Consider the following 227,647-nt stretch of genomic DNA (forward strand, 5'->3'; position numbering starts at 1 on the left):
CAACCCAGTCACGTACACCAGCACTCAGGCCATCAAGCGCGGGCACCATGATTTTACCATCAGGACCTACTGCGACTTCAGTCGGGCTTAACAAACCGAACAGGCTCATAAAATTTGTGAACGAGCCCCGGCTCATCACATAATGGCCCGCCATTAAGGCAGCGTGTGCTTTTGCGGTTTTGGAGTCAACTGGGGCGTATTTCTTGCCAGCGGGAAGATACCGATCAGCAAATTTCTGAAAAAACGCGCTCCGTACGGCCTGCGCAGCACCTTCCTTGCCGCTGCTGTTAAGGGATATGTAAAGGCCAATGTCTTGATCGGGGAACAACCACATATAACTATGGAACAAGCCGGTATCACCGCCATGACCGATTGATCGATGGCCGTTGATCCATTGCTCATAAAAGCCCAATGCCATCGTGTTGAGCGGACCAATATTGGGCGCGTGATAATTATGCATGAGACTGGCAGTCGCCGGCGTCATCAAGCCTTCGCCATCCGCAAGGTGGGCGATCATGAATCTGGCCATATCCGCGCCGCTCGCCGAAAGACTTCCAGCAGGTGCCGGAATAACAATTTCAAATGGCTGGGCTTTTTCTCCGATTGTCGGGTAGCCACTAGACATGAATGGCTTGAATTTTTCTGGTAGCGGCTGACGAAATGTCGAATGCCGCATACCAAGCGGTTCGAAAATTCGCTGCTCGACATAATCATCAAACGGTATGCCGCTGACACGCTCGACAATATGGCCTGCCAATGCTGTAGCATAGTTGGAATATGCCGGCGTAGTGCCGGGAGCGAATACTCGCTGCGGCAGCGCTCGCTCCGAATAATCAGCAAGCGACAAAACGGCTTTCGGATCATTACTGATCAAATAGCGGATGGATTCTTCAAACCCCGCCGTGTGCGTCAGTATGTTACGTAACGTAATGGCCTTCCCCTGATAGGGAGGAATGCTGAAATCCAGATAGGTATTAACATCAACATCCAAGTCGAGCTTACCGGCCTCCACTTGCTGCATAACTGCAGTCCACGTGAACAACTTGGAGGTGGAGCCGGGCCGAAACATCGTTCTATCCGGATCCACTGGGCGCCGGGATGCGACATCCGCGAAGCCGTAACCTTTTTCTAGAATCGGCTTTCCGTTTTTGACAACGACCACCACGGCACCAGCAATTTGCCCACGTTCAATGGCGTAGGGTAGAAATCCATCGATCCAAACCTCGGCATCCGCCGAATTCAACGTTGCTGGTGCGGCGGGCGAACTGGATACGGCCTGATCGGAAACATCCTCTATATTGCTTTTTTCTTGCCCAGAAAGACTCGTCATCGCGATTGTCGCTGCGCCCAACACCGCCACCCCTGTCATAATCCGCCGGATAAAACGCATGCAGCACCCCCTCTATTCTTCGACTTGCAGGCATTCACGTAAATGCCTATGATTGCGTAAGAGCGATAAGCCCAATGGAGACATAATGATCCTAATTAGAAAATTGTCAACCTAGATGTGGTTTGATTGATGGCATCGCAATCCAAGCCCCCGACACTTGGGCAAGTCATGCGCGGCATTCGCTCGCGCAACGGCTGGACATTGAAAGAGATGAGCAGCAAGTCCGGTATTCCGGTTTCAACTTTGTCAAAAGTTGAACATGATCGTCTGACGCTGACTTATGATAAGCTTCAGCAGGTAAGCCAGCGCCTCAATATCCGCATGTCCGATTTATTTGCGGAAGACGGACAGGACAGTTCGCCGAAAATTATCGGTCGCCGCAGCGTTGGTACGATGGAAAATGCGGTCAGAGTGACGACTGATAACTACGATTATCACTACCTCTGCACGGATTTGAGACAGAAACGGATGATCCCCATTGTCACAAAAATCCGCGCCAGAAGTGCAAGTGAGTTCGGGGACCTGGTCCGCCACCAGGGCGAAGAATTCATATATGTAATAGAAGGCCGCATCGTCGTACATACTGAATTCTATGACCCTGTCGTCGTAGACGCTGGCCAGAGTATATATATAGATTCTCTGATGGGCCACGCGTACGTAGCAGCAGAAGGATGTGACGTGGCTGTTGTCCTGGGTGTTTGCTCTAGTGCGGAAGAGGGTTTGATGGATTCATTGCTGAATCTACATGACCATTCAAACCCCATTTAAGCCCAGTTACACGGGCTTCGAAAGGCAGCCCGTCGTCCGGGTAACATCCAGGAGAATTACACCCAATGTCAGATTGGAAGAGCCGTTGTCGATTTAATCTCCGACAAAGCAACTGTTGAGTTGATTTCCTGTACACCGGGAAGTCGGGAAAGCTTTTCAAAAAAGAATTTTTCATAGGCTTCGATATCGGCTGCTACGACCCGCAGCAAGAAGTCTACAGCACCCATGAGCACATGACATTCAAGAACTTCTGGAAATTCGTGAATTGCGGCCGAAAATTCATCGAGATTGGCACGACCATGTGCGTTGAGTTTTACCTGTGCAAAAACCTGCGCATTGAGGCCGACTTTGCGTCGATCAACAATTGCAACGCGTTTTTGAATATAGCCTTCCCGTTCCAGCCTGTCGACTCTGCGCCAGCAAGGTGATTGGGAAAGGCCAATAGATTCCGCAAGCTCGGCCGTCGAAATCCGTGCATCGCCTTGAAGCGCCACCAATATTTTTTGCTCGAACTTATCGAGTAGCATAATTTATCCTTAAATATGATATTAATGGGTAATTTTATTCTAATCTAATACGAATTTTCGCCGAATAGGGCAAGATAATTTCCTTTTTCCGGGATAAACGAGCTTAAATAATTCTCCATTCTTACGCCCCTTAATCCGAAGGAAAATCAGCCATGTTCTCAGCCCAGGCACCACATGAGGCCGTTCACAAGTTTGAACATCAGGAAACGCATGTGCGTGGTATCGTCGCGATACACTCTACTGCCCTTGGGCCTGCCGCGGGAGGCTGCCGGATGTGGCACTATGATAGCGAAGAACGAGCCATCGAGGACGCGCTTCGCTTATCTGCCGGGATGACTTTTAAAAACGCGCTGGCCGGCCTGCCGTTCGGCGGTGGAAAAGCAGTGCTGATGTTGAAGCCAGGGCAAGTGCTCAGTCTGGAAGAACGGCAATCCCTGTTCCGCGCGTTCGGAGATTTCATCGAAGATTTGGGCGGTATATATGTAACGGCAGAAGACGTTGGCTGCACGCCAAATGACATGGCAGAAATTGCAAAGCGCACATCCTATGTTGCCGGCCTACCTCGGCGCGAAGATGCTGCTGGCGGAGATCCCTCGCCTTGGACAGGTCTTGGCGTATTTCTGTCGATGCAAGCAGCTGCAAAGCATGTCTATAAAGCAGAGCTGAGCGACTTGGTGGTTGGTATCCAGGGGTTAGGCCATGTGGGCATGGATTTGTGCACAAGACTGAATGAGGCGGGGGCAAAATTACTCATCAGCGATATCGACAGTGCGAAATGCGCCCGTGCTGCAACTTTGTTTGGCGCGGATGTCGTCGCCTGCAACCAGATTGTTGGCCATGCAATGGATGTTTTTGCACCCTGCGCGCTTGGAGGCATCCTGACTGAACAAAGTGTCGCGTTGCTCAAAGCCCGCCTGATATGCGGCGCTGCAAATAATCAGTTAGCCACATCCGCGCAGGGCCGACAATTGGCCAAACGCAAAATAGTCTATGCGCCCGACTATCTCGTCAATGCTGGCGGCATCATCAATGTATCGGCAGAATATTTGGGTGAGTCAGTCGGGTCGGTCGAACAGCGCATATTGCAGATTCCTGATCGATTGTTGCGCCTGATCGGTGATTCCGAAGCGAGTGGTGAACCAATGAATATATTAGCCGATGCTGCTGCCGGAAAAGTCATTGCACAAGCCTATCGGTCAAAAGTTGCATAAACCGGCCAGCGACGAGCAGAATCCCGGTACGGTTTTCAGCATCTGTTGCGAACCGGAGATAGCGACCGCGCTTCGAGCGATGAATTTCTTTGCGCAGCGGCAGATTGACCCATTGCGCGTCGAGCTTCGGTTACAAAACTCAATATACCGATTGTTCATCGAAACCAGCCGGATGCCTGCGGAACAGGCCGATATCCTAGCTGCGAAAATTGCCAGCATGCCGCTGGTACGGTCCGTAGAATCGGCTCACGAGTGAACGCGCACGTGGTCGCACAGCAGCCAGCTGCGGATAACCTGCCGATCGAACCCGGCTTTCGACAACCTCCCTTTCGCTCGCACGATTTTAGCCGCAACAATCTGTGACCTTTTCGCGCTCAATCGCGTACATTCAGACTAACAGTTACCAGTTCCGCAAGCGGAAGCCCGTTCACATCTCAACACAGACTTTCCCGACATGGCTGCCGGATTGCAAATGTCTGAATGCTTCAGCAAGATCGTCGAGCTGGAACAGTTTATCGACCACCGGTTTGATCCGGTGTGTTTCTATGGCCCTGACCATCTCGATCTGATCGCGCCTGGTGCCGACAGTTACTGCCTGGACGCGCAGGCGCTTTGCCTGCAGGATGACGAAGGGCATGGCATCGACATCGAAGCCGCCAACCGCCCCGATAATGGCAATATGCCCTCCCGTGCGGGCACAATGGAATGATTGTTTGAGCGTGTTCGGCCCACCTACCTCGACAATATGTTCGACACCAAGCCCGCCGGTAAGATCGAGCACTGCATCGCCCCAGTTCTCGTTTTCGGCATAATTGATAACATGGTCCGCACCCAAGGCTTTCAGGCGATCCATCTTTTCGGTGCTGGAAGATGTGGCAATCACCTTTGCCCCGGCGGCCTTGGCAAATTGCAGCGCGAACAGGGAAACGCCGCCAGTGCCTTGCACCAGTACCCACTCCCCGGGGTGGACATTGCCATCTGTCACTACAGCCCGCCAGGCAGTAACGCCCGCACAGGTCAAAGTCGCGGCCTCGGCGTAGGAGAGGTTTTCCGGAGCACGGGTAAAATGGGTTGCAGGCCTGGTGGCTTCTTCACATGCGAAGCCATCTGCTGGGCCGCCTGGCGAATTGTCCAGATCGCGCTTGTCCAAAAAGCCATCAAGCCATTTGGGGTGGAAGATGCTCACCACCCGGTCACCAATAGCAAATTCGCTCACACCGGAGCCAATAGCGATGACATCACCGGCACCATCCGACAGGGGAATAAGGCCATCGGGTGCGGGAAAGAAACCATTTACGACTAGCGAATCCCGGAAGTTCAGCGACCCCGCTCGGATACTGACCTTGATCTCGCCCGGTCCTGGCTCTGGAGCAGGCTCGCGATTCTCAAGAAGCAGATTGTCAAGGCTGGGCGGATGCTTGACGCTGATGCACTTCATTTTTTGCGTTAGCTCCTTCATCGATGGGACAAGTTTTCTGCGCCACTATATTCAAGTGTCGCCCTATAATTGGCTAATTATAATATATAGGGCATAAATGGTAGTGCGCGAAGCAGGCTGTCGCGAACGGGTCTCACCAATCCGTTTCCCGGCATAACAATGAATCTACAGGAAATTTGTCATTCTGGAGGTAATTTGTGCATGGAGCCCGATAAATTCTCCACCGGTTTTCTGCCATTACATGCGTGCATTTCCCTATGCTTCCGATCAGCCAAATGAATCGGCTTTTCAGGGAGAGCTACCCATCCAGCAGGTAATTTCGATGACCAATGTTTCAGCAACCAAAATTCAACTATCGGACCACGGCCAGCACAGTCGCACTATCTGGCAAGCGAATGCTTTGTGCATGGAAATACGGAAATCCGTTGATCACAATGTCTGCCGGATCCGAAAGGGAAAAGAGCTGGCAAAGGCAGAGCTGAGTGAGCGACCTGATCTGCCTCAGCAGTATATCGTTGATTTGGAACGAGGGGCCGTAGTTCCGCAATTTTGACTATCTATAATCTTGCCCAGCCATTGAACTTGAGACATCTGGGTTTGGCAAAACCGCCCGTATCAAACTGACGATGTTGAATCCGGAGCATAATCGATGCGGATCAGGACCCCACAACCATGTCAGTATCTGGCTATACGTGCCTGCAATTCCCCCGACCTTGATCTTCCAGATAGCTCTGCCGCAGTCCAGTGCGTGCAGCCTTTTCCACTGCCTCAAGCATCCGGTGCCGCTTTACCGCATCGTTAAAAGTCGGACTCCTATGCCCGCCGTCAGAAAGATCTTTTGCAATCAGTGCATAGGCCTGCGCCACGTTAAACGGAGCTCCAGCCGGTGAGCCTGAACCGCTGGGTGCCCATAGGCAATTCGGAGGAGTCGGAATGCGTGTCAGCCCGTTTCCTGTCTTTGCACCCGCTACGACGAGCTCGCACATCTGGGATAACCCGTTTTCGCCGGAAACGACGATATCACCTTCTGTGCCATTGATTTCCCAATGGAAGTTCAGGCCAGATGACAGCCCGCCTCTAAAGTGGGCAGAAAGGGTCGCCCCTGATTGCAGTCGGCCCGACACCGCAATCTGGTCGGCCACCGTCATAGCCAGCTGCTGCCCGGTCTCGATCTCGGTTACGGTGTTGCGGCGGGTCGCCATTTCTGCGCTCAGATAGTCTGCCTCGCCCAGGCAATAGCAGACACCCTCCATGGTGTGGCCGAACGGGATAGTAAGGAGCGACGCCCCGTTCGACTCGTCGAGAATATACGCGCTTTGCCTCTCAATCACAGACCCCCACGATCCGCCCGATGCAACGATGGATGTCGACAGCACCTCACCCACATAGCCTTGGCGAAGCAGGCTGGAAACATGACGGAAACCGGGAGCCGACCGCGCCTGAAGGCCGACAAACCCCTTCACCCCGAGAGCTTCCGCTTTTTCGGCAAGCTCTACGGCCTCCTCCAATCCGTTACCGAGAGGCCACTCGCACAGGATGGCCTTCCGTTCCGCGAGAGCAGCTTTGACCAGCATCTTGTGTTTGGGCACCTTGACGGCAATGACAACAAGTTCAACGGCCGGGTGCTTCACCAGAGCTTCGGGCGTATCGAAAGAGGGAACTCCGTAGATCCTGCCCGCCCGTTCCGCGGTTTCGGTATGCGAGGTGGACACCGCTCTCAGTTCGAATTGCGGCGATGCTTGGATAGCCGGAATATGCGCATCATGCGCCCAACCGCGATCGGGATTCGCCCCGATAATTCCTACACCAATGGTTGATCGCACCCCATTTCCTCTCAATTACGCTGCACAGATCCACTTCCGGATAGGGCCAGAAAACTTGACGAAGCATATACATCGAAGTAGTTGCTTTGAAAAGCAAGACTCAAACGGGATGATTAGATGATGACCTATCCGCGCGATATCACTGACGCACCGGAGATCAGCGCCATCGGACCGGAATGGCTGACCACTGTCCTCTCGCAAAATTATGACGGACTGGAGGTGCAAACCGCCGAGATTGAGGAACTGATCCAGGGAGCTGCGGTCAAGATCAAAGTTCGGCTCGCTTACAACAAGGCTGGCATCGAAGCGGGGCTTCCGGTTACGATGGTCATCAAAGGCGGCTTCGGGCGGCAGGACCCATCCTGGTACAATGCCGTTCAGGCGACCGAGATGTATGCTTATCGGGACATCACGCAGGTCAGCGGGGTCGACGCACCCGAAACCTATTTTGCAGGCTTCTATCCGGACCCCGACCATGCCGTGATCCTGATGGAAGACTTGTCGCAGCGCAATGTGATCTTCGGCCACGCGCTCGCGCCTTACACCTATGACCAGGCGGCCGCGCTGATTGACAATCTCGCCAAGCTCCATGCGACTTGGTGGGACAGCCCCAAGCTGAGCGAGGCGCCGCTCGCCGACTGGCTTGAAGATGTCCATGACAGCATTCTCGGCATCCGGCACAGCGCGCTGCTCGAACCCGACAGCTGGACCCATTTCGCAACCCTTCCGCGGGCCTCGGGCCTACCCGCCCCCTTCAAGGACGCTGACCGGATGCAGCGGGCGCTCGAAAAGCTGCGCAGACATCATCGCAAAGAGCCGCAAACGCTCGTCCATGGCGATCATCATATCGGTAACACCTATGTCGATGGTGATGGTCGTGGCGGCGCTTACGACTGGAGCGTCAAGACGGGCAACTGGGCCTATGATGTTCCCTATTTCCTCGCCAACGCGCTGGATGTGGCCGACCGGCGCGAATGGGAGCGCCCCCTCCTCGGGCGCTATCTACGCGAACTCACCCGCCATGGGGCACCCGCGCCAAGTTTCGAGGAAGCCTGGTGGACCTATCGCACCAACATGCTGTTTGGCCTGATCACATGGATGGGAAATGGCGATGAGAATGGCCAGTTCCAGCCTGAAGCCGTGAACGCCGCTGGTGCGACCCGGCTGGCATGGGCTGCCTATGATCTTGATACACTGGGGCTGCTGGCATGAAGGCTGCGGTATTTCACAAAGCCGGAGAGCCGCTCAGGATCGAAGAAGTTGCCGACCCGGCGCCCAAAGGCAATGAAGTTGTCGTTCAGGTCGGCCGGTGCGGCATCTGCACGAGCGATCTGCACCTGACCGAAGAGCATGAAGGTTCGCTGATGAGCGGCCTTTTCCCGCCGGGTAGTATTCTTGGTCACGAATTCGCGGGCGAAATCGTCGCGATCGGACCGGATGTTACCGGCCTCGCAATCGGCGACCACGTGGCTCCGCTTGCAGTTTCAGGTTGCGGCCATTGCGAGAATTGCCGCGCCGGCGATTTGTTTTTTTGTGCGAACATGGCCCAGCGCGGCGGCGGCTATGGCGAATATGCGCTTGCCCAGGCGGATGCGCTGATCCGGCTTCCCGCAGGCCTATCCTTGCAGGATGGCGCGCTGGTCGAGCCTCTCGCCTGCGGTCTTCATGCGGCACGGCTTTCGGGAGTCAGGCCGGGTTCGAAAGTGATGGTCACCGGGGTTGGCCCCATTGGGCTCGCGACAATTTACTGGGCCAAACGCCTTGGCGCATCCGATATAGTTGCGGTTGCACGGACCGCCAGGCGTTCCGGCCTCGCGACCGAGATGGGGGCGACCCGCTTCTTAACAGCGGACGGCGACGTGCCCGCGAAAGTCGCCGAAGCGCTTGGCGGAGCGCCCGATATCGTCTTCGAATGCGCCGGCCAGGTCGGCCTGGTGGGTCAGTCGATCATGTGCGTACGCCCGCGCGGCACCATATTGGTCGTTGGCATGTGTACGCACCCGGATCCGGTCCCGCATTTTTACGGAGCCATGAAGGAAGTCCGCATCCAATATGCCGTCGGCTATTCGCTGAAGGATTTCCAGGACGTGGCGGACGCGCTTCACGCGGGTCGGACAGAGCCCTCGGCAATGGTCACGCAAACCGTCTCTTTTGGGGCGTTTCCGGATATATTCGATGCATTGCGCGGCGCGACACCGCATGTGAAAGTCATGCTCGATCCGATGCTTTCCGACGACTAGCCGGTCGAAAAATCCGTACCACCGTCGATCACGACATTGGCACCGGCCATATAGCTGTTGGCGCGCGATCCTAGGAGAAGTATTTGCGGCCCGATCTCCTCAGGCATCGCGACGCGCCCAATCGCCCCGACCGGCCTCCCGTCGAAGCGATCAGCGACCCACTGCGCGGCATCAAGCAGACTGTCAGGATTGAGACCCGCCTTCACGCCGCCGGTCTCGATCAACTGATGCCGCAGGCTGGCAGTGTAGAAGGCGCCCGGCGTTATAGTGTTGATCAAAATGTTTTCTGTCGCGAATGTTCGTCCGAGCGACTTTGTAAGCGCGTTCAGACCAGCCTTGGTCGCGGTGTAAGGCATATCGAACGGCATACCTAGCCGCGAGGAAATCGACGAAACATTGATAATCCGGCCCCATCCCGCTCTGCGCATCAAAGGAATGGCGGCCCGCGAGCATCGTACGACACTCAACAAGCCAATGGTATAATGATAATCCCAATCCTCGTCGTCCAGGTCGAGAAAGGCGCCAAGGCGCGCGGGGTCGGTCGAGCTTGCCATATTGACCAGCGTGTTGAGTTCACCCCAGCGGTTTTCAATCTGCGTGAAGAGCGATGCAATGTCCGGTGCGTTGCCGACATCGGCCTGCAGACCGAACGCGTCCGGCGCACCAGCGGTGAGCAGTTCGTCAACGACTCGGGTGAGATCCTTGCCGTTGCGTGAAGTGATTACGACTCGGGCACCTTCACCGGCAAAGGCAAGCGCGGTTGCGCGGCCTATCCCCTTGCTTCCTCCGCTAACGCAGACAGCCGCATCCTTCAGCCCCAAATCCATTGCCACTTTCCCCATATTTCCGGCCAACAAGAACCGCGCGTTCAGCCGACGCTCGAATCCAGCCAAGCCAGGCTATCTCATTGCATATAATTATTTGCTTGACCAGTAAGTTATATTGGAGGCACACTTTGCTTGGTCACGATGGGAAATTAATGGACGGGAGAGAGACGGTGGCAGAAGCAGAAATGACACAGCGGATCTGGCAACCACCGAAGCGGCCAGAATGGGTCGAAAAGGTAAACGAGCAAGGCCGGGCGCTCGACATTCGCGCGATCGTTCCCCTGGATCCTGACAACCTCATCTCCACTGCAATCAGCAATACCGGCTTTTCCGATTTCGGCAGCGACGATTGGCGCGAGCCTTTCCGCCTTCTCGTGAACAGCATCGATTCGGAAGGTGACCTCAACCTTATCGGCCGCATCATGACGAGGAGCGAATTGCTCGTCACGCTGGAGGCAAGGCTGCGGATCGAAGACACTTATAAGCGCCATCCCGAAATCGCCGATCAGGAGATAGTCGCGCCGCTCGTGATCGCAGGTGCGCCGCGAACCGGTACATCGGCCCTGCAGAACATCCTGGGAGCCGATCCGAGCAATCAAGTGCCCTATTATTGGGAATATTGGTTCCCCTGCCCGCCCCCCGAAGACGAGAGCTATGACAATGATCCGCGGATAGCCAAAGCCGAAGGCGTGGCGCAGTGGTGGAACGAGGTGACGCCTGAATTCAGGGACCAGCATGAACACCATGCCATGATCCCGGCCGAGGACAATTATTTCCACCAGCTGGCGTTTCGAAGCGGCGTGATGGCCTATCTGGGCAAAGCGCCAAGCTATATGAAATGGTTTTCCGGTGCGGACATGAAGCCTGCCTATGACTATCACAAGCGGGCTTTGAAACTGCTCCAGTGGAAGCACAAACGCGATCGCTGGGTCCTGAAATCCCCGGTCCATTTCATGGAGTTCACACTCCTCTTCGAAACCTTCCCCGATGCCTGTGTGATCTACACTCACCGCGACCCCGCGAAGATCACGCCCTCGGCCGGGAATATGGTCAACACGCTATACTGGCAGCGGAGCGACAATTACCGTGCGCATCAGGACCTGTGCGCCCAGGCGACCGACGATGCACTGATTTCCATGCTCGCCAACAGGGTCATCGACCAGATCGAGGCAAAGGACATCCCTGGTGATCGGATATTCCATTTGAAATTCCGCGATTTCGTGAAAGATCGCGTGGGATCGGTTCAGGCCATCTACGATCACTTCGGGATCGAACTGACCGAGCAATCCCAGGAGGCCATCACAGCCTATGATACCCGCAATGCCGAACAGCGCAAAGGCCATGCCCATCATTACGAACCGCATTCGTCGGAAGAACTGGCGAGGGTGCGTGAGCTCTATGCCCGCTACCAGCAATATTACGACGTACCGAACGAGGCATAACGAGCGACAAGAACACAGGGCACAAGTAGCGAGACAGCTGAAGGGAGAAGGCCATGACGGACCAGAAAAGGGATGAGGGATTCGGCGGATCGGTCGGACAGGAATGGGCGGACATCCTGCAGCCGCTGCTCCCAATCGGAGGGCGCCTGGCTCCGCTGCTTTTGCACCCTGGCGACCGCCAGCTTCGGTGCGAATTTCATGACGCGCTATATTCGACGATTGCGCACGGCTATGTCGGGCTGCTCTATGCCGACCCCGCCCATCCTGACTGGACCCCCTATTACAATCCCGGCTATGGCAATAATGGCGGGGCCTGCCCCGATTTCATCTACTATGTCTGCCCCGTAAACGATGATGGGACCTACCGGATATCCGGATTCCGGGGCACTGTACGATGCGCTGATTTCGGCTTGGGAAGCGGACCGCTTTTTCCGACCGGCAAGGGAAACCTTGGCCCGACGCTGGCGAGCCACGATCTCGACAGCCTTCAAATCGGCGAGGATGGTTCGTTCGAGGTAATCGTCAGCCCCGAGCGGCCAGCCGCAAATGGTAGCGACTGGTGGGAACTCAAGCCCGGTACCAGCTATATCATGGTCCGGCTGATGTATTATGACTGGGCGAATGAAACCGCCCCACGGCTGACGATCGACCGCCTCGACACGCCGGTCAGCAGACCGAGGCCAACCTTTTATCAGCTGGAAGAGCGTCTGAAGCAGATTGCCGAATGGGTGGAGTCGATGAACCGCTTCGCGATGGAATGGGCCAACAGTCTGGCACCGCAAGGCTTGGTCAACGTGCTCGGTTCCGCCGACTATGGTGACTATGGCGGGGTAAAGACGCAAGCCTATACGCAAGGCATGTTCGATCTTGAACCGGGTGAGGCGCTTATCCTCGAAGCCAAATTGCCCGAACCCTGCCGTTATTGGTCCTTCGCGCTTGAAGACGAGTTGGCGCGCTATCTTGATTACCAGACACGGCAGACGAGCCTTAACGGCCATGATGCCGTCATCGATCCTGACGGCTGCTTTCGGGCGGTCATCGCCGCAACCGACCCAGGCATTCCCAACTGGCTCGATACCGCAGGCTATCAACGGGGCATCCTTTTCGGGCGCCGATATATGGGCGCAGACGCGCCGGTTCCGACCCTTAAAAAGGTCAAACTGGCGGACGTCCGGGCGCATCTTCCATCGGCGACGCCCGTCGTATCTCCCGAACAGCGGGATGCTTCACTTCGCGAACGAAAGCGTGCGGCACAATTGCGCCGCAAATGGTGATCCTTGCGGCGACACAGGTTCGCCACGACCAGATTTGAAGGAAGGCCGGGATGAAGAAGGGTATATTGCTAACACGAGTGAGCGCCAAGCCGGGCCAGGAGGATGAATTCCTCAATTGGTACAGAAGCTATTTCACCCCCTATGTGGCATCGCTTCCCGGCTTTGTCAGTGCGCGGGTGATGCGCTTCAAGCGCCCCGCCAGCAACGAAGAGGCAGGCAGCCCCAACGCCTTCGATTTTCTCACCATCTATGAACTGGAAGCAGACGACCTCCAGACACCACTGCGCCATTTGCGCGAGGCCGAGGTTGGCCATGGCGATTGCATCAAGATAACCGAAGCTGTGAGCTTCGATCCCGTGCCGACCGAATGGCTCTATGAGGATCTGTTCGTGACATCCAAGCCGACCAGCCGAGAGGGGTTGGAATGGCGGGGCAAAGAGAGTGAGAGCGCTGCGGTCGAAACCGTCGTCGACAAAGTGTTGGGCTGGGTACCCGACTGAACGCGCGCACCGCATTTACACAATGATTCAAACATTTGGGAGAATGACATGGCAAAGGGAATATTGATGTCGCGCATAAATGCCAATCCAGGCCACGAAGACGCGTTTCTCAACTGGTACAAGACGGAGTTTACCCCGTTCATCACCTCGCTGCCGGGCTTCGTCAGTGCGCGGGTCATGCGCTTCAAGCGCCCGGCAAGGCCGGGGGATGGCAGCTCTCCCAATGAATTCGGCTTCCTCACCATCTACGAACTGGAAGCAGACGATCTGGAGGAACCTATTCGGCACCTCAACGAAGCGGTAGCGGCCGGCGGCGAGAATCAGAAAATTATGAAAGTGGTGAGTTTTGATCCTGTTCCGACCGAATGGCTTTACGAGGATATATTCATCACGGCCTAGTTTACTTGCGGCAAGGCCGGCATTCAGCTTTTGGGTTTACCGCGCCAGCCAAATTCGATGAATTCCGTCAGCTTGTCGACCATATGTTCGGTATCGCCCGGCCCTTCCGGAAACAGCCAGTCCTCAAGGACTGAAACCCCGAACACCAGTGCATAAACTGCTCTCGTTGCAAAGCGCACGTCGAATTCCTCGTCGATGCCAAACTCGGCCCGACGACTATCGATTTGATCCTGGACCTGCTGGAGGATCACGCCAAGCGGCGATTCCATGGTCTCGCCGGAACCGAGTGGCGCGCCCTGCTCGTAAAGATAGGCGGTGAGCATGGCCATCATCGACGCGCCTTGTTCGCGCAACAGCTGGTAGAACTGACTGACATAGCTGCGGGACAGCTGCTCAAGGCCAACCTCTCCCGAACCTGCCACATTCTGCTTCGTCCATTCTTCGACGAAATTCGACACGAACTCGTTGAACGGTTCTAGTATCGCCTGTTCGAACAACGCCGCCTTGGTGCCAAACTGGCGAAACAGCATGGCCTCGGAAAGCCCGGCTCGATCTGCGATGTCACGGGTTGTCGAATTGGCATAACCGCGCTCACGGAAATGATCCCGCGCGGCATCCAGCAAGAGCCCCCGGATTTCGACAGGCGACCGCCTCCGCTTGCGCGGAGGCTTAATTTTTTGAGCCTTGGCAGTCATACTTAATTTTCCCCTGATCCCTTTTCATATCTACACGAGTACGTACGTGCCGCAACCCTCAGGCCGAATAAATCGCCTTGACGGAGCAATCACATCGAAGTATCTGCTATCTAAACTTCGACAGCTAGATCGAACAGCAAATGGAGCATGCCGAATGAATCCTAATGTCCAGGAAATCCTGCAAATGTACCGGACGATGACCATGATTCGTCAATCCTGCGAACGGGTTAGGTCCATGGTCCTTTCCGGAGAGGCTATGCTGCTAGTGCACATGCCTTGGGGTGAGGAAGCAATCTCGGCCGGGATAAGCGCCCACCTGCGATCTGCTGACACCACCATCACCACCTATCGCGGCATGGGCGACGAACTCGCCAAGGGTGTTCCGCTCAAGGCGCTCTGGTCGGAATATCTCGGCAAGGCGACCGGGCCATGCAAGGGTAAGGGCGGCCCGATGCACATCACCTATCCCGAAGCCGGACTAATGGTGACAACGGGCATTGTCGGCAGCGGCATCCCGATCGCCAATGGCTTTGCGATCGCTAGCCAGCTGCGCGGCGACGATCTCGTCACGGTCGTCAATTTTGGCGACGGAGCGACCAATATCGGCGCCTTCCACGAAGCGTTGAATATGGCACAGCTCTGGAAACTGCCGGTGATCTTTCTGTGCCACAATAACCTGTGGGGGGAGCACACAGCTATCCATGAGCATCAGGAAAACGAACATGTCGCCGACCGGGCGGCCGCATACGGCATGGAGGGCATAACCGTCGACGGAACCGACCCCATCGCAGTTTGGGAGGCCTCAAAAACAGCTATCGAGCGCGCGCGCGCTGGCAAAGGGCCGACGCTGATCGAAGCCGTCGCCCCGCGGCTAGCCGGACATTATGTCGGCGACGCCATGAAATATCAACCGGAAGGCTGGCTCGAAAAGGCTCTCGAAACCGATCCGGTTGTGACCTTTCGCGCCCGCATCCTGCAGGAAGGCCATGCGACGGAGGAAGCTCTGTCAGCCATCGAAAGCGAAATTCGAGCCGAGCTTGATGAAGCTGTCGAGTTCGCCAAAAACAGCCCCGACCCTGATGTGTCGGAAATTGAAATCGACATTTATTCGGAGGTTGCCGCATGAGCGGATTGACGCAAAAGAAGCCGGGCATCGCGAAATCCAAGGCTGACGCCCCGCGTAAGATTAGTTTCGTCAACGCGACCAACGCCGCGTTGGACGATGCCCTTACCGACGATCCGACGGTGTTCCTGCTCGGCGAGGATATTGCCGACCCGCAGGATGGCGGAACCTATAAGGCGACCAACGGCCTTTCGACCAAACACGGCATGCACCGTGTCCGGTCGACTCCGATTTCAGAACAAGCGATCGCAGGCGCGGCAGTTGGCGCGGCGATCGCAGGTATGCGGCCGGTCGCCGAGATCATGATGATGAACTTCATCACCTTGGCAATGGACCAGATCACAAACCACGCCGCCAAGCTGCGATTCATGTCCGGGGGGAAAACAAATGTTCCCCTCACCATCCGCACGGCCACCGGCGCTGGCGCAAATTTCGGCGCACAACATTCCGATATGCTTGAAGCTTGGTTCGCCCATACGCCCGGCATGAAGGTCGTTGTTCCGTCGACGCCGGCGGATACTTATGGATTGCTGCTATCATGCATTTTTGACGATGATCCTTGTCTCTTCATCGAGAACGGCCCGCTCTATTTCGGTGGTGCGAAGGGCGATGCACCCGAACGCGGCTATCGTATCCCCCTGAGCAAGGCTCATGTCGAACGTGCCGGATCCGATGTTACCGTTATCGGCTATGGTCGCCCGATGGCTGATATTCGGGTTATAGCTGAAGCACTGGGCAAAGAAGGCATAGGAGTTGAAGTCATCGACCTGCGGACGATTTCGCCATGGGACGAAGCGACAGTTTTTGCTTCGGTGGCGAAAACCAAACGTGCGGTCGTTGTCCATGAGGCCGTCACAAAATTCGGTGTCGGTGCCGAGGTCGCTGCACGGATCAACGAAGAGTTGTTCGGCCAGCTTGCTAGCCCGGTCGTCCGCATCGGCGCACCATTTGCGCCTGTCCCCTATGCCACTGTCCTCGAGCAGGCTTGGCTGGGCGGCACCCAGAAAATTGAAGCAGGAATTCGGAGGTCCCTCAAAATATGACGAAGCAGATCAAGATACCCAAAATCGGAACGGCAATGGTGGAAGGAATTCTCACCGAATGGCTTGTCGCGGATGGCGACACTGTGGCCGAAGGTACGGCCATATATTCGCTGGAGACCGACAAGGCGACCAACGAAATAGAGGCACCAGTGGGTGGGATAATTCGCCTGCTGGGTGAAGAAGGTGAAACCTACGAAGTCGGAACTGTTATCGCAGAATTGAACTGACGCCATCGAAATTCAAACGGGAGGGGGATTCGCGGCCCCCTTTCTCGCATCAGCTGAAAATCTCTTCGCCGTCCAACTGCTCCGCAACACAGTTGACAAAGCGCGCCGCATCGGCGCCGTTGATGACCCGGTGATCATAGCTCAGCGACAATGGCAACATTTTCCGCCAGACGATATCGCCATACGGTCCCGGCGTTGGCAGCCGCCGGGCCTGCGTCACGCCCAATATCGCCACCTCCGGCGCATTGATGATCGGCGTGAACCCCGTACCGCCAATATGGCCAAGAGAAGTGATCGTCATGCACCCGCCCGACATCTCCGCCGTGGAAAGCCCCTTTTCTCGCGCTTTTGTCGCCAGTGCCGCAAGCTCGGCGCCGATTTCGACGGCCGGCTTTGTGTCACAATTTGTGACCACCGGCACAAGCAGCCCGCCGGGCGTCTCGACCGCAAATCCGATATTATAATATTTCTTCAGAATCAGTGCGCCCGTCTTCTGATCGATTGATGCATTGAACTGCGGAAACTGCTTGAGAGCGGCGATAAGCGCCTTAGCAATCAGCGCCGGCGGGGTGAGCTTGGCAGCCGGATTATCAGCATTGTGCACCCGGCGTCGTTCCTCCATCCGGGTGATGTCGGCATCGTCATGATGGGTGACATGGGGGATCGCAACCCAGTTGCGTGCCAGAAATCCGCCTGCCAGTTTCTGCATCCGTGAAAGCGGCTGCGCTTCCACTTCCCCGAATTCGCTGAAATCAACCTCCGGCCAGGGTGGCAGGCTTCCCAGAATTTCAGTTGCGTTCATTTATTGGACTCCGTTCATGTATGAGGCGGCCAGCCCCGTCAGCGCCGCGCCGCAATCACGCTCAATCACGTGGCCGGACACCTCGTTTGAAAACCGTTACGTCTCCCAGCACGCGCGCCCTGCACGCCAACCGGAAGTCGCCGTCCTTCGCAGTCGTTCGAAATCGCATATAGATCGGCTCGAGCGCTTGACGCTCGGCGGCGGACATCTCGTCGAGACATCCGCCGTCCGTTTCCACCTTGATATAGCAGGCAAGGCAGGTCGCATCGCCGTGGCAGATGGTCGGCCACCTCAGACCAGCCTGTTCGGCGGATTCCATCATATATTCGCCGGGTTCCGCCTCGAACGTTTGTCCGCTCGGCTGGAGGCGAACGACCACCATATCTTTGCCGCCAGCCACTATTTGTCCAGTGCGGCTTCCAGATGATTATGGAAGTTCATGATGTTACGCTCCTGATAATTAGCATAAATATTGTGGTCCACCTGGTCCGAATGCAGGTTCTTCTGAATCCGGCGCAGCTGATCGAAATCCTCGTCGAGCAGATAACCATAGGCGCCCTTGGTACCCGGGGCGTCGGTCAACTGGCTTCCAAGCGGCGTATAGGTTGCCTGGACATCTTTCGGCAGCGGTTGATCATCAGGGACATCTACCAGAACCATGACCTCATAGATCATGGACTCAGGATCGTTCCCGTTCGGACGCCAACGATAGACGGCCGGATAGAAATAGCCGCCCCATGGCTGGAGGTTCGGGAAGATCGTGTACTGGATACCATCAAGCGCCTCGACATCGCTGATGCCGGACATGTCCTTGCCTGTCCGCATGGAATAGACTTTTTTGAGCATGTCGGCCATCCGGTGACGTACATCGGTGAGCGTATCATCCGGCGCCATTTGCGGAACAGCATATTCGCTGCCCATGGCCTGTGCGAGTCCGCCGCCGAAAGACGTTTCACCGGTGAGAATTTCGTCCACGCACTGTTGCGGTTCCACCGTACCCCGCATCGACGGGCTGGGCGCAGACAGTGGGAACATCATCCGGGCATGCGGGCCGTAATTGTCATACTGTGTATTGTAATCGCCATTGTACCAAACCGTTTCAGGATGGATAATCGGCACATGATAGACTTCGAGGAACGCCTCCATTCCGAGCTTCCAGTTGCACGGAACCACATGGGCAACGTGGACGGCTTTCCAGCGACGCTTTTGCGGCCAGGTCAGCAGCTGCTTGCGCAGCTCTTCGGGAATGAAATTTTCCAGAGGTTCTGAATCCGGGTCCATGTTGATGAATACGAAACCGTTGAAAGTCTCCGCCTTGACGCTGATCAGGCCATTTTCATCATCCTTGACCCCCGGAAAATCCCAGCGGCAGGGGATATCTTTCAACTTGCCGTCAAGTGACCAGCTCCAGCCATGGAACGGACATTTGATTTCCTTGCCATGTTTGCAGCCGTCTACAAGCGGCGTGTTGCGGTGCCGGCAGATATTGTAAAAGGCATGGAATTCTTCAGGCGCGGATCTCACGACGATGATCGAGATACCGGCGATCTCATATTCGATCTGGTCGCCGACTTCCGGAATATCGTTTTCGCGGCAGGCCATCTGCCAAGTCTTCTTCCAGAGCTTCTCGACCTCACGATCATGCCATTCGCGCGTAATATAGCGATCCTTCGAGATCACCCTGGGCTCAAGTTCCTGCGTAGACCGCTCGGAGAGAAAGGCGGGAGGCGTGAAACGATCAGCAGCGATATAATCGCCCATCCACGGAATCTTGTCAGGGTCCTGATAATCGACGTCTGTCTGGTTCACCTTGCTGGCATCGCTTGAGCTGTAATTCTTGTCCACCATGATAGCCTCTCCATAATTTTGTTTCTTGGGCGGTTATCGCGCCCGTATTACCACGACTCCGATTCGAAGTGTTCGCTTCGGATTAGTTGCTTCATAAGGCGACCCGCTCTCTAGCGCAAGACCAATCAGCGTTTCTCATCCAAGCTCAAGGAACCTCTTGCCGATATTAACGGAGCGTGGGACTGGCGCCGGGAAACTTCCCCGACAAGGGCGGAGATACCATGGCTGGAGGCAAAGAAATTCCCCGCGCCAGCCTGCCCTTCATCTTTCAAAGAAGGACCGGCCGATGCGGGGCAGCTGTGAAGAGAGAGCTCTTCGAATTAAAAGGAGTAACGTAACTCCAACCCATAAACCGTCGGCGGATTATAACGGGTTAAATCGGCGACCGTCGTCGAGATGACCGACTGGATGACATCCGACGAGGTGAGGTTGCGCCCATAGGCGGCCAGCTCAAAACCGCTATCTACATTTGGCCGCCATGCGACCCGCGCATTCACCGTCGCCGCGGCCGGCTGCACGATCCGATTCTGGGAGTCGAAATAGACTTTCGACGAATAGTAAACCGTTCCACTAAAGCCCAGGTCACCATCGCCAATTGGCACCGTGTAGTTCGCTGTTAGATTGCCGGAGAGCTTTGGAGAACGAATGGCGCGATTTCCGCTAACATCACAACTCAGCGTCTGGTTGCCGATCAGCGCCGACGTACCCGAGCGAAAATCGCAGGACGATGTAAAGTCGGTAAAGATCGGCGACTGGACCGAAGCGTTCGGGAAGCTGCTATATTCGGCATGCAGATAGGCAGCACCAAAACTCAGGTTGAATTCAGGCGTAATCCTCCAGGAACCATCCACTTCCAGGCCATAAATTTCCGAGCTTGCCGCATTCGCAAGCAGGGTCGTGACGGAGCCGCCCGCCCCGGTTTCAATCGCGGTGACCTGCAGGTTACTATAGTCATAATAAAATGCAGCAAGGTTCAATGACAAATCGCGCCCACTTGTCTTTACCCCCACCTCGAATGCGTCGAGCGTTTCAGGATCATATGGCGCGGTCTGGAAATTCTGCGAGTTGAAACCACCGCTTTTAAAACCGCGGCTGTATGACGCGTATATATTGGTCGCATCACTTACCCGATAAAGAGCGGAAACGCGCGGCGTGAAGGAGTTGAAGCTGCGCTCGCCGATGACCGGCAAAGATGCGGGCTCCACAATCGTTCCGGCCGTGAAAAAGCCGGTGCCGCGCACATTTTCATGGGTGTAGCGCGCGCCAGCAGTCAACGAGAAACGGTCACTGACATCATAGGTGAACTCGCCGAAACCGGCCCAGGATTCGGCCCTATCCTCATACCAGATCACCGCAGCCAGATCGTTGAACGTCAAAGGATTGTTGCCTGCTTCATTGTTATAGTAGTAGAATCCCGCAACACCCTTAAGCGGCCCCGCATCGTCGAGCGAGTAGATCAGTTCCTGGGTGAAAGTCCGGCTAAAGACGCCGATATCGACTGATATAATCGGCAAAGCCGTGCCGTCATTGTCGCCAATCAGCCTTCCGGTCGTATTGATATAGCTGGTCGTCGACGAAATTTCACCCGGACCAGCCTCAATCGTTCCGCGCAAGCTGACGCTACGGCTTTTGAAATGTACCGATCCTGGAACATTGGCAGCATAGTCATAAGGTCCGGTCGGAATCACAGTGCCCGGCGCAATGAGGTTGGCAACATTGCTCCCCTGATAGCTGGTATAATAGTAATTTTCGTGATCGTTGCGGTCACTATAGAGGCCAGTAAGAATAAATTCGACACCATCTGCCGGAACAAGGCGCATCTTTCCGCGAACGAGATAGGTGTCGGTATCGCTGTTTTCGCGATTGTAGTTGTTGAGCGCATTGCGCCGGAAGCTGCCCTGATGATGAGCATAACCGGACAAACTGAACGCGAGAACATCGTCAATGAGAGGTGCCGTAACGAAGGCGCGTCCATAGACGGTACCGAAACGCTCGACTCCGGCACTCACTTGACCCTGCGCGTCAAACTCGGGATCGAGCGTAGTGACGATAATGGCACCGCCGGTCGCGTTGCGGCCAAATAATGTGCCTTGCGGACCACGCAACACCTGAACTTGGCGGACATCGGGCAAATCATAAATGGCTCCGACCGTATTCTGCTGATAGACGCCGTCCAGATAGGTGGCGACATTCGGATCGGCGGAAGGCAAGGTACTCGTCGACGTGACACCGCGTATCGCGGGCTGCACGAACGGACCGATAGATTCGATGCGCAGGCTGGGAGCGACATTCGCAAGATCGCGCGTATCGGCCACCCCCACTTTCGACAACATGTCGCCGCTAACCGAAGAAATTGAAATCGGAACGTCATTCAACCGCTCCTCGCGACGGGTTGCCGTAACAATAATCACACCATCACGTTCTTGTTCACTCGCCGCTTCAGCCACCTCGGTTTGCGCGACCTCTTGTGCATGAACCAGCGACGGCATCGCCAAAATTGCCAAGCCTGTTGAACAAAGCAGAATGTTTTTCCGTGAAACCATCGATCCTCTCCTTACCCTATTATTTTTATAATTGATGCGGTTTTGCGTAGATTTGCTATTTTGTCAACCAATTAGTTTATAACTATCACATTGCCATTTTCCGGCACTTTGGCAAACAGCCTTCCAGCTACTGTCACCAATCGAGAAACGCGCGCGCATTAGCTCAAATATGGAGGAAACAAACCCTGCTCTGCTCCATCAGTTGTCCATAGAGCAACAAAAGCACAACCGCCGTGCTGCAGCAAATGCGCAGAGACCTCCACAAACTCACACTCATACACCGACCGATCGCGATAACGCCAGAAAGCCGAATCATGCATTTCGATGCAAACTTTGCGATAGCAATATTATTATTTGGTCAACTAGTTATATATTAGCGCGAGCCGCATCTGTGTTTGCGCGGATTCACAATGAAGCGTTCAATGTGGCAATTCTGGAATATCTCAATCGCGCGCCCAAATTGCACAGCCCCGACTTCTCCGGTCAGTCCCGCGCAATGACCGGACGACGTTCAACGATCTTCAAACCATAACCTTCCAGGGCCGCGAGCTTCGCCGCACTCGAGGTCAGGAGGACCATCTCGCTCACACCGAGATCGTGGAGAATCTGCGCACCTACACCATAATCACGCAGCGCCTGACCTCGCACCCCTTCCTTGCCCGTACGATAGCGTTCGGAAAGCGCCGCGGGATTGGGGTCACGGATAAACACAGCTACGCCAGGGCCGTCCAACCGCCCGATCGCACGCAACGCCTCCGCAACATAGTCAGTTCGCGCTTCGACATGACCGAGCAGATCAACGCCGATATCGACCTGATGCATACGCACCATCGTGGGCTTGTCAGGCAATATTGCGCCGCGCACCAAGACCGCATGCTCGGTACCGTCCAAAGTGTTCCGATAGATGCAAAAACGAAAGTCGGATCCGTGAATGCTTTCGAACGGTGTTTCAAGCACCTTCTCCACCTGCTGCTCGGTGCGCTGCCGATAAGCAATAAGATCCGCAATCGTCCCGATTTTGAGGCCATGATATTGCGCGAAAGGGACTAGATCTGGCAATCGGGCCATGGTCCCATCATCATTCATGACCTCGCAGATCACCCCTGCAGGATTGAGCCCGGCGAGCCGAGAAACATCGACCGCCGCTTCCGTATGGCCGGCGCGCACAAGAACGCCGCCATCACGGGCGACCAACGGAAACACATGACCGGGTGAGACGATATCGTCGGGGCCCTTTGTCGGATCGATCGCGGCGGCAATGGTGCGCGCGCGATCATGCGCGGAAATTCCCGTGGTAACCCCTTGGCTCGCCTCGATCGAAACAGTGAATGCCGTTCGCATCCCTTCGCAATTCTCGGCGACCATCGGCGGCAACCGCAATTGCTGCGACCGCTCGTTCGTGATAGCGACACAGACAAGACCCCGCGCATGACGGACCATGAAGTTGATCTGCTCGGGCGTAGCAAACTGGGCCGGGATGATGATATCACCCTCATTCTCGCGATCCTCGGCATCCACGAGTATATAGGGGCGGCCATTGCGGGCCTCCTCGACGATCTCTTCGATCGACGAAAGGCAGCGTGTGTCAGAGGCAGAAACGCCCTGCTCCAGTTGATCAAAATAGGGTTGTTTCATCAAATCTTCCTTAGTCCGAAGCGGCATGCGACATGATCTTGACAAGCAAGATGCTGGCGCCTTGCTCCAATATTACCGGTGAAAACCAGAATGAGATATTTTTACTTACTGGTCAATCAACAATTTTATTGGGTGGAGTTTGCTACTTCAAACATGCGGAAACACGCAATCGCATATTGGAGAGGCTGCTTGTATTGCCAGCGGCGATCAGGCGTTTATGAAATGGATTCACCCGCAGCACGGGCACGATCCAAGAGTGTTCGCTCTGCCTCTGGCAAGTTCCGGGCAACGAACCACAGGCACAACAGGGCGCAGGGCATGCTGATGAGAATACTAAGAATGGCCATGCGCAGATCACCGCTAATGTCACTGATCAACCCGACACAATATGGGCCAAAACCCAAGCCGAGTATACTCGTTCCCAGCGTCTGCACGGCATATGCGATGCCTCTTATCCGCGGTAATGCTAGATCCTGAACCGTGGCGGTGATCGCACCAAAATAGGTCGGCAGCAAAAATGTGGCCAGCGAATAGGTGACGTAGAATAGCGTAACATTGGGCGTCACATATTGAATCGCGGTCGCAACCGTAAACAATGTTTGTGTGACCATGACAACGTAGATGCGCCCGGAAGGATGCCATCGTTTTGCCCAGTCCCCAATCAAACCGCCCGTCGCGGTTCCCATGAGACCCGCTATTGCCGCAATAGCACCCAAGCCGAAACCGTCAGCCGCGGAGAAACCGAGATAGCGAGATGCATAAAGGAAGATGAAAGCATTCACCGAATACATGGAAATGGTGATGAAGCCACAGGCAAAAGTGAGCCCCATAAACGTAGGCGACCCGACTATCAGCCGATGCGCGACAGGGTCGCGCAAACGAATAGACTGAGTCCAGCTATATGCAGCGTAAACTGCGATGCCTATCGCCATCCATTGAACGAGGTTACTCGTTATCGAAAGTCTCCCGACTTCGAAAAGGCTTGAACGGCGATTCTCCGATAACAGCCCGTCAGTGGCCAAGGTAGTCAGGGCGATGGCCGTGATCACGGCGACGATCGCCGTCAGGTTCTTCCGCAGATCGATAGATGTACCAAGCCGGAGAATGTGCAAAACACTCCAAGGTGGAAACATCATCCCCGCTTCAGCCAATGCGCTGCGGAAAGGCCGGGGATTGCCCGGATGAGGCTGACCCTCAAGTTCACCGCGCACGGGCTCCCGTACAGTTGTTAAAATCAGGACCGCAAGCAAAATACCGGGAAGCCCGACACCAATAAACGCGGCCTGCCAACCGGCGAGCCCAAACGGCGCATGAACTGCGTCACCATAAGCCGATTGCCAGCCGGAAACGATCAGTCCGCCGATAATCAGAGACAAGCCCGCACCGACAAATGCGCCTGTTTGATAGAGAGCGATGACCGTCGACCGCTGCTCCTTGCGAAAATAATCGCCAAGCAACGAGATCGCGGCAGGCGATGCACTTGCCTCGCCAACACCGACACCGATACGGGCAGCGCCCAATTGCCCGAAATTAGAGGCGGCGCCCGAAGCCGTGGTCATCAACGACCAGACCGACAGGCCGAGCGCAAGTGTCTTCACCCTACTCCAGCCATCCGCCAGCTTGGCCAGCGCTATCCCAAAAAGACCGTAGAACAGGGCAAAGGCAGTGCCGTATAAGAGCCCGAGCTGCGCATCAGAGATTCCTAAATCAGCCTTCAGATAAGGCGCTAGGATTGTGATGATCTGACGATCAACAAAGTTGAACGTGTAAGTCAGCATCAGGATGAACAGCACGTACGCTCGATAGCAGTTGCTCATCATTCAACTCCTCTGGGTATCCGAAAGCGGTATATTGCTCTGCAGCTGTGCGGAACCGCGACAATCAACCCGACTGAAACCCGGTCCATGCGGGGAAGCTCGTAGTCGCTGTATCATGTTGAAACGAGACCAGTCTCTGTCGCGCAAACTCAACCACTTGTTTCCCGACGATATCTAGCTGATTGCTGACCGAGACATCTGTGCATCTCCCGTCGAGAAAGATGCCGCCCGCACTGTTCACAGATGCGCCGAGCGGCGTCGGCCAACCCCGCAATGCATGCACGATCGAGCGCAATGCTGCCAAGGTGCTGGCCGTCGCCTGCCAGCCATAAGCTGTAGAAATCAGGCCAACCGGCACACCATCCAGATAGGGACGCTCGTCCTTTGCTGTGAACTCCAGATAATCGATTGCATTCTTTACCAACCCGGAGATCGAACCATGATAGCCCGGAGATCCGATGATCAGGCCATCGGCTTCTCGAACAGCGTCGACAAGGCGGTGCCCCTCGTCAGACGACTGGCTTTTATCCGTGCCAAAATGTGGCAAGCAGGTCAGCGATGATCCATCAAAAAGGAGCGTACGTGCACCCGCGTTCTCCGACGACGACAGCGCAAGCTTCAATGCCTGCTCCGTTGACGAGCCCGGGAGTGTCGTCCCGCCGATTCCGACGATGAGCGGTCGTGAGACTGCCGGTCTGATTCTTTTCGACATGCTGCCCAATCTTCCCACTATTAGAATGCCGTGGGGACGGTCAGGCCATTATCATCTTTGTCGGGTGCATCACCCCCAGCTGCCCGATTTTCAAAATGGCCGGGCGCATGACGCACCCCAATATCCCCACCAACGTCATGCGCCTTCAGCGCTGGCAAAACATGTTTGACGAAACGTTCCTGATTGGCAAAAGCCGTCTCGCGCGACATGCCACCGAAGGTAAGGATCGCAAGAACGGCTCCCGCATCTATCCGGTCGACATAGTCCATCAATTTCGCCGTCACCTGCTCGGCCGTTCCGCAGATCTGCAGATCGGCAAGAAAGCGGTTGAACTTGTCTATGCCGTGCTTTTCAATGTTGTTCGCGAGCGCTCCATAATATTCGTAGCCTTCAATATTCGCCAGATTCTTGTTCTGAAATTCATAGTGTTCGGACGTCGATCTCGACATCCCCATCAAATATTTCTCATACATTTCCTCGGCTTCGGCTTCTGTCTCGCCGATTGCGACATTGACCGCGAGGACCGGTTTGGGCGCTTCCTCACCAGTCACTTCGCGGAAACGCTTCGCATAGCCGGCCAATTCTTCCTCAACGATATGCCATGGCTTTTGCGGAATGATCATCAGACCAACGCCAAGCTTAGCCACCAGGTCGATGGACTGCGGAGACACTGCCGAGGCGAATGTCCGTCCCCTGAAGGATTTTAGCGGAGCCGGGCGGATGGCGATGCGTGGCTGCTTGTAGAGTTCACCGTCGGCTTCAATATATCCGGTTTCAAGGGATTCCAAAATCGCTGGCGTATATTCAGTAAAGCGACGACGCGATTCAGCCATCGGGATGCGGAATGCCTCAAACTCGCTCCGACCCAAGCCGCGACCGATACCCAGGATTGAACGCCCTTCCGAAAGATGGTCGAGCAGGGTGAACGATTCAGATACCCGTATCGGGTCATGCCAGGGAAGGACCATTACCATCGACCCGAGCTTGATATGCTTTGTCTGTCCAGCAATCCAGGACAGAAACTGGGGAACTTGCGGCGTCACACCATGATCGCTGAAATGATGCTCGGGCGTCCATACGGAATCGAAGCCATCATCCTCCGCGCGCACGGCGAGCGCCATTTCCGTCTGATAAACCTCGGCATCGCTTTCTTCGCCAAGACGCTGAAACAACAAACTCAATCCTACATGCATGATGCTAATCCCCTTAATTTACTGGATTTTCCAGCCATTTAAAATTCTTCACTATCGCACCCGCTATTGCTGGCGTTCGACTTCCGCAGACCTCTGCTTCTTCGTCACAGACACCAATCCGTCGCGCGTTACGCGCAAGCCAGCCTGCTCGCAGTCCCAAGTATTTTCGGTAATGCCCTCGGCCCTCAGTTCCGGTTTCTTGACCCGGAAGGTCGGCGTCATCGGCAGGGCGTCAACGACGCGAATATATCGCGGCACCATGAAATAGGGCAGCTTCCCGACGAGATAACGAAGCAACTCGGCCGGATCGAGCGTGACGCTTTCCTGCACCACGACCACCGCTAAAATGTCGTCTTCGCTATGCTCGCTCGGCACGGCAACGACCGCCGCCTGCATCACATCTTCATGGGAGAGCAATTGCGCCTCGACCTCGAAAGACGAGACGTTCTCGCCCCTTCGGCGCATCGCGTCCTTTTTCCGGTCGACAAAATAATAATAGCCGTCTGCATCACGGCGCATTGCATCGCCGGTATGGAACCACTGATTCCGCCAAGCCGCTATCGTCGCCTCGGGCATGTCGTGATAGCCATTCATGATCGTCCATGGATGACGCCCCCGAACCGCAAGTTCGCCAGTTTTGCCTTCCGGCACTTCGACATCGTGCTCGTCAACGATACGCGCTTCGAAATCGGGGCGAAGTCGACCGGTGCTGCCGAGCGGAATTTTCTCCCCCGGCTCGGAATAAATTGCGACGCCGAGTTCGGTCATCCCGTAACCGGTTACGAGTTCCACTCCAAAACGCTTGGCAAAAGCGTCGGCTTCCTTGATGAGCGGCGCCAGTTGCATGCGTTGCAACGGATGATCGCGATCGTCCGGCCGACTAGGTTGTTTCCAAAGAAAATCACCCATCGCACCCACCAGCAACGCGGAGGTGCAGCCATATTCCCGAACCTCATCCCAAAAGCCGCTGGCCGAAAACCGTTCGGGGATCACTGCCGTCGCCCCGTGCACGAGTGCGTTATATACGCCATGCCACCGGCCCCCAATGTGAAACAGCGGTTGCGACACCATCATCACATCGTCAGCACTCGTCTTTGAATAGGACAAGGCTGCGCAAAAAGCCTGGGCGTGAGGAATGATCACACCCTTCGACGCGCCCGTCGTACCAGACGTATACATGATCGCCATCTGATCCCATGCAGATGCGGGCTCCAGCGGCGTCTCCACGCCCTCCAGTAGAGTCTCGTATCGAATAACATTGAATCGGGAGGGCAGCCCCTCCCCGCTTCCGCCGCGAACAATGATCGTCCGGAGGTCGGGAAGATCATCGGCAATATCGGCGATGCGGTTGCAGAATTCCTGTTCAACAAATGCTACGCGCGCGCCGGAATGGCCCACGACGTAGTGGAGCATCGCACCCAGATAGGCCGGATTGACCGGCACCTCCACCATTCTGCCTGCACTGAGACCCAGCCAGATCGAAAGGGCATCCGCGTGGTTGTTGAGGAAGGTTATGACAGCATCGCCGGGACTTAGGTCAAGCGCCAGCAGATGATTGGCCATACAGAATGCCGCGCGCTGCGCTTCGGCATAGGTCACAGCCACATTGGCATCACGGAACGCCAGCTTGTCGCCCCGTGCGGCAGCCTGTCTGGCAAGAACATGCGTAATTGAACGCTCTGCGACCGGTATCTTGCTCACTGGGTCAATCAAGTGACACCCCCTCGTTTTTCGAGGTTCGCTAGGGATAGGATCGATTTTATCCTGACGGAATACATTCAGCTTTACTCCTCGATCGTGATGATGCGCGCCGGACAAACCTTAGCCGCCTCACGAACACGCTCGTGAAACTCTTCGGACGGATATTCTTCCAGCAGTATGACGACGCCATAATCCTCGTCCTGGCTAAAGACCTCGGGAGCCTGAAGCGCGCAATGGCCGGCGCCAATGCAACGCTCAGAATCTACAGAGACACGAAATTTTGCCATATTACTCCCTCGTCAGGACGCGGACACTGGCAACCCGAAGAAGCGGGCAGCACTTTCACCAAGCACGTCGCGCCGGACTTGTTCATCGAATTGGTCATAAGACGCGTCGAACAACTCGACCAAACCATAGGTTGTCTGCGGATGCGGATAGTCGCTTCCCAGCGTGACAACCTGCGAGCCAACCCGCTCTACCAGCAAATCCAATCCGCGGTCGTCGGGAAAGGCAACGACATAGCACTGCCTGCGGAAGAGATCGCTGGGCGAGAGAGCGTCCGCATTCCCGCTTTCGATACGCGCCTGAGCCGTCAGTGGACGCTCCCAGACGGAATCGAGCATCTCCAGCCAACCCTGCAACCATGCTGCGTGCGCCTCGACAAACCCGATTTTCAATTTCGGAAAGCGATCACATACGCCGCCCAGCAGCAGATCCATCATGCTGAGCTGAATCTCCACGGTATGCCCGCAGAGGTACATCATCGGATACTGATCCTTATACGATGCCCTCGCCACGAGCGAAGATGCCGTACCCGGAACGCGCGTAAATTCATGGAATGTCATCACGACATCCTTGTCCTGCAACGCTTGCCAGAGCACATCGTAATCGGGGTCCGACCAACGCCGTTCAAGCGAGGGTGTCGGCGTCGAGAAGGCGACCTTCAATCCAAGTTCGTGCGCAATGTGAAACTCCTCGAGCGCGCGTGCGGGATCATACCAGGGCAAGACCATGCAAGGCAGAAGCCGGTCCGGCGCTGCCTTGGCAAATTCGGCGGCCCATCGATTAAGCCCGCGGCAAGCGGCCGCCGCAATGTCGATATCCTCATGATAGCAAAGAAAGGCCATCGTGGTGGGGTAGATGATGCAGACATCAATGCCCTCTTCATCCATCCATTCGATCCGCTCCTCTGGATAGTCACCACCCTTGATTTTCATGGCCTCTTCAACCCTTACACGCGCAGCTGCCGGAACGAGTTCGCTGGTGTCGATCACCTGACGGATCGCGTCGCGATACTCCTCGTCGATATAGGATTCCCATAGCTGCAACGGCTGCCAGAAATGGGTGTCGCAATCGACGACCAGAGCCTGTGATTTCTGATTCAACATTGGTTCTTCTTTAGCCTTCCTACACATGCGGCACTTGAGGCCGCCCCTAAATTCGAATCGCAGGATGCAGAGCTTTATCTTATTGGTCAAGCAAATAGTTTAACTACTCGAGAATTTCTTCGGCGATCAACAAATAAGCTCGGAAGCCGTCGCTCTGCCGCTTAGCGGGACATGCCAAAAAATTCTTATTAGTATTATTGGTTGACCATCAAGTTTATGTTGACGCTTTCGACTTGCCGTGCAATGGAAGCGGCGTCGGCACGGATGGGCACGTCAGGACTTTGAGGTCTACGTATCCCGAGCCGAAGCAAATGTGCGTTTAAATCGATTCGGCCCCGCCCAATGAGCGTAGCGGAATTGTCTAGGGGAGAAGGCTTGGTGAAAATTTCGATTGGCTGCGGCTCGGCAATGGCCGGACACCGGCTGGAACCGGCTATTCAGCTCGCGGACAGCGGAAAAGTAGATTATCTGGCCTTTGACTGCCTCGCCGAACGGACCTTGGCGCTTGCCCAGATCCGGAAGCGAAACGACCCCGAGACCGGTTACGACCTTCAGCTTGGCGATATTTGCCGCCGGTTCACGCCCTTTTTAGGCAGAGGCGGCACGATTGTCGGAAATTTCGGAAGCGCCAATCCAGAGGCAGGTGCCAAGCTGGCCTTGCAGTGCTTCCGTGAATCGGGCTTTCAGGATCTTAAAATCGGCGTCGTCCATGGTGATGACGTGCTGGACCAGATTCTGGAATTGAATGTCGAGCTGCCTGAACTGGGATGCCGTGTCCGGGATCTCGGCGATCAGGTCATTTCGGCACATGCCTATATAGGCGCGGAATCAATCGTTACGTTGCTGGAACAGGGATCACAGTTCATTCTGGGCGGCCGTATTGCAGATCCTTCCCTTTATGTCGGACCGATTTGCCACGAACTCGGCTGGGCTGCCGACGACTGGGACGGCCTCGCCCATGCCATTCTCGCCGGCCACTTGCTGGAGTGCGGCGATCATATCACAGGCGGCAACTTCGCGGACCCGCCATATCGCATTGTGCCCGATCTGCACGACCTCGCTTATCCGATGGCGGAGGTGACCAAGGACTGGATCGAAGTCACCAAGCTTCCCGGGACAGGCGGACGCCTGGATGCGCAGACGGTCAAAGCGCAGCTGGCCTATGAAATTCACGATCCTTCCCGATATTTCACCCCCGATGTCGTGGCCGATTTCTGCGAAGTCGTTGTTGAGGATGTCGCTCCCGATCGTGTCCGCGTTTATGGGGCGACCGCACATCGTCGCCCTGCCGATCTGAAGATAATGGTCGGGCTCGATTATGGCTGGAAAGTTGTCGGCGAAATGTCCTTCGGTGGGCCAGGCTGCATGGACCGGGCCCAACTTGCCGAAGAAGTCATTCGCAAGAGAGCCGAGACTCTTGGCGGAGATATTCTCGACACACGCGCCGACCTGCAAGGCTACAACTCACTGCATGACGGCCTTCTGCAAAAGGACAATCAAGATAATCCTCAGGAGTTGCGGCTTCGTTTCGCTGCCCGTTGCCGAACCGAAGCGGCTGCGCAAGCGCTTGGCCAGCAGCTTGAAATGGTAACCTATTTCGGCCCCGCAGGCGGCGGAGGCCATGCCCGGTCCATCGCTCCCTTTATCGGGGTCACGCCAGCCTTCCTCCCGAGGGAACATGTGAACATTACCACCGAGGTTCTATCGTTATGAAGTTAAGAGAAATTGCGTTCAGCCGCTCTGGGGACAAGGGGGACATCTGTAATGTCTGTGTCTTTCCCTATAACGAGGATGACTATACGCTACTTCGTTCGAAGCTGACCGCCAAGGCCGTGCGCGATGCCTATGGTTCGCTCGTAAGCCGGTCCGTAACCCGCTACGAAATGCCCGGAACCAAGGGACTCAATTTCGTCCTCGACGGGGCGCTCGGGGGCGGCGTTTCGCTATCGCTGCGCGCCGACCCGCATGGCAAGTCCATGCAATCCCTTATTCTCGACATCGATATCTGATCGGGAAACACGCCCAGATGCCCTTACCGACCGACCCATACCTAGCTGGAGCTATGAGATGAATTTCGAACCCGATACAGACCTGACCGCGATCCGCGAGGGCGTTGCCAAACTCTGTGCAAATTTCGACGACGCTTATTGGCGTGAGCATGACGCCAATCACGAGTTCCCGATGGACTTCTATAATGCGCTCGCCGACGACGGCTGGATCGGCATCGCCCTTCCCGAAGAATATGGAGGCAGCGGTGCCGGAATTACCGAGGCCTCTATCCTGCTCGAAGAAGTCGCCGCCTCGGGCGCCGCGATGAACGGAGCTTCAGCTATCCATATCTCGGTGTTCGGTGCCAATCCGGTGGTGAAGCACGGCAGCGCCGAGATGAAGGCGAAATACCTTCCCCGTGTCGCCAAGGGCGAGCTCCATGTCGCATTCGGGGTGACCGAACCGGATGCCGGAACCGACACGACCTCCATCAAGACACGCGCGCGGCGCGATGGCGATCACTATATCGTCAACGGCCAGAAAGTCTGGACGACCAAAGCCCCATTTTGCGAAAAAGTCCTGCTGCTTACCCGCACAAAGCCAATTGAGGAATGCGCACGCCGAACAGACGGGCTCACGCTGTTTTTCGCTGATTTACAGGTCCCCGAAGTCGACATCCGGCCAATCCCCAAAATGGGCCGCAATGCCGTGGTATCGTGCGAAACGCGCTATACCGATCTGCGGGTCGCAGTCGAAGACCGCGTCGGAGAAGAAGGCAAGGGCTTCCAATATCTGCTCGACGGCCTCAACCCCGAACGCATCCTGATCGCATCGGAGGCACTCGGCATCGGTCGCGCTGCGCTGCGCAAGGCTGTCGGCTATGCCAATGAACGCGTCGTTTTCGGCCATCCCATCGGCAAGAATCAGGGCGTCGCCTTTCCTTTGGCCACGGCCTATGCCCATCTCAAGGCGGCAGAACTCGCGATCCGCGAAGCATCTTGGCGTTATGACAACGGCTTGCCCTGTGGTGAACATGCCAATATCGCCAAATTACTGGCCGCCGACGCGGCTTTCGAGGCCGCCGACGCCGCGATGCAGACCCATGGCGGCTTCGGTTACGCGACCGAATATGATGTTGAGCGCTATTTCAAGGAATCCCGGCTCATGCGCATCGCGCCTGTGCCTCAGGAAATGGTGCTCAACTATGTCTCCGAACATGTATTGGGCCTGCCGCGGTCCTACGGGGGCAAGTAATGGCCCGGCCGAGGATTGAACTGAATCTTACCGAAGCTGCCGAACGGGCTGAATCCGCCCTGCGACAGAGTTGGCCTTCCGCATCCATCGTTTCGATCAAGCCACTCAAGGGCGGGGCGTCGAGCCTCACCTATGAAGCAGAAGTCGAAGGTGGAGAGGATAAACGGATTGTCATCAAAATCGCGCCGCCCGGCCTGCCGCCGGTCCGCAATCGAGACGTTCTGCGCCAAGCGCGGCTGATGCATGCGCTTGCCTCTGTCGACGGTGTCAAGGTTCCGAAAATCCTGGGAACCGATACAGGCACTCCGCCCGAAACGCCGCCATTGTTCGTCATGACTTTCGTCGAAGGGGAATCGCACGAACCCTATCATATGACGAAGGCTCCGCCCTCCCCTTCCGATGCGCGCATCCGTGCAATCGGAGCGAGCCGGATGCTGGCGCGCCTTCATTCCGTCGATATCGGCACGCTCGATCTCGGCGACGAACCTGCAATCAGCCCGCGCGACGAAGTCGAGCGCTGGGATCGTGCACTCGCAACTGTCGATAGCGATCTGTCCGAAGGATTAGCGAAAGTGCGCAATGGCCTGTTGGCGAATGTGCCCAACGCCCTCCCCCCGGCCGCGCTGCATGGTGAATGGCGGCTGGGCAACCTCATTTGTCGCGGCGGCGACATCCTCGCCGCTATCGACTGGGAAATCTGGTCTGTCAGCGATCCGCGCATCGACCTCGCCTGGTTTCTGGTCATGGCGGACCCCGATCACCCGACCGCCAAGGCGCCGGGCGAAGGCATGCCTGACATCGCAGAATTGCTTGCTGTCTATGAGGAGAGCGCCGGTCGCAAGATCGTCGACCTCGACTGGTTCATCGCCCTGATCTGGCTGAAGCACGTCGCGACCTCTGCGTTGATCGTGAAAAACAACCGCAAACGCACCGTACCCGATCCCCGCTATGAAAAGATGGTGCCGCGTATCCGGCGCTTCATGGGACTAGCGACCGTAACGCTCGAAACCGGCTCGCCCTATTTCGGAGACCGATCTTGAACGCACTCGACCGCTTTGACCTGACCGGCAAGGTCGCTCTCGTGACCGGCGGAAGCCGCGGTCTCGGTCGGCAAATGGTGATGGGCCTTGCCCAAGCCGGCGCAGACGTGATTATCGCTAGCCGCAAGATCGCCGGCTGCGAAGAGGTCGCCACCATCGTCGAAAAAACAACCGGCCGCAATGCGCTCGCCCATGCCTGCCATGTCGGCAACTGGGACGATGTCGGCAACCTCGTCGAGGCAAGCTATGATCATTTTGGCAAGGTCGACATCCTCATCAACAATGCCGGCATGTCGCCGCGCTATGACAGCGTCGATACAATCAGCGAGGAGCTTTACGACAAGATACTGGGCGTGAACCTGAAAGGCCCTTTCCGGCTCAGCGCGCTGGTTGGCACACGCATGGCGAACGGCGATGGTGGGTCGATCGTCAATATCAGCAGCGTCGGTTCGATTCGACCGCAACCGCATATTGTGCCCTATGCAGCGGCCAAGGCCGGGCTAAACGCTGCCGGTATCGGCTTCAGCCACGCCTTCGGACCCAAAGTGCGCGTCAACACGATCCTCGCGGGTGCTTTCGAGACCGACATAAGCACGGCCTGGAGCGAAGGTTTCCGCAAGGCCTTGCGTCGCCAAGCGCTCGAACGCGGCGGCAAGCCAGACGAGATCGTTGGCGCCGCCATCTACTTCGCGAGCGACGCGTCCAGCTACACCACAGGATCCATCCTCCAGGTTGACGGCGGCCTTCCAAACTGACCGCCCAGCCCCAGATTTGAGAGAAGAGAGAAGCAGATGATAGATTTCACATTCCCACCCGAGGTGGAGGCAGTCCGTGACCGCGTCCGCGAGTTCATCGACAATGTCGTCCGTCCGGCAGACGAGGCCGCGCGCGCGAAGGGAACACCCGATCGCGAAACCTGGAAACGCGTGATTGTCGACCTCCGCCGCCAAGCCAAGGAACGCAGCCTCTGGCTGCCGCATATGCCGCCTGAATGGGGTGGCATGGGCCTGACGAATACCGAACTCGCCGCCTTCTCGACGGAAGCCGGGCGGACGTCGATCGGTCCGTTCGTGATGAACTGCCAGGCCCCCGATGAAGGCAATCAGCACACATTGCTCAAATTCGGAACGCCCGAACAGCAGGAAAAATATCTGAAGCCGCTTTGCGAAGGACGCATCCGGTCCTGCTTCGCCATGACGGAACCCGAAGTCGCCGGCTCTGACCCTTCGCTTACCCAGACGCGCGCCGTTCTCGACGGCGACGAATGGGTGGTGAATGGACATAAATGGTTTATTTCTAACGCCTTGGGAGCAAAATTTGCGATCCTGATGGCCCGGACGGAAGATAATCCCGAAGTACCACAAGCCGCTAACTCAGCTTTCATCGTCGATATTCCCAGCGATGGCTGGGAGGTCGTCCGTAGTGTCGACACCATGGCCGGTAAGCACAATCATTGCGAAATCCGGATCACAGACTTGCGACTGCCCAAGGATGCACTCCTGGGCGAACGCGGCGGTGGCCAGAAGCTCAGCCAAGCACGGCTCGGCGCCGGGCGACTGGGCCATTGCATGCGTTGGATCGGCCAAACCGAACAGGCGCTGGACATGATGGTCGATCGCGCGCTCAACCGTTACAGTCATGGCAGCCTGCTTTCCGACAAACAGGGCATCCAGTGGCTTATTTCGGAGTCGGGGATCGCGCTTTACCAGTGCAAGCTGATGGTGCTCCACGCTTCGTATAAACTCGATAGCGGCCAGCCCTATCAGCACGAGATTTCGATGGCGAAATACTTCGTCGCGACGACGTTGTGGAACGTCATCGACCGCGCAATCCAGGTGCATGGCGCGCTCGGCTACTCAACCGATACCCCGCTCGGCGAAATGCTGAAGCAGGCGCGCTGGGCGCGTTTTGCCGATGGCGCGGACGAGGTTCATAAATGGAAGGTCGCGAAGAACCTGATCAAAGCCTATCAGGAACACGGCACGACCGCTTCGGCGACAGGGGGTCTGCCGCTTTGATCGCCGCGGACGCATCGACCAGCCTGTTCGTCGGCCGGAATTTTCGCTGGCTGCTCGAAACGCGGGCGCAGGAGAGCTGCGACAAGGACGCGCTGATCTGGCGCGATCTTGAAGGCGGTCGCCGAAGATGGACCTATGCCGAGCTCCTCGCCGATGTGGACAAGGTTGCGCGCGGCTTTCAGGATCGCGGTATCGCCAAGGGCGCTGCCGTGTGCCTGTTCCTCGACAATCGGCCCGAATTCCTGCTGTCATGGTTCGCGCTAGCCTCGATCGGAGCCGTCACGGTTGCGATCAATAGCCGCAGCTCGGCCAGCGAACTCGCTTATTTCCTCACCAAATCGAAAGCGGTCGCGGTGATTACCCAGCCACATTCGCTGGATACGGTGTCCGCAGCTATCACACCGGAGACCAATGTCGCGCAGCTGATCGTCGTGGACGAACAGCCATTGCCTGCCGCCGTGATACCTGCCGAACATTTCAGCGCGCTGCTGGCATCAGAAAGCGATCCCCAAATCCCGGAAATCGCGCCCGACGATCCGGCGATGGTACAGTTCACCTCCGGCACGACGTCGCGGCCAAAAGGCGTAGTCTGGACGCACGCCAACCTGCTTTGGGGTGGCAAGATTTCATCGGGGCATGAAAAACTCATATCCGACGACCGGCATCTGACATTGCTTCCGCTGTTTCACACCAACGCGCAAAGCTATTCCGTGCTCGCCTCGCTCTGGGTAGGCGCGACCGTCATCCTCATGCCGCGTTTTTCGACTAGCCGGTTCTGGCCGATCGCGGTCGAGGAAAAAGCGACATGGTGTTCGATTACATGGTTCGGGATAAAGGCATTGCTTGGCGTGCCCGTTCCGCCCGATCACAGCTTTCGCTACTTCGGGAATGGCGCGAACATTGAAGCATGGCGGCGCCATAGCGGCATCCCAATGGTCGGCTGGTGGGGCATGACCGAGACCGTGACGCATGGCATCGTTTCCGATCCCGACCTTCCGTGCCCGTCTGGTGCCATCGGCTTTCCGGCGATCGAATACGGCCTGCGCATCCTCAGCGACGAGGACGGCCAGCCGCTCGACGGTCCCGGAACGGGACTACTCGAGATCAAAGGTGTGCAAGGCGTCTCGACCGCACTCGAATATCTTGACGAACCAGAGGCGACGGCTGCTGCTTGGCACGAGGATGGCTGGTTCGAAACTGGCGACCGCGTCGCACTGAACGAGGACGGCTCGATCACGTTCATGGAACGCGAAAAAGACGTCATCAAGGTCGGCGGCGAGAATGTCGCTTCGCTTGAGGTAGAGCGCGTCATCTCCCGTACTCCCGGTGTACTGGAATCGGCGGTGGTCGCTGGGCCGCACAGGATGCTGCAGGAAATTCCGGTCGCCTTTGTTGTCCCCGAACGCCCCGGCGAGGATGTCTGCGAAGCCGTGCGCGCCGCATGCGAGGAGCATCTGGCCGACTTCAAATGCCCGCGGCATATTTTCCTCGTCGATACCCTGCCACGCGGCACACTCGACAAGGTAGCCAAGGCAGCACTGCGCAAACGTGCAGGCGAATTGGTCGAAGCCAACTGCAAATGACGAGACAATCCACCAGCATCAGAATTTTTGGAGAAACCCTATGAGCCGCCTTGAAGGAAAAATCGCAATAATAACCGGTGGATCGACCGGCCAGGGCGCGAGCCACGCGCGCCGTATCGTTGCCGAGGGCGGCAAGGTCATGATCGGCGATATCCAGGACGAAGCCGGAGAAGCCCTCGCCGAAGAGATCGGCGACAACGCCATCTACCAGCATCTCGATGTGACCAGTGAGGAATCTTGGCAAGACGCGCTCACCGCCACGAAGGAGACTTTCGGGCTGCCCACGGTCCTTGTGAACAATGCCGGTATTACCTGTCATCAGCCGATCGTCGGACAAGACCTAGACAAATTCCAGGCCGTACTCGGCGTCAGCCTCACCGGGACGATGCTGGGCATCAAGGTGATCGCACCAGCCATGAAGGAAGCTGGGGGCGGTTCGATCATCAACCTGTCCTCCGTCTCAGGGCTTCAGGGGTTCACAACAACGGGCGCCTATTGTGCCGCCAAATGGGGTGTGCGCGGTCTCTCCCGCGTGGCAGCGCTCGAGCTGGGGCGCGACAAGATTCGCGTCAACGTAATTTGCCCGGGCCCGATCGACACGCCGATGCTCGCCAAGGTAGATGTTCATGACGAGGAGATGTGGAAGGGCCGGCCGATCCAGCGTGTTGGCCGACCGGACGAGATTTCCAACATGGTCGTCTTCCTCGCGTCCGAGGAATCAAGCTTTTCGACGGGCGCCGATTTCATCGCCGATGGAGGTGTATCGGCTGGCGACATTCTTTTCTTCTAGACGCCGCAGCGTCAGGCCGGTTCGACCTGACGCTCCCAGAGCTGGTCCAGCCATTCCGCGATCCTATCCAGTGCGACAACCGCCCCCGTCAGGCGCGGCGCATATTGGTGCCAGACATGGATCATCTGATCCCAGCATTCAAGCGTGACGTCGACGCCAGCCCCTTCTGCCGCTTCTGCCAGTTTGAGGGAATCATCGAGCAATGCCTCGACCGCCCCTACTTGAATCAACAGCGGCGGAAGCCCCGTCAGATCAGCGAAGACCGGCGATGCCTGCGGATCGCTGGCGGGCATGTCACCAAGATAGCGCTCGGCCATGCTCGCGATGAACCAGTTGGCAAATTGCGGATCATAACGGTCATTTTCGACCAGTGACTGTGCGGTCAGCGTCATGTCCGTCCAAGGCGAAATACAGACCGCACCTGCCGGCATCGGCAAACCCCGTTCCCGCACCTCGACAAGCGCGGAAACGACAAGCCCTCCGCCGGCTGAATCTCCCGCAAACACGACATCTTCCGGCCGATAGTTTTGAGATAGAAGCCAGGCATAAGCCTCGGCGGCGTCGTGAATCTGGGCGGGGCATGGGTGCTCCGGTGCCAGCCGATAGTCGAGCGCGAAGGATGCGACGCTCGAAGCCCGAACGATATTGGCCGATAACGGGCGCACCGAACGGCTCGATCCCATGGCAAAGCCTCCACCATGGAAATGGAGGATGACGCGGTTCGTCTTCTTGTACCGTGGCCGGTACCAGGTTCCCCTGACACCTGCATCGTCCACGTCTTCAATTGCTATGTCTTCGGGCGAAGGCATCCGTTCGACACCGTCTTCGAAAAAGGCGCGGAGTTCGGCCAGCGTCGTTTCGGGCTTGGCAAGCCGAGCTTCGAGCGCAGCCCGAAGCTTCGCATAGCCGGGATTGTCGACGTCAGTGTTCTGATAAGGTCGCGGCTCGCGACTACACCATGGTTCAAGATCCATCACGTTTCAGTCTCCTCGATTATTGAGCGGTCGGCCGGAAATAGGGAAGCACGGCTCCATCGCCAATCGGATGGAATTCCACCGCAACAGCCATTCCGACATGGACGTCATCCGGTTCGCAGCCGATAATGTTCGAAAGAATTTGAACGCCCTCGCGCAGTTCGACGATCGCTGGCACATAGGGCGTCACAAAGGCGGGTGTTTGCGGACGCCAGACAATCGAATAGCTGTATACCACGCCTTCGCCGGCACTGGCCTTCCAAACGAGGGTCGGCGTCAGGCACCAGCGGCAGACAGGGGCCGGTGCCGGCATGCTCCGGTCGCAGGACGCACATCGCTGGATCAGCAGTTCGCCGCGCACGCACCCTTCCCAATAGGGCCGCGACAGCATCGACGGCTGCGGCTTGGGAATTTCTCCCGTCTGCGGCAACAGGATCGTCATGGGCGTTCTCTCCCGAGCAGCATAACCTCGTTGTACAAGGCTCCCGCGCCGCCGCAGCTACACATCGCAACGTCCACATCGGCAATCTGATTGGCGGCGCAGATGCCCTGGATTTGGTGTATGCCCCGAATCACCCGCTGAATCTGCTGGACCCAGCCGCTATGCGCATAGGCCATGGTTCCGCCATCGGTGGTCGTCGGATAGCGGCCGTCCAGCGCAATCGCGCCGCTCGCCACGAAATCGCCGCCCTCACCCGGCTTGCAGAATTCGAAGGCCTCGAACTGGCGGATAATTTCGAACGAGAAAGGATCGTAGAATTCGCAGATATCGACATCTGCCGGCGTCAGCCCGGCAAGCTCGAACGACCGCCTCGCCGCGCGCCGCCCGATATAACCGTTGGGAACATCGCCGGAGACGCGCGAGGACAGATCCCAGCTTGGTGCGATCTGGTAGCTGGGGCCAAAGGCGTCCGATTCCGCGCCGTGAACGTATACCGGCGCGAGTTTGAAATCCTTTGCGCGGTCCTCGGTCGTGATCAACATCGCAGCGCCGCCTTCGGACGTCATCGAGCAGTCGAGCAGGTGGAACGGATCCGCCACCATGCGCGAAGCAAGAACATCATCGGGCGTGAACGGTCCCTTCCCATAGAATACCGCCTCGGGGTTGGTGCTGCCATGATTGCGAATCGTCGCCGCGACAGTCGCCAGCTGTTCGGGGGTCGTCCCGTAGACTGCCATGTGGCGGCGGGCGATCAGCGCGAACTCCGCAGCCGTATAGAGGCCGAACGGCGCAACAAATTCGTGCGCGGGCCGCGTCCAGGGCGCTGTACTCGCCCGGTCGAGATGCAGGCCGGCATCTCCCCCGGCCACGAGTACCATCTTGTAAACGCCCGCAGCAACGCCATTGATTGCATCGATCAGCGTCGCAATGCCGCGATCCGCTCCGGCAGCGCGTACGGGAGCAACGCCTAGCGCATGCGCAAGCTGGAGCGATCCCGGCCCGAGCGTTGCATTGGTGCCATAAACAGCATCAATCTGATCTGCGGACACGCCCGCCATATCGAGCACACCAAGCGCGGCCTCGACGGTGATCGAAAGCGAATTATGTCCGTCGAGCCTTTTCGCCTGCTCGGTATTGTAACCGGCGGCAATAACAACATCGGAATAGGGATGGCTGCTCATTGCCCGCCGCCCTACCCGGTCAACTTGTGCGCCGCTCGGTGATCGGCTTGTAGACGCAGGTCAGCTTATTTTCGGCCATATATTCGCTGAGATGCCAATTCTGGCGCGCCTTGGTCAGCGCGACGAAGGCGTCTTCGAAGTCGCCTTCAATTTCGTAAATGGCGAGAAACTGAAACGGTTTGTCGAGCCCCTCGGCCATGTTGCGGACACCGGAAAGCTCGAAACGCTGCGCGGCAACTATTCCCGGAACCGAAAGAACATCATTCAGATGATCATTGGTGTACCAGTCGCTGAACTCCTGCTCATGGCCTTCAACCGCGTTGGTCTGTACCACGAAATAATAATCGGTCATCAAGGAAGCTCCTGTAGGTTGAAGAAAACGGACCGTCTCTATCGAGCGTTTGTCCATGTGACGGGCAGCGAACGGATGCCATAAGCGAGCATCGACTCATCGAACTCGATTTCAGCAAGCGGCACATTGAGGCGTAGGTCCGGGAAGCGCTTCGGCAAAATGCTGAACGCGGATTGCATCTCGACACGGGCAAGTGTTTGCCCAAGGCACTGATGGATGCCCCAGCTAAAGGCTACATGCTCGCGCGGCTCGCGGGTGATATCGAGCCGGTCGGGATCCGGAAAGCTCGTTTCGTCGCGATTGGCCGAGGCGATGAGCGGCAATATGCCCTCACCAGCCTTTATCGTCTTGCCTCGCAGTTCCACATCCTCAATCGCAACGCGCCGCGGAATCCGGTGAGCGACCGTGAGATAGCGCAATAGTTCCTCGGTAGCACTGCGCGCCAGCTCCGGCTTTTCGGCAAGCATTGCCCATTGCTCGGGATAGCTGTCGATCAGCAGCAGGATCGACAGCGCGATCTGGTTGGCCGTCGTCTCGTGCCCGGCTTCAAGTATGCGCCGGATATTCTGGACCGCCACATCAAGTTCGATATCGCCCTTGGCGACATGCTCCACCGCAACGCGGCTTATGATGTCCTCGCCGGGATTTTTCGACCGTTTGATGAACAGGTCCTTCACATAAGCGAGCATTTCATTCGCCGCCTGCTCGACTTGCTCGGGCGTGGAATCAAACCGGAACTGAATCTCGGTGCGAGTCTTGAAGAAATCCATGTCTTCGAGCGGCGCATCCAGTAGCAGACACATGATCGAGGCCGGAAAAATACCCGAGAAAGAGCTGAGCATATCGACAGGTGGCCCTCTTTCGATAACGCGATCGAGAAGCCTATTAGTGACGCGCTCGATATCCGGACGCATTTTCTCCATCTTGCCCGGGAGAAATTCCCGCACAAACATCCTGCGGATGCGCGTGTGTTCGGGAGGGTCCATGCGAACAAATGTATCCTCAACAGCCTGCTTCAGATGGCCGGGTGAAAGAGCGGGATAACCTTGCCTCGTCGGCACCGCGCTAAAGCGCGTATCGGTCAGCACGGACTTGCAGTCATCATAACCGGTCAGCAACCATGCCCGGTTCCCGCTCCAAAGAGTAATCGGATGGACCGGATCCTCATGACGCAGAGCTGCATATTCCGCAGGCGGATCATAGGGGCATTTCTTTAGATCCCGAGCGATCGGGAAGGAATCGATATTCTTCACATCCATAGTCATAGGAACCTCACTTCGAAATACGCCGGCAACCGCCGCCGCCATTGATATTCAACTGGCTAGGTCAGTTGCACGTACGCCATCTTGGTCTGCTGATATTCCTTGAGTGCATCGACACCGAAATCCTTACCGTAACCACTCTTCTTGAACCCCCCGACAGGGAAGGCCCAATGGGTACGACGGAAACAATTCACCCAGACCTGACCAGCTTGAACCTTCTGTACGAACCGCAGCGCACGCTTGATGTCGTTGCTCCAGACACCTGCCGCCAAGCCAAAATCACTGTCGTTGGCAATCTGAAGCGCCTCCTCCTCAGTATCGAAAGGGATGAATGCGCCGACTGGTCCGAACACCTCTTCCCGGGCGATTTGGAGGCCATTGCTTTCACAGGCAAAAAAGGTCGGCTCGTAGAAATAGCCGCCACGCAAAGGAGATCCATCGGCGAAGCGTTCAGCGGCGACTTTGCCACCCATCAGCAGCTCCGCACCCGGCACGTCGCCCTTGGCAACGAAACTCTGCACCTTGTCGAACTGGGCGGCGAAGGAAAGCGGACCGAGATCAGTTTCCATATCAAAGGGATCGCCTATTTTCAGCGTTCGCGCCTCGCGCAACATCGCTTCAACCGCCTCTTTATAGATTGATCGCTGGATGAGGATGCGCGAGCCGGCGATGCAGGACTGGCCGGCCGAACCCGTCATGACTCCACGCACAGCCTCGGGGACAGCCGCAGCAAGATCGGCATCTTCAAAGATCACATGGGGAGATTTGCCACCAAGCTCGAACTGAAGTTGCTTGAGATGCGGCGCGGCGGAAGCCGACACGACTTGCGCGGTCGCCCCCGAGCCCGTCAGCGCGATCTTCGGAACAGCCGGATGCGAAACAAGCGCAGCCCCGACATCATGGCCGAATCCGGCCACCACGTTGATTACGCCATCCGGGAAACCAGCATCGCGTGCTAGTTCGGCAAATCGCAAACTGGTACAGGCGGCATGTTCAGATGGCTTCACCACCGCCGTATTACCCGCCGCAAGCGCAGCACATAATTTGGTCGCCAGTACAGTCAGCGGCGCATTATACGGTATGATCAGACCAACAACACCGAGCGGCTCGGGGATTGTATAATTCAGGCTATCCGGCGAAATCCGGATTGTCTCGCCATGAATCTTATCGGCCAGACCCGCATAGAAATAGATGGTTTCAGCGACACTCGGCAGGAAGCCTCCTTGAGTTTCCTTCATCGAACGCCCATTGTCACGGACTTCCAGCTCAATGAATTCCTTGATATTTTTTTCCAGAAGTTCAGCAAGACGCCGGAGGAGGCGGGCCCGGTCTGCATCCGAGATTTTAGGCCAGGGCCCGGTTTCAAAAGCCAATCGCGCAGCATCGACGGCAGCATTCAAATCATCGACGGTGCCATGCGGCACAAGGGCAAATGGCGTACCACGCGACGGGTCGATGGCTTCTATCCATTCGCCCGTCGATCCCTCGACTGACCTGCCGCCGATCATGTTAAGATATTTCTTCAATTCCAACTCCCGTGGTGCGCCTCAACCTGCGTCACGCACATGATCCAACGTGCGGTAATCGAGGTTGAACGCCACCTAACGCGACATGTTCTTATTGGTCAAGCATAAAATATATTATGAATGCGAACGCCATTACATTTTTGACACAAGACACTTTCCAACCGTCCGGTGTACGAATCTCAAGAAGGCCCGTTGTGCCCTCCTCACCCTCCAACCCGGCGCGGCCGACTGCTAGGGGACCGATGCCATGCCCACCCTGTTCGACCCAGCGAACCTTGTTTGATGCGCCCGGCGGGTCTCGGCTGTCAGTGTCCGGACCGTAGCAACTTAGACTGCATCTTCCTTGAAATTGCTTCTCCGGAACAATATTCATTCTCAGGATCCAGTCATATCCGCTCGCAGTCCACACCAGATAGGAAATCAGCTCTTCAGCCAGTCCGCGAATACATCTTCATTATGCTGCCCCGCGGTCGGGGCGAGCATCGGTGGATCCAGCCGCTTTCCATCGAACAAGGCCGGATAGTGGACCCTCCGGATCGGCCCAAGCGCAGCGTCCTCGCTGATGAAATAGGTGCCATTATGCTGCACCTGAGCATCAACAAGATGCGCGTCCTGGTCGAGCACGGGTGCTGCCGGCACATCTTTCTCCGCAAAGCGGGAAAGCGCCTCGGCAGTCGTCATCTGGCCCGTCACGGTTTCCAGCCGTTCATAAAGCGTATCGATCAATACGCTTGGATCCCGAATCGCCTTCAGCATCGAAATCCATTCAGGATGGCCGACCGCTTCGCAGGTAAGTCCAATCTGCTTGCCGCTGACAGGGACTACAACGATATGGCCATCAGCCGTGCAGATAACCGGTGAACGGTTCGGCGCTAGCCGGACGGCGGAGTCCATGAATGTACGATCTTGGAACAAATCCGGGAAGTTGAAATGAGCGGCGACGTCGAGCATCGCGACATCGATACGGCAGCCGGGGCCGTCTGTCCCGCGCTCGATCAGCGCCGCGAGTATGGCCTGGGTCGAATAGACTGCCGTCAGCTTGTCGATCAGATACATGGCTACGCCGTCTGGCCGCCCTCCGCGCCCCTGCGCCGCCGCAATACCGCTGCGGGCCTGCAATATCCCATCAAAGGCCGGAGATTTGGCAAGCGGCCCCGTGGGTCCGAAACCGGTTATCGCAACTCTGATCAACCGTGAGTTTACTGCTGCCAGCGCTTCGTCGCCAAGCCCCATCGCCTCCGCCTTACCCGGACGCCAGTTCTGGATAAGAATATCGGCCGCGCTGGCCAGCTCTCGGAAACTTGCCAGTCCCTTCTCCTCGCGCAGATTGAGCATAACGCTGCGCTTGCCGTGATTTATGTTCGTCCAGAATGCGCTGACGCCTTGATGGCCCAGCCCGAAATTGCGGAACGGGTCTCCACGTTCCGGACGTTCGATCTTGACGACATCCGCGCCTAGTTGAGCGAGAGCCAGACCGGCGGCCGGTCCACTAACCCAATCGGTGGCATCCAAAACTCTGATTCCGCTCAATACGGCCCCTGATGGCTTTGATTCAGTCACAATATTCCTTTCCAGATCGGCATTTTTGTAATTCCACAAAAAAGAACTACATGTTTTTTGTTGGTTGACAAGCAACTTTGTTGTGTGGTTTTGTTAGTTCATCAAATTCACACAGAAAGGCGACTGAGGAACGCAGCACCTTTCCATATTGCAAAAAGGCAACTCATGACCGACCAAACCACCTCAATCGATTTTGCGGTCAATGCCAAAGCCATCGTGCGCAATCTCGGTGTCGAAACTCTGCAGCGCCACATTTTCCTGTGCGCAGACCAGACCAATGCCAAATGCTGTGACAAGGACGTCAGCATCGCTTCGTGGGACCATCTGAAACGCGCACTTCTAAAGGCCGGGTTATATGGCCGCGCCGGCGTCCTCAGAACGAAAGCCAATTGCCTGCAAGTCTGCGTCGCCGGCCCGGTCGCCGTCGTTTATCCCGATGGCGTCTGGTATCGTAATTGCACGCCGCCCGTCATTGACCGGATTATTCAGGAACATCTGATCGGTGGCCGCATCGTCGAGGAATATTGCATCGGCAACCATCCACCGTCCGGCTGCCGTACCGACCAAATGCCGCAAGCAGCTTCGGGAGAATAGATATGGCGGGCCTGTACTTCGAGGAATTCCATGTCGGCCAGTGCTTTCTGCATGCCATCCGCCGTACTCTGACGGAAATGGACAATGTGCTGATATCGGCGCTTTCCCACAATCCTGCCGCCCTGCATCTCGATGCCGAATATTGTCGTACCCAATCCGAGTTCGGACAGAGAATTATCAACAGCACCTTCACACTCGCCCTCATGGTCGGCATTTCGGTGGGCGATACAACGCTCGGCACAACAGTCGCCAATCTCGGCTGGGACCGGGTCAGATTTCCCAAACCGCTATTCCATGGCGACACCGTCCATGTCGAAACCGAGGTGCTTGAACTGCGTGACAGTAAATCGCGCCCAGACAACGGGATAGTGATCTTCGAACATCGCTGTTTCAATCAACATGACGAACTGGTCGGGACTTGCGAGCGATCGGCGCTGATGTTGCGTCGCCCTAAGTCAGCATGATGCGATCGCTTCTCTTCGTCCCCGGTGACAGCGAGCGGAAACTCGCCAAAAGTGCCGACACCACAGCCGATATAGTGATTCTGGACCTGGAAGATGCTGTCGCGAAGGGTCAAAAGCCCACTGCCAGAGCGCTTGTCGCCAGTCATCTGACAACCGATACCTTCGACCGAAGCTCCGGCACATGGGTCCGGATCAACGCCCTAGATACAGCCGATGCCTTGCTGGACCTGAGAGCGGCCATGCCAGGCCAGCCCAACGGCATTGTCCTACCCAAGACCGAAGGCCCCGAGGATATCCGGCTGCTCGACCACTATCTGACTGCGCTAGAAGCCGAGCACGGAATCTCGAAGGGGGCGACCGAAATTTTGCCGATAGTAACCGAGACGCCGAAAGCGGTTTTCCGCCTTGGTGACTATGCCGGATGTTCATCGCGGCTAGCCGGTTTGACATGGGGCGGAGAAGATCTGGCGACGGCCATAGGGGCGAATCAAAACAAGAATGGCGCTGGCGATTGGCTCGATCCCTACCGGCTAGTCCGCTCGCTTACTCTATTCGGAGCCAGCGCCGCCGGGACACTCCCGATCGATGCCGTCTTCACCAATTTTCGTGACCCGGCCGGACTCCGTAGATCATGCAACCTTGCACGAAGAGACGGATTTGTCGGAAAATTGGCAATCCATCCGGATCAGGTCGCAATTATCAATGAAGCGTTCACACCAACGGATGACGAACTCAAACTCGCGCAAGATATCGTTGCGCTTTTCGATCGCAATCCAGGAGCCGGAGTGCTGGAGCTCGAAGGCGAGATGATCGACGCCCCACATCTCACCCGCGCACGCGCCCTGCTTGGGCTAAATCGCTCCTAGCTTTCGGCCTCGACGGCAATATCGGTAGCGGTAAACTCGATGCTCCGCTTGAACACGGCTGCAAGTATTGGGAGTTGGAAATAGTCCGGGTCCGACTGCCAAAGCAGCATCACTCCACGCAGACCCGCAACAATACCCATCGCCGTTTCATGCGCATTCAGTTTGGGATTAAGCTCGCCCTGCCGCTGGCTTTCGACAATCGTGGCCTCCACGATATCGGTGAACCAGCGGTTATATTCTGCAAAAATGTCTGAAGCTTCTTTCAGTTGCCCGAGCGATTCGCCCATCAGCACGTTCATTGCCTTGCGACCGATGTTTTCGGCTTCCTGACGGCTAAAATAGCGCTCCACGAATACCCGCCAGACAACCGGATGCACGACACCGTTCTCATCGGCGGTCAGATATTTCTGCTTTACGATCGCCTTGTATCGCTCGACCAACGCCTCCACCAGTCCGAGTTTAGAACCGAAACGATGCGTTGCAAGGCCGCCGCTATATCCAGCCCGGCGCCCGATATCGAGCAACGTGGTCTTCATCAAACCCTGTTCAGCAAAGAGCTCTTCGGCTGCATTCAGCATCCGCTCGCCGGATTCGGCACGCCTTTCTGTCTGTGTTCTGCGTGCAGGTTTCTTGGCCGTTTTACTCATTTTGCCCCTATCCTTATATAGCTGGAGAACTAATTGCGCCGCAAATAATGAAATTGTCCTGCGGAAAGCTCTTTCAGTCGCGCGAAATCAAATCCCCTTGGTTGTCCTTACCATCAATAATGGCATCGCAAGCCATGTGTAGCAATACCATAGCTGCTGCCGAATGATATCATCTCCAGAAATTATCATAGTTTCTTATTGTTCAACTAACAAGGTATTGAAATTGGCGATCAGCGCCGCTACAGCCCTAGCCATGCGATCGCCGACAAAAATTCAAGTGAACTACAAGCGCGCGTGCCTGGCAACGATTGTCGACATCGTCGCTGGCAATGCAGTTTTCCAACGCTGACCAAGGCAAAATATGAACAAACTACCGCCACCCGCCCTGAGCACGCCTGCCGGAATTCCTTTGTGCAGCGTTGACGACATTCCTGACAATGGAGGCAAGAACTTTCGTCTCAAAGTTGACGATACACGATTTTGCGGTTTCGTCCTGCGGCGCGGCGATGTTATCCGTGGTTATGTTGATCGCTGTCCGCATGCCGGTGGACAGCTTGCCCGGAAGATTGACAATTCAGTTTCGCCGGATGGGATGTTCGTTTCGTGCAGCTGGCACGGAGCAATGTTCAGACTGGACGACGGCGTTTGTGTCGATGGACCTTGCGTCGGTGAGAGCTTGCTACCCTGGCCCATCGTTATCACCGATGGACAACTGATAACGGCGGAAACCGGCGAGGAATAAATGCGCGGCTATTTCAACCGCACGCGCCATTCCGGACATCATCTACTAATGGAGAATGCACTATGAGTCGGGTTACAGACAAGGTCGCCATCGTCACTGGTGCCGCATCGGCAGAAGGCATCGGTTATGCGATTGCACGAAAACTCGGCGGCGAAGGAGCAAAACTCATCATCACCGATATTGATGGCAACGAGATCACGGCCCGTGCGGAGGAGCTATCGGCAGGTGGTGCGGACGTCACCGGCATCCAACAGGACGTGACCCAGGAGAAGGATTGGTCGCGCGTGATCGGCGACACGGTCGCGCGTCATGGCAAGCTCGATATCCTGGTCAACAATGCCGGCATCGCCGTCCTGCTGCCGACAGACGAGATGACGGTCGAGCAATGGCATCGACAAATCGACACCAATCTGTTTAGCGTCTTTCTCGGTTGCAGGGCAGCGGTCGCCCAGATGCGCGCGCAAGGCGAAGGAGGCTCGATCGTGAACATTTCTTCGATCGCCGGCATGATAGGCGCACCGGGTGCCGCAGCCTATTGTGCAAGCAAGGGCGGGTCGCGCGCCATGACCAAAACTATCGCGCTCGAAAATGCAGATGCGGATATCCGCGTCAATTCCGTCCATCCCGGCCTGATCTGGACGCCTATGCAGCATGGCGCAGCTACCAGCAGCCAGGCAACGCAGGAAGCGATGGCAGCAGCCATTCCGCTGAAACGAATGGGAAAACCGGACGACATCGCTTCGATGGCGTTGTTCCTGGCATCGGAGGAAGCAAGCTATATCACCGGTAGCGAATTCGTGGTCGACGGCGGGCTGACCGCACAATAACTATCGGGTGACTGGCAGCAAGCACGACAGCTTCTATGACGGATCCATGGATGCCGCAGCACCGCCGACAAACAGGTTCCAGCGCAGATCAAACTCTGCATCGGATATGTTCAGAGACTGATCATCTAGAATGAGACGGTTGAGAGAGGGAGCCGCAAACAGCGTGAATAACGCCTCGCGAACAGCTTTGACGGGGCGCTTCGGCATTCGGCCGGAGGCCGTCGCATCTTCGATCAGCGCATCCAGCCGTTTAAACAAGGCGGTCAGCCAGCGATCCATGTCCTCAGCCAGATGCGGAAAGCGATGCCCTTCGGCAACCAGCAACCGCATCATCTGGATCACCTGCGGCTCGTGCAAGACCTTCGACATTTGTTGCACGGTGAGACGGATCGCCTCGAGAGGATCGCTGACATGCTGGGATAGTTCCTGTCCAAGCTCGTTAAGCCGCGTAATTTCACGATCGACAGCTGCCTTGAACAGCGCTTCCTTGTCCGGGTAACGCCGGTAGATCGTATTCTTGCCAACTCCGCAGCGCAGAGCGATGCTTTCAACCGATACCGCCGCAAATCCGGCTGAACCGAAAAGCGCTAGGGCCTCGTCGAGAACGTGTGCGTCAAGCGCCTTGGCTTCAGACTTTGTCGGCCTTCCCAGCCCCCGTTTGGTCGGTTTTCCGCTCATGACTCTCTTTTTTCGACGAATCGCATGAATTGCCCTTTACGAATTTAAAAAGGAACAGTATCGATCTTTTTAAAGGAACGATTGCGTTCCTTTAATTTGTGCCGGCACTCGGCGCTTAGCGAATGCAGGTCCCGACGTTGCCACGCAACGAGAAACCTGTCGAGCCGTGGTGCCGAGACATTCTTGAAGGGAGAAAGATAATGACCGAGCAAGAAAATCTGGGAAGCCTCACATCTCCGGAAATCCAGCACTGCCCTTTTCCTTTTCTGAAGACCCTGCGCGAGGAAGCGCCGATCTACAAAGACCCGGCGACCGGCATGTATGTCATCACGCGCTATGAAGATATTGGCTATGTAAATGGGCATCCAGAGTTGTTCTCGAGCCGGACGGCCGTGCAGTTCGCGAAAACCGATTCTGCAGCGGCAGAGGAAGCCAAGCGCCGGTTTTCCGAACGTGGCTGGCCGCAAATTCTTACATTGGTGGCAGAAGATCCGCCAACACATACAATGCAGCGCGCGCTGGTCGACAAGGTGTTCACCATCTCCTACGTCCGTAGCCTCGAACCCTATATCGAACGGAACGTCGATGAGCTGATCGACAGTTTCATTGAGCAGGGTGAGATAGATCTGATTCCGGCATTCTGCGTCAAGCTGCCACTCTATGTCATCGCAGATCAATTGGGTGTCGATCGGGCCGATATCGCCGAGTTCAAGATCTGGTCCGATGCTACTCTTGCAATCACCGACCCTACGCTTGCACCGGAACGCGAACTGGAGCTGGTCGATCAACTGATCGACATGCAGAATTATCTCTATAAGCGAGTCGAAACTTATCGCACCCATCCCAAAGATAATCTGCTCAGCAAGCTCGTCCACGCCGAAGTCGATGGCCAGCGGCTAGGGGATGCCGAACTACTTTCAATAGTCCAGCAGCTCTTGGTGGCGGGCAACGAAACGACGGCAACCATGCTCGCTACAACGACCTACCTCATGCTCAAAGACCCGGAGCTTAAGGCACGACTGATGGCAGATAATGGCCTGATCCCGGGCTTCGTTGAGGAGGCACTGCGCTTTCATACGCCGGTGCCGCACATGTTCCGGGTCGCCAAGGAAGATGTTTGCATTGGCGATTTTAACATCCCCAAGGGTGCGGTTCTCCAGATCAGCTATATGTCCGGAAACCGCGATGCAACCCAATGGGAAGATCCTGAAGCGTTCAGGATCGGCCGAAAAGGCGCGCGCAACCACCTTGCCTTCGGGCGCGGCATCCATTTCTGCGTCGGAAACCTCCTCGCGCGCGGTGAACTTCGGATCGCGATACGGCGACTGCTGGAACGGCTGGAAAATCTCCGTTTCGCACCTTCTGCACCAGCACCACAATTCATGGCGCATTTCCAGATACATGCACTTGACCGACTGCAGGTCACATTCGACCCTGGCGAGAGGCTCGGCGCCGCACCGATCAAAGCCGCATGACCCTCGCATTTGTCCTGAAGGAGAATTGAAGCATGTCAAAGCCAATCGAAACCGCCACCCAATTTCTAGAACAGCTCGGCAAGAGCAAGGAAGCCATGCACGCGGCTATCAGGACCTATCTGACGCCCGACACCGTCTGGGAGAATGTCGGCCTGGCCAAAACCGCCGGCATCGAGGAGGCCCTCGGCCTTCTGGCCCAGTTCGAGCAGACCATGGGCGTCGACAGGATACGGATCGACACTCTCGCCATCGCCGCCAGTGGCGACACCGTTCTGACCGAACGCATAGACTATCTCGTCGGAGCCGATGGAACCGAGCATATCGCGCTGCGCGTGATGGGCGTGCTTGAGATAAAGAACGAGAAAATCACGGCCTGGCGGGACTATTTCGACACGGCAGCCCTTAGCGGTTGAGAGTCCTTCGAAGCATGAACCAGTGTGACATAGCGATCGTAGGCGCGGGCCATGGCGGCGCACAGGCGGCAATCATGCTTCGGCAGCAGAAGTTCGAGGGGTCGGTCGCGCTGATCGGCGACGAACCGGAACTCCCCTATGAACGCCCGCCGCTCTCCAAGGACTATTTCGCCGGCGAAAAATCGTTCGAACGGATCATGATCCGCCCGGAGAAATTCTGGGCCGAGCGCGATGTGACGATGATGCTCGGGCGGCGCGTTGTGGCGGTCGATGCCGAGGCGCACCGGCTGACCTTCGAAGATGGCGAGACGCTGGACTATGGCACGCTGATCTGGGCGACCGGCGGAAGCCCGCGCATTCTCCCCTGCCCCGGCCATGATCTGGACGGCGTCCATGCCGTGCGCACCCGCGCCGATGTCGATGCGATGATGGCGGTGCTCGACAGCGTCGAGCGCGTCGCGATTATCGGCGGCGGTTATATCGGGCTGGAGGCGGCCGCTGTCCTCACCAAGCTCGGCAAGAAGGTCGTGCTGCTGGAAGCGCTCGACCGGGTCCTGGCGCGCGTCGCGGGCGAGGAGCTGTCTCGCTTCTACGAAGCCGAACATCGTGCGCACGGCGTCGACCTGCGCACCGGCGTGGCCGTCGACAGCATCGAGGGCGACGACAGCCACGCAACCGGCGTCAGGCTGGCCGATGGCGAAGTGATCCCGGCGGAGATGATCATCATCGGCATCGGCGTCATCCCGGCCGTCGAACCGCTGATCGAAGCGGGCGCGGAGGGCGGCAACGGCGTGCTGGTCGACGAACTTTGCCAGACCAGCCTTCCGGGCATCTATGCGATCGGCGACTGCGCGGCGCATGCGAACGGCTTTGCCGACGGCGCGACGATCCGGCTGGAATCGGTGCAGAACGCCAACGACCAGGCGACGGTAGTGGCCAAGGCGATCCTCGGCCATCCCGTGCCCTATGATGCGGTTCCCTGGTTCTGGTCGAACCAGTATGATCTCAAGCTACAGACGGTCGGCCTGTCGACGGGCCATGACGCGACGGTGATACGCGGCGACCCGGCGGATCGCAGCTTCTCGATCGTCTATCTGAAGCAGGGTCGGGTCATCGCGCTCGACTGCGTCAATGCCACCAAGGATTATGTCCAGGGCCGCAAGCTCGTCATCGGCAGGGCAAGCCCCGACCCCGAAATGCTGGTCAATGAATCCGTTCCGCTCAAGAATCTAACGTGATATGTATAGCGAAGCCCTCGACAAGAAATCCAAGAACCCAAGTCTGTTGACTGGCTTCACCTCTAATCCAGAGGGATGACCCACGTCCCCGATGCAGACTCGCGAGGGAGCGAGGCTCAATCAATATTGTTCCATCCCGTTAGTATCGAAAAAAAATGACTCGGCCTGGGGTGCCATGCGGTAAAATCGAAAAATTGGTCATCGCTGCGATAACAAACCGGCTCAGCTCAGCCGATACAATCGACAGTGACTCCTCTGCGGACCTTTCCCATCAGATCAATGGCCGGGCAGGCTCCTTGCCCAAGCGACGGAAACTCAAAACGAGGCCATCATCAGATAGTGTAGCGATTCGTAACGCATGTATTTGCACGCACGAGATATTTTCGTGGATGGAGCACGATCTCCAATGATTGCAGAATACAGTAACGCTCGTCGTTATCTGGTACCCAATATCATTTCGCCCATCATTAATGGCTCGCATCCGAAAAATCTCAGTGGGCGCAGAATATTGCGCGGGGGCAAAGTGCCACTATGCTGGACAGCTCAGCACACCATACGAGACCTTACCTAAGTCCTCAATTCATCATTATCTGAAAGTGCATCGGGTTCCAGCGTCTAGGGGCATCGAGATCGATCGCCATTTTGCCTCAATTTCGTCTATGCTAGATGGTCTCCTGAGACAGGAGCAACGAATTATCTATCAATAAAGCACTGATATATAGAGACTAATTCAACTCACAAAGTGATAGTCTAGAGACACTGAAATCCGGAAAAAATGGTGGTGCTGCTAGAGAGAATTGAACTCTCGACCTCGTCATTACCAATGACGCGCTCTACCACTGAGCTACAGCAGCCGGACCATTTCGATGCGTTGGCGATAACCGCCGCGCCGGGCGGTTTCGACCGAACCGCGGGCCTAAGACCAAATGGTTGCGATCTTGTCAAGCGGAGTTGCGTTTTTCACGAGATAATGGCAATTGATCCCCATGCCAAAACCACAGCCCAAATCAGAAAAGATGCGCAAGGAAGCCGAAAAAGCCGAACGGCTTGCCGAACAGCTGCGAGCCAATTTAAGGCGGCGCAAGGCGCAGGCAAGACAGATGGTTCCCGGCGAAGAGCAGCCTTAGGCGTTCACGACCGCCCGCTCCGGCTTGATAATTTCAAAATCGCTGACCGCGTCGATAAATTTTGTAGCTACCGGGGCCACCTTGTCTGTCGCCGGGTCGAACCAGACATAGGTCAGCTTGGCCACATTGAGCAGTTCGTCGCCGCGCAGGAGATGCACCAATAGGGTATAACTAGTCCGGCCAAAGCGGGTGATCCGCACCGCGATATCGAGCAAGTCATCGGCCCTTGCCGACGCGCGATAATCGATATCCGCATGGCGCACCCAGTTGTCGCCGCCAAAATGCCGGGTGAAACTGCCGAGCATATCATTTTCATCGCGCGGTCTATCGGATGCTACCAACGCGCGCATATATTCGGTCATACCGACATCGGCAAAGGCGAGATAATGGGCATTGAAGACAATGCCCTGCATATCACATTCGGCATAGCGCACACGCATCGGCGTGATAAGACGAAAGCCATCGCGGGGGTTTTTCTGTTCTGTCATGGTGCCGGCTCTTTCCCCAGCACCGAAAGCCTGTCAACCAGCTTTGGCAGCCGTCATGCAAAAGGCGTTGAGCTTGTTGCCATCGGGATCGCGGAAATAGCCAGCATAAAAACCATCGTCGCCACGCGGACCCGGGGCACCTTCATCACTGCCGCCATTGGCCATCGCGATATCATAAAGCCGTTGTACTTGATCCTCATTCTCCGCCTGCAGCGCAACCATCACCCCGTTGCCAACACTGGCCGCCTGGCCGTCAAAGGGTTTGCTCGCCGCTATGCCCGGTGCTCCGCCCATTTCGCCCCAAGCGATGAACTGGTCCATTTCCATCATCCGCCCGACGCCCATTTCCTTGGCGAGGGCATCATAGAATTTCGCCGCTTTTTCCATATCGTTGGTACCCACTGTTACATAACCAATCATCTACTTCCTCCTCCAGATATAAAGAGAACATTATGAGAACATACGAGTCGCGTCAACAGAGTCAAAGCGGCGCGGTCTGCCTTTTTAACCAGTCCAGCGCCTCGCCCTCCAGCTGCGGCGCTATCACCGCACGAACCTTGGCATGATAATCGTCAATCCATTGACACTGGTTCTGTGACAGCATGGAAACGTCGATCAGCTTGCGCTCGAGCGGCGCAAAGGTCAGCGTCTCAAAACCAAGCATCGTTTGCTCGCCACCTTCGATTTCCCGCTCTTCGACAAGAAAAAGATTTTCGATACGAATGCCGAAATGGCCCGCCTTGTAATAGCCGGGTTCGTTAGACAGGATCATACCTGGCTGCAGCGCTTCGTTCATGCCGCCGAAGCTTGCAATCCGCTGCGGCCCTTCGTGCACCGAGAGGTAGCTACCGACACCATGACCGGTGCCGTGACCATAATCCACGCCATCGGCCCACAGATATTGGCGCGCCAATATGTCGAGCTGTCCACCGGTCGTGCCCTTGGTGAACACGGCCTGATCCAGAGCAATGTGGCCCTGCAGGACCTGAGTATAGCGCTTGCGCATTTCGGCGGTCGGTTCGCCGACAGCCACTACGCGCGTCACATCGGTCGTACCGTCAAGATATTGCCCGCCGCTGTCGACAAGATAGAGCGAATTCATCTCGATGGGCTGATTGGTTTCTTCGTTCACGCTATAGTGCGGCAACGCGCCGTGATCACCAGTGGCGGAAATCGTGCGGAAAGAGAGATCCTTCAGATCCGGGCTTTCCTCGCGAAATTCACGCAACCGCGCCGCAGCGGACAACTCGTCCTGCCCGCCCTTCGGCGCTTCCTGGGCCATCCAGTGCAGGAATTTGGTCAAAGCCGCGCCATCGCGCTTCTGCGCCGCCCGGTGCCCGTTGATTTCGGCGTCATTCTTTATCGCCTTGGCAAGGATGGTCGGGTCGCGATCCTTGACGATCGTCGCTCCGGCATTGTCGAGCGCTTCGAAAATGGCGGCAACCGAACGTTCCGGATCGACCGTAACGGTTTTGCCGGCCATTTCGGACAAGGCATCGGCGAGCTCGTCATAGTCGCGTATCTCGACATGATTGCCGAGATGTTCGCGCACCGCGTCGGTCAGCTTCTCGGGCGCGACAAACAGGGTCGCCGTCTCGTCTGCCCGGACGATTGCATAAGCCAGTGGTACCGGCGTGTTGGCAATATCCCTGCCGCGAACATTGAAGAACCAGGCGACCGAATCCAGCGCCGCGATGACGGTGGCATCATAGCCCTTGTCCTTGAGCCATGCCGCGACATCCGCCCGCTTGTCCCGCGCCGATTTGCCGGCATATTGGTCGCTATGGACCGCCAGCTTCTCCGGCGAACGCTGTGGCTGATCTTCCCAGACCGCATCGATCGGATTGCTGTGCACGGCCAGCAGTTCTGCGCCGGTCTTGGCCAGCGCCTTGCTTGCCGTTTCCGCCCATTCGCGAGTGTGTAACCAGCTGTCATAGCCAATTCTGGCACCCTTTGGCGCGTTAACTGCAAGCCATTCATGCGGCTTCTGGTCCGCTATATTGACATATTCATAGAGATTGCCGTCGACCTGATCGCGGACCTGCACGACATAGCGCCCGTCTATGAACATCGCCGCCTTGTCCTTCAGTATGATGGCTGAACCCGCAGATCCTCCAAAGCCGGTCAGCCAGCCCAGTCGCTGTGCATATTCACCGACATATTCGCTCATATGTTCGTCGCAGATCGGGACCACAAATCCGTCGAGACCATCTTTCTGCAATTGTTCCCGCAAGGCTTTCAGGCGGCTTTCATAAGTGGACATCAACATCGGCGAGCAAACTCCTTGAATATGCTTATGCTGCAACACATAGGAGTTCCGAGCCCCATTCGCCACCTAAATCAGGCCAGAGAAAAGCAGAATATATGACCAAAAAGCTGACCCGTCCGCCGCATGCCGAGCAGCGACCCTATAGTTACGAGCGCCATGGCTATACCGTGAATGATCCCTGGCACTGGCTGAAAGATCCGCGATATCCGGTTGTCGAGGACGAGGCCATACTCGCCTATCTCAAGGCGGAAAACCAGTGGTTCGAGCAGAATATGGCCAGCCAGAAGGCTCTGACAGCCGGGCTCTTCAAGGAAATGAAGGCGCGGATCAAGGAAGAGGACAGTTCTGTCCCGCAAAAGGATGGCGACTGGCTCTACTGGAGCAAATTTGAAGAAGGCATGCAATATCGCCAGCATTGGCGCAAGGCGGTATCGGGCGGCGAAGAGCAGCTGATGCTGGACGAGAATATATTGGCCGAAGGAAAAGAATATTTCCGCCTCGGAACGGCTTCGGTCTCCCCCGATGGCCGGTTACTGGCTTATGCTTTTGACGACAACGGGTCGGAGCGGTTCGAGGCGCGGATCAAGGATCTGTCCAGTGGCGAATTGCTGCCCGATATCATCCCCGGCACCTTGTCGAATCTGGTCTGGTCAGCCGATTCCACAATGCTGCTCTACGGTCTCGCCAATGAACAATGGCGGACCGACAATGCCCGACTGCATGTTCTGGGCAGCGATATCGCGGATGATGTCGAGCTTTACCATGAAGATGATGAAGGATTCCGGGTCGCTATCGGCCTCACCCAGTCAGAAAAATATATCGCGATAGCCACCGGCGATCATGAAACCAGCGAAGTGCGGCTGGTTCCGACCGACAATCCGCTGGCCGACCCGATTCTCGTATCGCGGCGGCAGACCGGGCGCGAATATGAAGTGGAGGAACATGACGGCACGCTTTATATCCTGACCAACGACGACCATGTGAATTTCCGTCTGGCGACTGCTTCGCTGGACAAGCCCGACCAATGGACAACACTGATCGCCGGTTCGGACGAATTTTATCTGACCGACGTCTGCACCTTCAAGAAATTCTATGTCACCGAAGGGCGCGAGAATGGCCTCGACCAGATTGAAATCCGGTCCTACGACGACCCCGCCAAAGTCGAACGGATCGCCTTTCCCGAGGCCAGCTACAGTGTCGGCCTGGACGACAATCCCGAATATGATGTCGACAGGCTCCGGCTCAGCTATGATTCGATGATCACACCCGACACGGTCTATGACTACCATCTTGCCGACAAATCGCTCGAAACGCTCAAGGTCCGGGAAATTCCGTCCGGCTATGATGACAGCCAATATGAGACAGAGCGGCTGATGATCGAGGTCCGCGACGGGACGCTGGTGCCGGTATCGCTGGTCTATCGCAAGGACACCAAAATCGATGGCAGCGCCCCGCTCCATCTCTATTCCTATGGCGCTTATGGTTACGCCGTGCCGCCGAGTTTCTCGACGAGCCGACTGAGCCTCGTCGACCGAGGGTTTGTCTATGCCATCGCCCATATCCGCGGCGGTGACGATCTGGGACGCAACTGGTATCTGCAGGGCAAGCTCACGCAACGCACCAACACATTCCATGATTTTGTCGATGTCGCCAAGGGCCTGATCGCGAAAGGATATACCTGCAGGGGCCGGCTTACCGCCTCGGGCGGCTCTGCCGGCGGCGAGTTGATGGGGGCAATCGTCAACAGCGATCCCGACCTGTGGGGCGCCATCGTCGCCCATGTCCCCTTTGTCGATGTGCTCAACACGATGCAGGATGAAAGCCTGCCGCTGACTCCCGGTGAATGGCCGGAATGGGGGAACCCGATCACCGACAAGACAGCGTTCGAATATATCCGCAGCTATTCGCCCTATGATAATGTGGCGGCGCAAGAATATCCGCCGATGCTGATTACCGGCGGGCTGAATGATCCCCGCGTCACATATTGGGAGCCAGCCAAATGGACGGCCAAGCTGCGCGCGACCAGGACCGACAACAAGATGCTGCTGCTCAAAACCAATATGGGCGCAGGCCATGGCGGCAAGTCAGGTCGCTGGAATGCGCTGGAAGAAACGGCAGAGGAATTTGCCTTCATCCTATGGCAAATGGGGATGGCAGAGTGAGTGAACGGAATTCCGGCTTCAATATTTCCATCACTGCCCGCCCCGAAGACATTGATGAACTCGGCCATGTCAACAATGCGGTCTGGGTGCGCTGGATTCAGGAACTGGCAACGGCGCATTGGAACGCGATTGCCCCGCAATCGGCCATCGAACAATATATCTGGGTCGTCACCCGGCATGAAATTGATTATCGCGGCAATGTCGGGGTTGGCGCAGAAGTAACCGGCCGGACATGGATCGCAGAGCCTCCGAAGGGTGCGCGATTCTGGCGCAACAGCAACTTTACCGACACGGATGGCTCTCTGATCGTCGCTGCCAAAACAAACTGGGCGATCATCGAACGGTCGAAAGGGCGCGCGGTCCGCGTACCGAAGGAACTTGCGGCGTTGTTCCTTGACAATTAGGGTGTCGGTATAGCCGGCGTCGGTGCAAGCGGTGAAGGCTGGTCAACCCGTTCCCCTTCGGCGGTGCGCAATTGCTGAGGCTCCAATATCGCCGCCGTTTCGATGACGTCAAGCGCACGGCGCGCTTCGTTATATCGACGTGCCTTTTCTATCCATTGGGAAGCCTCTTCATCGCTCCCGCCACCCGGAAGCTTTTCAAGCTCCGCGATCGCAGCATCAACATTGCCAGTTTCGACATAGCGCTTCGCACGGACCAGCCGCTGTTGCGGAGCCGGTGAGGGCGTTCCCTGCCGACGGATCACGAACAGTTCGGTCAGCTCCCTTTTGAAGTCCGACCAGAAACCCTCGCGGTCCGAACCAGTTGTCAATGCTGGTCCGATGTCATCCAGACCCGCCGCCAGCTCTTCCAGCGTGACTGGCTGGCGAGAAGCGTTGACTATCGTCGTGACTGCCTTCGGCTGGGCATCGCCAAATCGCAGACGCAACTGAGGATCAATATAGCCAAGCGGCGATCCACGATCGAGCGCACGTCGGGCGGCAAATGCGATCAGCAAACCTTCCGCCCGGGCGGCATTGCCCGAGGCCGCCTGGGCCTGCACATTGATACGCGACAAACGGTCTTCCAGATCAGCCACGCGCACAGCAAGCGCGCGTTCGATTTCGGGCGACAGGGTCGCCGGAGCAGTCGCTTCCGCTTTTTGCGCGGGCGCTGGCAGGACACTGCCATCAGCGTCAATCCGGTCGGCGAGTGCAGTCGCTGGATCCGGAGCCACCTTGGCTGCCTTGTCGCCATCCACGACCGCAGATGATTCCGATCCCGAAATGCTGTCAAACGGATTATAGCGGGACAATATCCATCCGGTCAGGATCGCCCCGCCGATGAAGGCTACCACCATCAAAATCAGTACATTTCGTGTCAAATTGCTCTTGCCAGCCGATGGCGAAAGCCTTTCATAGTCCCGGCTCATTCCGGCTCCTTTTCTTCAGTCCGGTCGCTGGACGGATCAAATCCTCTCGATTTCACCGGCATAGTGCGCTCGCCAATGACAGTAAAGCTTCGTCGTCCGGATGATCCGCGGTTTGAACGCTTTTCCATCCCTGCCCGACCGCTTCTGCCACTTTTGCGGAAAAGGCTACGACATGGTGCCTGTCTTTCGGCAATTGTAAGCGGCTCAGCTCTTCCGCCAACTGGCTGGCAGCGCGGGCCGAATGCAGCAGGATCACAGATTCGTTCGCCAGACAGGCTTTCGCCCGCTCGCCCAGCGCCATCGCCCGGGCACGATAAACAGGCGCGATATAGATTTTCCTGTCTTTCGCGCTGACCTCCATATGCTGCTCACCCGCCAGCCATATAATATTACGATAAGAGCTGTCCGCCAATTGGTCGAGAAGATGTTCCACATCGGATTGGCCAGTTATTTCTACATGAAACCCTGCCTTCTTTGCCGCTTCCGCTGTCTTCTCGCCAACTGCCAGTACAGGCAAATATCGATATGCTGCCAATTGGGTACCGCCATATTTTACCGCGTTCGCACTGGTCAGCAACAATGCATCAAAATCTGTAGCCTCCGGTCCCGACCATTGCATTGATTCAACCACAAACAGTGGATCGACAACGGTCGCTAATCCCAAATCTTTCGCTCGCCGTTCCGTTTGGAGCGCCCCGTCCAGCGGCCGAAGGATCAGCAGCGACAGGCTCATCGACCAAATACGGCTTTCAGCTTTGCGCTCGACTGGCCCAGAAGCTTGTCTGCCAGATTGCCGGGTGCGGAGACATCGCCCGTGTGAAAGCTGGATTGGCCATCGATCGACTCCGAACCGTCGGGCAACAAGATTTCGGCTCGCAGATGCACGGTTGCTCCATCGATCGTGGCCAGTGCGGCAACCGGACTGTGGCAATCGGCGGTCAATCGTTCCAGGAAAAGGCGTTCGGCGGTAACTGCACGAAACGTGCTCGTCGACGAAATCGCCCGCATCAACCGACGAACGTGGGGGTCATCAGTCCGCGCCTCGACCCCGACTGCGCCCTGCGCCGGCGCGGGAAGCATGATTTCATCGGAAATATCCGATCCGACATCCTCCATTTCCAGACGGTTCAGTCCGGCGGCGGCGAGCAGAGTTGCATCATATTCGCCGTCAGCAATTTTCTGCAGCCGGCTTTGTACATTCCCGCGAATCAGTCGAATATCGAGGTCGCTCCTTTGTCGCAAAAGCTGTGCCTTGCGGCGCGGAGATGCGGTGCCGACGATGGCTTTATCTGCCAGCGCCTCAATCGACCCCGCCCCGATCAGCCTGTCATGGATATCGGCCCGTTCCAGCATGGCCGCGACGATGAACACACCCGGGCGGATGGTTTCAACATCCTTCATGCTGTGCACCGCACAATCGATTTCGCCATTGGCAAGCGCACGATCCAGTTCTTTGGTCCAAAGTGCCTTGCCACCTATGTCCGCCAGCGAACGATCAAGTATTTTGTCGCCGCTGGCTATCATCGGCACCAGTTCGACCTGATCGGGTCGCCAACCATGGACGGATTGCAACGCATTGGCGGCCATTGTGGCTTGCGCCATAGCTAGCGGTGATTGGCGCGTTCCAATGCGCAGGGGCCGATCCAGCCCGGCCAGAGATTCTTTTTTGCTGTCTTCGGTCATGATAGCGCTTGTCCTAATGGCTTGAGCGCCTAAGTAAAAGCGTCATGAGCCTGATATTGGGAATTGAATCCAGCTGCGATGAAACAGCAGCCGCGCTAGTCACGTCCGAACGGGAGATTCTGGCGCACCAACTGGCTGGGCAGGAAGCGGAACATGCCCCCTATGGCGGCGTGGTTCCCGAAATCGCAGCCCGTGCCCATGCCGAGATTCTGACACCATTGATCGCTGCCGCGCTGAATGAAGCAGGAAAGTCTCTCGATGACGTCGATGCAATCGCGGCCACTGCGGGACCCGGCCTGATCGGCGGGGTGATGGTGGGTCTGGTTACCGGCAAGGCACTGGCAATGGCGGCAGGCAAGCCCCTGGTTGCCGTCAATCATCTTGAAGGCCACGCGTTGTCGCCAAGACTCGCCAATCCAGACCTCACATTTCCATATCTACTCCTTCTGGTATCGGGCGGCCACTGCCAGATATTGCGCGTCGAAGGTGTCGGCCAATATCGGCGACTGGCTACCACCATTGATGATGCCGCCGGTGAGGCTTTTGATAAAACCGCCAAAATACTCGGTCTCGGCTATCCCGGCGGGCCGAAAGTCGAAGCTTTTGCGCATCAGGGCAATCCAGAATCCGTCCCCTTGCCTCGTCCGCTGATCCGGTCGAAAGAACCACATTTCTCCTTCGCCGGCCTGAAAAGCGCGGTGGTTCGCGCCCATAACAGCGGCGATTTCGAACCGGCAGATATTGCCGCCTCCTTTCAACAGGCTGTGGTCGATTGCCTGCGCGACCGGCTGGAAAAGGCGATAACGGATCATGGTCGCTGCGCGAATCTTGTCGTCGCGGGCGGAGTGGCAGCCAACACACCGATCCGCACGATGCTCGAACAGGTTGCCGAGGAGCATGCGATGGCCTTTACCGCCCCCCCACACTGGCTATGTACCGATAACGCCGCCATGATTGCCTGGGCGGGAGCCGAGCGATTTGCTGCCGGCCTGACCGATCCGCTGGATTTTGTTGCGCGGCCGCGCTGGCCACTGGACCCGGGGGCTGAAAAAGCACGCGGGGCGGGAGTCAAAGCATGACCTTGGCGACTGCGTACATCGGAGTGATCGGTGCGGGAGCATGGGGCACGGCATTGGCGCAGATTTTGTCAGAAGGGCAGGAAGAACTGCTCTTGTGGACTCGCGAACCCGAAGTCGTCGACCAAATAAACAATAGGAGAGAAAATCAATCCTTTCTCCCGGGCCAGCGCCTCCGCGACAATATTCGCGCGACACAGGACTGGGATTTGATTGCCGCCTGCGACATATTGTTGCTGGTGACACCTGCGCAGCATTTGCGCGCCACCCTGGAAAGGCTACCAGATTCCGCAGCAACCCTGATCCTCTGCTGCAAGGGGATAGAGGCAGACAGCCAGATGTTGTTGAGCGATGTCGCCAAGGAAGTGCGACCGGATAATCCGCTGGCTATTTTATCGGGCCCAACCTTTGCTCACGAGGTCGCACAGGGCCTGCCGACCGCCCTGACCCTAGCATGCGAAAGCCGGGCCTTGTGGGATCAGATTAACCCGCTAATCGCAAAAACCAGCTTCCGGCCCTATTTTTCCGACGATGTGATCGGCGCTGAAATTGGCGGTGCGGTCAAGAACGTCCTCGCGATAGGGTGCGGCGTGGTCGACGGAGCCGGTCTCGGGCAAAACGCACGCGCATCCCTGATCAGTCGTGGCTTTGCAGAAATGCTCCGCTACGGCACGGCACGCGGAGCACGGGCAGAGACCCTTGCCGGCCTGTGCGGACTTGGCGACCTCGTCCTCACCTGCTCCTCGACCAGTTCGCGCAATTTTTCGCTCGGCAAGGGATTGGGACAAGGCCAGTCAGCGCACACATTACTGTCGGACCGCACCACTGTTGCCGAAGGCGCATCAACCGCTCCGGTCCTCCAGAAAGATGCGAAGGCGCGCAACATCGACATGCCGATAGTCGATGCCGTCTGTGCTCTGCTGGCCGGTAGGGCGGATGTTCAGTCTGTGGTCAGCCAGTTGATGAAACGACCGTTGGTTTCGGAACAAAGATAGGGCCCTTGCGGCACAATGATGACAATATCTCGAAACTGTTATAGAACGCGTCCCCTGAACTGGGCCGGCCGGAGATTGATTTGAACAGTCCTGAACCATCAGGCCCGGCTGGCGCAGCGCCATTGGATGCTGAATCGCCTGCTGAAAAAAACAAGGATGATATTGCCGCGCTAGCCAAGGGTGGGCGGACCAATATATTCGGTTTTCTTCTGCGCCTTGCCGCGCGCCTGCCGTTTCTGTTCATTGCGGGTCGTATTTATGGCGCGGAAGCGCTCGGCCGCTTTGCCTATGCGATATTGGTAGTAGAATTTGCTGCACAGCTCGCCACCCTTGGCCTCAAGAGAGGGCTGGCGGCGCAGCTGAGCAAGACCGAGAGACCTCATGTCCATGTCGTGTGGGACGGTCTGCTGGTCAGTTTTCTGGCATCAGGCGTCGCGGCGGCGATATTGATCGTTTTTCCGTTCATCATGTTTCCCAACAGCGATATCAACGGGCTCGACCGGTTTTTACCGCTTGTCATTTTTACCGTCGTGGGGGCCGATATTGCACTGGCCGCCCTTGCCTATCGCTACGATATTGGAGCAACGGTGCGTGCTCGCTCGATCGTGGAGCCATGGACGATCAGCATCGCCGCCTTCCTCTTCTCCTACTATTCGCTCAGAGACGGCCTGATACTCTCCTATGTTGCCTCAATGATCGCCGCGCTGCTCGCCTCGCTCTGGCCGTTATTCAAAAGCTATGGCCTGCCACATGGATGGCGACCGAAACCGCTGAAACTTGCGATGATCGCGCGACGCAACATGCCGCTCGCTGCTGCCGACGCCGCCGAATGGGGCTCGCGCCGCGTGGATCTCGCCATCCTCGGACTGTTCGCGTCCCCCGCTATCGTCGGAATCTATTATATTGCGCAGCAGGTCGCGAGCCTGCCACAAAAGCTTAAAACCAGCTTCGACCCCATTCTCGGCCCTGTCATCACGCGCAATCTGGAAGCAGGCAATATGAAAGTGATCGCCAGCCAGGTGAGCCAGGTCGGTTTCTGGATCATCGCGGCACAGGCCGGCATTGCCTTGGCGCTGGCGATACCCGGCGAAGCCGTGATGGGACTAGTGGGTCCGAATTTCGTCGGCGGGACTGGCGCGCTCGCCTTCCTGCTGGCAGCCGAAGCGGTGGCCGCTACCGCTGTGGTCAGCGAATCCGCGCTGGTCTACATCGCCCGCCATCGCAATCTGCTAATCTCGCTGTCGATGCTGCTGCTGCAGGCAGCGCTCAGCATAGCATTTATCCAGATTTGCATTTATTTCGGCTGGGGACCGCTGTTTCAGGCAGCAGCGGTGGCAGCAGCCTTGATGGTCGCGCTGGCCTATGCATCAGTGGTGAAAGCCATCTTCCTGTCGAAACTGCTCAATGCGCCGGTCAACGGATGGCGCTGGAACCTGCTAATTGCCATCGGTGTCGCCGGCGCTGTGGGTTATCTGGCAACCTATCTGCCCGAATGGGCGGAACTGATTATCGGTATCCCGCTGATCCTCGGCAGCTATGCCTGGGTCATCTGGAAATGGGGCTTTGGCCCGGAAGACCGGACATTGTTTAAAATGAAGGGCTGATCATCCGAGCCGGACTTTGACCAGTTCGCGCAAATCCGCTTCCGGACGCGCACCATAATGGGAAATCACCTCCGCTGCCGCGATCGCGCCGATGGTCAAACATTCTTCCATCGGGCGCTGTTCGATATAGCCGCTGAGGAAACCGGAAGCAAAAAGGTCACCGGCACCGGTCGTGTCCACGATATGGTCAATAGGTTCGGCAGCAACCGCGTAAGTCTTGCCGTCCCGAACGGCGATCGCACCTTTTTCGCTGCGCGTCACCACCAGCGTTTCGACCTTGGCGGCGGTTTGCGCAACCGCAGCGTCAAAATCTTCCGTCTCGCTCAGCATCTTGATTTCCGCTTCATTGGCAAACAGGATATCAATTTTGCCATCATCAATAAGGCCGACAAATTCTTCACGATGCCGGTCGACACAGAACGTGTCCGACAAGGTGAAAGCCACCTTGCGGCCATTTTGCTTGGCGATATCGATCCCCAGCGCCATTGCGGCCTTGGGCTCTTCTGCATCCCACAAATAGCCTTCGAGATAGAGAATCGCGCCGCTGGCAATCAACGCTGCATCAACAGCAGCCGGGGGAAGAAATTGGGAGGCGCCGAGAAAGGTGTTCATCGTCCGCTGGGCATCAGGCGTGACGAAAATCAGGCAGCGCGCGGTCGGCGGTTCCTTGCCGAGCGGCAATACGTCAAAATCAATCCCGGTCGCCCGGATATCATGGGCAAAAACCTCGCCCAATTGATCGTCGGCGACTTGTGCGATCAGCGCGCATTGACAACCCAATGTGGAAGCACCGGCAAGCGTGTTCGCCCCGGAACCACCGCTGATTTCCCTCGCCGGGCCCATGTCGCGATAAAGCTCCTCTGCCCGTTTCGCATCGATCAGCGCCATGCTGCCCTTGACCAGCTGCTCCTCTTCGAGAAAATCGTCGCTGGCCTGAGAGATTACATCGACAATCGCATTGCCAATGGCAACAATATCATAACGGGCTTCGGTGGTCATAGAATGTCCTTTTGGGGCAGATTTCTGTCTGGGGCATGCGTTAGGGGTTTGACCCGAACCCATCAAGCAGAATTGACGCTGGCTGGCCAATCATGACATGACGCGCAGATGCTCCATGCCTTTTCCCGTTCTCTTGCCCAGCTGACTGACCGGGCCATATTGGCTATCCTGCTCAAGGTCATATTGCTAACTCTGCTCTTGTTCGTCATTTTTGGACTCGCGGCCTATTTTGGACTGGCCTGGCTTTTTGCCTGGCTGGGCTGGACGGACGGCGGTTTTGCCGCTGCAGCCGCTGCAGCGATCATCGCTATATTGACCGGGCTTTTATTGTTCCGGATTGTTGCCATTTTCGTGCTCAACATCTTTTCCGATGATATTGTCGACGCTGTTGAACGGCGATATTATCCCGATCGTGCGGAAACAGCGAGACCACCTGGCTATGGTATCGGCATCAAAATGGGGCTGGCTTCCACGGGACGCGCTATCGGTTACAATATTCTAGCTACACCGCTATATATCGCGTTGCTCGTCACCGGCATTGGCGTTCCGATCGCCTTTTTCGGAGTCAATGCGGTGTTACTGGGCCGAGATCTTCAGGACATGGTCGCGGCCCGGCACGCCAGCGACTATCGCAATCTTGCTGGCGGATGGAGCCTGCCAAAGGTTGAGCGCTTTCTCCTCGGACTGGTCACGGCCCTGTTGCTCGCCATACCCTTTGTCAATTTCCTTGCGCCAGTATTGGGAGCCGCTATGGCTACCCATCTGGTTCATCGGAAGAAGGAAGAAATATCCGCATGAAGGCCAAATTTCTTATATTGCTCAGCTTGCCAGCACTTGCCGCCTGTGCCTCGACGACGGCCACGAGGGGCCCTAGCCTGCCGGCGGTTGCGGATTCTCCGCTTAATTCGGTAGCTGGTCTCGACATTGTCATGGGCAAGACGTCCGGACAACTCATCCGCCTGTTCGGAAAACCCCAGCTCGACATATCCGAACCCCCGGCACAAAAGCTCCAGTTTTCAAGCGGTGCCTGCATATTGGATGCTTATCTTTATCCTTCCGAAGAAGGCGGCACCAGCCGGGTGACCCATATTGACGCCCGCCGCAGCGATGGCGCGGCGGTCGACCGGGTCAGCTGCGTCAATGCCTTAAGGCTGCGCTGAAGATAGCTGATCCAGGGCCCAAACGGCCGCTTCACGGACCACCTCGTTTTCATCGTTCAAAAGCGCCTGCACAGGCGCGATCAATGACGCGTCCTCACTATTGCCCGCAGCGATAAGCGCGTTGCGCACCATCCGGTCGCGGCCCGTCCGCTTGACCGGCGATCCGGAAAACACATGCCGGAAATCGGCATCGTCAAGCGCCAGCAAATCCGCCAAGGCCGGCGCCGCCAGTTCCGCGCGGGGCAGAAAAGCTTTGTTCGCGGCTCCAGCTTGTGCAAATTTGTTCCATGGACAGACCGCCAGACAGTCATCACAACCATATATATGGTTGCCCATCGCCTTGCGATATTGATGCGGGATGGGCCCTTTATGTTCGATCGTCAGATAGGAAATACAGGCCCTGGCATCAAGTTTATAGGGTGCGGGAAATGCCCCTGTTGGACAGATATCCTGACAAGCCGAACAGCTACCACAGCGATCTTTCCCCGGCGTTGAAGGCTCCAGATCCAAAGTCGTGTAAATCGCCCCCAAAAACAGCCAGCTTCCGTGATCCCGGCTGACGATATTGGTATGTTTGCCTTGCCAGCCCAGACCAGCAGCTGCCGCGAGCGGCTTCTCCATAACCGGCGCTGTATCGACAAATACCTTTACCTCGCATTCGGCCTGCCCGACCAGCCAGCCCGCTGTCCTTTTAAGCGCACCCTTGACGACATCATGATAGTCCTTGCCCTGTGCATAGACCGAAATACGCCCGTGATCGGGGACGCCCTCCAGAGCGAATGGATCGGTGCCGGGCGCATAGCTCATCCCGAGCATGATGATCGATCGAACGTCAGGCCACAGGGTAGCCGGATTGGATCGCTCGTCGGCGCGGCTCTCCATCCAGAGCATGTCTCCCTGGCGACCGTCTGCCAGCCAGTGTTGCAAGCGCTGCCGGGTTTCCGGTGCCAAGGCTGCCGGAGCGATGCCCACTGCGGCAAAGCCCTCTTCCTTCGCCTTTTTTTCAAGCGCTTCGGCCAATCTTAACTTGTCATCCGGCATAGGCTTTCCCTATCAAACACTCCTGTCCGATATGAAAGCCGTAAATGCACGCGCCCCATTCCGAATTTGCCATTGAGGCTCGCAATATTGTCAAAAGATTTGATGGTGAGACCGCTGTCGATGGCATTGATCTGACGATCAAAAAAGGCAGCATCTTTGGCATATTGGGTCCCAACGGAGCGGGAAAGACGACAACATTGCGGATGCTGTTGGGAATCATCGATCCCGACGACGGCGAACGCTTCCTGCTTGGATCGCCGGAGCCGATCTCGAAGGCGCATCAGGTTGGCTATCTTCCGGAGGAACGCGGCCTCTATCCATCAATGAAGGCATATGATGCAATTGCGTTCATGGGCGCGCTACGCGGGCTACCGTTGGCCGAAGGCCGCAAACGCGGGCGCGCGATGATGAATGAGCATGGACTGGGCGATGCCGCTGACAAGCAGATTCGTCAGCTATCCAAAGGCATGGCTCAGACGGTGCAATTGCTCGGCACGCTGGTGCACGATCCCGATCTGATCATTCTCGACGAACCGTTTTCCGGTCTGGACGCGCTCAATCAGGGTAAATTGGAACGGCTGATCCGGGCGCAGGCCGACAAAGGTGTGACGATTATTTTTTCCACCCATGTGATCGCCCATGCCGAACGGCTATGCGAAGAGATCGCGATTATCGCCGACGGAAAAATCCCCTTCAAGGGAAAAGTGTCGACGGCGCGAGACCGTCTACGTCCTCAGGTGCATCTCGAAACTCGCGAACTCGAGGGCCCCTGGCGCTCCGCGATTCCCGCAGACTGCGAACCGCTCGGCCACAACTGGCACTTTACCTTACCGGAGAGCGGAGTCGAGCGCTTGCTGCATACTCTGGTAGAAGGTGGCGCGGGCATTGAATCTCTGTCGATCGAGCGCCCTGGTCTGCACGACGCCTTTGTCCATATTGCCGGCGAGGCAACGGCCAGAAAAATGGAAAAATACGCAGAGACCGATAATCCGGGAGAAGCGCCATGATTGAGACCATTCGCGCGGCCTATGTCATCGCCCGCCGTGACTTCACCGCGATCATCTTCTCCAAATCTTTCTTCTTCTTTTTGCTGGGACCGCTGTTTCCGATCGGCATTGCTGTTTTGGCCGGGGGCTTGGGACAGCAAGTCTCCCGGGACATCGACAATCCCGTCATTGGCGTCGCCATGAACGCCGAGGAAACGAATATCCTGCTCGCCACACGGTTGCGGCTCTCCCAGAGCCTCAGTTCAAAATCCATTCCGGAACTGGTCAGACTGAAAGACTTTTCCGGACGAGAAACGGATATCGCTTCCACACTGGATAGTGACAAATCACTGACCGCCGTTCTCTCCGGCACACTGGCGGCACCCGTGCTGACCGGTTCAAAAGGAGATGTTAAGCGATGGCAGGGCCAAATCGCCCTGCTTGCCGAAGTCGCCCTTGCGCAATCTGCGGCGGTCAACATCGAAACACGCTTTGTCGGGCAGACCCGAAGCGCCAGCAAACGAAATCAGCTCCTCACGGCACAGGCAGGTCAGGCAATACTGATCCTGCTGACAATGATATTGGCGGGAATGGTACTTTCCAATCTGGTCGAAGAGAAAACCAACAAAATCATCGAAATTCTCGCGGCGGCGATCCCGATGGATTCGATTTTCCTCGGCAAACTATTCGCGATGCTGGGAATGGCGCTTGTCGGCATCGCAGTGTGGAGCACGGCGGCATTCGCGGTAGCATATTCGCTTGGCGGAAACTGGAATGCCCTGCCCTCCCCTGCCGTCGGCTGGCCGATATTCGGACTGTTGATGCTCTTATATTTTTCGATGGCCTATTTGCTTCTGGGCTCTCTTTTTCTCGGAATCGGAGCGATGGCAACGACCGTACGAGAAGTACAGACACTGTCGATGCCGGTAACTATGGGACAATTGCTTGTCTTTTTTCTCGCTTATTCCTCCATTACCAAGCTGGGGGAACCGATTGAATGGTTCACTGTCCTCTTTCCTTTTAGTTCTCCTTTTGCGATGATCGCGCGCGCTGCCCAAATGGAAAATATCTGGCAGCACGGTCTGGCGCTGGTCTGGCAGGGGCTTTTCACCCTGATCATCATCCGCTTTTCGGTAATGCTATTCCGTCGCAACGTGATGAAATCCGGACAGGTCGCCCGCAAGAAAGGCCTTTTCGCCAGAGTCACAGGCAAATAATCTTTGGATTTTCGGCATTTGCCGAAAAGTCATTGACATTACTGTCAATAGAGGCAGATTGAACGAGTTTTGAAACGCAACCGATTGCTGGCACGAGCAACGGCAGGAGAGAATTATGGCTTCCGTTCCCCAAATTGACCTTGATAATCTGACCACTTCTCCAACCGCCGACGAGGCACTGGAAGATTGGTACAAACGCAACCCGCCGATCACCGACCAGGACCCCAATCCCTGGGATGTGAGTCGGGCAGAATTGTACAGCAAGGATTTGTGGCGCAAACCGTTTGCGGAAATGCGGGAGCAGGCACCGATCAATAAGATCGAAGGGGGCGTCCACGGCGATTTCTGGAATATCACCACGTACAAACCGATCCAGCATGTCGAAGCCCTGCCCGATATTTACTCATCCGACGTATCTCACGGCGGCATCACTATTGCTGAACCGGACTTCGATGACTCTGATTTTCAGTTGCCGATGTTCATTGCCATGGATCGCCCAAAACATACTGGCCAGCGTCGCACAGTTGCCCCGGCCTTCACGCCGACCGAGATGAAACGGATGGAAGCCGAAATTCGTCAGCGTACAGCCGAAGTACTGGACAGCTTACCGTGGGACGAGAAATTCGATTGGGTCGACAAAGTATCGATTGAGTTGACAACAGGCATGCTGGCCATTCTTTTCGGCTTCCCTTGGGAAGACCGCCGGCTTCTGACTTACTGGTCGGACTGGGCCGGCGATGTCGAGTTGGCAGTTGCCGAAGATCTTACCGAGCAGCGGCGACAAGTCCTCTACGAAATGGGTGCCTATTTCACAAAACTCTGGAATGAACGGGTGAACGCCGAACCGACACCGGATCTGATTTCGATGATGATTCATTCGGAGCATATGCGCGATATGGATCCAATGGAATTCATGGGCAATCTGGTACTCCTCATAGTCGGTGGTAACGACACCACACGCAACACCATGTCGGGCGTGGCGTTTGGGCTGAGCCAGTTTCCCGAAGAGCGGGCCAAGCTGCAGCAGAATCCGGATCTCATTCCCAATGCGGTGCAGGAAATCATCCGCTGGCAAACCCCGCTCGCCCACATGCGGCGCACCGCTCTGGAAGATCATGACCTGTTCGGCAACCAGATCAAGAAGGGTGACAAGGTCGTCCTCTGGTATATCTCTGCCAACCGCGATGAGGATGTTTTTCCCGAAGCCGACAAGATCATTGTCGACCGCGAAAATGCGCGGCGTCACCTTGCCTTCGGCTACGGCATCCACCGCTGCGTCGGAGCCCGTCTGGCCGAATTGCAAATCCGGATTTTGCTCGAAGAAATGCACAAACGCCGGATGCAGGTTAACCCCACCGGTAAACATCGCCGGGTCCACGCCTGTTTCGTTCACGGCTTTCGCGAACTGGAAGTCGAGCTTTCGAAATATTGATCAGTTTCCGTTCAGCCGACGGCCTGTAACCTTTTTGACACCCGCCCTGAATAGATCGGGAGCGTTGAAAAGGATGGCATATGAAACCGCTAAATCGGCGTACCGTCATATCCGGCACACTGGTGGCCACCGCAGCCTATGGAGTTGCCAGCCTTTCCGGTCTGTTCGACAGTGCGGTGGCGCGGTCGGGAGGTCCGTTCACAGTCAACCGAACTGCGGATGAGTGGAAGCGACGGCTGGGTGCTGCCAGATACCATATCCTGCGCCTTGCAGGCACCGAGCGCGCCTATTCCAGCCCGCTCAATGCCGAGAAACGCACGGGCGTCTTCGCATGCGCCGGGTGTAATCTGGGCCTATATAAATCAAATACCAAATATGATAGCGGCACCGGCTGGCCCAGCTTTTGGGCTCCGATAGCGCCGAACCGCATCGGTACGGCAAAAGATTATAAACTCGGCTATGCACGGACCGAAGTTCATTGCGCGCGCTGCGGTGGACATCTCGGGCATATTTTCAACGATGGGCCGCGACCGACCGGCAAGAGACATTGCATCAACGGTCTTGCGCTGAAATTCATTCCCGCCTGAACCGGCTGTTCAAATTTCCGGCGCTTCAATCTGCTGCCAGAATTCGAGTTTTATGCCATCGCAATCTAGAATCCAGGCAAATTTGCCATATCCTTCGTTGACCTGCCCGAGAATTTCGAGCCCCTTGTCTTTCAGTTGTTCGACATAGGCATCCAAATCATCAACCCGCAAATTGATCATGAACTTCGCTTCGCTGGGTTCCAGATATTCACTATCTTCGGGAAAATGGCTGATGAGACTATATGGCTTTTCCGCTTTTTCATCGGACCAGTTTAGCATTGGTCCATATTCGCCATCCAGGTCCAGATAGTCCCGGTACCATTTGCGTGTTGCTGCGGGATCCTTCACCATATGAAAAACCCCACCGAGGCCAGTGACCCTTGCCATTTTGATCTCCGTGTTTTTGGTTATTGTGCGACTTGGGTCAAAACATAACATGTTTTACATGGCGTTAAGCAACTCTTTTGAAGGCATTCGCCAGAGTTTCAGGCCACTGTCCCGAAAATGGACAGGTTGGAGCCAAGCCGGGTTATAGCCGTTGGCAAGCTGCGCCCATAACCCGTCGGGATGTGTTCGGGCATAGCTGTCGAGCTCTGCTTCGGCATCGCAAGCAACAATGAAGCGGATATTGTGCATGTCCAGAAGTCGACGGGCTACATCCGGTGCGGACGTGAAAATACGTATCTGGTCGCTCATCGCCTTGTCATTACGGTGGTGGCTGGTGGCAAGCACATTATGCGGAGTGAGCAACAATATGCGTGGTCCGAAATCAAATGGAGCGACAATATTGGAGCGCGGTAGTGCATTGAGCTGCGCCAGCGAATCATCATCTCCGCAAGAAGCGCCGTCAGCCATTTTTTCCGGTATTTGGTCGTCTGCGGCCACAAGATTGAACAGCCCAATGGCCAGCGGCCCGGGGAGGACAAGACACACAACCGCTGCGGTGGCAAGTATACGCGATACCGGATATTTCAAACTGCGCGCCTTCACAAAGGCCTGGTGCACGGCCCAGGCCATGAATGGCAACGCAAAGGCTGCCGCTACGGCTGTCGCGCGCTGGACGAACAGGGATAGCACCAGCGCCCAGAGGAAAGCATAGCCGAGGACAAATAATTTGCTGCGGTCAATCCCGTCAGGTCGGACACGCCAGATATAAATCAAGCTGCCCAGCCCAACGACAATTGATCCGCCGAGCAATGTAACGACAGTCTTCCACTTCTGATACCAGATGGGCAGGCCTTCCAAAACATTGACCAGCCAATATTCGCGGACCAGCGGATCCATGGTGGTAAACGCACCGCCAACACATTGGGGAGCATGGGTATGAAATAGGGCTAGTGCCGTACCCCCAGCGACAACCACGCTCGCGATACGCAGCGCGATGCTCGGCGGCAGAAATTTGATCGCCGGCAAAATGATCGCCGCACCCGCCGCGCATGCCATTAGATGCGCAGGAGATAGCGCGTCGCAATAGTTTATCAAAATGTCAAAGCCACCGTGCGCGGCAAGATATAAGATGAAACTGGAGAGCAGAAAGGAAAGCAGCGTCCAGAACAGGCGGACGCCCTCTGCAGTCTGGAACAGCCACCGCAGTGTCAATAGTATAACGAAGGCCACCGACAGCGGCAGGCCTTCCAGAGAGATCGACAACCAGAACGCGAGCGTAGCGCCGAGAGCCAAACCACCCTTGCGCTTGTCTGGCCAGAAAATCGTCCACAATGCGGTGAGCGCAAGAACAATCTGCCAGCCATGATGGTCCACCCGCATCGGACGGATTTGGGCAACAACCGCCACCGCAGTGGCCGTCAGTGCGGCCGCCAGAAGCGCGATCTTCCGATCAAAAACCTGTTCGCTGATTTTCGCAACCAGCCACATCGCGATGCCAAGAGTGAGCAACGGCACGATCACCATCGCCGCGGTTTCTGCCGCCGCCACACCGAATATGGGCTTCAGGAACAGCACCACCGCCGCAAGCGGAAGCTCGATCCAGCGCGGCCAGTGCATCGGCTGGCTATCCGGTTCGCCGACCCGATATTGGGTCGTGTCAAACCAGCTTTGCCCACCAAGCCAATCGCGCAGTTGCACCATGCGCAGTTGATCGTCCGGATCCCAGCCGATACCCGTTACGATCTGCCCACGATTAACCAGAATGAGCACTGCGCAGACTCCGACCCAGATCAGCAGTAATGACAGGTTGCCGCGCAAACGTTCCAAAATCTTACCCTTCGGGCTGTGAGCTCTTGGCTTTCAGGTAAAGCCATGGAACCCGCTCCGGGTCAAATTGTGAGCGGTGATGGCGATCAAAAAACGGCGGCATATGGTCACCGACCAGCAATATGTCTGCCTCCGGAAAATCGCGCGCGGTAATTTCCTTGATCAGCGCCTTGTCGATATCGTCAAATATAGCGAACTGACGACAGATCATCGGATAGTCCCGGGCCAGTTCGATCGATATTTTTTCGCAATTTTCGGCATTGAGGTTCTGCTCGGTCGGCACCGGCAAATGGGTGTTCAGGGTCAGCCAATATTGGAAAGTCGGTTGCTTCGCCCGTTTCAGGTTTTCGGCCAGCATTGCGGGCACCTGCCGGTCACAGGCTCCGGCAAATACGCCGCCGCACCATTCTGCGCCGCGCTTTTCCAGATCGGCCGCAAATTCGCGCGTCTGGAAGCCGATTTTGGGATACCAGGTTTCCCGCTTGAAAAAGGGACCCTTGAAACTGTGCATGGCCTGCGTCTTATAACCCTTGCCAGCGAGCTGAGCGGGCAGACAATTCAATATCTGAGGATCATCAGTTGCGAGCAATTCATAATAATCGCCCCAACGGCCGCAGAGTTCTCGCATTTCGCCGGACGTGGTGCTATTATAATATAGGCTGGTCCCCTGGTTGACCTCGTAGCGGGCGTTGACGGCGCTATTGTTATAATAGACAAACAGCTTGTCTGACATTGCCTGGTTATTTTTTGGCACGCCGAGCGATTCAACCATGATCAGCACCAGATGGCGTTTGCCATTCGCCCGCGTGGCAAAACCGGATTTGCCAACCGCCGATTCAAAAAATGCTCCTGCGGGTGCCGGTCTGAAATAATGCCCGCGCATCCCCTCGCCGACGGCGGAATCCGCGCCGACCAGCCCGAAAACCAGCGCGCCGCCGAGCAGGATATGGAGCGGCCTGGAGAAGTTCGCATCGCGCTCGAGCAGGAACCAGCTGCCGACCAGAATCCCGGCGATCACTGCCGCTGCGGCAATATATTCAATCGAATTGCCGGGCTTGATCTCGGCGAAAAATTGGAGCGAATATAGCAAGGAATCCAGCGTCAGGCTGAACAGTCCCGAGACGAAGGACAGCAAGGAATAGATCATCACTGCAACAAAGGCGACCCATTGCACCGCCCGCGGCATGCGCTTGACGATCAGGCCGACGAGACCGGCCAGCGCAATCGGCATGGCGCGGGGCGGTGCACCGACCATCCACATCGCCATGAACGGGATATTCGCCAGAACAATCCAGACCAGCGCCCAGTTCAGAAATTTCCTGAAATCGGGGCTGAAACGCGGCCTGGTCTCCTGCGCTTCGATGGTCATATCCATATAGCTCACCGGAAAACTCCATATTTACGGGTGAGATATACGGCGAAGAAACTGACGGCGACCGCTGCTGCTTTGGCCATGACCGGCAAGACGCCTGCGGCGACAAGCCAGCTTACCATGGTGACCGTAATACCGAGCCCCAACATGGCGGTGGCGATGAAGCCGATGCGCTGCAATTGCAGCGCCGCACCATCGCGCGCCTTGCCGGGGAAAACGAAATTCGAAGAAATCAGCCAGTGGACAAGGATGCCGGCGCTATAGCCAGCCGCCGACGCCCATCCCGCATCAATCATCAGCGCAACCAGGACCATGAACAACGCCACATCAAAGGCGAGGCTGACAACGCTCGCCAGCAAATAGCGGGTAATTGAAAATCGGTTGAGCATCGCTAACGGACCCGGCAGATTGCCTGCAAGGCCATCAATGACCGATCCTCTGCCTGCACCAGTACGAGCCATGATAATCTAAGCCGCTTTCCGCGCTTTGTCTTTACCGGTTTCCTCGATCCTGGTGGGTACATCGCGGATGCTTTCGAGAGCGGCGGCACGGTCCTCGCTGATTTCGTCGGCAATCACCCGTTGCGCACCCTCGTCGCCCGCTTCGTGATATTCGGCGTCTTCGTTGACGTTCCAGACATTCCATTTGCGGGTGCCGACTTCGATATTTTCCACCGTCAGCATCGCGGTCATCATCGCGTGATCCTGATTATTGTATCGATGCATGCCGTTACGACCGACCATGTGCAGCGTCGGGAATCGGTTTTCCAGATCGTCGCGCATAGTAGTGACATTTTCTTCGTAGCTGTCGTCATAGACCGGATAGGCCTTCTCCTGCCGCACAACCGCGCCGCCGACAACATCTTCGGGTTTGCACAGACCGAGGATTGCCATTTCCTTTTTGGCAAGCTCGATCAGGTCTTCGTCTGACGAGGACCACAGACCGTCATTCTCAAAACAGAAATATTCCAGACCGACGCAGGCGATATTCTCGTCCGGCACCATCTCTGGCGACCAGCTGCGGAAATTCTGCACCCGGCCAACCTGAACGCGATCATCATGAATATAAATCCAGTTGTCAGGGAACAGATCGTCCGACTTGACCATGATCGCCACGGTCAGAAAGTCGCGATAGTTCAGTTCCTGTGCCTCCGGCAGGGATTGTGGCAGCGGATGGATTCGGGTCGCAAGTTCGCGCATCGGTGCACTCGAAATCACATGTTTCGCGGTGATGATGGTTTCTCCCTTGGCGCTCGTCGCGCTCATCCGCCAGTTTCCGTCGGCATCCTGGGCAAGCTGTTTTAGACTATGTCCCATCAGCACTTCATTGCCCTTGGCTTCAACATGGGCTTTGGCGGCATCCCACATCATGCCAGGACCAAGGCGGGGATAGCGGAAGGTTTCGAGCAGGGTTTTCACCTCCTGTCCGTCATTGGGTTTCTTGTTGAGGCCCAGCGAGCGCTTCAGGCCGTCGGTCACCGCGTTCCAAAGGCTCAGCCCCTTGATCCGCTGCGCCGCCCAGTCCGCCGACATTTCGTCGCAGGGCATGCCCCAGACCTTCTCGGTATAGGTTTTGAAGAAAATTGAATAGAGCTTGTAGCCGAACTGGTTGACGGTCCAGTCTTCGAAGCTCTTCACGTTCCTGTTCGGGAACAGTTTCGCCTTGGCATAGCTTGCCATGCACAGCGTCGAGCGCCAGATGCCGAGATTCCACAACGCTTCAAAGGCGCGCAGCGGATAGCTGTAGAATTTTCCTTCATAATAGATGCGGCTCATCCGGGGGCGCTGGATGAAGTCGTCGGGCAGGATTTCATTCCACAGATCGACCACTTCCTGCGACTTGGAAAAAAAGCGATGCCCGCCAATATCAAAACGAAAGCCCTCATGCTCCACCGTCCGGCTGATCCCGCCAACATATTTGGGATCTTTCTCGATCACCTTGACCGAATAGCCTTTCTTGGAAAGAAGATAAGCGGCGGTCAGGCCGGCCGGCCCCGCGCCAACAATTGCCACATCGACCGGCGAATTTTCGGGCGTTCCCTGTCTGGTCATAAAGTCCGTTCCCTGTTCATGATATACGCAAATCGGCGTGGTTCATGTTTCAAAAACCGGAGTGAACGAAATTGGTTAGCAGACGGTTAACAGGGCCGTAAAATCGAATGATATTGCGCGCTTCCGGCAATTGATGATAGTTTACCAGTCATGCGGCAACCCAAGATAATCACTACAGTCCGCGACTATTCCCTCTCCCTGTTCCTGTCGGATCTGGTGGCCGGGATCACGGTTGCCATGGTCGCTCTGCCGCTCAGCATAGCGATAGCGATCGCCTCCGGAGCCGATCCCGCGAAAGGCATTGTCACCGCCATTATCGGCGGTTTTTTTGTCTCACTGCTTGGCGGCAGCCGCGTGCAGATCGGCGGCCCCACGGGGGCATTCATCGTTGTTGTGTTCGGGGTGATTGCCGATCATGGCTATGACGGGCTGATACTGGCCACAATGATGGCCGGCATCATCTTGCTGATCGCCGGCTATTTCCGGCTAGGCGGCCTTATTTCCTATGTTCCGGAAGCAGTCATCAGCGGTTTTACCATTGGCATCGCAGTGATCATCGCGGCGAGCCAGATCAATGACTTCCTTGGTCTGTCGCTCAGCAATATTCCGGCAGATTTTGTCGAGAAAATTGCCTTTCTCTGGGAAGGCCGGGCCGGGCTCAACAGCGCGGCGCTATTCATCGCGCTGGTCACCCTGGTGCTGATCACGGCCCTGCGCCGGTTGTTTCCCAGATTTCCCGGCCTGATCATCGCCGTCGCCATCGGTTCGGCGCTGGTATCGGGCCTGGGATTATCAGCGGATACAATCGGTTCGCGTTTCGGGGAACTGCCCAACCATCTGCCCGCCATTGCGCTGCCGCAAATCTCCGTCGACCGGCTGGTCGAACTCTTGCCATCTGCCCTGGTAATTGCCTTTCTGGCGGGTGTGGAATCGCTGCTGTCCGCCATCGTCGCCGACCGCATGATCAAGGGCCAGCATCGCCCCAATGCGGAAGTCAGTGCCCAGGGCGCCGCCAATATCGCGTCGGCTTTATTCGGTGGCCTGCCTGTCACCGGCGCGATTGCCCGGACCGCGACCAATATCAACGCGGGCGGAAAAACGCCGGTGGCCGGGATTATCCATGCTATTGTGATTTTGATCATATTGATCGTGGCCGCGCCACTGGCGGGCTATCTGGCGATGCCGGCGCTCGCGGCCCTGCTGATGATCACTGCCTGGAACATGAGCGAGCCGCATAAGTGGCGAAACCATCTCACACTGCCCCATGCGGAAAAATTCCTGCTGGTCACAACCTTTGTTCTGACCGTGGTGGCCGATTTGACGGTTGCAATCGGTGTAGGCGTGGCGATCGGGCTGGCGCTCAGGCTGCGCGATAGCAATCAGTCGCCCGACGAGTGGGATCAGCCGGAGCGTTAGGCCGCTCGAAACGGTGACCGGAAATATGCGCGGCCGTCATTGGTCGCTGATCGGTGGAACCGGCTGAGGCGGAGCGTCCGTATCGACCTCGTGCACCTCGATATGGCCGCGCCCGACATGGCTCTTTCTGTGACCATAAGCATAGTAGAGCAGCAGCCCGACCCCGCCCCAGATCGGCAGCACCATTTTCGCCTCGAAGGGCAGATTGTAGAACAGCCCGAGACAGCCCACAATCGCCAGCGGTGCTACCACCCAGACCAGAGGCGTGCGGAACGGACGATGGCGGTCCGGATCGGTGCGGCGCAGGATCAGCACTGCCACCGCAACCATCAGAAAGGCGAACAAAGTCCCTGAATTGGAAATATCTGCCAGCTTCCCGACCGGCAGGAAGGCCGCAAATATCGATACCGCCACACCGGTTATGACGGTCACGACATGGGGCGTTTTCCATTTCGGGTGAATGGCGGCAAGCTTTTCGGGCAACAGGCCATCGCGCGCCATCACGAAGAAGATCCGGGTCTGGCCGAACAGCATGATCAGGATCACAGAGGGCAGCGCCAGAAATGCGGCCAGGCCAATTGCATTGCCAAATGCCGGGTAGCCAATGGTTCGCAGCACGAAGGCCAGGGCTTCGTGGCTACACACCAGAGGTTCGTGGCCGGCTGTCAGCAAGGCCTGACATTGCGCGGCAAATGCGGTGCTGCCCGGCGCCAGCACATTGCCGGCGGCGTCAACAATCGGCTGCGCGCCGACCGTACCGATCGCGCCGGCCGCGACCAGCAGATAGAAGACCGTACAGATAGCCAGACTGCCGATCAGCCCGATGGGCACGTTGCGCTGCGGGTTCTTGGTCTCCTCCGCTGCGGTCGACACCGCATCGAAGCCGACATAGGCGAAAAAGATCGAGGCCGCGGCACCGACCGCCCCAAAACCGCGGCTTTCTCCAAACCAGCCATTGGGCAGAAACGGATCGAAATTCTGCCCCTTCATCATCGGCAGGGTCAGGACAATGAAAATGGTCAGCGCGGTGACCTTGATCGCGACCAGCACCGCGTTGACCTTGGCGCTTTCGCTGGTGCCGATCATCAACAGGAATGTGACGAGCAGCGCAATCACCAGCGCCGGCAGGTTGATCAGCCCGCCCGGCGCATAGCTGCCAATGGTCAGCGCGGTCGGCAAATGGATTCCGGCATTGGCCAGCAGGCCGACAAAATAGCCCGACCAGCCGACCGAAACCGCGCTCGCCGCTACCGCATATTCCAGGATCAGCGCCCAGCCGACCATCCACGCCAGCAATTCCCCCATCACCGCATAGGTATAAGTATAAGCAGAACCCGATACCGGCACCATCGAGGCCAGTTCCGAATAGCAGAGCGCGGCAACCGCGCAGACCAGCCCGGCGATCACAAAGCTCCACATCATGCCGGGGCCCGCCTTCTGCGCCGCCTCCGACGTCAGCACGAAAATTCCGGTACCGATGATCGCGCCGACGCCCAATAAGGTAAGCTGAACGGGACCGAGCGTGCGGGTTAGCGCCTTTTTCTCTGCGGTAGCGAGGATGGCGTCGAGGGGTTTGATACGTCCGAAAAGATTGAAGGGCATGCAGCGGTCCTGTCCCGAAAATATGCGGATGGATTACGCCGATTTTTGCAATGCGCAAGAGGGATTCGTTGGGGTGTTCCTTCTCCCATAAGGGAGAGGGGAGAACGGGCCCTTCCAAAATCTAAGTCGTCATCCTGAACTCGTTTCAGGACCACGGGAGCGTGTCACGCCTTTGCCGTTCTGGATGCTGAAAGAAGTTCAGCATGACGAAATCATTCGCCGGGAAAGCGTGCGTCAGCAGAATCATTTTCCAGATCCCCCGGCAACACCGGCTCGCTCAACAAACGCTCCATCGCCTTCCACCGCCACAGCGGCGCGTCGCCTTGCGCTTCGATCCAGTCGCGGACCATTTCCATGCCAAGACCATAGTTGATCACATAGCTGCGATATTGCTCGTTGAAGTCGGTCATCTGCTCGGCCCGTTCGCGGGAGACCAACTGATATTTCTGGTTGAGCGCGATTGCTTCCTCGCGGGTGATTTCGCCATCGAGATATTGCTGCGCTATCGTCATCCGCGCGCCGCTGAGCGCCTGCTTGGCGATCTGCAGCGCCCAGTAGGCGGCCGCCGTGTCGGGATCGAGGCCGGCGAGCGGATAAAGCACGTCGCGCTCGTAATCCAGCCGTTCCTGCCCGCTGAACGCCAGCTCAATGCCGTAATTGGCCGACCCCTCGGCGATCAGGCTCTGCGGGCTGTAGAGCGGATAGACCGAAAACTCCTGCCAGCCGCGGCCATGGGTCAGATTCTGCTCGAGCAGCATGTTATAGACATGATGGCCCGGATAGCCCTCGTGACAACCGAGATCGACGGCACGACCGATGAAAATCGGCAGGTCGGTGTTGACCTGGATCAGGCTCTGATACTGGCCCTGATAATAATTATAACCGCTCCAGCTTTTGCCGGTGACAAATTCCAGCCGGAAATTCTCGCCCGCGGGCAGGTCGAAATATTGCGCGGTCCGCGCCTTGCATTCGGCAATCGCGGTGTCGAACACGGCCTGTAACCGGTCCTTCGGGATGATATAGCCCTTTTCAAACGCCGCCACCCGTTCGCTGAGCGGGCCTTCACCGGGAGCGATATTTTCAATCTCCTCGAGCACCGGATCAAATTCTTCGAGCGGCCTGGGTTCCGGTGTCACCCCGAACAATCCCCTCGCTTCCCTGGCAAAGGGAAAGGTCTCGCCCTGGATCATCGCATGACGGGTCACGGCGGCTTCTAATTGGGCGGACAGAAAGCGCTTGCGCGCCTCAACCAGCGGATCGTTACTCTTCGGCAACGCGTCCAGCCGCTGCATCAGATCGCCAATCGCCTTGCCGAGTTCGTGCATGTCGCGCGGATCCGATTTCGCTGCCTCTGCCCATTCCGGCGGCCCGTAATAAGCATCGACATAGCCGGCTTCCCGTTCGCCCAGGGCAAGCGTCAGCTTTACATAATCAGTCGCAATGGAACCGAGCTCGTTCGATGCTTTCGGCCCGGCCGTATCGGTGATGACCGGCGGCGTTGCGGGTCCGGTTGCCGCTGCAGAGGCGGAAATCGTCAGACAGGCAGCAGCAACGAACCCGAATGGCTTCACAGGGCGTCTTTCAGTTTTGCCACTTGCGCATCGGGCAACGCATCAAGCAGTTCCTCGGCTTCTTCCTTGTCGAGCGATTTCAAATGTTTGTCCTGCGGTGCGAAACGCAATATGCAATAGCCGACAATGGCCGACAGCAAAGATCCGCCGAGCACACCGATTTTCGCCTCCTCGATCAGCAACGTATTGCCGGGAAAAGCCAGCGCGCCAATGAACAGGCTCATGGTGAAGCCGATGCCGCAGAGCATAGCGACGCCATAGACCTGCAGCCAGCTGGCCCCGCCCAGTCGTCCGGCAAAACCAGTCTTGACCGCGACCCAGACGCTGGCGAAAATGCCGATCTGCTTGCCGAAGAACAGGCCGGCGGCAATGCCGAGCGGAAGTGGTGCGAATATCTGGTCCATACCGAGGCCTTCGAGTGACACACCGGCGTTGGCGAAACCAAAAATCGGCACGATCAGGAACGCACTCCACGGCGCGATTGCATGTTCGAGGCGATGGACCGGTGAATTTTCGGCATCCGGTGATGTCGGCGTCACCACGATCGGTATGACCATAGCGGCCAGCACCCCGGCGATGGTTGCGTGTACGCCAGACATCAGCACGGCATACCAGAGCAGCCCCGCACCGATCAAATAGGGCCATAGCTTGAGTATGCCATTGCGGTTCATCGTGTACATGATCGCCAATATGGCCGCGCTGGCAAGCAGGGCGGCACCGTTGATTTCGGCGGTGTAGACCAGCGCGATAATCGCCACAGCACCCATGTCATCGACAATCGCGACGGTGACCAGAAACAGCTTGAGCGACGTCGGCGCGCGTGGACCAAGCAGCGCGAGCACGCCGATCGCAAAGGCAATATCGGTGGCAGCCGGAATCGCCCAGCCATTATACAGCGCCGGAACATCCTTGACGACGAACAGATAGATCAGCGCCGGAACGACCATGCCTGCAGCGGCCGCAACCACCGGCAATCGCCTTCTCTCCCAGGTGTTGAGCCTGCCATCGACAAATTCACGCTTGATTTCCAGCCCGACGAGCAGAAAGAATATCGCCATCAACCCGTCGTTGATCCACAAATGCGGCGTCATTGGCCCCAGTTTGCTGGACAGGGTAGGTCCCTTAATTTCGTGCAGGAAGTGATGATACATGTCGTATAGCGGGCTGTTCGCGACGACCATCGCCAGAGCGGCAGCGGCCATCAGCAGGATACCGCCCGCCGCTTCGCTCTTTAAAAAGTCGCGAAGCGCTGAATTTCTGCCGGAGCGTGGGACTTTTTCTTCTGCCATGGGGGCGCCTTTTTCGGAATTTCTATTTGGCAGAGTCATGCGCAGACCGGACCGCAAAATCAAGGCTTCTGTGAAGCGAATTTGGCGCTAGCCAATGATCCGATCGCGGACGTCGGCGACGATCGCATAGCTTTTCTCGCGCGCCGTCTGGTCGAAAATCGATCCGGAAATTATCAATTCGTCTGCACCGGTCCGCTCAACAAACCGTTCGATCGCCTGTTGCACCATGTCCGGCGAACCCACCGCACTGCCCTGCATCATCTTTTCGAGCATCGACTGGGCCTGGGCTGGCAGAGTCTCACGATAGGCTTCGACCGGTGGCGGCAGTTTTCCGGGATTTCCGGTGCGCAGCGCGACAAAGCTTTGCCACATCGAACTGGCCAGAAATTCCGCTTCCCTTTCGCTATCGGCGGCAAATATATTGAAGCCACACATGACATAGGGCTCTGCCAGCTGGTCGGACGGCTTGAAATCCCTGCGATATATGGCCAGCGCCTCATCAAGCATCTGCGGCGCGAAGTGTGAGGCGAACGCATAAGGGAGACCGAGCGCTGCGGCCAGCTGCGCGCCGAACAGGCTGCTGCCGAGAATATAGAGTGGGACTTTGGCCCCCTGCCCCGGTGTCGCCTGGACGCCGAGCCGCTCGTCGCCTGCGAGAAAGGCCTGCAATTCGAGTACATCACGCGGAAACTCGTTCGCATCGCTGTTAAGATTGCGGCGCAACGCCTGGGCCGTCCGCTGGTCCGATCCCGGCGCGCGCCCCAAACCAAGATCAACCCGTCCTGGAAATAGCGCCTCCAGCGTCCCGAATTGCTCGGCGATCACCATCGGCGCGTGATTGGGCAGCATGATCCCGCCTGCACCGATACGGATAGTGCTGGTTCCCTGTCCGATATGCGAAAGCGCCACCGCAGTTGCGGCACTGGCAATACCCTCCATGCCATGATGTTCAGCCATCCAGAACCGTTCATAACCGAGCGCCTCGCCATGCCGAGCGAGCGCCAGCGACCGATCGAGCGCGGTTCTCACATCGCTCCCCTGCGGTACCGGAGAAAGATCCAGAATCGAGAATTTCAATTTGTCCGACATTTTTCAGCGCTGCTCCTCAAACACCTACTGAGGCCTTTGTCTTTCATTAGCAACGGTCGGAATAAATAACTTCTGTTCGGATGGAAGAAACGTAAAATTAAGTAATTGATTGTAACATGGGAGGCAACGATTCGGAATATTCCAAGGCCTGAAGCGCCTAGAGAACATAGATAGAAGGGATCTACCTGTGCCGCCCCCAGTCAGCGTCCTGATCGCGATAGGCATCTATATGATTTTCTCCTTTTTGTTTGCGACTTTGCTTGTTCGCTTTTCCAGCCAATCGCGCCTATCAAGGATAATGCGGCGGCATTTTTACGTTTTTCCGTTCGTCCCGCCGGCGACAATTGCATTGCTTTTGGCAAAAACAGCTGGATGGGTGATAAAAATCCCTGGCCGTGCTTTGCGATTCTTGTTCGAGAAACTGTCCGGCAAAAAGACGTTACGCAAAATCAAACATTATAGTTATTTTTTCGGACGCTAAGGTGGCCAGAAGTGCGCCGCCTACCGAAATCAATTGGTCAGTTGACCCGCGACCTTTATCGCATATCCTTCCGGCACCTGGCGAAAACCCAACGTCGGAAGCAATAAAGTCCATGCGCGGTCGCTACCCGACAGGAACAGCCGCGCGGTGTAAAATCCATTGCCTTCGAGCTTCAGCGTAAGCTGTTCCATACCGGAACCGCTTTGCAGCGGCAGGACCAGCATGCCATCCTGACACTGGGCATTGCCGAGCAGCCCCTGCTTCAGGTTCAGCCCGGGGATATTGGCATCAAGCGAAACCCGCACCCGACCGCTGGCCGACTGGCAGCGGCCGCCGGCAAAGACGATATTGACCGACTGCAGGTCGATCGCCGACGCCGGCAGCGGTGCCAGTTGGCGACCCACGCTCAATATTGTGGTAACATCCTGCACCAGCAGGCTGTTGCCCGACTTGCCGACGGTCGCGACCAGCCCGGCATCCCCGGCGACCGGTGGCCGTTCCAGATCCATCAGGACCCGGCCGGTCAGCAGCGGCAACACCCGCACCCCGGCGTCAAGGTCGCCGAGCGGAAACGGCCCGAGCTGCGCGCCCTTGATCCGGCCATTCCAGACCGTTCCGCTGATCGCCTTGGCCGAAAATCGCGACCCTTCCAGCCCCGCCATGCCGACGGCCAGCCGCAGCGGCAGGAAGAAAAGCGCGACCGCAATCACCGCCAACAGAATCAATATATAGGTCAAAGCGCGTGGCACCTGCTTTCCTTCAAATCAGGGTTCGGGCGTAAATTGGTCGAAATAGGCGAAGATATCCGCTTCCTCCCGGCTGGCAGCATCGCGCCATTTCGGTGCCGACTTGCGGTTTAGCAAGTCCCCTTGCGGAGAAAGCACCAGCACGGTCGGCGTGCCTTGGATCGCCTTCAGGCCGAAGCGCTGCGCGATATCGATATTGCGATCCCTGTGCCCGACATCGACATAGACAATCTCATATTTGGCTGTGAGCATCTCGGCAAAGCGCGGCTGCGAAAACCAGCCGGCCAAACCGCGGCTGTCATGACACCAGTTCGCACCCAAGACGAGGATCACCCTTTTGTCTGCAATAAGAGCCCGGGCAAGCGCCAAATCGACCTCTGCCATCGCGTCCGCTGCGTCGTCAAACGGACGCGCTTCGGGATGTTCGGATTCGGCCTTCTCCGCCAGCACCGCAGGCGAGGGCAACACAACCAGTCCGGCGAGCAAAAACAGCAAGAATCTCATCCAGCGGCTATTACATTTCCAGCCGCGTGAGGGAACAGGCTTTTGTCCGAAGCGAAACTGCTTGGATAATATCTCAAGCCGCCTCGCTAACCCCCGCCTCAATCTCCGCCGCCTTGGCCTCGACCAGTTTCACGATATGATCGACCATATTCGCATCCCCGACATGGTGGTCGGTAACGCCGGAGAGATAGACCATATGCTTGCCCTTGCCGCCGCCGGTAATACCAATATCCGTTTCACGCGCTTCACCGGGTCCGTTGACGACGCAGCCGAGCACCGAGAGCGACAATGGCGTGCGGATATGCTGCAGCCGCTCCTCGAGCGTCTGCACCGTACGGATCACGTCGAAACCCTGCCGCGCGCAGCTCGGGCAACTGACCACCCGGACACCGCGCGTGCGCAGGCCGAGCGCCTTGAGCATTTCATAGCCGACGCGCACTTCTTCCTCGGGTTCCGCCGACAGGCTCACGCGGATCGTGTCGCCGATTCCGGCCCACAGCAGATTGCCCATGCCGATCGAGCTTTTCACCGTTCCGCCGATCAGGCCGCCCGCTTCGGTGATACCGAGGTGCAGCGGGCAATCGACTGCGTCGGCAAGCTGCGAATAAGCCGCGACAGCAAGAAACACGTCGGACGCCTTCACCGCCACCTTGAACTCGTGGAAATCATGGTCCTGCAAAATCTTGATATGGTCGAGCGCGCTCTCGACCAGTGCCTCGGGACAGGGTTCGCCATATTTTTCGAGCAGGTCCTTCTCCAGACTCCCCGCATTGACCCCGATACGGATTGCGCAGCCGTTGGCCTTGGCTGCATCGACCACTTCCTTAACCCGCTGGGACGACCCGATATTGCCCGGATTGATCCGCAGACAGGCCGCGCCCGCCTCCGCCGCCTCGATGCCGCGCTTGTAATGGAAATGGATATCCGCGACGATGGGGACATTGCTGGCGCGGACAATCTGCTTCAGCGCCGTCGTACTCTCGACATCCGGACAGGAAACGCGGATGATATCGACCCCGGCCTCTTCGCATCGGCGGATCTGGTCAATCGTTGCCTTGGCGTCTGAAGTCAGGGTGTTGGTCATCGTCTGCACGGTAATCGGCGCATCACCACCGACCGGCACGTCGCCGACCATGATCTGGCGGGATTTGCGCCGCTCGATGTCGCGCCAGGGTCGCAGCGACGGATTTTCAGAAGTCATATCTTTGCTCTTGTCAGAAGGGCCGGTTTGCCGGACATATAGGCTGTTCGCGAAGAAATGATAAGAGCCAATCGGGAGAGACGTTTGATGATCCGGAAATTGCTGAGCCTGTTTGGCTCGACTATATTGCTTTCCACCATGGCCACAGCGGCAGGCGCACAGGATATGATGGATGAAGATGCCCGCTGGTCGATCGCCATTCACGGCGGCGCCGGTACGATCAATCGTGACAAGATCACGCCCGAACAGGACCAGGCGATCCGTGCAGCACTGAGCGAAGCGCTCGAAGCCGGCTCCAAAGTCCTGAAAGACGGCGGCAGCGCGATGGACGCGATCACTGCCACCATCATCATTCTGGAAAACGACCCCCATTTCAACGCCGGCAAGGGCGCCGTGTTCACTTGGGACAAGACCAACGAGCTCGACAGCAGCATCATGGATGGCAGCGACCTGTCGGCGGGCGCGGTCGCCGGGATCAACGGTACCAAAAACCCGATCTTGCTCGCCCGCGCAGTCAAGGACAACAGCCCGCACGTGATGCTGTCGGGCGAAGGCGCGAACCAGTTCAGCCGCGAACAGGGGCTCGAACAGGTGACGCCCGACTATTACGCCACGCCTTACCGGCTGAAACAGATCGAGGACCTGCTCGCCAGAAAGGTCAGCGCCGCCGATGTCGACTATAAGTTTGGCACAGTTGGCGCCGTCGCCATGGACAAAGATGGCCATATGGCGGCCGGCACCTCGACCGGCGGCATGACCGGCAAGCGCTGGGGCCGGATCGGCGACAGTCCGGTGATCGGCGCGGGAACCTATGCCGACGATCGCAGCTGCGCGATTTCGGCGACCGGATCGGGCGAATATTTCATCCGCCTCGGCGTCGCCCACGAAATCTGCGCCCGCATCCGGATGCGCTGGCCGATTGCCATCGCGGAAGCACAACTGGCCGTGCCGAAGGATGAGGAAGGAAACTACACCTACGCCGTTCATGCCAGCGAATTCATGCTGTCGGACGAGGAAATCCAGCAGATCGCCGATGATGTGATAGCGGAACTTGGCGAGCTGGGCGGCGATGGCGGCATCATCTATGCGACGCCTTGGGGACAGGCAGGCTATAGTTTCAACACCCCGGGCATGTATCGCGGACGGGCGACCAGTAACGGGGAGATGGCTGTGGCGATTTACGGGGATGAGGAGTGAAATTCCCGCTTCCCCTTTCTTAACCACTTGGTTAACCCGGTCTCATGACATGGAAACCTGAACTCGAAGAACTCGCCGAGCGCCAGCGGCTCGCCGAAAAAATGGGCGGGGAAGAAAAAGTCTCTCGCCAGCACGGCCGCGGCAAGCTCGATGCGCGGGCGCGGATTGCCGGCATTGTCGATGAAGGCAGTTTCCGCGAGATCGGCAAAATTGCCGGGCGCGGGACCTATGCCGAGGATGGCACGTTCGAGGATTTTGCGCCAAGCAACTTGATTTTTGGCCGGGCCAATATCGAGGGCCGCCCGGTGGTGGCGTCTGCGGATGACTTCACCGTGCGCGGCGGGGCTGCCGATGCGGCGCTGCACCGGAAATTCACGCAGTGCGAAAAAATGGCACATACACTGGGCATTCCGATGATCCGTATGATCGACGGCACTGGCGGCGGTGGCTCGGTTAAGAGTCTTGAGGATATGGGCTTCACCTATGTACCGGCCGTTCCCGGCTGGGAAGATATCATCAGGAACCAGGATACGGTGCCGGTCGTCGCCTTGGCTTTGGGCCCGACCGCGGGCATGGGCGCAGCGCGCACCGTCGCCAGCCATTATTCGATCATGGTGAAGGGCCTTTCGCAGATATTTGCCGCCGGTCCGGCAGTGGCCGCAGCAATCGGCGATGACCTCAGCAAGGAACAGCTCGGCGGTTCCAATATCCACACCACCAATGGTGTTGTGGACGAGGAGGTGTCCAGCGAAGCCGAAGCCTTTGTCACCGCCCGCAAATTCCTGTCCTATCTGCCGAGCAATGTGAACCAGCTGGCCGCGCGCACGCGCAATATCGATCCCGTCGACCGCCGCGAGGAAAGCCTGCTCTCCGCCGTCCCGCGGGAGGACAAGCAAGTCTATTCGATGCGCAAGATCATGACATCGGTGTTTGATGAAGGCAGCGTGTTCGAAATGGGCAAACGCTGGGGCCGGGCCGCGATCACCGCCTTTGCCCGTCTCGACGGCTGGCCGGTAGCCGTGCTTGCCAATGATCCGTCCTTCCTGGGCGGTTCCTGGGAAGCCAAATCGTCGGAAAAGGTGGAACGCTTCGCCAAGCTGGCCGAGCAATTCCATTTGCCGGTCGTCCATCTGGTCGACAATCCCGGCTTCATGATCGGCGGCGAGGCCGAGCGCACCGGCACCATCCGTTACGGCGTGCAGGCGATGAACGCCGTCTATAAAGCGACCGTGCCCTGGGCCAGCGTCATCGTCCGCCGCGCCTATGGCATCGCCGGCAGCGCGATGAGCAATGCCGAAAATTTCCAATATCGCTTCGCCTGGCCTTCGGGCGACTGGGGTTCGCTGCCGATCGCCGGTGGTCTTGAGGTCGCCTATAAAAGCGATATCGAAAGCGCCGAGGATCCGGCTGCGCGGCTTGCCGAGATCAAGGCCAAGCTCGACAAGGTCACTTCCCCGTTCCGCACAGCCGAGCAATTCAGCGTCGAGGATATTATAGACCCGCGCGACACGCGGCCGCTATTATGTGAATTTGCCGATCTGGCGTGGCGAAAATTGGGTGCCAATTGACCGTTTTCGTCAAACTGTAATGAAACATGCCCAATTATCGACCATGATAAAATTCTGGATCGCCGCCTTTCTCGTTCTGCTTCCCACTCCAGCCCTCGCCTGGGGGGAATATGCCCATCGCACCATCGCTGACATAGCCGAAGCCAATCTGGATCCGGTGACAAAGACGCGGATGAACCAGCTGTTTCGCTCGGCGAAATTGCTCGGCACCCCGCAGTGCGATTTGAGCAATATCGGCGATGCCAGCGTCTGGCCCGACTGTATTCGTCGCGACCGGCTGCGCTGGGGTTATACCGGGCCCTGGCATTATCAGAATGTCGATATCTGCAAGCCCTTTGATCTCAAAAGCGCCTGCGCCAACGGCAATTGCGTATCCGCGCAAATCGACCGCAATGCCGCGCTACTGGCCGACAAGAGCCTGCCCGCTCATATCCGGCTCGAAGCCCTCACCTTTCTGGTCCATTTTGTCGGCGACATGCATATGCCGCTGCACAGCGGCGACCGCTCCGACCGTGGCGGCAATGATGTCAGCGCCGCCTATGGCATTATCGAAGGCCGGATGAATCTCCACTGGCTGTGGGACGGTCCCTTGGCCGAACGGGCAATCAGCGACGGACCAGATATGGTCAGACGATATAATGCGACAGAAAAGACGGCTCTGGTAACTGGCACCACCGCAGACTGGGCGATGGAGGCGTGGGAGGTTTCCCGCAACCACAGCTACCGGACCGCCGAAGATGCGCCATCATGCGGGCCGGCCATGAAACAGCGTGCAATGATCGATAATATAGAAATTCCGGCACTCGTCCCGGTCGCCCGCCTGCAGGTCAAGCGCGCCGGGCTCCGTCTGGCCCATCTGCTGGACGCCGCGCTCCGCTAATCCCGACGGTCAAGATTTCGGCCAAAATAGCATGTAAATTTGTGAATTATTTGCCGCCAAAATCAAACATTTGATCAATATTGTGTTACTGATCACTCAGAAATGGCGATTATCTCCTATCGATTTCCCACGACTGGAATATCATTTCATCTATCATAAGGAACGGTTCATCGTTGATTCAGCAACGAAATGGCATTTGGTTCGCAGTAAGTTTGGCACAAGATAGAAAGAAGGACGAAGCGATGTACTTGTCACCCAGATCATTCATCAACGAGCCTGCTCAAGCCTTGGCCGAACAGGGGCAAAACCGGGGCTATCAACCACTCTATCATCTCGATATCGTCAACCGCTGCCCCGGCTGCGGAAAATCGCACTGGCATGTCGGCCGGATCAGCGCCGAATGCGCGCATTGTGAGACCGCTCTGCCGCTGGCGATGGTTGCCAGCCAGCCAATGCAGCCGCGCTTCACTGAACATTTCAGCAAGACGGCGATGGCAGCCTGAAATTCCGGCGTCTGTTCAGGCTTGCGATATAATAATTTTACGGTCATTCTCGGTCCCCAGAAAAAGGGGAACGCGCATGACATCCGATATCAAATATCCATCCATTGATCGCCGTCAGGCTCTGCGCGGAGCAGCCATGGCCGGGGCCGGGGCCATGTTTCTTTCGCCCGCAATATCTTTAGCCGCAAACAGCGACATGAGCGCCATACGCAAGGCTGCGGAAGCGGGGCGCGAGGCATCAGTCCGGCGGATTCAGGACTGGATCAAAATCCCCTCAATCGCTGCGGAAGACCGCAATATGGCAGAAGGAGCGGAATATATGGCCGCTCTAGCCAAGGACGCCGGATTCCAGCATGTCGAAATCGTTCCGACCGACGGGCATCCTGGCGTATTTGCCACGTTCGATGCGGGCGCAAAACGGACGCTCGGCATCTATTTCATGTATGACGTCAAACAATATGACCCGTCCGAATGGTCATCTCCCCCGCTGGCAGCGGCGATTGTCGACCGCCCCGGTTTCGGCAAAGCGATCATGGGACGCGGCGCGGTCAATCAGAAAGGACCGGAAGCAACCTTCTTGGCGGCACTGCATGCCATCCGCGCAGCGGGTCGCCAATTGCCGGTCAACATTGTCCTGATCTGCGAAGGGGAAGAGGAAATCGGATCACCCCATTTCAAACAGGTCGCGACCAAACCCAATGTGCTAGCCGCCCTCAAAAAATGTGAGGGCATATTCATTCCGGCCAGCTGGCAGGACAAGAATGGCAACGTAAGCGTCAACCTGGGTTCCAAAGGCCTGATTGAACTGGAGCTGGTCGCCAGTGGTGAGAAATGGGGCCGCGGGCCGAAGGGCGATATTCACAGCAGCCTGAAAGCGATGGTCGATAGCCCGAGCTGGCGGCTGGTGCAGGCGCTCCAGACGCTGGTGACCGCTGACGGGAACACGCCGGCCATAAAAGGATGGTTTGACAATGTCCGGCCGCTGACCGCTCGTGAAAAAGCCCTGATTGCAGAAACCGCGCGCAATTCAAACGAAGCCCAGCGCAAGGCGATTCTGGGTGTCGAACACTGGATTGATGACCTGCCCTTTGAGCAGGCACTGCAGCGGCTGGCCCAGGAGCCGACCGTCAACATCGAGGGGCTGGTTGCTGGCTATACCGGACCGGGCGGCAAGACCGTCCTGCCGGGGCGTGCCGTGGCCAAGCTCGATCTGCGCCTCGTCCCCAATCAGACCCGCGCCGAAGCCGAAACCAAATTGCGTGCGCATCTCGACGCCAACGGCTTTCCCGATATCGAGGTCAATGTCAGCGGCGGCTATGATCCAACCGAGACCGATGAGAATAGCCGGCTGATCCGCACCGAACTGGCGACTTATGAACGCGCGGGTATCGAGGCGACGCTCAATCCGCGCCTCGCCGGTTCCTGGCCGGGAGCGACCTTTACGAGCCCGCCGGTTTCGATCCCCGCCGGTCATTTCGGCATGGGACATGGGGCCGGAGCACATGCGCCGGACGAATATTATGTGATTGAATCGACCAATCCCAAGGTCGCCGGCCTGGTTGATGCGACCATGGGCTATGCCGATTTTCTCTACCAGCTGGCAGCGATCAAATAACCTGCAATATTCTCGTTAGTCCTGAGCCTGTCGAAGGATGCCTCGAGACTGAAGGCTTGGTTCGACAAGCTCACCACTAACGGATCCGGCCGACCCTCAGATGTCGCCGAATGGCTTCAGCGCTGCCGGAACGAAGATGTTCCCCCATTTCTGAAGGAAATGCCCCGTCTCTTCATCCGTTCAGATTGAACGAACACGGCGAAACCGTGATATTTTTGCATCAGAAGCAATATTGTTTCAACTAATCCGGCTTTCGATGGAACCACCGATGCCTCCGGACCGTTCACTCTATTCCTCGAAGGGTCGCTCTGTTTGTTTGGGCCATTCATCAAGGAAAAGCCCGCAAATATAGCGGGCATAACCGGAACAATCATGTTCCCTGTTTAATTAGTTGGAGTAAAATAATGAAATCCCCCATAATTACCCCCGTCATTCTATGTGCGGTTGCGGGCACTTTCGCAGCCCCTGCAGCAGCCCAGTCCAATTCGCCTTTCACTGGTCCTCGCGCCGAAATTCTTGGTGGCTATGATACGCTGCGTTCGGGCAGCGATGTGGATGTCGATACCGACAATGATGGCATTTTCGAAAATAACACTCTTGATCAGTCGGTCGACGGCTTAGCTTACGGCGTGGCGCTCGGCTATGATTTCGATGCTGGTCCCGTGGTCTTCGGTATCGAAGGCGAATATATGGATTCGACCGGTAGCCAAGAAGGCGATGAGGACATCAACGCCCCGTTCGGCTATCGCATCAACCTGAAGCGCGACCTTTATCTCGGCGCGCGCATCGGTGCCAAGGTCACCCCGACCACTCTGCTTTACGCCAAGGGCGGCTACACCAACACCGCAGTCGAATCCCGTTTCCAGGACCGCGCGGAATCCGATGGCGTTAATCTCAACTTCGACGACAGCCAGCAGGTTGACGGCTATCGTCTTGGCGCGGGCGTCGAGCAGGTGATCGGAACCGGCGGAAACGGCAACGGTTCCGGCGCGTTTGTCAAACTCGAGTATCGCTATTCCAACTATAGCTCGCTCAAATATAACGACACATTGTTCAACGATAACAATGAAATCGGCGTCGACCTCGACCGCCACCAGGTGGTCGCGGGCGTCGGTTTCCGCTTTTAAGCCGAAGCTAGACTAGTCGCAGAAGGGCGCGCCGTTCAGTGGACGGCGCGCCATTTTTTGATTTTCAATACGATTGCAAGTCCTGAGGGTTGCCCACCATCAGGCGGCGGCAATTATTTCGCCTTCAGTTCCTTCACCAAATTCGGCGCAGGATAGATTGTCTCCAGCGCCTCCTGAACCGCAGCGACAGAAACCGATACCGTGCGATTGAGAACAGGATCATATCCATAATTTCCGCCCAGCGAATGGATATTGCCGTCAAACGCCGCGCCGATCACCGTACCGGCCTTGTCGATCACCGGCGAGCCGGAATTGCCCCCGATAATATCGTTGGTCGAGACAAAATCATAAGTGATCGAGGGATCGATCTTGTCCTTGTTGGCGCCGAAAGCGGGCGCGAGATCAAAGGGTTCGTTGCCGGTGGCGCGGTCGAACGTGCCGCCAAGGATGGTTGCAACCGGCACTTGCTTGCCCCGCTCCATCCAGCCTTTGACCTGACCGTAGCTGATCCGCAGCGTGAATGTCGCGTCGGGGTAGAGCTTGTCCCCATAGGCGGCGAAACGCGCGTCGGCGAGCTTCGCACCGGCATTGGTCAACGGACCGGCGTAATTTTCATCAATCTGCTGCCTGAGCTCGCGCTGGCGCGCTTCGAGTTTGCGCGCATAGAGGATCATCGGATCATCCGACGCCTCTATCGCGGCGAGACCTCCGTCCCATAATTTCTGGCGCATTGCGGGATCCGCCAGTCCGGTGCCGGCAACCAGTCGCTCGGCCAGCTGTTCAGGGCTTTCCTTGCCGAGCAGTAGCTTCGTATCGGGATCGTCGGCACCAAGATATTCGCGCGCCTTGGACAGGCTCCATCCGAACTTCAGTTCGTCGAGCCAAGGATATACCGGCCGCTCGTCGAGCAGGCGTTTTTTGGTCAACGGAAGCGCGCTGTCGGTAAAGCCTGGCAGCCGCTCGGCATTGGGTTTTGCGCTTTCTATCGCCGCCAGCACCAGAACTTGCGCATAGCCGTAAAGATCACCCGTTGGATCGGTGAAACGTGCGGGCAAATAATAAGAGCGATAGGCCTGCATTGCCGCGTCCACATCCGCCCACGGATCTCCGATAGCGTCATTACCCGCGCTCTTCGCTTTCAGGTTAGCTTCGGCACCGGCAAGCTTTGCGGTAAAGGCTGGATCATTCAGCGCCTTGGTCCGGCCGATATAGACTTTAAGCGAATTTTCGATACCGCCGAGCAAGTCGAGGCCCTCGCGGTTTTTCTCCGGGCTTTCCTCCATCGCCCGGATCAGACGCCCGCGCAGTTCCGACATGGTAGCTACGGTCACCGGCAGACGCACTTCGCGTTCAAAGGCAAGCTGGCTTTGCGTATAAAGCCGCGACGTTGAACCGGGATTGCCGACCACGAACGTAAGCTCGCCTTCTTTCGGCGCGCGCGGATTCCATTTCAGATGGGCAGGAGTGGCGACCGGCTTGCCATTTTCATAGGCCCGCAAAAACGATGCATCGAGCGAATAGCGCGGGAAATTGAAATTGTCCGGGTCTCCACCGAAGGTTGCAGCCCTATCCTCCGGCGACCAGGCCAACCGTACATCGGAATATTTCCGGTAGGAATAGAGCTTATACTGGCCGCCACCGAACAGGGTTACCACCTGACATCTTGTGGTCTCCGTATCCGGGCACCCAGCGCTTTCGATAACCGCGATTTTTGCGTCGCGCGCCTTGGTCAGTGCCTCGCCGCTAAGGTCGCCAATGGCGGCCGTCACATCGGCCGTCACATCGGTGATCATGGTGACCACCTCGGCTTGCTGCCCGGCGCATTTCTTTTCTTCAGCCCGGTTTCCGGCGATAAAACCGTTTTTCAGGAAATCGTTTTCATCGTCTGAATTTTGATAGAGACAGCTTGCGACGCAGTGATGGTTGGTCAGAATAAGCCCCTGGCTTGACACAAAACTGGCGGAACATCCTCCGGTGAGGCGAACAGACGCGGCCTGCACGCGGTCCAGCCAGGCCTTATCTGGCGCCCAGCCATAGGCCTCACGCATTTGCCCGGTCGGAAAGGCATCAAAGGTCCACATGCCCTCATCGGCATAGGCGGGCGATGCTGCCGCGCCGAACAGGCAGATCATGCCAGTAGCGAGAAAAACCGAACGTGTGGTCATGAGGACTTGTCTCCTTATTAGGTGCAGAAGCTGACAGCTTTGATCAAATATCTGGACTGAGTTTAGCATGACACAGGGACTCTACAATGGAATTACCGTATCGATTGCAACAATCCCCAACAAAAAAGGGGAGCACAATCGCGCTCCCCTTTCTCAATTCATCAGGACGACGGTCGCCTAATTTGCCGCGTCATCCTTGCAACCCATATCGCCTCATTCACCCGGTACCGGGAAGCCACGCTTCTTGAGGATATATTTTACCTCCGGATCACGGCCGCGGAATTGGCGATAGGCTTCTTTGCGGTCGGTTTCATTGCCGGTCGCCAGCAGGATCGTCCGGAACCGCTCGGCGGTTTCCTTGTCCCACGGGCTGCCCGCTTCTTCAAAGGCTGCCCAAGTGTCGGCGTCCATCGTTTCCGACCAGAGATAGCTGTAATAGCCGGCCGAATAGGCGTCTGACGAGAAGAGATGGTTGAACTGCGGCAGGCGGTGCCGCATCACAATCTCTTTCGGCATGCCGATTTCGGTCAGCGTTTCACGTTCGAACTTGTCCGGATCGATGATCGCTTCCTCGCGATTGTGCAGCTTCATGTCGACGATTGCCGAGGACAGATATTCAACCGTCGCAAAGCCCTCGTTGAAGGTCTTGGATACCTGGATCTTGTCCACCAGCTCCTTCGGAATCGGCTCGCCGGTCTTGTAGTGAGTGGCGTAGGTCGACAGGATATAGGGCGTCATCAGCCAATTCTCGTTCACCTGGCTCGGATATTCGACAAAGTCGCGCGGCGTGTTGGCAAGACCCGGGTAGGTAATTTCATAGTTGAGATAATGCAGCGCATGTCCAAATTCGTGGAACAGGGTCTGCGCATCGTCGAGGCTGATCAGGGTCGGCTCGCCATCGCCGCCCTTGACGAAATTATTGTTGTTCGACGAGATCGTGTATTTGTTCCGGCCACCCAGCTTGTAGCTGTCCTTGTAGGTGGTCATCCACGCCCCGGACCGCTTGCCGTTGCGCGCATAATTGTCGAAAAACTGCACACCGATGACCTTGTCGCCGCGCTTGACTTCGAAGGTGCGGACCTCGGGGTCGAAAACCGGAATGCTGCCGGTAGTTTCGGTGAAGGTGAGGCCATATAACTTGCCTGCCGCATCGAACAGGGCATCCATCATCTTGTCGAGCTGGAAATAAGGTTTGATCTCCGCAGCATCGAGATCATATTTCGCCTTGCGAACCTTCTCCGCATAGAAACGGTAGTCCCATGGTGCGATGGTGATCTCCGCGCCCTCGGCATCGGCAATCGCCTGCATGTCAGCGACTTCTTCACCGACGCGGGCGACGGCCGCCGGCCAGACCTTCATCATCAGGTCCATCGCCGCTTCCGGTTCTTTCGCCATCGTGTCGGCCATGCGGTAATGGGCGTGGGTCTTGAAACCCAACAGCTTGGCGCGGTCGGCGCGCAGCTTCAGGATCTTGGCGATGGTCGCATTGGTGTCATTGGCATCGCCATTGTCGCCGCGATTGATATAGGCGTTGTAAACCTGCTCGCGCAGATCGCGACGAGTCGAGTTCTGCAGGAAGGGCTGCATCACCGAGCGGGTGTTTTTCAGCGCCCAGCCGGCCTTGCCCTGCTCCTCCGCAGCGGCCTTGAGCGAGGCAACGAAACTGTCCGGCAGTCCGGCCAGATCCGCTTCGTCGGTCAGGAAGATGAAGGTTTCCTCATCGGCCAACACCTTGTTGGAAAAGTCGTTAAATGCCTTCGACAATTCGGTATTATAGGCGATCAGCTGTTCCTTGTCGGCGCCGTCCAGCAGGGCGCCATCGCGGACCAATTGCTCGTAATTGCGCTCGACCAGCCGAGTCTGCATGGCATCCAGTCCGGCCGATTCACGATTGTCGTAAACCGCTTTGGTTTTGGCCAGCAATTTCGGGTCGAGGGTTAGCTGGTCGAAGAAAGCAGACACCTTGGGCAACCATTCGCCCTGGATCTTGCGGACTTCGTCATTGGAAAGATTGCTGCTGTGCACCCCCCAGATAGCGAAGAGATTATTGGCTTCGTTGCCGACCAGTTCCATTGGTACGGTGAAATTTTCAAAGGTCGCAGGCTCCGGATTGTCGCGGATCGCATTTACGTCGGCCTGAATCTTGTCCATCATCGCCTGAAAGGCTGCCGGAAAATCGGCGACCTTCACTTCATCCCACGGCGGCACACCATCATAAGGTCCGGTCCACGGCTGGAGCACACTATTCTCGCTCTTGTCTGCCGATACAGATTGCATCGCGCTCATTTTGTTCAGTTCTGCAGTGGTCATTTTTTTCCCATGATGATCGGCAAGAGCGGGGCTCGCAGTCGCGCCAATAAGCGCGGCGCTGGAAACACCCAGAAAAAATTTGCGGCTGGAAATCGTGAATCGCATGTATGTTTCTCCATATACAGGGCCCTTGTCACGGGTCGCCCGGAAAGCGCCTACGGCGCCGTTGGTTGGGTTCTAGCCAAAGCGGAGGCCAAACGCAAAAAAGGTTGCGCCAGAAATCAAATATTAGACGAACTGCTATTTCCGGTCGATGAACGACGTCGAAAAACTGGCTATTCCGGCCTCTCGGCCAGCAGGGCGCGCACCAGCGGCTGCAAATTCTCATCATAGCGGGCGAGCATGACATGCTCTTCTGCTGTTTCAAAATGGCTGATCAACTGACGCCCGTTCCACCAGTGCAAAGCAATGGCTGGCGGATCAGCGACGATCATATTGCGTCCATCTGGATTTTCCGGATCGATCGGCTTCAGGTCCAGCGCAACCTGGGGTGCGGTCGACGCACAGACCGTCAGGCTAATATCCTGCCACCATGTTGAAATATTGCGATGCAGATGCCCGGTAATCATTCCCTTGACCTGATCATGGCCCGCCACGGTTTCGGCCAACCGCCCGACCCAGGGCTCATCGGGATGGGTGTTCATCCAGTCAATGCCGCTTTCCACCGGCGGGTGGTGTAGAATCAGGATCGTCGGCTTGTCCTTTTTTTCCGCAAGCTTGTCGCTTAGCCATCTGGCCCGGGTAGCGCAAAAGGCTCCCCCGTGCCTGCCCTCTTCCAGCGTGTCGAGAAACAGCAATCGGAGAGCCGGCGTATCGACCTCGTGCTGAACAAAGCCGTCGACGGTTGGCACATCAGGAAATTGCTGGCGGAATGGAGCCCTCAGATCGTGATTGCCAAGGCACATGTGAACGGGAAATGGCACGACGGACAAGGCATTTTCCAGCCGCGCGTAGCTTTCCTGATCGCCGCGATCAACGAGATCACCAGTGGCCAGCAACAGATCGGGTTGTGGGGTCATCGCGCAGATGGTCTTGATCGCCTGATCTAGGCGCTTGCGGTTGAATTCCGCAGGATTATCAGGGTCAAAGCCCAGATGAATATCCGTGATCTGCGCCATTAACATGGACGCCCTCCCTTTTTTCGGTCCGCCCTATTGCCGGGCAAGCTTTCTCTCCGGCTTCTTCTGCTTATCCTTTTGTTCTTCCTTGATCAGCCACGGTGCACCGTCACCGGCATGATAATCATGGCACATGGCGCAGGTCGAAGGCACGTCCGTTTGCTGCTGAAATTCCCCGCCATGGCATTCGCGGCACGTCTTGATCCCGGGCAACAGCAAATCAGTGGCACTCTTGGACGTCGGCGCATTGTGACAGGTCGTGCATTCAGCGTCATTATGGGCGTCATGGCTGAACCAGCCCTTGTGCATATAGCGGTCGGTTTGGGTCACCGGCTTGATGCCATAATCGACCCGCCCGCTAGCGGTCGGGGGAGTCACGCCGTGACAGTCGAAACAGGCCCCTCCGCGAGAGAAGACCTGGCTGATCGCCAGATTGGCGCGGCTCGGGCGGAACTGGACAGCGCGTGCATAATCGCTGGCCACGCGGGCCTCGTTACCCGCCCCCGGACGGCGGCGCGTCATCCCGCCAAGATTGATCGGCCGGGTTGGGCCGGTGGAACGATAATAAGCCTCAAGATCGGCCTGAACCATTGCGGGTTCACCGTGCCTGAGCGTCCGCACCGTGCCGCCGATTTCGTCAAAGGCGAGACTGTGACACATGCTGCAATCTTCCTCCATGTCGACGGGTTCAAAACGCACGCCTTTGGGATCCGGCGTATGGCAATCCTTGCACACGAGCGCAGAACCAAAGCCAAATTCTGCCGATAGCGTCCGCCCCATTTGGGCGACGCCGCCGGTCTTCGAGAGATGAACGTCATGAGGAAATTTCAGGCCATTATATTCGGTTGGCTTCTGATCGAGCGAGACACGCTTGCGCGAAGGATTTTTGCCGCCGGGCTGGACGAGTACGGCCGGCCGAAATTGCGGGTGTGCAATACCGAAATCCGACGCGTTTTCCAGTTTTGTATCGATCAAACGTCCATCCATCCCGTCGTGGCAATCGGCGCAGAAATTTTGCGCAGTGGGCTCCATAGCACCGGCCCCCTCATGCTCGCTGTGACATTCGACACACCTGCCCGGTGGCTTGTTAAAGGCAGAGGCAAATGCAGCGCCGATTTTCTCCAGCCCTTCCGGACCACCGCGCGCGGCCAGCAAGCGAGGTTTGGCGGCATGGTCATGCGCATCCTCTTCATGACAAGTGAGACAGGTCTTGTCCTTGACCGTGACAAAAGCATCGACATGGCAAGCCTGACAGTCTTTCTCGAGTCCGTGATGCGCACTGCTGAGCGGGCCGGACGACCACATTGTGTCGGCATGAAATTGATCGGGCCTCTCTTCGACACCACGCCAGGTGGCCCAGGTGTAGATTGGCCAGACCAGAAATGCGGCCAGCACGAGGGCAATAAAGGTCCAAGCGGTGATCCGCTTGCCAGGGAGCAAGCCTTTGAGCGTGTAGACGGTCGTCTCACTCCTCGTTTCCGCGGAATCGGACACAGCGTCGACCCGCTTGACGGTAAGGACAACATCCCCGTCTTCCTCACTGACCAGTATCACATGGCCGCCAAAGCCGAGTTCCGCACCTCTTGAAGGCTCGATCGTGACCGACACCCGGTGCTTCCCGTCCATGGTGAAATGCTCGCCCGACAAGGTTTCGACAATGATCTGCCCGTCATCGCGTTTGCGGATGATGGCATGGTCCGGGTTGACGGCGAGATCGGGCAGGTGGATCGCGTTTGCAGTGCTTCGGCCAATGCCGATTTTGTCCTCGGCGGTCGGCTTCGACCGGACAATCTCGCGACCATCGGCGGTGGTCGCGATCTGGCGTATAATGAAGGTCATATCCGGCTCTCCATCCTACCAGTAGAAAAATACGCTGATGATATGTGCGGTCAGCGATGCGATCAGGGCGAAAGTCATCGGGACATGGACGAACAGCCAGACCTGCAGCAGCGCCTTGAGCTTGAGATGACGGCGGACACGGCCCAGCGTGGCTTCTTTTTTCTCGAGCAGCGCCTCAACCTTGTCGCGCGGATCGTCACCTCCCATTTTCGGCTCATAAGCCCGCGCCCGGCGCAGTTCCGCTTGCGCCATCCGGGTCGCACAATCCGGATATCTTCCGGACATCCGCTGAAAGAAGCCACCGCCGAAGGGGTCCTGTTCGAGCGACTGCAGCACCAGACTGGCATGCTCTGCCGACAATGGCTGCGCCGCCTCATGCAACTGCCGATCGAGCGAGCGGAGGTTTTCCAGCATTTCCGCCTCTGTCATTTCGTCGCGATTGTCCGACAGCGCCTTCGGGATGGTAACATAAAAATATATCCCGACAATGCCGGAAATAATGACCAGCATCATGAACATATAAGCAGCAGTGTGGATGTTCCAGCCAAGCTGAAAACCGGTATGCAGCGTGCCGATAACGATCAGGCTGAGACCAAGATAGATATGCGCCGATGTCCAGGCCTTGAGCGACCATGACCCTGGCGTCATCGCCCGTTTGCGCACCCCAAGCATGGTCAGCCAGATAATGAGCAGCGCGCCGATGGTGCCGAGCGTATAGCCATACCAGCTGCCGCCGTTGTGGCGTGGCGAGACATCGACAAAAATATAGCTGATGATGCAGATCAGCATGATCGCCGAGGAAATTTTCAGCCAGCGGAACCCGGCGTGCTTGAGGAATCCGTCGTGCATCAAGACTTTCTTGCGACCGGAGGGGGCCGACATTGCTCGGCTAGCCATTATATGTCCTCCGCTTCAAGTTTGGCGACGGTGAGGAATTCTTCCGGCGCCACGCGGATCGCCGCCCCCGTCGGACAGGCGCGAACGCAGGCAGGGCCGCCAGCTATTCCGGAGCACATATCGCATTTGATCGCTTTTTTCGGCTGCTCGACGGAAGGGTCGCTATGCTCGGCGGTCCATTGCTTATCGGGTTCGCCCGGCCCCGGCCCAGAACCAAAGAACAGCCAGCTCAGCAGCCCCGGCTTCTTCGGCGGAACCTTGTCCATGCGGATCACGCCATAGGGACAATAGCGCTGGCAATTGCCGCAGCCGATACAGCTGTCATCAATAAACACCTCGCCATCGGGACCGCGGTGAATGGCATCGGGCGGGCAGTCGGACATGCAATGCGGATGTTCGCAGTGCCGACAGCTCGTCGGTACGTGGAGATGGGCATAGGTTTTCCCCGCCTCGCGGTCGAGACGCGACAGGCCTTCGTGACTGTCGGCGCAGGCTTTCTCGCAATTGTCACAACCGACACACAGATTCTCGTCGATCAGCAGGACGTCGGTAGCCTCGCCAATGCCGTTGTCGACGAGGAAATTGGCAATCTCTGAATACATGTCGACGATACCCGAAAAGCCGTCCTTCTTGGCTTCGACAAAGGCGTTAATGTCCTGCCGCGCAGCCATGTCCTTTTTCGCCTTGCGCATCAGATCGGGATGAGCGTCGAGCACTTTCTTGAACGCATCGCCGTTGATCCTGATGACTTCCGACTTGATCGCAGCCTTGACCGTGGCAGTACGATAGCCCCCGGCAATCAGCGTCATTTCCCCAACATAGGAACCGGCGGGCAGATAGGAAAGGAACACCGGCCTGCCACCAATTTGTTTCTCGACCACCATAGACCCGACGCGAATGACATAGATGTCGTTGCCGTCAGACCCTTCCTCGATAATTGTTTCACCGGCCCGGACATTGATGATCTCGCTGGTTTCGACAACTTCGGCAATATCCTCCTTGGTCAGGCCCGACCCGAACATCTGCAGCAATTGCCGCTCGGTGGAAATCTGGGTGATCCGGCGCTTGGCTGCGGGGACCGAGGCTTGCAGCTTCAGCGCCGCCGTACGCGAGATTTCGACCAGGATGACATCTTCCGCCGCCCGGATCGTCGCGCCGCGCCGCCGACCCGAAATCAGACCGACCTCACCGAAGATCGAGCCCTGCTCGATCGGCACGGTGATCGAGGGGTCAGTGGGATTAATCTCGACCAGCACGGAGCCCTCGGCAATCGCAAAAAGCGAGCTTCCGGGATCATTTCTCTCGAATATCACCTCATCCTGGCGATAGCTTTGCGGGTCGCTGTCGAGCATGAACTCGCGCATCTGCAAAGGCGAAAGCTCGTTGAGAATTGTCACATTGGCTCGGAAAAATTCGAGCCATTCGTCGACCGACCGGCCTTTTGGCAAGCCGCTGAATTTCGCTTCGAGGATGGGTTCATCAGCCGGCTTCAAGTCGACGTTGCCGTTGATAAACTCGATCACGTCATAGCCCTGGTTCATGCAGTGCTTGATCAGCGGATAGCCGGCCAGCGCGCCGATGACATAAATGCCCTTCTTGGTGCTCTCGAATGCCGGCGACAATTTGGGATAGGCCTCGCGATCCTCGCTGGTAAATTCAATCCCGCATTCCTCGACGAACTTGCGCGGCGGCGCACTACCCATACGGGCGATGATCCGGTCGCATTTGATCGTTTCTTGTCCGTCGCGGGTTTCCAGCACCAGCTCGCCATCCTTGACTTCGGCTGGCGTCGTCTCGTTGCGAATAATGACCTTGCCCTGCTCCCCCGCTTCCATCAGCAGCTTCACATTGGCTTTCTTTGCCCGGGCAAATTCGGCCGAGCGATTGAGAATCGTGACGACGTTATTCTGCGCCGCATCGGCGGCAAGCCCCAGCGCATTTTCAATACCCGCATCGCCCGAACCGATGACTGTGATATGCTCGTCATAATATTCGCCGGGATCGTCGAGCTGATATTGCACCAGCTTGTTATCACCGCCGGGGCAGCGCATCAGATTGGGATTGCCCTGCGTTCCGATTGCCATCACGATTGTTTCCGCCTTCACGGTATCGCCATTTTTCAGCGTGATGGTAAAATTGCCTTGCTCACCCTCGATTTTTATCGGCTCGGCCTTGTACCGGACATTCACGCCGTGACTGGCGGTCTGTTCATCCCATGTGCCAAGGATCGCCTCGCGCTTGCCTGCCTCAAAATCCATGTCGGAGCGCAGCACCAGCTGGCTCGGCGTTGCCATGACATGCTTGCCCTTTTGATATTTGTAGATGGTGTCGGAAAGATGGTCGGTCTTTTCCAGCAATATATGTTTGAGCTTGAGCTGCGCCGCGCGCCCAGCCGCGCTCATGCCCGCTGGCCCGGACCCGATAATCACTACTCGAAACTTGTCCGACACGCGCCTGCTTCCCCCCTTTTGCTTCCCCGATCGACGCACCCTCATACGTCATGACGACCCGGTTCAGCTATCTGTCCAGCTATAGCGCGACCCAAAAGATTGAACTTTGGCAGTATCTTATCAAAAAGCCTCTCCATTGCCAGTGCAAAATATCACAGCCATCTCGGCGCTTGTCAGGCAGCAACAGGCTCCGTATCCCTGCTCGAAAATATCGTCTCATCAAACAGCTTGAGGATTGACCATGGCAAAATCAGGTTCATCGATAACCGTCACCCGTATCGCTCTGATTTTAGCGGCTTTACTGGCGCTTGGTGCGATCGCGGTGCAGATATATCGCAGCATGAACACCGATACTGGTGCAAGCGCGATCGCTTCTGGTGCTGACAGCGAACAGGCTCCGAGCGTGGACGAAGTCATCACCAACCTCGAAAAAAAGCTGCAGGACAACCCTGACGACGCGGAAAGCTGGCGGATGCTCGGGTGGAGCTACTTTGAAACCGCCAAGTTCGCCGAATCGGCCACCGCGATGAAACGCGCAACCACGCTCGATCCCGACAATCCCGAATATTGGTCGATGCTGGGCGAAGCGCTGGTGATGGCAAGCGACGGACAACAAGTGCCCGCGGATGCCGCCGACGCTTTCCGCAGCGCCCTGAAACATGATCCCAAGGACCCCCGCGCACGCTATTTCCTGGCGGTCCAAAAAGACATATCAGGCAATCACAAAGGCGCGATCAACGACTGGTTCGCGCTGCTCGAAGACACGCCCGCCGACGCGCCTTATGCCGCCGATATCCGCCGGGTGATCGGACAAGTGGCGGAGAATGAAGGCATCGACGTGAAGCCCCGTCTCGCCAAGGCCGCACCCGCCGCGGCAACCGGCGGCATCACCACCGACGGCCCCGCTGTCGCCACGGCGGCGATTCCCGGCCCCAGCCGCCAGCAGATGCAGGAGGCCGCCGCCCTGCCCCCCGGCCAGCAGGAAGCGATGATCGCCAATATGGTCAACGGCCTCGACAAAAAACTGCAGGCCAATCCCAAGGATGCCAACGGCTGGATCATGCTGATCCGCAGCCGCATGCAGCTCGGTCAGACAGTGCAGGCGAAGCAGGCGCTGGAGCGGGGGTTGAAGGCGTTCAAGAATGACGGGGCGGAGGCGAAACGGATCCGGGAGGCAGCGGCGGCACTGGGGGTCGGAGGGTGAGCCTTCCTATAGCGACAGAAAACTGGTTCCCATGCTTCGCTACCAACACTAGATTCGACTTACTGCCAGAAATTGTATAGAAGTTACTTGGGGGTGTTGTGGACACAATTCCGATTATACTTGGCGCGATAGCAGTCTTTATTGCTGGGGTATGGATTCATTCCAGTAAGAAAAACTGGTCGGAGGGCGTCAGCGGCTTCTCCGCCTTCCTGTCCGCTGTGGCGTTGATCATCGCTTCCTACTGGTATTTTTACGAACGCCCAGGGGTTCCCAAGCTGAATTTGGAAGTGTCCGGTTCCGACTGGAAGACGGACCAAAACGAACTTTTAGTAAGCGTTGTCGTTCGTCTGGAAAATGTGGGAAACACCACAATCGTCTTCCGGGAGGGCGAGAAGCTCAAGCTGGACATTGGATATATTTTGCCGGCCGTCGGGGCCGATATCAAAGCGCTTCGGGCATTCCGGGGAAATCTGAAGAATTTCGATGCCGACGAATTCAGAGTGATCCAGAGAGATCAATGGCCCGCCCTGGCTTACAACTGGACAGACTTGGCAGCAGAGATCGAGGCGGGCGAAACGGAAAGATATTATTTCAAGGCGCTGCTCGATTGTGACCGAGGATATGTCCTCGGGCTGACGGCCAGAGTCCCAAAAAAAGAGGGCTATCTGGAAGGCCTTCTCGGTCCGGGAGAAGGCCGGGATGATATGGTCTGGATCAGCCAGTCGATATTGGATACCCGGGATAACTGCCCGCTGAAGGAAGGATCATGAGACCAATGAAGACTGTCATCCCGACCGCCATGCTCGCAATGCTGCTGGCATCCTGCGCTCGCCAGGATCAGGGAGAGCCAGAGATTATAGAAGATGAGATTTACCCGACCGTAACGGACGAGGCAGCGGAGGCGACGGAGGAAGCGGCAGAAGACGCTGCTGACGCAATGGGTGACGGTCAACATGCGCGCCCCGATCCAGGTGATCCGGAACTGCCTGATGATCCAGCGATTTGAATATTCCGGGACTATTCAGGCATCAGCCTTGAGCGCATGTCGCCGATCACTCAGCTGGCGTCGGACTACCGAAACAACGGCTCGCCGAAACTCCGCAACTTCCGGCTGTGCAGCGTCCCCTCGTCCGCTTCTTTCGCCAGCAGATCGATCGCCCGCAGCCCGATCGCCAGATGCTGCCCCACGCGTTCCTGATAGAAGGCATCGGCCATGCCGGGCAGCTTGATCTCGCCGTGCAGCGGCTTGTCCGAGGCGCACAGCAGCGTCCCATAAGGCACTCGGTAGCGATAGCCGTTGGCGGCGACTGTCGCGCTTTCCATGTCGATGGCGATGGCGCGGGACTGGTTAAGACGTCGGGCAATCTGTTCGAAGCGCAGTTCCCAGTTCCGGTCGCCCGTGGTAACCACCGTACCGGTACGCAAATGCTGCTTGAGTTTTGACTTGTCGATGCCGGTTTCCGCCTGCACGGCCTCCGTGAGCGCAAGCTGCACTTCGGCAATTGTCGGCAGCGGGATGCTGGGCGGCAGCACATCGTCGAGCACATTGTCATCGCGCAAATAGGCGTGGGCGAGCACATAGTCACCGAGCCGCTGGGTCCGGCGCAGCGCGCCGCAATGGCCAATCATCAGCCAGACATGCGGGCGGAGCACCGCGAGATGGTCGGTGATCGTCTTGGCATTGCTCGGTCCGACGCCGATATTGACCAGGGTCACGCCGGGCCGGCCGTCGCTGCGCACCAGATGATAGGCCGGCATTTGCGGCGGCTTGGCGATCGGCGGAGCGGAGGGCTTGCCATCCCTCCCGGTGATCCGATTGCCCGGTTCGACCAGTCTCGTGGCCTGGCCAGCCTTCACTTCCCCCAGACTATGTTCGATAAACTCGTCGACATAGCGCTGGTAGTTGGTGAACAAGATGAAGGGTTGGAAATGCTCCGGGTCGGTGGCGCAATAATGGCGAATCCGGTGGAGCGAATAGTCAACCCGTTCAGCGGTGAACAAAGCGAGCGCCGAGGCTTCCTCACCTTGGAAAATCTGGCCACCATCGACAATCTCGTCATTGGTTTTGACCAGATTGGGCGTGTGGAAATAATTGGGCAGCTTCTCCTTCTTCGTCCGGTCAAGCCCGGCGCCGGCATCCTCCAGCGCAAAAGCCAGTGGAATCGGCGTGTCGGATAGTCCGACCCGGATTTTGGCGGTGAACGTATCAACTATGCGTTCGAGCTGGTCGAGCAGATAGAGGCGATAGAGGCGCGGCTCGGTAATCGTCGTGCAATAGGTATTGATGTCGGACAATTGGCCAGACGCCAGATGACTGGTTTCGGTGGCCTGAGCGGCGGGAATTTCGACGCTGATCTGGGGATAAAGGCCCTGCTCGCGATCATCCTTCGCCAGTTTGGACGTTGCGTAGCGGCCAAAGCGTGCGGCCGTGATTGCAATTTGTTCGGTGTAGAGTTTTTCCAGCAAGGCCACAGCTTCGGCGGGCGATGCGCATAAAGTAGAGTCGGTTTTCATGTAGTCTCCGTTACAGTTTCAACCCTTTAACGGAAAAATGTGACAAAGGGAAAACCTATGTACGGGAAAGGTCGAGAAAGCGGGCCGCCGCGTAAAACTCCGCTTCCTTGACTGCGCGCGCGGCCAGTGCCTGTTCGTCCTCGCCCCATTGCTGTTCCTGCCACAGTACTTCAAGATTGACCAATGGCCAGAGATGCCCGGCATCATGGACCTGTTCGACCAGCGCCAGCGTCGCGATCAGCGAACCGGACAGGCCAACAAGCGACAGCATGGCGGCAAGGGTAAAATCGTCTTGCGCGTTGACCGCATTGGACAGGCGCTCGATCGTCTCTTCAGCCTGAGCCTGGTAGATGATACCATGGATCAGGTTAAAACTGGCATCATAGCGGCTCCGCGCCCAATCCAGCAGTGGGTTCCAATGGGCCGCCTGATGATCGATCAGCGCCTGCTGACTCTCGTCAGCACGGTAATAGAGCATGTCGCTGTCGGCAAAGGCAGCAATGCGCCCGACGATCCGGTCTCGCTCGAACTTGACCTGATCCAGCGCGCCCTGAGCCAAGCCGGTGAGCGGCATGGTGGCGGGATCGATATCCTCTTCCTGCGCCACCCATTCCGCGGCAATCGCCTCGGCAAGTTCCGGCGTCGGCAGAGTCAGCGCATTGCGCTGCGGTGTTTTGACAGCCCGCCCGTCAAGGGTGATGGCAAAGTGGTTGTCGTGCGGTGCAACCGATACGTCTGTATAGAAGCGCTTCACGGCTGTTCGCCAGCTTGCGCAGCCTTGGCAATCTGCTCCTCCGCCACCCGCGCCTGGACATATTTTCGGATGATCCACATCGGCGCGATCCACATCTGCACCAGGCCAAGTGCGATCAGGACATAGCCGACCGGCACTGGCACCGGCGGCAGGCGGTCCAGTGCGATTGCCAGCCCCAGCATCACCAGAACCACACCGAGCAGACGGATGATGCTGATGAGAATATGCACCGCCTTGGCCTGCTTCTCTTTCTCCGGATCAGGAATATATTCCGGCTGCGTGTCCATCGGCTCGCTCATCGATTCAATATCCCGTTCAGATCGGCCATCGCCGCCGCCACTACTTCCGCGCCGGCGTCGATCAGTTCCTGTTCGTCATGATAGCCCCAGTCAACGCCGACCGCGCGCACCCGGGCATTGACCGCCATTGCCATGTCAAAGCTGGTATCGCCAATCATCGCAGTGGTTTCCGGCGTAGCACCCGCTTCGGCTATCGCCAGTTCGACCATCGCCGGATGCGGCTTGGACGGATGCCGGTCGGCGGTCTGTAACGTTACGAAGCGATCGCGCAGTCCGTGGATTTCCAACACATGATTGAGTCCTCGATCGGACTTGCCGGTGGCAACCCCCAAAACCCAACCGGCTGCCTCCAGTTGTTCCAGCGTTTCGAGCAACCCATCATATAAAGGCTCATGCACCCCGCCAGCCTGACGCAGTTCGAAAAAGCCGTCCTTGTAGGATTGGGTTACCGCCGCGACCGTCTCTTCATCGCCTTCGGGCAACAACCGGCTGACCGCTTCAATCAGGCTGAGACCCACAATCCGCCGCACCAGATGATGGTCGGGCGGAACCAGACCGTGTTTCGTAAACGCCTGGTCCATCGAGGCGCAGATATTGTGCTGGCTATCGACCATCGTGCCGTCACAATCGAAAAGGGCAAGTTTGGTGGTCATGTCTTGTTAAACTCCCGCATCATGTGAGCGATTGCCCGACGACCGACAGCGTCGAGTTCATCAGCAGCCTGCTCCCTGGCTTCCGGGGACTTGTTCTGGCCAAGTTTGACCGTGGGTCGCCATGCCACGATTTCCATTTCAAACCCAACAATCGCATCAACCATCTTGTCAAATTTTTCAGCATCCATTTTATCCCGGTGCCACGGGTCTTTGGGCGCAAGTTTTGCTTCATTCTGCGCAGCCAGATCATCAAGCAATGCGATCAAACCCTCCCGCTCCATCTGCCGCACTGTACCTTCAAGCTCCAATGTGAGATAATTCCATGTCGGCACTTGATCCTCGATGCCATACCAATCCGGGCTAACATAGGCATCCGGTCCGTTGATCACGCATAGTGCCTTTGTCCCTGTAATATGCTTGGTCAACGCATTGCCGCGCGCCAGATGAAACTGGACCGCTCCGTCTCCAGTAGAGATAATCGGAACATGAGCGACGCGGGGGCCATCGGGCGTTTCGGCGAAAACCATCCCAAAACCGATATTGGCGATCAGTGCTTCCAGCGCCGCACGTTCGTCGGCATCATTGTGATCGGTGGCAGACCGCGGCCAGCGGAAGGCGGGATTGGGATGCATATCTGTGTCTCTCGAACCCTATCTCGGCTTCTTGGCAGCGGCCCGCTTGACTTTGGCCTTGTGCGGCATGTTTTTCTTGTGGGTCGCCTTGCCGGCATTGGGACGATCACGCTTGGTTGGCTTGCCGGCCTTTGTCGGCTTGCCAGCATTTTCACCCCGCGCCCGGCGTTCCCCGCGTTTGTCCTTGCGGATCATCTTGGCATGGGCCTTGGCCTGCTGTTTCCGCACCAGTTTTCCGCCCGGCTTCTTCTCGTCGAGCGGCAGATCACCCAGGCTGAGGTCCAGCCCGAGATTTTCAATGGTTTCGGAAAAATGAGCCGGCAGATCTGCCGTCACATCCAGATTGTGACCGTCGGGATGCTCAATCCGCAGCCGCCGCGCATGCAAGTGCATCTTGCGACTGATTGTGCCGGTGAGGAAAGCATCCTTGCCGCCATATTTGCCATCACCGACGATCGGATGTCCGATGGCCGCCATATGCACGCGCAACTGATGGGTGCGTCCAGTATAGGGCTGCAACTCGACCCAGCAGGCCCGGTTGCCCGCCCGCTCGATAATCCGGTAGCGCGATTTGGCCGATTGTCCGTTTTCTTCATCGACGTGCATTTTTTCACCGCCGGAACCCGGTTGCTTGGAAAGCGGCAAATCAATCATGCCATCGGCAATTTCCGGCACGCCCATGACGATTGCCCAATAGACTTTGCGCGCGGTGCGACCGGAAAAGCGCTTCGAGAAAAAGGCGGCGGCGCCCGGCGAACGAGCCAGCAGAATCGCTCCGCTGGTATCTTTGTCAAGCCGGTGAACCAGCTTCGGCCGCGATTTGGCTTCAAAGGTCAGGGCATCAAGCAGTCCGTCGAGATGGGTCGTCGTCTTGCTGCCCCCTTGAGTAGCCAGCCCAGGAGGCTTGTTCACCACCAGCGCCGCTTTGTCTTTATGGATAACCAGTTCCCGGGCGAAATCGATCTGGTCCTGCGTTAGTTCCATCTTCGCTTTCGGGGTGCGACCAGGCCGTTCTATTTCCGACGGCGGCACACGCAATATTTGACCGGCGTTGATTCGATCACCGGGAGACACTCTTTTGCCGTCCAGCCGCAACTGCCCGGTCCGCGCCCAGCGCGAAACAATGTTAAACGGAACATCTTCCATATGCCGTTTGAACCAGCGGTCGACCCGGATGTCATCATCATCGGCGGAAATCGTGAATTGCCGGACATCAAGCGTTTTCAGTGCCTGTTTCTGTTCCTTGGTCGAGCCTTGGGGCTTTTCTTCCTCGGAGCCGCTTTCGGCAGTGGGATCAAAACCGCTCATGCCAGTGCCCTCACTGTTATCAAACCCGCAAACAGGGCCAGTACCGACCCCATAACCGAGATCAGCGCATAGCCGACAGCCGTTCCGGTTTCACCGCGTTCAATCATGTTGAACACCTCCAGGCTGAAGGCAGAAAAAGTCGTGAAGCCACCGAGCAGGCCGACGCCCAGCAACAGCCGCCACGGCTCATCGACAAAATTGCTGCGTGCTAGCACACCCGCCAGCACACCCATGAAAAAGCCGCCAGCTAGATTGGCTGCCAGGGTACCGAAAGGATAGCCGATGGCACCAAGGTGGAAGGTAAGTCGGCCGAGATGGTAGCGCCCTGCTGCACCAATCGCACCGCCTGCCATGACAAGAAGGGTAGCGTTCATGGCCGTCCCTTAGTCGGCTTGCGTGGTTTTTCCAAGCAGATCATTGGTCAGCCACAGGCGAATCGCGGTCGCCAGGCCCGGCGGCTGTGCCGCAGCGATGCGTTCGACATCAATCTGGGCAATCAATGCGTTGAGCGGCAAGCGGCGCTCATCAGCCGCGGCTTTCAGCAGATTCCAGAACAGCGGCTCGAGGGAAATGGACGTCTGATGCCCGGCAATCGTCACGCTACGCTTGACCGGTGGGTGAAAGATTTCCGGCGCTTCTAGAGCCACCCTGACAATTCCCGTCGCACCAGTGTCTCAAGCATGTCAATGCTGGTCTCGCTATCATTGAGGCATGGCAGATAGGCAAATTTATCGCCACCGGCAGCCTCGAATTGCTCCTTGCCCCTGATCGCCAGTTCCTCGCAGGTTTCCAGACAATCGCTTGAAAAACCGGGCGCGAAAATGGCGACATTTTTCTTGCCCAGTGCCGGCAGGGCTTCCAATATTTTGTCGGTCGCCGGTTCGAGCCATTTCGCCCGTCCAAATCGCGACTGGAATGCCACCACCAATTCCCTGCCCATCTTCTCGGCCAGTAACCGGGCCGTTTTCTGACAATGACAATGATAGGGATCACCCAGTTCCAGCGTACGCTGCGGCATGCCATGAAAACTCGCAACGATCGCATCCGGTTCAAAATCCAGATCTGCAATATCGCGCTCGAGACTGCTCGCCAGCGCTTCGATATAGACGTTGTCATCATGATAGGCCGGAAGCAGCCGGATTGCCGGTTGCCAGCGCATCCCGGCAATCGCATCAAATACCGCATCATGCACACTTGCCGTCGTGGCACCGCTATATTGCGGATAGAGCGGCGCGATCAGGATGCGGTCGCATCCTGCCGCCTTCATCGCGTCCAGACGGCTGCCAATGCTCGGATTGCCGTAGCGCATCGCCCAATCGATCATCACGCCGTCAATTTTGCCAGAGAGTTTCTCCGCCTGCTTTCGCGTGTAGAAGGCCAGCGGTGAGCCCTCTTCGGTCCAGACCAGGCTATAGGCCTCCGCAGATTTGGCTGGGCGTGTATTGAGAATGATGCCGCGCAAAATCGGTTGCCAGACAACAGACGGAATTTCGACAACGCGCTTATCCGATAGAAACTCCTTGAGATAGCGTTTAACGGCCCGCTTTTCCGGCGCATCGGGCGTACCCAGATTGACCAGTAGCACGCCAATTTTCTTCGTGGCAACCGGGGGGTGATCCTCTGGCAATAGTCCCGTTTCACGCATGACTTATGATACTTCCCCGAAAAGTGGCAATTGCCGGAACCGGGTTCCGGTCGCTGAAAACAAGGCGTTGGCGACGGCCGGCGCGACGGCCGGTACACCGAGCTCTTCATATCCCACCGGTTCTTCCTCGCTTCTGATAAATTCAATCTGGATCGGTGGAATTTCAGCCAGCCGTGGCAGGGAAAGGTCGCGCAACCGTTTTGCGGTTGGCAGCCCCTTCTGGAACCGGGTTGCGCTGCCCAGCGCCATTGCCAGCCCGAACACAATGCCACCCTCAATCTGTTGCCGGGCAATATCGGGGTGAATGATCCGGCCGATGTCGACGGTTGCCGAAATACGACGCACCTCCAGGCCGCTGCCGCCTCTGCTCGCACTGGCGATCACCGCGATATGCCCGCCGCGCATGCTGTGACAGGCAAGGCCCTGACCACTGCCGTCCAGTCCTCCGTCCCATCCAGCCATAGCGGCAACACCGGTCAGGCACCGGGCCAGTCTGGGCTGGTTGTTCATCATCTGCATCCGAAAGGACAAGGGCTCTATGCCAGCCTTCGCAGCCAGCTCATCGACGAATGATTCGAGATAGAATATATTGCTGCTATGCGCGTTGCTCCGCCAATTACCTGTCGGGACACCGGCAAAGGCGCTATGGTGATCGACAGTCAGATTGGGAATATCATAGGGAACATCAAGCCCCTCGACAGCCTTGCTGTCAGCCTCGCCGATCGAGTCCCGCATTGCCGTGACATTATCCATGCCGCTGAACAGCCGCCTGACCTGTTCGCGCGCAGAAGGCGGGGCTGCAATCTTGATCTGCATCGCTTCCACCCGTCCGCCTTTGGCCATGGCAGCATCGAACCGGGCTTGGCTGGGTGCGCGATAATGGTCGTGCATCAAATCCTCTGCGCGAGACCACACGAGCTGTACCGGCCGGCCCATTTCTTTCGCGAGGCGAGCGACCTGTCCCGCAATATCATTGTCGAGATTGCGGTCGAATGACCCACCGCTCAGCATTGGATAAAGCGTCACCCGGTCCCGCGGGATATCAAGCATTTTAGCCGCCGCCTGGACAGCCGCCACCGGTGCCTGTGTCGCCATCCAAAGTTCTAGCCCACCATCCTTAAACTCGGCCGTTGCCGTACGCGTTTCGACCGGTGCGTGCACAGCAGCGTCTGCATGGTAGCGCGCCTGGAACGTACCATTTTCGATAAATGCAGCTTTGGTGTTGCCGCGCGATACAAAGCGTATGCCGGGTCCGCGATCCAGTGCTGCAAACAAGGCGGCGTCGATCTTCTCGCTCTCGGCCAGAAAACCTTTCGTTTCGAAAACCGGACTCATTCTGTCGAGGGCCCGGTTGGCCGCCCACCAGTTGGTGGCCACCGCTGCTATCCATTTTTCGCCTTTGACAACGTCGATAAAACCGGTGATCTTGCTGGCGCCTTCGCGGTTGAAGGATTTTAGCCTGGTTTCGCCAATCGGCCCTTGCCGGATCGCGGCAAAAACCATGTCGGGTAGCCGGATATCTCCGGCAAAATTGGCTGAGCCGTCGAGCTTGCTGGGGAGGTCCAGACGCGGGACATCCTGTCCGATCAAATTGCCGACGCTAGCGGGCCGGAGTGGCACGGGATCGGGCAAGTCCTGCTGCGCTGCCTCGCGAACCAGTTCTCCGAACCGCAGCTTTTTCTCGCCATTCGAAATAACGCCATTTTCGACTGTACAGATTTCCCAGGCGACGTCCCATTTGGCAGCCGCCGCCTTGGTCAGCAATACTCTAGCTGCTGCGCCCGCTTCGCGAAAACTTTCTGCGAAAGCAGGGATCGAAGTGGAATCGCCGGTTACAATGAATTGATCGCGGACCGCCACATTCTGAGCGATCCATTGGACTGCGGCATTTTCAGCCAGTTTTTCTGTACCCGCAGGCAGGAAGGATTGTGCCCACTGCTCGGCGAGCAAGCGATTGCTATACAGGGGATTTATCGGCGCGGGTTCCACCGCCACCGTTCGCCAGTCGGCCCCCAGCTCATCGGCAAGGATTTGAGGCAAAACGGTGTACACGCCCTGCCCCATTTCGCTTTGCGGTACGACTACCGTGACCTGCCCGTCTTCCGATATTTTCAGGAAAGCGCCAAAAACCTGTTCATTCTCGGTCGCGGCAACATTGGGTTCATAGCTGCGCGGCCAGATTGCCCACGCGACCACCAGACCAGCCGCCGCGCCACCCCCGATGAGGAATTTACGGCGATTCAATCCATTGGATGACTTTTCATCCCGATCAATGTCTGTTGCAGCGGCCATCTGGTTATTTCAACAGGCCCAACCGGGGTATTTCGATTTTTGGACAACGGTCCATTACGACCTTGATGCCTGCGTCGATCGCCCGCCGTGCAGCAGGTTCATTGATAACGCCAAGCTGCATCCAGACTGATTTGGCGCCAGTTGCAATGGCTTGGTCGACGACCTCACCGGCATCAGCGGAATTGCGAAAAATATCGACCATGTCGATATCGTCTTCGATATCTCCAAGCGATTCAACCACCGGTACATCATGTAATATTTGTCCGGCAATAACGGGATTGACGGGCGTCACATCATAGCGCTGCTCAAGCAGAAACTTGAATATCCGGTTGCTGGCACGCTCGGTTCTGGCGGAGGCTCCAACGAGGGCGATGCGTCGTGTAGACGTCAGCAATGCGGCTATTTCCTGATCGCTTTCCAGCAGCATAATGCCCTTCCCTTCCGCTATTGGTTATCCAGCCATGTCGCGAGCTTTTTGGCAATATCACGAAATGCCTGGCCTTGCACATTGTCGGTGCTGGCCGGCGGTGTGCCGCCATCGCTGGACTTGCGGATATCGATATCGAGCGGGATTCTGCCAAGAAAGGGCATGCCCATTGTCTTCGCCGCCGCCTCTGCGCCGCCTGCACCAAAAGGATCGCTAACCTCTCCGCAATGTGGGCATTGATAGCCAGCCATATTCTCAACCATTCCGATAATCGGAATTTTGGCTTGGTTGAACAGATCAACCGCCCGGGTTGCATCCATCAGCGCCAGATCCTGCGGTGTCGAAACGATCACCGCACCCACCGGCTTGTGATTTTGCATCATTGACAGCTGCACATCGCCGGTTCCCGGCGGCATATCGACAATCAATTCCTCAACCTCACCCCAATGGGCGTCGATCAGCTGCTCAAGCGCCTTGCCTGCCATCGGCCCGCGCCAGGCGATTGCCTGCCCCGGCTTCGCGAGATGCCCCATCGACAGCACCGACACGTCATAATCGTTGGGCACCGGGATCAGCTGCTTGCCTTCGGCCTCGGGACGCTTTCCTTCGCACTGGAGCAAACGCGGCTGGGACGGACCATATATATCGGCGTCAACCATCCCGACCTTGCGGCCCAAACGCTGCATCGCAATCGCCAGATTGGTAGAAAGCGTCGACTTCCCGACGCCTCCTTTGCCGCTCGCAACGGCGATCAGGCGCCGTTCAACCTTCTCGGCCGTCATCGCAATGTCGACTTTCTCGACACCGTCCAGTTTCAGCAAACTGCCTTTGACGGCAATCTCGATCTGGCCGCGCTTCCGCACGTCGAGTCCGCCAACATTGAGCACCAGAGAAACCCGGCCTTGGGTAAATTTCACCGCACTGTAACGGCCCTTGGCGACATCATCCAGCGCCGTTTCAATCAGGGAAATATCAGTCATCGGATCGACATAGTTACACTTTTCTCGGATTGACACTGTTTTTCTGGCGGCGGCCTACCTATAAAGAAAATATGGATAAATATAATGACGGTGAAGCGCGCCGCAGATCGATTTTGGGCGCAATATTGAACATGGCCGGCCCTTGGGGCAATGATGGCGGCAATGGCAATGATGGTGGCAGTGGCAATGGCGGCGGTCCGCGCAACCCGTGGAGCAATCCGCCGGGCGGGCCATCCGGTCGCGGACGCAAAGGCGCCGGCTCTCTCGAAGAATTGTTTAAAAAAGGCACCGGTGGCGGGTTCCGGGGTGGCATGCCAAAGCGTCCAGGCGGACGATCCTGGTGGCCGCTTATGGCCATGGGCTTCGTCATATTGTGGGTCCTGCTGACCAGCATCCACCGGGTCAGCCCCCAGGAACGCGGCGTGGTCACCTTTTTGGGCTCCTATTCGCGAACCCTTCAACCCGGCCTGCATTTCTCACTTCCCACTCCGCTGGAACAGGTGATCAAGCTTGATGTCGAGGACATCCGGACGATCGACATTCCGGAAGGCGAATCGGAGAAACTGATCCTGACCGGCGATCAGAATATCGTCGATCTTGCTTATTCCGTGCGCTGGAACATCAAGGCACCCGAACTGTTCCTGTTCCAGATCGCCGAACCGGAAGAAACCATCAAGGAAGTTGCCGAAGCGGCGATGCGGGCGGCGGTTGCCAATTTCACGCTCGACGACACCATTGGTTCCGAGCGAACGGAAATCGAGCAGCAGGTGGAACGCAATATGCAGCAACTGCTCGATGGCTATGGCGCCGGTGTTGTTATACGCGGCATCGCCATCAAGAAAGCGGATCCCCCGGCCGCAGTGAATGACGCGTTTAAGGAAGTGTCGGCGGCGCAGCAAACCGCACAAACCTATCTCAACGAAGCACGCGCTTATGCGCAGCAGCTCACAGCCCAGGCACAGGGCGAATCCGCTGCCTTTGACAAGGTCTATGCAGAATATCGGCTGGCCCCGCGCGTCACTCGGCAACGCATGTATTATGAAACCATGGAGCGTGTATTGTCCAAGGTCGACAAGACGATTATCGAAGCGAGAGGCGTGACGCCTTATCTCGCCTTGCCGGAACTGAAGAAACGGTCTCAGCAACCCGCCATTTCAACCGCGGAGGGCAAATAATGGGACGGATCATGCAAAACCCGGTTGCGCTCGGCGCAGTTATCATCGCAGCATTGTTCATTCTGCTAAACACCATCGTCATCGTGCCGGAAACGCGGCAAGGTGTTGTCGTCCAGCTTGGCGAACCGAAAAGAATCGTCAATCGCTATCAGGCGGGCGAAGCTTTTGGTGAAACCGGCGCGGGCCTGATCGCAAAAATTCCGTTTTTCGAGCAGATAGTGTGGATCGATAAACGCATCCGCGACGTCGAAATGGAGCAACAGCAAGTGCTGTCGACCGACCAGCTTCGTCTGCAAGTTGATGCCTTTGCCCGGTTCCGGATCACCGATCCGCTGCGCATGTATATTGCGGCTGGCAGCGAAGAGCGGGTTTCAGAAGAATTGCGTCCTATTCTTGGCTCCGCCCTGAGAAACGAACTCGGCAAGCGCCCGTTCGCAGCGCTGCTGAGCCCGGAACGCGGCCAGGTGATGGATAATATCCAGGCCGGCCTCAACCGGGTTGCGCGTCAATATGGCGCAGAAATTGTCGACGTAAGGATCAAGCGCGCCGACCTGCCCGATGGCACACCACTCGATAGCGCTTATCAAAGAATGCGGACAGCGCGAGATCAGGAAGCCCGGACCATCCGCGCACAGGGCGCGAAACAGGCGCAGATCATTCGCGCAGAAGCCGATGCAAGCGCCGCGCGTACCTATGCAGAAAGCTTTGGCAAGGATCCGGAATTCTATGATTTCTACCGCGCGATGAAGAGCTATGAGACAACCTTCCAGCAGGGCAATCCGGGTGATCCGGAAAGCTCGTTCGTCCTCTCGCCGGACAATGAATATTTGCGCCAGTTCCGGGGCCGGTAAGAAGGATTCATCTCAAACCACAGAATTTTCATCAGCAAACAGGCTGCTTTGTCTTTGATGGTATCAAAACGGGCAGTCTGTTTGAATTTTTGACGGCGAGCAAAGACCCCGCTGCGCTTCTCGACTACATTTGTCGTCTTTTCTGCACAACGCCGGTTTTTTTCTGCGAAATGCGAATTCCCAGCTTGCGAAAGCGCCTTGGCGAACCCAAATAGATTGTCATAAGGAATGTCTCGCAGTTCCAAATTTAGGATCGACGAACAAATATGCTAATATTCAATTTCCGTTCATGAAAATTGCGCCAATATTTTGCGATTTTGAACGGATTTGGCGACAAACATCCCTTTGTTTCGTCAGAAATTTGAGAGGAAATTAATAGTGCGTTACGCTTACGGAGTTTCAGCAGCTTTGCTTTTGGCCGGCAGTGCAGCAACCCTGACCGGTGTCGTCCCGGCCGGAGCACAAACCGCCGCCAATGACAGTTCGGTGATGCGCAACGTCGTGCCGCGCGCAGGCGCGCCGATGAGTTTCGCTGATCTGACAGAGCAATTGCAACCGGCGGTGGTCAACATCTCTACAACCCAGCGCGTTCGGGTAACCAACAATAATCCTTTTGCCGGAACCCCGTTTAGCGGCCTGTTCGGCAACCCCCAGGGCGGCAATGGTGGAGCACAAACCCGAGAGGCCCAATCGCTGGGGTCCGGCTTTATCATTTCGGCTGATGGCTATGTCGTGACCAACAACCATGTTGTCGCACCGGGCAACCGCAATGCCACAATCGAATCGATCACCGTGATCATGCCGGACCGCACCGAATATGAAGCGGAACTGGTCGGGCGCGATGCGGCATCGGATATTGCGGTACTCAAGATCAAGGCAAACAAGCCCCTTCCCTTCGTCAAATTTGGCGACAGCAATGGCGCCCGCGTTGGTGATTGGGTAATTGCAATCGGCAATCCATTTGGCCTTGGCGGAACCGTTACTACCGGTATTGTGTCGGCAATTCACCGTCGAACCGGGCAAGGGGCATATGACAGTTTCTTGCAAACCGACGCATCGATCAACCGCGGCAATAGCGGCGGCCCCATGTTCGACCTCAATGGCAACGTCATCGGCATTAATAATGCGATCATCTCGCCCACTGGCGGCAATGTCGGCATCGGCTTTGCAATTCCCGCCGAAGTGGCCGCCCCCATCGTCGAAACGCTGAAAAAAGGTCGAACCATTGAGCGCGGCTATCTCGGCGTCCAGATCAGCGCGCTTTCGGAAGATCTGGCGGACTCGCTGGGTCTCGAGAAGAATCGAGGCGAATTTGTCCAGCGGGTTGAGCCAGGTGAAGCCGCCCAAAAAGCTGGCATCCAGGCGGGCGACGTCATTACCAAGGTCAACGGCAAGACCGTTACCCCGGATCAGACCTTGTCCTATCTGGTGGCCAATCTTCCCGTCGGCACGGAAGTTCCGATCGAACTGGTCCGCGGTGGCAAGACAGTGAAGGTCAGTGCCAAGCTTGGCAAACGGCCTTCCGAAGAAGAGCTGGCTGGCAATACATTTGATCCCGATGCGGAAGACAATGCCATGGGGCAGAATGACGATGGTGCCAGCGCCCAAGCAACCGCCGAAGCTCTGGGATTGTCCGTTGTCGATTTAACACCCGCCATCGCACGGCAAATTGGCGTCTCGTCGACACAAAAAGGCGTTGTTGTATCGACGGTCAATCCGAACAGCGATGCCGGTCAAAAGGGAATCCGACGCGGTTTTCTGATCACCAGCGTCAATCGCCAGCCGGTGAACAGCGCGGCCGATCTCGATAAGGCGATTAGCGACGCGAAGCGTTCGCAGCGCGAAGCGGTGCTGTTGCAAATCAAGCGCGGCGCGCGTGATCCACAATTTGTCGCGGTGCGACTGCAGGACAGCTAAACGCTGTTAAACACATGTAACAGAAAGAGGCCGGTGCTTGACGCTGGCCTTTTTTTTGCCTCATGATCGATAGCGGAAAGTAACATAATTTAAGGGATTCGCCGATGGCCGATGCAACAGAAATTTTTCTTGGGCTGGGCGGTGGCGAGCGGCAAAGCCTTAATCTCTCCCGCGCGAACCGTCATGGCCTGATCGCCGGAGCGACCGGTACCGGCAAAACGGTCACCCTCCAAGGACTGGCCGAGAGCTTTTCCGCTAACGGCGTCCCCGTATTCGTCGCAGACGTCAAAGGCGATCTTTCCGGCGTTTCCATGGCTGGCTCTCCGCAGTTCAAACATGCTGACAAGCTGGAAGGGCGAGCCAAGGAACTGGGCATGAACGACTATGCCTATTCGGATAACCCGGCCATATTCTGGGACCTTTACGGCAAGCAGGGTCACCCCATCCGCACCACTATTTCGGAAATGGGACCGTTATTGCTCGCGCGTTTGATGGATTTAAACGAGACGCAGGAAGGCGTGCTCAACATCGTTTTCCGCTTCGCCGATGAGCAGGGACTATTGCTGCTGAATTTGGAGGACCTGCAGTCGATGCTTTCCCATACGGCCGAGCATGCGAAGGAACTGTCGGCGAAATATGGCAATGTCAGCAAGGCCAGCGTCGGTGCGATCCAGCGCCAGTTGCTGCAGCTGGACAGCCAGGGAGCCGGCCAGTTTTTCGGCGAACCCGCACTGGAGATCGACGATTTTATCAGATGCGACGATCAGGGGCGCGGCTATATCAATATACTTGCCGCCGATCAGTTGATGCGCAGCCCCAAGCTCTATGCAACTTTCCTGCTCTGGCTGCTCGCCGAACTATTCGAGACCCTTCCGGAAGTCGGCGATCCGGAAAAACCCAAGCTGGTGTTCTTCTTCGATGAAGCCCATCTGCTATTCGACGACGCGCCCAAAGCACTCGAAGACAAGATCGAACAGGTGGTCCGTCTGATCCGTTCGAAAGGCGTCGGCGTCTATTTCGTCACCCAGAACCCGATCGACATACCCCAGGAAGTCGCGGGTCAGCTGGGCAACCGGGTACAGCATGCCCTGCGCGCTTTCACCCCGCGCGATAAAAAGGCGATCAAGGCAGCCGCCGATACGTTCCGAATCAACCCCGATCTCGATGTCGAGGAAGCAATCACCGAATTGCGAGTCGGCGAGGCGCTGGTTTCGACCTTGCTGGAAGATGGAGCTCCATCAATCGTCCAGCGCACCCTGATCAAGCCACCACGTTCACGCTTGGGCCCGGTCACGGCAAAGGAACGCGCAATCATCAACTCGATCTCGCCTTATGAAGATAAATATAAAGAAGAGGTCGACAGGCATAGTGCCGAGGAAATATTGGCGCAAAAGGTAATTGATGCCACGGAGACCGCGCAAGAGGTCGAGGAAAAAGGGGAAGAAGAAGTCCGTAAACAGCCTCGCAAAACCAAGAGCATTTGGGAAAAAGCCCTGAGCCGCGGCGCTAAGGTAGCGGTTGGTTCTGCTGCTGGAATGGCCGCCTCCACAATGCTGGGCAAAAAGTCGCGCGCAGACCCGATGCGCTCCGGCGTGACGTCAGCCGTCGGTTCTGTCGTCACCGACCTCGCTGGCCCGGTAGCCGGACGCTTTGTTCGAAATCTGATCGGCGGTTTGATGCGCTGACCGGTGTCACGTTCCGCTTCAAGCGCGGCGTGACAGGCAATCCATGCTAGCCAAAGAATCGCGCAACGATATCTTTCGCCAGCCGGGTCGGGCGCAATGTGTCGGCGTCGATGCAGCACCAGCTTGACTGGACTTCGGCCAGTACCTCTTCGCCACGTCGAATGACCGTGCTGTAAAAAGCCCGGGCACCATGGACTTTTTCCAGCAGCACCTCGGCAATCACGTCGTCTTCCAGAAAGGCGGGTTTGCGGTAGGTAATCTCGTGTTTGATCGCGACCCAGAGATGGGCTGCGACCGCTTCGGAGGGCGCAAATTTCTGCCAGTGGGCCACCACCGCATCCTGCACCCAAGTGAGATAATTGGCATTATTGACATGCCCCATGAAATCAATGTCCGATGCTGCTATCGCGATATTATGCTGATGTTGCTGAGCCATAAGCTTACACTAGTGTCAGTTTGTTACGATGCAAAGGCAAAAGCTGTGGTCGCTGAAACGACGCCATCAACCACGGCCGCGGTATGGTGCCACGCCCTGTTCCGGAACCCAGAGGCCGGCAGGAACCTCCCCCGATTGCCAAAATACATCAATCGGAATTCCACCCCGCGGATACCAATAGCCGCCGATCCGTAGCCATCGGGGTTGCATTTCGTCGAACAGGCGCTTGCCAATTCCCACCGTGCAATCTTCGTGAAAGGCTGCGTGATTGCGAAACGACCCGAGAAAGAGCTTCAGCGATTTCGATTCGACGATCGTCTGATCGGGCGCATAGTCGATCACCAAATGGGCAAAATCGGGCTGACCGGTCACTGGGCATAGCGAGGTGAATTCGGGTGCTGCGAAACGCGTGAGATATAACTCGCCTGCGCGGGGATTGGGCACATAATCGAGCAGCGCCTCTTCCGGAGAAGCGGGAAGCGGGCTCGTCTTGCCGAGAAATTTCGGGCCGGAGGCAGCGTTAGGATCATCGGTCATGCCGATTATCTAGTGCACGGAGCGCTTCATGTCATCACCCGTGCTGCATTGATTGCCAGATTGGCGCATGTGCAAATAGCCCCAGTGCCGCAGCATCCGGACTTGCCCGCTTTGCTCCGCATGGCCAAAGATCGCCAGAGGCATATGTAACTTGCCTTGGCAAGCGGTCGATTTCTCTGGTTCCCGTCGAGACAACGGGCATAAACTTGGCGACACGCAATGCACAAAAACAACATAAGCGGTGGATTCGTAAAACAATGCGTTATAGCCTCGACGGCTGGAAACCGAGTCGCTAGACGGCGGCAGGGAATGCGCAAATATTTGCGCCCAACATGGAGCTGAATATGGAATTGCTGGTAACCACCGACTGGCTGGCCAACGAACTTGGCGCGTCGGATTTGCGTATCGTTGACGCGACAAAATTCACGGCAGATGCCGGCCGCGATCCTGCAGCCGAATATGAAGCCGGCCATATTCCCGGCGCGGTTTTCATGGACCTCAGCGATTTGACCGATACCGGCAATCCAGTCGAAAACATGCTGCCGCCTGCCGAAAAATTTGCCAGCCGGATGCAGTCCTTGGGCCTGGGCGACGGTAGCCGCGTGGTTCTTTATGATGACAGTCCGCTCAAAAGCGCGGCGCGCGCGTGGTGGATGCTGACGATCTTTGGCGCCCATGAAGTTGCAATTCTTGATGGCGGCATTGCCAAGTGGAAGGCTGAAGGCCGACCGCTTGAAACCGGCAAGGAAGCCTTGCGCCATCGCCATTTCACCGTCTGGAAGGACGACAAGGATGTTCGGACCAAAGCCGACATGCTCGCCAATTTGCACAGCAAGAATGAGCAGGTTGTCGATGCACGGTCTGCCGACCGGTTTAGCGGTGAAACTCCAGATTCCCGTGGCGATGCGGCTTCCGGCCATATCCCGGGTTCAACCAATATTCCGCACGGCAGCTTTTTCAACGATGACGGAACATGGAAAAGCAGTGATGAGATCAAAGCGGTCTTTAGCGACGCTGGCATAGACCTTTCCAAACCGCTAATCACGACCTGCGGATCGGGAATGACCGCAGCGGTTGTATCCTTTGCCGCAGCAGTCGCGGGAGCAGAAAAAACCGCCCTTTATGATGGCAGCTGGGCCGAATGGGGCGCAGACGCAGATACACCGAAAGAATCCGTCTGAATATGCTGCCGCTGCTGGAACTATAGTTGGCCGATAGCGACTCCGGTTCAACAAAGCCCGCGACACAGGCTGTCATCGGTGGGCGACGGAAAATATGGACCGGTGCCGTGGTCAACCCGCCGGTATGGCGCGGCAGCACCCATCTCTACGACAATGTCGCGCATCTCAAAGAGAGTGTAAAATCCAATGAGGATGGGGATTTTTTCTATGGTCGCCGCGGTTCCCCGACGCAATGGTCGTTAGCCGAAGCGCTAACCGAAATGGAACCCGGTGCCGCCGGGACCATGCTGTATCCATCCGGTGTTGCTGCCATTTCCTGTGCCCTGCTCGCCGTTCTGCAACCGGGGGACGAAGTCTTGCTCACCGACAGCAGCTACGACCCCAGCCGCAGCTTTGCCGATGCATTTCTCAAGCGCATGGGTATCACCGCACGCTATTATGATCCGCTAATCGGCGATGATATTGCCGACCTTTTCGGTCCCAGTACGAAAGCCCTATTGATGGAAAGCCCCGGCAGTCTGACCTTCGAGGTTCAGGATGTACCAGCCATCTGCAAGGCGGCACGAGCTTCAGGCATAGTCACTCTGCTCGATAATACCTGGGCGACATCGCGTTTTTTCCCGGCGCTGCAACATGGCGTTGATATCGCCATAACCGCTGCCACCAAATATATTGTCGGTCACAGCGACGTGATGATGGGCGCGGTCACCACGCACAGCAAATATTGGCCACGACTCCGGCGCACCGCCCAGCAACTGGGTCAGGTGGTTTCTCCCGATGATGCCTATCTCGCTGCGCGCGGATTAAGGACGCTGGAAGTTCGGCTGCGACAGCATGAGGCCAGCGCGTTGAAAATTGCATATTGGCTGAAAGAGCGCCCTGAAGTGGGTCGTGTCCTCTATCCCGCTCTGCCCGATTGTCCGGGTCATGAGATATGGAGGCGCGATTACAGGGGATCGTCCGGCCTGTTCTCTTTCGAGCTATCGAATGGTGACAATACGTCCCGTGCCGCGTTCATTGATGCGCTAACTTTATTCGGAATCGGTTATAGTTGGGGCGGCTTTGAAAGCCTTGCGCTCCCCGTCGATCCGGGAAAATATCGCACAGCAACCAAATGGACCGCAAAGGGCCCGCTCGTGCGACTGAATATCGGATTGGAAGACCCCGAGGATTTGATTGCAGACCTTGCCAAAGCTTTTGAACATTATCACAGTGCAAAGCCATGATCGACAGTGCGTTTAAATATCTGGAATCTCTGACTCCCGACACCCCTCGCAACGTCCAATATATCGAAGGTGCGATTGCAGCCGGTCTCGTCATATTGGCTCTGACCGCCGGCTGGTATCTGAGCAAATATATCGGTCCCAAGCTGCGCCACCTCTGGGAAGCCCGCGCAGGCTATGAAAGCGAACTGGCCGGTCGCCGCATCCGCGACATGACCCGCCGCGCAACCACATTCATTTTATGCGGGATTTTCCTGGCTTTCTATCCTTGGCACCTGATCGCACAGGTCGTCTTTTCACTTACCATAGCGATAACGGTGGGCCTGTTTGCCAATGACCTGATCCGAGGCGTGCGGATGCCGGACTGGCTGGGGACCATCATTGGGCTCGCCCTGTTCGTGAGCATCGGATCCGGCCTGGTCGGCGGGATCGAACCGATCACGCAAGCCATGGACAAGGTCGGCTTCGACATTGGCACGAGAAGGATTTCCCTTCTCTGGATCGTGACTGTCGCGATGACCGCGGTCATCCTGCTCGCGGTCGCCCGCGTACTGATGAAGCTGGTTGCCTATATTATCGGAAACAGCGAGCTCGACGGCGCACAAAAGGTGCTGGGTCAGAAGCTGGCAACAGTCGCGATTTTGGCCGGTGCCTTTGTTCTCGGCCTCGACGTCGTCGGGATTGATCTCACCGCTCTGGCAGTGTTCTCCGGTGCCTTTGGCCTTGCCATCGGCTTCGGCATGCAGAAGACGATCGGCAACCTGATCGCCGGCATCATCTTGCTGATGGACCGTTCAATCAAGCCCGGCGACGTGATCGCAGTCGGCGACAGTTTCGGCTGGGTCAACAAGATTGGCGTCCGCGCGGTCTCTGTCCTCACCCGCGAAGGCAAGGAGCATTTGATCCCGAATGAGGATCTGATGACGCGTGAGGTTGAGAACTGGTCCTATTCCAACCCCAATGTAAGAATAAGCATCCCGGTGGGCGTGTCGTATAATACCGACATGGATCAGGCGATTGAACTGATGAAACAGGCTTGCGTCGACGTACCGCGCGTACTCAGCCATCCCAAGCCGGTTGTCTGGATGCTCGAATTTGGAGACAATAGCGTCAATTTTGAAATTCGCTGCTGGATCAAGGATCCGCAATCAGGGGTCGGCAATTTCAAGGCAGCCATATTGAAACGGGTCTGGGACTTGTTCAAGGAACATGGTGTCGAAATTCCGTTTCCTCAGCGTGACCTTCATATCAAATCCTTGCCAGAAGGCGGAACCATTAAATTCGAAACCCGTTCCCAAAAGCCTTTGGATGGAACAAAATCGACCGCGGCGGAGTAGAGCTCAATCACCGTGGCAAAGGCCCGCACCAACGACCTGGAACGCGGAATGATGCTTTATTAGTCAACCCGGAGCCCATTCGCCTAAATTTTAAGCGATCATAAACGGGAATGTTGCGCAAGTGCAACATTCCAGAATTATGTCACCTTTCCTGTCGTTTTCTTTCTTGTGCGGCGCAATAATATAGAGCAGCTTTCTTGTGCATGTTTAGAGACTGTTCGCGTTCGGGGCATCTGACGCAATAAAATGACAGCCAAAACAATATCGGGAGGGGCGCTACGCATTAACGAGAAAGGGATTTCCATGCGCACGTCTAGTAAAACCACCTTAGGTAAAAAAGCCAAATCAACCGTTGTCGGCCTGTCGGCCATCTTGCTCGCCACCACGGCTGCACCAGCATTTGCTGAAGAAGGTGAATCTTCGATCACAATTTCAGGCAATGCTGCGGTAACTACGGATTACCGTTTCCGCGGCCTGTCCTTCTCAGATGGCGATCCTGCCATTCAGGGCGGTATTGATATCGCACATGACAGCGGCTTCTATATCGGCACCTGGGGTTCTTCGATCGAAGATAGCGCCACTTTTGGTCACACAGAGCTTGATCTCTATGGCGGCTGGTCCGGCGAAGTAACATCCGGTCTGACTCTGGATGTCGGACTGCTATATTATTATTATCCCAATGGTGACGGCGGGGCCGCAGGACCCAGCGACTATTTTGAGCCTTATGCTTCGTTGTCCGGTTCGGTCGGACCAGTCGAGCTCACAAGCGGCATCGCCTATGCATGGAGTCAGGACAGCCTCGGCAATTCCGACAATGTTTACATCTACACCGGTGCATCGGCGGGAATTCCGAACACGCCAATCACTTTGAATGCCAATATCGGAATCAATGAGGGATCCCTAGGCAATCCGGCTGGTATCTTCGGTGTCAACGACTATATTGACTGGATGCTTGGTGCGGATTGGGCAATCACCGAAAATCTGACCGCTACACTCGCCTATACCGACACCGATGCGCCATCAATTAACAAATTCACCGATAGCGCCATTGTCTTCACTCTCGGCGTATCGTTCTAAATTCACATAAGTCGCGCTGAAAAAGGGGGCCGCTCGACCAGTCGAGTGGCCCTTTTTTCTAACTGGCCTGAATCAGTTTTTGGGTTGCGGAATGCCGGGGATCATCAATCACTGCCTGGATCAGGCCGGTTTCGACGATCCGGCCATCTTCCAGCACCACTATCCTGTGACATAGTCGGCGAGCCGCAGCAATATCATGGGTTATGAACAGCAAGCTCAATGCGTTATCACGCTGCAGCCGCGCCAACAGCGCGAGAATTTCCGAACCCACCAAAGGGTCCAGCGCCGACGTCGCTTCATCCAGCACCAATAATTTTGGAGCTGCAACAATCGCCCGGGCAATAGCAACACGCTGCGCCTGACCGCCCGACAGGCTCACCGGTAATCGTTGCAAGAAATCCTCTGGCAAATCGACGGCCAATAAAGCCCGCAACGCCATCTCATTCCGTTCGGCTTTCATCACGTCCGGACGGAGATTGCGCAACGGTTCGGAGATAATGTCACTGACTCGCCATTGTGGATCGAGACTGGCAACCGGATCCTGGAACACTGGCTGGATCAGCCCACGCATGGCAAGACTGCGATTGCGCCCTTCAGGAAGCGCCCGCCCCTGCCACAGGATCTGACCTCTTGTTACCGGTCCAATACCGGCAATCGCACGCCCGAACGTTGATTTACCCGAACCAGAGCCCCCGACCAGTGCCAGAGATTCGCTTTGCCGGACAGTGATGCTCGCATCCGCCAGCGCTTTGATCTTTCCCCGACGCCAGCCGGGGCGGGGGAAATCTACGCCGAGATTTCTGGTCTCGAGCAATCTCTCGCCAGGTGCAGCAAGCTGTGGTGCAGGCTCATCAAGGCGAGGCGTGGCGGCAATCAGGCGCTTCGTATAATCTTGTACGGGATTGGCTATCACCGCCTCGACGGCGCCGCTTTCTACGACCCGGCCATCAGCCATCACCACCAGTTGATCGGCATGACCCTCTACTGACGCGAGGTCATGACTGACCAGTAGCATGCCCAGCCCCTGCTCGGCGCGTAATTCGTCGAGCAGATTCATGATCTCGGCGCGCAAAGAAGCATCAAGCGCACTGGTTGGTTCGTCGGCGATCAGCAATTTGGGGTTATGGGCGATAGCGGCGGCAATCATCACCCGCTGGCGTTCGCCACCGGACAGCCGGTGCGGGAATTGGTCGAGCCGCTCGTCCGGTCGGGACAGACCCACACGCTCCAGCTTTTGCGCCAGCTCCCGGCGCGTTGGTCTCTCCGCTCCGGCCTGCATCGTCGCTTCCTGCAATTGCGCTCCTACGGTCAGGTGGGGCGTCAGTGCCGTCAGGGGCTGCTGGAACACAAATCCCGTGATTCTGCGGCGTGCATCGCGTAGCTGTTGGATGCCGCTATTGCCAAGATCAATAGCATCCAGAAGGATGGATCCGGATACCACACCGGGTGTGATCCCGAACGGCGTCAGGCAGGTCAGGCTCTTGCCGGAACCGGACGCCCCGATGATAGCGGTGCACTGCCCCGCCTCGACGGTAAGGCTGACGTCGTCGACCAGCCGATGGCCAGCGATATCCACCGCCAGATTCCGGATTTCATACAGGCTCATGAAAAACGGTCTCTCAGTTGCTCGCCTTCCATCGTCAGGCAGACCAATATCATTACTAGCAGGCCGCCCGGTAGTAACAGGCCGAGCGGCGCCATATCCATGTCGTCGGCCCCCTCTTTCACCAGTATACCCAGCGAGGTCAGCGGCTCCTGCACGCCGAGACCGAGAAAGGAGAGAAAGCTTTCGACCATTACCACCTGCGGCACGGTGAGCATAAGATAGGCAAGCGCGATACCTGCGACATTGGGCAATATGTGGCGCAGGATAATCGCAATTGACGGCGTCCCGGCAGCTTCGGCGGCGAGAATGAACGGTCGCTGTTTCAGCGCCATCACCTGTCCCCGTACCACCCGCGCCATGGTCAGCCATTCGACCAGCCCGATACCGACGAAAACCAACAGAATCGACCGGCCAAAGACCACCATCAGCAGGATTACGATGAACATGAAGGGTAGCGCGTATAACCCGTCGACGATGCGCATCATCGCTTCGTCCACGCGGCCACCGATCCATCCGGCGGTCGCACCCCATGCGATGCCGACGATCAGCGATACCAGAGCAGCAGCAATCGCGACCATTAGCGTGATCCGGGTACCCGCAGCCAATCGGGCAAGGCGGTCCCGGCCAATTTCGTCGGTACCGAATAAATGCGAGCCGCTAAATGCCGGTGCGCGGACCGCATCCCAGTCGATCTGGTCATAGCTCCAAGGCAAAAGAAACGGCAGCAACAGAGCCAGCGCGACGATCACCAGAACCAAAAAAAGCGGGAGATGGCGTTTCAGCACTGCCTCACCCTTCCCGCATTCTGGGGTCGAGCCAGCCATAGATCAGGTCGGCGAACAGGTTGAACAATATGATCAGTGCGGCATAAAGCGTGACCACACCGAGGACGAGCGGATAGTCGCGATTGAGCGCGCCCTGGACAAAATAGCGACCCAGTCCCGGGAGTCCGAAGACGGTCTCGACCACCACCGCTCCAGTCAACAGCCCTGCCGCTGCCGGCCCCAGATAGCTGGCCACCGGCACCAGCGCCGGTCGCAGACCGTGCTTGAAGAGAATTTTGGTTTCGGACAGCCCCCGTGCCCGCGCGGTGCGGATATGATCCTGCTTGAGCACGCTGGCAAGTCCGGCGCGGGTGAGTTTGGCGATAGCCCCGGACACCGGCAACGCCAGAGCCACAACCGGCATGACCAGCCATGCGACGCCCTCGCCGGTACCTGATACCGGCAGCAACCCAAGCCATAGTCCCAAAAATAGCGCCAGCGCGGGTCCGGTGACAAAAGTCGGCAGCGCGGTCGCGACCGTCGCCAGCATCATGAGCGTCTTGTCTGCCGCCTTGCCCGCCCGAACAGCGGAAAAAAGACCTGCTGTCACCCCGATGACCAGGGCAAGCCATATTGCCAGCCCACCAAGAGTCAGGGAAATCGGCAGCCCCTGCGCGATCAGCTCCGATACGGTAAAATCGCGGTAGACCAGCGATGGTCCGAAATCCCCCTGCACCAGCCGCGAAATATAGAGCCAGGCCTGCTCCCATAGCGGTCGATCCAGGCCGTAAGCCTGTTGCAACGCCGCCTGCGTTGCCGGATCCAGAGGGCGTTCACCGTCAAACGGTCCGCCGGGTGCCAGCCGCATCAGAAAGAAAGACGCCAATATGATCACCAGCAGGGTCGGTATGGCCGTCATCAGCCGCCGGGTGATCAGGGCAAGCACGTGCCGCTACAGCTCCATCTGGGCGAAACAGCTCCGCACTTCGGCGATGAACAGCTCGGGCACTTCCATCGCGGCGAAATGACCGCCGCGATCGGTTTCGTTCCAATATTGCAAATTCTTGAACCGCTGCTCTGCCCAGCGGCGCGAGGGGGTGATGATCTCGTTGGGAAAAATGCTGCAGCCGGAGGGTATGCTGACCGGATCAATATTGGGCGCGCCAAAACTTTCCCGATACAGCCGCGCCGAGGAAGCACCGGCATTGTTGAGCCAGTAGATCATCACATTGTCGAGCAACCGGTCACAGTCGAAATTGTCATCCGGCGCCTTGGCATCATCGGCCCAGCCCTGGAATTTCTCCATGATCCAGGCCATCTGACCGACCGGAGAATCGGCGAGACCATAGCCCAGTGTCTGGGGCCGGGTCCGCTGGATTTCGGCATAGCCCGAACCCTGTTCCTGATACGTGGCAAAATGCACTAGCGATGCCTGCTCTTCCGGCGTCGGGTTGGCCATGATCTCTTCCGCAGGGGGACCAACAATGACCAGATTGACATGGATGCCTGCGCAATGTCCGAGATCTTGCGCGCCGATGACGGATGTTACCATCCCGCCCCAGTCGCCGCCCTGGGCAAAATAGCGGTCATAGCCGAGCCGCGTCATCAGACTATCCCACGCGGTTGCGATTTTTTCTATGCCCCAGCCGGTGGCGGCCGGCTTGCCGGAAAATCCGTATCCGGGCAGCGACGGCACCACCAGATGATAGGCATCCTTCGCCTCGCCGCCATGAGCAACCGGATCGGTCAGCGGGCCGATCACATCCATGAACTCGACGATCGAACCCGGCCAGCCGTGCGTCATCAGCAACGGCCGTGCATCAGGCTCGGGCGAGCGGATATGCATGAAATGGATATCGACGCCGTCAATCTTGGTCAGATGATGCTTATATTGATTGAGCGCCTCCTGGCAGCGCCGCCAGTCATAGCTGGTCCGCCAATGGTCTACGACCGTCTTGACATAGTCGAACGGGATGCCCTGCGACCAGTCATCAACCGGCTCCGGATCGGGCCAGCGGACATGACGGAGTCTTATGTCGAGATCGTCCAATGCAGTCTTCGGAATTTCGACTCTAAAGTCCCTGATTTCATCGCTCACAACATATCATCCTCTATCCGTCCGTCCTGAGCCTGTCGAAGGACGATATTCTGCTCCAGTCTTCGTCCTCCGCTTTGCACTCACATCGTCGGGACCGGCGTTTCACCGGAATAGTCGTAAAAGCCCTTGCCCGTCTTGCGGCCCAGCCAGCCAGCCTCGACATATTTCATCAGGATCGGGGCGGGGCGATATTTGGGGTCGCCAAAGTCATTTTGCAGCACGCGCAGGATTTCCAGCAACGTATCGAGCCCGATCAGATCCGCCAATGTAATCGGCCCCATCGGATGGCCCAAACCCAGTTGAATTCCCCGGTCAATATCCTCCATCGATGCGGTGCCTTCGCCAAGCGCGAAAAAGGCCTCGTTGAGCATCGGCAGCAGGATGCGGTTGACGACGAAACAGGGTGAATCCTTGGCCATGACCGGGGTCTTGCCAACGGCCTTGGCAAAATCACTCGCCATGGCTGCAGTCTGGTCGCTGGTCGCCAGCCCGCGGATGACTTCAACCAGCCCCATGAGCGGCACCGGATTGAAAAAATGCACACCGACAAAGCGCGACGGGTCTTTTACCGACTGCGCCAGCCGGGTGATCGAAATCGATGAAGTATTGCTCGCCAATATCGCCTGATGACCGAGAACTTCCGAGGCCGCGGCGAAAATCTGGCGCTTGATTTCTTCGCGCTCCGTCGCCGCTTCGATGATGATATCGGCATTGGCCATCGGGTCGAGTTGAACAAGCGGCTGGATACGACTCAGCGCCGTTTCAGCGGCCTGCTGATCGATCTTTTCCTTTTCCACCAGCCGCGCCAGCTGCTTGGCGATTCCGGCCCTGCTGCGCTCGGCAATCTCCATACTGACGTCCGAAAGATAGACATGATAGCCCGCCTGCGCCGAAACCTGTGCGATACCGGCACCCATTTGTCCCGATCCAATAATGCCGATTGCTTTCATTCCCTGCCTTTCGCGCTGTAAATCCAGTTTGAACAAGCCACTAGCGATTGTCAGGCAAACTGGCTAGATTGCAATTATGTCCCCTGTCAGTTTCATTGCCGGAATAATTGCCGCAATCGCCGCTACCGCCACGCTGCCAGTTCCGCAGCCGGGCGAACTGCACACCTTCAAGGACTGGACGGTAGGCTGCGACAATGGCAGCAATTGCGAAGCTGTGTCGCTCGTGCCAGACGAAGGCGGCGCGGGCTATGATGATTGGGACGGCCCCATTTCCGTCGTCCGTACTGCTGGCAGCGATGATATTTTCAAAATCCGGCTTCTTTTCGGGACCAAGGAAATCGACCGCTATAAAATGTTTATCGATGGTCAGCTGGTCGACACCGGTCCGATCGTCCAGGGCGACTATCCAATCGAAATTGTCGGCGAGGATGCCAAGAAAGTGGCGCAGGCAATTAGCCGCGGCAGCCGCCTGATCTTGCAGGGGCCGGCCGGTGAAAATCTCACCCAAATTTCGCTGGCGGGCTCGTCTGCCGCATTCCGGTACATTGATCAGAAGCAGAACCGCGCTGGCACCGAAACCGCACTGGTCGCGAAGGGTTCGCGGGACTTTCATCCCCCCTCCATCGAAGTACCGATGATCATTGTCGACCAGTGGAAGACAGCAACTTTGGTGCCTGATGCCAGCACCCTGGTCGCCTTGGCCGAAGGTTCAAAATGCAAGGACGATCGCTATGGGCTGGTCGAGGATCAAGCCTATCCGCTCGGTCAGCGCGGCGACCGCTTTCGGGCACTGGTGCTAATCTCCTGTGGCTCGGGTGCCTATAATTTTTCCAGCGCGCCCTATATCGCTGAATATCGCAAGGATAGTCCCGACGGCTGGACCTTCACCCCCGCCAAATTTGATCGCCAACCCAGATGGGGCGGCGAAGGCACCGAGCCCTTGCTGGTCAATGCTGGCTGGGACGATCATGATCAGACACTCAGCAGCTTCGGCAAGGGACGCGGCCTGGGCGATTGCGGCAGCGCCGAAAATTATGTCTGGGATGGCGAGATGTTCCGCATGATTGATGCCAGCGCGATGGATGAATGCCGAGGTGCCTATCAATGGATCACCATCTGGCGAGCACAATATCGCAAGCGGGAACCGACAGAAGCGAAGGCTGAATAAGCTTTAAGGCGCGTGCTTATAGGGGTGTGCCTCCACCAGCATGAGCGTGAAATAGTCCCGCTCGTCGCTCCATTCGTGCAGCGGCGTCCAGCCACCGGCCCGCAGCATCAAACGTGCGTCGCGCAAGCCATATTTATGGCTGTTTTCGATATGCAGTTTCTGGCCCTTGCCGAGTTCGTAACCCTGTCCATCGATGGAAAACCGCAAATCTTGCTGCGCTTCCAAAAATATCTCGATGCGCGCATATAGATCGTTCCACTCAGCTCTGTGGCGAAACAGTTCAACAGGGATATCGCCGTCCAGTTCGCGATTGATCCGGTGCAGAAGATTTAATGAAAATTGCGCGGTCACACCGGCGCTGTCATCATAGGCATCAACCAGTATCTGCGGGTCCTTGATCCGGTCAATCCCGATCAGCAGCTGCGCGCCTTCGCCCAATGTTTCGCGCATGAAGCGGAGCAGATCGACCGAAGTGCGGGCGATCATATTGCCGATCGTGGAACCCGGGAAAAAGCCCAGTTTCGGCATATCAGCGACAGCATCAGGCAAGGCCACGCGTTTCATGAAATCAGCTTCGACGGGATATATCGGCAGTTTAGGAAATTCGTCCTGAAGCAGCGATGCGCTATGTTCCAGAAACGCGCCTGAAATGTCAATTGGCACATAGGCTGCCGGATCGATGGCCTTCAGTAAATGGGGGGTTTTGGCCGAACTGCCCGAACCAAATTCAATGACTGCCCGCCCCGACCCGGTCGAGGCTGCAAAGGCGGCTCCGTTTGCCTTCAATAGCGCAGTCTCTGTCCGCGTTGGATAATATTCGGGAAGCTCGGTAATTTCCTCGAACAGTTCGGAACCGCGCCGATCATAAAGCCAGCGCGCCGGAATGGCATAAGTCTGCATTTCAAAACAGCGCCTGACGTCCTTGCGGAACGTATGATCGACGAGCGTGGTGGTCATATCCATGGGGGAGGTCCTTTATATCAAAGGTCTTTGGCAAGTCGCAGTCCACAATACTGCCAGCGCTGGTGAGGGTAAAAGAAATTGCGGTAGCTGGGCCGGCTATGGTCGGGCGGCGTCGCGGTGCTGCTGCCCTTGAGGACCGACTGGCCCGACATGAACTTGCCGTTATATTCGCCCACGGCACCATCGGCGGGCCGGAAACCGGGATAGGGCAGATAGGCGCTGCCGGTCCATTCCCACACTGTGCCGCTGTTGGGCAGAGCATGATCGGCAGCGACTTCCCATTCGGCTTCGGTCGGCAAGCGTGCACCAGCCCAGCTCGCATAGGCATCGGCTTCATAGAGGCTGATATGCTTGACCGGCGCCGCCAGGTCGAGCGGATGATTGCCGGCCAGACCAAATTCGAACCAATGATGATCAGGCGGCCGGCTCCAGTATAAGGGCGCTTCGATCTTTTCTTCCTGCACCCATGTCCAGCCATCGGACAGCCAGTGTCGGGCGTCCCGATAGCCACCATCCTCGATGAACGCGAGCCACTCGCCATTGGTCACCGGACGGTTGGCAAGTGCATGGGGATGGAGCAACACGTCGTGGCGGGGTCCTTCACAATCAAACGCAAAACCTGCACCATCATGTCCGATCTGGTTAACACCGGTTCGTCCCTCGATCCATTGCAATGGCCCGGGTTCAGCGACACGCTCTGGTACTTTGCCAGAATAAGCGGGTTTGAGAGGGTTACGCGAAAAGAGGTGCAATATGTCGGTGAGCAGCAATTCCTGATGCTGCTGCTCATGATGGAGACCGAGTTCCACCAGATCGAGCAGCTCCGCAGAAAAACCGGTCATCGCATGGGCCATCGCGTCATCAACATGGGCCCGGTAGGTGATTACTTCGGCCAGCGACGGACGGGTCAGCAGCCCCCGTTCGGGTCGGGCGTGTCTCGCTCCCTCGGCTTCATAATAACTGTTGAACAAATAGGGGTAAGCCTCGTCAAACAGCCGATAGTCTGCAACATGATCGCGCAGGAGGAAGGTTTCGAAAAACCAGCTGCTATGGGCCAGGTGCCATTTTGCCGGAGAAGCATCATTCATTGATTGCCCGGTCGCATCGGCATCGCTCAATCCGTCGACGAGACGCAGCGAATGGCCTCTGACATATTTGAATCGATCCGCCAAAGCGCTCGGACGGGAGGTATTTTCTATATCGAGCGAAGGCTGGCAGGGGCTTTGCGGTTGGCTGGCGATCAGTCCTACTCCGGTAAATGCTCGGGTTCTCTGTGGAACATAGAGCGAACGATGGTCAGGTCAACAACGTATCTTTGCGCCAGTTGGTTGCAAAAATTCGCAAGGCGTTGGGCGCATGCAATCTAGCGCGACGCTCCCGGCACCCAAAGAATGTCGGCTTTCCCGCCATCATTCAGTGCGCGACCGAGCACGAATAAATAGTCCGAAAGACGATTGATATAGGCCAGCGCCTGCGGGTTGATGGCCATGACTTGCGCGGCGGCAACACAGGTTCGTTCTGCCCGCCTCGCGATCGCGCGGGCACAATGAATGGCCGCAGCCGCTTTCGCGCCGCCGGGCAGGATGAAACTGGTCAGAGGTTCGAGGTTCCCATTGGCCGCATCGATTTCACGTTCCAGCCGGTCAACCTGTGATGGCATTACCCGGAGCACCATGTCCGAAGGCGCGAAATCATCGCTCTCTTTGGCCGGCGTAGCCAGGTCCGCCCCCATATCGAACAGATCATTCTGGACAATCCGCAATGCCTTGATCAGCGCACCATCGGTGATTTCGCAAATCGCCAGACCAAGAGCACTGTTCAGTTCATCAATGTCGCCGATCGCAGCCATCCGCGGATCATTCTTGGCAAGCCGCGAACCATCAACCAAGCCGGTCGTACCATCATCGCCGGTCTTGGTATAAATTTTGTTGAGCTTTACCATTGCGGAAGCAGCCTAGCTCTGGCCCCCTGCCAGAATCAGAAGAATCACCACCAGCACAATCGCAATCGCCTGATATTTGACGCGGGCAAACATCATTTCATTCTGCTTTTTATGCGACGCGGTGATGCCGTCAGCATCGACCTCACCCGGCTTCATATTGGCAAAGGCAATCAGCCCGCGAACCAGTGCGTAAAGAACAGCGCCTGCCGCCGCGACGATCATCAATATCAAAATATAGCTCATAAAATCACCTTTAAACCGCTGAAAGCGAGATTCCAACCGGGAAGATAGCCTGCCGGAGCTCTTGTAACAGTTTATTGCCATCGCCCCCCGCCTCCCGCAAGACGGATAAAGAAGCAGAATCGCGGCTTTTTGATAGTTTCGCTCCGCTTTCATCGACCAAAAGCCGATGATGGACATAAGTCGGCGTGGGCAATTTCAGCAGCGCCTGCAGCAAACGGTGCACATGGGTAGAGCTAAACAAGTCGCTACCACGCACCACATGGGTGATGCCGTCTCGGGCATCGTCCACCGTCACCGCCAGATGATAGGCAACCGGCATATCCTTGGGCACGATGACGACATCTCCCAGTTGCTCCGGATGGCCGGTTTGTTCGCCACGTCCTTCGTCCAGCCATGACAGTGGTCCGGTCAAGGAAACTGCCTTTGCGACATTGAGGCGCCAGCTGTGCGGCTCTTGCCGCGCCCGCGCGATGGCGAGATCAGTGTCCAGGTCGCGACAGGTACCGGCATATACCGGTCCGGCCAGTCCTTCTGCCAGCGAACCCGCATCCTGTGCCTGCCGCATGTTCGAACGGGTGCAGAAACAGGGGTAGAGCAGATTCATCGCCTTCAGTCGGCCCACTGCTTCGGCATAGCTGTCCAGACGGTCGGACTGAAAAATCGCCTTCCCGTCCCATTGCAGGCCGAGCCAGCGCAGATCCGCCAGGATGGCCTCGACAAACTCGGGACGGCAGCGCCCGCTATCAATATCCTCGATCCGGAGCAGAAATATTCCATTCCTTTGACTGGCATAGTCATGCGCCTTCATTGCGGCATAGGCGTGACCCAAATGCAACAATCCATTGGGGCTGGGTGCAAAACGCACCACAATATGTCGATTTAATTGCACACTTGACGTCATGAGAGCGATATTGTTGTTTGTGTAACAGCCATGTCATGTTCTTAGGCATAAAGAGCGGGCAGTAAAGGCCAAGGGAGACAAGCGCTTATGTATCACCCCGACCTGCTCCGGCATCCGGAAAGTTGCCCCTCGCTCGTCCTCAATGCAGATTATACGCCGCTTTCCTATTATCCGCTCAGCCTGTGGCCTTGGCAAACCGCGATCAAAGCGGTGTTTCTTGACCGTGTTGATATCGTGTCCAGCTATGAACGCGAAGTGCACAGTCCCAATCTAGACATGAAAATCCCGTCGGTGATCGCGCTCAAGAAATATATCAAACCTTCGGAATATCCGGCCTTCACGCGCTTCAACCTGTTCCTGCGCGACAAGTTTGAATGTCAATATTGCGGATCACCCGACAATCTGACCTTTGATCACGTCATACCGCGCCGCCAGAAGGGCCGCACGACCTGGGAAAATGTCGCCACCGCCTGCCTGCCCTGCAACCTCAAGAAAGGGGGCCGGACGCCTGCACAAGCGCATATGCAGCTCGCCAATCGCCCGATCAAGCCGACCAGCTGGCATCTGCAGGAACACGGCCGCGCTTTCCCGCCCAATTTTCTGCACGATACATGGCACGACTGGCTCTACTGGGATATTGAGCTGGAGAGTTGAATCGACGAAAGTCGAACAAGCCTGGCGACGTTCCGTCATACAAGGACCGTTGACCGGACAGCGGTACGCTCGATTGTGATTGATGGCACAGACACCGGAATGGCTTGACCGATTCCTTGCCGCAGTGCAGCATCCGTTCATGACCGAATCCCTCACCGTCCGCCAGAATCCTGACATCAAATATCTCGGCAAGCTGCTCGGCGATGTCATTCGATCCTATGGGGGAGAGGATCTCTACCGGCGCACCGAATATATCCGCTCGACCAGCGTCGACCGTCACCGGGGGCTGGCCGATGCCGACGCCATCGATCCGGGTCTCGATGCACTGTCGCTTGATGAGACGCTCGCCTTTGTCCGCGGCTTCATGCTGTTCTCCCTGCTCGCCAACCTTGCCGAAGACCGGCAGGGCGTGGCGGCCGAAAAAGGGGCAACCGTGGTCGAGGCAATCGAACTGCTCGCCAGCGAAGGCGTGGACCGGCCGGCAATCCTGAAGCTGCTCGACGAGGCACTGATCGCGCCGGTGCTTACTGCCCACCCGACCGAGGTCCGGCGCAAGAGCATCATTGATCACAAGGCGCGGATCGCCGAGCTGTTGTTGATGAAAGACGACGGGGACACGGAAACCCCTGAAGGCGATATGCTGGACGACGCGATCATGCGCCAGATTGCCTTGCTCTGGCAGACTCGTCCGCTGCGCCGCGAGCGGCTGTTTGTCACCGACGAAGTGCAGATTTCGCAAAGCTATATGAAGGATGTGTTTCTCCCCGTCCTTCCGCGGCTCTACGCCAAATGGGAACGGATATTGGGTGCCCGCCTGCCCAGCTTCCTCAAGCTCAACAGCTGGATTGGCGGCGACCGGGACGGCAATCCCTTTGTCGACGCCCAAGCCATGGAAGAGGCGCTGTCGCGCGCGGCAGAAACCGTCATCGGCTATTATCTGATGCGCGTTCATGCTCTCGGTGCCGAGCTTTCGATTTCTACCGAACTTGCCGATGTGCCCGATGCGGTGCTGGCGCTGGCCGAAGTCAGCGGCGACGATGCGCTCAGCCGCAAGGACGAACCCTATCGCCGCGCGCTGTCCGGCATTTACGCACGATTGTCCGAAACCCACCTCAAACTTTGTGGTCATGTCCCGGGACGACCCTCCGCGATTCCAGCCAAGCCCTATGACAATCCGCAAGAGCTGCGTGAGGAACTGGCGATCCTCGCCCATGGTCTCAAATCGGCCGGCAAGGGTGTCTTCGCTACCTCCGGGGCCCTGGGGCGACTGATCCGCACGGTCGAGCTATTCGGCTTCCACCTCGCAACCCTCGATATGCGCCAGAACAGCCGGGTGCACGAACGGGTGATTGCCGAACTGCTCAAGCAAGCCGGCGTCGAAGATGACTATCTGGCTCTGGACGAAGCGTCTCGCGTAAAACGCCTCCGCGCGGAACTCGCCAACAATCGCCCACTTGCCAGCCCATGGATCAAATATAGCGAGGAGACCGCCAAGGAATTGTCGATCATACGCGCGGCTGCCGAGGCGCATCGGAAATATGGGCCAGAAGTCATCACCAATTATAATATCAGCAACGGCGAGAGCGTTTCCGACATATTGGAAGTCTATGTCCTGTTGATGGAGACCGGCCTCTATCACGCACCGACGGAGGACAATAGCACGCCGTCCTGCCCGGTCATGGCGGTGCCGCTGTTTGAGACCGTGGCCGACCTCGAAAACGCGCCGGAAGTGATGACCGAATTCTTCACCATCCCCGAAATGCACGCGCTGGCCAAGGCGCGCGGCCATCAGGAAGTGATGATCGGCTATTCTGACAGCAACAAGGATGGCGGCTATCTGACCTCGACCTGGAGCCTGTTCAAAGCAAGCGATGCGCTGACCCCGATCTTTGCCAAGGCCGACATCAAGATGCAGCTGTTCCACGGGCGCGGCGGGGCCGTGGGACGCGGCGGTGGCTCCGCTTTCGGTGCCATCAAGGCACAGCCCAAGGGAACCGTCGCGGGGCGCATCCGGATTACCGAGCAGGGAGAGGTCATCGCTGCAAAATATGGCACGGAAGACGGCGCCGAAGCCAATCTGGAAGCGATGACATCGGCAGTGCTGATCAACTCGCTCGAACCCGATCAGACGGACGCCAAAGTGCAAGCCGGCTTTGCGGCAGCGATGGATGAAATCTCGCAAGTTGCCTTCACCGAATATCGCGATCTGGTCTATGGCGACGACAGTTTCCGCACTTTCTTCCGGCAAATGACGCCGCTGACGGAAATTGCCAAACTCAAGATCGGGTCGCGTCCGGCAAGCCGTACCAAAAGCGACAAGATCGAGGACCTCCGCGCCATTCCCTGGGTTTTCAGCTGGGCGCAGGCCCGGGTGATGCTGCCCGGCTGGTACGGTGTCGGACAGGCCTTGTCGGCCTTTGGCGACACCGCCAAGCTCAAGGATATGGAGCAAAGCTGGCCCTTCTTTCAAGCATCGCTCTCCAATATGGAAATGGTGCTCGCCAAATCCGACATGGGAATTGCCGCGCGCTATGCCGGGCTGGTCGAGGATCAGGACATGGGCCAGGCCTTTTTCAGCCGCATCCGGTCCGGCTGGTATCAGACGCGCGACATATTGCTCGAGATCACCGACCAGCCGCATTTGCTGGCAAAAAGCCCCTCGCTGTTCAACAGCATCGAATTGCGCCTGCCCTATATCGAACCGCTCAACCATCTCCAGATCGAATTGATGAAACGTCTGCGCGCCGGCGAAGACGATCCGCGCATTGGTGAAGGTATCCAGCTGTCGCTCAATGCCATTGCCACCGCGCTGCGCAACAGCGGTTGATTTGGGAACGCGTTAAAGAAGCAATCCGGCACAGGATGCGTACGGCATGGGCTGATGGAGATTGACCCGAGATGATTGCCAATGGGTTATAATGCTTTTATCCCGGCGGCGGTTACTAGAGGGTGGCAATTATCCCGACCGCCTATATTAACATATAATGCACTCTATGATCAGCTTTCGACCGGTAGAAATGTCAGACATTTCCTGGATTGCGGCGGCATTGAAGCAAGAAAAAGTGGCAGACAACACCTCCACCATCCCGCATCCCTTGCCGGATCATTTCGTTGAAACTTGGATTTCAGACTGGAATAATATCGCATCAGAAGACAAGGGTTTCAGAATTGTCGGAATTACTGCTGATAAGCAGGGCTTTGGATCAGCCGCTATAAAGCGCACCGCAGCAATATCTGGAGAGCTGTCTTTCTGGATTACTCCCCAATTTTGGCGACAGGGCTTGGCCGTAGAAGTTGCAGAAGCTATCATTAAAATGGCAGGAGCAGCCGGATTTTCAAAGCTGACCGCTGGCCATTTTCACGACAATCTTGGATCTTCAGCTGTTTTGAAAAAACTGAACTTCAGTCGTTTGGAGCGGGACAGCGAAATATTCAGCCTCAGCAGGAACGAAATTGTCCGGACCTTTCGTTACGAATTGAAATTGCACCCCTGACGCTGCGACGTCTGGTCCACGCTCACGCTCACGCTCAAGACAGCCGCCAAAGCGATATTGCATCGACAACGATAAATCCCTTCAGCATCCCAGATCGCGCACTCTAATCGCGGTCATGTCCAGGGCCCGCAGTCTTCTGGGGAGGGAGCGGACCGTGAATGGAACAGTTGGAAGCCGAGAAATCGCGGATGGGCCACATTTGCTCCTCATCAACAGGGTCGTGCAAAGGAACATCTAGCCTTTCCCGTACCAAATCCCTAAATGCAGCAACATGCATTTCTTGGATCAAGCCAAAATATACGTTAGCTCGGGTCAGGGCGGGCCCGGTGCCGTCGGTTTCCGGCGCGAGAAATATATTCAATATGGCGGCCCCGACGGCGGCAATGGCGGCAAAGGCGGCGATATCATCTTTGAAGCGGTTGAAGGTCTCAACACGCTGATTGACTTTCGCTATGCCCAGCATTTCAAGGCCCCGCGCGGCAAGGGCGGCGCAGGCCGCAACCGCACCGGCGCGGGCGGCGAGGATCTGGTGATCAAAGTACCGGTCGGCACCCAGATATTGTCGGAAGACAAGAAACATGTGCTGCTCGATTTTACCCGCGAAGGCCAGCGCGTGACCTTCCTTGAAGGCGGGATTGGTGGACGCGGCAATGCCAGCTACAAAAGTTCGACCAACCGTGCACCACGCCAGCATCAGCCTGGTGAGCCCGGCGAAGAAGCTGCCGTCTGGTTGCGGCTCAAACTGATCGCTGACGCCGGTCTTGTCGGCCTGCCCAATGCCGGCAAATCAACCCTGATCAATCAGGTGACGAACGCCAGTGCCAAGGTTGGTGCCTATCCCTTCACCACCATCCATCCGCAGCTCGGCGTGGTCCGCCACAAGGGCCGCGAATTTGTACTGGCCGACATCCCCGGCCTTATCGAAGGTGCCGCCGAAGGTGCGGGTATTGGTGACCGGTTTCTGGGCCATATCGAACGCTGCAAGATATTGCTCCACCTCGTCGACGCGACCGGAGATGATCCGGTGCACGCGTGGAAAACCGTCACCAAGGAACTGGAACAATATGGCGGCGGACTTGCTGAAAAACCACAGATACTGGCGCTTAACAAAGCCGATCTGCTCGATGAAGAGCTGATGGCCGATATCGCCGATCAACTGCACGCAGCCGGTGCTGACCATGTCCTGCCGGTCTCGGGTGCAACCGGCGCGGGCCTCGAGGCGGTACTGGACAAGATACTCGAGGCGGTCGGCGAGAATAGTTCGATCGAGACCAAAAGCCAGCCAGGCCTCGCCTCGGACGAAGAAGGAAAAACCAAGGATTGGTCACCACTGTGAGCGCCGCAAAGCGGAGTACGATTGTCGTCAAGGTCGGCTCATCGTTGCTTGTCGGCAAGAATGATCAACCGCGCCGGGCATGGCTGCAAACGCTGGTCGAGGATATCGCCAAACGGCATCAGGCGGGTGATAAAATCATCATCGTCTCGTCCGGTTCCATTGCCTTGGGCGCACGCAAACTGGGTCTCGAAAAAGGCGGACGCGCCAGCTTGGCTGAAGCCCAGGCTGCGGCATCGGTAGGACAGATTGCGCTGAGCAGCCTGTGGTCGGAACTGCTGGCCGAGCATCATATCACCGCCGCCCAGATGCTGCTGACGCTTGATGATATGGAAGATCGCAAACGCTATCTCAACGCGACCGCGACACTCGAAAAGCTGCTCGAACATGGCGCCGTTCCCGTGATTAACGAGAATGACAGTGTCGCCACCGACGAAATCCGTTTCGGTGACAATGATCGGCTGGCCGCGCGCGTGGGTCAGGCGGCATCAGCTGACCGCGTGTTGCTGCTTTCCGATATTGACGGCCTTTACGACCGCAGACCGGACAGCGAGACCAACGGACAATTTATCGGAACGGTCGAAATCGTTGACGAGAATATCATGGCGATGGCAGACGGCAGCTCATCCTCGGGTCTCGGCTCCGGCGGCATGACCTCCAAGCTGGAGGCGGCGAAAATTGCCAATCTCGCCGGCATTGAGCTATCGATTATTTCGGGTCGGGAAGACCATCCGCTGGAACGCTATGCGCTTACCAATGTCGGAACCCTGTTCAAGGCGGGGGACGGGGCCAATGCCCGCAAGGCATGGCTGGGCGGGCGGCTCACCTCCGCCGGAACGATCACTGTCGATGCCGGTGCGGTCTCAGCCCTGCAATCCGGCAGCAGCCTTCTGGCAGCGGGTATCATTACCATCGATGGCCAGTTTGAACGGAGCGATGTTGTCGATATCAAGGATGTCGAAGGCCTGACGATCGCGCGCGGTCTCGCCGAATATGATGCCCTGGATTGCGCCAAGATCATCGGTCGTCGCAGTTCGGAACTGGAAGCTCTGCTGGGCTATGCTCCGCGCAGTGCGGTGGTCCACCGCAGCCAGATGGTGCTGGTCTGATCATCGTGACCGAGGCACCCAAAAAAACAATCGCAATTACCGGCGCCACCGGTTTTGTCGGTAGCCGGATACTCGATCTGGCGATTAACGATGGATATGAAATACGCGCACTGACAAGACGTCCGCAGGATGATCACACCAATATCCAGTGGGTACGCGGCGCATTAGACGATACATCAAGTCTGGCAACTTTATGCGGCAAGGCCGATGTGGTTCTGCACATTGCGGGAGTCGTCAATGCACCGGACCGGGCCGGGTTCGAGGCGGGCAATATTGCGGGCACGCTCGCCATCGTTGCAGCCGCTAAACAGGCAGGGATCAAGCGCTTCATCCATGTCTCCTCGCTGGCAGCGACCCAGCCTTCATTGTCCATCTATGGTGACACCAAAGCCAAGGCGGAAGAGATTGTCGCCGCCAGCGACCTTGACTGGACGATCATCCGCCCGCCCGCCGTCTATGGCCCCGGCGACGGCGAGTTTCTCGATCTATTCAAAATGGCGCGGCTGGGGTTTGTGACCATGCCGCCAGATGCCGATGGCCGCATGTCCGTCATCCACGTTCAGGATCTGTGTCAGGCCCTTCTCGCGCTCTTGGCGGATCAGGAAAATTTGCGATACCAAACATTCGAGATTGATGACGGCGAGTCAGGTGGCTGGACGCAGGCCGCTTTTGCCAAGGCGATCGGCTCGGCGATGGGCAAGCGGGTTTCTGCCGTCGGCATACCCAAAACGCTGCTGCACCTGGGGGCCAGGGCGGATCGTCTGGTGCGCGGTGACAACGCGAAGCTGACCGAAGACCGGGTCAATTATTTTTGTCACGATGACTGGACAATTGATCCGCAAAAGCGTCTGCCAGCCCAATTGTGGCAACCGCAAATCAAAACAACCGAAGGCCTCAAAGAGACGGCCAACTGGTATCGGCAGAACGGCTGGCTGTAACGGACGCTAGATTATCGACCCAGCGAATTGTTCGTACACATAGGTAAAGAAAGTCAGCGTCAAACCGACCAAAAATACCCAATAGGCCCAGCCCAGAAAACGATATTTTTTATGGCCAAGCACAATTCCCATCTGATAAATATCGCGCAGCATCGCACGGTAGACCGTTTCCTGTGTCTCAAATTCCTCGCTCAACAGGCGATCAGCAAACTCGTCCTCCGACATGTGGCAAAACCCGCCGAAAAACAAAAAGTTGGGCGGACCACCCTTGCGTGGGGCGAAGGATGGCATCACCGCTATCGCGGCAAGGCCAGCGGACGCGAAGGCAGCAATCGCCAAGATCATCAGCGGCACAGACATTTCACCTGTCCGGCTCTGGCCAATAGCCAGGGTAAAAACAATGAATGTCGCACCAATCAACATATTGGCTTTATGGTCCGCCATCATACTGAGTTGAACATGATGTTGCTGGGTCGTTCGCAGCGCGTAGACCGCATCATCCGGCCATTTTCTCTCTTCCGACATATGTTTTCCCCCACGGATTTGAGAAAGTGACATAATCGACGCATTTCGGCAAGCTGATGCCGCTTTTGCGCCTTATTCGCTTGCCAATGGGGCGCATCCGTTGGCAAAGGTCAAGAAAGGCATTTTGGCCACCGACACGAGGAAAGCAATTTATGGCAAATCGCGAAGATATCATGGCCAAGGTCAGCGAGCTGATCGGGCCGTTTAACAACAAGGGCGTAGATCTGGCGGACAGCACCACGTTTCAGGGCGATCTGGAATGGGACAGCCTGACCGTCATGGACTTTGTCGCAGCCGTGGAAGATGAATTTGACATTATCATCACAATGAACATGCAGGCCGAAATCGAAACCGTTGGCCAGCTCGCCGAGGCCGTCGCAAAGTTGATGGAAAACTAGAGTTTAATACGCCGCATTAGATGCGGAACCTTGCGGTTCAGCTCAGACTGATTGCCGAAAAAGCGCTGCATTAGTGCGACGCACAGGACGAAAAATTATGACCGATTTACTCAGCAAATTCGACCCGCTTATACAGGAGCGCGAAACGCTCCTTGCCACGGGTGTGAAAGATCCGTTCTCGCTCGTCATGGAGGAAGTAAAATCACCGACCGTCGCAGTTTGTAATGGCAAGGAGACCATCCTGCTCGGCACTTATAATTATATGGGGATGACGTTCGACGATGACGTGCGCGAGGCCGGCATCAAGGCGCTCAAGGAATTTGGCTCCGGCACCACCGGCAGCCGCGTTCTCAACGGTACATATTCGGGCCACCGGGACTGCGAAGAGGCACTGAAAGAATTTTACGCGATGGACCATGCCATGGTCTTTTCGACCGGCTACCAGGCCAATCTGGGCATCATCTCCTCACTCGCTGGCAAAGGCGACTATGTGATCCTCGACATTGACAGCCATGCGTCCATCTATGACGGCTGCGCGATGGGCAATGCCGAAATTGTCGCGTTCCGGCACAATGATATTGATGCGTTGGAAAAACGTCTAAAACGGCTTCCTGCCGAAGCGGGAAAACTGGTCGTCCTGGAAGGCGTCTACTCGATGCTCGGCGATGTCGCACCACTGAAAGAGATGGTTCGCATCTGTAAGGAAAACGGTGCCATGGTGCTGGTCGACGAAGCGCACAGCATGGGCTTTATCGGCGAAAACGGCCGCGGCGTCTGCGAAGCGCAGGGCGTGATTGACGATGTCGATTTCATCATCGGTACGTTCAGCAAAAGTGTCGGTACGGTCGGCGGATTCTGCGTTTCAAACCACCCAAAGTTTGAAATATTGCGGCTGGTCTGCCGTCCCTATGTATTTACCGCAAGCCTGCCGCCCAGCGTGATGGCGACCGCCAGCACCTCGATCCGCAAGCTAATGCACAGCGGCAACAAGCGCGCGCATCTGTGGGAGAATAGCAAGAAGCTGCACAAGGGCTTGCGTGATCTCGGCTTCAGCCTCGGTACGCCCGAAGCACAAAGCGCGATCATCGCCGTGATCATGCCCGATCTCGAAAAAGGCGCGATGATGTGGCAGGCTTTGCTGGCGGAAGGACTATATGTGAACCTGGCCAGACCGCCGGCGACGCCTGCCAATATGACCCTGCTCCGCTGTTCGCTTTGCGCAGAGCATAGCAGCGAGCAGGTGGATCAAATTTTGGATATGTTCGAGGCCGCTGGCAAGGCGGTCGGGGCGATTTAGCAGATATGACCGCTCCGATCCTCAGTCAGCAACATAGCGCTATTTGATCGCCCCACCCAGCAGCAATCGCGGCAACATTGCCAACGCACCCAGAATCGGCCACTTACGTTGCCAGGGTCTGATCACATAGTCCGTCCCCGCATGGCGGTTGATCTTCCAGGCCAGATAATCAATGCCGCCTGCATAGGTAGCTGATGCTTTGGCCAGCCTGGCGAGAGTCAATATCTTGCCATTGCGCCGCAATTGTCGCCATCTTTTCTCGACCGCGCCGCGGGATGCAACAATTTTGAGCTTTCTTCCGGTGGCCTTGTCCCGTTCTGCGATCGTCGCCAGAACGGCTGGTCCAAAGCGCGCGTAGCGTTCGGGATCAGAATCCACGACCGAGTCTGAACGATCCTTCCGTTCGGCACGCAATTCCGCACCGTAGGTTAGTTCAAAGCCTCGTTTCCAGATATCCGCAATTGTGTGTTTCGTATCAATCGCCATCATCGGAAAAGTCATATCAAATAACGTTATGGCTGCGCCTGCAATCGCTTCAACAGCTTGCGCCCGTGCCGCTTCGTCGGCCTGCCAGACCAGCCGGGATGGCTGCGCAAATCGAGCCCAAACGCTGACTGCACTGGCGCTGATCCGGTTCAGCTTATGAAAATCTTTCTCGCTCAACACCGCCACTTTGGCGACCAGTTCCCCATGTTCTGCCGGAAATACATTCGGTGGCAGCCGCTTGTTCGCACCCACCAGCCAGCTTTTCCCGTAGGCGGCCTCATAGCTCGAAACAATCAGGTAGAAATCAAGCATCTGCCCATCGAGCTCTGTCGTGCGCAGGCACGAGCCGTAGAATAACACCGCACGCGATGCTTCTCCATAGCGCTCTGCAATCGACGCGGCAAAGGCCGACACCCGCGGATCAACAGGGAGCGCCAATTCTTGTGTAATCAATGATTTCAGTTCGCTCACGCGAAGCGTTCTAGCTCAAGCAGCGAGCCGAAGAAAGGACACTGGCTTGGTTGATTTCAGCACGATCGGCCGACCGGGCTGGGCGCGGAACAATTCTCCATCCATCAACACATTGCTGCCTTCACCCTCGATGCGAATCATGTCTCCGCGTTCCAGATGAATACCCTTTTGCGCGTTTCTTCCCAATCGGCCAAAAATCACCGACAGCAGGAAACGGACAATTGCGCCGGCTTGCTGATCAATGGCAAGAAACTGCATCCGGCCAATCGCATTTTTATTCCGCATCGATCGCTTCATCAGCAAAAGCCGTTCCAGCGTAGTGACAATCAACACCGCGAAATTGCCCTGAAACTGGCCTTCGCGGATCAGCGAAACCTTGATCGGCGAGGAGCGGTTCGGCAGGAACTTCGCCTTTATGCCAAACAGGACTGATGCGAGAGCGGCAAAAACCGTCAGCACATGGGCAGCGGCATTGGGCAATCCAAGCGGATAAATCTTGTGGCGACAATACAGGATGAACTCAGACAGTCCTGCACCCCCGAGAAACATGCCAAGCACGATCTTGCTGTCCTTGCCGCCATCGGAAAGCGCGATCAGTTCGCGATCAACAAGATGTTCGTGCAAATCATGTTTGGCCATCTCGACGATGCGTTCCAGAGCCTTCAACGGATTGCCTTCGGCACCCAGATCGAGAGCGATCAAATTGGTCTTGCCGTTGGGCAGCACAGCTACCGGCGGTGGACTGTCTCCGAAATGGCCGCCCTGGTGTAATTCGGTCAGCGCTGCCTGTACCGTCCCATCACCGCCATTGATCACCAGCACTTTCGGCTTCACCCGGGCAATGGTTTCCAAAGCTTTGGCAATCTCGTCGACATGATCGACTTCATAATGGAAAACATCGCTATTCTTCACGCAATAGGACCGCACTTCCGGCAAAATAGCCCGGTTTCCGGTTGAGTTCGGATTGGAAAGAAGTGCGACATTTGCCATGAAATAGCCCTAAATTGTCCCGGGTGCCCGGTGCATCACATATATTTCATAGTGATGCTGATGGATTTAACCTCATTGCCAATCGCAAATTTGGTTTTCTTGTAACTTGGCTTACCCAGGTTGAAGATATTGATGCTGGGGTTGTTCGACATGCCTCCCCCATCGCTTGTAAGATCGGTTTTGCCATTGCCGTTGAAATCGTGACGAACAGCAATCGCATATTCGCCCGCCTGCTTAACTGGCAGGCAGAATGTCATATTTGTGGCGCTTACCGGTACTTCGATGCGTTTCAGCCATGCGCCCGATTTCAGCCATTCATCCTTGGTACCGTGATAGCTTTGCACGCGTACATTACCCGAGCCGGCTTTTAGACCGCTAACGTTGACAAGCACTGCCGGACCATTGCCCGACCGACAGGGACGAAGGTCATTGGGTATCTTCTTGCCACCTGCAAAAGCCGGGGCAGAAGATAGCAAAATAGTGGTCGATAATGCGAGAGATGCCGCAAATTTCAACATGACGTGGTAACTCCTAGTCGTTATACCCGCGCCAATACTCCGGCACGAACAAGAATCAGCCCCCGATCTGCCCATATCTATGGATTTGATTTGCGGCAGAAACATGGTGAGAGGGCGACAACAAGTTGAAACTGCTGACTTCCACTGACCGCTATTTGGCAAAGTTGATCGCGCTGCCGCTCTTCAGCACATTGGTGATTGCAGCCATGCTGCTAGTGCTCGAAAAAATGCTGCGCCTGTTTGACTTTGTTGCGGCAGAAGGCGGCCCGGTCAGCGTGGTTTGGCGAATGCTGGCCAATCTAATTCCGGAATATCTGTCCCTTGGCATCCCGATCGGCCTGCTGCTCGGCATTTTGCTGGCCTTCCGACGCCTCGCGTTAAGCTCGGAACTTGATGTATTCCGGGCGGTTGGCCAAGGTTACGGGCGTCTGCTCCGGGTGCCGTACATGTTCGCGGTGGCACTGATGCTGGTCAATCTCGCACTGGTCGGCTTCATTCAGCCCTTGTCCCGCTATTATTATGAAGAATTGCGGTTCGAATTGCGCTCGGGCGCACTCGGCGCGTCGATCAAGGTCGGTGAATTCACCAATCTCGGCAACCGGATGACCCTGCGCATCGAGGAAAGCCGGGACAATGGCACTAATTTGAGCGGAATCTTCGTCCGTGCGGAAAACAAGAAGCGGCAGACAGTATCGGTAACGGCCGAAAATGGCCAGTTTCTGGCGACCGACGATCCCGACACAATCATTTTGCGCCTGACCGAGGGTGTGCTTATCCATGATGCTCCCAATTATAAAAAGCCCCGCATATTGAGTTTCAGCAGTCATGACCTGCCGATTGACCTGCCCGACATAGAAACCTTCCGTTCGCGCGGTGGCAAAGATTTGGAATATACCATACCGGAGCTGGTCCGGGTCGGGCATGACGAAACCCGTCCGGCTACCGAACGCAACGAAAGCCGCGCCAATTTCCATTTTCGTATGGTCGAGGTTGTGATGATGCTGCTGATGCCGCTGCTGGCGGTGGCGCTCGCGGTGCCGCCGAAACGCTCCAGTTCCGCCCTTGGCGTATTCCTCTCGATCGTGATGATCGTGACCTATCACAAGGTCAATGAATATGGCGAGGATATCGGGACGTTAGGACTGGTCGACCCGATCATTGCCCTGTGGGTGCCTTTTGGCCTGTTTGCCGCGCTGATCATGTGGATGTATCATGTTGCCGCCCATGTTCCCGGCGGCCAGCCGATTGGTACCCTTGAAAAAGCTTTTTCCAAATTTGGCGGCGTGTTCAAGGGCCTGCTCAATTTTAGTCGCAAACGCCCGTCGATGAAGGAATAGCGAGACATGGATTTCTTCCCTTCCCGCACCCTCGCCATCTATATGGCAAAAATGTTCATTGTCCGCACTCTGGCGGTGCTTGCGCTGCTGGTCCTGGTGCTGCAGGCCCTCGACCTGCTGGGCGAAAGTGGCAAGATTTTGGCCTATCCGGGCAATGGCGAAGCTGAGCTGTGGACCTATGTCTCGTTAAGGGCGCCACAGCTCGTTGCACGTTTCCTGCCCTTTTCAGTGTTGCTCGGCACGATCATAACCCTCGCAACATTGAACCAGAATAGCGAGGTTATCTCGATGAAGGCGGGCGGCCTGTCAGCGCATCAGATACTGGCACCGCTGATTGTTGCCAGCATGGGCGTTGCCTTGATTTCCTTTCTGTTCAACGAGACGCTTGTTGCGCCCTCAACCGCCCGCCTGGCGCAATGGGAGAAAGTCGAATTTGGACCCATCCCGGAAGAAAGTAACATCCGCACCAATGTCTGGGTCAAGGACGGCAACAATCTGATCAATGCACGATCGGTGACCGGGCGCGGCGAGCAGGTCGTCTTGCGGAATGTCACAATCTATAGCCGGACCGAAAATGGCCTGAGAAGCCTGTTACAAGGGGATGAAGGCCGGTTCACCGGATCGGGCTGGCGGCTCACCAATGTCTCCAGATTCGACGTCGGTACTGGCATTGAGGAACAGTCACCGGAGGTGTTGATCGGCGATTCCATTCGGCCAGACCAGTTCACCCTGACCAATGTCAGCGCTGACAGCCTTTCGATTTTTGCCTTGCGCGATGCCATTGCAGAGCTCGAACAGGCCGGTCGCCCGACGACCAGCCTCAAAGCCGGTTGGTGGCACAAAATTTCCGGCCCGATGTCGTCTATTCTGATGCCATTACTCGGCGCGGTCGCCGCTTTCGGTCTCGCCCGATCGGGACAGCTGTTCATCCGCGCCGTAATCGGCATGGCGCTGGGATTTGCCTATTTTGTTGCCGACAATTTCGCGCTCGCGATGGGCAATATCGGCGCCTATCCAGCGCTCTTGGCCGCATGGGCGCCCTTTCTGCTATTTTTCCTTATTGGCGAAACGGTGCTGATCCGAACCGAAGAATAGTCGCCTCAGCTTTTGCCGGCGCTTCCCCGGACCAGTCCCATGATCAAAGCCCACAGACTGTCATGATCCGCCCGGTAAAAATTGGACTCTGCCGGCAATTCTGCCGCGATACGCCGGTGCGCTTCGCCGAGGTTATGATAGGGCACACCCGGCAGCAGATGATGCAACGCATGATAGCGCAGCCCCACAGGTGCCCACAGAGCAGGCAAAGTCGCAGGCGGCGGGACGTTGACACTGTCGAGATATTGCGCCGTTACGCTCATTTCGCGACCGTCATTTTCCCAAAGATGCGCCACCAACGTGCGGATCTGGTTCAGTATGACGCTGCCCGACATGACGCCGAGAAAGATCAGAAATGCACGCATTGGAATAATTTCCGTCGCCACCATGGCAAGCAGTGTAATGGCCCAGATGCTGGCGCCAATTTCACAGGCCAGCCACCGGCGGCGGAGCTCGCCTTCGGGCGGTTTGCGGCGAAACTCGGGATTGATGATCAAACCGGAATAGCGCTCAACCACAAGCCGGCGCAATGGCGGAATAATCGCCGAAAGCGGTGCCAAAATCGCATAGCGGAAAAGCAGCGCGACCGGTGCCAATGCGGCAACAATCACGAATAATGGCACCGACCACGGCTTCATCAACGCCAGCGGCAGATATTCCGGGTCTTCCACGGTACCATATTTTCTGGTCCGATGATGAATACTGTGGATACCTTCGTACATGAAAGAAGGGATCAGCATCGGTACGCCAAACAGGACGTTCCACACGAAATGAAATCCGGGCAATGCGTTGCGACGAACATGGGTCAGTTCATGAATGAAACTGCCCGCCCGGTATAGCGCGAGCACGGCGATCACCCCGAACATGATGCCCACACCGGTGGATTCGCTGAATATCGAACCAGCGAGCGAACCATAGCCAACCCCGACCGATGCCAGAAAATCAATCCAATAAATGGCTGGCTGGGGGGCGTTAAGGTCACGCGTCACCTTCGCCGCCGTACGAATTAGCTCATTATCCTCAGGGACGGGCACAGCGGCCGAATCGCGGCGTGAATCCAACGCACCCATTGGCGCATCATTCGGGGAGATGGTTGTCGAACTCATATATACCTGCTTGGTCATGGGCCAGCCTAAAGCAATATATCGTGGCGAGATCATGGCAAGGGCAAGACCGCAATGATGCCCGCTGCCCTTGACATTGCGCCGTGATTAACGCCACAGCCAGCCGCCAGTATAGAAGGACAGAATATGGTGGCCAGACAAGATATAGTAATACAGCCGGTCACTACCAAGGCCCAGACCAAGCAATTTATCGAAATTGCCTATACGCTCAATGCCGACGACCCCCATTGGGTACCGCCACTGAAGTCCGAAGTTGCCAAACTGATCGCGCCGGAAAAAAACCCCTTTTTCGAACATGCAAGAGTGCAGTTTTTTCTGGCTTTGCGACAAGGGCAGGTGGTCGGGCGGATCAGCGCCCATATTGACGAACTGGCGCTACAGCAGCCCTCTGAACAGGGCATGGGCCCGGGAACCGGTAACTGGGGGCTGATGGAGGCAAAGGATGAAGCGGCGATGCACGCTCTCATCCATGCAGCGGAAGCCTGGCTGGCGAATCAGGGCATGAACCGCGTTCTTGCCCCGCTCAGCATGTCGGTTTGGGAAGAACCGGGCCTGTTGACCAAGGGCCATGACCATAGTCCGATGATCATGATGGGCCATCACAATGCGGATTATCAGGGCTGGATCGAGAATCTCGGCTATCAGGTTGCCAAACGGCTGGTGACCTATGATCTACCGGTAGCGGATGGTTTCCCCGAGCTGGTCAACCGGATTGTCGCATCGGGAGAGCGTAACAAAAGGCTGAAAATCCGCAGGGTCGACAAGAAGCATTTCGACCGCGACGCAGCGATCATCATGAACCTCCTCAACGATGCCTGGTCGGGCAACTGGGGCTTCGTCCCGATGACCGACCATGAAATCGCCCATGCCGGCAAAAGCCTGAAACCGATTGTCCATGAAGATCTGATCCGGATTGCCGAACTGGAAGGAGAGCCGGTTGCGTTCATGATGACGCTTCCCGATATGAACGAGGTGATTCGGACCATGGATGGCTCGTTGCTGCCATTCGGGTGGGCGAAACTGCTCTGGTGGCTGAAATTCCCAAAAGCCCGTTCGATGCGCGTGCCGTTGATGGGTGTAAAAAAGGAACTGCAAAACAGCCGGCTGGCCAGCCAGATGGCCTTCATGATGATCGAATATATCCGCCGCGACGCCAAGCAGAATTTCGGCACCCGGCATGCTGAAATCGGCTGGATATTGGACGACAACCAGGGAATGGTAGCGATTGCCGACGCGATCAACGCGGCAATCAATCGCGAATATCTGGTCTACGAGAAACCGATCGCTACTGCAAAATCCTGATCGCTTACCAATCGCCGAGTCAGATTTCGAGTTCCACCCAGGCCGGTGTATGGTCGCTCGCCTTTTCCCGGCCACGATGCTCCTTGTCCACACCGCAGCTTTTCAAAGCATCTGCCGCTTGTGGACTGAGCAGCAGATGGTCGATGCGAAAGCCCTGGTCGCGCTGCCAGCCGCCGCTGCGATAGTCCCAATAAGTCCAGATCTTGCCGCCCGGATAGGTCACGCCGAGCGCATCGGTCCAGCCATCGTTCAAAATGCGCCGGTAACCCTCGCGACTTTCCGGTTGCATCAGCGCATCATTCTCCATGGCCTTGACCGAGTAGACATCATTGTCGCGCGGGATAACATTATAGTCACCGGCCAGAACCGCAGGCACTTCCTCCGCCCAAATCTCCGAAGCGCGTTCGCGCAGTCGCTTCATCCAGCGCAGCTTGAAATCGAATTTGGGTCCGGGATGGGGGTTCCCGTTGGGCAAATAGATACTCGAGACCCTTATTTTTCTACCATCTGCAGAGCGAATGTCGGCCTCGATATAGCGGCTATGCTCGTCTTCCGGCTCGCCATCCAGCCCGCGCTTGATTTCTTCCGGCACCTGGTCGCGTGCCAATATGGCAACGCCGTTAAAGCTCTTCTGACCGTGCCAGATCGCCCCGTAGCCAATTTCCTCGAACTTCTCCGCAGGAAAGCCTTCGTCCTGCGACTTGATTTCCTGCAGGCAGGCGACGTCTGGTTTGGTTTCTTCGAGCCATTCCAGCAAGCGCGGCAGGCGTGCCTTGATTCCGTTTATGTTGAAACTGGCTATTTTCACTTAGATGGAGAAACTTGAACCGCAACCGCAACCCGAAGCCGCGTTGGGGTTGGTTACCTGAAAAGCACTGCCGCCAAGAGATTCGACGAAATCAACCGCGCTACCGCGGACCAGGTCGAGACTCACCTCATCGACGACCAATGTCACACCGGATTCCTCAACCGTGATATCATCCTCTTCGATGCTGTCGGCCAAGCCAAATTTATATTGGAAACCGGAACAGCCACCACCTTCAACGGCCAGCCGCAATATAGCCAACTTCCCCTGTTTTTCGGCAATGGCCGCAACGCGCTTTGCGGCGTTGGGCGTCAGGATGATGTCCTGCTGTGTGGTTGCGAGCATTTCGGTCATGATCTCAAGATAGGGAGAATCAAAAGGAGCGGCAAGCCTTAAGCTCAAACCGCTCCTTGATGCACCCTCTCCCAAAGGTGTAAAATCTGTCTTATTCGGCTGGACCGCCCAATGCAACGCCGGAATTCAGCTTCTGCGCAATCAGGAAATCATTCGACTGCATGAAAGGAATGGGATTGACGGCTTCCCCGGCAATCCGCACTTCATAGTGCAGGTGGCTGCCGGTGGACCGACCGGTCGAGCCCATGAAGCCGATCAGGTCGCCGCTTTTGACGCGCGCATTCGGATCAACATTCAGTCGGGACATGTGGCCATAACGGGTTTGGATGCCGTTACCGTGATTAATTTCAACATATTTGCCATATCCACCCAGCCATTGCGCGCGACCAACAATGCCATCGGCCGTCGCATAAATAGGGGTCCCGATTGGTCCGGCCATATCAAGGCCTTTGTGGTTGGCGCGGCGTCCCTTGAACGGATCGGAACGAAAACCATAAGAACTGGTCAGTGTGAAATCTTTAACCGGCTTGCGGGAAGGGATGGTCAACTTGACCTCTTCCTTCTTGCCCTGACCGGCCCAATTATTGAAGATCATCTTGAAAGCCGGGTCGGCTTCACCAAGGGCGCTTTCCGCTGCCTGGCTTTTCAGAACGTCAACCGGGATGCTGTCGTCTGCTGCCGCTCCCGCCGATGCGGCGGTGGAGAAAATCATTGCTGATCCTAGAACAGCAACTGCTGTGATCTTACTCACAGATTTACGAAACAAAACGATTATGTTTTCGGTCATAAAATGATCGAACCTTTACTGACGACCCATGAACTCATGGTTTTTTAATTTTCGATGGAACTTCCACCCCGTTTGTGCGTTTACGGGTGTAAATTCATTTGGGTTAACTATTCAATACCAAGATAATATTCTTGGGTTAAACCGGCTGCTTGGCGCGCTGAGTCGTTAAAAGGCGGCTTCAGCCCGCCTTTGAAGTGGGTTTTTACAAGATATTTCCAATGGTCATGCGGGGCCTGGTTGGTGCGGCCGCAGGCATATTCGAACCATTTTGTTCCCACGGATACATGACCAATTTCATCATTGTAGATGCGGTTTAGCACTTTCGCGGTCTGGTTGTCTCCCTGCTCTCGGAAGCGCTCCACTGTCGCCAAGGTAATATCCAAGCCCCGCGCTTCCAGTACCATCGGGACAATCGCCAGGCGAGCCGAGGCATCATGAGCCGTGTCCTTAGCGGCATCCCACAGGCCATCATGAGCAGGAAGCGCACCATAAAAACTGGCCATCGCCCGCAGCCGCCGGTCGAGCAGAACAAAGTGCATCGCCTCTTCTGCACCGACCCGCATCCAGTCGTCGGTAAATTCCCGCGGAAATTGCGCTCCGAACCGACCGATCATGTCAAATGCAAGATCAATGGCAACAAACTCGATATGGGCGAGCGCGTGGATCAGAGCGATTCGCCGCGGCATGGATGTGCCCTTGCCCCGCCGCGGCATATCGCGAGGACGCAGCAGGAGGGGAGAATCGGGCCGTGCCGGCATATCCGGCATGCTGTCGCGAAAATCGTGAGTCAGCCGTCCCAGCCGCCATTCGCGGGCAGCCCGGCGCGCTGCCATAACCTTTGCGGCCGGATCGGCGGTCTGCAGTACATGCAAAACCGCCAGTCCTACATTGGCTTGCTGAGTCATGCGGAGAGTCTAAGCGGCCTGGACCGCCGCCAGAACTTCCTCGGCATGCCCCTTGACCTTCACTTTCGGCCAGGCCTTTAGGACCGTTCCGTCGGGCCCAATCAAAAAGGTCGAACGGATGATGCCCATAAACGTCTTGCCGTACATTTTCTTTTCCGCCCAGACGCCAATTTTCTCGAGAAATGCGGTACTCTCGTCGGAAGCAATATCAACCGTCAGTTCCTGCTTGGTGATGAAATTCTGCTGCCTTTTCGGTGAATCCGCAGACATGCCCAGCACGGCAGCACCGGCTTTTTCAAATTCCGGCAGCAGCGCAGAAAAATCCTTCGATTCCGTCGTACAGCCGGGTGTGCTGGCTTTTGGATAAAAGAACAGCACCAGCTTCTTGCCGGCATAGTCAGAAATTTTCACCGGGCTGCCATCCGGTGCAACCAGTTCCATGTCCGGAATTTTGTCGCCCACATCAATCATCTTATATCTCCTAATATCTCATCGGGGTCCGGCCGCAGGTGCCGATTCCACGCCTCAATAACGCATTGCCTGGCCTTGTCATAGCCGTCGAGAAGAGCCTCCCAATTCGCCTGTCCCGCCGCCTTGGCTATCAGCGCCCGGCTGGTCGGCGGCGGGAAATCACAATCCGGCGACATCAGCCGCAAGGCCACCAGCAATCTGCTCATCAGCTCGTGCGCGACTACCATATCTTCGCCGAGATGACCTGCGGCGACCAGCGCCCGAACCGCCTTGCCCAGTTGCGGCGACAGCGCTTCCCCGGTTTTCAGTTGCAGAAAGTGGACGATAAATTCCCAGTCGACCAGACCGCCTTCCATCATCTTGGTATCGAGCGGCCCCTTGGGCGGCTTGTGCGCGACGATATCAAGTCGCATTTTCCGCACCGCTTTGCGCAGCTCTTCCGGTTCGCGGCGCGTCTGGAGGATATCGCATATTTCCTCCTTCAGCTCCGTCCGGATAATATCGTCACCATATACGGGTCGTGCCCGGGTCAGCGCCATATGCTCCCAGGTCCAGGCGCTTCCCCGCTGATATTTGTAAAAGCTCTCCAGAGATACCGCCAGCGGTCCCTGGGTTCCGGACGGCCTCAGCCTTGTGTCCACTTCGTAAAGCGGGCCAGCCGCGGTCGGCACCGAAAGCGCGGTCACGATCCGGGCGGTCAGCCGGTTGAAATATTGCGTCCCTCCCAAGGATCGCTCGCCATCGGACTCCGCACCATGATCGCCGGTAAAAAGGAAAACAAGGTCGAGGTCCGAGGCATGGGTCAGCGCTTCCCCGCCCAGCCGGCCGAGCGCCAATATCGCCAGCGCGCCGCCGGGAATTTTTCCGTGCGCTTTCTCGAACTCTGCGATGGTCGCGTCGGCGAGCACCTGAATCGCCGCTTCGGCTACCCGCGCATAGCCCGCCGATATTTCCAGCGCATCGTGCCGCCCCTCGATCAGTTGTACACCGAGAGCGAAACGTTTTTCGCCCACCCGCTCGCGCACCCGGTCGAGCAATATCTGATAATCGTCTCCCGGTTCCATGCGAGCAAATTGTTCCGCCAGCTCCACTACGCACGGCGGCAGGTCGAGCGCCGTCGCATCAATCAGCCCGTCGAACAATTCCGCGCGCTGCGCCAGCGCGTCCGCCAGCACCGGCGCATGACTCAGAATTTCGCCGAGCATGGCGAGCAGAGCGGGCCGCGCTTCCAATATCCGGAAGAAATTGATCGCCGTCGGCAATTGTTCAATCAAGCTGTCCAGCCGCGCCAGTGCGTTGGCCGAATTGGGCGCGGTCGCAATCACGTCGACCAGATCGGGCAATATCGCTTCGAAGGATTCATGGGCTGCCGCAGACCGAAGCGCCGTCACCTTGCCGCTCCGCCAGCGCCGGATCGCCTGCATGAAGGCATCGACCTCAATTATTTTCTTCTCCGCCAGCACCGCAGCCAGCTTCTCCTCATCGGTCGGCAGGCAAGCGCTCTCTTCCGGTTCGATCAACTCGTCATAAATTTCGCCAACCGCCTCGACACGCGGCGCGAGCAGGTCAAGCAACTGCCGGCCCTCTGCCAGACCATGCAACCGTGCGACCCGGTCGAGAGCAGCGGCATCATCGGGCAGGCTGTGAGTCTGCTGGTCATTGACCATCTGCAACCGGTGCTCGATGATCCGGTACAGCTCATAAGACTCGCTCAGCACCTGTGCCTTTTCATCGTTAATCCGTCCGGCCTTGGCCAGCACGGCAAGCGCGTCGCGCGTCGCCGGGACGCGCAAGGCCGGATCCCGGCCGCCAAAAATCAGCTGGTGCATCTGCGCATAAAATTCCGCTTCCCGGATTCCTCCGCGCCCGCGTTTCAGATCATAACCCGGTCCGAATGTCTGCCCGGCAGCATAATGATCGCGGATTTGCACAGAGACCGCACCGATATTGCGGATCGCACCGTAATCCAGCGACCGTCGCCAGATAAACGGATTGATCGTTTCGAGGAAATAGTGGCCCAGCCGCTGGTCGCCGGCTGCGGCGCGGGACCGGATATAGGCCGCCTGCTCCCACGCCAGCGCGCTCGATTCATAATAGCCGATGGCCGCTTCGACCGGCAGCGCCACCGGACTGACCTCGGGCGAAGGCCGCAAGCGCATGTCGACCCGGAATACATAGCCGTCGGCATCGCGTGCGTTGAGTGCTTCGACCAGCTGCTGGCCGATCCGCCGCGCGGCATCGCTGGGCTCTTCCTTTCCGCGCACCGGAATCTTGTCCGGATCGTAGAGGAATATCGGATCGATATCCGACGAATAATTGAGTTCGCGACTGCCATGCTTGCCCAGGCCGATAATGGCAAAGCCTTCGTTCTGCGCATCCGGATAGCGGATCGCATATATATCGGCGAGCGCTTCATCCAGCGCCCGGTCGGCAAAATCCGACAAGCGCGTGATGACATCGGTCAGCGACAATTGCCCGGCCAGATCGCCTATCGCCAGCGTCAGTGCCAGAGCGCGTTTTTCCCGGCGCAGCTTCTGTCGGACATTGGTTGCGCCGGATCCCGCTGCCTCGACATATTCCAGCGCTGCCGCCAGATTATCCGCCGCCAGCAAGTCGGTCAGCTCCGGCTGCACCTCCATGGCCAGAGCGAGAAACGGTGCATGGTTCCGGGCGCGAGCAATCGCATCCTGCAGGCTGGTTTGCTCGGGCAGTCCGGGGATCATGAGCGCAGGTAGGTGCTACGGAATTTTTTGGCAAAATCGGCAAAACTACCGGTCGCGATCGCGTCGCGCATCCCCGCCATCAGCGCCTGATAATAAGCAATATTATGTTCGGTCATCAGCATCGCGCCCAATATTTCCTTCGCCCGGATCAGATGATGCAGATAGGCGCGGCTGTAATTGTCACAGACCGAACATGCGCAGCTTTCATCCAGCGGGCTCAAGTCCTCGGCAAATTTGGCATTGCGGATATTGATCGGGCCGGTGGAGGTAAACGCTTGGCCATTACGGCCGGAGCGGCTTGGCAAAACGCAATCGAACATGTCCACGCCGCGTTCGACCGCACCGACCAGATCATCGGGCTTGCCCACACCCATCAGATAGCGCGGTTTGTCGGCGGGCAGCTGCCCCGGCGCATAGTCGAGAACATCGAACATCGCCTCCTGTCCTTCACCAACCGCAAGCCCGCCAATGGCATAGCCGTCAAAGCCGATGTCGATCAGCGCCTCGGCCGATGCCGCGCGCATTTCCTGGTCGAGCGATCCCTGCTGGATCCCGAACAAAGCCGCTTTCGCTGCATGCGCCTCGCCGCTGTCAAAACCGTCGCGAGACCGCTTCGCCCAGCGCATCGAGCGCTCCATCGAGGCCAGCGCTTCCTCGCGCGACGCGCCATTCTTGGTACATTCGTCAAAAGCCATCACAATGTCGCTGCCCAGCAGCCGCTGGATCTCCATCGATCGTTCCGGCGTCAGCATATGGCGCGATCCGTCGAGATGGCTCTGGAATTCCACCCCGTCCTCGCTCATCTTGGTAAGCTCCGACAGGCTCATCACCTGATAGCCGCCGCTGTCGGTCAGGATCGGCCGGTGCCAGTTCATGAACTTGTGCAGCCCGCCCAGCCGTGCCACCCGTTCCGCGCCGGGGCGCAGCATCAGATGATAAGTATTGCCGAGAATGATATCGGCCCCTGTCGCGCGCACCGTCTCCGGCTTCATTGCCTTGACCGTGGCGGCCGTGCCCACCGGCATGAATGCAGGCGTGTGAATATCCCCGCGCTGCATATGGATCGTGCCGGTGCGGGCCTTGCCGTCCGTTGCGGCTATGGAAAAGGTAAAGCGCTCAGCCATTCAACTACTCTGGTTTCTCTTTGCTACAGGATTTTACCCCGCCGCCTTTATGTTTCTCGTTCGCTGGTGTAACCTGTTGGTTCATCCTGTTCGAATAATTCGACGTCTGTGCAGGATGGATGCAGATTTTCAAAGACCTAAATCGGGAGTATTTTTATGAAAAAAGCAACGAAACTTGGTTCCGCGGCATCCGCTTTGATCGCGGCAGCCGCTCTATCCGCCTGTTCGGGGGGCAATAGCGAAGCAACCAGTGAAACAGCTGAAGCAACCGACGCCGAAGTGACAGAAGTCGCGGCGGCGGAAACAGAAAAATGCTACGGTATCGCTCTTGCCGGTGAAAATGACTGCAAGGCCGGCGAAGGTACCAGCTGCGCCGGAACTTCTGTTCTCGATTATCAAGGCAATGCCTGGAAAAATACCGATGTCGGCGAATGCGAAGCCATGGGCGGCTCGCTTACCGAAGTGGCTGATAATGATCCTCCGGTTCCACCGGCTGCAACCGAAGGCTAGGGCTTTCTTGCAATGAAATTCAAATAAGGGCGGTTCGTGAGAGCCGCCCTTTTTCATTTGGGTGGCAGCAACAGGCTGGAATCCCCGTAGCTGTAGAAGCGATAGCCCCCGGCGATCGCATGGGCATAGGCCTTCTGCATCGTCTCCAGCCCCATCAGCGCGCTGACCAGCATGAACAGGGTCGATTTGGGCAAATGAAAATTGGTCATCAGCCCGTCAATCGCTCGAAATTTATAGCCGGGTGTGATGAAAATATCGGTATCACCTTCGAACGGCTGGATGACGCCATCTTCGCCGGTCGCGCTTTCGAGCAGACGCAGGCTGGTGGTTCCAACTGCAATCACCCTGCCGCCGGCCCGCCGCGCGGCATTGAGCCGGTCTGCGGTGTCTGCGTCGATGCGCCCCCATTCGCTGTGCATCTGATGATCGTCGGTTTCATCCACCTTGACCGGCAGAAACGTCCCCGCGCCGACATGCAGAGTCAGTGTTTCGCTGCCTATGCCCGCCTCGGTCAACGCGGCCAGCAGGCCGTCGGTGAAATGCAGTGCTGCGGTCGGAGCGGCCACCGCCCCTTTTTCCCGGGCGAACATCGTCTGGTAATCTTCGGCGTCGCGTTCGTCGATATCCCGCTTGCTCGCGATATAGGGCGGCAGCGGCATCGTGCCAGCGCGTTCGAGTAGCAGCTCGACGGGTTCCTCGCCCAGAAAGCGCAATATGAAACTGCCATCCGCCAGCTTCTCTTCTGCTTCCGCCGATACGTCCTTGCCGAAATCGACAATGTCGCCCAAGCGCAGGCGCTTGGCGTTGCGGATAAAGGCCTGCCAGCGCCGCAGGTCCACCCGTTTATGCAGCGTCGCGCCAATGCTGGCCTCGCCGCGCTTGCCGTGCAGCTGGGCCGGAATGACGCGCGTGTCGTTGAATACCAGTATATCCTTAGGCCCGAGCAGATCAGGCAGATCGCTGACGATATGGTCGGACAGCCGGTCACCGTCGACCTTCAGCAGCTTCGCGCTGTCCCGCGGCGCGGCGGGTCGCAGTGCGATCCGGTCCTGCGGCAGCGCAAAGTCGAAAAGATCAACGCGCACGAGGCGGACTAGGGATTGATCGGCGCGTTCAGATCATCAAGCGTGATCGGCGCTTCAGTTGCAGCCGCACTGGCACCCGGCAATACCGGCGGCTTGCGGTCCGCGGCGACCGATGCCTGCAGAATCCGGCTGGGGTTTTGTGGTGGCTCGCCGCGATGAATGGCGTCGACATATTCCATCCCGGAAGTGACCCGCCCGAAAACCGTATATTTGCCGTCGAGCGAAAAACGGGGATAGAAAACGATGAAAAACTGACTGTTGGCGCTGTCTTCGCTTTCGGCCCGGGCCATCGAAACCACTCCCCGCAAATGCGGAAACTGGCCAAACTCCGCTTTCAGGTCGGGCAGGCTCGAACTGCCGGTGCCGGTGCCGGTGGGATCACCGGTCTGCGCCATGAAGCCTTCGATCACGCGGTGAAAGACGATGCCGTCATAAAAACCCTGTCGCGCGAGTGTCTTGATCCGCTCGACATGATTGGGAGCCATGGCCGGAAACAGCTGGATCGTCACCCGCCCCCCAGTGGACAGGTCCAGATGCAGAATATTCTCCTCGGCGGGGACCGAGGCCGGAGCCGGTGTCTTTTCTTCTGTTTCCTGCGCCTGCGCGGCAACGGAAGCAAAGCACAGGGCGGAGAGGGTCAGTAAAAATTTACGCAGCATGGCATACTCATATAGTGTCGCGGAATGGAGGATAGACTGGTCTTTGAACGATTCTGCCTTTCACTGCAATGAATTGCTGGTGACGGCTATTGATCACCCTTCAGGCCGAGCTTGCGCACCCGCGCGGTAATTTCATCAGCCACCAGCGGGGTAACAAACTTGTGAATCTCGCCGCCGAACATGGCGATTTCCTTGACCAGGCGCGAAGCGATGGGCTGCAGCGAAACATCGGCCATCAGGAACACCGTCTCGATCTCGCCGTTGAGCTGCTGGTTCATCCCTGCCATCTGATATTCATATTCAAAGTCGGCCACGGCGCGCAAGCCACGCACAATCACCTTGGCATTCTGCTTTTCGGCAAATTTCATCAGCAGCGAATTAAACCCGACCACCTCCACGCCGTCGCCCAGATCGGCGGTTTCGCGGCGAACCATTTCCAGCCGCTCTTCATCCGAAAACATCGGCGATTTCGAAGGGTTGGTGGTGACCCCGATCACCAGCTTGTCGACCAGTCGCATGCCGCGCCGGATAATATCCATATGCCCCAAAGTAATGGGATCAAATGTTCCCGGATAAACTCCAATTCTCATGTTCAGCTCCCCCGACTAACGGTCTCTTGCAATGGTATATTCGGCAATCGCGCGCAGTAGATCCGCTTCCGCGCCATAGGCTTTGAGATGCGACTTTGCCTGATCAACCAGCATCTGCGCCTGATCCTTGGCCCGCTCCAGGCCCATCAGGCTGAGAAACGTTTCCTTGCCGGCGTCGGCATCCTTGTGCAGCGCCTTGCCGGCTTTTTCCTCGTCACCCTCGACGTCCAATATGTCATCGGCAATCTGGAACGCGAGCCCCAGATCATGGGCATAGCCGCGCAGGCTGGTGCGACCTTCGCTGTTCACGCGACCCAGAATCGCGCCAATTTCGACACAGGCAGCGATCAGCGCCCCGGTTTTGAGTTGCTGGAGGCGAGTCACGGTGGGAAGGTCAAAGGTCGATTTTTCCGCAACCAGATCCATCATCTGGCCGCCCGCCATGCCCGACGGACCTGCGGCACGGGCGAGACAGGCGGTCATTTCAGCGCGCACGAACGGATCATGATGGGTGCGTTCATCGGCCAGCAGTTCAAATGCAATTGCATGAAGCGCATCACCGGCCAGTACCGCAGCCGCTTCACCAAAGGCCACATGGGTCGTCGGCTTGCCGCGGCGCAGTTCGTCGTCGTCCATGCAGGGCAGATCATCATGGATCAGCGAATAAACGTGCAGTGCCTCGACCGCCGTTGCGGCACGCAGGGCGCAGGAATCATCGACGTTAAACAGTCTTGCCGTCGCCATTACCAGTAATGGCCGCAACCGTTTTCCACCGCCGATCGCAGCGTGGCGCATCGCTTCATATAATTTGCGACGTGCGTCGTCCGGAATCTCCAACAGCATATCAAATTGTCGGTCGACGGCGGTGGCCACCCGCCCCATTTCCCGCGCAAGGTCCGAATTATTATTGGCCGCCACGCAATCAGTCCGCGTCAAAAGATACGGTGCCTTGCGGCTTGCCATCACGGTCCAGGGTAATTTTCTCTATCTTGGCCTGCGCGTCTTCCAGCCTTTGCTGGCACAGACCGCGCAATTTTTCGCCCTCGCTATAGAGCGCAATCGACTGGTCAAGCGGTACGTCGCCACTTTCCAGTTTGCGGACAATATCTTCGAGGCGCTTCAGGGCATCCTCGAAATTCAGGGCGGAAAGGTCTTCTCGGGTTTCGCTCATGGCGCAATTCAATGACGACGCTTTCTCGCGCGGTCAAGGGCGCAGCTTCACTTAATGCACTGCTGCGTGTAGCCTCGCCGCAACAAGGGGAGAGAAAATATGTTCATCGGCCATTTCGCACCCGCCATCGTCGCCGCCACCCATCCCAGGGCACCGGGGCTCGGCACATTGTTTGTCGCCGGACAACTGGTTGATTTCGGCTTTTTCGGCCTCGCACTGCTGGGCATTGAAAATTTCCGGATCACGCCGGGAATCACCAAAATGGTGCCGCTCGACCTTTATGACATGCCCTATACCCACAGCCTGCTCGGGAGCGCGGTCTGGGCCGCGGCCTTTGCGCTGCTGATCTGGCTGTTCACCCGCAACCGGACCGGTGCGCTGATCGGCGGCGCTGTGGTTCTTTCCCACTGGTTTCTTGACCTTCTGGTCCATGCGCCGGATTTAACTCTGGCGGGATCGCCGCCGAAACTCGGGTTCGCCCTGTGGAACCATCCAATGATAGAGATGCCACTGGAACTCGGCATCACCTTTGGCGCGCTGGCCTTTTATATCCTCCGTACCCGCGCCATCGCAGGCATTTCAAAATATGTCCTTGGTCTGTTGGCCCTATTGCTCATCGCCTTCCAGTTGATCAACTGGTTCGGACCCGAACCGGAAGCGGCCGACACAGCGATGAAGCTAACCGCCTTGTTCGCCTTTTCTGCCGCCACGCTCCTTGCATGGTGGGTGGGACGGACCAGAATCTTGAAACAGACATGAAAGCCGGGCCGACAATGACCCAATATATTGCTGCTTATATCATCGCCGCCGCCATTTTCGGTATTCTCGATTTTCTCTGGCTGAGCAATGCCGCGCCTTCGCTCTATCGCCCGATCATCGGCGAGATCATGGCTGACCAGTTCCGCCTCGCGCCAGCGCTGACCTTCTATGCACTCTATCTCGGTGGCATGCTGTGGTTTGCGGTGCGCCCGGCGCTGATCGACGGGCAATGGACAACCGCCCTGCTCAACGGTGCCCTGCTTGGCTTTTTCTGCTACGCGACCTTCGACCTCACCAGTCAGGCGGTGTTCAAAATCTGGACAACAAAGCTGACCATTATCGACATGGTCTGGGGCACATTCGCCACTGGCACAACTGCGGCGCTGAGCGCCATGCTGGTACTGCGTTATGTAAAAATCTAGCTCACCGCCGGGCCTTTTCACCCAGTCTGGCCATCCGCGCCGGCAGCCGCGCCAGAATCTTCCGCTGCCGCTCATCCGTCGCTGATCCCCATTCGGCGATTTCCGAGAGGCTGCGTCCGCAACCGACACAAAGGCCGCTCGGGCGGTCGATGGTGCAAATATCGTTACAGGGCGATTTCAAGCGGATAGCTGCTCGTCGATCTGGCCGAGCCGTTCCTTGCCGAAATACATCTCGCCATCAACATAGATGGTCGGGATGCCAAAGGCTCCGCGCGCAACCGCATTTTCGGTATTGTCGATCAGCGCCTGCTTGATTGCCGGGTCCTGCGTTCTGGAGAGCAAAGTTTTGGCATCAAAGCCGCCGTCCTGCAAAATTTTGCCAAGCGTCCCGGCATCGGTCACATCTAGCCCCTGTTCCCAGATGCCGGGCAGAAGCGCTTCAACAAAACCAGCGCGTTTCTCCGGTTCCAGCGCCACCAGCATCCGCTGCAGGGTGATGGTGTTGAACGGAAATTTCGGGTTCATCCGGAATTTCGTGAGACCATGTTTTTTGATAAACCGGTTCATTTCCAGCATCGCATAGTCATTCTTGCCTTTCACCTCGGCATCGCGGACAAACGGCGGCGCATTACCGGTCAGCTTGTGCATGCCGCCCAGAAAGGCGGGCGTGATCTCGATGGTCGCGCCATGTTTTTCCGCCAGCGCCTTGAGCGGCTGCCAGATCAGATAGGCATTGGGGCTGACGAAATCGAAAATCAGTTCAATGGTCTTGGTCATGCAGAAAAGCTCCTTCGACGCTTGGCATAACGGACCGCGCAGAAACATCAATTCCCTCTAGGCGAAATTGGTGCGCCTCGTTAAAGGGTCATCATGAGCACAGACACGCAGATCGCAGAGCCCAAAATCTCCACCGAAACCGTGCGCGAGCACGGCCTCAATGCGGAGGAATATCAGCGCATCCTCGACGCGCTGGGCCGCGAGCCGAATATCAACGAACTCGGCATTTTTTCGGTCATGTGGTCGGAACATTGTTCCTATAAAAGTTCGCGCCTGCATCTGAAGAAACTGCCGACCACCGGCCCGCAGGTGATTTGCGGACCCGGTGAAAATGCCGGCGTGATCGACATTGGCGATGGCCAGGCTGCCATCTTCAAGATGGAGAGCCACAACCACCCTTCCTATATCGAACCCTATCAGGGCGCCGCGACCGGAGTCGGCGGCATCTTGCGCGATGTGTTCACAATGGGCGCCCGGCCCGTAGCCAATCTCAACGCCCTGCGCTTTGGCCGGCCCGACCATCCCAAGATGAAGCATCTGGTCAAGGGCGTGGTCGCGGGCATTGGCGGCTACGGCAATTGCGTCGGCGTGCCGACGGTTGGCGGCGAGACCAATTTCGATCCCGCCTATGACGGTAATATCATTGTCAACGCGATGACCGTCGGCGTCGCGGATGCGGACAAGATTTTCTACTCGGCAGCATCCGGCGTCGGCAACCCGATCGTCTATGTCGGCTCCAAGACCGGCCGCGACGGCATTCATGGCGCGACCATGGCAAGCGCCGATTTCGGCGACGATATCGAGGAAAAGCGCCCGACCGTGCAGGTTGGCGATCCCTTCGTCGAAAAGCTGCTGATCGAAGCCTGTCTCGAACTGATGGCGAGCGACGCAATTGTCGCCATTCAGGACATGGGTGCTGCGGGCCTGACCAGCTCCAGCGTCGAAATGGCGACCAATGGCGAAGTCGGCATCATTCTCGACATGGACAAGGTACCGTGCCGCGAAACCGGCATGACACCTTACGAAATGATGCTGTCCGAATCACAGGAACGCATGCTGATGGTGTTGAAACCCGGTCGCGAGGAAATGGCCGAGGCGATTTTCACCAAATGGGAACTGGATTTCGCGGTCATCGGCGAAGTTACCGACACCCGCCGGATGGTACTGACCCACAAGGGCGAGACGGTTTGCGATATTCCGCTCGGCCCGCTCGCGGATGACGCACCGCTCTATGACCGCCCGCATCTGACCCGCGAGGAATATGCCGCGCATATCAATGTCCAGCCGCTCGGCGACATAGCCGAGAGCACGGATATCGGCGCGGATCTCTTGAAGATGATGGCCAGCCCCGCCCTCGCCTCGCGCCGCTGGATCTGGGAACAATATGACAGCCAGGTCGGCGCTGACACCGCGCAACGCTCCGGTGGCGACGCCGCGGTCGTGCGCGTCCATGGCACCAACAAGGCGCTCGCTATTACCACAGACTGCACGCCGCGCTACTGCAAGGCCGACCCTTATGAAGGCGGCAAGCAGGCGATTGCCGAAGCCTATCGCAACCTTTCCGCAGTCGGCGCGAAACCGCTGGCGACGACCGACTGCATGAATTTCGGCAACCCCGAAAAACCGCATATCATGGCGCAATTTGTCGGCTGTATCGAAGGCATGGGCGAAGCCTGCAAGGCGCTCGACATGCCGATCGTCTCTGGCAATGTCAGCCTCTACAATGAAACCACCGGCGCTGACGGTGTCAGCCACGCGATCCTGCCGACACCGGCGATTGGCGCGGTCGGCCTGATCGACGATCTCGACACGATGATGACCATCGGATTCAAGCAGGAAGGCGATTTTATCGCCACCATCGGCTTCCATTATGAAGAGCTCGGTCAATCAACCTGGCTGCGCGAAATCCACGGCCGCACCGACGGACCGCCTCCCAAAGTCAATCTCGAGGACGAGCTATGGGCCGGCCGCATTGTCCGCGAACTGATTGCCGACGGCAAGGTCACCGCGGTCCACGACATCAGCGACGGCGGCCTTGCCGTGACGCTTGCCGAAATGGCTCTGGCCGGCAATCTCGGCGCGGAAATCGACAAGATGACCAGCGCCTTTGCCTTCAGCGAGGCACAGGGCCGCTATGTCATCACCTATCGCAACGAAGAGGATCTGGATCGCGCAAAAGTCCCGTTCGAGAAAATCGGTCAGGTGAAGGGCGACAAGCTGGTGCTGAACGACAAGCCGGTCGCGGTGGCCGATCTGCGCAACGCGCATGAGAGTTTTTTCCGCGACTGGATGGAAGACTAGCTCCGTATATTGAAACTGTCGATGTCTCTTTCTTCGCTGTTGCGAAACAATGGCGAGGGGCAAGATGTAACGAAGGGCTGAGCGAGAACGAGGCGCGATACCCCGGCAGCGGTGGAACCGCCTGGCCATCCGGACGTTGACCGATAAACCCGGCCCGCGCGACTTGTGCCTGACTGAGACCGGCCGGACGCTGATGACCATTTCAAAGGAAGCACATCATGACCACAGGCTATTCCGCAGCCCCGCTCGCCAAAAAATTATCCCTCAAGGATGGTATGCGCGCCTGGTTCCTGGATATGCCGGACAGCGTCCGCGCCGAAATCGAGGAACATGGTCTTGTCCTTTCGGAAGAGGAGCTACCCACGCCCGGTCTCAACGCAGCCCATATTTTCGTGACCGATCGTTCGAAACTGGAACAGCATCTCACAACCCTGCGCGACATGATCGACCCCGCCGGTCAGGTCTGGGTGAGCTGGCCGAAAAAGGCGTCCAAAGTCGAAACCGACATCACCGAAGACACGATCCGCGAAGTCGCCTTGCCGATGGGCTTTGTCGACATCAAGGTCTGTGCCGTGGATATGGTGTGGTCGGGTCTGAAGCTGGTAATACGCAAAAAGTTGCGCTGATCAGGCCGCCACCGTTTTCGGGCTCGCTACTGTATAGGGATCGATACCCTGATTGTGACACATCGCCATCGCCTTGCGATATAATGTTGGTTCGCCAATATTCAGAAAGGCCCGGGCGTCGGCCAGTGGCATGGCCAGCAGTTTTTCAATGTTATGATAGGTTATGCGTTTTGCCGCCTTGCCCAGCTTCTGGCCCTGCCGGATTGCGCTCAATACCGGAATCCCGCGCGAGAGTTCCTTTTTCACCTCCATTCCGCCGCCATAAGCAATGAAGATAATGCCCAGGCTCGGGTCCTGGCTGTAGGAAAATGCGAGCAGACAATCCTCGCCGAGCGCATCACGGCCATAGCCGGACAATACGTGAAACAGGTCATGCGTGTCGCGCGTCCGGTTGCCATACCATTCGGTCAGATCATCGGGCTGTTTCGGTCCGTTGCCGTAGCGCTCATATTCCGCGACCAGACCGGCAGCGGTCAGCCCTTCCTTTTCCATGAACCGGACATAGGCCTGTCCCAGACTGTCTGCAGGAAGTTTGCGCAATTGATCATGGTCGTCCAGCATGGCCGGCAGATCAACATTTCGATCCATGATTTCCTGCGCGTGGGAAGAATTGAGAAAATTCCGGGCATTGCGGACGAACGATTTGCCTGCCAGGGCCTCGACAATGTGAAAAACCTCGGCCGTATCTTCCTTGTCGGCAATCAGTTTTTTGAAATGATGCAAGGCCTTGCGCGGATTGATGCGCGGCGTTTTGGTCCCGGGAGCCAGTAGCGGAAGCTCGGAAATTCTGGATGTCATCGCGGGTCTCCCAATATAGGCCGAAATGAAAATCCCTATCTAGACACAGTCAACACCGGCATCAGTGAAACAAAGATGCCACCCCGGAATCAAGCTTTTCAGGCGGCCTGCGCGAGCATGTCATAGGGGTCCACATTTTGCGCACGAAATTGCGCATGGGCCTGGTGATAGAAATGCGGTGTATGAATCTTCAGTCTTTCGCGCAGCGCGTCGAGCGGCTGGGCCAGCAGATCAATTACCGATTCCTCGTTGATCCGGGGACAGGCCTTGCCCATTTTCTGCGCCTCGCGGATCGCCTTGAATATCGGCGCCTGACTCTTGACCTGCTTTTTCATGTTCAGGCCTGCGGCATAGCTGATGAAGAGATTACCCAGCGCCGGATTCTGGCCATAGGTAAATGCCAGCACACAAGCCTCTCCCAGCGCATCGCGACCATAGCCGGTCAATACGTGGAGCAAATCGTGGGTGTCGCGCTGGCGAAAGCCGTACCATTCGATCAGGTCGCCATATTTGCGCGGACTGAACTGGTCATATTCGGCGATCAGGCCGGCGGCGCTCAGCCCTTCCTTTTCCATGAAGTCGCAATAGGCATGGGCCAGGCTACCTTCGGGCATCTGGCGTAAGCGCTCGTGATCGTCGAGAATCACCGCGAGTTCGGGCTCGCTGGCCAGCAGGCGCTTGCCCTGCTCACTGTCGACGAATTTTTTGGCATCCTTGCGGAAGCCGGGGCGCGGCAAAGCCTCGAAAATATGGAAAACCTGTTCGGTATCTTCCTTATTCTTGATCAGCTCGCGAAAATGATGAAGCGCTTTTAACGGACGGAAACGTGATGCTGGACGTTCCGGGTGGATGAACGGTGTCTGCGAATCACTTGGTGCGGAGAAGTCATGGTTGATTTTCATATGAAATTTATGTCGCTTACTAACATCAATGTCAATATCAATCGTGACTTTCCTGGCTGAACCGGCTCCGCTATCGATCATGCGGAACTATTTTGGGCTGTCGAAAGGCATATTTGGCCCGAAATTTGAGAAACTTTGAATGTGGGAGACGGAAATTTGAAGCCCCATGAAACGCTGCCCTATGCTGAACTGCCGGACTATAGCGATGCCGAACGCATCGCCCGGTCCAAGGGCTTTTATGAAGCGATTAAAACCCGCCGGACCTGTCGCTATTTTTCGGATGAACCGGTTCCGCGTGCGGTCATAGAAAACGCGATACTGGCGGCGGGCACCGCGCCCAATGGTGCCAATCACCAGCCCTGGCATTTCGCGGTGATCGAATCAGCGGAAAAGAAGAGAGCTCTTCGTCTCGCCGCCGAGGAAGAGGAACGCGCCTTTTACGACAGCAAGGGCAGCGAAGAATGGCTCGCGGCGCTGGCCCCACTCGGCACCGACGCTGACAAGCCGTTTCTGGAGACTGCGCCCTGGCTGATCGTCATTTTCGGCCAGCGAAAGGGCGGCATGAACCCCGGTGAGATGAAACAGAATTATTATGTCAATGAAAGCGTCGGCATCGCCGCCGGTATATTGATAACCGCGCTGCACGATGCCGGGCTTGCCACCCTGACCCACACGCCCAATCCGATGAAATTTCTGAACCATCTGTGCGAACGGCCAGCAAATGAAAAGCCGATGATGGTAGTGGTGGTCGGAAAACCCGCGCCCGACGCGACCATTCCGGTTCATGCAACGCTCAAGAAACCGCTGGACCGCATTTCAACCTGGCTGTAGTAAGCAAATAATACAGTGGGAGTACGGGGATGGGCGCGTCACAACGCTATTTGGAAATGGACGCGTTACGCGGCTTTGCGGTGATGGGCATTCTGACTATCAATATCGCCGCTTTCGCCCAGCCGGAAATGGCCTTTGTCAATCCGCTGCTCTCGAGTCATAGCTCGGATCTTGATATTGCCAGTTGGGCGGCAAATTTCGTCTTGTTTGACGGCAAAATGCGCGGGCTCTTTTCGTTGCTATTCGGCGCCAGCACAGCCTTGGTGATTGAACGCGCGGTTGCCAGTGGGCAATCGCCCGCAAAAGTCCATTTCTCCCGCATGGCATGGCTTGCTGTTTTCGGTCTCGCCCATTTTTTCTTTCTGTGGATCGGTGACATATTATTCCTGTATGCAGGATCAGGCTGTGTCCTGTTTCTGTTTCGGCACTGGAGCGCGGAACGGCTGATCAAATGGGGGGTCATTGCTTATACAATTGGGGCGGTGTTGTTGATTGCAGGTATTGGCTCCATGTTGCTTGTCCTGCAGGAAGCGGGGCAAGCCCATCCGCCGCAAGAAGTGCTCGATGAACTCGCCAAAATATATAAGGATCTGGGCACATTGCCGGCATCCGTCGCGGCGGAAACGGCCCGGCATCAGGGGAGCTTTCTTGAAATTCTGAATTACAAGCTTTCGGAGCAATGGGACTGGCCCATCCAGAATCTCACACTGGGCCCGATAGAGACAATCCCGCTGATGATGATCGGCATGGGACTATATAGAAATGGCTTTTTCCTCGGGCACGAAACCCACGCGACCTATTTAAAAATCGCTCAGCGGATGATGGCTGTCGGCCTTGCCTTTTTCATTATCCTTGCCGCCATTGCCTACGCGCAGGACTTCAACACCATCTGGATGATGAACATCACACAAGCATGGTCGATGTTGCCCCGCTTGCTGATGATCATTGGTTATGTCGCGCTGCTCATCCTTGTCGTTCAGCGTTATCAAAATAGCGTGATGATCCAGCGCGTAGCGGCGGCGGGCCGCGCGGCATTCTCCAATTATCTCGGTACCAGCATAGTCATGACTTTCATTTTCTATGGCTGGGGTCTCGGATATTTTGAGCAGTTCGGACGGTTTGAATTGCAGTTATTCGTGCTGGCTGCCTGGGCGCTCATGCTGTTCTGGTCGAAGCCATGGCTGATGCGCTTTCGCTATGGGCCTCTGGAATGGCTGTGGCGTTCGCTCGCTCGGCTGCATCTGCAGCCGATGCGCATTGCACATTAAGATTCAGAAATAATGATTTTGCTATTGCGATCTATTCTCATTAGCGATATATGATTCGCAGAGAGGAGCCGATATGGTTGTCTGCGTGTGCAATGCGATAAAGGAAAAAGACCTGCGGGCCGCAGTTCAGAGCGGCGCTGACCGCCCTTCGCAAGTTTATGCCCAGCTCGGGCGCAAGCCCAAATGCGGGCAATGCCTTGCCTTTGCCCAAAGCATCATCAAGGCTGAAGTTGCGACCGCTTAGCATTCTCGTTATCAAATCATTGAAATAACTACACTTTCTATAAATGACGCCCTTTCGTTTGGAAAGATAGTCCTGTATAGCTCAACGCAATCTATTTGCTGACTACCGGGAAGGACGCTGCCATGAAGGGCGATACGAAAGTCATTGAGTTTCTCAACGAAGCGCTGAAAAACGAACTCACCGCGATCAATCAATATTGGTTACATTATCGCATGCTCGACAATTGGGGCGTGTCAAAATTGGCCGAGCTTGAACGGCACGAGTCGATCGATGAAATGAAACATGCGGACAAATTGGCCGAGCGCATTTTCTTCCTCGACGGCCTGCCCAATTTCCAGTTGCTGGGACGGCTGAAGATCGGTGAAACGGTTGAAGAAATTCTCAAGGCCGATCTGGAGCTGGAGCATGAAGCCCTGCCGATGCTCAAGGATGCTATCGAACATTGCGAAAGCGTGCGCGATTATGTCAGTCGTGACCTGTTCGCCGAAATTCTGGCCAGCGAAGAAGAACATGTTGATACGCTGGAACAGCAATTCGACATGATCGAGCGAATGGGCATTGAAAATTATATTCAGCTGCAGTCAAAATCGGCCGAATAGCGCGAACGCCGACAATTTAACCGAACCGGCCACCTTATTCCTGCGGCTGGCGTGTTTTTTCCTGTGCGACAGAAAAATCAGTCTTTTTCGTGATAGGGGTTCTTTGGTGCGCGGATGATGAGACGCACTGGGACACCGCCAAAGCCCAGCTCGCGGCGGATTCCGTTGACCAGGTAACGCCGGTAGCTCTCGGGCAGATCATCAACCCGGGTACCAAAGATCACGAATGAAGGCGGTCTTGTCTTGGCCTGCGTGATGTACCGCAGCTTGATGCGCTTGCCACCGGGTGCGGGCGGTGGATTTTCAGTAATTGCATCTTCAAACCACCGGTTCAGCTTGCCCGTCGAAACCCGCTGCGACCAGATTCTGCGAGCCTGAAATGCCGCTTTCATCAGCTGGTCAATGCCCTTGCCGGTAAAGGCCGACACGGCAATCAGCGGCACGTCGCGGACCTGTGCCAACCCGTCATCCAGCGCGGCCCTTATGCCATTGAACAATTTGCTGGGGCCTTCCGCAACATCCCATTTGTTGATCGCGATAACCAGGCAGCGCCCTTCTTGAATCACGTGGTCGGCGATGCGCAGGTCCTGCGCTTCCAAACCCTTTGTTGCATCGAGCAGTAGCACCACCACTTCTGCAAAATCGACTGCGTGGCGGGCATCGGCGACGGCCAGTTTCTCGAGCTTGTCACTGACCTTGGCCTTTTTGCGCATGCCCGCCGTATCAATCAGGCGAACTCTACGGTCGGGCTCTATCCCGTCGAGCTGTTCTTCCTCGGTCAGCGCATCATCGTGCCAGATCCAGTCCACGGTTATACTGTCCCGGGTTATTCCCGCTTCGGGGCCGGTTATCAGACGGTCTTCGTCCAGCATCTTGTTGATCAACGTCGACTTGCCGGCATTGGGACGGCCAACAATGGCCAGTTTCAACGGAGCAGATTCATCCGTGGGTTCTTCCACTGCGGCGGCCTTGAAATTTTCGACATAGGGAAGGATCGCCTGAAACAGGTCCGCTATGCCATCGCCATGCTCCGCACTAAACGGAATGGGATCACCAAAACCGAGCGAATAGCTTTCCAAAATTCCGGACTCGGCTGCCCTGCCCTCGGCCTTGTTGACCAGCAGCACAACAGGCGTTTTCGAACTTCTCAGCCAACGGGCAATCTCTTCGTCAAGCGGGGTAAGGCCAGCGCGACCATCAATCACGAATATTGCGAGTTCGGCTCCGGCAACCGCCATTTCCGTCTGCTTGCGCATCCGTCCTGGCAGACTCTTGGCATCCTCGTCTTCATAGCCTGCCGTATCAACAACGTTAAATTCGAGGCCAAGCAGATTGGCAACCCCTTCCCGGCGGTCGCGAGTCACGCCGGGTCGATCGTCAACAAGCGCAAGCTTCTTGCCCACCAGCCGGTTGAACAGGGTTGATTTTCCGACATTGGGTCGACCGATAATGGCTATATTGGGCAGCATTGCGCCGGTCCCTGTCCTTTGGTTCTGATATTCAGCGGAACGCGGAAATCCGGCCGCTGTCGTCGAGAATATATAGCATCCCGCCTGCAACAATCGGCGGCAGCGAAACGCTGTCGTCAAGTTCGAACAATGTCTGGCTTGATCCCTCGCCAGGAGAAACCGACACGACATCTCCTTCCGTGCTGGCAACAATCAACCGATTGCCAGCCAATATGGGCCCCGTCCAGTTAATCGGGTTTTTCTTCTTCTCTTCATTCTTGAAGGCTGCAAGCTGGCTGATCCAGCGAACCTTGCCATTCGGACGGGCTATGCACAGAAGCTTCGCATCATCGGTCAGTACGAACACCCATTCGCCCGCAACAACCGGCGTGGTGATCCCGGCAATATTTAATTCCCAGATTCGCTGACCAGTGACCAGTTCATAGGCCGCCATACGACCGCCTTGACCGAGCGCAAAAACCCGACCGCGGTCGATTACCGGATCGGCATCAATGTCGGACAGCGTCGCTACCGAGGTCGAAATACTGGTCCGCGCAAGTGCATCATTCCAAAGGTTGCGACCATTTTCATATCGATAGGCGGTCAATTCGCCCGAGGAATAGCCAGCCACGACCGTTCCCTGCCCGGCTGCAGGGGCGGCTACACCAAAAATCCCTGCCAGACCAACCGTCCCGGCTTCATTCCATTGCACCGACCCGTCAAGCATATTGAGCGCGTAAATCTGATTGTCCTGCGTCATAACATAGACATTGCCATTGGAAATCGTCGGCGATCCGCGCAAGGGGCCGGCCGGACGCACTTTCCATATCTGGCTTCCGTCGGCTGCGTTAAGCGCGACCACATCCCCCACGCCATTGGTTGCATAGACGATATTATTGAACACGCTCGCTCCGCCGCCGAAACGCGACGATGCCCCGTCTCCCTTGACTTCGATCTGGGTGGACCAGATTTTCGTGCCCGTGGCCGCATCAAAAGCATGTACCATGGCCTGCGTGTCGGTGACGAAGAGCCGCCCGCCGGACACCACTGGTGCCGCAGCCAGCCGTTCGCGTTTGTTGGTGCCGCTGATATTGGCAGTCCAGACCCGTGCAAGGCTGCCTTCGAGAGCAACATGACCAATTGATTTGCTCGCATTGCCACCCGATTGTGCCCATTCGCTATTGGCCACCGGAGCGGGCAATATCACGGAGATCGAAGCCAGAGCCGGATCAACTTCCGCACCGCTTTCCCCGCTCAAAATTGGGGTGCGCTTGCCGAGTGTCGGCGTGGCCTTCTTATCTTCGCCATCGCCTCCGCCCAATATTCCACAGCCAGACAGCAGCGACAGGGCCAACAGGCCGGCGATCAGTTTCTTACCGGAAATCATTCCTTGGATTCTCCCTCAGCCGCTTTGGGGACAACAGCTCCTCCCTTCAACGCAGTGGCTTTCTTATCATCGCTATCCAGTTCCACCGCGTCAATGCCTTCGACACCGGCCATTTGCAATGCACGCGACCGGATCGTCGCCGGAACACCGTCATCTTTGGCCAGCTGCGCGAAAAGCGGCCCTGCGAGATCAGATTTTTCCATGTTGAGATAGGATAATGCGACCATTTCGCCGGCACTGCCGAACCAGGGGTTGCCCGGCACCGCGAGCGGCTTCAGCCGGTCAATCACTGCTTGAGGCTTGAGCGTGTCAAATTCAGCGGCAGTCTTGCGGATTAGAGCCAGATCGCGAAATGGTTTCGGCAGACTTTCGTCTGCAACCACTTTGCCGTAGCCTTCAATCGCCTTTTTTGGATCATTTTTTTCAAGCGCAATATTGGCCTGCAACAATTGCGCCGCCGCCCGATAGCCATCCTGCTTGGCGTCCTTCAGGGAATCCAGCGCGGTTGCCGCACCGTCAAGATTATTCTGACGGATGCTGTCAATCGCAGCAACATATTCCTCGCTGCGGAGACCGGAGTCTTCATTCTGGCTATTTTGATAGAATATCCAGCCAGCCAGCGATCCCAGACCAATGACAATGGCTGCGATGATCCACAAGCCGTAGCGGCTTGCAAAATTCTTCAACTGATCCTCGCGCACCGCTTCGTCGACTTCGCGCAGAAATACTTGTTCCTGACGGTCTGGCTGCTCTTCTGGTGCTTTATCTTTATCCTTGGCCAATGTGGCTTCCTCAAATCTGTTTCGCGTGCCGCATTCGTCGGTCCGACCAGGGCGCTGTGCAATCGGCTGTCCTTAGCGCCCGAAATAACAAATGTAAAAGTCTATTGACCATTTCCACAGGCTGAACGGGGGATCGGGTGAAAGCGAGAAATTGTGCTATTTTTTCGGCTGATAGAGCTGGTCTGCCCCCGGAAAGCTGCGCTCCCTGACCTCTCCAGCATATTGTTCGGCGGCCTGATCAATTTGTTCGGCTATATTGTGATAGCGTTTTACAAAGCGGGCGGTTCGGTCGAACATGCCGAGCATGTCTTCGGTTACCAGCACCTGGCCATCGCATTGTGCCGACGCACCGATACCGATGGTGATCGCATCCACCGCTTTGGTTGCTTCGATGGCGATCGGTTCGAGCACGCCTTCCAGCACAATTGCAAAGGCGCCCGCTTTATCGAGCGCGACCGCATCCCCGACGATTTTCTTCGCTTCGGCATCGCTGCGCCCGCGTGCGGCATAGCCGCCAAGCACATTGATCGCCTGCGGGGTCAGGCCGACGTGGCCGACCACCGGAATGCCGCGCTGGACCAGAAAGGCAACGGTGTCTGCCATCACTTCCCCGCCTTCAAGCTTGACTGCCGCGGCTCCGGTTTCTTTCAGGATATGCGCGGCGCTGCGATAGGCCTGTTCCGGCGATCCTTCATAGGAACCGAATGGCATGTCGACGACGACAACACTGTGATAGCTGCCGCGCACGACCGCCGCGCCATGGTTGCACATCATGTCGAGCGTGACCGGGATGGTCGAATCGAGACCGTAAATCACCTGTGCCAGCGAATCGCCGACCAGCAGCATGTCACAATGGGCGTCGAGCAGTTGCGCCGTACGCGCGGTATAGGCAGTCAGCATGACCACCGGCTCTTCCGTTACGCCGTCGACCTTGCGACCCTGGATTTTGGGAACGGACAACCGGCGCATCGGCTGTGGCCGCGGCGTGGCGCGGCTGGTCGAAGTATCGAGTTTGAAGGTCGTTGACATGGCAGTCCTCAAAAGAAGCGGTAGAAAACAGGCCTTACTAAGCGACGGCGAAAGATAAGGCCAGCCTTGCCTTCAGCGTTTCCGTGCCGCCGCCGCACGCCCGGGATTGTCGCTGAACAGACCATCCACCCCGGCAGCAATGAAAGCGCGCACCTCTCCTTCGAGATCCCCTTTGTCACGCGGATCAATACCGCTCTTATAGTCTGTTGGGAGGAAATAATTTTCGACGCGGAAAGTCCATGGATGAACCAGCAAACCGGCAGCGTGTGCATCTTCGACCAACCCGGTCGATCCGCCCAACTGCCCGAGCGCGTTGCGCTCGATTACCAGATCTTTCGAGGGTCCCAGACCATCGGCATAAGTCGCAATTTCTTTCAGGCCGGCCGGTGTCAGCATTGCCGCATAGGTCTGGTCCGCGCGATCCGGTGGCCCGCCTTCGCCGGCAACCAGTTGCACCAGCGGGACCTCCGTTTTCCCGGAAAGGGCCTTGAGATTACCAACCTCGAACGACTGAATGAATATCGGGTCGTCCGCGCCGTCGAAGTCATATTGCGCCAGCAAGGCCAGCAACGGACCATCATGAGGCAAGTCGATCGATGCAAAATAGCTCGGATGCTTGGTCTCGGGATAGACGCCAACCCGTTTTCCGCTCTGCTTTTCATGCCGTTGCAGCAGTTGCAATATTTCCTCGAAAGTCGGTATTTCAAACTGGCCGTCATAGCGCATGTTCGCTGCCCGCAGTTCGGGCAGCCGCTCCTTCGCGCGGAGGGTCTTCAGTTCGGCAAGCGTGAAATCTTCCGTAAACCAGCCTTCATAAGCCTCTCCGTCGATCGTTTTGGCTGTCTTGCGCGCGGCAAATTCAGGCCGGTCGGCGACATCGGTGGTTCCGCTTATCTCATTCTCGTGCCGTGCAACCAGAACGCCGTCCTTGGTCAGCACCAGATCCGGCTCGATAAAATCCGCGCCCTGTTCGATTGCCAGCTGATAGGCGGCCAGCGTATGCTCCGGGCGCTCCCCGCTGGCCCCGCGATGGGCAATGATGATCGGGGCTTCGCCGGTCAGAGTTGTTATCATGGTGCGCGCCTCCGGTTCCGCGGCACAGCCGCTGCACGACAATATCGCCAACAGGGACAGGAGGGATCGCCACATCAGCTGTTGCGCGCCGCCAGTCCAGCCGCTTCGTAATCTGCCGCCTTGAAACCGACAACCAGTTCGTCGCCATGTTCCAGCACCGGCCGTTTGATCATGCTCGGATTTTCCGCCATGACCATGACCGCCGTATCGTCACTGATATTTTCCTTCACCATGTCGGGCAATTTGCGAAAAGTGGTGCCCCGCTTGTTGATCAGCGTTTCCCAGCCGACCTGCATCACCCACATTTCCAGCTTTTCCTTGCTGATGCCGGACTTTTTATAGTCGTGGAAGACATAGTTGATGCCATTTTTCTCCATCCAGTTGCGCGCCTTCTTGATCGTGTCGCAATTGGAAATGCCGTACATTTTGGTTTCGCCAGCCATGGTATGAACCCTTGATAATTGCCCAAAATCGATTGCCGCGAGCGGTAGTCTGTAAATTGGAAATTGGCAATGGTGTGTCGCGAAACAGGCGCCAGTTTCGTACTTTATCGCACGACGACACAATCGCACGAAGAGAGGCGCAGGTCTCTGTCGCCTTGTGATTTGCCGACTTAATGCAACTTTCCGTCACCCGGAACTTGCTTCATGACCCACTTCTCCGGTCTAACAGACTCGGAATCACTCCCACTCAATAGTCCCCGGCGGCTTGCTGGTATAATCGTAAACCACCCGGTTGATCCCCTTAACCTCGTTGACAATCCGCGTCGATACGCGGGTCAGGAAGCTGGCGTCGAAGGGGTAGACGTCGGCGGTCATGCCGTCGGTGCTGGTGACGGCGCGGAGGCCGCAGACGCTGTCGTAAGTGCGGCTGTCGCCCATCACGCCGACCGTCTTCACCGGAAGCAGGACAGCGAAGGCCTGCCAGATCGCATCATAAAGACCGGCGTTGCGGATTTCCTCGAGATAGATGGCGTCCGCCTTGCGCAATATGTCGCAGCGCTCCTTGGTCACTTCGCCGGGAATGCGGATCGCGAGCCCGGGGCCGGGGAACGGATGCCGACCGACAAAAATCTCCGGTAGCCCCAGTTCGCGGCCCAGTTCACGAACTTCATCCTTGAACAATTCGCGCAAAGGTTCGACCAGCTTCATATTCATCCGCTCGGGAAGACCACCGACATTATGGTGCGACTTGATCGTCACGCTCGGCCCGCCGGTGAAGGACACTGATTCAATCACATCGGGATAGAGCGTGCCCTGGGCGAGAAAATCGGCGCCGCCGACCGCCTTGGCTTCCTCCTCAAACACGTCGATGAAGGTCGCGCCAATGAATTTGCGCTTCTTTTCCGGATCGGTGACACCGGCCAGCCCGCCGAGAAACAGCTCCTCGACATTTTTGTGAACCAGCGGGATATTATAATGGCCCTTGAACAGGCTGACCACCTGATCCGCCTCGCCCATCCGCATCAGACCGTGATCGACAAAGACGCAAGTCAGCTGATCGCCGATTGCCTCGTGGATCAGCACCGCCGCCACCGCGCTGTCGACACCGCCAGACAGACCGCAGATGACTTTGCCATCGCCGACCTGTTCGCGGATTTCCTTGATCTTGGCGGCCTTGAATTCCGCCATCGTCCAGTCGCCGGCACAACCGCAAACATGGCGCACAAAATTGGCGATCATCTTGCCGCCGTCAGGCGTGTGGACGACCTCGGGATGGAACTGGGTGCCATAATAGCGCCGCTCGTCATCGGCGATCAGCGCAAAGGGCGCGCCTTCGGTGGTCGCGACAATGCGGAAGCCGGGCGCAAATTCGGTGACCTTGTCGCCGTGGCTCATCCACACCTGATGCTTCTCGCCGACCTTCCACAGGCCGTCGAACAATACGCATTCTTCGCTAATCTCGATAAACGCCCGGCCGAACTCGCCGCTATCGCCCGATTCAACCTGGCCGCCCAGCTGGTGCGTCATCACCTGCTGGCCATAGCAGATGCCGAGGATCGGCAGGCCGCTTTCGAAAATCACATCCGGCGCGCGCGGGCTGTCTTCTTCGGGCACCCCGGCCGGCGAACCGGACAGGATCACGCCCTTGGGTTTCAGCCGGTGAAACGCCTCTTCCGCGCTGTTGAACGGGGCAATCTCCGAATAGACTCCCGCTTCGCGCACCCGGCGGGCGATAAGCTGCGTGACCTGAGAGCCGAAATCGACGATCAGAATGGTTTCTTCATGAGCTATGGACATGGCTTAGGCGCTTAGTAGGCCGCCTCTTTTGAGTCTAGTGCCTTTGTCGCTTGTCGCCGCAAAATCCGGCCTTTGTCAGGCCGTGGCAAGCTCGCCCAGAAATACCGCCAGGATCACGCCAATGGCAGTCGCTACACCCGCCATATGTCGATCCTCCTTATAGGCTTTGGGGAAAACCTCGGTCGCCAGCGAAGCGACGACCGCACCAGCGGCGAAACAGCGGGTCGCGGCCAGTACATGCGGCGAGACGCCTTCCAGAGCAATATTTCCAACCACCGCCGCAATAGACAATATCAGCGCGGTCATCGCCCAAAGGCTAAGCGTCTTTCCCTTGGAAAACCCGTTGCCAGTCATTTGTTTGGCACCGCCCGCCGCTTCCGGCAGATTGGAGAGCAGGATCGAACCGGCGAGCGCCGCCACCTCGATCGGCGCTGCTCCGATCAGGGCCACCCCGAGGGCGAGATTTTCGGGCACACCGTCCAGCGTGATCGCAGCAAGCAAGCCGCCACCACCTTCCGCTCCCCATTTTTCATCAATCCAGTAGTCTACGACGGAAAATACCGCTGCCCCGGCCGCGACCGCACCCAGCCCGACCCAGAGGTTGCTTTGCTCGATCGAGGGATCGATCAGTTCGGTGACCAGCGAGACAATCAGCGCGCCCCCAGCCAGAGCAATAACAAAACCTTCGGTCCTGCTCGATAATTTCCCGTAAATGCCCCACAGAGCGCCGACAATCAGCGCCGCTGATACCACCACCACTACAAGAAATGTCATCAACATGGCCTGATAACGCTCCTCTTCAAACTAGGTTGCATCGACCAAATAACCGAGCGGTGCCCCTGCGCAGGCAGGGGCCCATCTCCACAACTCCCGTCGCCTGAGTCAGGGTGATCTTCGCGCTCCGGCCGCGGCACTGCGCAAACAAAACCATTCCGTCCAAGCGTAACATCGGGAGATGGACCCCCGCCTGCGCGGGGGCACATTCTATCCCTCGACCATATCCCGCAATTCCGTTTTCAATATCTTGCCAATATGGCTGCGCGGCAATTCGTCGATCAGGCGCAGTTCCGACAGGCGCTGGGTCTTGCCAAGACCGGCATTGGTTGCCGCCTTCAGCGCTTCCAGGTCAAGCGGGACTCCCGGTTCTGCAACCACGAAGCCCAGCGGGGTCTCGCCCCATTGTTTGGAATCAATGCCAATCACCGCTGCGTCGATCACGCCGGGCTGGGCCATCAGCGCTTCTTCCAGATCGCGGGGATAGATATTGAAACCGCCGGAAATGATCATGTCCTTCGAGCGGCCCATCAGGGTGATGAAACCATCTTCATCAACTTTGCCGATATCACCCATCCGCTGCCAGCGATCGCCATTTTCATCATACCAGCTGGCTTCCTCGGTCTTCTCCGGCTGGTTCTTGTAGCCCGACATCATCGTCTGCGACCGGCCGACCAGTTCACCCATTTCGCCGGTGGGCAGACGATTAAGCTGCTCGTCGACCGTAATCACTTCGCTGCCACCCCAGGCGATGCCGACCGTATGCAACTTGTCGGGATGTTCGTGGGCGAGCAAAAGGCAGACCACACCGCCCTCGGTCATCGAGTAAATCTCGATCAGGCCGCCCGGCATGCGCTTCAGCACTTCCGCCTTCAGCTCCGCCGAGAAAGGCGCGCTGGTGCAATATTTATGGGTCAGGCTGCTCAGGTCATAATTGTCAAAGCCCTCATAATCCATCAGCCGCTGATATTGGACCGGCACCAGCATCGTATGACTGGCACGATGTTCCTGCGCCAGTTCGAGCCAGCGCTGACAATCGAATTTGCCCATCATCATGACCGTGCCGCCATAGGCAATGGTCGGCGTGAAAAGCGCCAGCGTGGTGTTCGAATAAAGCGGCGTCGACAGCAGGGTCACCTGCCCCGGCTGGCCATAGCCCGTGCCCTCGCCGACGGCGGCATGATACCAACGCATTTGGCGGCTGTGGACAATGCCCTTGGGCGTGCCCGTGGTGCCGCTGGAATAGATGATATTATAGGGGTCCTTGGGACCCACGCCAAGGTCAGCAGGAACCGCGCCTTCCGTAGCCATCCAGTCGAACATCATCGGCGCGTCATCGACTGCGCCATCCAGCATGATATGTTTGAGCGACGGGAGAGCCTCTCCGCTCTCCAGAAGCTCCGCGCGTTTCGCTCCATCTATAAACAAATGCATCGCGCCGCTGTCACGCATCATATTGGCCAGCTGTTTCGGTGTCGCCGAGGTCGTCAGCGGCGCCGCACAACCACCAGCAACAATCGCGCCCAAATAAGCGAGCGCATAGCGGACCGTAGTCGTCCCGAGGATCGCAACCGCCTGCCCTTTTTCCAGGCCGTCTGCCTGCAATTGCGCTGCAATCCGGTTGACTAGCGCGGCGGTCTCGGCCCAGCTGAGCCGCTCCTCCCCGTCATCCAGTGCGATCCGGCCGGGCTGGTTGACGGCATGGGTGTTGATCAGGTCTGCGAGCTGGCCAAAGGGTTGCTCGAGATAGCGGGCGGGGTCCAGTTTTGTCATGGACCGCGTGATTCAACATCCCGGTTTGAAATGCAATGGCTTAACGCCCGACAGTTGCGATCATTCAGACGGCTAATCACGCAACCGGGTTTACGGTGATGGTGGATTACGGTGACGGATTACGGTGACGGATTACGGTGACGGTGCACTAATTTGTCCCTGCGCTTAGAGTAAAGTGCATTGTCAGCGTAATTCCCAATTTCATCAGCCGGCAAAAGCTACCCCGCCACCAGCTTTACAAAATTACTCTCGACCCAACCGCTTTTGCACGGACCGTCATAATTGCGCTTGGAGCGCACCGGAGAGGACACGCCGCAATCGCCGGGCCCCTTGCTTGCCGGAGCGGTTTCGCTATCTACCGGGGCACTCTCTCCGCCGTCCGCTACACCGTCATCATAAACAATGCCGAACCATTGCTGGTCGATGCTGCGGGTGCAGATCCAGACCTGCTGGCCTTCGCTGATGCTGGCCTTTTTCTCTGCTGCATCGAAAGGCGCAATCCGGACCGAGAGCGCACTGCCGCGAAGGCCCTGCACCCGGCCGATCGCCTGACAGGCATCGAAGCGCGGCCCCCCTTCGCCAATAAGCACCGGTTTCTCGGCGGGATGAGAACCTTGCCGTTCTTCCCGCCCTGTCGGATTGGCGATGTCGGTCTGCGCCTCGGCCAGATCATCCTCCACCCGGGTGGTTTCGGAACAGGCCGATATTGCAACAAAAAGTACGGAAACGGTGAAGAATTGTCTGATCATGATATCGTTTTAGACCAAAATGTCCGCTATGGGAAAGTTTGAATCTTGCGGCACTAAAGAACGATCTGGGTTTGCGTCACCACCGCCACCAGAGTGCCGTCTTCGAGCGTAATCTTCGTCTGCCAGACCGACTGGCGCCTGCCGACCTTGAACGGGGTGGCTTCGCCATAGACAATATTGCCCTCGGGCGCCGCGTTCAGGAAATTGGTTTTGCTTTCCGATGTCGTGGTGCCGTTTGAGCCCTCTGGCAGATTGGCGAACCCGCCAAATGCACCCAGCACATCGGCAAAGGTCATCACCGCGCCGCCATGGATGCTGGGACTGCCGCGTCCATTGCCCGCAGTGCATATCTCCGGCCGGACGAGCATTTCACCCCGCACACTGTCCTTGTCCATCCCAGTGATGGTGATGCCCATGGTTTTGGCAAAGGGAACCATATCGGCTGGATTGGTCATGACTGGATGTCCTTTTTTGATGATTTGCCCCAAAGGCGCGCAGAAACGGCTCGTCTCGCACAACGACGCAAAGCCGCAAAGGAGTTTTATATACGCGTTCAAAAATCCGCAAATGGTTCGGTTTTACGCCTTGGCCCTTCCCGGCGATCCTGGCTTCCCGGAAGAATTATCGCCACAATCCGAAATCAATATAAGTCATTGATTTAAAGCATTTTTAATATCAGGAAATCCTACATTTTTCTTGGGTTTAGCGACGCCAGCGGCTATGGTCCTGCCATGAGTGACATTAGCGAAAATGAAATGCCGGAAGATGCTTCCAACTCTTCCAATAAAAATGAATATGGCGCCGATTCGATCAAGGTTCTCAAGGGCCTTGATGCGGTTCGCAAACGCCCCGGAATGTATATCGGCGATACCGATGATGGCAGCGGTCTGCACCATATGGTGTTCGAGGTTTCGGACAATGCCATTGACGAGGCCCTCGCCGGCCATTGCGACCTGATCCTGATCACGCTCAATCCTGACGGCAGTGTCTCGGTCGAGGATAATGGCCGCGGCATCCCGACCGGGATGCACAGCGAGGAAGGCGTGTCGGCAGCCGAGGTCATCATGACCCAGCTCCACGCCGGCGGCAAGTTCGAGAACACCTCCGATGACAATGCCTACAAGGTATCCGGCGGCCTCCACGGCGTCGGTGTATCGGTGGTCAACGCGCTGTCAGAATGGCTGGAGCTCAACATCTGGCGCGACGGCAAAGAGCATAATATGCGCTTTGAATTTGGCGATGCCGTGCGTCCGCTGGAAATCATTGGCGATGCGCCGCCTGCGGACAATGCGACCGGGATAAAAAAGGGTACCAAAGTCACCTTCTTCCCCTCTCCGGCGACGTTCAAGATCACCGAATTTGATTTCGAGAAGCTGGAGCATCGCTACCGCGAGCTCGCTTTCCTCAACAGCGGCGTGCACATCATCCTGCGCGATGCGAGGCACGAGGAAGCGCAGGAAATTGACCTGTTCTACGAAGGCGGCATCGCTGCTTTCGTGCAATATCTCGACCGTAACAAGACGGCGCTGGTGCCCGAACCAATTGCTATCCATGGCGACCGCGACGATGTCATCATCGACGTCGCGCTGGAGTGGAACGACAGCTATTATGAAAATGTTCTCTGCTTCACCAACAACATCCCGCAGCGCGACGGTGGCACCCACTTGGCGGCCTTCCGTTCGGCGCTGACCCGGACATTGAACAATTATGCCGAAAGCTCCGGCGCGCTGAAGAAGGAAAAGGTCAAGCTGACCGGCGACGACATGCGCGAGGGCCTGACCGCGATCGTTTCGGTCAAGTTGCCCGATCCCAAGTTCAGCTCGCAGACCAAGGACAAGCTGGTCTCCTCGGAAGTCCGGCAGCCACTGGAAAGCCTGATGGCTGACAAGCTCGCTGAATGGCTCGAAGAAAACCCCCAAAATGCCGCCATGGTCGTACAAAAGGTTATCGACGCCGCTGCTGCGCGCGAAGCCGCAAAAAAGGCGCGCGAGCTCACCCGGCGCAAGGGCGCAATGGACATTGCCTCGCTGCCCGGAAAGCTCGCCGACTGCCGCGAGCGCGACGCAACCAAATGCGAACTGTTCCTGGTGGAAGGCGATTCCGCTGGCGGCTCGGCCAAGCAGGGCCGGGACAGCCAGTATCAGGCAATCCTGCCGCTGAAGGGCAAGATCCTCAACGTTGAACGGGCACGCTTTGACCGGATGCTCTCGTCCAAGGAAGTGGGCACGCTGATCCAGGCGATGGGCACCGGCATCGGGCGCGAGGATTTCAATCTCGAGAAACTGCGCTATCACAAGATTGTGATCATGACCGACGCTGACGTCGACGGTGCCCATATCCGCACCCTGCTGCTGACCTTCTTCTATCGCCAGATGCCGGAAATCATCCTCAACGGCCATCTCTATATCGCCCAGCCGCCGCTCTACAAAGTGGGCAAGGGCAAGAGCGAGGTCTATCTCAAGGACGATAACGCGCTTGATCAATATCTGGTCGAGGCCGGCCTGAATGGCATGGTATTGCAAACCGGCGAAGGCGCGCGCAGCGGCGAAGACCTGCGCGGCCTGATCGAACATGCGCGCAGGATGCGCAGCCTGATGGCCTATGTGCCGCGGCGCTATGACAGCACGATTGTCGAAGGCATGGCGCTCACCGGCGCTCTCAATCCAGACCACGGCACCGCCGAACGGCAAGCCGCTGTCGATGCGACCGCCGCCTGGATGGACAAGGTTGACGAGGAGGGCCGCTGGACAGGCCAGGTCTCTGAAGAAGGCGGCTATATATTCCAGCGCTTCTGGCGCGGGGTTACCGATCACCATATCATCGAGGCCAAATTCCTGGAAAGCGCCGAAGCCCGCAAACTCCATCGTCTCGCGTCGGAAGAAACCGCCACCTATGGCAGCGGCAGCCGCTTGGTGAAAACAGCGTCAGGCGAAGCAGAAACGGACGAGGAGGACGGTATCGGCACCGAAGGCACGCTGATCACCCGCCCCTCGGAACTGCTCGACACGGTGCTTGCAGCAGGCCGCAAGGGCATCGCCATCTCCCGCTACAAGGGCCTTGGCGAGATGAACGCCGAACAGCTGTGGGAAACGACGCTGGATCCCGAAGTGCGGTCGCTATTGCAGGTGACAGTGGAACAGGCAGACGTGACCGACGATATATTCACCAAGCTGATGGGCGAAGTGGTCGAACCGCGGCGCGAGTTCATTGTCGACAATGCCCTGAACGTCGCCAATCTCGATATCTGATAGGTCACGCCCCAAGCAATATGACCGATGGTCAGGCGTCGCTTGGGGCGGCGGCTCACAGAATCTGTTCGAGATCCGATTATCGCAACACGCGGTTCGCTCGGTCAAAGCCCTCCTGCTTGATGACCGGCAAGAGCGAAGCGCTGGTTGCTGACCTTGCCTTATCCTCGGGTGGCAAGCTTGTGTGATTTCTTTATTTTCTTGGCGAGCGACCATTTGTGGACTTCTGTGGGACCATCGTAGACGCGAAATGCACGCACTTCGCGAAACACCTGCTCAACAACAGTATCCTGGCTCAGACCGGTACCGCCCATCACCTGAACACAATTGTCGGCGATGCGGAACAGCGCTTCGGACACCGCGACCTTGGCCATTGAACTTTCGGTTGTCCCTATCGCACCGGTGTCGAGCACCGAAGCGCACCAGTCGATCATCAATTCAGACTGCTTGAGGTCGATCTGATTTTGCGCCAGCATGAACCCGACACCCTCGTGGTCGATCAGCGGCTTGCCAAAGGCTTGTCTATTGCAGGCATAATCAACAGCAATTTCCTGCGCCCTGTCACAGCAACCAAGCCAGCGCATGCAATGGGTCAGACGGGCCGGAGACAGTCGCACCTGGGCATATTTAAAACCTTCTCCGCTTTCTCCCAACATTTGGTCTGCGGAAACGCGAAGATTATCAAGTTTTACCACCGAATGGCTGCCCGGCATCGAACTATCAATCGTATCCAGCACCCGTTCAATTTTGATCGCCGGGTCCGGGAGGTCGACCAGAAACATTGTTGCTCCTTCGTCGGACTTTGCCATCACAATCCCCACCGAAGCTCCCTTTGCACCAGTGATAAAAGTCTTTCGACCATTGATCACCCAATGGTTGCCATCCCGCTTTGCTGTGGTTTGCATCATCATAGGATCAGAACCCGCACCATTTTCGCTTGCCGGCTCCGTCATGAAAAAAGCAGAACGTGCCTCGCCGGAAATCAGCGGCGCCAGAAAATGCTGCTTCTGCTCCGGGGAGGCGCATTTGCCGAGCAGATACATATTGCCCTCATCCGGCGCGAACGTGTTGACCGCCAAGGGCCCCAGCGGAGAAAGGCCGGACTTGCGCAGCACCAGAGCGGTTTCAAGGTGCGACAGGTGACTGCCATCCTCCCGGATATGCGGTGTCAAGACTCCGGCTTCTCTGGCGAGCACGCGCATTTCTTGCACCAGTTCATCGGTCGGGCCATGGTCTTCGCAACGATCGTCTTTTTCATAGGCAAAAATTTTGTCGCGGACGAAACGCTCGACACGCGCAGCTATTTCCTGCGCTTCTTCGCTGACTTTCTTGGGCATATTTGCTCCTATCTTTAAGAATCGCTCTTCAAAGCGCTTTTGATGTCGCGGGTCACTCGCCAGGTGCCGTTGCCGTTCCGGCCTGGCTCAATAGGGGCGGCAATGATTGCCGGTCTTCCTGCGACGGCAGATCCGACAGATCGAGCCAGTCATTTGCCGACTGACCATAATAGCTATCGAGCACTGCAAAGGGGATCCGAAAAGGCCGTCCCCAACCATTGTTCCACATCGCGACCACGCCGGTGTGGGCCACGGGATCGAATATCAATGTCGAACGAAAACCATCCACCGCTCCGCTATGACCTACCAATTGCCGTCCGGCATAGGTGAAATTCCGCCAGCCAAGACCATAAGATGGATCGCCAAGAGCACGGGCAAGATCGCCGCTATAGACGCGCGCCGTCCTGACCCGCGGAGCATGGGCCAAGGTCAGCGCCGCTTGCGACAGTACATCTTCATTCCCACCCATTTGCGCCTGGAGCCAGCGGGCCATATCAACAATATTGCTGCTGACGCCCGCAGCTGCTGGCACACGCCAGTAGGATTCCGAGAGCGTCTGCACTTCATCACCATGATGCGGCCGCGCCCAGCTTTTTGCGCCGGTTAGGCCGGCCATGCCAAATTGCGCGCTCTTCATCCCGAGCGGAGCAAACAGCTGCTTCTGGGCCGCGTCGGAATATAATGTTCCCGCAACATGGCCCAAAATCTCGCTAACCGCGTCAAACGCGATATTCTGATAGCTATGACAAGTGCCGGGCAGGCATTGCAGCGGCGCCTGCCCGAGCTGGGCGCGCAGCAGGCCGGGGCTTTCGCCATCCTCCAGCTTGCGATCATAGGCATTTTTGGTGAGGCCGGTCCGGTGCGACAGAAGCTGCGCCACCGTTACCCGCGATTCCGCACCGCCGGGGAGCCGTAACGACCCGTGCCAGCTGCTGAGCGGCGCATCCAGGTTGAGCTTGCCCTCTTCTGACAATTTGGCCGCCAGCGAACCCGCAACACCCTTGGAAACCGAGGCCCAGCGGAACACCGTCTCGGGCGTTACCCGCTCGCCGCTAATTTTGTCGGTCACCCCGTAGGTGTGAACAAAGCGAATCTCGCCATCCTCGACAATCGCTATAGCCAGTCCCGCCATTTCGGTCCGGGCCGCCAGCGCCGCAAAGCTTCTGTCGAGGCCGTGATAGTCAATCTTGCCCTTCCAGTCGCCGGATTCGACCGGCAGCGTGTTTTTGCGGTCTGCCGCCGCCGCCACTGATAAAGGAAAACCAGCCCGTTGCTGAACAAGAGCGCGATACCCGTACCAGCCGACGAGCAACAGGGCCGCAAACCCCAGTAGCAGCGCCAGAGTTCTTCTCATGATCAATATTTACAGGGCAATTTCATAGGCAGCGGTGGTTTTTGCCGCGACATCCTCCACGCTGATGCCCGGAGCCAGCTCGATCAGCCTGAAAGGACTCTTGTGGTCGACACGATGGAAAACACAAAGGTCGGTAATGATCATGTCCACGACATTGGCTCCGGTCAGCGGCAAGGTGCATTCCGGAATGAACTTCGGGCTGCCGTCTTTCGCACAATGGTCCATCACAACGATGATTTTTTTCACCCCTGCAACCAGATCCATTGCACCGCCCATGCCCTTGATCATCTTGCCGGGGATCATCCAGTTGGCGATATCGCCATTCTCCGCAATTTCCATCGCGCCCAGCACAGTCAGATCGATATGTCCGCCACGGATCATCGCAAAGCTGTCGGAAGAGCCGAAATAGCTGGACGAAGGCAGTTCGCTGATCGTCTGCTTGCCGGCGTTGATCAGATCAGGGTCAATTTCGTCCGCATAGGGAAATGGCCCGATCCCCAGCATCCCGTTCTCGCTTTGCAACGTGACCTCAACCCCTGGCGGAATGTGATTGGCGACCAGCGTCGGGATACCGATCCCGAGATTCACATAATAACCATCCTGCAGTTCCTGTGCCGCCCGTGCGGCCATTTCATCGCGAGTCCAGGGCATATTTATCCTTCTTTATCATCTGATAGTGCGTTTGTTGCTTCCGTCGCTTCCACGAGAGGCGGTGGTGTCAGAAACCATCCGTTTCCAAACATTTTTTCCAGCGTAAGCGCGCCATCGGGGTTTCGCAAATAATCGTAAAGTTCATCAAAATCGGCGCGGTCGTCACCCGCTATTGCGACAATGCAATAGTTGCGTGTTGCATCCCAGCGCCGGACCTGTTTGCGATCATCTCCGCCGCGGTCGAGAAAGAGGAAATCATCTGATCCAGCCTGTGAAAAACCAGCCTCGTTCAGGATGGCCGAAATTCTCTCTGATGCTGCAGCAGGCTGATCAGACAACCAGATCACGCTTATTTCGGCAGCCCGCAGGCTCAGCAGTACTTCGACCAGACCATTTTGCCGATATAGCGTCTTGGCCTTGATCCATTCGGGGTCCGTCTTGTTGTCGAGGTCAATCGCCACGGCCAGGGGTTTTCCCGCACAATCCACGGTTTCGGGCTTGAATATATCGACCCGTGGAATCAGCACCACCGATTCGACGCCCTCTCCTGCTTCCAGCCTGGCCGACTGCTCCAATGCATGGGCCGCAAAACCGGCATAAGGCGAAGCGCCGGGACCAATAGGCTGAAAATATTGCGAAATAGAATCCGCAGCAGCACCATCAAGGTTGACCTCGGCAACTTCAAAGACACCGCCTTGTCCAGAGAATTGCTTGCCAGCGGCAGGAGACGCATCTGCAACGCCGCTGTCCGGCCCAATTATAACGGAGCCAACCGGCATCGCCAGATCAATGGCACCAGCGGCAACCAGTTCCCGTTTCGCTCGGGCGCGATCAATTTCACCTTTACCTATGGTTCCCAGCGCCGCGAGCGGCAAGAGCGCAGCCACGCAGCCGGACAACAGCGGCAGAGTGATCAAAGCGATCAGAGATAGGCGAAGTCGAGCCATCAGGCGTCTTCACGCTCCCGGGTCATGCGAAATTCGATTTTCTTGTCATAGGGCGCACCATTGATCAGGCGCTTCACATAGATACCCGGGACATGGATGCAATCCGGATCCAGCTCGCCCACTTCGACAATTTCCTCGACCTCGGCGACACAGATCTTGCCTGCCGTCGCCATCGGCGCATTGAAATTGCGCGCTGTTTTGCGGAACATCAGATTGCCTGCCTTGTCCGCCTTCCAGCCTTTGATCAAACAGAGGTCGGCAAAAATCCCGCGCTCGAGAATATAGGTTTCGCCATCGAAATCCTTGTGCTCCTTGCCCTCGGCTACCTGTGTCCCGACACCTGTCTTGGTGTAGAAACCGGGGATGCCGGCACCACCGGAGCGACAGCGTTCCGCCAGCGTTCCCTGCGGGCAGAATTCAACTTCCAGCTCGCCGGAAAGATACTGCCGTTCGAATTCCTTATTCTCCCCGACATAGGAAGAGATCATCTTCTTCACCTGTCGGGAACGAAGCAGCTTGCCCAATCCTTCATTGTCAATCCCGGCATTGTTGGAGGCGATGGTCAGTTCCTTGACCCCGTCCTGCTGGAGCGCATCAATCAGCCGTTCGGGTATCCCGCACAGGCCAAAACCGCCGACACAAAGGTGCATGCCATCAAATAAAAGGCCCTCGAGAGCGGCGGCCGCATCCGGATAGATTTTTTTCATATTCGCGCTTTCCTGACTATTTGTCCGGCGTCTAGCGCAGGTGGCGCACAAGCGTCCAGAATAGATTATATTTGAAGCGACAAATCGATTATGCGCGCCCGATGACCCGCTTGCTTGCCTGCCTGTCGCTCTTTTTCTTTCTCGTGCCGATTACCTATGTGCGCGGGCCTGTGCCACCTGCAAATGACAGCCAATATCTGTCATTCGAACCGATAGCCTTCGATCCCAGAAACCCGAGCCGGACGCGGGTTGGACGACTCTCCTTCCTCGGCGGCTGGAAAATCACTAGTGACAATGGCGAATTTGGCGGCATATCGTCGATGCTGGCCCTGCCGGACAACCGCTTCCTGATGCTCAGCGACAATGGTACGCTGGCCGGCTTCACATTCGATGAGCACAAGCATCAGGCGATTCGCCCGTTCATTGCACCGCTGCCTGATGGCCCGGCGAAACCCAATGAATTTGCGAGAAAAAACTGGGATTCCGAATCGTTGCTGCACGACCCGGAGACCGGACAATTTTGGGTTGGCTATGAGCATCAACACAGCATCTGGCGCTATGGCCATTCCTTCGCACGCAAACAATCCTCCCATTCCCCACCCGAGATGCAACAATGGCCGGAAAACGGCGGCGCAGAAGCCATGCTCCGTTTACCCGATGGCCGTTTTCTCGTCTTTTCGGAATCCGCAGAATATTCAAAAGGCGGCTACCAGGCCTTCATGTTTGTCACCGATCCTTCTGAACCGGCCAGCAAAGCTGTGCCGTTCGGATATCAGCCGCCGCAGGGCTATAATTTGACCGATGCCGCCATGATTGACGACAAGTCAGCCTTGATGCTGCACCGCCGGTTCACACCCTTCGAGGGAGTTTCCGCGATATTGTCGATCGTACAAATCGGCGATTTCCAGCCAGACAAAGTCGCGACCTCGATCCCGATCGCCATATTGAAACCACCGTTGAAAGTCGACAATATGGAGGCGCTGGCGGTCACGCGCGAGGGGGATGATATGATTGTGTGGATGGCGTCGGACGATAATTTCAGCACATTACAGGAATCGCTATTCTTCAAATTCCGGCTGCTGAAGGGTAAGCAAATGCAGAAAAGACGCGACCCTGAACGCCAAAATGAAAAAGCCGGAGCGAACCCCGGCTTTTCATCACTCGAAAAAAAATAATCGCTTAAGCGGCAGAAGCCTGCTTTTTCGCAATTTCCTTTTTGATACGCTTGACCCGCAGGCTCAGCTTGTCATCGGAGGTTTTCAACAGCCAATTGTCGAGGCCGCCAACATGTTCAACAGAACGCAAACCATGGGTAGATACCCGAAGTTTTACGCCCTTGCCGAGAGCATCGGACAAAAGGGTCACATTTTGCAGGTTGGGCAAAAATGTTTTCTTGGTCCGGTTTTTGGCGTGAGACACATTATTGCCTACCAGCCGAGTCTTACCTGTCAGTTCGCAAATCCGCGACATCGCTATCGTCCAATTTCTTGTTAATGAGTGATTCCCAGCGGGAAAGTGGGACCCGATAACCACAAAGCTGCGATACGTCAAGCATTGCGGCGCTTTTCCTTGTCCAACAGCCTAACTGGCATTTGATAACCATTCCCGCTAGGCGCATCCCATGGCAACAGCAAATTTTACTTCATTCATGCAGGCGGCGCTGGCCCTTGCAATGGAAGCAGGGACGATTGGCGAGGTTCCGGTCGGTGCGGTCGTCGTCCGGAACGGAAAAATTATCGGACGCGGCCATAATCGCACCCGAATCGATCATGATCCTGTCGCCCATGCAGAAATTATCGCGATTCGCGAGGCGGCAAAATTTCTGGGCAACGACCGGCTCGATGATTGCGACCTTTGGGTGACACTGGAGCCGTGCACCATGTGTGCCGGCGCTATTGCTCATTCCCGCATCCGCCGACTCTATTATAGCACCAGCGATGCCAAGGGCGGCGCGGTGGATAGCGGTGTGCGGTTTTTCGAATCACCGACATGCCATCACAAACCGGAAGTCTATGCCGGGATGGAAGAAGAGACCACCGCGAAACTGCTGGTGGATTTTTTCCAGGAACGTCGAAGCTAGGTCCTAATGCACAAAGCGCGCGACGACATCACGATAGCTACGAGACACTTTCACTTGCGCGCCCGACCCCAGAACCAAGAAACATTCACCATTGGTATGCGGCTTGACCTCGCGAACCTGACTGAGGTTGACGATGGTTGAACGGTGCACCCGCTGGAAGTGACGCGGATCAAGACGCTTTTCGAGATCCTTCATCGTTTCCCGCAAAATCAGACTATTATCAGCTGTATAGATGCACATATAATCACCGGCCGCATCAATCCGTTCGATCGTGTCGACATCGACGCGGAAAATCTGGCCGCGGTCCTTCACATTTATCAGCTTCTCATAACGATTGGCCGAGGCAGGTTCTTCAGATTCATCGATATTGGCCATGGCATCCGGCGCGACTTCACTGAGAACGGACTTGAGCTTTTCGATCTCGTCAGCGCCGCGCTTTTCGGAAAGCCGCTTGCGCACCCGGTCAATAGCATCCGCCAGCCGGTCTTCCTCGACCGGTTTGACCAGATAATCGATCGCCTCTGCCTCGAAGGCCCGAACCGCATGTTCTGAATAGGCGGTCACGAATATAAACAGCGGTGGTTCGATCTCCATGATTCCCTGGACGACTGAAAATCCGTCAAAGCCGGGCATCTGGATATCGAGAAACACCAGGTCGGGCTTGAGCGTCTTGATTTTGCGAATCGCTTCCCGGCCATTGCGGCAAGTATCGACAATCTCGATGTCGTCGAATTTTTCGAGCCGGATCTGCAAACCCTGGATCGCGAGCTTTTCATCATCGACTAATATCGTTCTGATCGTCATGTTTTTAAATCCTTATGCTGAAAGGATGCCATCGCCGGTATATTGACCGGCTCCCGCTGATGGTCATCGCTGGATGCATGCTCCCCAAAAATTGCTTCGTTTCTTACCTGTTCATCGGTTGCCGAATCGCCCGCGGCTTCCCGTTCAATCTGCTCCCGCGTTTCAAACGGCAGCGCTATAAAGACCGAAAATCCTTCGCCGGGAGACGACCGCGTTTCGAATGTCGCGGCTTCTCCATAAGCTTGGTTTAATCGCTCCTGAATATTGCCCAGACCGACACCCGTAGACGCCGATTTGCTAGTAGCCGGGCCAATTTGTCCCGGTCCGGTATCGGAAACGGTGATACGCAATTTGTCCCCGTCAAGCTGGGCCGAAACCGAGATATCCGCGCCCTCTTCCTTTGGTGTCACCGCATATTTGATGGCGTTTTCCACAAGCGGTTGGAGCAATAGTGACGGCAAGAGCGCGTCACGCACCGCCGGATCAATATCAAAATGTGATCGCAAGCGTTCTTCGAAGCGCATTTTCTCGATATCAAGATACAGATGGAGTGTCTCCACCTCCTGCGCAAGGGTCACCCGGCTGTGTACTTCGTTGACCAGGGTATGCCGCAGGAAAGAAGACAGGCGCGACAGCATCGCATTCGCGGGTTCGGTTTGTCGTAGCAGCACCAGCGTCGATATGCTGTTCAGCGTGTTGAACAGGAAATGCGGATTGAGCTGATAGCGCAGCATCGCAAGCTGCGCACGGGTGGCCTGGGCCTCCAGTTGCAACAGCTGATCATTTTGCTCTTCGACGCGAAGGAAGAAATTGATCGCATAATAAAGCGCCGACCAGGCCCCGAGCAGCATGATACCCAGAAACAGCGAACCCAAAAATAATGTCCCGAACGCGGTTTCTGACGCGGGATTCTGGATGAGGAAAACCCAGGCATCGATGAACGCGTAAAGCGACGCCGCTATCGTCAGGATAACCGCGGTGCTGCTCCACGTCACAATCGGGCGCCGGTGCAACAGATTTTTGTACACGACCGACAGGAGAAGGGAGATCGAATAGCCGGTAATGGTCGAAATAATCACCGGCACCAGGAAGCCGAGCGGGAGCCCGTTGGAAATGCCGCCAACCGCACGCAAAATAAGCGCACCGGCCCAGCCTGCGGATTGCAGGTTCCAGAATGCACGATTCTTGTTGCCAAAAAACGGCTGGGGGCGGATTTCCATAACGGCCATAGCGCCATCTATAGCGGGGCATTGCCGCTTGGGAAAGAATCGCCTATCATTTGTGCAAATAAGCCGCGAAACGGCAGGTTTCTGACAGCATTGCCCGGTTGTTCGCATTGCTGGAGCAGAGAATCTGGCTGGACACCGGTAAACAGAGATAAGGAGAGCATCATGGGCGGTCCCAACGAAGTCCGGGCAAAATTCCCTTCCATGGAAGAGGGCACGCAGGAAGACTGGCAGATTATCGGCAGCCATTTTGGTCCCTTTGCCAGCAAAGTGGCCGACCGGGTACTGGACCATCTCAAACTGCTAGACGGTGATTTTGGCGGTTTTCCGATCGACCGGATGCAACACAGCCTGCAAACCGCAACCCGTGCACATCGGGATGGCCGGGACGAGGAATATGTCGTGATGGCCTTGCTTCATGATATCGGCGATACACTTGGTACCTATAATCATCCAGACGTCGCAGCGGCCATTCTGAAGCCCTTCGTCAGCGAGAAAAACCACTGGATTGCCGAGAAACATGGTGTTTTTCAGGGCTATTATTTTTTCCACTATCTCGGTCAGGACCGCGACATGCGCGACCAATATCGGGGTCACGAACATTTCCAGGATTGTGCGGATTTCTGTGCAAAATATGACCAGACAGCCTTCGACGCCAACTATGATACGGCGCCGCTGGAATTTTTTGAACCGATGGTTCGCCGCGTCATGGCACAGCCGAAAAACAGTATGTACGTAACCGAATAGGGACAGACGGGCGGAGTCTTCAAGCCGCCGAAGACTCACCAATTTCTTTCAAATGGCGCACAACCATATCGTCGCGGCCGACCCGGTCTGCATCGGCATTCAAGTCTGATTCGTCGATCCAGCACAGGTCTTCCATTTCCAGAATCCTGCCATCATGGGCGCGCATGGTGATCGGGCCGATAGGTTGGCGGTCGCGCGAATCGCACAAAATCGGATTGGACGGAACACCGGTTTCCCATCGCTCTCCCCATTGGCGGAGTGCAATCATCGTCGGCAGCAGATCCTGCCCCTTGTCGGTGAGCCGATATTCGACTTTTCTTTTGTCATGATCACAGGGCCTGCGGGTCATAATCCCTGCTTCGACCATGCGGGTCAGCCGGTTGGCCAGGATATTCCGGGCTATGCCGATTTCCGACAGAAAATCCTCAAAATGCCCGACACCATTGAGAGCTGCCCGCAGGATCATGAAGCACCAGCGCTCGCCAATGACTTCCAGCGATACGGGCAGACTGCACTCTCCGCCTGTTAAACTCGATAAATCTTCTCTGATTTTGTCCATGTAACCGTTCCTAACCCAGTTTTTTGGAGAGTGCGAAAAAAATATACATTTTTAGTTGCAACTTAAAACTTATTAATATAAGTATTGATTCGCAACTTAGATTGCAAGCCGAAATTTCTTCCCCTCGGGCACCATGCAAATGGCCCGGAACCAGACTGCCGAAAGGAATAATCATGCTTCTCTCCCAAAGCCCTCTTCGCGCTTCGATGACGTTTTGCATCGCGGCGATGACTTCCCTCACCCTATTCACTGCAACGACGGCCGAAGCGCGCGGCACGCCAATCGCCTATACTGCCGAATTGCAGGCACCGGTCGAGGCCACCCAGGAAATCGTCAAGGGAACCGTTTTTCGCTGCGACGGCACGGAATGTATTGGCGCAAGAAGCAGCTCTTCGCCCCGAACAATCTGCGCCAAACTCGTCGATGAATTCGGTCCGGTGACCAGTTTCGCCTATAAAGGTGAGCCATTTGATGCCGCTGCGCTTGCAAAGTGCAATGACTGAATAAATCATCCCCTCCTGACCGGTCTCGCTCCCATCAGCTGCCAGTTTACTGGTACCCGCCGGTCAGCTATTGCGCCGAAGCCACGGGCTCTGTTCCGTTCCCCCGAACATAAGAGCCGGCTTCGGCGCTCTTTTTTGTTGCTCCCGTCTTCAAAGCGCGACATCTTCATGCCATGTTGAGGCAATATGAACTGGTGGAGAAGGTCCGATCCTATGATCCCGATGCTGATGAGGATCTGATCAACCGCGCCTATGTTTTTTCTGTGCAGAAACACGGTGGCCAGAAACGGGCCAGCGGCGACCCTTATTTCAGCCATCCGATCGAGGTTGCCGGTCTGATGACTGACCTCAAACTCGATCAGCAAACAATTGTGACTGCGCTGCTCCACGACACCGTGGAAGACACGCTGACCACATCGGAAGAGATTGAGAAGCTGTTCGGCAACGAAATAGCGCGACTGGTCGACGGCGTGACCAAGCTTTCGAAAATTGAGGCCCAGACGGATAACGAACGGGCCGCAGAGAATCTCCGCAAATTCCTGCTGGCCATGTCGGATGACATCCGCGTCCTGCTGGTGAAACTTGCCGATCGCCTGCACAATATGCGGACGCTCCATTTTATCAAGAGCGAGGAAAAGCGGCAACGGATCGCTCGTGAGACCATGGACATCTACGCGCCGCTTGCCGAGCGCATCGGCATGTATGAATATATGCGCGAGATGCAATTGCTGGCGTTCCGCCACATGGAGCCCGAAGCCTATGACACCATAACCAAAAGATTACAGGCGATCAAAGAAGGGGATGAAGGCCAGGTCGAGAAGATCGCCCGGTCTGTCCAGAAAGCGCTGGAAAGCGGTGGATTGGCTGCGGAAGTCGGTGGCCGGGAAAAGCACCCCTATTCGATCTGGCGAAAAATGCAGGAGCGCCACGTGAGCTTCGAACAGCTGACTGACATCATGGCATTCCGGGTCGTCACAGACAATAGCGCGGAATGCTATCGGGCGCTCGGCATCCTGCACAAGAAATGGAAAATGGTCCCCGGCCGGTTCAAGGATTATATCTCCACGCCCAAGCGCAACGGCTACCGGTCACTGCACACAACGATCATGCACGGCAACAATATGCGGGTCGAGATTCAGATACGTTCTCGGCGCATGCATGAGGATAATGAATTTGGGCTCGCCGCACACTGGGCTTATAAACAGGGCAATCGCCCTGATGGGCAGGCCGGCTGGATCCGCGATCTGATCGAGATACTCGATCAGGCGGAAGATGCCGAGGAACTGCTCGAGCATACGCGGCTGGCGATGTACCAGGATCGGATTTTTGCCTTCACGCCGAAAGGCACGTTGCTGCAAATGCCCAAGGGATCCACCACCGTCGACTTTGCCTATGCCGTGCACACTGATCTCGGCAACCAGGCTGTCGGGGCCAAGGTCAACGGCCGGCACGTCCCCCTCCGCACACAATTGCAAAATGGTGACGTCGTCGAAATCCTGAAATCCAAGGGGCAGGAACCCCAGCCAGGCTGGCTTTCCTTTGTCATTACCGGCAAGGCGCGCGCCGCGATCCGCCGCAACGTAAGGTTCAAGGAACGCGACGAAATGATCGCCATTGGCACCGAGCTTTATGAAGAAATTATCGAACGCCTGCCCGGCAAGATCGGAAAGCGTGCGATGAAGGCAGCGCTGAAACGGCTGAAACTGGAAGAGCCTGACGACCTGATGATGGCGATCGGTACACGCCAGCTCAGCGATCGTGAGGTGATGGAAGCAATCAGCCCCGGCAGCGTCAATGACAATGATGACGAACGGCAGTGGCCCGAACAGGATCGCGCGATTTCGATCAAGGGCCTGACCCCCGGGGTCGCCTTCAATCTCGCCGAATGCTGCCATCCGGTGCCCGGAGACCGCATTGTCGGCCTGCGCCGGAGCGGTGAAAATGTAGAGGTGCATACGATCGATTGCCAGAGTCTGGCCGACGGCGTGGATGCAGACTGGGTGGATCTCAGCTGGGGCAACGAAAGCGACGGTGCCGCCGCACGCCTATGCGTGGTGCTGCACAACAAGCCGGGAACGCTGGCCGAAATGGCCGGGGTTTTCGGATTTCACAACGCCAATATCCTTAACCTGCGCCTGTCACACCGCGACGGTCCGTTCCACACATTCGATGTCGATCTGGAAGTGCACAATGTCCATCATCTGATGCGGATATTGTCGGCGCTGCGCGCATCGGAGGCGGTCGCGCAGGCGGAACGCGCTTAATTCAGCGATATAATATATCAGGGGCCGGGAGGTGGTCCGCCGGGTATGCCCTGGGCCTGCATCTGCTGGCGCAACTCTTCCATTTGCGCTGCCGAGATAAAGTCGAGCAGGGTTACATCAAAAATGAGCAGGCTGTTTGCCGGAACCTGTTCACCCGGAGACGCCTCGCCATAGGCCAGATCCGATGGGATCCAGATGCGATATTCGCCGCCCTTCTGCATCAGTTGCAGCGCTTCGGAGAAACCGGGAACCACACCGCCGACCGGCATCGGCGCTTGCTCATTGGCGTCGAAAACCGTGCCGTCGCGCAACGTACCTTCATATTTGACGAGCGCGGTATCGGTAGCGGTGGGTGACGGCCCTTCACCAGGCTTGATCACCATATATTGCAGGCCGGAGTCCGTTGTGACCACATCGTCTTCTTTGGCATTGGCAGCAAGAAACTGTTCGTTGGATGCACCGTTCACGACCGCATTCTGCGTACCCGCATATGCAAGAACCAGCGCGACGACCGCAACCAGCAGCACGCCGAGCCAGATTTTGGTCAGCGAACCTTTTTTGATGGGGTGTATCGGAACCGTCGTGACAGACATGGTCAGGCTACCTTATGGAGAAAAATGAGCCGAAGCGCCTAGATCAGGCCGTCGCGTTCCATCCGCTTGCGGTCCATCTTGCGAGCACGGCGCACGGCAGCAGCTTTTTCGCGCGCACGCTTTTCGGACGGCTTTTCATAATGGCGACGAAGCTTCATTTCGCGATAGACACCTTCCCGCTGCAATTTTTTCTTGAGCGCCCGGAGGGCCTGATCAACATTATTGTCGCGAACCATGATTTGCATAAGACTGAATAACTCCGTTCAAAACTGTAACCAAGCCGGGCAAAATCGGGACCGGCTGAATATTTAAAAAGCCATAAAAAAGGGTTTGCAGCAGAATCATTCTGCTTCAATCTCGGGCCGCCTATCAATTTCTTTGCGGCTAGGCAAGCTTTTCCACGTTTTTATGCGCGAATGAAACGCGCTTTGCATTCGCCATTCTGCGACTGTGCTATAGAATGGCCCTGCCGATAGAATGCACCGATTCGAGGAGAGAGAAATGGCCACCGCAATCAATATCCAGTCCAGCTGCAGCGAAAAAGAATGGGAGGCCCGCCAGCGGCTCGCGGCCTGCTACCGGATATTTGCCTATCTTGGATGGGACGAGATGATCTTCAATCATATCACGCTCAAGGTTCCCGGAGAGGACGACGCCTTTCTGATCAATCCCTATGGTCTGCATTTCAGCGAAGTCACCGCCTCGACTCTGGTCAAGATCGACATCGAGGGCAACACGCTCGACGGCTCGACCTACCCGGTCAACAAGGCCGGCTTCACCCAGCACAGCCTGTTCCACCGCGAACTGCCGGATGTCCACGCGATCATCCACACGCACACCACCGCCACCATGGCGGTCTCCTCGGTCGAAGGCGGGCTGCAGCCGATCAACTTCTACGCCGCCGCCATCGTCCCGCGCCTCGCCTATCACAAGTTCGAAGGCATCACGGTGCACGAGGACGAGGGTCCGCGCTTTCTCGCCAGCCTCGGTGACAAGCGGATGATGATGCTCGAAAATCACGGACCGGTAGTGATGGGCCGGACATTGGAAGAAGCGTTTCTCAACCATTGGGTGCTGCAACGCGCCTGCGAAATCCAGATGCAGACTCTGGCGATGGGCAAACCGGTGATGATTGGTGAAGAGGTGATCAGGAAACATCTTGCCAGCCTGTCCGAAGCTTCGATCGACCCCCTGCAACAGGGCGTGCCGGAATTTGACGCCATGGTGCGACTGGTGGACGCGCAGGACCGAAGCTGGCGGGAGTAAAGGACCGATCGCGTCATGCTGAACTTGTTTCAGCATCTCTTATTGCATATGCCCCCGCACGAGACCCCGAAACAGGTTCGGGATGACGAGTAAAGCCCGATGACCAAATTCACCGTCAATGACCGCCCGGTCTGGTACCGCATGGATCCGGACACGCCTTTGCTCTGGGCGCTGCGCGACGCGTCCAATCTTACCGGCACCAAATATGGCTGCGGCACGGGCGATTGCGGTGCCTGCATGGTCGAGATCGATGGCGAGGCGATCCGCTCCTGCCTGGTCACGATTGGCGAACTGGAAGGCCGCTTTGTCACCACGATCGAAGCGCTGTCACGCGATCGCAGCCATCCGGTGCAGCAGGCCTGGGCGGCAGAAAATGTCCCGCAATGCGGCTTCTGCCAGTCGGGCATGATCATGGCTGCGGCGGTATTGCTGAAGAAAAATTCCAATCCGTCCAAGGCCGCGATTGACGAGGCGATCACCAATATCTGCCGCTGCGGCACCTATCCGCGGATTCGCGAGGCAATCCAGCGCGCCGGCCGCGTCGCGCGGGGAGAAGCGGTGCTCAGCGCCGCACCGCCCCCGGGCATCGATCCCGAAGATGCCGCCAAGGCGGTTCCGGCGCTGACACCCAAGAAATAAAGCCATCGCGATTTGTCATCATACGCAACCAGAGAATTGTCCGTGCGCCGGATTTTTCTTTGAAACAGTCGACAATCTGGTGTTTATGGCAATTTTTCGCCAAAATAGGAGAAGATCATGAAAGCGACAATCTGGCACAATCCGAAATGCGGTACGTCCCGCAAGACATTGGCGATCTTGGAAGAAACGCCCGGCGTTGACCTGACAGTGATTGAATATCTGAAAAATCCGCCCAGCCGTGCCAAGCTGGAACAATTATACAGCGATGCTGGCATGACCCCGCAAGAAGGCCTAAGAGTCCGCGGTTCACCGGCTGAGGAGCTGGGGCTGACAAAAGATGACGCGACGGCCGATCAGATATTGGATGCCATGGCGCGAGAGCCAATGCTGATCAACCGGCCATTGGTCGAAACCGATAAGGGGGTCAGACTGTGTCGTCCTCAGGAAATCGTGCAGGAGATAATCTGAAACGATTTTCTTTCGGCGGATTGCATTGAAAACAACCGGGAAAGACAATGTCGGTAATCGCAATTTACAGTATGAAAGGCGGCGTCGGCAAAAGCTGTACGGCCGTCAATCTGGCGTGGAATAGCGCTGTCGGCAGCTCACGGCGGACTTTGCTCTGGGATCTTGACCCGCAAGGCGCTGCTTCCTTCATTTTAAACGGCGACAAATCGGAAAAGGACCGCGCCCGCGCAATGGTCGCTGGCGATGTCAAACCGGGCAAGTTGATCAAACATACCGCGATAGAGAATCTCGATCTATTGGCGGCAGATGTCTCGCTGCGCGGCCTCGACCGGCTGTTTTTTCAGATCAACAAAAAACGGCATCTCGGAAAATTGCTCAAGGAAATGGGCAAAGGCTATGACCGGATCATCCTCGATTGCCCACCCGGTTTGACCGAGACAAGCGAACAGATTTTACGCAATGCCGATATTGTGATCGTTCCCGTCATTCCTTCCCCCTTGTCGGAACGGGCGCTCACCGATGTTCAAATATTCCTGAACAGCAGCGGCAAGAAACACGCCCCGATGCTGCCAATATACACAATGGTCGATCGGCGGCGGACCATCCACAACGAGAGTTTGATTAGAAAACCCAAATGGCCCGTTGTCCCGATGTCGAGCGCCGTTGAACATATGACCAAATTGCAAAAGCCGGTCGGCAGCTTCGCGCCGCGCAGCCCCGCTGCGCGGGCCTATGCCAGAATTTGGCGCGGAATAGAGAAACGACTGGCCAAAAAATAGCCGACATGAACAAGTCTAGGCGGACTTTTTATTGTGCTCCAGATTGTCGCCTTCGAACGTGCGGAACAATTGCCTCGCGTCATGCGCGATCATCGGCCGGCCGAAATAATAGCCCTGAATTTTTCGGCACCCGAGCTTGCGGATCATCTTCACTTCTTCTTCTGTTTCCGCGCCCTCGGCGGTCGTAGACATGCCAAGACTGTCTGCCATCGCCACCACAGCGCGGATGATGGCAAGGCTTTCCGGCGCGTTTTTCGCGGCCCCCTGAACAAAGCTGCGGTCAACCTTGATCGTTGAAAACCGCGTTTTGCGCAAATAGCCGAGTGAGGAATAGCCGGTGCCGAAATCATCGAGCGACAGATTGATGCCCAATGCAATAATCTTGTCGAGCATTTCCGTAGCACCTGTGGCCTCGTGCACGAAGATGCTTTCGGTCACCTCGATTTCCAGGCGATTTGCAGCCAGTCCGCTTTCTTCGAGCGATGACACGACCATATCAAGGAAATTCGGTTCAGTCAGTTGGTCCGCCGATACGTTTACGGCAACCTTTATCGTGGATGGCCACGCCATCGCTTCCTGACAAGCAGTGCGCATGACCCATTCGCCAATCGGAACGATCAAGCGCGCCTCTTCCGCCAGCGGCACAAACTTGGCTGGCGAAACAACGCCAAACTGGGGACTGGTCCAACGGAGCAGCGCTTCAAACCCAACGACCCCGCCCGACTCTGCGCTAACCACCGGTTGGTAGTTTAACGACAATTCGTCATTTTCCAGCGCCTTGCGCAATGCCATTTCCATCACGCGCCGCTCTTCCGCATCAACGTGGAGCTTCGGTTCATATTGGGTATATGCACCGCCACCCTGATCCTTGGAGCGATATAGAGCGAGATCGGCACTGCGCATCAACATCTCGACCGTCCGTCCGTCACGAGGGCCGATCGCCATGCCGACACTGGCACCTACATATAATGTATGCTGATCAATTTCATAAGGCCGTGAAAGCGTATCGATGATCTTTTTTGCCAGCAGTTCAATATATTGGGTGTCGCTCGCTTCGTTGACCACGATGGCAAATTCATCACCGCCCAGACGACCGCACAGCTCGTTCTCGCTCATGATCGAACGAAGCCGGTCAGCCACCCGCCCCAGCATCCGGTCGCCGACCGGATGCCCAAGCGTATCATTGACCGCCTTGAAACGATCAAGGTCAATCATCATGAAGCCACAACGGCCGTTCCATTTTTCGGCAGTCGCCATTGCCTTTCCTACAGCCTCGGTCAGCTGCAACCGGTTTGGCAAGCGGGTAAGCGTGTCAAATCTGGCCATGCGCGAAATTTTATCAGCCGATTCGCGCTGTTCGGTTATATCCGACCCAACACCGCGAAACCCGTGAAATACACCGCTGTCATCAAGCTTGGGCGAAGCGGACAATTCCCACCAGCGGTTCTCTCCATTAATCTGGACGGGAATCAGCATGTTGCTGAAGCTATCGCGTCGCTTTAGCTTGTCCGCGAGTTCGTGCAGGGCGGTAGAGAAATTTCCGCTTTCCCAGGATTCACCAGCGACCAGTTGCAAAAATGGCTTGCCTTCGATCTCCTCCTGAGACTCGCCCAGAGCATGCGCAAATCTCGGAGAGACATGCGTGATGCGCCGCGCTGTGTCAGTTTGCCAAAGCCAATCGGCACCGGTGTCCTCAAATTCCTTGAGGAGCAGGCTCACCACCTCGCTTTTCTCGTTCAGGCTCGCTTCCGCGACCTTGCTGTCCAGGAATGACCGACCGGTCATCAGGCAAGCGGAGATCAGCAAGACTGCAATGGCACCTGTTGCCACCGCCATGGGGAGACTGCCAATATAATACCAGCCGAAGAACATCGCCGCGCTTGACGAGGAAATGAACAAGATGCTGCTGAGCGGAACAGCGGAGAATATCATCGCCGACCCCACCATCAGGCAGATTATGGTCGCCCAGACCGGTATCATCGTCATATTGTCGGTGTTGAACGAAAACAGCAAAAACACCGCACCCCATAGCGAACCTCCCGCCAGTGAGGTGAGATAAATTATGGTCATATCAGAGCGATTGATACTTTTTCGCTGCCACGATGCCTGTTTACGCAACAGGAAATGAGAATAGATATAAAGCGCGCTCAACACAGCCAGCCAGAGACCGAGAAACAAAATATCGATCCGGCCAATTCCCCATTGCACAGTCAAAAGGCCGCACACCATCGCGGAGATAATTTTCAGCAGACTATGTTCTTGGATTCCGTTGAACTGCAGCGCACGAATCCGCCCCCAATCAACATCTTTGGGGTCCGTCAGGCCCAGCAAGACGCTAAGCGGAATATTCCGGAGCAAATCGGAAGGGGCGATATTTTTAAACACCGCTCGTGCTTACGCCAATAATCTTAGCGAAAAGTAACGATCGGCTCAATTATTTTACATTTTCCGATTCATAAGTCTCACCCGAGATCAGGCAGCGATCGCATAGGGCTGGATATCACCTGAAAGATAGAGATTTCGGGCCTTCGCGCGGCTCAACTTCCCGGAACTTGTCCGCGGCAAGGTCCGCGGTGGCACCAGTTCGATCACACAATTCATCCCGGTGATAGCTCTAACCTTTTCCCTGATCTCGTCGCGCAGCCGCAACCGTTCGATCTCGTCGGACGTCCGGCACTGAACCAGGACGGCGGGCGTTTCTTCGCCGCCGGGCGTCGTGATCGCAAAAGCGGCAATGTCACCCGCCTTGAAACCGGGCAGTTGTTCAACCGCCCATTCGATATCCTGTGGCCAGTGATTTTTGCCGTTGATGATGATCATGTCCTTGGCCCGACCGACAATGTACAAATAGCCGTTCGAGAGATAGCCCATGTCACCTGTATCAAGCCAGCCATCAATCAGACAGGCATCGGTGGCGTCCGGATCACGGTAATAGCAATCCATTACCGCGGGGCTTTTCATCCACACTTTACCGACCGCTTTTTCCGCCAGCACCGCTCCGTTTTCTTCACGGATCTCAAGCTGGGTGTCGCGCACGGGCTTGCCACAGTTGACGATCGCACGGAAACGCTTCGGCCGGCTACCATCGCTCTGTTTCTCGCCGGAAAGCTCGGTTTCTTCGACGAGTTCGACTTCCATGCCTTCGCCTGATGGCATCAACGTTACCGCCAGCGTCGCTTCGGCCAGACCATAGCTGGGTAAAAAGGCCTTGGCGTTGAAGCCCGCAGGCGCAAAAGCATCGGTAAACCGCTGCATCACATCGGGCCGGATCATGTCCGCGCCGTTGCCGGCCAGCCGCCAACGGGAAAGATCAAACCGTTCCTGCACATTGGACTGGCTGCCAATGCGCCGTGCACAAATTTCATAACCGAAGGTCGGCGAGAAGCTGCAGGATGTACCCGGATTGCGGGTAATCAGATCGAGCCATGACAACGGCCGCCGCGCGAAATCTGCGGTCTTGAGATAATCGGTCGAAACCTGGTTCGCGACCATCGACAGGAAGCAGCCGACCAGACCCATGTCGTGATAAAAAGGCAGCCAGGAAATACAGCGATCGGTACCGTTAATCAGCATGCCATGCGCGTGCGAACCTAGATTGTGCAACAAGGCCTTGTGGGAAACCGCGACTCCGTGGGGAAAGCGGGTCGATCCACTGGAATATTGTAAATAGGCAATGTCGCTGCTTTGGGCTGCGGGCAACGCGACATCCGGCGCATCCTGCTCGGAAAATGCATCCCAGCCAAATACCGGAATGGCCCGCGATTGGCCGGCCGCGCCTGCCAATTCAGAAATCTCGTCGGGGAACAGCAACAAAGCCGGATCACAACTGTCCAGTTGGACGCCGATCTGGTCGACATAGCTTTCCTTGCCGCCAAACGACGTCGGCAACGGCAGCGGCACGGGCAACGCACCGGCATAGACCGCACCAAAAAATAGCGCACAGAACTGGGGCTCGGTATCGGCAATCAGCGCAACCCGGTCGCCCGGCTTGATGCCGGCAGCTATCAGCCGTTTCGCCGCCGCCAATGCGTCTTCGCGCAGCTCACTGAACGGATAGACCCGAACGAGGGAAGCACGGGCATCGTGAAAGTTGAAACCCTTTTTGCCTTGCGCAGCATAATCCAGCGCTTCTCCCAGCGTATCAAAGTCCGAGAAACGCCGTGGCAGATCATCCAAGGTGGGGGTTGCTGTAAGTTCAGTCATTGAATATCCATTTCCAGAAGGGCCAGCCTTCCTAAAAACCAATCTTTCGCTTTAAATAAGGGAGCTTGATGTGCATGCGACCTCCCTTGCACTTCTTCAACCACTTCATTGATTACCTCAGGCGTTTAAATTTCGACCCGACTGTGGCACAAAAAGGGCAAACGTCATAGCTGAAGGCCAAACCGTTGAAAAACAGCGTTAAAACGTTAAATCACGAGAGCTTGCATCGGCTCGCTATACGCTATGTTGAACGATATGCAACGAGCCGGAAAAAACTGGCGGGCTATCTGCAACGGAAAATCCGCGAAAGAGAATGGCAAGATACCGATCCTCCGGCAGTCGAAGAACTGGTCGAGCGTTTCTCCGAACAGGGCTATGTCGATGACGCGCTATACGCCCAGAACAAGGCTTCTTCCCTTGCCCGTCGAGGCTATGGCACACGACGGGTTTCGCAGGCACTATATCAGGCGGGCATCGATGAAGAGGACGGGCGCGAAGCGTTCCGGATCAGCGAAGCGAACAGATGGATCGCAGCGGATAAATTTGCCAGCAAACGAAAAATCGGCCCCTATGCCGAAACCCAGCAGGACGCAGACAAATGCCAAAAACAATTACAGGCCTTTTTGCGTGCGGGTCATGACTTCGATTTGGCGTCACGTTTTGTCTTCGCAAAACCCGGTGAGGAAGTAACAGTAGAAGACTAGTTTCTTCCGCTATTGACTGGCCCGATATCTTCTACGCCATGAATCGCTAGTTTACAAATATTGTGATATAAGCCAAGCGCCGAGTCGAAAAGTAGTAGACTCATGATTTAGTTTCGTTTTGTTCGGAGAAGCATCTTGGCAAGCTTATATGCGGGATCAGCCACCGCGAATAGCCAAACGGCCCCTCCCAGCGAGGACGCTAATTCATCAGCTCATACGGAACCGTTGCGCGCCAAAGGCCGGGTAAAATGGTTCGACAGCCATCGCGGCTTTGGCTTCATCGTTCCTGAAAGCGACGCTTCTCACGATCAGGGCTCTCCCCCCCAATCGGATATTCTGGTTCACTGGAGCCTGCTCGAGTCCCAGGGCAAGCGGGAATTGCCGGAAATGGCAGTCGTCACATGCGAATATGTGGTCGCGCCCAAAGGATTACAGGCGACAAAAATTCTCGACATTGATCTTTCCAATTGCGAGTCACGAGAAGAAACCCTGACCACATCGGGCGCGCGTCAGGCGCTGCACATCGTTGATGATGATTCCGCATTTACGGCCACTGAAGTAAAATGGTTCAATCGCGCCAAAGGCTATGGTTTTCTGGTTTGCGGTGCTTTCGAGGGCGATATTTTCCTGCATATGGAAACGTTGCGTGACGCAGGAATTGTGGAAATCATACCGGGCCAGCAATTGCTGGCACGTATCAGGGACGGCGATCGCGGACATATGGCCGTGCAAGTCTGTCTTCCACCCTTAGACTGAAGCAGAAACGCGTCCCCATGCACAAGATATCAAAAGCGGGCGCTGTTGCCCTGTTGCTCTCCGTTATTGGCCTGTCTGCATGTTATGCGCAGACCGGCGAAGCCACTGCGAACAATCCGCAAAGCGAACTGCCCTTATCCGAGGCGGGCCTCAAACAGGTCCCGTTGAGCATTCAAACGTCGGACGCGACCCACCGCTTTGTTGTCGAAGTCGCGCAAAGCGGAACCCAGCAAGCGCAAGGCCTGATGTTCCGGACCCGTTTGTCGCCCGACAAGGGCATGATCTTCCCTTTTCCAGCAGACCGTGTGGCGAGTTTCTGGATGAAGAATACCGTCATTTCGCTCGATATTATTTTCATCCGCCGGGACGGAACGATCGAATCAATTGCGGCCGATACTATTCCCTATTCACTTGATCCGGTTCAATCCAGTGAGCCGGTTGCGACGGTGCTGGAAATTGCAGCTGGCCGGGCCAATGAACTGGGCATCCGGCCAGGTGACATTGTGACTTGGTGAGAAGGATCTGCACATCCCCAATCATCCGTCCCGTTTGACATTTTTTCATTGCGGAGCGCATGGCTGCGGGGCTAAGCGAGCGCCATGAGCATATTGGCGCAAATATTCACTTGGTGGGACGGTGCAACAATCGGCACGGCCCTGTTCAGTGCCCGCAAGGGCAAGCGTGTCGGCGAGGACGTGTTCGGCAATATATATTATCAGTCCAAAAAGGGCGGTTCCAGCCACCCGGCTGGACAACGATGGGTCATTTATAATGGATCCAATGATGCCAGCAGGGTGCCGCCCGAATGGCACGGCTGGCTCCATCACAGCTATGACGAGATTCCCGAAAGCCATTTGCCGCAACCGCGCATTTGGGAAAAAGAGCCAAGCGGAAATCTAACCGGTACACCGCGGGCCTATCGCCCGGCCGGCGCTCTGGAAAAGGGCGGCCACCGCGCCGCAGCGACCGGGGACTATGAATCCTGGAACCCCGCCGAAGCGGAATGATGGGCATTCTGCGCCAATCGAATATGCTCACGATGCTGGCGGCGACAATCCTGCTGGCCGGGTGCAGCTGGTTTGCCAGCGACGATGTCGACGAAAAAGCCATCGGCCAGGCCGCCGAGAAAGCCGAAGTAGCGGCAACCGATGGTGATCTGGTAGCCTCGGCAACCGATCAGATCGGGACTCCAATGGCCGAACGCGTGGCAACGCTCGGCTTTCTCAACAAGCGCAACGGTCTCACCAGAGATCTTGAGTTGCGGCCGGGTCAATCGATCCGGATCGGCCGAGCGATTGTCCGCCTGCGGGCCTGCGAACGCACGGCGCCATGGGAATTAACGCCCGAACAAGGCGCCTTCGTCCAGCTTCTGGTCAACGAGCGGCCACCCAACCGGTCCGGCGAGGACCAGTGGAAACGTGTTTTCTCCGGTTGGCTGTTCCGGGAATCGCCTTCACTGAACGTCGTCGAACATCCAATTTATGACGTCTGGGTCAAAAGCTGCGCAATGAGTTTCCCCGGTGAAGAGAGTCCGTCCGAAGATTCGGTCAATCCCACCGCTCCGCGTACGTCCTCGTCCAATCTTGCCAACAGCGTGTCGAGCGCGCCGAATGAAACCGTTCCGGACGCGACGGCTGCACCAGTTCCCGCTGCCAGACCAGCGCCGCCCGCAGCCCGGCCCGCGCCAGCATCGAACCCGGTATCAAACCCGGCATCAAACAACGCCCCGGAAGACTTGATCGGTGATCTGATCGGCGAAATTGAAGATGGTGAGTAATCACGCACCTTTTTAAGCGCTTCCAGATAGTCTTGCTGGCTGATTTCAATCGCGCCCAGTGAGGCGAGATGGCTGGTCATGAACTGACAATCGAGCAGACGAAACCCCCCTACTTTCAGGCGTGCCACAAGCCAGGCCAGCGCAACTTTCGACGCGTCACGACGACGGGAAAACATGCTTTCGCCGCAAAATGCGCCCCCAATGGCCAAACCATAAAGACCACCGACGAGAATGTCCTCACCGCTCTCCTCATCCACCTGCCAACATTCGACGCTATGGGTATGGCCGAGCTGGTGCAGCCTGTTAAACGCCTCTTCGATGGCGGCGTTTATCCACGTCTCTTTGCGTTCCCCTTTTTCCTCCGCACAGATAGCAATCACTTTGGCGAAGGCGAGATCGGTCGTAACCCGGAAACGGTCAGCGCGGATGGTTTTGCGCAGCGAACGCGACATCCGGAAATTATCGAGCGGAATAATCGCCCGCATTTTTGGTTCAACCCAGAAAATGTCCGGATCATCACGGGCATCGGCCATCGGAAATATTCCCGACGCATAAGCTTTCATTAGCAGGTCGAGATCAATGGGCATAGATGTTGAATAGCCGGGTCAGCGCCATTCGCACAGACTGAAATTGACAATTATTCTATCCTCCATATCGGGCGTTCCCGATGGAGAAAACCGGTGAACCCGGCGTGGCCTGGCGGAAATGTCGTCGGCGGATCGTATCGCACCAAATTGGTCGGTCTTCATCGTAATTCATGATACAGCGCGATCATGAAACGGCAATTCTATCTGACAGCAGGACTGGCTTCGGTGGCGCTTGGCAGCATCGGCGTTATTTTACCGCTGCTGCCCACGGTGCCGTTTATGATTCTGGCGGCGTTCTGTTTCGCCAATAGTTCGCCGCGACTCGAAGCGTGGCTGCTTGATCATCATGTCTTTGGCAATCATATCCGAAATTGGCGGGATCGCCGGGCGATTACCCGTCGTGGCAAATGGGCGGCGACGGTCGCATTCGTGATCAGTTGCGTGATTGCGCTGCTCTTTGTTGCGCTGCCATGGAGCCTTGTGCCCATTGCTGCGGCCTTGATCAGTGGCAGCTGGATCTGGACGCGCAACGAACCCGAAAGCGAAAAATTGCCCGTCCGCTCCCCTTCGCAGAAAGAATAGTGTTCCTATTTGTCGAATCTGATATTCTGGCGTCACGTTCCACCAACGGGCTGATCGCTTGATCAAGGCCGATGAAACGGAACCGGACGAGATATATACACCACAATGGCAAGTGGCCGACTGACGCCTCTCCAGCGCGGCGTTTTCGCCCGCTGGGAACAAACCCGCTTGCCGAATGCATCGCGGGACGCTAAGGCGCGCGAACCGGCTGTTTCGCAAGGATGGTACAGCCCGTATAGGAGTGTAGCTCAGTTGGTAGAGCATCGGTCTCCAAAACCGAGGGCCCACGGTTCGAGTCCGTGCACTCCTGCCATTTCCTTCTGCCTGGCATCGAAAACCGCATGACCCAGTTTATTTCCGCCGTCACCCTGATCGTCCCCGATTATGATCAGGGGATTGAATTTTATGTCGGCCTGATGGGTTTTGAGCTGATCGAAGACACGCCAGTTACCGAAGACAAGCGCTGGGTGCTGGTAGCACCCCCGGGCAGCACCGAAACCCGGCTCTTGCTTGCCCGCGCAACCAACGAAGCCCAGGAAGAAGTGGTTGGCGAGCAAGCTGGCGACCGGGTCTTCCTGTTTCTCGAAACCTATGATTTTGATAGCGATTTTGCGATCATGCAACGCGCCGGAATCGACTTTCTCGAAGACCCGCGCGAGGAAAATTACGGCAAGGTGGTCAAATGGCGCGATCCGTTCGGCAATAAATGGGATCTTATCGAGCGCTACTAGAGCCTATCGTTCAATCTCCAGTGCCCCGGCGATCACACCCCATATCTGGTGAGTCAGCTTGGCCGGATCCGGCCGCGGACGCATGCCCATTGCGTGCATGATCCCACTGCGGATCGCGCCGGTAATGGCAGCGCCCGCAATCGCCGGGTCAATATGGCTGCCGATATCCCCCCGTTTGATGCCCGAGCCGATGTTGCGAATCGCCATTTCGATCATCTCTTCATGGCGCGCAGATTCGACCGCAGCCACCTGCCGGGTTTGCGCCATTTTCCCGAGAATGACCGGCGCCATCGGGTCATTGTAGAGAAATTCGACAGCGGCCTTCAGCCGATCTTTCTCACGCACACCCCACTGGATATCGGGATCAATATACTGGTTCACAACCGCATTGTAGCGGTCATAAAAGGCGTCGATAATGGCGCTCAGCATCCCGGATTTTGAGCCAAAATAATGATAGGCGAGCCCAACGGATACATTGGCTTTTTCGGCAACCTGACTCATTTCGAGCTCGCCATTATTGGCGCGCAAAATCTCTTCTGCCGCAGCCAATATGCGGGCAGCACGCATCACCTTGTGATCGGACCTTTCCGCCGTTTCCTGTCTCCCGTTCATATCAAGCCTTCCGCACACACCCGCCGTTGATTGATCCTAGTGCGGATTTGAATTGAATTCAATTCAAATCCGCACTAGTATTGGCGATCGTCAAATCACGGAGCATGTCCATGAACATCGAAAGCAGGATTGATAGCGCGACCGGGGATCTGTCCCCCTATCTGAACGGGCGCAGCTTCGAAGATGCCTGGCAGCAATTTCAGGACGAGGGCTATATCATATTTGAAAATCTGCTTTCGCCCGAGCAGCTGGAAATCCAGCGCGCCGCTCTCAAGCCATGGATCGACGCCGACATAAGAGGCCGCAACATTTTTGAAGGCGCACAATCGAATCGCATTTACGGAATGCTCGACAAGGATCCGGTGTTCGCCGATCTGATCTCTCACCCGCTGCAGCTGGCTTTTGCCGAACGCGAGCTGGGCGAAAGCTGCCTGCTCTACGCGTGCCTCGCGATCAATCTGCATCCCGGGGAGACCGCACAGCCCTGGCATTTTGACGACAGCCATTGTGCGCTGCCCCGGCCCCGCGATCCGCTCAGCCTGTCGACCTTCTGGTCGATCAGCGACACGACCGTGGAAAATGGTGCCACCGAGATCATCCCCGGCAGCCACAAATGGGGCGAGGAACAGCCGGTCGGCGCCAATCGCGGTTCCGATTTCCAAACCGGACTCACCGACAAAAAGGACGACAGCAGGGACGATCATCCCGACATGATCAAGGCGGCCATGCCGGCCGGTTCGCTGATGATCGCCAAGGGCACCTTGTGGCATCGCGGCGGTGCCAATGAAGCCAATGAACCCCGCCTCATCGTGACGCCGCAATTTTGCAAGGGCTGGTGCCGCCCGCTCGAGCAGCAATTGCTCGCCGTTTCGCCGGAAAAAGTGGCAAAATTGCCAAAACGCGTGCAGGAACTGCTCGGCTATAATATCCATGCCCCGTTCATGGGCTACGTCGACGGAATGCATCCGAGCAAGAAACTGGCTCCCTGGGCTGACTGACGACGGGGTGGTAGCATGATTTGGCTTCAGTCTGGGGGGGATGCCATATGAATGCCATGGAAAGTAATGCGCCCCTCATTGTCTATATCGACATAAAAAGCCCCTATGCCTTTGCTGCGATCCGGCCGACGCTGGCGCTGGAGCGATCGCTCGGTCTGCGTTTCGACTGGCGACCGTTAACGCTCGATATCCCCAGCTATCTGGGCTCGGCGCGCAAGAGCCGGGGCAAGCTGGTTGAAAGCACCCGCAGCGCGAGCCAGTGGGAAAGAGTGCGATATGCCTATCGGGACGCCCGCCGCTATGTCGAGCGACAGGGGTTGATGCTCAAGGGGACAGAGAAAATCTGGGACTCTTCCGTCGCCAATATCGCTATTTTATGGGCTATGCAGACGGCCCGCGACCGGCTCGGAGCCTATCTCGAAACGGTTTATCCACCCTTCTGGCGGCGGGACCTCGACATTGAAGATGTCGCCATAATCGAAGCCTGTCTGGAGCAGGCTGGCATCGACTCGACCGGCTTTGCCGCCTTCCAGCAAGGCGAAGGCCGCGCCGCGCATGACGCCCTGCAATCGCAGCTTCACCCGAGCAGCATTTATGGCGTCCCGACCTATGTTTTTGACGGCACGATCCTGTTTGGCCGCGAGCATCTGCCTTACGTCCGCTGGCACTTGCAGGGACGGAAAGGCCCCGCACCGGATATAGCCTATGAATTTGACGGTATGGAGGAACAGCCATGCTAACCGTTTTTATCGATTTCAAGTCGCCTGCTTCCTATCTTGCGCTTGAACCGACACTGGCACTGGCCAGCGAAGCCGGTGTGACTGTGGAATGGCTTCCCTTTCCGGTCCGCCCCTTTTCCATCCCCGCAGAGCAAGCCGACGAGACGGTCGGCGAACGGCACCGCCGCGTTCGCGCCATCGCCCAGCGCGAAACCCATTTGCATTATGCAGCGGTTCAGGGACTGCCCATGTATTTTTCGCAAACACCCGCCGGCAGCGAGACAGCCCTGGCGGCATTGGCCGGCATGCAGGGCGATCCCGTCCCGTTCCTGCGCGCCGCTTTTGCCGGTTACTGGACCGCGCAAGCGGACCTGGACGACGAGGCGGTGGTCGCCGCCTTGCTGTCCTCGGTCCAGACGGATCTTCCGAACGTGACAGCAGCGCGCGCAAAACTGGAGTCCATCCGGACCAGGGCTGCAGAATCGGGGGTTTTTGAATCGCCAACCTATCTCGTTGCCGACCAGATGTTCGTGGGGCGGGAACATCTCCCGTGGATCGGGTCGCTGATCGCCGCAAAACTGGGGCAGTAAATTGCTACTCTTTTCTTGCGAAATCGCGAATCTGCGTCTAAAGGGCTGGTTCTTTCCGAAATCATGCATATATCCGACCCCGGTCAAACGACTGACCCCCGGAGTTTATGCGGACACCGGCGAGAATATTTAGGGAATCAAGCATGGCGAAAGTCAATCCAGGCGAATTCATGAATCAGGTCAAGGCCGAGACCAACAAGGTCGTCTGGCCGACATGGCCCGAGACCGTCCGTACGGCGATCCTCGTGCTGATCATGACGACGATACTCGGCCTGTTTTTTCTGGGCGTTGATTCAATTTTTAACGGGATTGTCGGCTGGCTCCTGAGCCTGGCTTAGGCGCCCCCATAGATTTTTTAGGTTATTCGCATGGCACGCTGGTATATCATTCACGCTTATTCGGGCTTTGAGCACAAGGTCAAGGAAGCCATTGAGGCGGACGCGAAGCGCCTTGGCCTGACCGAACTGGTTGAGGATATCGAGGTCCCGACCGAAACTATTACCGAAGTCAAGCGCGGCAAGAAGATTCAGTCGGAGCGGAAATTTTTCCCCGGCTATGTGCTGGCCAAGCTGGAAATGACCGATGATGTTTATCACCTGGTCAAGAACCAGCCCAAGGTAACCGGCTTCCTCGGCAGCAGCGGCAAGCCACAGGCGATCAGCGAAGCCGAAGCCGCACGCATTCTCAACACCAAGGAAGAAGCGGCCAACGCTCCGAAGGAACGGATCACCGTCGCATACGAAATTGGCGACGAGGTCAAGGTCAAGAGCGGCCCGTTCAACAGCTTCAACGGCATTGTCGAAGAACTGGATTTCGACAAGAACAAGGTCAAGGTTTCCGTGTCCATTTTCGGCCGCGCAACCCCGGTCGAACTGGACTTTGGCGAAGTCGACCTGATCAGCTAGTTTTCCTGTTCCGGATCAAGTCCGGAGCACCACAGAATTTGGCGGCTTTTAGCCACCGAATACCACCGCGGGAGGAAGTTTCGACTTCTGCTTGACCGCTTAATTTGAGGTTTCGGAGACCCGCTCATCCTGAGCTTGTCGAAGGACCGAAAGAATGAAAGGACAGCCAAATGGCTAAGAAAATTGATGGTTATATCAATTTGCAAGTACCTGCCGGTATTGCAAATCCATCCCCGCCGATCGGCCCAGCATTGGGTCAGCGCGGCGTCAACATCATGGAATTCTGTAAGGCGTTTAACGCGGCTACGGACAAGCTCGAAAAAGGCACTCCGATCCCGACCAAGATTACGGTCTATGGTGATCGCAGCTTTACCTTCGAAACCAAGACACCGCCGGCCAGCTATCTAATCAAGAAGCTTGCCAAGCTGAAAAAAGGTTCAAGCGAGCCTGGCAAAGTGTCTGGTGGCTCAATCAAGGCTTCCCAGATCAAGGAAATCGCCGAAACGAAAATGGCTGATCTGAACGCCAATGATATTGACCAGGCGATGAAGATTATCGCCGGTAGCGCCCGCTCGATGGGCATCGAAGTGGTGGAGGGATAAGACCATGGCGAAACTCTCCAAAAAAGCAAAAGCGATCAACGAAAAAATCGACCGCGAAAAACTCTACAGCATCGATGATGCGATCAAGACGCTGAAAGAATTGGCTTCGGCCTCGAAGTTTGACGAAACGCTCGACGTTGCGATCAACCTCGGCGTTGATCCCCGTCATGCTGACCAGATGGTTCGTGGCGTGATCTCGCTGCCAGCCGGAACCGGTAAAACAGCGCGCGTTGCCGTCTTTGCCAAGGATGCGAAAGCAGACGAAGCCAAAGAAGCTGGCGCAGATGTTGTTGGTGCGGAAGACCTCATGGAAGCCATGCAGGGCGGCGATCTCAACTATGACCGGGTCATCGCGACCCCGGACATGATGGGCGTTGTCGGTCGTCTCGGCAAGGTACTCGGCCCGAAAGGCCTGATGCCGAACCCGAAACTCGGCACGGTAACCCCGAATGTCGCGCAAGCGGTCAAGGACGCCAAGGGCGGACAGATCGAATATCGCGTCGAAAAAGCCGGCATTATCCACAATGGCATTGGCAAGGTCAGCTTCTCGGAAGCCGATCTGCGCAAGAATTTTGATGCGCTGGTCAACGCTGTCGTCAAGGCGAAGCCAGCCGGTGCCAAGGGCAAATATGTTCGCAAAGTCGGCCTGAGCACGACCATGGGGCCAGGCCTCAAGGTTGATCTTGGCGAGATCGAAGGCGCCTGAATGGCTCCCCGTCGCCCCGACCAAAATCGGGATGGCATCATAAGATATTGATAAAGGCCGGGCGCGATCCCGGCCTTTTTTCGTTCGCAAGATCACAGGAACCGAAATGCCAAAATTGCAGATCAGCACCGAGCTTTCTTACCGCCTCGCTGCGCCCTGCACGATATTGGTTCAGGTTGAGGCAGCGGCAACATCCGACCAGAGCATTGAACGCAGCCACACCGCGGTCGGCGCTGCCCATAGCCGAACCGTGATCCCCGCCCATGATAACATCGGCACCCGGTTCTGGACCGTCCAGCAGGAACAACTCACAATCTCCTATGATGCGCTGGTGAAAATTGACCGCGCCGTCCCGGATTTTGCCACCCTTCCCGCCACGCCCCTCTGCGACCTGCCGGGCGAGGCCGTGCCCTATCTTTTCAACTCGCTCTATTGCTCGGTCAGCGCCTTTGACCAGCTGGTAACCGGCGAATTTTCCGGCCTGAAGGATGGCCCTCTGGTTGCCGCCATGGCGGATTATGTCCAACAGATGATGAACTATGGATCAGATCGCGACAACGTCCAGAGCAATGCCCAGCAGAGTTTCGCCGCCCGCAAGGGTGTCTGCCGCGACTATGCCCATATATTGATCAGCATGGCCCGCGCCGCTGATATCCCGGCGCGCTTTGCCAGCACCTATGCCCCCGGCGTCCAGCCGCAGGATTTTCACGCCGTCGCCGAGGTTTTTCTGGATGGCCGCTGGCATCTCGTCGACCCCACCGGCATGGCAAAAGCATCGGATATGGCGGTCATCGGCATCGGCTGCGATGCTGCCGACGTGTCCTTTCTCACCGCTTTTGGCAGCATGGATATGGTCGAGCAGCGGGTGAACGTAACACGCATCTGACGCCTTTGGCGGAACATTCCCCCTTCCAAAGTGGAACCAGTTTCCCTTATGGCTATTGCCGGTCTACTTTCCGGGAGGACAAAATGCACAAGGGATCCTGTCTCTGCGGCGCGGTACAGATAACGGTCGAGGGCGACCTGCCCGAGGCCGACGCCTGCCACTGCACCCAGTGCCGCAAGCAATCCGGCCATTACTGGGCCTCGATTGATGTCCCGACCGGCGCCGTGACCATCAAGGGCGAAGAGCATGTCCGCTGGTACCGGTCTTCGGAAAAAGTGCGTCGCGGCTTTTGCGACACTTGCGGCGCTTCGCTGTTCTGGGACCCGATCCACCACGACAAGATCGCCATTGCCATGGGCTGTTTCGACAAGCCGACCGGCACGAAAATCTCGAGCCACATCTTTGTCGCGGACAAGGGCGATTATTACGAGAT

The 227,647-nt window shown here is 56.9% G+C and carries 226 protein-coding genes, 2 tRNA genes and 1 pseudogene (2 of these 229 only partly in view); 105 read left to right on the forward strand and 124 right to left on the reverse strand.

Annotated elements, in window-relative coordinates; all coding sequences use genetic code 11:
• Positions 1-1,390: the 5' portion of a serine hydrolase domain-containing protein gene (locus ACN0WX_RS00245; protein WP_417620214.1), read on the reverse strand. The gene continues 590 nt to the left of window position 1, outside the view; 1,390 of the gene's 1,980 nt are visible here — the first part of the coding sequence; it begins with the start codon at positions 1,388-1,390; its stop codon lies beyond the left edge, outside the window.
• A gap of 129 nt (positions 1,391-1,519) precedes the next feature.
• On the opposite strand from ACN0WX_RS00245, the gene ACN0WX_RS00250 reads away from it, so the two are divergent.
• The gene (locus tag ACN0WX_RS00250) at positions 1,520-2,158 is read left to right on the forward strand and encodes a helix-turn-helix domain-containing protein (RefSeq protein WP_417620216.1); all 639 of its coding nucleotides are present in this window, start codon (positions 1,520-1,522) and stop codon (positions 2,156-2,158) included.
• 68 nt (positions 2,159-2,226) lie between these two features.
• Here the strand turns inward: ACN0WX_RS00250 and ACN0WX_RS00255 are convergent, their stop codons facing one another.
• Complete coding sequence (locus ACN0WX_RS00255) at positions 2,227-2,685, reverse strand: Lrp/AsnC family transcriptional regulator (protein WP_417620218.1); 459 nt, start codon at positions 2,683-2,685, stop codon at positions 2,227-2,229.
• A 152-nt stretch (positions 2,686-2,837) separates the two neighbouring features.
• On the opposite strand from ACN0WX_RS00255, the gene ACN0WX_RS00260 reads away from it, so the two are divergent.
• Positions 2,838-3,896, forward strand: a complete 1,059-nt coding sequence (locus ACN0WX_RS00260) for a Glu/Leu/Phe/Val family dehydrogenase (protein ID WP_417620220.1) — start codon at positions 2,838-2,840, stop codon at positions 3,894-3,896.
• Positions 3,897-4,323: 427 nt separating this feature from the next.
• On the opposite strand, the gene ACN0WX_RS00265 is transcribed toward ACN0WX_RS00260, so the two are convergent.
• Both ACN0WX_RS00265 and ACN0WX_RS00270 read right to left on the reverse strand, forming a co-directional pair.
• On the reverse strand, positions 4,324-5,334 hold the full coding sequence (locus ACN0WX_RS00265) for a zinc-dependent alcohol dehydrogenase family protein (protein WP_417620222.1): 1,011 nt from the start codon (positions 5,332-5,334) through the stop codon (positions 4,324-4,326).
• A 686-nt stretch (positions 5,335-6,020) separates the two neighbouring features.
• Complete coding sequence (locus ACN0WX_RS00270; RefSeq protein ID WP_417620224.1) at positions 6,021-7,157, reverse strand: Gfo/Idh/MocA family protein; 1,137 nt, start codon at positions 7,155-7,157, stop codon at positions 6,021-6,023.
• 117 nt (positions 7,158-7,274) lie between these two features.
• Here ACN0WX_RS00270 and ACN0WX_RS00275 point away from each other — a divergent pair, with 117 nt between their 5' ends.
• Both ACN0WX_RS00275 and ACN0WX_RS00280 read left to right on the forward strand, forming a co-directional pair.
• The gene (locus ACN0WX_RS00275) at positions 7,275-8,369 is read left to right on the forward strand and encodes a phosphotransferase (protein ID WP_417620226.1); all 1,095 of its coding nucleotides are present in this window, start codon (positions 7,275-7,277) and stop codon (positions 8,367-8,369) included.
• Positions 8,366-9,397 (forward strand): alcohol dehydrogenase catalytic domain-containing protein, encoded by a 1,032-nt coding sequence (locus ACN0WX_RS00280; protein ID WP_417620228.1) that lies wholly within the window; start codon positions 8,366-8,368, stop codon positions 9,395-9,397. The genes ACN0WX_RS00275 and ACN0WX_RS00280 overlap by 4 nt, the downstream gene beginning before the upstream one ends.
• Here ACN0WX_RS00280 and ACN0WX_RS00285 read toward each other — a convergent pair.
• Complete coding sequence (locus ACN0WX_RS00285) at positions 9,394-10,224, reverse strand: SDR family NAD(P)-dependent oxidoreductase (RefSeq protein ID WP_417620230.1); 831 nt, start codon at positions 10,222-10,224, stop codon at positions 9,394-9,396. The two genes, ACN0WX_RS00280 and ACN0WX_RS00285, sit on opposite strands and share 4 nt — an antisense overlap.
• A 170-nt stretch (positions 10,225-10,394) precedes the next feature.
• Here ACN0WX_RS00285 and ACN0WX_RS00290 point away from each other — a divergent pair, with 170 nt between their 5' ends.
• From ACN0WX_RS00290 to ACN0WX_RS00305, 4 genes are read left to right on the forward strand one after another with little or no spacing between them, the layout of a single operon-like run.
• Complete coding sequence (locus tag ACN0WX_RS00290; RefSeq protein WP_417620232.1) at positions 10,395-11,666, forward strand: sulfotransferase family protein; 1,272 nt, start codon at positions 10,395-10,397, stop codon at positions 11,664-11,666.
• 53 nt (positions 11,667-11,719) lie between these two features.
• Positions 11,720-12,940 carry a DUF1214 domain-containing protein gene (locus ACN0WX_RS00295; protein WP_417620234.1) on the forward strand — a complete coding sequence of 407 codons (1,221 nt, stop codon included), beginning with the start codon at positions 11,720-11,722 and terminating at the stop codon, positions 12,938-12,940.
• A gap of 50 nt (positions 12,941-12,990) precedes the next feature.
• Positions 12,991-13,440, forward strand: a complete 450-nt coding sequence (locus ACN0WX_RS00300; RefSeq protein ID WP_417620236.1) for a hypothetical protein — start codon at positions 12,991-12,993, stop codon at positions 13,438-13,440.
• Positions 13,441-13,488: 48 nt separating this feature from the next.
• Positions 13,489-13,839, forward strand: coding sequence for a hypothetical protein (locus ACN0WX_RS00305; RefSeq protein ID WP_417620238.1), 351 nt, complete (start codon positions 13,489-13,491; stop codon positions 13,837-13,839).
• A gap of 23 nt (positions 13,840-13,862) precedes the next feature.
• On the opposite strand, the gene ACN0WX_RS00310 is transcribed toward ACN0WX_RS00305, so the two are convergent.
• Positions 13,863-14,534, reverse strand: coding sequence for a TetR/AcrR family transcriptional regulator (locus ACN0WX_RS00310; protein WP_417620240.1), 672 nt, complete (start codon positions 14,532-14,534; stop codon positions 13,863-13,865).
• Between the two features lie 154 nt (positions 14,535-14,688).
• Here ACN0WX_RS00310 and ACN0WX_RS00315 point away from each other — a divergent pair, with 154 nt between their 5' ends.
• The 3 genes from ACN0WX_RS00315 to ACN0WX_RS00325 are packed head-to-tail and all read left to right on the forward strand — an operon-like array spanning position 14,689 to position 16,927.
• Complete coding sequence (locus ACN0WX_RS00315; protein ID WP_417620242.1) at positions 14,689-15,660, forward strand: thiamine pyrophosphate-dependent dehydrogenase E1 component subunit alpha; 972 nt, start codon at positions 14,689-14,691, stop codon at positions 15,658-15,660.
• A complete protein-coding gene (locus tag ACN0WX_RS00320; protein WP_417620244.1) occupies positions 15,657-16,700 on the forward strand; it encodes an alpha-ketoacid dehydrogenase subunit beta in 1,044 nt (347 codons plus the stop codon). Before ACN0WX_RS00315 ends, ACN0WX_RS00320 begins: the two co-directional genes overlap by 4 nt.
• Positions 16,697-16,927, forward strand: a complete 231-nt coding sequence (locus tag ACN0WX_RS00325; RefSeq protein ID WP_417620245.1) for a biotin/lipoyl-containing protein — start codon at positions 16,697-16,699, stop codon at positions 16,925-16,927. The genes ACN0WX_RS00320 and ACN0WX_RS00325 overlap by 4 nt, the downstream gene beginning before the upstream one ends.
• A 49-nt stretch (positions 16,928-16,976) precedes the next feature.
• Here the strand turns inward: ACN0WX_RS00325 and ACN0WX_RS00330 are convergent, their stop codons facing one another.
• From ACN0WX_RS00330 to ACN0WX_RS00380, 11 genes are all read right to left on the reverse strand, one after another.
• Positions 16,977-17,729 (reverse strand): 2-oxo acid dehydrogenase subunit E2, encoded by a 753-nt coding sequence (locus ACN0WX_RS00330; RefSeq protein ID WP_417620247.1) that lies wholly within the window; start codon positions 17,727-17,729, stop codon positions 16,977-16,979.
• Between the two features lie 61 nt (positions 17,730-17,790).
• Entirely contained in the window at positions 17,791-18,129 is a 339-nt protein-coding gene (locus ACN0WX_RS00335; protein ID WP_417620249.1) for a 2Fe-2S iron-sulfur cluster-binding protein, read from the reverse strand.
• Positions 18,129-19,577, reverse strand: coding sequence for an aromatic ring-hydroxylating oxygenase subunit alpha (locus ACN0WX_RS00340; RefSeq protein ID WP_417620251.1), 1,449 nt, complete (start codon positions 19,575-19,577; stop codon positions 18,129-18,131). The genes ACN0WX_RS00335 and ACN0WX_RS00340 overlap by 1 nt, the downstream gene beginning before the upstream one ends.
• Before the next feature lie 320 nt (positions 19,578-19,897).
• A complete protein-coding gene (locus ACN0WX_RS00345) occupies positions 19,898-22,120 on the reverse strand; it encodes a TonB-dependent receptor (protein ID WP_417620253.1) in 2,223 nt (740 codons plus the stop codon).
• A gap of 483 nt (positions 22,121-22,603) precedes the next feature.
• Positions 22,604-23,755: a 3,4-dihydroxy-2-butanone-4-phosphate synthase gene (ribB, locus tag ACN0WX_RS00350; RefSeq protein WP_417620255.1), complete on the reverse strand. Its 1,152-nt coding sequence runs from the start codon at positions 23,753-23,755 to the stop codon at positions 22,604-22,606.
• 215 nt (positions 23,756-23,970) lie between these two features.
• A complete protein-coding gene (locus ACN0WX_RS00355) occupies positions 23,971-25,575 on the reverse strand; it encodes a spinster family MFS transporter (protein ID WP_417620257.1) in 1,605 nt (534 codons plus the stop codon).
• 61 nt (positions 25,576-25,636) lie between these two features.
• Complete coding sequence (locus ACN0WX_RS00360) at positions 25,637-26,284, reverse strand: NADPH-dependent FMN reductase (protein WP_417620259.1); 648 nt, start codon at positions 26,282-26,284, stop codon at positions 25,637-25,639.
• Between the two features lie 20 nt (positions 26,285-26,304).
• Positions 26,305-27,477: an LLM class flavin-dependent oxidoreductase gene (locus ACN0WX_RS00365; RefSeq protein ID WP_417620261.1), complete on the reverse strand. Its 1,173-nt coding sequence runs from the start codon at positions 27,475-27,477 to the stop codon at positions 26,305-26,307.
• Between the two features lie 63 nt (positions 27,478-27,540).
• Positions 27,541-29,190, reverse strand: coding sequence for an AMP-binding protein (locus ACN0WX_RS00370; RefSeq protein ID WP_417620263.1), 1,650 nt, complete (start codon positions 29,188-29,190; stop codon positions 27,541-27,543).
• 71 nt (positions 29,191-29,261) lie between these two features.
• A complete protein-coding gene (locus ACN0WX_RS00375) occupies positions 29,262-29,465 on the reverse strand; it encodes a ferredoxin (RefSeq protein ID WP_417620265.1) in 204 nt (67 codons plus the stop codon).
• A gap of 12 nt (positions 29,466-29,477) precedes the next feature.
• Positions 29,478-30,566, reverse strand: coding sequence for an amidohydrolase family protein (locus tag ACN0WX_RS00380; protein ID WP_417620267.1), 1,089 nt, complete (start codon positions 30,564-30,566; stop codon positions 29,478-29,480).
• Positions 30,567-30,944: 378 nt separating this feature from the next.
• On the opposite strand from ACN0WX_RS00380, the gene ACN0WX_RS00385 reads away from it, so the two are divergent.
• The 8 genes from ACN0WX_RS00385 to ACN0WX_RS00420 are packed head-to-tail and all read left to right on the forward strand — an operon-like array spanning position 30,945 to position 39,240.
• Positions 30,945-32,279 carry an acyclic terpene utilization AtuA family protein gene (locus tag ACN0WX_RS00385; RefSeq protein ID WP_417620269.1) on the forward strand — a complete coding sequence of 445 codons (1,335 nt, stop codon included), beginning with the start codon at positions 30,945-30,947 and terminating at the stop codon, positions 32,277-32,279.
• Positions 32,276-32,575: a hypothetical protein gene (locus ACN0WX_RS00390; RefSeq protein ID WP_417620271.1), complete on the forward strand. Its 300-nt coding sequence runs from the start codon at positions 32,276-32,278 to the stop codon at positions 32,573-32,575. The genes ACN0WX_RS00385 and ACN0WX_RS00390 overlap by 4 nt, the downstream gene beginning before the upstream one ends.
• Before the next feature lie 58 nt (positions 32,576-32,633).
• A complete protein-coding gene (locus ACN0WX_RS00395; protein WP_417620273.1) occupies positions 32,634-33,809 on the forward strand; it encodes an acyl-CoA dehydrogenase family protein in 1,176 nt (391 codons plus the stop codon).
• A complete protein-coding gene (locus tag ACN0WX_RS00400) occupies positions 33,809-34,849 on the forward strand; it encodes a phosphotransferase family protein (protein WP_417620275.1) in 1,041 nt (346 codons plus the stop codon). Before ACN0WX_RS00395 ends, ACN0WX_RS00400 begins: the two co-directional genes overlap by 1 nt.
• Positions 34,846-35,604, forward strand: a complete 759-nt coding sequence (locus ACN0WX_RS00405; RefSeq protein ID WP_417620277.1) for an SDR family NAD(P)-dependent oxidoreductase — start codon at positions 34,846-34,848, stop codon at positions 35,602-35,604. Before ACN0WX_RS00400 ends, ACN0WX_RS00405 begins: the two co-directional genes overlap by 4 nt.
• A gap of 36 nt (positions 35,605-35,640) precedes the next feature.
• On the forward strand, positions 35,641-36,867 hold the full coding sequence (locus tag ACN0WX_RS00410; protein WP_417620278.1) for an acyl-CoA dehydrogenase family protein: 1,227 nt from the start codon (positions 35,641-35,643) through the stop codon (positions 36,865-36,867).
• Entirely contained in the window at positions 36,864-38,450 is a 1,587-nt protein-coding gene (locus tag ACN0WX_RS00415) for an AMP-binding protein (protein ID WP_417620280.1), read from the forward strand. Before ACN0WX_RS00410 ends, ACN0WX_RS00415 begins: the two co-directional genes overlap by 4 nt.
• Positions 38,451-38,490: 40 nt before the next feature.
• A complete protein-coding gene (locus ACN0WX_RS00420) occupies positions 38,491-39,240 on the forward strand; it encodes an SDR family oxidoreductase (RefSeq protein ID WP_417620281.1) in 750 nt (249 codons plus the stop codon).
• 11 nt (positions 39,241-39,251) lie between these two features.
• Here the strand turns inward: ACN0WX_RS00420 and ACN0WX_RS00425 are convergent, their stop codons facing one another.
• The 7 genes from ACN0WX_RS00425 to ACN0WX_RS00455 all read right to left on the reverse strand — a co-directional run bounded on the left by ACN0WX_RS00425 (position 39,252) and on the right by ACN0WX_RS00455 (position 46,537).
• The gene (locus ACN0WX_RS00425; protein ID WP_417621174.1) at positions 39,252-40,214 is read right to left on the reverse strand and encodes an alpha/beta hydrolase; all 963 of its coding nucleotides are present in this window, start codon (positions 40,212-40,214) and stop codon (positions 39,252-39,254) included.
• A gap of 19 nt (positions 40,215-40,233) precedes the next feature.
• The gene (locus tag ACN0WX_RS00430; protein ID WP_417620283.1) at positions 40,234-40,656 is read right to left on the reverse strand and encodes a Zn-ribbon domain-containing OB-fold protein; all 423 of its coding nucleotides are present in this window, start codon (positions 40,654-40,656) and stop codon (positions 40,234-40,236) included.
• Positions 40,653-41,837 carry a thiolase family protein gene (locus tag ACN0WX_RS00435; RefSeq protein WP_417620285.1) on the reverse strand — a complete coding sequence of 395 codons (1,185 nt, stop codon included), beginning with the start codon at positions 41,835-41,837 and terminating at the stop codon, positions 40,653-40,655. The genes ACN0WX_RS00430 and ACN0WX_RS00435 overlap by 4 nt, the downstream gene beginning before the upstream one ends.
• Before the next feature lie 19 nt (positions 41,838-41,856).
• The gene (locus tag ACN0WX_RS00440; RefSeq protein WP_417620287.1) at positions 41,857-42,189 is read right to left on the reverse strand and encodes a hypothetical protein; all 333 of its coding nucleotides are present in this window, start codon (positions 42,187-42,189) and stop codon (positions 41,857-41,859) included.
• A gap of 38 nt (positions 42,190-42,227) precedes the next feature.
• Positions 42,228-43,454 (reverse strand): cytochrome P450, encoded by a 1,227-nt coding sequence (locus ACN0WX_RS00445; protein ID WP_417620289.1) that lies wholly within the window; start codon positions 43,452-43,454, stop codon positions 42,228-42,230.
• A 56-nt stretch (positions 43,455-43,510) separates the two neighbouring features.
• A complete protein-coding gene (locus tag ACN0WX_RS00450) occupies positions 43,511-44,977 on the reverse strand; it encodes an aldehyde dehydrogenase family protein (protein ID WP_417620291.1) in 1,467 nt (488 codons plus the stop codon).
• A 420-nt stretch (positions 44,978-45,397) separates the two neighbouring features.
• On the reverse strand, positions 45,398-46,537 hold the full coding sequence (locus ACN0WX_RS00455; protein ID WP_417620293.1) for a CaiB/BaiF CoA transferase family protein: 1,140 nt from the start codon (positions 46,535-46,537) through the stop codon (positions 45,398-45,400).
• Positions 46,538-46,702: 165 nt separating this feature from the next.
• Here ACN0WX_RS00455 and ACN0WX_RS00460 point away from each other — a divergent pair, with 165 nt between their 5' ends.
• The 3 genes from ACN0WX_RS00460 to ACN0WX_RS00470 are packed head-to-tail and all read left to right on the forward strand — an operon-like array spanning position 46,703 to position 48,461.
• Positions 46,703-47,131, forward strand: coding sequence for a (2Fe-2S) ferredoxin domain-containing protein (locus tag ACN0WX_RS00460; RefSeq protein WP_417620295.1), 429 nt, complete (start codon positions 46,703-46,705; stop codon positions 47,129-47,131).
• A 2-nt stretch (positions 47,132-47,133) separates the two neighbouring features.
• On the forward strand, positions 47,134-47,595 hold the full coding sequence (locus tag ACN0WX_RS00465; protein ID WP_417620297.1) for a MaoC family dehydratase: 462 nt from the start codon (positions 47,134-47,136) through the stop codon (positions 47,593-47,595).
• Positions 47,592-48,461: an HpcH/HpaI aldolase/citrate lyase family protein gene (locus tag ACN0WX_RS00470; protein WP_417620299.1), complete on the forward strand. Its 870-nt coding sequence runs from the start codon at positions 47,592-47,594 to the stop codon at positions 48,459-48,461. The genes ACN0WX_RS00465 and ACN0WX_RS00470 overlap by 4 nt, the downstream gene beginning before the upstream one ends.
• Here the strand turns inward: ACN0WX_RS00470 and ACN0WX_RS00475 are convergent.
• A complete protein-coding gene (locus tag ACN0WX_RS00475) occupies positions 48,458-49,108 on the reverse strand; it encodes a TetR/AcrR family transcriptional regulator (protein WP_417620301.1) in 651 nt (216 codons plus the stop codon). The genes ACN0WX_RS00470 and ACN0WX_RS00475 overlap by 4 nt on opposite strands.
• Positions 49,109-49,469: 361 nt before the next feature.
• On the opposite strand from ACN0WX_RS00475, the gene ACN0WX_RS00480 reads away from it, so the two are divergent.
• Positions 49,470-49,850 carry a Rieske (2Fe-2S) protein gene (locus ACN0WX_RS00480; RefSeq protein WP_417620303.1) on the forward strand — a complete coding sequence of 127 codons (381 nt, stop codon included), beginning with the start codon at positions 49,470-49,472 and terminating at the stop codon, positions 49,848-49,850.
• Between the two features lie 62 nt (positions 49,851-49,912).
• Entirely contained in the window at positions 49,913-50,677 is a 765-nt protein-coding gene (locus ACN0WX_RS00485; protein WP_417620304.1) for an SDR family NAD(P)-dependent oxidoreductase, read from the forward strand.
• Positions 50,678-50,710: 33 nt separating this feature from the next.
• Here the strand turns inward: ACN0WX_RS00485 and ACN0WX_RS00490 are convergent, their stop codons facing one another.
• Entirely contained in the window at positions 50,711-51,355 is a 645-nt protein-coding gene (locus ACN0WX_RS00490; RefSeq protein ID WP_417620306.1) for a TetR/AcrR family transcriptional regulator, read from the reverse strand.
• A gap of 200 nt (positions 51,356-51,555) precedes the next feature.
• On the opposite strand from ACN0WX_RS00490, the gene ACN0WX_RS00495 reads away from it, so the two are divergent.
• The 3 genes from ACN0WX_RS00495 to ACN0WX_RS00505 are packed head-to-tail and all read left to right on the forward strand — an operon-like array spanning position 51,556 to position 54,481.
• Complete coding sequence (locus tag ACN0WX_RS00495; protein WP_417620308.1) at positions 51,556-52,830, forward strand: cytochrome P450; 1,275 nt, start codon at positions 51,556-51,558, stop codon at positions 52,828-52,830.
• Positions 52,831-52,862: 32 nt separating this feature from the next.
• Positions 52,863-53,243 carry a limonene-1,2-epoxide hydrolase family protein gene (locus ACN0WX_RS00500; protein WP_417620310.1) on the forward strand — a complete coding sequence of 127 codons (381 nt, stop codon included), beginning with the start codon at positions 52,863-52,865 and terminating at the stop codon, positions 53,241-53,243.
• A gap of 14 nt (positions 53,244-53,257) precedes the next feature.
• A complete protein-coding gene (locus ACN0WX_RS00505) occupies positions 53,258-54,481 on the forward strand; it encodes an NAD(P)/FAD-dependent oxidoreductase (protein ID WP_417620312.1) in 1,224 nt (407 codons plus the stop codon).
• Between the two features lie 779 nt (positions 54,482-55,260).
• On the opposite strand, the gene ACN0WX_RS00510 is transcribed toward ACN0WX_RS00505, so the two are convergent.
• Positions 55,261-55,335, reverse strand: a tRNA-Thr gene (locus ACN0WX_RS00510).
• Between the two features lie 132 nt (positions 55,336-55,467).
• On the opposite strand from ACN0WX_RS00510, the gene ACN0WX_RS00515 reads away from it, so the two are divergent.
• Complete coding sequence (locus ACN0WX_RS00515) at positions 55,468-55,608, forward strand: hypothetical protein (protein WP_417620314.1); 141 nt, start codon at positions 55,468-55,470, stop codon at positions 55,606-55,608.
• Here the strand turns inward: ACN0WX_RS00515 and ACN0WX_RS00520 are convergent.
• From ACN0WX_RS00520 to ACN0WX_RS00530, 3 genes are all read right to left on the reverse strand, one after another.
• The gene (locus ACN0WX_RS00520; RefSeq protein WP_417620316.1) at positions 55,605-56,096 is read right to left on the reverse strand and encodes an acyl-CoA thioesterase; all 492 of its coding nucleotides are present in this window, start codon (positions 56,094-56,096) and stop codon (positions 55,605-55,607) included. The genes ACN0WX_RS00515 and ACN0WX_RS00520 overlap by 4 nt on opposite strands.
• Positions 56,097-56,129: 33 nt before the next feature.
• Positions 56,130-56,516 carry a VOC family protein gene (locus ACN0WX_RS00525; protein WP_417620318.1) on the reverse strand — a complete coding sequence of 129 codons (387 nt, stop codon included), beginning with the start codon at positions 56,514-56,516 and terminating at the stop codon, positions 56,130-56,132.
• Between the two features lie 61 nt (positions 56,517-56,577).
• Positions 56,578-58,359 (reverse strand): aminopeptidase P family protein, encoded by a 1,782-nt coding sequence (locus ACN0WX_RS00530; RefSeq protein ID WP_417621175.1) that lies wholly within the window; start codon positions 58,357-58,359, stop codon positions 56,578-56,580.
• A gap of 101 nt (positions 58,360-58,460) precedes the next feature.
• Here ACN0WX_RS00530 and ACN0WX_RS00535 point away from each other — a divergent pair, with 101 nt between their 5' ends.
• Both ACN0WX_RS00535 and ACN0WX_RS00540 read left to right on the forward strand, forming a co-directional pair.
• On the forward strand, positions 58,461-60,527 hold the full coding sequence (locus ACN0WX_RS00535) for a S9 family peptidase (RefSeq protein ID WP_417620320.1): 2,067 nt from the start codon (positions 58,461-58,463) through the stop codon (positions 60,525-60,527).
• Positions 60,524-60,931: an acyl-CoA thioesterase gene (locus ACN0WX_RS00540; protein WP_417620322.1), complete on the forward strand. Its 408-nt coding sequence runs from the start codon at positions 60,524-60,526 to the stop codon at positions 60,929-60,931. The genes ACN0WX_RS00535 and ACN0WX_RS00540 overlap by 4 nt, the downstream gene beginning before the upstream one ends.
• Here ACN0WX_RS00540 and ACN0WX_RS00545 read toward each other — a convergent pair.
• The 3 genes from ACN0WX_RS00545 to hemC are packed head-to-tail and all read right to left on the reverse strand — an operon-like array spanning position 60,928 to position 63,582.
• Positions 60,928-61,899 (reverse strand): mitofilin family membrane protein, encoded by a 972-nt coding sequence (locus tag ACN0WX_RS00545; RefSeq protein WP_417620324.1) that lies wholly within the window; start codon positions 61,897-61,899, stop codon positions 60,928-60,930. The two genes, ACN0WX_RS00540 and ACN0WX_RS00545, sit on opposite strands and share 4 nt — an antisense overlap.
• A gap of 52 nt (positions 61,900-61,951) precedes the next feature.
• Positions 61,952-62,632 carry a uroporphyrinogen-III synthase gene (locus ACN0WX_RS00550; protein WP_417620325.1) on the reverse strand — a complete coding sequence of 227 codons (681 nt, stop codon included), beginning with the start codon at positions 62,630-62,632 and terminating at the stop codon, positions 61,952-61,954.
• Positions 62,629-63,582: a hydroxymethylbilane synthase gene (gene hemC / locus ACN0WX_RS00555; protein WP_417620327.1), complete on the reverse strand. Its 954-nt coding sequence runs from the start codon at positions 63,580-63,582 to the stop codon at positions 62,629-62,631. Before hemC ends, ACN0WX_RS00550 begins: the two co-directional genes overlap by 4 nt.
• Positions 63,583-63,626: 44 nt before the next feature.
• On the opposite strand from hemC, the gene tsaD reads away from it, so the two are divergent.
• The 3 genes from tsaD to ACN0WX_RS00570 all read left to right on the forward strand — a co-directional run bounded on the left by tsaD (position 63,627) and on the right by ACN0WX_RS00570 (position 67,257).
• Positions 63,627-64,661, forward strand: a complete 1,035-nt coding sequence (gene tsaD / locus ACN0WX_RS00560) for a tRNA (adenosine(37)-N6)-threonylcarbamoyltransferase complex transferase subunit TsaD (protein ID WP_417620329.1) — start codon at positions 63,627-63,629, stop codon at positions 64,659-64,661.
• Positions 64,658-65,653: an NAD(P)H-dependent glycerol-3-phosphate dehydrogenase gene (locus ACN0WX_RS00565; protein WP_417620330.1), complete on the forward strand. Its 996-nt coding sequence runs from the start codon at positions 64,658-64,660 to the stop codon at positions 65,651-65,653. The genes tsaD and ACN0WX_RS00565 overlap by 4 nt, the downstream gene beginning before the upstream one ends.
• Before the next feature lie 122 nt (positions 65,654-65,775).
• Positions 65,776-67,257 carry a lipopolysaccharide biosynthesis protein gene (locus tag ACN0WX_RS00570; protein WP_417621176.1) on the forward strand — a complete coding sequence of 494 codons (1,482 nt, stop codon included), beginning with the start codon at positions 65,776-65,778 and terminating at the stop codon, positions 67,255-67,257.
• Here ACN0WX_RS00570 and ACN0WX_RS00575 read toward each other — a convergent pair whose 3' ends face one another.
• A complete protein-coding gene (locus tag ACN0WX_RS00575; protein WP_417620331.1) occupies positions 67,258-68,256 on the reverse strand; it encodes an adenosine kinase in 999 nt (332 codons plus the stop codon).
• A gap of 108 nt (positions 68,257-68,364) precedes the next feature.
• Between ACN0WX_RS00575 and ACN0WX_RS00580 the strand changes: the two genes are divergently transcribed.
• Both ACN0WX_RS00580 and ACN0WX_RS00585 read left to right on the forward strand, forming a co-directional pair.
• Positions 68,365-69,054 (forward strand): EI24 domain-containing protein, encoded by a 690-nt coding sequence (locus tag ACN0WX_RS00580; protein WP_417620332.1) that lies wholly within the window; start codon positions 68,365-68,367, stop codon positions 69,052-69,054.
• Entirely contained in the window at positions 69,051-69,416 is a 366-nt protein-coding gene (locus ACN0WX_RS00585) for a hypothetical protein (protein ID WP_417620333.1), read from the forward strand. The genes ACN0WX_RS00580 and ACN0WX_RS00585 overlap by 4 nt, the downstream gene beginning before the upstream one ends.
• Here ACN0WX_RS00585 and queG read toward each other — a convergent pair.
• The gene (gene queG / locus ACN0WX_RS00590) at positions 69,402-70,457 is read right to left on the reverse strand and encodes a tRNA epoxyqueuosine(34) reductase QueG (protein ID WP_417620334.1); all 1,056 of its coding nucleotides are present in this window, start codon (positions 70,455-70,457) and stop codon (positions 69,402-69,404) included. The genes ACN0WX_RS00585 and queG overlap by 15 nt on opposite strands.
• 44 nt (positions 70,458-70,501) lie before the next feature.
• On the opposite strand from queG, the gene ACN0WX_RS00595 reads away from it, so the two are divergent.
• The 4 genes from ACN0WX_RS00595 to msrB all read left to right on the forward strand — a co-directional run bounded on the left by ACN0WX_RS00595 (position 70,502) and on the right by msrB (position 74,679).
• Positions 70,502-71,464, forward strand: coding sequence for an ABC transporter ATP-binding protein (locus ACN0WX_RS00595; RefSeq protein WP_417620335.1), 963 nt, complete (start codon positions 70,502-70,504; stop codon positions 71,462-71,464).
• Complete coding sequence (locus ACN0WX_RS00600; RefSeq protein ID WP_417620336.1) at positions 71,461-72,660, forward strand: ABC transporter permease; 1,200 nt, start codon at positions 71,461-71,463, stop codon at positions 72,658-72,660. Before ACN0WX_RS00595 ends, ACN0WX_RS00600 begins: the two co-directional genes overlap by 4 nt.
• Before the next feature lie 115 nt (positions 72,661-72,775).
• Complete coding sequence (locus ACN0WX_RS00605; RefSeq protein WP_417620337.1) at positions 72,776-74,092, forward strand: cytochrome P450; 1,317 nt, start codon at positions 72,776-72,778, stop codon at positions 74,090-74,092.
• Between the two features lie 80 nt (positions 74,093-74,172).
• The gene (gene msrB, locus ACN0WX_RS00610; RefSeq protein ID WP_417620338.1) at positions 74,173-74,679 is read left to right on the forward strand and encodes a peptide-methionine (R)-S-oxide reductase MsrB; all 507 of its coding nucleotides are present in this window, start codon (positions 74,173-74,175) and stop codon (positions 74,677-74,679) included.
• 9 nt (positions 74,680-74,688) lie between these two features.
• Here msrB and ACN0WX_RS00615 read toward each other — a convergent pair whose 3' ends face one another.
• The 5 genes from ACN0WX_RS00615 to ACN0WX_RS00635 are packed head-to-tail and all read right to left on the reverse strand — an operon-like array spanning position 74,689 to position 80,316.
• Positions 74,689-75,066 (reverse strand): VOC family protein, encoded by a 378-nt coding sequence (locus ACN0WX_RS00615; protein ID WP_417620339.1) that lies wholly within the window; start codon positions 75,064-75,066, stop codon positions 74,689-74,691.
• Positions 75,067-75,120: 54 nt separating this feature from the next.
• Positions 75,121-76,893 (reverse strand): hypothetical protein, encoded by a 1,773-nt coding sequence (locus ACN0WX_RS00620; protein ID WP_417620340.1) that lies wholly within the window; start codon positions 76,891-76,893, stop codon positions 75,121-75,123.
• Positions 76,894-76,897: 4 nt separating this feature from the next.
• On the reverse strand, positions 76,898-78,268 hold the full coding sequence (locus tag ACN0WX_RS00625; RefSeq protein ID WP_417621177.1) for a sulfatase-like hydrolase/transferase: 1,371 nt from the start codon (positions 78,266-78,268) through the stop codon (positions 76,898-76,900).
• Positions 78,269-78,273: 5 nt separating this feature from the next.
• Positions 78,274-78,726, reverse strand: coding sequence for a GtrA family protein (locus ACN0WX_RS00630; protein WP_417620341.1), 453 nt, complete (start codon positions 78,724-78,726; stop codon positions 78,274-78,276).
• Between the two features lie 6 nt (positions 78,727-78,732).
• Entirely contained in the window at positions 78,733-80,316 is a 1,584-nt protein-coding gene (locus ACN0WX_RS00635) for an NAD(P)/FAD-dependent oxidoreductase (RefSeq protein WP_417620342.1), read from the reverse strand.
• A gap of 150 nt (positions 80,317-80,466) precedes the next feature.
• Between ACN0WX_RS00635 and ACN0WX_RS00640 the strand changes: the two genes are divergently transcribed.
• Entirely contained in the window at positions 80,467-81,732 is a 1,266-nt protein-coding gene (locus ACN0WX_RS00640) for a SulP family inorganic anion transporter (protein WP_417620343.1), read from the forward strand.
• 36 nt (positions 81,733-81,768) lie between these two features.
• Here ACN0WX_RS00640 and ACN0WX_RS00645 read toward each other — a convergent pair whose 3' ends face one another.
• The 7 genes from ACN0WX_RS00645 to ispG all read right to left on the reverse strand — a co-directional run bounded on the left by ACN0WX_RS00645 (position 81,769) and on the right by ispG (position 90,215).
• Positions 81,769-83,334, reverse strand: coding sequence for an amino acid permease (locus tag ACN0WX_RS00645; protein ID WP_417620344.1), 1,566 nt, complete (start codon positions 83,332-83,334; stop codon positions 81,769-81,771).
• A 212-nt stretch (positions 83,335-83,546) separates the two neighbouring features.
• Entirely contained in the window at positions 83,547-84,905 is a 1,359-nt protein-coding gene (locus ACN0WX_RS00650; RefSeq protein WP_417620345.1) for a hypothetical protein, read from the reverse strand.
• Positions 84,902-86,194, reverse strand: a complete 1,293-nt coding sequence (nhaA, locus tag ACN0WX_RS00655) for a Na+/H+ antiporter NhaA (protein WP_417620346.1) — start codon at positions 86,192-86,194, stop codon at positions 84,902-84,904. Before nhaA ends, ACN0WX_RS00650 begins: the two co-directional genes overlap by 4 nt.
• A gap of 87 nt (positions 86,195-86,281) precedes the next feature.
• Positions 86,282-87,283: an LLM class flavin-dependent oxidoreductase gene (locus ACN0WX_RS00660; RefSeq protein WP_417620347.1), complete on the reverse strand. Its 1,002-nt coding sequence runs from the start codon at positions 87,281-87,283 to the stop codon at positions 86,282-86,284.
• Between the two features lie 510 nt (positions 87,284-87,793).
• Positions 87,794-88,513: a type II secretion system protein N gene (gspN, locus tag ACN0WX_RS00665; protein ID WP_417620348.1), complete on the reverse strand. Its 720-nt coding sequence runs from the start codon at positions 88,511-88,513 to the stop codon at positions 87,794-87,796.
• Between the two features lie 15 nt (positions 88,514-88,528).
• Complete coding sequence (locus ACN0WX_RS00670; protein ID WP_417620349.1) at positions 88,529-89,014, reverse strand: thioredoxin family protein; 486 nt, start codon at positions 89,012-89,014, stop codon at positions 88,529-88,531.
• A 73-nt stretch (positions 89,015-89,087) separates the two neighbouring features.
• Positions 89,088-90,215, reverse strand: coding sequence for a flavodoxin-dependent (E)-4-hydroxy-3-methylbut-2-enyl-diphosphate synthase (gene ispG, locus ACN0WX_RS00675; RefSeq protein ID WP_417620350.1), 1,128 nt, complete (start codon positions 90,213-90,215; stop codon positions 89,088-89,090).
• Positions 90,216-90,302: 87 nt separating this feature from the next.
• Here ispG and ACN0WX_RS00680 point away from each other — a divergent pair, with 87 nt between their 5' ends.
• The 6 genes from ACN0WX_RS00680 (at position 90,303) to ACN0WX_RS00705 (ending at position 97,105) form a co-directional block, all read left to right on the forward strand.
• Entirely contained in the window at positions 90,303-91,412 is a 1,110-nt protein-coding gene (locus ACN0WX_RS00680) for an isoaspartyl peptidase/L-asparaginase family protein (RefSeq protein ID WP_417620351.1), read from the forward strand.
• Positions 91,413-91,456: 44 nt separating this feature from the next.
• Positions 91,457-92,980 carry an acyl-CoA carboxylase subunit beta gene (locus tag ACN0WX_RS00685; protein ID WP_417620352.1) on the forward strand — a complete coding sequence of 508 codons (1,524 nt, stop codon included), beginning with the start codon at positions 91,457-91,459 and terminating at the stop codon, positions 92,978-92,980.
• A gap of 43 nt (positions 92,981-93,023) precedes the next feature.
• On the forward strand, positions 93,024-93,860 hold the full coding sequence (locus tag ACN0WX_RS00690; RefSeq protein WP_417620353.1) for a S1/P1 nuclease: 837 nt from the start codon (positions 93,024-93,026) through the stop codon (positions 93,858-93,860).
• A 242-nt stretch (positions 93,861-94,102) separates the two neighbouring features.
• Positions 94,103-94,363 carry a hypothetical protein gene (locus tag ACN0WX_RS00695; RefSeq protein ID WP_417620354.1) on the forward strand — a complete coding sequence of 87 codons (261 nt, stop codon included), beginning with the start codon at positions 94,103-94,105 and terminating at the stop codon, positions 94,361-94,363.
• Between the two features lie 76 nt (positions 94,364-94,439).
• Positions 94,440-95,978, forward strand: a complete 1,539-nt coding sequence (locus tag ACN0WX_RS00700) for a M20/M25/M40 family metallo-hydrolase (protein ID WP_417620355.1) — start codon at positions 94,440-94,442, stop codon at positions 95,976-95,978.
• Between the two features lie 404 nt (positions 95,979-96,382).
• The gene (locus ACN0WX_RS00705; RefSeq protein WP_417620356.1) at positions 96,383-97,105 is read left to right on the forward strand and encodes an outer membrane protein; all 723 of its coding nucleotides are present in this window, start codon (positions 96,383-96,385) and stop codon (positions 97,103-97,105) included.
• Between the two features lie 113 nt (positions 97,106-97,218).
• Here the strand turns inward: ACN0WX_RS00705 and ACN0WX_RS00710 are convergent, their stop codons facing one another.
• The 6 genes from ACN0WX_RS00710 to ACN0WX_RS00735 all read right to left on the reverse strand — a co-directional run bounded on the left by ACN0WX_RS00710 (position 97,219) and on the right by ACN0WX_RS00735 (position 107,836).
• On the reverse strand, positions 97,219-99,270 hold the full coding sequence (locus tag ACN0WX_RS00710) for a S46 family peptidase (protein ID WP_417620357.1): 2,052 nt from the start codon (positions 99,268-99,270) through the stop codon (positions 97,219-97,221).
• A gap of 213 nt (positions 99,271-99,483) precedes the next feature.
• A complete protein-coding gene (locus tag ACN0WX_RS00715) occupies positions 99,484-101,685 on the reverse strand; it encodes a M3 family metallopeptidase (RefSeq protein WP_417620358.1) in 2,202 nt (733 codons plus the stop codon).
• A gap of 170 nt (positions 101,686-101,855) precedes the next feature.
• On the reverse strand, positions 101,856-102,704 hold the full coding sequence (locus ACN0WX_RS00720) for a phosphodiesterase (RefSeq protein ID WP_417620359.1): 849 nt from the start codon (positions 102,702-102,704) through the stop codon (positions 101,856-101,858).
• 27 nt (positions 102,705-102,731) lie between these two features.
• The gene (locus ACN0WX_RS00725; protein WP_417620360.1) at positions 102,732-104,537 is read right to left on the reverse strand and encodes a cytochrome c3 family protein; all 1,806 of its coding nucleotides are present in this window, start codon (positions 104,535-104,537) and stop codon (positions 102,732-102,734) included.
• 15 nt (positions 104,538-104,552) lie between these two features.
• A complete protein-coding gene (locus ACN0WX_RS00730) occupies positions 104,553-105,434 on the reverse strand; it encodes a hypothetical protein (RefSeq protein ID WP_417620361.1) in 882 nt (293 codons plus the stop codon).
• Entirely contained in the window at positions 105,434-107,836 is a 2,403-nt protein-coding gene (locus ACN0WX_RS00735; protein WP_417621178.1) for a cyclic nucleotide-binding domain-containing protein, read from the reverse strand. The genes ACN0WX_RS00730 and ACN0WX_RS00735 overlap by 1 nt, the downstream gene beginning before the upstream one ends.
• A gap of 289 nt (positions 107,837-108,125) precedes the next feature.
• Between ACN0WX_RS00735 and ACN0WX_RS00740 the strand changes: the two genes are divergently transcribed.
• The 3 genes from ACN0WX_RS00740 (at position 108,126) to ACN0WX_RS00750 (ending at position 110,094) form a co-directional block, all read left to right on the forward strand.
• Positions 108,126-109,088: a tetratricopeptide repeat protein gene (locus ACN0WX_RS00740; protein ID WP_417620362.1), complete on the forward strand. Its 963-nt coding sequence runs from the start codon at positions 108,126-108,128 to the stop codon at positions 109,086-109,088.
• 98 nt (positions 109,089-109,186) lie between these two features.
• The gene (locus tag ACN0WX_RS00745; protein ID WP_417620363.1) at positions 109,187-109,858 is read left to right on the forward strand and encodes a hypothetical protein; all 672 of its coding nucleotides are present in this window, start codon (positions 109,187-109,189) and stop codon (positions 109,856-109,858) included.
• A complete protein-coding gene (locus ACN0WX_RS00750) occupies positions 109,855-110,094 on the forward strand; it encodes a hypothetical protein (protein ID WP_417620364.1) in 240 nt (79 codons plus the stop codon). The genes ACN0WX_RS00745 and ACN0WX_RS00750 overlap by 4 nt, the downstream gene beginning before the upstream one ends.
• A 65-nt stretch (positions 110,095-110,159) precedes the next feature.
• Here ACN0WX_RS00750 and ACN0WX_RS00755 read toward each other — a convergent pair whose 3' ends face one another.
• Genes ACN0WX_RS00755 through ACN0WX_RS00810 form a run of 12 tightly spaced genes read right to left on the reverse strand, consistent with a single transcriptional unit; the run spans position 110,160 to position 120,592 of the window.
• Positions 110,160-111,602: an AMP nucleosidase gene (locus tag ACN0WX_RS00755; protein WP_417620365.1), complete on the reverse strand. Its 1,443-nt coding sequence runs from the start codon at positions 111,600-111,602 to the stop codon at positions 110,160-110,162.
• Between the two features lie 55 nt (positions 111,603-111,657).
• Positions 111,658-112,356 carry an ATP12 family chaperone protein gene (locus ACN0WX_RS00760; protein WP_417620366.1) on the reverse strand — a complete coding sequence of 233 codons (699 nt, stop codon included), beginning with the start codon at positions 112,354-112,356 and terminating at the stop codon, positions 111,658-111,660.
• Entirely contained in the window at positions 112,353-112,655 is a 303-nt protein-coding gene (locus ACN0WX_RS00765) for a hypothetical protein (RefSeq protein ID WP_417620367.1), read from the reverse strand. The genes ACN0WX_RS00760 and ACN0WX_RS00765 overlap by 4 nt, the downstream gene beginning before the upstream one ends.
• Positions 112,652-113,308, reverse strand: coding sequence for an HAD-IA family hydrolase (locus ACN0WX_RS00770; RefSeq protein WP_417620368.1), 657 nt, complete (start codon positions 113,306-113,308; stop codon positions 112,652-112,654). Before ACN0WX_RS00770 ends, ACN0WX_RS00765 begins: the two co-directional genes overlap by 4 nt.
• Positions 113,305-113,940 carry an FMN-binding negative transcriptional regulator gene (locus ACN0WX_RS00775; protein WP_417620369.1) on the reverse strand — a complete coding sequence of 212 codons (636 nt, stop codon included), beginning with the start codon at positions 113,938-113,940 and terminating at the stop codon, positions 113,305-113,307. The genes ACN0WX_RS00770 and ACN0WX_RS00775 overlap by 4 nt, the downstream gene beginning before the upstream one ends.
• Before the next feature lie 18 nt (positions 113,941-113,958).
• Positions 113,959-115,248: an RluA family pseudouridine synthase gene (locus tag ACN0WX_RS00780; protein ID WP_417620370.1), complete on the reverse strand. Its 1,290-nt coding sequence runs from the start codon at positions 115,246-115,248 to the stop codon at positions 113,959-113,961.
• Positions 115,245-115,622 carry a fluoride efflux transporter CrcB gene (gene crcB / locus ACN0WX_RS00785; RefSeq protein WP_417620371.1) on the reverse strand — a complete coding sequence of 126 codons (378 nt, stop codon included), beginning with the start codon at positions 115,620-115,622 and terminating at the stop codon, positions 115,245-115,247. The genes ACN0WX_RS00780 and crcB overlap by 4 nt, the downstream gene beginning before the upstream one ends.
• 9 nt (positions 115,623-115,631) lie before the next feature.
• The gene (locus ACN0WX_RS00790) at positions 115,632-115,895 is read right to left on the reverse strand and encodes a ribbon-helix-helix domain-containing protein (protein WP_417620372.1); all 264 of its coding nucleotides are present in this window, start codon (positions 115,893-115,895) and stop codon (positions 115,632-115,634) included.
• Positions 115,886-116,893, reverse strand: coding sequence for a ferrochelatase (gene hemH / locus ACN0WX_RS00795; protein WP_417620373.1), 1,008 nt, complete (start codon positions 116,891-116,893; stop codon positions 115,886-115,888). Before hemH ends, ACN0WX_RS00790 begins: the two co-directional genes overlap by 10 nt.
• A 3-nt stretch (positions 116,894-116,896) precedes the next feature.
• Positions 116,897-119,185 carry a molybdopterin cofactor-binding domain-containing protein gene (locus ACN0WX_RS00800; protein ID WP_417620374.1) on the reverse strand — a complete coding sequence of 763 codons (2,289 nt, stop codon included), beginning with the start codon at positions 119,183-119,185 and terminating at the stop codon, positions 116,897-116,899.
• Positions 119,186-119,189: 4 nt separating this feature from the next.
• Positions 119,190-119,612, reverse strand: coding sequence for a CoA-binding protein (locus ACN0WX_RS00805; RefSeq protein ID WP_417620375.1), 423 nt, complete (start codon positions 119,610-119,612; stop codon positions 119,190-119,192).
• A gap of 17 nt (positions 119,613-119,629) precedes the next feature.
• On the reverse strand, positions 119,630-120,592 hold the full coding sequence (locus ACN0WX_RS00810; RefSeq protein ID WP_417620376.1) for an Mrp/NBP35 family ATP-binding protein: 963 nt from the start codon (positions 120,590-120,592) through the stop codon (positions 119,630-119,632).
• Between the two features lie 131 nt (positions 120,593-120,723).
• Here ACN0WX_RS00810 and hflK point away from each other — a divergent pair, with 131 nt between their 5' ends.
• The 4 genes from hflK to ACN0WX_RS00830 all read left to right on the forward strand — a co-directional run bounded on the left by hflK (position 120,724) and on the right by ACN0WX_RS00830 (position 126,220).
• The gene (hflK, locus tag ACN0WX_RS00815; protein ID WP_417621179.1) at positions 120,724-121,767 is read left to right on the forward strand and encodes an FtsH protease activity modulator HflK; all 1,044 of its coding nucleotides are present in this window, start codon (positions 120,724-120,726) and stop codon (positions 121,765-121,767) included.
• A gap of 11 nt (positions 121,768-121,778) precedes the next feature.
• Positions 121,779-122,618 carry a protease modulator HflC gene (gene hflC / locus ACN0WX_RS00820; protein WP_417620377.1) on the forward strand — a complete coding sequence of 280 codons (840 nt, stop codon included), beginning with the start codon at positions 121,779-121,781 and terminating at the stop codon, positions 122,616-122,618.
• Between the two features lie 378 nt (positions 122,619-122,996).
• Complete coding sequence (locus ACN0WX_RS00825; protein ID WP_417620378.1) at positions 122,997-124,535, forward strand: Do family serine endopeptidase; 1,539 nt, start codon at positions 122,997-122,999, stop codon at positions 124,533-124,535.
• Positions 124,536-124,639: 104 nt separating this feature from the next.
• The gene (locus ACN0WX_RS00830) at positions 124,640-126,220 is read left to right on the forward strand and encodes a helicase HerA-like domain-containing protein (RefSeq protein WP_417620379.1); all 1,581 of its coding nucleotides are present in this window, start codon (positions 124,640-124,642) and stop codon (positions 126,218-126,220) included.
• A gap of 46 nt (positions 126,221-126,266) precedes the next feature.
• On the opposite strand, the gene ACN0WX_RS00835 is transcribed toward ACN0WX_RS00830, so the two are convergent.
• The gene (locus ACN0WX_RS00835) at positions 126,267-126,656 is read right to left on the reverse strand and encodes an acyl-CoA thioesterase (protein WP_417620380.1); all 390 of its coding nucleotides are present in this window, start codon (positions 126,654-126,656) and stop codon (positions 126,267-126,269) included.
• Positions 126,657-126,722: 66 nt separating this feature from the next.
• Positions 126,723-127,193, reverse strand: coding sequence for a preQ(1) synthase (gene queF / locus ACN0WX_RS00840; protein WP_417620381.1), 471 nt, complete (start codon positions 127,191-127,193; stop codon positions 126,723-126,725).
• Between the two features lie 344 nt (positions 127,194-127,537).
• Between queF and sseA the strand changes: the two genes are divergently transcribed.
• The 4 genes from sseA (at position 127,538) to ACN0WX_RS00860 (ending at position 132,011) form a co-directional block, all read left to right on the forward strand.
• Positions 127,538-128,374, forward strand: coding sequence for a 3-mercaptopyruvate sulfurtransferase (gene sseA, locus ACN0WX_RS00845; protein ID WP_417620382.1), 837 nt, complete (start codon positions 127,538-127,540; stop codon positions 128,372-128,374).
• 26 nt (positions 128,375-128,400) lie between these two features.
• Positions 128,401-129,600, forward strand: coding sequence for a cystathionine beta-lyase (gene metC / locus ACN0WX_RS00850; protein WP_417620383.1), 1,200 nt, complete (start codon positions 128,401-128,403; stop codon positions 129,598-129,600).
• The gene (locus ACN0WX_RS00855; protein WP_417620384.1) at positions 129,597-130,934 is read left to right on the forward strand and encodes a mechanosensitive ion channel family protein; all 1,338 of its coding nucleotides are present in this window, start codon (positions 129,597-129,599) and stop codon (positions 130,932-130,934) included. The genes metC and ACN0WX_RS00855 overlap by 4 nt, the downstream gene beginning before the upstream one ends.
• A 303-nt stretch (positions 130,935-131,237) precedes the next feature.
• Positions 131,238-132,011: a TorF family putative porin gene (locus ACN0WX_RS00860; RefSeq protein ID WP_417620385.1), complete on the forward strand. Its 774-nt coding sequence runs from the start codon at positions 131,238-131,240 to the stop codon at positions 132,009-132,011.
• A gap of 58 nt (positions 132,012-132,069) precedes the next feature.
• Here ACN0WX_RS00860 and ACN0WX_RS00865 read toward each other — a convergent pair whose 3' ends face one another.
• The 5 genes from ACN0WX_RS00865 to ACN0WX_RS00885 all read right to left on the reverse strand — a co-directional run bounded on the left by ACN0WX_RS00865 (position 132,070) and on the right by ACN0WX_RS00885 (position 137,429).
• Positions 132,070-133,617, reverse strand: coding sequence for an ATP-binding cassette domain-containing protein (locus ACN0WX_RS00865; RefSeq protein ID WP_417620386.1), 1,548 nt, complete (start codon positions 133,615-133,617; stop codon positions 132,070-132,072).
• Positions 133,614-134,402, reverse strand: coding sequence for an ABC transporter permease (locus ACN0WX_RS00870; protein ID WP_417620387.1), 789 nt, complete (start codon positions 134,400-134,402; stop codon positions 133,614-133,616). Before ACN0WX_RS00870 ends, ACN0WX_RS00865 begins: the two co-directional genes overlap by 4 nt.
• A 4-nt stretch (positions 134,403-134,406) precedes the next feature.
• Complete coding sequence (locus tag ACN0WX_RS00875; protein ID WP_417620388.1) at positions 134,407-135,327, reverse strand: ABC transporter permease; 921 nt, start codon at positions 135,325-135,327, stop codon at positions 134,407-134,409.
• A gap of 6 nt (positions 135,328-135,333) precedes the next feature.
• A complete protein-coding gene (locus tag ACN0WX_RS00880) occupies positions 135,334-136,479 on the reverse strand; it encodes an epoxide hydrolase family protein (RefSeq protein WP_417620389.1) in 1,146 nt (381 codons plus the stop codon).
• An 80-nt stretch (positions 136,480-136,559) separates the two neighbouring features.
• Positions 136,560-137,429: a 3-hydroxyacyl-CoA dehydrogenase family protein gene (locus ACN0WX_RS00885; RefSeq protein WP_417620390.1), complete on the reverse strand. Its 870-nt coding sequence runs from the start codon at positions 137,427-137,429 to the stop codon at positions 136,560-136,562.
• Between the two features lie 76 nt (positions 137,430-137,505).
• Between ACN0WX_RS00885 and ACN0WX_RS00890 the strand changes: the two genes are divergently transcribed.
• Positions 137,506-138,597 carry a DUF1176 domain-containing protein gene (locus ACN0WX_RS00890; protein ID WP_417620391.1) on the forward strand — a complete coding sequence of 364 codons (1,092 nt, stop codon included), beginning with the start codon at positions 137,506-137,508 and terminating at the stop codon, positions 138,595-138,597.
• 3 nt (positions 138,598-138,600) lie between these two features.
• Here the strand turns inward: ACN0WX_RS00890 and egtD are convergent, their stop codons facing one another.
• The 5 genes from egtD to gluQRS form a co-directional block, all read right to left on the reverse strand.
• Positions 138,601-139,560: an L-histidine N(alpha)-methyltransferase gene (gene egtD / locus ACN0WX_RS00895; RefSeq protein ID WP_417620392.1), complete on the reverse strand. Its 960-nt coding sequence runs from the start codon at positions 139,558-139,560 to the stop codon at positions 138,601-138,603.
• 17 nt (positions 139,561-139,577) lie between these two features.
• Complete coding sequence (egtB, locus tag ACN0WX_RS00900; protein WP_417620393.1) at positions 139,578-140,732, reverse strand: ergothioneine biosynthesis protein EgtB; 1,155 nt, start codon at positions 140,730-140,732, stop codon at positions 139,578-139,580.
• Between the two features lie 191 nt (positions 140,733-140,923).
• The gene (locus ACN0WX_RS00905; protein ID WP_417620394.1) at positions 140,924-141,502 is read right to left on the reverse strand and encodes a cob(I)yrinic acid a,c-diamide adenosyltransferase; all 579 of its coding nucleotides are present in this window, start codon (positions 141,500-141,502) and stop codon (positions 140,924-140,926) included.
• Positions 141,503-141,514: 12 nt separating this feature from the next.
• Entirely contained in the window at positions 141,515-141,745 is a 231-nt protein-coding gene (locus ACN0WX_RS00910; RefSeq protein WP_417620395.1) for an HIG1 domain-containing protein, read from the reverse strand.
• Positions 141,746-141,755: 10 nt separating this feature from the next.
• Positions 141,756-142,646: a tRNA glutamyl-Q(34) synthetase GluQRS gene (gene gluQRS, locus ACN0WX_RS00915; protein ID WP_417620396.1), complete on the reverse strand. Its 891-nt coding sequence runs from the start codon at positions 142,644-142,646 to the stop codon at positions 141,756-141,758.
• Between the two features lie 87 nt (positions 142,647-142,733).
• Here gluQRS and ACN0WX_RS00920 point away from each other — a divergent pair, with 87 nt between their 5' ends.
• From ACN0WX_RS00920 to ACN0WX_RS00945, 6 genes are all read left to right on the forward strand, one after another.
• The gene (locus ACN0WX_RS00920) at positions 142,734-143,300 is read left to right on the forward strand and encodes an HNH endonuclease (protein WP_417620397.1); all 567 of its coding nucleotides are present in this window, start codon (positions 142,734-142,736) and stop codon (positions 143,298-143,300) included.
• 139 nt (positions 143,301-143,439) lie between these two features.
• Entirely contained in the window at positions 143,440-146,127 is a 2,688-nt protein-coding gene (gene ppc / locus ACN0WX_RS00925; protein ID WP_417621180.1) for a phosphoenolpyruvate carboxylase, read from the forward strand.
• A gap of 166 nt (positions 146,128-146,293) precedes the next feature.
• Complete coding sequence (locus ACN0WX_RS00930; RefSeq protein WP_417620398.1) at positions 146,294-146,794, forward strand: GNAT family N-acetyltransferase; 501 nt, start codon at positions 146,294-146,296, stop codon at positions 146,792-146,794.
• 271 nt (positions 146,795-147,065) lie between these two features.
• Complete coding sequence (gene obgE / locus ACN0WX_RS00935; RefSeq protein WP_417620399.1) at positions 147,066-148,130, forward strand: GTPase ObgE; 1,065 nt, start codon at positions 147,066-147,068, stop codon at positions 148,128-148,130.
• Positions 148,127-149,236, forward strand: a complete 1,110-nt coding sequence (gene proB, locus ACN0WX_RS00940) for a glutamate 5-kinase (RefSeq protein ID WP_417620400.1) — start codon at positions 148,127-148,129, stop codon at positions 149,234-149,236. The genes obgE and proB overlap by 4 nt, the downstream gene beginning before the upstream one ends.
• 5 nt (positions 149,237-149,241) lie before the next feature.
• Positions 149,242-150,174 carry an NAD-dependent epimerase/dehydratase family protein gene (locus tag ACN0WX_RS00945; protein ID WP_417620401.1) on the forward strand — a complete coding sequence of 311 codons (933 nt, stop codon included), beginning with the start codon at positions 149,242-149,244 and terminating at the stop codon, positions 150,172-150,174.
• Between the two features lie 6 nt (positions 150,175-150,180).
• Here ACN0WX_RS00945 and ACN0WX_RS00950 read toward each other — a convergent pair whose 3' ends face one another.
• Entirely contained in the window at positions 150,181-150,699 is a 519-nt protein-coding gene (locus ACN0WX_RS00950) for a Pycsar system effector family protein (protein ID WP_417620402.1), read from the reverse strand.
• 152 nt (positions 150,700-150,851) lie between these two features.
• Between ACN0WX_RS00950 and ACN0WX_RS00955 the strand changes: the two genes are divergently transcribed.
• A complete protein-coding gene (locus tag ACN0WX_RS00955) occupies positions 150,852-151,097 on the forward strand; it encodes an acyl carrier protein (protein WP_417620403.1) in 246 nt (81 codons plus the stop codon).
• Positions 151,098-151,194: 97 nt separating this feature from the next.
• A complete protein-coding gene (spt, locus tag ACN0WX_RS00960; protein ID WP_417620404.1) occupies positions 151,195-152,394 on the forward strand; it encodes a serine palmitoyltransferase in 1,200 nt (399 codons plus the stop codon).
• A 39-nt stretch (positions 152,395-152,433) separates the two neighbouring features.
• On the opposite strand, the gene ACN0WX_RS00965 is transcribed toward spt, so the two are convergent.
• From ACN0WX_RS00965 to ACN0WX_RS00975, 3 genes are read right to left on the reverse strand one after another with little or no spacing between them, the layout of a single operon-like run.
• Positions 152,434-153,351 carry a hypothetical protein gene (locus tag ACN0WX_RS00965; RefSeq protein WP_417620405.1) on the reverse strand — a complete coding sequence of 306 codons (918 nt, stop codon included), beginning with the start codon at positions 153,349-153,351 and terminating at the stop codon, positions 152,434-152,436.
• Between the two features lie 15 nt (positions 153,352-153,366).
• The gene (locus ACN0WX_RS00970; RefSeq protein ID WP_417620406.1) at positions 153,367-154,341 is read right to left on the reverse strand and encodes a diacylglycerol/lipid kinase family protein; all 975 of its coding nucleotides are present in this window, start codon (positions 154,339-154,341) and stop codon (positions 153,367-153,369) included.
• 35 nt (positions 154,342-154,376) lie between these two features.
• Entirely contained in the window at positions 154,377-154,859 is a 483-nt protein-coding gene (locus ACN0WX_RS00975; protein WP_417620407.1) for a DUF2141 domain-containing protein, read from the reverse strand.
• 131 nt (positions 154,860-154,990) lie between these two features.
• Here ACN0WX_RS00975 and lptF point away from each other — a divergent pair, with 131 nt between their 5' ends.
• Positions 154,991-156,196, forward strand: a complete 1,206-nt coding sequence (lptF, locus tag ACN0WX_RS00980) for an LPS export ABC transporter permease LptF (protein ID WP_417621181.1) — start codon at positions 154,991-154,993, stop codon at positions 156,194-156,196.
• A gap of 6 nt (positions 156,197-156,202) precedes the next feature.
• Positions 156,203-157,291: an LPS export ABC transporter permease LptG gene (lptG, locus tag ACN0WX_RS00985; RefSeq protein ID WP_417620408.1), complete on the forward strand. Its 1,089-nt coding sequence runs from the start codon at positions 156,203-156,205 to the stop codon at positions 157,289-157,291.
• A gap of 5 nt (positions 157,292-157,296) precedes the next feature.
• On the opposite strand, the gene ACN0WX_RS00990 is transcribed toward lptG, so the two are convergent.
• Complete coding sequence (locus ACN0WX_RS00990; RefSeq protein ID WP_417620409.1) at positions 157,297-158,415, reverse strand: fatty acid desaturase family protein; 1,119 nt, start codon at positions 158,413-158,415, stop codon at positions 157,297-157,299.
• Between the two features lie 126 nt (positions 158,416-158,541).
• On the opposite strand from ACN0WX_RS00990, the gene ACN0WX_RS00995 reads away from it, so the two are divergent.
• On the forward strand, positions 158,542-159,717 hold the full coding sequence (locus ACN0WX_RS00995; protein WP_417620410.1) for an N-acetyltransferase: 1,176 nt from the start codon (positions 158,542-158,544) through the stop codon (positions 159,715-159,717).
• A 19-nt stretch (positions 159,718-159,736) separates the two neighbouring features.
• On the opposite strand, the gene xth is transcribed toward ACN0WX_RS00995, so the two are convergent.
• The 7 genes from xth to tgt form a co-directional block, all read right to left on the reverse strand.
• Positions 159,737-160,525: an exodeoxyribonuclease III gene (gene xth / locus ACN0WX_RS01000; protein ID WP_417620411.1), complete on the reverse strand. Its 789-nt coding sequence runs from the start codon at positions 160,523-160,525 to the stop codon at positions 159,737-159,739.
• On the reverse strand, positions 160,526-160,867 hold the full coding sequence (erpA, locus tag ACN0WX_RS01005; RefSeq protein WP_417621182.1) for an iron-sulfur cluster insertion protein ErpA: 342 nt from the start codon (positions 160,865-160,867) through the stop codon (positions 160,526-160,528).
• 100 nt (positions 160,868-160,967) lie between these two features.
• On the reverse strand, positions 160,968-161,588 hold the full coding sequence (locus tag ACN0WX_RS01010) for a M23 family metallopeptidase (RefSeq protein WP_417620412.1): 621 nt from the start codon (positions 161,586-161,588) through the stop codon (positions 160,968-160,970).
• Positions 161,589-161,770: 182 nt separating this feature from the next.
• The gene (locus ACN0WX_RS01015) at positions 161,771-162,568 is read right to left on the reverse strand and encodes a ferritin-like domain-containing protein (RefSeq protein ID WP_417620413.1); all 798 of its coding nucleotides are present in this window, start codon (positions 162,566-162,568) and stop codon (positions 161,771-161,773) included.
• A 9-nt stretch (positions 162,569-162,577) separates the two neighbouring features.
• Positions 162,578-163,039, reverse strand: coding sequence for a peroxiredoxin (locus ACN0WX_RS01020; RefSeq protein ID WP_417620414.1), 462 nt, complete (start codon positions 163,037-163,039; stop codon positions 162,578-162,580).
• On the reverse strand, positions 163,036-165,762 hold the full coding sequence (locus tag ACN0WX_RS01025) for a bifunctional [glutamine synthetase] adenylyltransferase/[glutamine synthetase]-adenylyl-L-tyrosine phosphorylase (protein ID WP_417620415.1): 2,727 nt from the start codon (positions 165,760-165,762) through the stop codon (positions 163,036-163,038). The genes ACN0WX_RS01020 and ACN0WX_RS01025 overlap by 4 nt, the downstream gene beginning before the upstream one ends.
• Complete coding sequence (tgt, locus tag ACN0WX_RS01030; protein WP_417620416.1) at positions 165,759-166,886, reverse strand: tRNA guanosine(34) transglycosylase Tgt; 1,128 nt, start codon at positions 166,884-166,886, stop codon at positions 165,759-165,761. The genes ACN0WX_RS01025 and tgt overlap by 4 nt, the downstream gene beginning before the upstream one ends.
• 156 nt (positions 166,887-167,042) lie before the next feature.
• Here tgt and ACN0WX_RS01035 point away from each other — a divergent pair, with 156 nt between their 5' ends.
• A complete protein-coding gene (locus ACN0WX_RS01035) occupies positions 167,043-167,396 on the forward strand; it encodes a DUF2282 domain-containing protein (RefSeq protein WP_417620417.1) in 354 nt (117 codons plus the stop codon).
• Positions 167,397-167,449: 53 nt separating this feature from the next.
• Here ACN0WX_RS01035 and queA read toward each other — a convergent pair whose 3' ends face one another.
• The 5 genes from queA to ACN0WX_RS01060 all read right to left on the reverse strand — a co-directional run bounded on the left by queA (position 167,450) and on the right by ACN0WX_RS01060 (position 170,901).
• Positions 167,450-168,481: a tRNA preQ1(34) S-adenosylmethionine ribosyltransferase-isomerase QueA gene (gene queA / locus ACN0WX_RS01040; RefSeq protein WP_417620418.1), complete on the reverse strand. Its 1,032-nt coding sequence runs from the start codon at positions 168,479-168,481 to the stop codon at positions 167,450-167,452.
• Positions 168,482-168,489: 8 nt separating this feature from the next.
• On the reverse strand, positions 168,490-169,140 hold the full coding sequence (locus ACN0WX_RS01045) for a peptidylprolyl isomerase (RefSeq protein ID WP_417620419.1): 651 nt from the start codon (positions 169,138-169,140) through the stop codon (positions 168,490-168,492).
• 86 nt (positions 169,141-169,226) lie between these two features.
• Complete coding sequence (gene coaD / locus ACN0WX_RS01050) at positions 169,227-169,730, reverse strand: pantetheine-phosphate adenylyltransferase (protein ID WP_417620420.1); 504 nt, start codon at positions 169,728-169,730, stop codon at positions 169,227-169,229.
• 15 nt (positions 169,731-169,745) lie between these two features.
• Positions 169,746-170,612, reverse strand: coding sequence for a polyprenyl synthetase family protein (locus tag ACN0WX_RS01055; RefSeq protein WP_417621183.1), 867 nt, complete (start codon positions 170,610-170,612; stop codon positions 169,746-169,748).
• A 40-nt stretch (positions 170,613-170,652) separates the two neighbouring features.
• Positions 170,653-170,901 (reverse strand): exodeoxyribonuclease VII small subunit, encoded by a 249-nt coding sequence (locus ACN0WX_RS01060; protein ID WP_417620421.1) that lies wholly within the window; start codon positions 170,899-170,901, stop codon positions 170,653-170,655.
• 99 nt (positions 170,902-171,000) lie between these two features.
• Here ACN0WX_RS01060 and ACN0WX_RS01065 point away from each other — a divergent pair, with 99 nt between their 5' ends.
• Entirely contained in the window at positions 171,001-171,660 is a 660-nt protein-coding gene (locus tag ACN0WX_RS01065) for a hypothetical protein (protein ID WP_417620422.1), read from the forward strand.
• Positions 171,661-171,674: 14 nt separating this feature from the next.
• Entirely contained in the window at positions 171,675-172,082 is a 408-nt protein-coding gene (locus ACN0WX_RS01070; RefSeq protein WP_417620423.1) for a DUF2177 family protein, read from the forward strand.
• 1 nt (position 172,083) lies between these two features.
• Here ACN0WX_RS01070 and ACN0WX_RS01075 read toward each other — a convergent pair whose 3' ends face one another.
• Positions 172,084-172,263 (reverse strand): DUF1289 domain-containing protein, encoded by a 180-nt coding sequence (locus ACN0WX_RS01075; RefSeq protein WP_417620424.1) that lies wholly within the window; start codon positions 172,261-172,263, stop codon positions 172,084-172,086.
• Positions 172,260-172,859: a 2-hydroxychromene-2-carboxylate isomerase gene (locus ACN0WX_RS01080; RefSeq protein ID WP_417620425.1), complete on the reverse strand. Its 600-nt coding sequence runs from the start codon at positions 172,857-172,859 to the stop codon at positions 172,260-172,262. The genes ACN0WX_RS01075 and ACN0WX_RS01080 overlap by 4 nt, the downstream gene beginning before the upstream one ends.
• Positions 172,860-172,952: 93 nt before the next feature.
• Between ACN0WX_RS01080 and purL the strand changes: the two genes are divergently transcribed.
• A complete protein-coding gene (gene purL, locus ACN0WX_RS01085; RefSeq protein ID WP_417620426.1) occupies positions 172,953-175,160 on the forward strand; it encodes a phosphoribosylformylglycinamidine synthase subunit PurL in 2,208 nt (735 codons plus the stop codon).
• Between the two features lie 218 nt (positions 175,161-175,378).
• Positions 175,379-175,786: a hypothetical protein gene (locus tag ACN0WX_RS01090; protein WP_417620427.1), complete on the forward strand. Its 408-nt coding sequence runs from the start codon at positions 175,379-175,381 to the stop codon at positions 175,784-175,786.
• Here the strand turns inward: ACN0WX_RS01090 and ACN0WX_RS01095 are convergent, their stop codons facing one another.
• Positions 175,787-176,584, reverse strand: a complete 798-nt coding sequence (locus ACN0WX_RS01095; protein WP_417620428.1) for a Coq4 family protein — start codon at positions 176,582-176,584, stop codon at positions 175,787-175,789.
• Between the two features lie 98 nt (positions 176,585-176,682).
• Positions 176,683-177,486, reverse strand: a complete 804-nt coding sequence (locus tag ACN0WX_RS01100) for a Coq4 family protein (RefSeq protein ID WP_417620429.1) — start codon at positions 177,484-177,486, stop codon at positions 176,683-176,685.
• A gap of 156 nt (positions 177,487-177,642) precedes the next feature.
• Between ACN0WX_RS01100 and ACN0WX_RS01105 the strand changes: the two genes are divergently transcribed.
• From ACN0WX_RS01105 to bfr, 4 genes are all read left to right on the forward strand, one after another.
• A complete protein-coding gene (locus tag ACN0WX_RS01105; protein ID WP_417620430.1) occupies positions 177,643-178,317 on the forward strand; it encodes a nitroreductase family protein in 675 nt (224 codons plus the stop codon).
• A 29-nt stretch (positions 178,318-178,346) separates the two neighbouring features.
• The gene (locus ACN0WX_RS01110; RefSeq protein ID WP_417620431.1) at positions 178,347-179,585 is read left to right on the forward strand and encodes a DUF418 domain-containing protein; all 1,239 of its coding nucleotides are present in this window, start codon (positions 178,347-178,349) and stop codon (positions 179,583-179,585) included.
• A 73-nt stretch (positions 179,586-179,658) separates the two neighbouring features.
• Positions 179,659-179,829 carry a (2Fe-2S)-binding protein gene (locus tag ACN0WX_RS01115; protein WP_417620432.1) on the forward strand — a complete coding sequence of 57 codons (171 nt, stop codon included), beginning with the start codon at positions 179,659-179,661 and terminating at the stop codon, positions 179,827-179,829.
• Between the two features lie 122 nt (positions 179,830-179,951).
• The gene (gene bfr / locus ACN0WX_RS01120; protein WP_417620433.1) at positions 179,952-180,428 is read left to right on the forward strand and encodes a bacterioferritin; all 477 of its coding nucleotides are present in this window, start codon (positions 179,952-179,954) and stop codon (positions 180,426-180,428) included.
• Positions 180,429-180,505: 77 nt separating this feature from the next.
• Here bfr and der read toward each other — a convergent pair whose 3' ends face one another.
• The 11 genes from der to ACN0WX_RS01175 all read right to left on the reverse strand — a co-directional run bounded on the left by der (position 180,506) and on the right by ACN0WX_RS01175 (position 192,139).
• A complete protein-coding gene (gene der, locus ACN0WX_RS01125) occupies positions 180,506-181,897 on the reverse strand; it encodes a ribosome biogenesis GTPase Der (RefSeq protein ID WP_417620434.1) in 1,392 nt (463 codons plus the stop codon).
• A 31-nt stretch (positions 181,898-181,928) separates the two neighbouring features.
• Entirely contained in the window at positions 181,929-183,263 is a 1,335-nt protein-coding gene (locus ACN0WX_RS01130) for a PQQ-binding-like beta-propeller repeat protein (protein ID WP_417620435.1), read from the reverse strand.
• Positions 183,260-184,045 carry a tetratricopeptide repeat protein gene (locus ACN0WX_RS01135; protein WP_417620436.1) on the reverse strand — a complete coding sequence of 262 codons (786 nt, stop codon included), beginning with the start codon at positions 184,043-184,045 and terminating at the stop codon, positions 183,260-183,262. Before ACN0WX_RS01135 ends, ACN0WX_RS01130 begins: the two co-directional genes overlap by 4 nt.
• Positions 184,046-184,201: 156 nt before the next feature.
• Positions 184,202-185,074, reverse strand: a complete 873-nt coding sequence (gene panB / locus ACN0WX_RS01140; RefSeq protein ID WP_417620437.1) for a 3-methyl-2-oxobutanoate hydroxymethyltransferase — start codon at positions 185,072-185,074, stop codon at positions 184,202-184,204.
• Between the two features lie 72 nt (positions 185,075-185,146).
• Positions 185,147-186,148 (reverse strand): glycerophosphodiester phosphodiesterase, encoded by a 1,002-nt coding sequence (locus ACN0WX_RS01145; protein WP_417620438.1) that lies wholly within the window; start codon positions 186,146-186,148, stop codon positions 185,147-185,149.
• A 74-nt stretch (positions 186,149-186,222) separates the two neighbouring features.
• Positions 186,223-186,591: an ArsC family reductase gene (locus ACN0WX_RS01150; RefSeq protein WP_417620439.1), complete on the reverse strand. Its 369-nt coding sequence runs from the start codon at positions 186,589-186,591 to the stop codon at positions 186,223-186,225.
• Between the two features lie 237 nt (positions 186,592-186,828).
• Positions 186,829-188,388 carry a glutamine-hydrolyzing GMP synthase gene (guaA, locus tag ACN0WX_RS01155; protein WP_417620440.1) on the reverse strand — a complete coding sequence of 520 codons (1,560 nt, stop codon included), beginning with the start codon at positions 188,386-188,388 and terminating at the stop codon, positions 186,829-186,831.
• Between the two features lie 75 nt (positions 188,389-188,463).
• On the reverse strand, positions 188,464-189,162 hold the full coding sequence (locus ACN0WX_RS01160; protein WP_417620441.1) for a ZIP family metal transporter: 699 nt from the start codon (positions 189,160-189,162) through the stop codon (positions 188,464-188,466).
• Between the two features lie 210 nt (positions 189,163-189,372).
• A complete protein-coding gene (locus ACN0WX_RS01165) occupies positions 189,373-190,935 on the reverse strand; it encodes a class I adenylate-forming enzyme family protein (RefSeq protein WP_417620442.1) in 1,563 nt (520 codons plus the stop codon).
• Between the two features lie 218 nt (positions 190,936-191,153).
• The gene (locus ACN0WX_RS01170; protein WP_417620443.1) at positions 191,154-191,684 is read right to left on the reverse strand and encodes a hypothetical protein; all 531 of its coding nucleotides are present in this window, start codon (positions 191,682-191,684) and stop codon (positions 191,154-191,156) included.
• Positions 191,685-191,737: 53 nt separating this feature from the next.
• Entirely contained in the window at positions 191,738-192,139 is a 402-nt protein-coding gene (locus ACN0WX_RS01175) for a PaaI family thioesterase (protein WP_417620444.1), read from the reverse strand.
• A gap of 276 nt (positions 192,140-192,415) precedes the next feature.
• Here ACN0WX_RS01175 and gyrB point away from each other — a divergent pair, with 276 nt between their 5' ends.
• On the forward strand, positions 192,416-194,932 hold the full coding sequence (gyrB, locus tag ACN0WX_RS01180) for a DNA topoisomerase (ATP-hydrolyzing) subunit B (RefSeq protein ID WP_417620445.1): 2,517 nt from the start codon (positions 192,416-192,418) through the stop codon (positions 194,930-194,932).
• Between the two features lie 161 nt (positions 194,933-195,093).
• On the opposite strand, the gene ACN0WX_RS01185 is transcribed toward gyrB, so the two are convergent.
• Genes ACN0WX_RS01185 through ACN0WX_RS01205 form a run of 5 tightly spaced genes read right to left on the reverse strand, consistent with a single transcriptional unit; the run spans position 195,094 to position 199,928 of the window.
• The gene (locus ACN0WX_RS01185) at positions 195,094-196,269 is read right to left on the reverse strand and encodes an acyl-CoA dehydrogenase family protein (protein ID WP_417620446.1); all 1,176 of its coding nucleotides are present in this window, start codon (positions 196,267-196,269) and stop codon (positions 195,094-195,096) included.
• A gap of 52 nt (positions 196,270-196,321) precedes the next feature.
• Complete coding sequence (locus ACN0WX_RS01190) at positions 196,322-197,623, reverse strand: serine hydrolase domain-containing protein (RefSeq protein ID WP_417620447.1); 1,302 nt, start codon at positions 197,621-197,623, stop codon at positions 196,322-196,324.
• A gap of 9 nt (positions 197,624-197,632) precedes the next feature.
• Complete coding sequence (locus ACN0WX_RS01195) at positions 197,633-198,274, reverse strand: 3-oxoacid CoA-transferase subunit B (RefSeq protein WP_417620448.1); 642 nt, start codon at positions 198,272-198,274, stop codon at positions 197,633-197,635.
• 2 nt (positions 198,275-198,276) lie between these two features.
• Positions 198,277-199,221: a hypothetical protein gene (locus ACN0WX_RS01200; RefSeq protein WP_417620449.1), complete on the reverse strand. Its 945-nt coding sequence runs from the start codon at positions 199,219-199,221 to the stop codon at positions 198,277-198,279.
• Positions 199,221-199,928 (reverse strand): CoA transferase subunit A, encoded by a 708-nt coding sequence (locus tag ACN0WX_RS01205; RefSeq protein ID WP_417620450.1) that lies wholly within the window; start codon positions 199,926-199,928, stop codon positions 199,221-199,223. Before ACN0WX_RS01205 ends, ACN0WX_RS01200 begins: the two co-directional genes overlap by 1 nt.
• 71 nt (positions 199,929-199,999) lie before the next feature.
• On the opposite strand from ACN0WX_RS01205, the gene ACN0WX_RS01210 reads away from it, so the two are divergent.
• The gene (locus tag ACN0WX_RS01210) at positions 200,000-201,103 is read left to right on the forward strand and encodes an esterase-like activity of phytase family protein (protein WP_417620451.1); all 1,104 of its coding nucleotides are present in this window, start codon (positions 200,000-200,002) and stop codon (positions 201,101-201,103) included.
• A 4-nt stretch (positions 201,104-201,107) separates the two neighbouring features.
• Here the strand turns inward: ACN0WX_RS01210 and rpmB are convergent, their stop codons facing one another.
• Positions 201,108-201,398: a 50S ribosomal protein L28 gene (gene rpmB, locus ACN0WX_RS01215; RefSeq protein ID WP_417620452.1), complete on the reverse strand. Its 291-nt coding sequence runs from the start codon at positions 201,396-201,398 to the stop codon at positions 201,108-201,110.
• 151 nt (positions 201,399-201,549) lie between these two features.
• On the opposite strand from rpmB, the gene tadA reads away from it, so the two are divergent.
• Positions 201,550-202,008 carry a tRNA adenosine(34) deaminase TadA gene (gene tadA / locus ACN0WX_RS01220; RefSeq protein WP_417620453.1) on the forward strand — a complete coding sequence of 153 codons (459 nt, stop codon included), beginning with the start codon at positions 201,550-201,552 and terminating at the stop codon, positions 202,006-202,008.
• Positions 202,009-202,011: 3 nt separating this feature from the next.
• Here the strand turns inward: tadA and ACN0WX_RS01225 are convergent, their stop codons facing one another.
• Together ACN0WX_RS01225 and ACN0WX_RS01230 are read right to left on the reverse strand one after the other, a co-directional pair.
• On the reverse strand, positions 202,012-202,812 hold the full coding sequence (locus ACN0WX_RS01225; protein WP_417620454.1) for a LytR/AlgR family response regulator transcription factor: 801 nt from the start codon (positions 202,810-202,812) through the stop codon (positions 202,012-202,014).
• Complete coding sequence (locus tag ACN0WX_RS01230) at positions 202,809-204,041, reverse strand: sensor histidine kinase (protein WP_417620455.1); 1,233 nt, start codon at positions 204,039-204,041, stop codon at positions 202,809-202,811. The genes ACN0WX_RS01225 and ACN0WX_RS01230 overlap by 4 nt, the downstream gene beginning before the upstream one ends.
• Before the next feature lie 162 nt (positions 204,042-204,203).
• Here ACN0WX_RS01230 and ACN0WX_RS01235 point away from each other — a divergent pair, with 162 nt between their 5' ends.
• Positions 204,204-204,785: an HD domain-containing protein gene (locus tag ACN0WX_RS01235; RefSeq protein ID WP_417620456.1), complete on the forward strand. Its 582-nt coding sequence runs from the start codon at positions 204,204-204,206 to the stop codon at positions 204,783-204,785.
• 19 nt (positions 204,786-204,804) lie between these two features.
• Here ACN0WX_RS01235 and ACN0WX_RS01240 read toward each other — a convergent pair whose 3' ends face one another.
• Complete coding sequence (locus tag ACN0WX_RS01240; protein WP_417620457.1) at positions 204,805-205,344, reverse strand: winged helix-turn-helix transcriptional regulator; 540 nt, start codon at positions 205,342-205,344, stop codon at positions 204,805-204,807.
• Between the two features lie 173 nt (positions 205,345-205,517).
• Between ACN0WX_RS01240 and ACN0WX_RS01245 the strand changes: the two genes are divergently transcribed.
• Positions 205,518-205,847, forward strand: a complete 330-nt coding sequence (locus ACN0WX_RS01245) for a CC_3452 family protein (protein WP_417620458.1) — start codon at positions 205,518-205,520, stop codon at positions 205,845-205,847.
• A 173-nt stretch (positions 205,848-206,020) separates the two neighbouring features.
• Positions 206,021-208,111, forward strand: coding sequence for a RelA/SpoT family protein (locus ACN0WX_RS01250; RefSeq protein ID WP_417620459.1), 2,091 nt, complete (start codon positions 206,021-206,023; stop codon positions 208,109-208,111).
• A 17-nt stretch (positions 208,112-208,128) separates the two neighbouring features.
• Here the strand turns inward: ACN0WX_RS01250 and ACN0WX_RS01255 are convergent, their stop codons facing one another.
• The gene (locus ACN0WX_RS01255; protein WP_417620460.1) at positions 208,129-208,704 is read right to left on the reverse strand and encodes an FKBP-type peptidyl-prolyl cis-trans isomerase; all 576 of its coding nucleotides are present in this window, start codon (positions 208,702-208,704) and stop codon (positions 208,129-208,131) included.
• A gap of 38 nt (positions 208,705-208,742) precedes the next feature.
• The gene (gene rpsU, locus ACN0WX_RS01260; protein ID WP_067197663.1) at positions 208,743-208,949 is read right to left on the reverse strand and encodes a 30S ribosomal protein S21; all 207 of its coding nucleotides are present in this window, start codon (positions 208,947-208,949) and stop codon (positions 208,743-208,745) included.
• Between the two features lie 256 nt (positions 208,950-209,205).
• Here rpsU and ACN0WX_RS01265 point away from each other — a divergent pair, with 256 nt between their 5' ends.
• The 4 genes from ACN0WX_RS01265 to ACN0WX_RS01280 all read left to right on the forward strand — a co-directional run bounded on the left by ACN0WX_RS01265 (position 209,206) and on the right by ACN0WX_RS01280 (position 211,856).
• Positions 209,206-209,970 (forward strand): class II aldolase/adducin family protein, encoded by a 765-nt coding sequence (locus ACN0WX_RS01265; protein WP_417620461.1) that lies wholly within the window; start codon positions 209,206-209,208, stop codon positions 209,968-209,970.
• A 99-nt stretch (positions 209,971-210,069) separates the two neighbouring features.
• Positions 210,070-210,609, forward strand: coding sequence for a (2Fe-2S)-binding protein (locus ACN0WX_RS01270; RefSeq protein WP_417620462.1), 540 nt, complete (start codon positions 210,070-210,072; stop codon positions 210,607-210,609).
• A gap of 117 nt (positions 210,610-210,726) precedes the next feature.
• The gene (gene arsC, locus ACN0WX_RS01275; protein ID WP_417620463.1) at positions 210,727-211,077 is read left to right on the forward strand and encodes an arsenate reductase (glutaredoxin); all 351 of its coding nucleotides are present in this window, start codon (positions 210,727-210,729) and stop codon (positions 211,075-211,077) included.
• A gap of 47 nt (positions 211,078-211,124) precedes the next feature.
• Positions 211,125-211,856 (forward strand): ParA family protein, encoded by a 732-nt coding sequence (locus ACN0WX_RS01280; protein WP_417620464.1) that lies wholly within the window; start codon positions 211,125-211,127, stop codon positions 211,854-211,856.
• 15 nt (positions 211,857-211,871) lie between these two features.
• Here ACN0WX_RS01280 and ACN0WX_RS01285 read toward each other — a convergent pair whose 3' ends face one another.
• Complete coding sequence (locus tag ACN0WX_RS01285; RefSeq protein WP_417620465.1) at positions 211,872-214,241, reverse strand: putative bifunctional diguanylate cyclase/phosphodiesterase; 2,370 nt, start codon at positions 214,239-214,241, stop codon at positions 211,872-211,874.
• 87 nt (positions 214,242-214,328) lie between these two features.
• The gene (locus ACN0WX_RS01290; RefSeq protein WP_417620466.1) at positions 214,329-216,059 is read right to left on the reverse strand and encodes a fatty acyl-AMP ligase; all 1,731 of its coding nucleotides are present in this window, start codon (positions 216,057-216,059) and stop codon (positions 214,329-214,331) included.
• A gap of 185 nt (positions 216,060-216,244) precedes the next feature.
• On the opposite strand from ACN0WX_RS01290, the gene ACN0WX_RS01295 reads away from it, so the two are divergent.
• From ACN0WX_RS01295 to ACN0WX_RS01315, 5 genes and pseudogenes are all read left to right on the forward strand, one after another.
• Entirely contained in the window at positions 216,245-216,763 is a 519-nt protein-coding gene (locus tag ACN0WX_RS01295) for a regulatory protein RecX (RefSeq protein ID WP_417620467.1), read from the forward strand.
• 225 nt (positions 216,764-216,988) lie between these two features.
• A complete protein-coding gene (locus ACN0WX_RS01300) occupies positions 216,989-217,519 on the forward strand; it encodes a cold-shock protein (protein ID WP_417620468.1) in 531 nt (176 codons plus the stop codon).
• Positions 217,520-217,536: 17 nt separating this feature from the next.
• Positions 217,537-218,034 (forward strand): DUF192 domain-containing protein, encoded by a 498-nt coding sequence (locus ACN0WX_RS01305; RefSeq protein WP_417620469.1) that lies wholly within the window; start codon positions 217,537-217,539, stop codon positions 218,032-218,034.
• An 84-nt stretch (positions 218,035-218,118) separates the two neighbouring features.
• Positions 218,119-218,526, forward strand: a complete 408-nt coding sequence (locus tag ACN0WX_RS01310; protein WP_417620470.1) for an NADH:ubiquinone oxidoreductase subunit NDUFA12 — start codon at positions 218,119-218,121, stop codon at positions 218,524-218,526.
• A 185-nt stretch (positions 218,527-218,711) separates the two neighbouring features.
• Positions 218,712-218,963 (forward strand): annotated as a pseudogene (locus ACN0WX_RS01315) (DUF2155 domain-containing protein); the annotation flags it as partial.
• Positions 218,964-218,998: 35 nt separating this feature from the next.
• Here the strand turns inward: ACN0WX_RS01315 and aat are convergent.
• Positions 218,999-219,883 carry a leucyl/phenylalanyl-tRNA--protein transferase gene (gene aat / locus ACN0WX_RS01320; protein WP_417620471.1) on the reverse strand — a complete coding sequence of 295 codons (885 nt, stop codon included), beginning with the start codon at positions 219,881-219,883 and terminating at the stop codon, positions 218,999-219,001.
• Positions 219,884-220,069: 186 nt separating this feature from the next.
• Between aat and ACN0WX_RS01325 the strand changes: the two genes are divergently transcribed.
• The 3 genes from ACN0WX_RS01325 (at position 220,070) to ACN0WX_RS01335 (ending at position 221,196) form a co-directional block, all read left to right on the forward strand.
• A complete protein-coding gene (locus ACN0WX_RS01325; protein ID WP_417620472.1) occupies positions 220,070-220,465 on the forward strand; it encodes a YbaN family protein in 396 nt (131 codons plus the stop codon).
• Between the two features lie 237 nt (positions 220,466-220,702).
• Positions 220,703-220,778: transfer RNA gene (locus tag ACN0WX_RS01330), tRNA-Trp, on the forward strand.
• Between the two features lie 28 nt (positions 220,779-220,806).
• Complete coding sequence (locus tag ACN0WX_RS01335; protein WP_417620473.1) at positions 220,807-221,196, forward strand: VOC family protein; 390 nt, start codon at positions 220,807-220,809, stop codon at positions 221,194-221,196.
• A 3-nt stretch (positions 221,197-221,199) separates the two neighbouring features.
• Here ACN0WX_RS01335 and ACN0WX_RS01340 read toward each other — a convergent pair whose 3' ends face one another.
• Positions 221,200-221,808, reverse strand: coding sequence for a TetR/AcrR family transcriptional regulator (locus ACN0WX_RS01340; RefSeq protein WP_417620474.1), 609 nt, complete (start codon positions 221,806-221,808; stop codon positions 221,200-221,202).
• A gap of 110 nt (positions 221,809-221,918) precedes the next feature.
• Here ACN0WX_RS01340 and ACN0WX_RS01345 point away from each other — a divergent pair, with 110 nt between their 5' ends.
• The 9 genes from ACN0WX_RS01345 to ACN0WX_RS01385 form a co-directional block, all read left to right on the forward strand.
• Positions 221,919-222,806 (forward strand): phytanoyl-CoA dioxygenase family protein, encoded by an 888-nt coding sequence (locus ACN0WX_RS01345; protein WP_417620475.1) that lies wholly within the window; start codon positions 221,919-221,921, stop codon positions 222,804-222,806.
• Between the two features lie 47 nt (positions 222,807-222,853).
• Positions 222,854-223,546 carry a DsbA family protein gene (locus tag ACN0WX_RS01350; protein WP_417620476.1) on the forward strand — a complete coding sequence of 231 codons (693 nt, stop codon included), beginning with the start codon at positions 222,854-222,856 and terminating at the stop codon, positions 223,544-223,546.
• Positions 223,540-224,115 carry a DsbA family protein gene (locus tag ACN0WX_RS01355; protein WP_417620477.1) on the forward strand — a complete coding sequence of 192 codons (576 nt, stop codon included), beginning with the start codon at positions 223,540-223,542 and terminating at the stop codon, positions 224,113-224,115. The genes ACN0WX_RS01350 and ACN0WX_RS01355 overlap by 7 nt, the downstream gene beginning before the upstream one ends.
• Positions 224,116-224,258: 143 nt before the next feature.
• Positions 224,259-224,453, forward strand: coding sequence for a preprotein translocase subunit SecE (gene secE, locus ACN0WX_RS01360; protein ID WP_323798702.1), 195 nt, complete (start codon positions 224,259-224,261; stop codon positions 224,451-224,453).
• A gap of 30 nt (positions 224,454-224,483) precedes the next feature.
• Complete coding sequence (gene nusG, locus ACN0WX_RS01365) at positions 224,484-225,020, forward strand: transcription termination/antitermination protein NusG (RefSeq protein ID WP_067197598.1); 537 nt, start codon at positions 224,484-224,486, stop codon at positions 225,018-225,020.
• Between the two features lie 170 nt (positions 225,021-225,190).
• A complete protein-coding gene (rplK, locus tag ACN0WX_RS01370) occupies positions 225,191-225,622 on the forward strand; it encodes a 50S ribosomal protein L11 (RefSeq protein ID WP_417620478.1) in 432 nt (143 codons plus the stop codon).
• Between the two features lie 4 nt (positions 225,623-225,626).
• Complete coding sequence (rplA, locus tag ACN0WX_RS01375) at positions 225,627-226,328, forward strand: 50S ribosomal protein L1 (RefSeq protein ID WP_417620479.1); 702 nt, start codon at positions 225,627-225,629, stop codon at positions 226,326-226,328.
• A gap of 106 nt (positions 226,329-226,434) precedes the next feature.
• The gene (locus tag ACN0WX_RS01380; protein ID WP_417620480.1) at positions 226,435-227,214 is read left to right on the forward strand and encodes a transglutaminase-like domain-containing protein; all 780 of its coding nucleotides are present in this window, start codon (positions 226,435-226,437) and stop codon (positions 227,212-227,214) included.
• An 83-nt stretch (positions 227,215-227,297) separates the two neighbouring features.
• A protein-coding gene (locus ACN0WX_RS01385) for a GFA family protein (RefSeq protein WP_417620481.1) crosses the window boundary here: on the forward strand, positions 227,298-227,647 show its 5' portion. Its footprint extends 31 nt past the window's final position; 350 of the gene's 381 nt are visible here — the first part of the coding sequence; it begins with the start codon at positions 227,298-227,300; its stop codon lies beyond the right edge, outside the window.

Source organism: Parasphingorhabdus sp. (assembly GCF_048269915.1).
GTDB lineage: Bacteria > Pseudomonadota > Alphaproteobacteria > Sphingomonadales > Sphingomonadaceae > Parasphingorhabdus.

Coding starts and splice junctions, on each gene's coding strand:
- ACN0WX_RS00250 (WP_417620216.1), top strand. CDS start 1,520: ATGGCATCGCAATCCAAGCCCCCGACACTTGGGCAAGTCATGCGCGGC.
- ACN0WX_RS00255 (WP_417620218.1), bottom strand. CDS start 2,685: ATGCTACTCGATAAGTTCGAGCAAAAAATATTGGTGGCGCTTCAAGGC.
- ACN0WX_RS00260 (WP_417620220.1), top strand. CDS start 2,838: ATGTTCTCAGCCCAGGCACCACATGAGGCCGTTCACAAGTTTGAACAT.
- ACN0WX_RS00265 (WP_417620222.1), bottom strand. CDS start 5,334: ATGAAGTGCATCAGCGTCAAGCATCCGCCCAGCCTTGACAATCTGCTT.
- ACN0WX_RS00275 (WP_417620226.1), top strand. CDS start 7,275: ATGATGACCTATCCGCGCGATATCACTGACGCACCGGAGATCAGCGCC.
- ACN0WX_RS00280 (WP_417620228.1), top strand. CDS start 8,366: ATGAAGGCTGCGGTATTTCACAAAGCCGGAGAGCCGCTCAGGATCGAA.
- ACN0WX_RS00285 (WP_417620230.1), bottom strand. CDS start 10,224: ATGGATTTGGGGCTGAAGGATGCGGCTGTCTGCGTTAGCGGAGGAAGC.
- ACN0WX_RS00295 (WP_417620234.1), top strand. CDS start 11,720: ATGACGGACCAGAAAAGGGATGAGGGATTCGGCGGATCGGTCGGACAG.
- ACN0WX_RS00300 (WP_417620236.1), top strand. CDS start 12,991: ATGAAGAAGGGTATATTGCTAACACGAGTGAGCGCCAAGCCGGGCCAG.
- ACN0WX_RS00305 (WP_417620238.1), top strand. CDS start 13,489: ATGGCAAAGGGAATATTGATGTCGCGCATAAATGCCAATCCAGGCCAC.
- ACN0WX_RS00310 (WP_417620240.1), bottom strand. CDS start 14,534: ATGACTGCCAAGGCTCAAAAAATTAAGCCTCCGCGCAAGCGGAGGCGG.
- ACN0WX_RS00315 (WP_417620242.1), top strand. CDS start 14,689: ATGAATCCTAATGTCCAGGAAATCCTGCAAATGTACCGGACGATGACC.
- ACN0WX_RS00320 (WP_417620244.1), top strand. CDS start 15,657: ATGAGCGGATTGACGCAAAAGAAGCCGGGCATCGCGAAATCCAAGGCT.
- ACN0WX_RS00325 (WP_417620245.1), top strand. CDS start 16,697: ATGACGAAGCAGATCAAGATACCCAAAATCGGAACGGCAATGGTGGAA.
- ACN0WX_RS00330 (WP_417620247.1), bottom strand. CDS start 17,729: ATGAACGCAACTGAAATTCTGGGAAGCCTGCCACCCTGGCCGGAGGTT.
- ACN0WX_RS00340 (WP_417620251.1), bottom strand. CDS start 19,577: ATGGTGGACAAGAATTACAGCTCAAGCGATGCCAGCAAGGTGAACCAG.
- ACN0WX_RS00345 (WP_417620253.1), bottom strand. CDS start 22,120: ATGGTTTCACGGAAAAACATTCTGCTTTGTTCAACAGGCTTGGCAATT.
- ribB (WP_417620255.1), bottom strand. CDS start 23,755: ATGAAACAACCCTATTTTGATCAACTGGAGCAGGGCGTTTCTGCCTCT.
- ACN0WX_RS00355 (WP_417620257.1), bottom strand. CDS start 25,575: ATGATGAGCAACTGCTATCGAGCGTACGTGCTGTTCATCCTGATGCTG.
- ACN0WX_RS00360 (WP_417620259.1), bottom strand. CDS start 26,284: ATGTCGAAAAGAATCAGACCGGCAGTCTCACGACCGCTCATCGTCGGA.
- ACN0WX_RS00365 (WP_417620261.1), bottom strand. CDS start 27,477: ATGCATGTAGGATTGAGTTTGTTGTTTCAGCGTCTTGGCGAAGAAAGC.
- ACN0WX_RS00375 (WP_417620265.1), bottom strand. CDS start 29,465: ATGGCAAAATTTCGTGTCTCTGTAGATTCTGAGCGTTGCATTGGCGCC.
- ACN0WX_RS00380 (WP_417620267.1), bottom strand. CDS start 30,566: ATGTTGAATCAGAAATCACAGGCTCTGGTCGTCGATTGCGACACCCAT.
- ACN0WX_RS00390 (WP_417620271.1), top strand. CDS start 32,276: ATGAAGTTAAGAGAAATTGCGTTCAGCCGCTCTGGGGACAAGGGGGAC.
- ACN0WX_RS00395 (WP_417620273.1), top strand. CDS start 32,634: ATGAATTTCGAACCCGATACAGACCTGACCGCGATCCGCGAGGGCGTT.
- ACN0WX_RS00400 (WP_417620275.1), top strand. CDS start 33,809: ATGGCCCGGCCGAGGATTGAACTGAATCTTACCGAAGCTGCCGAACGG.
- ACN0WX_RS00410 (WP_417620278.1), top strand. CDS start 35,641: ATGATAGATTTCACATTCCCACCCGAGGTGGAGGCAGTCCGTGACCGC.
- ACN0WX_RS00420 (WP_417620281.1), top strand. CDS start 38,491: ATGAGCCGCCTTGAAGGAAAAATCGCAATAATAACCGGTGGATCGACC.
- ACN0WX_RS00425 (WP_417621174.1), bottom strand. CDS start 40,214: ATGGATCTTGAACCATGGTGTAGTCGCGAGCCGCGACCTTATCAGAAC.
- ACN0WX_RS00430 (WP_417620283.1), bottom strand. CDS start 40,656: ATGACGATCCTGTTGCCGCAGACGGGAGAAATTCCCAAGCCGCAGCCG.
- ACN0WX_RS00435 (WP_417620285.1), bottom strand. CDS start 41,837: ATGAGCAGCCATCCCTATTCCGATGTTGTTATTGCCGCCGGTTACAAT.
- ACN0WX_RS00440 (WP_417620287.1), bottom strand. CDS start 42,189: ATGACCGATTATTATTTCGTGGTACAGACCAACGCGGTTGAAGGCCAT.
- ACN0WX_RS00445 (WP_417620289.1), bottom strand. CDS start 43,454: ATGACTATGGATGTGAAGAATATCGATTCCTTCCCGATCGCTCGGGAT.
- ACN0WX_RS00460 (WP_417620295.1), top strand. CDS start 46,703: ATGACCGACCAAACCACCTCAATCGATTTTGCGGTCAATGCCAAAGCC.
- ACN0WX_RS00465 (WP_417620297.1), top strand. CDS start 47,134: ATGGCGGGCCTGTACTTCGAGGAATTCCATGTCGGCCAGTGCTTTCTG.
- ACN0WX_RS00470 (WP_417620299.1), top strand. CDS start 47,592: ATGATGCGATCGCTTCTCTTCGTCCCCGGTGACAGCGAGCGGAAACTC.
- ACN0WX_RS00475 (WP_417620301.1), bottom strand. CDS start 49,108: ATGAGTAAAACGGCCAAGAAACCTGCACGCAGAACACAGACAGAAAGG.
- ACN0WX_RS00480 (WP_417620303.1), top strand. CDS start 49,470: ATGAACAAACTACCGCCACCCGCCCTGAGCACGCCTGCCGGAATTCCT.
- ACN0WX_RS00485 (WP_417620304.1), top strand. CDS start 49,913: ATGAGTCGGGTTACAGACAAGGTCGCCATCGTCACTGGTGCCGCATCG.
- ACN0WX_RS00490 (WP_417620306.1), bottom strand. CDS start 51,355: ATGAGCGGAAAACCGACCAAACGGGGGCTGGGAAGGCCGACAAAGTCT.
- ACN0WX_RS00495 (WP_417620308.1), top strand. CDS start 51,556: ATGACCGAGCAAGAAAATCTGGGAAGCCTCACATCTCCGGAAATCCAG.
- ACN0WX_RS00500 (WP_417620310.1), top strand. CDS start 52,863: ATGTCAAAGCCAATCGAAACCGCCACCCAATTTCTAGAACAGCTCGGC.
- ACN0WX_RS00505 (WP_417620312.1), top strand. CDS start 53,258: ATGAACCAGTGTGACATAGCGATCGTAGGCGCGGGCCATGGCGGCGCA.
- ACN0WX_RS00515 (WP_417620314.1), top strand. CDS start 55,468: ATGCCAAAACCACAGCCCAAATCAGAAAAGATGCGCAAGGAAGCCGAA.
- ACN0WX_RS00520 (WP_417620316.1), bottom strand. CDS start 56,096: ATGACAGAACAGAAAAACCCCCGCGATGGCTTTCGTCTTATCACGCCG.
- ACN0WX_RS00525 (WP_417620318.1), bottom strand. CDS start 56,516: ATGATTGGTTATGTAACAGTGGGTACCAACGATATGGAAAAAGCGGCG.
- ACN0WX_RS00530 (WP_417621175.1), bottom strand. CDS start 58,359: ATGTCCACTTATGAAAGCCGCCTGAAAGCCTTGCGGGAACAATTGCAG.
- ACN0WX_RS00535 (WP_417620320.1), top strand. CDS start 58,461: ATGACCAAAAAGCTGACCCGTCCGCCGCATGCCGAGCAGCGACCCTAT.
- ACN0WX_RS00545 (WP_417620324.1), bottom strand. CDS start 61,899: ATGAGCCGGGACTATGAAAGGCTTTCGCCATCGGCTGGCAAGAGCAAT.
- ACN0WX_RS00550 (WP_417620325.1), bottom strand. CDS start 62,632: ATGAGCCTGTCGCTGCTGATCCTTCGGCCGCTGGACGGGGCGCTCCAA.
- hemC (WP_417620327.1), bottom strand. CDS start 63,582: ATGACCGAAGACAGCAAAAAAGAATCTCTGGCCGGGCTGGATCGGCCC.
- tsaD (WP_417620329.1), top strand. CDS start 63,627: ATGAGCCTGATATTGGGAATTGAATCCAGCTGCGATGAAACAGCAGCC.
- ACN0WX_RS00565 (WP_417620330.1), top strand. CDS start 64,658: ATGACCTTGGCGACTGCGTACATCGGAGTGATCGGTGCGGGAGCATGG.
- ACN0WX_RS00575 (WP_417620331.1), bottom strand. CDS start 68,256: ATGACCACCGAAGCCCGTTATGATATTGTTGCCATTGGCAATGCGATT.
- ACN0WX_RS00580 (WP_417620332.1), top strand. CDS start 68,365: ATGCTCCATGCCTTTTCCCGTTCTCTTGCCCAGCTGACTGACCGGGCC.
- ACN0WX_RS00585 (WP_417620333.1), top strand. CDS start 69,051: ATGAAGGCCAAATTTCTTATATTGCTCAGCTTGCCAGCACTTGCCGCC.
- queG (WP_417620334.1), bottom strand. CDS start 70,457: ATGCCGGATGACAAGTTAAGATTGGCCGAAGCGCTTGAAAAAAAGGCG.
- ACN0WX_RS00595 (WP_417620335.1), top strand. CDS start 70,502: ATGCACGCGCCCCATTCCGAATTTGCCATTGAGGCTCGCAATATTGTC.
- ACN0WX_RS00600 (WP_417620336.1), top strand. CDS start 71,461: ATGATTGAGACCATTCGCGCGGCCTATGTCATCGCCCGCCGTGACTTC.
- ACN0WX_RS00605 (WP_417620337.1), top strand. CDS start 72,776: ATGGCTTCCGTTCCCCAAATTGACCTTGATAATCTGACCACTTCTCCA.
- msrB (WP_417620338.1), top strand. CDS start 74,173: ATGAAACCGCTAAATCGGCGTACCGTCATATCCGGCACACTGGTGGCC.
- ACN0WX_RS00615 (WP_417620339.1), bottom strand. CDS start 75,066: ATGGCAAGGGTCACTGGCCTCGGTGGGGTTTTTCATATGGTGAAGGAT.
- ACN0WX_RS00625 (WP_417621177.1), bottom strand. CDS start 78,268: ATGGATATGACCATCGAAGCGCAGGAGACCAGGCCGCGTTTCAGCCCC.
- ACN0WX_RS00630 (WP_417620341.1), bottom strand. CDS start 78,726: ATGGCTCGTACTGGTGCAGGCAGAGGATCGGTCATTGATGGCCTTGCA.
- ACN0WX_RS00635 (WP_417620342.1), bottom strand. CDS start 80,316: ATGACCAGACAGGGAACGCCCGAAAATTCGCCGGTCGATGTGGCAATT.
- ACN0WX_RS00640 (WP_417620343.1), top strand. CDS start 80,467: ATGCGGCAACCCAAGATAATCACTACAGTCCGCGACTATTCCCTCTCC.
- ACN0WX_RS00645 (WP_417620344.1), bottom strand. CDS start 83,334: ATGCCCTTCAATCTTTTCGGACGTATCAAACCCCTCGACGCCATCCTC.
- nhaA (WP_417620346.1), bottom strand. CDS start 86,194: ATGGCAGAAGAAAAAGTCCCACGCTCCGGCAGAAATTCAGCGCTTCGC.
- ACN0WX_RS00660 (WP_417620347.1), bottom strand. CDS start 87,283: ATGTCGGACAAATTGAAATTCTCGATTCTGGATCTTTCTCCGGTACCG.
- ACN0WX_RS00670 (WP_417620349.1), bottom strand. CDS start 89,014: ATGAGATTCTTGCTGTTTTTGCTCGCCGGACTGGTTGTGTTGCCCTCG.
- ispG (WP_417620350.1), bottom strand. CDS start 90,215: ATGACTTCTGAAAATCCGTCGCTGCGACCCTGGCGCGACATCGAGCGG.
- ACN0WX_RS00680 (WP_417620351.1), top strand. CDS start 90,303: ATGATCCGGAAATTGCTGAGCCTGTTTGGCTCGACTATATTGCTTTCC.
- ACN0WX_RS00685 (WP_417620352.1), top strand. CDS start 91,457: ATGACATGGAAACCTGAACTCGAAGAACTCGCCGAGCGCCAGCGGCTC.
- ACN0WX_RS00690 (WP_417620353.1), top strand. CDS start 93,024: ATGATAAAATTCTGGATCGCCGCCTTTCTCGTTCTGCTTCCCACTCCA.
- ACN0WX_RS00695 (WP_417620354.1), top strand. CDS start 94,103: ATGTACTTGTCACCCAGATCATTCATCAACGAGCCTGCTCAAGCCTTG.
- ACN0WX_RS00700 (WP_417620355.1), top strand. CDS start 94,440: ATGACATCCGATATCAAATATCCATCCATTGATCGCCGTCAGGCTCTG.
- ACN0WX_RS00705 (WP_417620356.1), top strand. CDS start 96,383: ATGAAATCCCCCATAATTACCCCCGTCATTCTATGTGCGGTTGCGGGC.
- ACN0WX_RS00710 (WP_417620357.1), bottom strand. CDS start 99,270: ATGACCACACGTTCGGTTTTTCTCGCTACTGGCATGATCTGCCTGTTC.
- ACN0WX_RS00715 (WP_417620358.1), bottom strand. CDS start 101,685: ATGCGATTCACGATTTCCAGCCGCAAATTTTTTCTGGGTGTTTCCAGC.
- ACN0WX_RS00720 (WP_417620359.1), bottom strand. CDS start 102,704: ATGTTAATGGCGCAGATCACGGATATTCATCTGGGCTTTGACCCTGAT.
- ACN0WX_RS00725 (WP_417620360.1), bottom strand. CDS start 104,537: ATGACCTTCATTATACGCCAGATCGCGACCACCGCCGATGGTCGCGAG.
- ACN0WX_RS00730 (WP_417620361.1), bottom strand. CDS start 105,434: ATGGCTAGCCGAGCAATGTCGGCCCCCTCCGGTCGCAAGAAAGTCTTG.
- ACN0WX_RS00735 (WP_417621178.1), bottom strand. CDS start 107,836: ATGAGCGCGGCTGGGCGCGCGGCGCAGCTCAAGCTCAAACATATATTG.
- ACN0WX_RS00740 (WP_417620362.1), top strand. CDS start 108,126: ATGGCAAAATCAGGTTCATCGATAACCGTCACCCGTATCGCTCTGATT.
- ACN0WX_RS00750 (WP_417620364.1), top strand. CDS start 109,855: ATGAGACCAATGAAGACTGTCATCCCGACCGCCATGCTCGCAATGCTG.
- ACN0WX_RS00755 (WP_417620365.1), bottom strand. CDS start 111,602: ATGAAAACCGACTCTACTTTATGCGCATCGCCCGCCGAAGCTGTGGCC.
- ACN0WX_RS00765 (WP_417620367.1), bottom strand. CDS start 112,655: ATGAGCGAGCCGATGGACACGCAGCCGGAATATATTCCTGATCCGGAG.
- ACN0WX_RS00770 (WP_417620368.1), bottom strand. CDS start 113,308: ATGACCACCAAACTTGCCCTTTTCGATTGTGACGGCACGATGGTCGAT.
- ACN0WX_RS00775 (WP_417620369.1), bottom strand. CDS start 113,940: ATGCATCCCAATCCCGCCTTCCGCTGGCCGCGGTCTGCCACCGATCAC.
- ACN0WX_RS00780 (WP_417620370.1), bottom strand. CDS start 115,248: ATGAGCGGTTTTGATCCCACTGCCGAAAGCGGCTCCGAGGAAGAAAAG.
- crcB (WP_417620371.1), bottom strand. CDS start 115,622: ATGAACGCTACCCTTCTTGTCATGGCAGGCGGTGCGATTGGTGCAGCA.
- hemH (WP_417620373.1), bottom strand. CDS start 116,893: ATGCGTGAAACGGGACTATTGCCAGAGGATCACCCCCCGGTTGCCACG.
- ACN0WX_RS00800 (WP_417620374.1), bottom strand. CDS start 119,185: ATGGCCGCTGCAACAGACATTGATCGGGATGAAAAGTCATCCAATGGA.
- ACN0WX_RS00805 (WP_417620375.1), bottom strand. CDS start 119,612: ATGCTGCTGGAAAGCGATCAGGAAATAGCCGCATTGCTGACGTCTACA.
- ACN0WX_RS00810 (WP_417620376.1), bottom strand. CDS start 120,592: ATGACTGATATTTCCCTGATTGAAACGGCGCTGGATGATGTCGCCAAG.
- hflK (WP_417621179.1), top strand. CDS start 120,724: ATGGCCGGCCCTTGGGGCAATGATGGCGGCAATGGCAATGATGGTGGC.
- hflC (WP_417620377.1), top strand. CDS start 121,779: ATGCAAAACCCGGTTGCGCTCGGCGCAGTTATCATCGCAGCATTGTTC.
- ACN0WX_RS00830 (WP_417620379.1), top strand. CDS start 124,640: ATGGCCGATGCAACAGAAATTTTTCTTGGGCTGGGCGGTGGCGAGCGG.
- ACN0WX_RS00835 (WP_417620380.1), bottom strand. CDS start 126,656: ATGGCTCAGCAACATCAGCATAATATCGCGATAGCAGCATCGGACATT.
- queF (WP_417620381.1), bottom strand. CDS start 127,193: ATGACCGATGATCCTAACGCTGCCTCCGGCCCGAAATTTCTCGGCAAG.
- sseA (WP_417620382.1), top strand. CDS start 127,538: ATGGAATTGCTGGTAACCACCGACTGGCTGGCCAACGAACTTGGCGCG.
- ACN0WX_RS00855 (WP_417620384.1), top strand. CDS start 129,597: ATGATCGACAGTGCGTTTAAATATCTGGAATCTCTGACTCCCGACACC.
- ACN0WX_RS00860 (WP_417620385.1), top strand. CDS start 131,238: ATGCGCACGTCTAGTAAAACCACCTTAGGTAAAAAAGCCAAATCAACC.
- ACN0WX_RS00865 (WP_417620386.1), bottom strand. CDS start 133,617: ATGAGCCTGTATGAAATCCGGAATCTGGCGGTGGATATCGCTGGCCAT.
- ACN0WX_RS00885 (WP_417620390.1), bottom strand. CDS start 137,429: ATGAAAGCAATCGGCATTATTGGATCGGGACAAATGGGTGCCGGTATC.
- ACN0WX_RS00890 (WP_417620391.1), top strand. CDS start 137,506: ATGTCCCCTGTCAGTTTCATTGCCGGAATAATTGCCGCAATCGCCGCT.
- egtD (WP_417620392.1), bottom strand. CDS start 139,560: ATGGATATGACCACCACGCTCGTCGATCATACGTTCCGCAAGGACGTC.
- ACN0WX_RS00905 (WP_417620394.1), bottom strand. CDS start 141,502: ATGGTAAAGCTCAACAAAATTTATACCAAGACCGGCGATGATGGTACG.
- ACN0WX_RS00910 (WP_417620395.1), bottom strand. CDS start 141,745: ATGAGCTATATTTTGATATTGATGATCGTCGCGGCGGCAGGCGCTGTT.
- gluQRS (WP_417620396.1), bottom strand. CDS start 142,646: ATGACGTCAAGTGTGCAATTAAATCGACATATTGTGGTGCGTTTTGCA.
- ACN0WX_RS00920 (WP_417620397.1), top strand. CDS start 142,734: ATGTATCACCCCGACCTGCTCCGGCATCCGGAAAGTTGCCCCTCGCTC.
- ppc (WP_417621180.1), top strand. CDS start 143,440: ATGACCGAATCCCTCACCGTCCGCCAGAATCCTGACATCAAATATCTC.
- ACN0WX_RS00930 (WP_417620398.1), top strand. CDS start 146,294: ATGATCAGCTTTCGACCGGTAGAAATGTCAGACATTTCCTGGATTGCG.
- obgE (WP_417620399.1), top strand. CDS start 147,066: ATGCATTTCTTGGATCAAGCCAAAATATACGTTAGCTCGGGTCAGGGC.
- ACN0WX_RS00950 (WP_417620402.1), bottom strand. CDS start 150,699: ATGTCGGAAGAGAGAAAATGGCCGGATGATGCGGTCTACGCGCTGCGA.
- ACN0WX_RS00955 (WP_417620403.1), top strand. CDS start 150,852: ATGGCAAATCGCGAAGATATCATGGCCAAGGTCAGCGAGCTGATCGGG.
- spt (WP_417620404.1), top strand. CDS start 151,195: ATGACCGATTTACTCAGCAAATTCGACCCGCTTATACAGGAGCGCGAA.
- ACN0WX_RS00970 (WP_417620406.1), bottom strand. CDS start 154,341: ATGGCAAATGTCGCACTTCTTTCCAATCCGAACTCAACCGGAAACCGG.
- ACN0WX_RS00975 (WP_417620407.1), bottom strand. CDS start 154,859: ATGTTGAAATTTGCGGCATCTCTCGCATTATCGACCACTATTTTGCTA.
- lptG (WP_417620408.1), top strand. CDS start 156,203: ATGGATTTCTTCCCTTCCCGCACCCTCGCCATCTATATGGCAAAAATG.
- ACN0WX_RS00990 (WP_417620409.1), bottom strand. CDS start 158,415: ATGACCAAGCAGGTATATATGAGTTCGACAACCATCTCCCCGAATGAT.
- ACN0WX_RS00995 (WP_417620410.1), top strand. CDS start 158,542: ATGGTGGCCAGACAAGATATAGTAATACAGCCGGTCACTACCAAGGCC.
- erpA (WP_417621182.1), bottom strand. CDS start 160,867: ATGCTCGCAACCACACAGCAGGACATCATCCTGACGCCCAACGCCGCA.
- ACN0WX_RS01010 (WP_417620412.1), bottom strand. CDS start 161,588: ATGATTTTCTCCACCGCCGCATCGGCGGGAGCGGCAGCAGACGACAGC.
- ACN0WX_RS01015 (WP_417620413.1), bottom strand. CDS start 162,568: ATGACTCAGCAAGCCAATGTAGGACTGGCGGTTTTGCATGTACTGCAG.
- ACN0WX_RS01020 (WP_417620414.1), bottom strand. CDS start 163,039: ATGATTGATGTGGGCGACAAAATTCCGGACATGGAACTGGTTGCACCG.
- ACN0WX_RS01025 (WP_417620415.1), bottom strand. CDS start 165,762: ATGATCCCCGGACTGCCCGAGCAAACCAGCCTGCAGGATGCGATTGCT.
- tgt (WP_417620416.1), bottom strand. CDS start 166,886: ATGGCTGAGCGCTTTACCTTTTCCATAGCCGCAACGGACGGCAAGGCC.
- ACN0WX_RS01035 (WP_417620417.1), top strand. CDS start 167,043: ATGAAAAAAGCAACGAAACTTGGTTCCGCGGCATCCGCTTTGATCGCG.
- ACN0WX_RS01045 (WP_417620419.1), bottom strand. CDS start 169,140: ATGCTGCGTAAATTTTTACTGACCCTCTCCGCCCTGTGCTTTGCTTCC.
- coaD (WP_417620420.1), bottom strand. CDS start 169,730: ATGAGAATTGGAGTTTATCCGGGAACATTTGATCCCATTACTTTGGGG.
- ACN0WX_RS01055 (WP_417621183.1), bottom strand. CDS start 170,612: ATGGGGCGGGTGGCCACCGCCGTCGACCGACAATTTGATATGCTGTTG.
- ACN0WX_RS01060 (WP_417620421.1), bottom strand. CDS start 170,901: ATGAGCGAAACCCGAGAAGACCTTTCCGCCCTGAATTTCGAGGATGCC.
- ACN0WX_RS01065 (WP_417620422.1), top strand. CDS start 171,001: ATGTTCATCGGCCATTTCGCACCCGCCATCGTCGCCGCCACCCATCCC.
- ACN0WX_RS01070 (WP_417620423.1), top strand. CDS start 171,675: ATGACCCAATATATTGCTGCTTATATCATCGCCGCCGCCATTTTCGGT.
- ACN0WX_RS01080 (WP_417620425.1), bottom strand. CDS start 172,859: ATGACCAAGACCATTGAACTGATTTTCGATTTCGTCAGCCCCAATGCC.
- purL (WP_417620426.1), top strand. CDS start 172,953: ATGAGCACAGACACGCAGATCGCAGAGCCCAAAATCTCCACCGAAACC.
- ACN0WX_RS01090 (WP_417620427.1), top strand. CDS start 175,379: ATGACCACAGGCTATTCCGCAGCCCCGCTCGCCAAAAAATTATCCCTC.
- ACN0WX_RS01095 (WP_417620428.1), bottom strand. CDS start 176,584: ATGACATCCAGAATTTCCGAGCTTCCGCTACTGGCTCCCGGGACCAAA.
- ACN0WX_RS01100 (WP_417620429.1), bottom strand. CDS start 177,486: ATGAAAATCAACCATGACTTCTCCGCACCAAGTGATTCGCAGACACCG.
- ACN0WX_RS01110 (WP_417620431.1), top strand. CDS start 178,347: ATGGGCGCGTCACAACGCTATTTGGAAATGGACGCGTTACGCGGCTTT.
- ACN0WX_RS01115 (WP_417620432.1), top strand. CDS start 179,659: ATGGTTGTCTGCGTGTGCAATGCGATAAAGGAAAAAGACCTGCGGGCC.
- bfr (WP_417620433.1), top strand. CDS start 179,952: ATGAAGGGCGATACGAAAGTCATTGAGTTTCTCAACGAAGCGCTGAAA.
- der (WP_417620434.1), bottom strand. CDS start 181,897: ATGCTGCCCAATATAGCCATTATCGGTCGACCCAATGTCGGAAAATCA.
- ACN0WX_RS01130 (WP_417620435.1), bottom strand. CDS start 183,263: ATGATTTCCGGTAAGAAACTGATCGCCGGCCTGTTGGCCCTGTCGCTG.
- panB (WP_417620437.1), bottom strand. CDS start 185,074: ATGTCAACGACCTTCAAACTCGATACTTCGACCAGCCGCGCCACGCCG.
- ACN0WX_RS01145 (WP_417620438.1), bottom strand. CDS start 186,148: ATGATAACAACTCTGACCGGCGAAGCCCCGATCATCATTGCCCATCGC.
- ACN0WX_RS01150 (WP_417620439.1), bottom strand. CDS start 186,591: ATGGCTGGCGAAACCAAAATGTACGGCATTTCCAATTGCGACACGATC.
- guaA (WP_417620440.1), bottom strand. CDS start 188,388: ATGTCCATAGCTCATGAAGAAACCATTCTGATCGTCGATTTCGGCTCT.
- ACN0WX_RS01160 (WP_417620441.1), bottom strand. CDS start 189,162: ATGACATTTCTTGTAGTGGTGGTGGTATCAGCGGCGCTGATTGTCGGC.
- ACN0WX_RS01165 (WP_417620442.1), bottom strand. CDS start 190,935: ATGACAAAACTGGACCCCGCCCGCTATCTCGAGCAACCCTTTGGCCAG.
- ACN0WX_RS01170 (WP_417620443.1), bottom strand. CDS start 191,684: ATGATCAGACAATTCTTCACCGTTTCCGTACTTTTTGTTGCAATATCG.
- ACN0WX_RS01175 (WP_417620444.1), bottom strand. CDS start 192,139: ATGACCAATCCAGCCGATATGGTTCCCTTTGCCAAAACCATGGGCATC.
- gyrB (WP_417620445.1), top strand. CDS start 192,416: ATGAGTGACATTAGCGAAAATGAAATGCCGGAAGATGCTTCCAACTCT.
- ACN0WX_RS01185 (WP_417620446.1), bottom strand. CDS start 196,269: ATGCCCAAGAAAGTCAGCGAAGAAGCGCAGGAAATAGCTGCGCGTGTC.
- ACN0WX_RS01190 (WP_417620447.1), bottom strand. CDS start 197,623: ATGAGAAGAACTCTGGCGCTGCTACTGGGGTTTGCGGCCCTGTTGCTC.
- ACN0WX_RS01195 (WP_417620448.1), bottom strand. CDS start 198,274: ATGCCCTGGACTCGCGATGAAATGGCCGCACGGGCGGCACAGGAACTG.
- ACN0WX_RS01200 (WP_417620449.1), bottom strand. CDS start 199,221: ATGGCTCGACTTCGCCTATCTCTGATCGCTTTGATCACTCTGCCGCTG.
- ACN0WX_RS01205 (WP_417620450.1), bottom strand. CDS start 199,928: ATGAAAAAAATCTATCCGGATGCGGCCGCCGCTCTCGAGGGCCTTTTA.
- rpmB (WP_417620452.1), bottom strand. CDS start 201,398: ATGTCGCGGATTTGCGAACTGACAGGTAAGACTCGGCTGGTAGGCAAT.
- tadA (WP_417620453.1), top strand. CDS start 201,550: ATGGCAACAGCAAATTTTACTTCATTCATGCAGGCGGCGCTGGCCCTT.
- ACN0WX_RS01225 (WP_417620454.1), bottom strand. CDS start 202,812: ATGACGATCAGAACGATATTAGTCGATGATGAAAAGCTCGCGATCCAG.
- ACN0WX_RS01230 (WP_417620455.1), bottom strand. CDS start 204,041: ATGGCCGTTATGGAAATCCGCCCCCAGCCGTTTTTTGGCAACAAGAAT.
- ACN0WX_RS01235 (WP_417620456.1), top strand. CDS start 204,204: ATGGGCGGTCCCAACGAAGTCCGGGCAAAATTCCCTTCCATGGAAGAG.
- ACN0WX_RS01240 (WP_417620457.1), bottom strand. CDS start 205,344: ATGGACAAAATCAGAGAAGATTTATCGAGTTTAACAGGCGGAGAGTGC.
- ACN0WX_RS01245 (WP_417620458.1), top strand. CDS start 205,518: ATGCTTCTCTCCCAAAGCCCTCTTCGCGCTTCGATGACGTTTTGCATC.
- ACN0WX_RS01250 (WP_417620459.1), top strand. CDS start 206,021: ATGTTGAGGCAATATGAACTGGTGGAGAAGGTCCGATCCTATGATCCC.
- ACN0WX_RS01255 (WP_417620460.1), bottom strand. CDS start 208,704: ATGTCTGTCACGACGGTTCCGATACACCCCATCAAAAAAGGTTCGCTG.
- rpsU (WP_067197663.1), bottom strand. CDS start 208,949: ATGCAAATCATGGTTCGCGACAATAATGTTGATCAGGCCCTCCGGGCG.
- ACN0WX_RS01265 (WP_417620461.1), top strand. CDS start 209,206: ATGGCCACCGCAATCAATATCCAGTCCAGCTGCAGCGAAAAAGAATGG.
- ACN0WX_RS01270 (WP_417620462.1), top strand. CDS start 210,070: ATGACCAAATTCACCGTCAATGACCGCCCGGTCTGGTACCGCATGGAT.
- arsC (WP_417620463.1), top strand. CDS start 210,727: ATGAAAGCGACAATCTGGCACAATCCGAAATGCGGTACGTCCCGCAAG.
- ACN0WX_RS01280 (WP_417620464.1), top strand. CDS start 211,125: ATGTCGGTAATCGCAATTTACAGTATGAAAGGCGGCGTCGGCAAAAGC.
- ACN0WX_RS01290 (WP_417620466.1), bottom strand. CDS start 216,059: ATGACTGAACTTACAGCAACCCCCACCTTGGATGATCTGCCACGGCGT.
- ACN0WX_RS01305 (WP_417620469.1), top strand. CDS start 217,537: ATGCACAAGATATCAAAAGCGGGCGCTGTTGCCCTGTTGCTCTCCGTT.
- ACN0WX_RS01310 (WP_417620470.1), top strand. CDS start 218,119: ATGAGCATATTGGCGCAAATATTCACTTGGTGGGACGGTGCAACAATC.
- aat (WP_417620471.1), bottom strand. CDS start 219,883: ATGCCCATTGATCTCGACCTGCTAATGAAAGCTTATGCGTCGGGAATA.
- ACN0WX_RS01325 (WP_417620472.1), top strand. CDS start 220,070: ATGAAACGGCAATTCTATCTGACAGCAGGACTGGCTTCGGTGGCGCTT.
- ACN0WX_RS01335 (WP_417620473.1), top strand. CDS start 220,807: ATGACCCAGTTTATTTCCGCCGTCACCCTGATCGTCCCCGATTATGAT.
- ACN0WX_RS01340 (WP_417620474.1), bottom strand. CDS start 221,808: ATGAACGGGAGACAGGAAACGGCGGAAAGGTCCGATCACAAGGTGATG.
- ACN0WX_RS01345 (WP_417620475.1), top strand. CDS start 221,919: ATGAACATCGAAAGCAGGATTGATAGCGCGACCGGGGATCTGTCCCCC.
- ACN0WX_RS01350 (WP_417620476.1), top strand. CDS start 222,854: ATGAATGCCATGGAAAGTAATGCGCCCCTCATTGTCTATATCGACATA.
- ACN0WX_RS01355 (WP_417620477.1), top strand. CDS start 223,540: ATGCTAACCGTTTTTATCGATTTCAAGTCGCCTGCTTCCTATCTTGCG.
- secE (WP_323798702.1), top strand. CDS start 224,259: ATGGCGAAAGTCAATCCAGGCGAATTCATGAATCAGGTCAAGGCCGAG.
- nusG (WP_067197598.1), top strand. CDS start 224,484: ATGGCACGCTGGTATATCATTCACGCTTATTCGGGCTTTGAGCACAAG.
- rplK (WP_417620478.1), top strand. CDS start 225,191: ATGGCTAAGAAAATTGATGGTTATATCAATTTGCAAGTACCTGCCGGT.
- rplA (WP_417620479.1), top strand. CDS start 225,627: ATGGCGAAACTCTCCAAAAAAGCAAAAGCGATCAACGAAAAAATCGAC.
- ACN0WX_RS01380 (WP_417620480.1), top strand. CDS start 226,435: ATGCCAAAATTGCAGATCAGCACCGAGCTTTCTTACCGCCTCGCTGCG.